The sequence below is a fragment of the Agrobacterium sp. V1 genome (assembly GCF_030518355.1).
GTDB lineage: Bacteria > Pseudomonadota > Alphaproteobacteria > Rhizobiales > Rhizobiaceae > Agrobacterium > Agrobacterium cucumeris.
This window is the reverse complement of the sequence record NZ_JAULSF010000001.1, coordinates 1,933,532-2,159,733: the sequence shown is the minus strand read 5'-3', so window position 1 is coordinate 2,159,733 and position 226,202 is coordinate 1,933,532. Positions and strand designations below refer to the sequence as shown.

221 protein-coding genes, 2 tRNA genes and 3 pseudogenes (2 of these 226 running past the window's edge) are annotated in these 226,202 nt (G+C 59.7%); 123 read left to right on the top strand and 103 right to left on the bottom strand.

The window, feature by feature from the left end; translation table 11 throughout:
• Window positions 1–510 carry the 3' portion of an aldo/keto reductase gene (locus QSV77_RS10575; protein ID WP_302733414.1) on the top strand. The gene continues 324 nt to the left of window position 1, outside the view, so 510 of the gene's 834 nt are visible here — the last part of the coding sequence; the start codon falls outside the window, past its left edge; its stop codon occupies window positions 508–510.
• Between the two features lie 153 nt (window positions 511–663).
• Here QSV77_RS10575 and QSV77_RS10570 read toward each other — a convergent pair.
• From QSV77_RS10570 to QSV77_RS10515, 12 genes are all read right to left on the bottom strand, one after another.
• Window positions 664–738: transfer RNA gene (locus QSV77_RS10570), tRNA-Gly, on the bottom strand.
• A 356-nt stretch (window positions 739–1,094) separates the two neighbouring features.
• Entirely contained in the window at window positions 1,095–1,331 is a 237-nt protein-coding gene (locus QSV77_RS10565) for a hypothetical protein (RefSeq protein WP_302733413.1), read from the bottom strand.
• 81 nt (window positions 1,332–1,412) lie between these two features.
• Window positions 1,413–1,901, bottom strand: a complete 489-nt coding sequence (gene dps, locus QSV77_RS10560) for a DNA starvation/stationary phase protection protein Dps (protein WP_271362369.1) — start codon at window positions 1,899–1,901, stop codon at window positions 1,413–1,415.
• 122 nt (window positions 1,902–2,023) lie between these two features.
• Window positions 2,024–2,782, bottom strand: a complete 759-nt coding sequence (locus QSV77_RS10555) for an ABC transporter ATP-binding protein (protein ID WP_302733412.1) — start codon at window positions 2,780–2,782, stop codon at window positions 2,024–2,026.
• Window positions 2,779–3,747, bottom strand: coding sequence for an iron chelate uptake ABC transporter family permease subunit (locus tag QSV77_RS10550; RefSeq protein WP_142840566.1), 969 nt, complete (start codon window positions 3,745–3,747; stop codon window positions 2,779–2,781). Before QSV77_RS10550 ends, QSV77_RS10555 begins: the two co-directional genes overlap by 4 nt.
• On the bottom strand, window positions 3,740–4,705 hold the full coding sequence (locus QSV77_RS10545) for an ABC transporter permease (RefSeq protein WP_302733411.1): 966 nt from the start codon (window positions 4,703–4,705) through the stop codon (window positions 3,740–3,742). The genes QSV77_RS10550 and QSV77_RS10545 overlap by 8 nt, the downstream gene beginning before the upstream one ends.
• 76 nt (window positions 4,706–4,781) lie before the next feature.
• Window positions 4,782–5,717, bottom strand: a complete 936-nt coding sequence (locus QSV77_RS10540; protein WP_269703449.1) for a siderophore ABC transporter substrate-binding protein — start codon at window positions 5,715–5,717, stop codon at window positions 4,782–4,784.
• A gap of 344 nt (window positions 5,718–6,061) precedes the next feature.
• Complete coding sequence (locus QSV77_RS10535; protein WP_142840563.1) at window positions 6,062–6,322, bottom strand: hypothetical protein; 261 nt, start codon at window positions 6,320–6,322, stop codon at window positions 6,062–6,064.
• Window positions 6,323–6,451: 129 nt separating this feature from the next.
• A complete protein-coding gene (locus QSV77_RS10530) occupies window positions 6,452–7,969 on the bottom strand; it encodes a tripartite tricarboxylate transporter permease (RefSeq protein ID WP_020809148.1) in 1,518 nt (505 codons plus the stop codon).
• Between the two features lie 93 nt (window positions 7,970–8,062).
• Complete coding sequence (locus QSV77_RS10525; RefSeq protein WP_302733407.1) at window positions 8,063–8,557, bottom strand: tripartite tricarboxylate transporter TctB family protein; 495 nt, start codon at window positions 8,555–8,557, stop codon at window positions 8,063–8,065.
• Window positions 8,554–9,498: a tripartite tricarboxylate transporter substrate binding protein gene (locus QSV77_RS10520; protein ID WP_142840561.1), complete on the bottom strand. Its 945-nt coding sequence runs from the start codon at window positions 9,496–9,498 to the stop codon at window positions 8,554–8,556. The genes QSV77_RS10525 and QSV77_RS10520 overlap by 4 nt, the downstream gene beginning before the upstream one ends.
• A gap of 343 nt (window positions 9,499–9,841) precedes the next feature.
• Window positions 9,842–10,909, bottom strand: a complete 1,068-nt coding sequence (locus tag QSV77_RS10515) for an ABC transporter substrate-binding protein (protein WP_302733404.1) — start codon at window positions 10,907–10,909, stop codon at window positions 9,842–9,844.
• Between the two features lie 81 nt (window positions 10,910–10,990).
• Between QSV77_RS10515 and QSV77_RS10510 the strand changes: the two genes are divergently transcribed.
• Together QSV77_RS10510 and QSV77_RS10505 are read left to right on the top strand one after the other, a co-directional pair.
• Window positions 10,991–11,671, top strand: coding sequence for a response regulator transcription factor (locus QSV77_RS10510; protein ID WP_010972345.1), 681 nt, complete (start codon window positions 10,991–10,993; stop codon window positions 11,669–11,671).
• Window positions 11,668–13,044: a sensor histidine kinase gene (locus QSV77_RS10505; RefSeq protein ID WP_302733399.1), complete on the top strand. Its 1,377-nt coding sequence runs from the start codon at window positions 11,668–11,670 to the stop codon at window positions 13,042–13,044. The genes QSV77_RS10510 and QSV77_RS10505 overlap by 4 nt, the downstream gene beginning before the upstream one ends.
• Window positions 13,045–13,098: 54 nt before the next feature.
• On the opposite strand, the gene QSV77_RS10500 is transcribed toward QSV77_RS10505, so the two are convergent.
• The 5 genes from QSV77_RS10500 to QSV77_RS10480 form a co-directional block, all read right to left on the bottom strand.
• Window positions 13,099–13,428 carry a hypothetical protein gene (locus tag QSV77_RS10500; RefSeq protein WP_302733397.1) on the bottom strand — a complete coding sequence of 110 codons (330 nt, stop codon included), beginning with the start codon at window positions 13,426–13,428 and terminating at the stop codon, window positions 13,099–13,101.
• A gap of 108 nt (window positions 13,429–13,536) precedes the next feature.
• Window positions 13,537–14,421, bottom strand: coding sequence for a formyltetrahydrofolate deformylase (gene purU / locus QSV77_RS10495; protein ID WP_302733396.1), 885 nt, complete (start codon window positions 14,419–14,421; stop codon window positions 13,537–13,539).
• Window positions 14,422–14,627: 206 nt separating this feature from the next.
• On the bottom strand, window positions 14,628–15,404 hold the full coding sequence (locus QSV77_RS10490; protein ID WP_142840556.1) for a YbaY family lipoprotein: 777 nt from the start codon (window positions 15,402–15,404) through the stop codon (window positions 14,628–14,630).
• A 331-nt stretch (window positions 15,405–15,735) separates the two neighbouring features.
• Window positions 15,736–16,257 carry a heme utilization cystosolic carrier protein HutX gene (gene hutX, locus QSV77_RS10485; protein ID WP_302733395.1) on the bottom strand — a complete coding sequence of 174 codons (522 nt, stop codon included), beginning with the start codon at window positions 16,255–16,257 and terminating at the stop codon, window positions 15,736–15,738.
• 8 nt (window positions 16,258–16,265) lie between these two features.
• Complete coding sequence (locus QSV77_RS10480; RefSeq protein WP_269703467.1) at window positions 16,266–16,613, bottom strand: antibiotic biosynthesis monooxygenase; 348 nt, start codon at window positions 16,611–16,613, stop codon at window positions 16,266–16,268.
• A gap of 197 nt (window positions 16,614–16,810) precedes the next feature.
• On the opposite strand from QSV77_RS10480, the gene QSV77_RS10475 reads away from it, so the two are divergent.
• The 3 genes from QSV77_RS10475 to QSV77_RS10465 are packed head-to-tail and all read left to right on the top strand — an operon-like array spanning window position 16,811 to window position 19,568.
• Window positions 16,811–17,704, top strand: coding sequence for a hemin ABC transporter substrate-binding protein (locus tag QSV77_RS10475; RefSeq protein WP_302733394.1), 894 nt, complete (start codon window positions 16,811–16,813; stop codon window positions 17,702–17,704).
• Window positions 17,701–18,789 (top strand): iron ABC transporter permease, encoded by a 1,089-nt coding sequence (locus tag QSV77_RS10470; protein WP_142840552.1) that lies wholly within the window; start codon window positions 17,701–17,703, stop codon window positions 18,787–18,789. The genes QSV77_RS10475 and QSV77_RS10470 overlap by 4 nt, the downstream gene beginning before the upstream one ends.
• A complete protein-coding gene (locus QSV77_RS10465) occupies window positions 18,786–19,568 on the top strand; it encodes a heme ABC transporter ATP-binding protein (RefSeq protein ID WP_302733393.1) in 783 nt (260 codons plus the stop codon). Before QSV77_RS10470 ends, QSV77_RS10465 begins: the two co-directional genes overlap by 4 nt.
• 11 nt (window positions 19,569–19,579) lie before the next feature.
• Here the strand turns inward: QSV77_RS10465 and QSV77_RS10460 are convergent, their stop codons facing one another.
• Window positions 19,580–19,936 (bottom strand): YbaN family protein, encoded by a 357-nt coding sequence (locus QSV77_RS10460; RefSeq protein ID WP_271362355.1) that lies wholly within the window; start codon window positions 19,934–19,936, stop codon window positions 19,580–19,582.
• 252 nt (window positions 19,937–20,188) lie between these two features.
• Here QSV77_RS10460 and QSV77_RS10455 point away from each other — a divergent pair, with 252 nt between their 5' ends.
• The 6 genes from QSV77_RS10455 to QSV77_RS10430 all read left to right on the top strand — a co-directional run bounded on the left by QSV77_RS10455 (window position 20,189) and on the right by QSV77_RS10430 (window position 25,709).
• A complete protein-coding gene (locus tag QSV77_RS10455) occupies window positions 20,189–20,584 on the top strand; it encodes a VOC family protein (RefSeq protein WP_142840549.1) in 396 nt (131 codons plus the stop codon).
• A 23-nt stretch (window positions 20,585–20,607) separates the two neighbouring features.
• Window positions 20,608–21,300, top strand: coding sequence for a uracil-DNA glycosylase (gene ung, locus QSV77_RS10450; RefSeq protein WP_142840548.1), 693 nt, complete (start codon window positions 20,608–20,610; stop codon window positions 21,298–21,300).
• Window positions 21,301–21,514: 214 nt separating this feature from the next.
• Entirely contained in the window at window positions 21,515–22,444 is a 930-nt protein-coding gene (locus QSV77_RS10445) for an IS110 family transposase (protein WP_302732404.1), read from the top strand.
• Window positions 22,445–22,630: 186 nt separating this feature from the next.
• Complete coding sequence (locus QSV77_RS10440) at window positions 22,631–23,707, top strand: siderophore-interacting protein (RefSeq protein WP_302733392.1); 1,077 nt, start codon at window positions 22,631–22,633, stop codon at window positions 23,705–23,707.
• A 168-nt stretch (window positions 23,708–23,875) separates the two neighbouring features.
• Window positions 23,876–24,820, top strand: coding sequence for a VOC family protein (locus QSV77_RS10435; protein ID WP_142840546.1), 945 nt, complete (start codon window positions 23,876–23,878; stop codon window positions 24,818–24,820).
• A gap of 274 nt (window positions 24,821–25,094) precedes the next feature.
• The gene (locus QSV77_RS10430; protein WP_302733390.1) at window positions 25,095–25,709 is read left to right on the top strand and encodes an alpha/beta hydrolase; all 615 of its coding nucleotides are present in this window, start codon (window positions 25,095–25,097) and stop codon (window positions 25,707–25,709) included.
• 244 nt (window positions 25,710–25,953) lie between these two features.
• On the opposite strand, the gene QSV77_RS10425 is transcribed toward QSV77_RS10430, so the two are convergent.
• Window positions 25,954–26,538, bottom strand: coding sequence for a hypothetical protein (locus QSV77_RS10425; RefSeq protein WP_302733388.1), 585 nt, complete (start codon window positions 26,536–26,538; stop codon window positions 25,954–25,956).
• A gap of 607 nt (window positions 26,539–27,145) precedes the next feature.
• Between QSV77_RS10425 and QSV77_RS10420 the strand changes: the two genes are divergently transcribed.
• The 4 genes from QSV77_RS10420 (at window position 27,146) to QSV77_RS10405 (ending at window position 31,628) form a co-directional block, all read left to right on the top strand.
• Window positions 27,146–28,000 carry a hypothetical protein gene (locus QSV77_RS10420; RefSeq protein ID WP_271362352.1) on the top strand — a complete coding sequence of 285 codons (855 nt, stop codon included), beginning with the start codon at window positions 27,146–27,148 and terminating at the stop codon, window positions 27,998–28,000.
• A gap of 15 nt (window positions 28,001–28,015) precedes the next feature.
• The gene (locus QSV77_RS10415; RefSeq protein ID WP_302733387.1) at window positions 28,016–29,794 is read left to right on the top strand and encodes a hypothetical protein; all 1,779 of its coding nucleotides are present in this window, start codon (window positions 28,016–28,018) and stop codon (window positions 29,792–29,794) included.
• Between the two features lie 25 nt (window positions 29,795–29,819).
• Window positions 29,820–30,839, top strand: a complete 1,020-nt coding sequence (locus QSV77_RS10410; protein WP_302733386.1) for a hypothetical protein — start codon at window positions 29,820–29,822, stop codon at window positions 30,837–30,839.
• A gap of 255 nt (window positions 30,840–31,094) precedes the next feature.
• The gene (locus QSV77_RS10405; protein ID WP_302733385.1) at window positions 31,095–31,628 is read left to right on the top strand and encodes a transglutaminase-like cysteine peptidase; all 534 of its coding nucleotides are present in this window, start codon (window positions 31,095–31,097) and stop codon (window positions 31,626–31,628) included.
• 51 nt (window positions 31,629–31,679) lie between these two features.
• On the opposite strand, the gene QSV77_RS10400 is transcribed toward QSV77_RS10405, so the two are convergent.
• Entirely contained in the window at window positions 31,680–32,567 is an 888-nt protein-coding gene (locus QSV77_RS10400) for a DMT family transporter (protein WP_302733925.1), read from the bottom strand.
• A 240-nt stretch (window positions 32,568–32,807) separates the two neighbouring features.
• On the opposite strand from QSV77_RS10400, the gene QSV77_RS10395 reads away from it, so the two are divergent.
• Complete coding sequence (locus tag QSV77_RS10395) at window positions 32,808–34,106, top strand: adenylosuccinate synthase (protein WP_065114076.1); 1,299 nt, start codon at window positions 32,808–32,810, stop codon at window positions 34,104–34,106.
• A gap of 70 nt (window positions 34,107–34,176) precedes the next feature.
• Window positions 34,177–36,447, top strand: coding sequence for a hypothetical protein (locus QSV77_RS10390; RefSeq protein ID WP_302733384.1), 2,271 nt, complete (start codon window positions 34,177–34,179; stop codon window positions 36,445–36,447).
• A gap of 440 nt (window positions 36,448–36,887) precedes the next feature.
• Here the strand turns inward: QSV77_RS10390 and rpoH are convergent, their stop codons facing one another.
• From rpoH to QSV77_RS10375, 3 genes are all read right to left on the bottom strand, one after another.
• Entirely contained in the window at window positions 36,888–37,790 is a 903-nt protein-coding gene (gene rpoH, locus QSV77_RS10385) for an RNA polymerase sigma factor RpoH (protein ID WP_142840541.1), read from the bottom strand.
• Window positions 37,791–37,958: 168 nt separating this feature from the next.
• Entirely contained in the window at window positions 37,959–38,783 is an 825-nt protein-coding gene (locus QSV77_RS10380) for a class I SAM-dependent methyltransferase (RefSeq protein ID WP_302733383.1), read from the bottom strand.
• A gap of 288 nt (window positions 38,784–39,071) precedes the next feature.
• Window positions 39,072–40,094 carry an RluA family pseudouridine synthase gene (locus QSV77_RS10375; protein WP_269703487.1) on the bottom strand — a complete coding sequence of 341 codons (1,023 nt, stop codon included), beginning with the start codon at window positions 40,092–40,094 and terminating at the stop codon, window positions 39,072–39,074.
• A gap of 38 nt (window positions 40,095–40,132) precedes the next feature.
• Between QSV77_RS10375 and QSV77_RS10370 the strand changes: the two genes are divergently transcribed.
• Together QSV77_RS10370 and QSV77_RS10365 are read left to right on the top strand one after the other, a co-directional pair.
• Window positions 40,133–40,525 carry a hypothetical protein gene (locus QSV77_RS10370; RefSeq protein ID WP_046801500.1) on the top strand — a complete coding sequence of 131 codons (393 nt, stop codon included), beginning with the start codon at window positions 40,133–40,135 and terminating at the stop codon, window positions 40,523–40,525.
• A complete protein-coding gene (locus tag QSV77_RS10365; protein ID WP_302733382.1) occupies window positions 40,515–41,375 on the top strand; it encodes an RNA methyltransferase in 861 nt (286 codons plus the stop codon). The genes QSV77_RS10370 and QSV77_RS10365 overlap by 11 nt, the downstream gene beginning before the upstream one ends.
• 257 nt (window positions 41,376–41,632) lie before the next feature.
• On the opposite strand, the gene QSV77_RS10360 is transcribed toward QSV77_RS10365, so the two are convergent.
• Together QSV77_RS10360 and QSV77_RS10355 are read right to left on the bottom strand one after the other, a co-directional pair.
• Window positions 41,633–42,868, bottom strand: a complete 1,236-nt coding sequence (locus QSV77_RS10360) for a hypothetical protein (protein ID WP_302733381.1) — start codon at window positions 42,866–42,868, stop codon at window positions 41,633–41,635.
• Between the two features lie 287 nt (window positions 42,869–43,155).
• Complete coding sequence (locus QSV77_RS10355) at window positions 43,156–43,752, bottom strand: DUF1134 domain-containing protein (protein WP_052818233.1); 597 nt, start codon at window positions 43,750–43,752, stop codon at window positions 43,156–43,158.
• A 251-nt stretch (window positions 43,753–44,003) separates the two neighbouring features.
• On the opposite strand from QSV77_RS10355, the gene chpT reads away from it, so the two are divergent.
• From chpT to QSV77_RS10340, 3 genes are all read left to right on the top strand, one after another.
• Window positions 44,004–44,651: a histidine phosphotransferase ChpT gene (chpT, locus tag QSV77_RS10350; protein ID WP_142840536.1), complete on the top strand. Its 648-nt coding sequence runs from the start codon at window positions 44,004–44,006 to the stop codon at window positions 44,649–44,651.
• An 84-nt stretch (window positions 44,652–44,735) separates the two neighbouring features.
• A complete protein-coding gene (locus QSV77_RS10345; protein WP_269703497.1) occupies window positions 44,736–45,263 on the top strand; it encodes a GNAT family N-acetyltransferase in 528 nt (175 codons plus the stop codon).
• A 119-nt stretch (window positions 45,264–45,382) separates the two neighbouring features.
• On the top strand, window positions 45,383–46,429 hold the full coding sequence (locus tag QSV77_RS10340; protein ID WP_302733378.1) for an alpha/beta fold hydrolase: 1,047 nt from the start codon (window positions 45,383–45,385) through the stop codon (window positions 46,427–46,429).
• A gap of 72 nt (window positions 46,430–46,501) precedes the next feature.
• Here the strand turns inward: QSV77_RS10340 and QSV77_RS10335 are convergent, their stop codons facing one another.
• Entirely contained in the window at window positions 46,502–47,017 is a 516-nt protein-coding gene (locus tag QSV77_RS10335; RefSeq protein ID WP_065114066.1) for a GNAT family N-acetyltransferase, read from the bottom strand.
• Between the two features lie 139 nt (window positions 47,018–47,156).
• On the bottom strand, window positions 47,157–47,861 hold the full coding sequence (ctrA, locus tag QSV77_RS10330; RefSeq protein ID WP_003491823.1) for a response regulator transcription factor CtrA: 705 nt from the start codon (window positions 47,859–47,861) through the stop codon (window positions 47,157–47,159).
• A gap of 479 nt (window positions 47,862–48,340) precedes the next feature.
• Between ctrA and QSV77_RS10325 the strand changes: the two genes are divergently transcribed.
• Both QSV77_RS10325 and QSV77_RS10320 read left to right on the top strand, forming a co-directional pair.
• Complete coding sequence (locus QSV77_RS10325; RefSeq protein ID WP_003491821.1) at window positions 48,341–48,691, top strand: flagellar export protein FliJ; 351 nt, start codon at window positions 48,341–48,343, stop codon at window positions 48,689–48,691.
• Window positions 48,692–48,975: 284 nt separating this feature from the next.
• Entirely contained in the window at window positions 48,976–49,179 is a 204-nt protein-coding gene (locus QSV77_RS10320; protein WP_142840532.1) for a DUF1059 domain-containing protein, read from the top strand.
• A 247-nt stretch (window positions 49,180–49,426) separates the two neighbouring features.
• Here QSV77_RS10320 and QSV77_RS10315 read toward each other — a convergent pair whose 3' ends face one another.
• The 4 genes from QSV77_RS10315 to cysQ form a co-directional block, all read right to left on the bottom strand.
• On the bottom strand, window positions 49,427–49,708 hold the full coding sequence (locus QSV77_RS10315; RefSeq protein ID WP_302733373.1) for a GNAT family N-acetyltransferase: 282 nt from the start codon (window positions 49,706–49,708) through the stop codon (window positions 49,427–49,429).
• Window positions 49,709–49,930: 222 nt separating this feature from the next.
• Window positions 49,931–50,206 carry a DUF1153 domain-containing protein gene (locus tag QSV77_RS10310; protein ID WP_004430042.1) on the bottom strand — a complete coding sequence of 92 codons (276 nt, stop codon included), beginning with the start codon at window positions 50,204–50,206 and terminating at the stop codon, window positions 49,931–49,933.
• 191 nt (window positions 50,207–50,397) lie between these two features.
• On the bottom strand, window positions 50,398–51,438 hold the full coding sequence (locus QSV77_RS10305) for a DUF2793 domain-containing protein (RefSeq protein WP_302733372.1): 1,041 nt from the start codon (window positions 51,436–51,438) through the stop codon (window positions 50,398–50,400).
• Between the two features lie 325 nt (window positions 51,439–51,763).
• Window positions 51,764–52,552: a 3'(2'),5'-bisphosphate nucleotidase CysQ gene (cysQ, locus tag QSV77_RS10300; RefSeq protein WP_302733371.1), complete on the bottom strand. Its 789-nt coding sequence runs from the start codon at window positions 52,550–52,552 to the stop codon at window positions 51,764–51,766.
• 333 nt (window positions 52,553–52,885) lie between these two features.
• Between cysQ and QSV77_RS10295 the strand changes: the two genes are divergently transcribed.
• From QSV77_RS10295 to QSV77_RS10265, 8 genes and pseudogenes are all read left to right on the top strand, one after another.
• Window positions 52,886–53,788: a branched-chain amino acid ABC transporter permease gene (locus QSV77_RS10295; RefSeq protein WP_271362338.1), complete on the top strand. Its 903-nt coding sequence runs from the start codon at window positions 52,886–52,888 to the stop codon at window positions 53,786–53,788.
• 4 nt (window positions 53,789–53,792) lie between these two features.
• Window positions 53,793–55,190: a high-affinity branched-chain amino acid ABC transporter permease LivM gene (gene livM / locus QSV77_RS10290; RefSeq protein WP_271362337.1), complete on the top strand. Its 1,398-nt coding sequence runs from the start codon at window positions 53,793–53,795 to the stop codon at window positions 55,188–55,190.
• Window positions 55,190–56,080 carry an ABC transporter ATP-binding protein gene (locus tag QSV77_RS10285; protein WP_142840526.1) on the top strand — a complete coding sequence of 297 codons (891 nt, stop codon included), beginning with the start codon at window positions 55,190–55,192 and terminating at the stop codon, window positions 56,078–56,080. The genes livM and QSV77_RS10285 overlap by 1 nt, the downstream gene beginning before the upstream one ends.
• Window positions 56,081–56,129: 49 nt before the next feature.
• Window positions 56,130–56,177, top strand: a pseudogene (locus tag QSV77_RS25835) (hypothetical protein); the annotation flags it as partial.
• Window positions 56,158–56,808 (top strand): annotated as a pseudogene (locus tag QSV77_RS10280) (ABC transporter ATP-binding protein); the annotation flags it as partial. The pseudogenes QSV77_RS25835 and QSV77_RS10280, both read left to right, overlap by 20 nt.
• Window positions 56,809–56,977: 169 nt before the next feature.
• On the top strand, window positions 56,978–57,331 hold the full coding sequence (locus tag QSV77_RS10275; protein ID WP_142840524.1) for a DUF6867 family protein: 354 nt from the start codon (window positions 56,978–56,980) through the stop codon (window positions 57,329–57,331).
• Between the two features lie 117 nt (window positions 57,332–57,448).
• Complete coding sequence (locus tag QSV77_RS10270) at window positions 57,449–58,567, top strand: branched-chain amino acid ABC transporter substrate-binding protein (protein WP_142840523.1); 1,119 nt, start codon at window positions 57,449–57,451, stop codon at window positions 58,565–58,567.
• 140 nt (window positions 58,568–58,707) lie between these two features.
• Entirely contained in the window at window positions 58,708–59,424 is a 717-nt protein-coding gene (locus QSV77_RS10265; RefSeq protein WP_302733370.1) for a polysaccharide deacetylase family protein, read from the top strand.
• 28 nt (window positions 59,425–59,452) lie between these two features.
• Here the strand turns inward: QSV77_RS10265 and QSV77_RS10260 are convergent, their stop codons facing one another.
• The 5 genes from QSV77_RS10260 to QSV77_RS10240 form a co-directional block, all read right to left on the bottom strand.
• Window positions 59,453–59,977: an AAA family ATPase gene (locus QSV77_RS10260; RefSeq protein WP_302733369.1), complete on the bottom strand. Its 525-nt coding sequence runs from the start codon at window positions 59,975–59,977 to the stop codon at window positions 59,453–59,455.
• A gap of 265 nt (window positions 59,978–60,242) precedes the next feature.
• A complete protein-coding gene (locus QSV77_RS10255; RefSeq protein ID WP_302733367.1) occupies window positions 60,243–61,172 on the bottom strand; it encodes a response regulator in 930 nt (309 codons plus the stop codon).
• Window positions 61,169–64,564 carry an ATP-binding protein gene (locus QSV77_RS10250; RefSeq protein WP_302733366.1) on the bottom strand — a complete coding sequence of 1,132 codons (3,396 nt, stop codon included), beginning with the start codon at window positions 64,562–64,564 and terminating at the stop codon, window positions 61,169–61,171. Before QSV77_RS10250 ends, QSV77_RS10255 begins: the two co-directional genes overlap by 4 nt.
• A gap of 31 nt (window positions 64,565–64,595) precedes the next feature.
• A complete protein-coding gene (locus QSV77_RS10245) occupies window positions 64,596–65,366 on the bottom strand; it encodes an SDR family oxidoreductase (RefSeq protein WP_302733365.1) in 771 nt (256 codons plus the stop codon).
• Window positions 65,367–65,583: 217 nt separating this feature from the next.
• Window positions 65,584–66,618 (bottom strand): glutamine synthetase beta-grasp domain-containing protein, encoded by a 1,035-nt coding sequence (locus QSV77_RS10240; RefSeq protein ID WP_142840517.1) that lies wholly within the window; start codon window positions 66,616–66,618, stop codon window positions 65,584–65,586.
• Window positions 66,619–67,098: 480 nt separating this feature from the next.
• On the opposite strand from QSV77_RS10240, the gene QSV77_RS10235 reads away from it, so the two are divergent.
• From QSV77_RS10235 to urtD, 5 genes are all read left to right on the top strand, one after another.
• On the top strand, window positions 67,099–67,305 hold the full coding sequence (locus tag QSV77_RS10235; RefSeq protein WP_161991263.1) for a DUF2735 domain-containing protein: 207 nt from the start codon (window positions 67,099–67,101) through the stop codon (window positions 67,303–67,305).
• A gap of 359 nt (window positions 67,306–67,664) precedes the next feature.
• Complete coding sequence (gene urtA, locus QSV77_RS10230; RefSeq protein ID WP_302733364.1) at window positions 67,665–68,954, top strand: urea ABC transporter substrate-binding protein; 1,290 nt, start codon at window positions 67,665–67,667, stop codon at window positions 68,952–68,954.
• 289 nt (window positions 68,955–69,243) lie between these two features.
• Complete coding sequence (gene urtB, locus QSV77_RS10220; protein WP_302733363.1) at window positions 69,244–70,857, top strand: urea ABC transporter permease subunit UrtB; 1,614 nt, start codon at window positions 69,244–69,246, stop codon at window positions 70,855–70,857.
• Complete coding sequence (urtC, locus tag QSV77_RS10215; protein WP_302733362.1) at window positions 70,854–72,017, top strand: urea ABC transporter permease subunit UrtC; 1,164 nt, start codon at window positions 70,854–70,856, stop codon at window positions 72,015–72,017. Before urtB ends, urtC begins: the two co-directional genes overlap by 4 nt.
• Before the next feature lie 4 nt (window positions 72,018–72,021).
• Window positions 72,022–72,783: an urea ABC transporter ATP-binding protein UrtD gene (gene urtD, locus QSV77_RS10210; protein ID WP_302733360.1), complete on the top strand. Its 762-nt coding sequence runs from the start codon at window positions 72,022–72,024 to the stop codon at window positions 72,781–72,783.
• Window positions 72,784–72,932: 149 nt separating this feature from the next.
• On the opposite strand, the gene QSV77_RS10205 is transcribed toward urtD, so the two are convergent.
• The gene (locus tag QSV77_RS10205) at window positions 72,933–73,217 is read right to left on the bottom strand and encodes a GIY-YIG nuclease family protein (RefSeq protein ID WP_110756268.1); all 285 of its coding nucleotides are present in this window, start codon (window positions 73,215–73,217) and stop codon (window positions 72,933–72,935) included.
• Window positions 73,218–73,453: 236 nt separating this feature from the next.
• Between QSV77_RS10205 and urtE the strand changes: the two genes are divergently transcribed.
• The 16 genes from urtE (at window position 73,454) to QSV77_RS10125 (ending at window position 85,108) form a co-directional block, all read left to right on the top strand.
• Window positions 73,454–74,149 (top strand): urea ABC transporter ATP-binding subunit UrtE, encoded by a 696-nt coding sequence (gene urtE / locus QSV77_RS10200; RefSeq protein ID WP_302733358.1) that lies wholly within the window; start codon window positions 73,454–73,456, stop codon window positions 74,147–74,149.
• A gap of 254 nt (window positions 74,150–74,403) precedes the next feature.
• Window positions 74,404–75,660 carry a PHB depolymerase family esterase gene (locus QSV77_RS10195; RefSeq protein WP_302733357.1) on the top strand — a complete coding sequence of 419 codons (1,257 nt, stop codon included), beginning with the start codon at window positions 74,404–74,406 and terminating at the stop codon, window positions 75,658–75,660.
• Window positions 75,564–76,418, top strand: coding sequence for an urease accessory protein UreD (locus QSV77_RS10190; protein ID WP_302733355.1), 855 nt, complete (start codon window positions 75,564–75,566; stop codon window positions 76,416–76,418). Before QSV77_RS10195 ends, QSV77_RS10190 begins: the two co-directional genes overlap by 97 nt.
• Before the next feature lie 111 nt (window positions 76,419–76,529).
• Complete coding sequence (locus QSV77_RS10185; RefSeq protein ID WP_269701847.1) at window positions 76,530–76,832, top strand: urease subunit gamma; 303 nt, start codon at window positions 76,530–76,532, stop codon at window positions 76,830–76,832.
• An 11-nt stretch (window positions 76,833–76,843) separates the two neighbouring features.
• Window positions 76,844–77,101 carry a DUF1272 domain-containing protein gene (locus tag QSV77_RS10180; RefSeq protein WP_302733353.1) on the top strand — a complete coding sequence of 86 codons (258 nt, stop codon included), beginning with the start codon at window positions 76,844–76,846 and terminating at the stop codon, window positions 77,099–77,101.
• Window positions 77,102–77,121: 20 nt separating this feature from the next.
• Window positions 77,122–77,427, top strand: coding sequence for an urease subunit beta (locus QSV77_RS10175; RefSeq protein WP_046797816.1), 306 nt, complete (start codon window positions 77,122–77,124; stop codon window positions 77,425–77,427).
• Window position 77,428: 1 nt separating this feature from the next.
• Entirely contained in the window at window positions 77,429–77,785 is a 357-nt protein-coding gene (locus QSV77_RS10170; RefSeq protein ID WP_174030238.1) for a GFA family protein, read from the top strand.
• Window positions 77,786–77,787: 2 nt separating this feature from the next.
• A complete protein-coding gene (locus tag QSV77_RS10165; protein WP_302733352.1) occupies window positions 77,788–78,210 on the top strand; it encodes a lysozyme inhibitor LprI family protein in 423 nt (140 codons plus the stop codon).
• A 5-nt stretch (window positions 78,211–78,215) separates the two neighbouring features.
• Window positions 78,216–78,860 (top strand): Urease operon accessory protein, encoded by a 645-nt coding sequence (locus QSV77_RS10160; protein ID WP_302733351.1) that lies wholly within the window; start codon window positions 78,216–78,218, stop codon window positions 78,858–78,860.
• 4 nt (window positions 78,861–78,864) lie between these two features.
• Window positions 78,865–80,574, top strand: a complete 1,710-nt coding sequence (gene ureC, locus QSV77_RS10155; RefSeq protein WP_302733350.1) for an urease subunit alpha — start codon at window positions 78,865–78,867, stop codon at window positions 80,572–80,574.
• Window positions 80,575–80,583: 9 nt separating this feature from the next.
• Window positions 80,584–81,252, top strand: coding sequence for a TIGR02117 family protein (locus tag QSV77_RS10150; RefSeq protein WP_302733349.1), 669 nt, complete (start codon window positions 80,584–80,586; stop codon window positions 81,250–81,252).
• A 153-nt stretch (window positions 81,253–81,405) separates the two neighbouring features.
• On the top strand, window positions 81,406–81,942 hold the full coding sequence (locus tag QSV77_RS10145) for a peroxiredoxin (RefSeq protein ID WP_153516515.1): 537 nt from the start codon (window positions 81,406–81,408) through the stop codon (window positions 81,940–81,942).
• 297 nt (window positions 81,943–82,239) lie between these two features.
• Complete coding sequence (ureE, locus tag QSV77_RS10140; RefSeq protein ID WP_302733348.1) at window positions 82,240–82,731, top strand: urease accessory protein UreE; 492 nt, start codon at window positions 82,240–82,242, stop codon at window positions 82,729–82,731.
• Between the two features lie 3 nt (window positions 82,732–82,734).
• On the top strand, window positions 82,735–83,406 hold the full coding sequence (locus QSV77_RS10135) for an urease accessory protein UreF (protein ID WP_302733347.1): 672 nt from the start codon (window positions 82,735–82,737) through the stop codon (window positions 83,404–83,406).
• A gap of 262 nt (window positions 83,407–83,668) precedes the next feature.
• Window positions 83,669–84,280, top strand: coding sequence for an urease accessory protein UreG (gene ureG, locus QSV77_RS10130; RefSeq protein ID WP_065114033.1), 612 nt, complete (start codon window positions 83,669–83,671; stop codon window positions 84,278–84,280).
• A gap of 3 nt (window positions 84,281–84,283) precedes the next feature.
• Window positions 84,284–85,108 carry an MBL fold metallo-hydrolase gene (locus QSV77_RS10125; protein WP_302733346.1) on the top strand — a complete coding sequence of 275 codons (825 nt, stop codon included), beginning with the start codon at window positions 84,284–84,286 and terminating at the stop codon, window positions 85,106–85,108.
• A 71-nt stretch (window positions 85,109–85,179) separates the two neighbouring features.
• Here QSV77_RS10125 and QSV77_RS10120 read toward each other — a convergent pair whose 3' ends face one another.
• From QSV77_RS10120 to QSV77_RS10070, 11 genes are all read right to left on the bottom strand, one after another.
• A complete protein-coding gene (locus tag QSV77_RS10120; RefSeq protein ID WP_142840501.1) occupies window positions 85,180–85,869 on the bottom strand; it encodes a Crp/Fnr family transcriptional regulator in 690 nt (229 codons plus the stop codon).
• 457 nt (window positions 85,870–86,326) lie between these two features.
• Complete coding sequence (locus tag QSV77_RS10115; protein ID WP_271362317.1) at window positions 86,327–89,647, bottom strand: efflux RND transporter permease subunit; 3,321 nt, start codon at window positions 89,645–89,647, stop codon at window positions 86,327–86,329.
• A 13-nt stretch (window positions 89,648–89,660) separates the two neighbouring features.
• Window positions 89,661–90,854, bottom strand: coding sequence for an efflux RND transporter periplasmic adaptor subunit (locus QSV77_RS10110; RefSeq protein WP_142840499.1), 1,194 nt, complete (start codon window positions 90,852–90,854; stop codon window positions 89,661–89,663).
• Between the two features lie 445 nt (window positions 90,855–91,299).
• A complete protein-coding gene (locus QSV77_RS10105; RefSeq protein ID WP_302733345.1) occupies window positions 91,300–92,292 on the bottom strand; it encodes an ABC transporter substrate-binding protein in 993 nt (330 codons plus the stop codon).
• A gap of 21 nt (window positions 92,293–92,313) precedes the next feature.
• Window positions 92,314–93,186: an ABC transporter permease gene (locus tag QSV77_RS10100; protein WP_302733344.1), complete on the bottom strand. Its 873-nt coding sequence runs from the start codon at window positions 93,184–93,186 to the stop codon at window positions 92,314–92,316.
• Window positions 93,183–94,058, bottom strand: a complete 876-nt coding sequence (locus tag QSV77_RS10095) for an ABC transporter permease (RefSeq protein WP_302733343.1) — start codon at window positions 94,056–94,058, stop codon at window positions 93,183–93,185. Before QSV77_RS10095 ends, QSV77_RS10100 begins: the two co-directional genes overlap by 4 nt.
• Window positions 94,059–94,307: 249 nt before the next feature.
• Window positions 94,308–95,102 carry an ABC transporter ATP-binding protein gene (locus tag QSV77_RS10090; RefSeq protein ID WP_302733342.1) on the bottom strand — a complete coding sequence of 265 codons (795 nt, stop codon included), beginning with the start codon at window positions 95,100–95,102 and terminating at the stop codon, window positions 94,308–94,310.
• Window positions 95,099–95,536, bottom strand: coding sequence for an NUDIX domain-containing protein (locus QSV77_RS10085; RefSeq protein WP_302733341.1), 438 nt, complete (start codon window positions 95,534–95,536; stop codon window positions 95,099–95,101). Before QSV77_RS10085 ends, QSV77_RS10090 begins: the two co-directional genes overlap by 4 nt.
• A gap of 2 nt (window positions 95,537–95,538) precedes the next feature.
• Entirely contained in the window at window positions 95,539–96,996 is a 1,458-nt protein-coding gene (gene hydA / locus QSV77_RS10080) for a dihydropyrimidinase (protein ID WP_302733340.1), read from the bottom strand.
• A complete protein-coding gene (locus QSV77_RS10075; protein ID WP_269701881.1) occupies window positions 96,993–97,427 on the bottom strand; it encodes an endonuclease domain-containing protein in 435 nt (144 codons plus the stop codon). Before QSV77_RS10075 ends, hydA begins: the two co-directional genes overlap by 4 nt.
• Window positions 97,428–97,615: 188 nt before the next feature.
• Complete coding sequence (locus QSV77_RS10070) at window positions 97,616–98,863, bottom strand: Zn-dependent hydrolase (protein ID WP_302733339.1); 1,248 nt, start codon at window positions 98,861–98,863, stop codon at window positions 97,616–97,618.
• Window positions 98,864–99,123: 260 nt separating this feature from the next.
• On the opposite strand from QSV77_RS10070, the gene rutR reads away from it, so the two are divergent.
• From rutR to QSV77_RS10055, 3 genes are all read left to right on the top strand, one after another.
• Window positions 99,124–99,765 (top strand): HTH-type transcriptional regulator RutR, encoded by a 642-nt coding sequence (gene rutR / locus QSV77_RS10065; RefSeq protein WP_142840491.1) that lies wholly within the window; start codon window positions 99,124–99,126, stop codon window positions 99,763–99,765.
• A gap of 152 nt (window positions 99,766–99,917) precedes the next feature.
• A complete protein-coding gene (locus tag QSV77_RS10060; protein ID WP_142840490.1) occupies window positions 99,918–100,343 on the top strand; it encodes a DUF2325 domain-containing protein in 426 nt (141 codons plus the stop codon).
• Entirely contained in the window at window positions 100,324–100,611 is a 288-nt protein-coding gene (locus QSV77_RS10055) for a hypothetical protein (protein ID WP_269701886.1), read from the top strand. Before QSV77_RS10060 ends, QSV77_RS10055 begins: the two co-directional genes overlap by 20 nt.
• 6 nt (window positions 100,612–100,617) lie before the next feature.
• Here QSV77_RS10055 and QSV77_RS10050 read toward each other — a convergent pair whose 3' ends face one another.
• The 5 genes from QSV77_RS10050 to uppO form a co-directional block, all read right to left on the bottom strand.
• A complete protein-coding gene (locus QSV77_RS10050) occupies window positions 100,618–100,983 on the bottom strand; it encodes a DUF423 domain-containing protein (RefSeq protein WP_302733338.1) in 366 nt (121 codons plus the stop codon).
• Window positions 100,980–101,381, bottom strand: coding sequence for a group II truncated hemoglobin (locus tag QSV77_RS10045; protein ID WP_142840488.1), 402 nt, complete (start codon window positions 101,379–101,381; stop codon window positions 100,980–100,982). The genes QSV77_RS10050 and QSV77_RS10045 overlap by 4 nt, the downstream gene beginning before the upstream one ends.
• Window positions 101,382–101,484: 103 nt before the next feature.
• On the bottom strand, window positions 101,485–101,583 hold the full coding sequence (locus QSV77_RS10040) for a hypothetical protein (RefSeq protein ID WP_302733924.1): 99 nt from the start codon (window positions 101,581–101,583) through the stop codon (window positions 101,485–101,487).
• 254 nt (window positions 101,584–101,837) lie between these two features.
• Window positions 101,838–102,134 (bottom strand): nucleotidyltransferase family protein, encoded by a 297-nt coding sequence (locus QSV77_RS10035; protein WP_271362306.1) that lies wholly within the window; start codon window positions 102,132–102,134, stop codon window positions 101,838–101,840.
• 36 nt (window positions 102,135–102,170) lie between these two features.
• Window positions 102,171–103,586: a polysaccharide biosynthesis phosphomannomutase UppO gene (gene uppO, locus QSV77_RS10030; protein ID WP_302733337.1), complete on the bottom strand. Its 1,416-nt coding sequence runs from the start codon at window positions 103,584–103,586 to the stop codon at window positions 102,171–102,173.
• 257 nt (window positions 103,587–103,843) lie between these two features.
• Between uppO and uppM the strand changes: the two genes are divergently transcribed.
• A complete protein-coding gene (gene uppM, locus QSV77_RS10025) occupies window positions 103,844–105,469 on the top strand; it encodes a polysaccharide biosynthesis protein UppM (protein WP_302733336.1) in 1,626 nt (541 codons plus the stop codon).
• 19 nt (window positions 105,470–105,488) lie between these two features.
• Here uppM and QSV77_RS10020 read toward each other — a convergent pair whose 3' ends face one another.
• Window positions 105,489–105,698 carry a hypothetical protein gene (locus tag QSV77_RS10020; RefSeq protein ID WP_161991256.1) on the bottom strand — a complete coding sequence of 70 codons (210 nt, stop codon included), beginning with the start codon at window positions 105,696–105,698 and terminating at the stop codon, window positions 105,489–105,491.
• Between the two features lie 246 nt (window positions 105,699–105,944).
• Here QSV77_RS10020 and uppL point away from each other — a divergent pair, with 246 nt between their 5' ends.
• Both uppL and QSV77_RS10010 read left to right on the top strand, forming a co-directional pair.
• Window positions 105,945–106,739 (top strand): polysaccharide biosynthesis UDP-hexose transferase UppL, encoded by a 795-nt coding sequence (gene uppL / locus QSV77_RS10015; protein ID WP_302733922.1) that lies wholly within the window; start codon window positions 105,945–105,947, stop codon window positions 106,737–106,739.
• A 226-nt stretch (window positions 106,740–106,965) separates the two neighbouring features.
• Entirely contained in the window at window positions 106,966–107,211 is a 246-nt protein-coding gene (locus tag QSV77_RS10010; RefSeq protein ID WP_269701897.1) for a hypothetical protein, read from the top strand.
• Between the two features lie 24 nt (window positions 107,212–107,235).
• On the opposite strand, the gene uppJ is transcribed toward QSV77_RS10010, so the two are convergent.
• Both uppJ and uppH read right to left on the bottom strand, forming a co-directional pair.
• Entirely contained in the window at window positions 107,236–108,180 is a 945-nt protein-coding gene (gene uppJ, locus QSV77_RS10005; protein WP_302733334.1) for a polysaccharide biosynthesis UDP-hexose transferase UppJ, read from the bottom strand.
• Window positions 108,181–108,188: 8 nt separating this feature from the next.
• Window positions 108,189–109,100, bottom strand: a complete 912-nt coding sequence (gene uppH / locus QSV77_RS10000; RefSeq protein ID WP_302733333.1) for a polysaccharide biosynthesis endo-1,4-beta-xylanase UppH — start codon at window positions 109,098–109,100, stop codon at window positions 108,189–108,191.
• Window positions 109,101–109,312: 212 nt separating this feature from the next.
• Here uppH and uppI point away from each other — a divergent pair, with 212 nt between their 5' ends.
• The gene (gene uppI, locus QSV77_RS09995) at window positions 109,313–110,383 is read left to right on the top strand and encodes a polysaccharide biosynthesis UDP-hexose transferase UppI (protein ID WP_302733332.1); all 1,071 of its coding nucleotides are present in this window, start codon (window positions 109,313–109,315) and stop codon (window positions 110,381–110,383) included.
• Between the two features lie 2 nt (window positions 110,384–110,385).
• The gene (gene uppG, locus QSV77_RS09990) at window positions 110,386–111,465 is read left to right on the top strand and encodes a polysaccharide biosynthesis glycosyltransferase UppG (protein ID WP_161991284.1); all 1,080 of its coding nucleotides are present in this window, start codon (window positions 110,386–110,388) and stop codon (window positions 111,463–111,465) included.
• A 43-nt stretch (window positions 111,466–111,508) separates the two neighbouring features.
• Here uppG and QSV77_RS09985 read toward each other — a convergent pair whose 3' ends face one another.
• On the bottom strand, window positions 111,509–112,579 hold the full coding sequence (locus QSV77_RS09985; protein ID WP_302733920.1) for a GNAT family N-acetyltransferase: 1,071 nt from the start codon (window positions 112,577–112,579) through the stop codon (window positions 111,509–111,511).
• A gap of 524 nt (window positions 112,580–113,103) precedes the next feature.
• Here QSV77_RS09985 and QSV77_RS09980 point away from each other — a divergent pair.
• From QSV77_RS09980 to QSV77_RS09970, 3 genes are all read left to right on the top strand, one after another.
• Window positions 113,104–114,456, top strand: a complete 1,353-nt coding sequence (locus QSV77_RS09980) for an O-antigen ligase (RefSeq protein WP_302733331.1) — start codon at window positions 113,104–113,106, stop codon at window positions 114,454–114,456.
• A 274-nt stretch (window positions 114,457–114,730) separates the two neighbouring features.
• Window positions 114,731–115,930 (top strand): MFS transporter, encoded by a 1,200-nt coding sequence (locus QSV77_RS09975; RefSeq protein WP_302733330.1) that lies wholly within the window; start codon window positions 114,731–114,733, stop codon window positions 115,928–115,930.
• A 435-nt stretch (window positions 115,931–116,365) separates the two neighbouring features.
• Entirely contained in the window at window positions 116,366–118,315 is a 1,950-nt protein-coding gene (locus QSV77_RS09970; protein ID WP_302733329.1) for a methyl-accepting chemotaxis protein, read from the top strand.
• An 89-nt stretch (window positions 118,316–118,404) separates the two neighbouring features.
• Here QSV77_RS09970 and QSV77_RS09965 read toward each other — a convergent pair whose 3' ends face one another.
• Window positions 118,405–118,728, bottom strand: coding sequence for a BrnA antitoxin family protein (locus QSV77_RS09965; protein WP_302733327.1), 324 nt, complete (start codon window positions 118,726–118,728; stop codon window positions 118,405–118,407).
• 323 nt (window positions 118,729–119,051) lie between these two features.
• A tRNA-Arg gene (locus tag QSV77_RS09960) sits at window positions 119,052–119,128 on the bottom strand.
• Window positions 119,129–119,648: 520 nt separating this feature from the next.
• On the opposite strand from QSV77_RS09960, the gene QSV77_RS09955 reads away from it, so the two are divergent.
• Complete coding sequence (locus tag QSV77_RS09955; RefSeq protein ID WP_142840477.1) at window positions 119,649–120,155, top strand: MarR family winged helix-turn-helix transcriptional regulator; 507 nt, start codon at window positions 119,649–119,651, stop codon at window positions 120,153–120,155.
• Between the two features lie 251 nt (window positions 120,156–120,406).
• Window positions 120,407–120,682, top strand: coding sequence for a hypothetical protein (locus tag QSV77_RS09950; RefSeq protein ID WP_142840476.1), 276 nt, complete (start codon window positions 120,407–120,409; stop codon window positions 120,680–120,682).
• 46 nt (window positions 120,683–120,728) lie between these two features.
• Here the strand turns inward: QSV77_RS09950 and QSV77_RS09945 are convergent, their stop codons facing one another.
• Window positions 120,729–121,190, bottom strand: a complete 462-nt coding sequence (locus QSV77_RS09945; RefSeq protein ID WP_302733326.1) for a hypothetical protein — start codon at window positions 121,188–121,190, stop codon at window positions 120,729–120,731.
• A gap of 103 nt (window positions 121,191–121,293) precedes the next feature.
• A complete protein-coding gene (locus QSV77_RS09940) occupies window positions 121,294–122,298 on the bottom strand; it encodes a LysR family transcriptional regulator (RefSeq protein WP_302733325.1) in 1,005 nt (334 codons plus the stop codon).
• Window positions 122,299–122,554: 256 nt separating this feature from the next.
• On the opposite strand from QSV77_RS09940, the gene chvE reads away from it, so the two are divergent.
• The 4 genes from chvE to araD1 all read left to right on the top strand — a co-directional run bounded on the left by chvE (window position 122,555) and on the right by araD1 (window position 127,553).
• A complete protein-coding gene (gene chvE, locus QSV77_RS09935; protein WP_142840472.1) occupies window positions 122,555–123,619 on the top strand; it encodes a sugar ABC transporter substrate-binding protein ChvE in 1,065 nt (354 codons plus the stop codon).
• Between the two features lie 91 nt (window positions 123,620–123,710).
• On the top strand, window positions 123,711–125,249 hold the full coding sequence (gene gguA / locus QSV77_RS09930) for a sugar ABC transporter ATP-binding protein GguA (RefSeq protein WP_142840471.1): 1,539 nt from the start codon (window positions 123,711–123,713) through the stop codon (window positions 125,247–125,249).
• Window positions 125,246–126,442: a sugar ABC transporter permease GguB gene (gene gguB / locus QSV77_RS09925; protein ID WP_142840470.1), complete on the top strand. Its 1,197-nt coding sequence runs from the start codon at window positions 125,246–125,248 to the stop codon at window positions 126,440–126,442. Before gguA ends, gguB begins: the two co-directional genes overlap by 4 nt.
• Window positions 126,443–126,557: 115 nt before the next feature.
• A complete protein-coding gene (gene araD1 / locus QSV77_RS09920; protein WP_302733919.1) occupies window positions 126,558–127,553 on the top strand; it encodes a 2-keto-3-deoxy-L-arabinonate dehydratase AraD1 in 996 nt (331 codons plus the stop codon).
• A gap of 213 nt (window positions 127,554–127,766) precedes the next feature.
• Here the strand turns inward: araD1 and QSV77_RS09915 are convergent, their stop codons facing one another.
• From QSV77_RS09915 to QSV77_RS09885, 7 genes are all read right to left on the bottom strand, one after another.
• On the bottom strand, window positions 127,767–128,399 hold the full coding sequence (locus QSV77_RS09915; protein WP_302733324.1) for a histidine phosphatase family protein: 633 nt from the start codon (window positions 128,397–128,399) through the stop codon (window positions 127,767–127,769).
• Between the two features lie 19 nt (window positions 128,400–128,418).
• The gene (locus tag QSV77_RS09910; protein WP_302733323.1) at window positions 128,419–128,835 is read right to left on the bottom strand and encodes a VOC family protein; all 417 of its coding nucleotides are present in this window, start codon (window positions 128,833–128,835) and stop codon (window positions 128,419–128,421) included.
• A gap of 49 nt (window positions 128,836–128,884) precedes the next feature.
• Window positions 128,885–129,349: a GNAT family N-acetyltransferase gene (locus QSV77_RS09905; RefSeq protein WP_302733322.1), complete on the bottom strand. Its 465-nt coding sequence runs from the start codon at window positions 129,347–129,349 to the stop codon at window positions 128,885–128,887.
• Window positions 129,350–129,467: 118 nt separating this feature from the next.
• Entirely contained in the window at window positions 129,468–130,064 is a 597-nt protein-coding gene (locus tag QSV77_RS09900) for a bifunctional 2-polyprenyl-6-hydroxyphenol methylase/3-demethylubiquinol 3-O-methyltransferase UbiG (RefSeq protein WP_302733918.1), read from the bottom strand.
• 4 nt (window positions 130,065–130,068) lie between these two features.
• The gene (locus QSV77_RS09895) at window positions 130,069–130,884 is read right to left on the bottom strand and encodes a transglutaminase family protein (RefSeq protein ID WP_302733320.1); all 816 of its coding nucleotides are present in this window, start codon (window positions 130,882–130,884) and stop codon (window positions 130,069–130,071) included.
• Between the two features lie 21 nt (window positions 130,885–130,905).
• On the bottom strand, window positions 130,906–131,847 hold the full coding sequence (locus QSV77_RS09890; protein WP_142840463.1) for an alpha-E domain-containing protein: 942 nt from the start codon (window positions 131,845–131,847) through the stop codon (window positions 130,906–130,908).
• A gap of 3 nt (window positions 131,848–131,850) precedes the next feature.
• Entirely contained in the window at window positions 131,851–133,260 is a 1,410-nt protein-coding gene (locus QSV77_RS09885; RefSeq protein WP_302733319.1) for a circularly permuted type 2 ATP-grasp protein, read from the bottom strand.
• A 477-nt stretch (window positions 133,261–133,737) separates the two neighbouring features.
• On the opposite strand from QSV77_RS09885, the gene QSV77_RS09880 reads away from it, so the two are divergent.
• The 4 genes and pseudogenes from QSV77_RS09880 to QSV77_RS09865 all read left to right on the top strand — a co-directional run bounded on the left by QSV77_RS09880 (window position 133,738) and on the right by QSV77_RS09865 (window position 137,035).
• Window positions 133,738–134,634 carry a DMT family transporter gene (locus QSV77_RS09880; RefSeq protein ID WP_302733318.1) on the top strand — a complete coding sequence of 299 codons (897 nt, stop codon included), beginning with the start codon at window positions 133,738–133,740 and terminating at the stop codon, window positions 134,632–134,634.
• 78 nt (window positions 134,635–134,712) lie between these two features.
• Complete coding sequence (locus tag QSV77_RS09875; protein WP_142840461.1) at window positions 134,713–135,330, top strand: L,D-transpeptidase; 618 nt, start codon at window positions 134,713–134,715, stop codon at window positions 135,328–135,330.
• A gap of 241 nt (window positions 135,331–135,571) precedes the next feature.
• A complete protein-coding gene (locus tag QSV77_RS09870; RefSeq protein ID WP_161991252.1) occupies window positions 135,572–135,961 on the top strand; it encodes a DoxX family protein in 390 nt (129 codons plus the stop codon).
• Between the two features lie 165 nt (window positions 135,962–136,126).
• Window positions 136,127–137,035 (top strand): annotated as a pseudogene (locus QSV77_RS09865) (DMT family transporter).
• 258 nt (window positions 137,036–137,293) lie between these two features.
• Here QSV77_RS09865 and QSV77_RS09860 read toward each other — a convergent pair.
• Window positions 137,294–138,769 (bottom strand): DEAD/DEAH box helicase, encoded by a 1,476-nt coding sequence (locus QSV77_RS09860; RefSeq protein WP_302733317.1) that lies wholly within the window; start codon window positions 138,767–138,769, stop codon window positions 137,294–137,296.
• Window positions 138,770–139,245: 476 nt separating this feature from the next.
• Here QSV77_RS09860 and QSV77_RS09855 point away from each other — a divergent pair, with 476 nt between their 5' ends.
• On the top strand, window positions 139,246–142,944 hold the full coding sequence (locus QSV77_RS09855) for a response regulator (protein WP_302733316.1): 3,699 nt from the start codon (window positions 139,246–139,248) through the stop codon (window positions 142,942–142,944).
• Window positions 142,945–142,977: 33 nt separating this feature from the next.
• Here the strand turns inward: QSV77_RS09855 and mnmD are convergent, their stop codons facing one another.
• Complete coding sequence (gene mnmD / locus QSV77_RS09850) at window positions 142,978–143,733, bottom strand: tRNA (5-methylaminomethyl-2-thiouridine)(34)-methyltransferase MnmD (RefSeq protein WP_302733315.1); 756 nt, start codon at window positions 143,731–143,733, stop codon at window positions 142,978–142,980.
• On the opposite strand from mnmD, the gene QSV77_RS09845 reads away from it, so the two are divergent.
• From QSV77_RS09845 to QSV77_RS09805, 9 genes are all read left to right on the top strand, one after another.
• Window positions 143,732–144,940 carry an FAD-binding oxidoreductase gene (locus QSV77_RS09845; protein WP_302733314.1) on the top strand — a complete coding sequence of 403 codons (1,209 nt, stop codon included), beginning with the start codon at window positions 143,732–143,734 and terminating at the stop codon, window positions 144,938–144,940. The two genes, mnmD and QSV77_RS09845, sit on opposite strands and share 2 nt — an antisense overlap.
• Window positions 144,941–145,036: 96 nt before the next feature.
• Window positions 145,037–145,744: a DUF1045 domain-containing protein gene (locus tag QSV77_RS09840; protein WP_142840454.1), complete on the top strand. Its 708-nt coding sequence runs from the start codon at window positions 145,037–145,039 to the stop codon at window positions 145,742–145,744.
• A gap of 204 nt (window positions 145,745–145,948) precedes the next feature.
• Window positions 145,949–146,872 carry an allantoinase PuuE gene (gene puuE, locus QSV77_RS09835; RefSeq protein ID WP_142840453.1) on the top strand — a complete coding sequence of 308 codons (924 nt, stop codon included), beginning with the start codon at window positions 145,949–145,951 and terminating at the stop codon, window positions 146,870–146,872.
• Window positions 146,872–147,369, top strand: a complete 498-nt coding sequence (gene uraD / locus QSV77_RS09830; RefSeq protein ID WP_142840452.1) for a 2-oxo-4-hydroxy-4-carboxy-5-ureidoimidazoline decarboxylase — start codon at window positions 146,872–146,874, stop codon at window positions 147,367–147,369. The genes puuE and uraD overlap by 1 nt, the downstream gene beginning before the upstream one ends.
• 52 nt (window positions 147,370–147,421) lie before the next feature.
• A complete protein-coding gene (locus QSV77_RS09825) occupies window positions 147,422–147,715 on the top strand; it encodes a nucleotidyltransferase family protein (protein WP_302733313.1) in 294 nt (97 codons plus the stop codon).
• Entirely contained in the window at window positions 147,712–148,074 is a 363-nt protein-coding gene (locus QSV77_RS09820) for a DUF86 domain-containing protein (RefSeq protein ID WP_111792579.1), read from the top strand. The genes QSV77_RS09825 and QSV77_RS09820 overlap by 4 nt, the downstream gene beginning before the upstream one ends.
• A 3-nt stretch (window positions 148,075–148,077) precedes the next feature.
• Window positions 148,078–148,578: an ureidoglycolate lyase gene (locus QSV77_RS09815; RefSeq protein ID WP_302733311.1), complete on the top strand. Its 501-nt coding sequence runs from the start codon at window positions 148,078–148,080 to the stop codon at window positions 148,576–148,578.
• The gene (gene uraH / locus QSV77_RS09810) at window positions 148,575–148,931 is read left to right on the top strand and encodes a hydroxyisourate hydrolase (protein ID WP_269701954.1); all 357 of its coding nucleotides are present in this window, start codon (window positions 148,575–148,577) and stop codon (window positions 148,929–148,931) included. Before QSV77_RS09815 ends, uraH begins: the two co-directional genes overlap by 4 nt.
• Window positions 148,932–148,936: 5 nt before the next feature.
• Window positions 148,937–149,680, top strand: a complete 744-nt coding sequence (locus QSV77_RS09805; protein ID WP_302733310.1) for a metallophosphoesterase — start codon at window positions 148,937–148,939, stop codon at window positions 149,678–149,680.
• 3 nt (window positions 149,681–149,683) lie between these two features.
• On the opposite strand, the gene QSV77_RS09800 is transcribed toward QSV77_RS09805, so the two are convergent.
• Window positions 149,684–150,967 carry a D-alanyl-D-alanine carboxypeptidase gene (locus tag QSV77_RS09800; RefSeq protein WP_302733917.1) on the bottom strand — a complete coding sequence of 428 codons (1,284 nt, stop codon included), beginning with the start codon at window positions 150,965–150,967 and terminating at the stop codon, window positions 149,684–149,686.
• Between the two features lie 203 nt (window positions 150,968–151,170).
• Between QSV77_RS09800 and QSV77_RS09795 the strand changes: the two genes are divergently transcribed.
• Window positions 151,171–151,743 carry a TetR/AcrR family transcriptional regulator gene (locus tag QSV77_RS09795; RefSeq protein ID WP_302733309.1) on the top strand — a complete coding sequence of 191 codons (573 nt, stop codon included), beginning with the start codon at window positions 151,171–151,173 and terminating at the stop codon, window positions 151,741–151,743.
• Entirely contained in the window at window positions 151,740–152,084 is a 345-nt protein-coding gene (locus tag QSV77_RS09790; RefSeq protein WP_302733307.1) for a multidrug efflux SMR transporter, read from the top strand. The genes QSV77_RS09795 and QSV77_RS09790 overlap by 4 nt, the downstream gene beginning before the upstream one ends.
• Window positions 152,085–152,212: 128 nt before the next feature.
• Here QSV77_RS09790 and QSV77_RS09785 read toward each other — a convergent pair whose 3' ends face one another.
• A complete protein-coding gene (locus tag QSV77_RS09785) occupies window positions 152,213–153,346 on the bottom strand; it encodes an alpha-hydroxy acid oxidase (RefSeq protein ID WP_302733306.1) in 1,134 nt (377 codons plus the stop codon).
• Between the two features lie 175 nt (window positions 153,347–153,521).
• Between QSV77_RS09785 and QSV77_RS09780 the strand changes: the two genes are divergently transcribed.
• Window positions 153,522–154,103 (top strand): hypothetical protein, encoded by a 582-nt coding sequence (locus tag QSV77_RS09780; protein ID WP_271362276.1) that lies wholly within the window; start codon window positions 153,522–153,524, stop codon window positions 154,101–154,103.
• A 29-nt stretch (window positions 154,104–154,132) separates the two neighbouring features.
• On the opposite strand, the gene QSV77_RS09775 is transcribed toward QSV77_RS09780, so the two are convergent.
• From QSV77_RS09775 to puuD, 3 genes are all read right to left on the bottom strand, one after another.
• A complete protein-coding gene (locus QSV77_RS09775; protein WP_302733916.1) occupies window positions 154,133–154,855 on the bottom strand; it encodes a sulfite exporter TauE/SafE family protein in 723 nt (240 codons plus the stop codon).
• 305 nt (window positions 154,856–155,160) lie between these two features.
• The gene (guaD, locus tag QSV77_RS09770; protein WP_302733304.1) at window positions 155,161–156,471 is read right to left on the bottom strand and encodes a guanine deaminase; all 1,311 of its coding nucleotides are present in this window, start codon (window positions 156,469–156,471) and stop codon (window positions 155,161–155,163) included.
• Complete coding sequence (gene puuD, locus QSV77_RS09765) at window positions 156,468–157,730, bottom strand: urate hydroxylase PuuD (RefSeq protein ID WP_302733303.1); 1,263 nt, start codon at window positions 157,728–157,730, stop codon at window positions 156,468–156,470. Before puuD ends, guaD begins: the two co-directional genes overlap by 4 nt.
• Before the next feature lie 463 nt (window positions 157,731–158,193).
• Here puuD and QSV77_RS09760 point away from each other — a divergent pair, with 463 nt between their 5' ends.
• Window positions 158,194–158,532 (top strand): hypothetical protein, encoded by a 339-nt coding sequence (locus tag QSV77_RS09760; RefSeq protein ID WP_271362274.1) that lies wholly within the window; start codon window positions 158,194–158,196, stop codon window positions 158,530–158,532.
• On the opposite strand, the gene QSV77_RS09755 is transcribed toward QSV77_RS09760, so the two are convergent.
• The 5 genes from QSV77_RS09755 to QSV77_RS09735 all read right to left on the bottom strand — a co-directional run bounded on the left by QSV77_RS09755 (window position 158,508) and on the right by QSV77_RS09735 (window position 165,448).
• On the bottom strand, window positions 158,508–159,437 hold the full coding sequence (locus QSV77_RS09755) for a LysR substrate-binding domain-containing protein (protein WP_302733302.1): 930 nt from the start codon (window positions 159,435–159,437) through the stop codon (window positions 158,508–158,510). The two genes, QSV77_RS09760 and QSV77_RS09755, sit on opposite strands and share 25 nt — an antisense overlap.
• A gap of 237 nt (window positions 159,438–159,674) precedes the next feature.
• Window positions 159,675–160,529 (bottom strand): xanthine dehydrogenase accessory protein XdhC, encoded by an 855-nt coding sequence (xdhC, locus tag QSV77_RS09750; protein ID WP_302733301.1) that lies wholly within the window; start codon window positions 160,527–160,529, stop codon window positions 159,675–159,677.
• Between the two features lie 193 nt (window positions 160,530–160,722).
• Window positions 160,723–163,062 carry a xanthine dehydrogenase molybdopterin binding subunit gene (gene xdhB / locus QSV77_RS09745; RefSeq protein WP_302733300.1) on the bottom strand — a complete coding sequence of 780 codons (2,340 nt, stop codon included), beginning with the start codon at window positions 163,060–163,062 and terminating at the stop codon, window positions 160,723–160,725.
• 3 nt (window positions 163,063–163,065) lie between these two features.
• Window positions 163,066–164,535: a xanthine dehydrogenase small subunit gene (gene xdhA, locus QSV77_RS09740; protein ID WP_302733299.1), complete on the bottom strand. Its 1,470-nt coding sequence runs from the start codon at window positions 164,533–164,535 to the stop codon at window positions 163,066–163,068.
• A gap of 136 nt (window positions 164,536–164,671) precedes the next feature.
• Window positions 164,672–165,448: a 3-hydroxybutyrate dehydrogenase gene (locus QSV77_RS09735; protein WP_302733297.1), complete on the bottom strand. Its 777-nt coding sequence runs from the start codon at window positions 165,446–165,448 to the stop codon at window positions 164,672–164,674.
• Window positions 165,449–165,680: 232 nt separating this feature from the next.
• Between QSV77_RS09735 and QSV77_RS09730 the strand changes: the two genes are divergently transcribed.
• From QSV77_RS09730 to sbmA, 4 genes are all read left to right on the top strand, one after another.
• On the top strand, window positions 165,681–166,742 hold the full coding sequence (locus QSV77_RS09730; protein ID WP_302733296.1) for an LLM class flavin-dependent oxidoreductase: 1,062 nt from the start codon (window positions 165,681–165,683) through the stop codon (window positions 166,740–166,742).
• Window positions 166,743–166,796: 54 nt separating this feature from the next.
• The gene (gene map / locus QSV77_RS09725; protein WP_142840435.1) at window positions 166,797–167,549 is read left to right on the top strand and encodes a type I methionyl aminopeptidase; all 753 of its coding nucleotides are present in this window, start codon (window positions 166,797–166,799) and stop codon (window positions 167,547–167,549) included.
• 331 nt (window positions 167,550–167,880) lie between these two features.
• Window positions 167,881–169,071, top strand: a complete 1,191-nt coding sequence (locus QSV77_RS09720; protein ID WP_302733295.1) for an MFS transporter — start codon at window positions 167,881–167,883, stop codon at window positions 169,069–169,071.
• 183 nt (window positions 169,072–169,254) lie between these two features.
• Entirely contained in the window at window positions 169,255–170,532 is a 1,278-nt protein-coding gene (gene sbmA / locus QSV77_RS09715) for a peptide antibiotic transporter SbmA (RefSeq protein WP_302733294.1), read from the top strand.
• 57 nt (window positions 170,533–170,589) lie between these two features.
• Here sbmA and QSV77_RS09710 read toward each other — a convergent pair whose 3' ends face one another.
• A complete protein-coding gene (locus tag QSV77_RS09710) occupies window positions 170,590–171,573 on the bottom strand; it encodes a polysaccharide deacetylase family protein (RefSeq protein WP_302733293.1) in 984 nt (327 codons plus the stop codon).
• Between the two features lie 151 nt (window positions 171,574–171,724).
• Between QSV77_RS09710 and QSV77_RS09705 the strand changes: the two genes are divergently transcribed.
• The 5 genes from QSV77_RS09705 to QSV77_RS09685 all read left to right on the top strand — a co-directional run bounded on the left by QSV77_RS09705 (window position 171,725) and on the right by QSV77_RS09685 (window position 176,248).
• Window positions 171,725–172,309: an NnrU family protein gene (locus tag QSV77_RS09705; RefSeq protein WP_269701991.1), complete on the top strand. Its 585-nt coding sequence runs from the start codon at window positions 171,725–171,727 to the stop codon at window positions 172,307–172,309.
• Between the two features lie 155 nt (window positions 172,310–172,464).
• Entirely contained in the window at window positions 172,465–173,136 is a 672-nt protein-coding gene (locus tag QSV77_RS09700; protein WP_052818143.1) for a tetratricopeptide repeat protein, read from the top strand.
• A 131-nt stretch (window positions 173,137–173,267) separates the two neighbouring features.
• On the top strand, window positions 173,268–174,698 hold the full coding sequence (der, locus tag QSV77_RS09695) for a ribosome biogenesis GTPase Der (protein ID WP_142840430.1): 1,431 nt from the start codon (window positions 173,268–173,270) through the stop codon (window positions 174,696–174,698).
• Between the two features lie 185 nt (window positions 174,699–174,883).
• Complete coding sequence (locus QSV77_RS09690) at window positions 174,884–175,492, top strand: DUF2026 family protein (protein WP_302733292.1); 609 nt, start codon at window positions 174,884–174,886, stop codon at window positions 175,490–175,492.
• Between the two features lie 120 nt (window positions 175,493–175,612).
• Window positions 175,613–176,248, top strand: coding sequence for a hypothetical protein (locus tag QSV77_RS09685; protein ID WP_161991246.1), 636 nt, complete (start codon window positions 175,613–175,615; stop codon window positions 176,246–176,248).
• A gap of 172 nt (window positions 176,249–176,420) precedes the next feature.
• On the opposite strand, the gene QSV77_RS09680 is transcribed toward QSV77_RS09685, so the two are convergent.
• A complete protein-coding gene (locus QSV77_RS09680; protein WP_142840428.1) occupies window positions 176,421–177,470 on the bottom strand; it encodes a bifunctional monoglucosyl/glucuronosyl diacylglycerol synthase in 1,050 nt (349 codons plus the stop codon).
• A gap of 139 nt (window positions 177,471–177,609) precedes the next feature.
• The gene (locus QSV77_RS09675; RefSeq protein ID WP_302733291.1) at window positions 177,610–178,530 is read right to left on the bottom strand and encodes a sugar kinase; all 921 of its coding nucleotides are present in this window, start codon (window positions 178,528–178,530) and stop codon (window positions 177,610–177,612) included.
• Between the two features lie 154 nt (window positions 178,531–178,684).
• Here QSV77_RS09675 and QSV77_RS09670 point away from each other — a divergent pair, with 154 nt between their 5' ends.
• On the top strand, window positions 178,685–180,349 hold the full coding sequence (locus QSV77_RS09670; RefSeq protein WP_302733290.1) for an alpha-glucosidase family protein: 1,665 nt from the start codon (window positions 178,685–178,687) through the stop codon (window positions 180,347–180,349).
• Window positions 180,346–180,798 carry an aminoglycoside 6'-N-acetyltransferase gene (gene aac(6') / locus QSV77_RS09665; RefSeq protein ID WP_302733289.1) on the top strand — a complete coding sequence of 151 codons (453 nt, stop codon included), beginning with the start codon at window positions 180,346–180,348 and terminating at the stop codon, window positions 180,796–180,798. The genes QSV77_RS09670 and aac(6') overlap by 4 nt, the downstream gene beginning before the upstream one ends.
• A 100-nt stretch (window positions 180,799–180,898) precedes the next feature.
• Here the strand turns inward: aac(6') and ade are convergent, their stop codons facing one another.
• Window positions 180,899–182,593, bottom strand: coding sequence for an adenine deaminase (gene ade, locus QSV77_RS09660; protein ID WP_302733287.1), 1,695 nt, complete (start codon window positions 182,591–182,593; stop codon window positions 180,899–180,901).
• A 272-nt stretch (window positions 182,594–182,865) separates the two neighbouring features.
• Here ade and QSV77_RS09655 point away from each other — a divergent pair, with 272 nt between their 5' ends.
• Entirely contained in the window at window positions 182,866–183,813 is a 948-nt protein-coding gene (locus QSV77_RS09655) for an HD-GYP domain-containing protein (protein ID WP_302733286.1), read from the top strand.
• Here the strand turns inward: QSV77_RS09655 and QSV77_RS09650 are convergent.
• Both QSV77_RS09650 and QSV77_RS09645 read right to left on the bottom strand, forming a co-directional pair.
• Window positions 183,810–184,322: a GNAT family N-acetyltransferase gene (locus QSV77_RS09650; RefSeq protein WP_302733285.1), complete on the bottom strand. Its 513-nt coding sequence runs from the start codon at window positions 184,320–184,322 to the stop codon at window positions 183,810–183,812. The two genes, QSV77_RS09655 and QSV77_RS09650, sit on opposite strands and share 4 nt — an antisense overlap.
• On the bottom strand, window positions 184,319–186,508 hold the full coding sequence (locus tag QSV77_RS09645; RefSeq protein ID WP_302733283.1) for an anthranilate synthase: 2,190 nt from the start codon (window positions 186,506–186,508) through the stop codon (window positions 184,319–184,321). Before QSV77_RS09645 ends, QSV77_RS09650 begins: the two co-directional genes overlap by 4 nt.
• 282 nt (window positions 186,509–186,790) lie before the next feature.
• Between QSV77_RS09645 and QSV77_RS09640 the strand changes: the two genes are divergently transcribed.
• Complete coding sequence (locus QSV77_RS09640; RefSeq protein ID WP_302733281.1) at window positions 186,791–187,699, top strand: extensin family protein; 909 nt, start codon at window positions 186,791–186,793, stop codon at window positions 187,697–187,699.
• A gap of 56 nt (window positions 187,700–187,755) precedes the next feature.
• Here the strand turns inward: QSV77_RS09640 and QSV77_RS09635 are convergent, their stop codons facing one another.
• Entirely contained in the window at window positions 187,756–190,017 is a 2,262-nt protein-coding gene (locus tag QSV77_RS09635) for a TonB-dependent hemoglobin/transferrin/lactoferrin family receptor (RefSeq protein WP_302733279.1), read from the bottom strand.
• A gap of 351 nt (window positions 190,018–190,368) precedes the next feature.
• Between QSV77_RS09635 and QSV77_RS09630 the strand changes: the two genes are divergently transcribed.
• Entirely contained in the window at window positions 190,369–190,890 is a 522-nt protein-coding gene (locus QSV77_RS09630; RefSeq protein WP_302733277.1) for a TIGR00645 family protein, read from the top strand.
• 100 nt (window positions 190,891–190,990) lie between these two features.
• Window positions 190,991–191,707, top strand: coding sequence for a LuxR family transcriptional regulator (locus QSV77_RS09625; RefSeq protein ID WP_142840419.1), 717 nt, complete (start codon window positions 190,991–190,993; stop codon window positions 191,705–191,707).
• Window positions 191,708–191,734: 27 nt separating this feature from the next.
• Here QSV77_RS09625 and QSV77_RS09620 read toward each other — a convergent pair whose 3' ends face one another.
• From QSV77_RS09620 to QSV77_RS09610, 3 genes are all read right to left on the bottom strand, one after another.
• Entirely contained in the window at window positions 191,735–192,892 is a 1,158-nt protein-coding gene (locus QSV77_RS09620) for a DUF2333 family protein (protein WP_142840418.1), read from the bottom strand.
• A gap of 241 nt (window positions 192,893–193,133) precedes the next feature.
• Window positions 193,134–193,586, bottom strand: a complete 453-nt coding sequence (locus QSV77_RS09615; protein ID WP_065113916.1) for a pseudoazurin — start codon at window positions 193,584–193,586, stop codon at window positions 193,134–193,136.
• A gap of 113 nt (window positions 193,587–193,699) precedes the next feature.
• Window positions 193,700–194,281 (bottom strand): thymidine kinase, encoded by a 582-nt coding sequence (locus QSV77_RS09610; RefSeq protein ID WP_302733275.1) that lies wholly within the window; start codon window positions 194,279–194,281, stop codon window positions 193,700–193,702.
• 334 nt (window positions 194,282–194,615) lie between these two features.
• Between QSV77_RS09610 and QSV77_RS09605 the strand changes: the two genes are divergently transcribed.
• From QSV77_RS09605 to QSV77_RS09590, 4 genes are all read left to right on the top strand, one after another.
• Complete coding sequence (locus QSV77_RS09605; protein WP_302733274.1) at window positions 194,616–195,569, top strand: choline ABC transporter substrate-binding protein; 954 nt, start codon at window positions 194,616–194,618, stop codon at window positions 195,567–195,569.
• Between the two features lie 187 nt (window positions 195,570–195,756).
• Window positions 195,757–196,608, top strand: a complete 852-nt coding sequence (gene choW / locus QSV77_RS09600) for a choline ABC transporter permease subunit (RefSeq protein WP_142840687.1) — start codon at window positions 195,757–195,759, stop codon at window positions 196,606–196,608.
• Window positions 196,605–197,651 (top strand): choline ABC transporter ATP-binding protein, encoded by a 1,047-nt coding sequence (gene choV / locus QSV77_RS09595; protein ID WP_142840415.1) that lies wholly within the window; start codon window positions 196,605–196,607, stop codon window positions 197,649–197,651. Before choW ends, choV begins: the two co-directional genes overlap by 4 nt.
• 543 nt (window positions 197,652–198,194) lie before the next feature.
• On the top strand, window positions 198,195–198,518 hold the full coding sequence (locus tag QSV77_RS09590; RefSeq protein ID WP_046797913.1) for a helix-turn-helix transcriptional regulator: 324 nt from the start codon (window positions 198,195–198,197) through the stop codon (window positions 198,516–198,518).
• Between the two features lie 138 nt (window positions 198,519–198,656).
• Here the strand turns inward: QSV77_RS09590 and QSV77_RS09585 are convergent, their stop codons facing one another.
• Window positions 198,657–199,832, bottom strand: coding sequence for a DUF3095 domain-containing protein (locus QSV77_RS09585; protein WP_302733272.1), 1,176 nt, complete (start codon window positions 199,830–199,832; stop codon window positions 198,657–198,659).
• 286 nt (window positions 199,833–200,118) lie between these two features.
• On the opposite strand from QSV77_RS09585, the gene QSV77_RS09580 reads away from it, so the two are divergent.
• The 4 genes from QSV77_RS09580 to queF all read left to right on the top strand — a co-directional run bounded on the left by QSV77_RS09580 (window position 200,119) and on the right by queF (window position 203,235).
• Window positions 200,119–201,225 (top strand): branched-chain amino acid ABC transporter substrate-binding protein, encoded by a 1,107-nt coding sequence (locus QSV77_RS09580; RefSeq protein WP_142840413.1) that lies wholly within the window; start codon window positions 200,119–200,121, stop codon window positions 201,223–201,225.
• A 68-nt stretch (window positions 201,226–201,293) separates the two neighbouring features.
• Window positions 201,294–201,695 carry a glyoxalase superfamily protein gene (locus QSV77_RS09575; protein ID WP_302733269.1) on the top strand — a complete coding sequence of 134 codons (402 nt, stop codon included), beginning with the start codon at window positions 201,294–201,296 and terminating at the stop codon, window positions 201,693–201,695.
• Window positions 201,696–201,850: 155 nt separating this feature from the next.
• Entirely contained in the window at window positions 201,851–202,753 is a 903-nt protein-coding gene (locus QSV77_RS09570) for a cation diffusion facilitator family transporter (RefSeq protein WP_302733915.1), read from the top strand.
• Window positions 202,754–202,770: 17 nt separating this feature from the next.
• The gene (queF, locus tag QSV77_RS09565) at window positions 202,771–203,235 is read left to right on the top strand and encodes a preQ(1) synthase (protein ID WP_142840411.1); all 465 of its coding nucleotides are present in this window, start codon (window positions 202,771–202,773) and stop codon (window positions 203,233–203,235) included.
• A 25-nt stretch (window positions 203,236–203,260) separates the two neighbouring features.
• On the opposite strand, the gene QSV77_RS09560 is transcribed toward queF, so the two are convergent.
• A complete protein-coding gene (locus QSV77_RS09560; protein ID WP_302733268.1) occupies window positions 203,261–204,016 on the bottom strand; it encodes a DUF2076 domain-containing protein in 756 nt (251 codons plus the stop codon).
• A 100-nt stretch (window positions 204,017–204,116) separates the two neighbouring features.
• A complete protein-coding gene (locus QSV77_RS09555; protein ID WP_302733267.1) occupies window positions 204,117–204,707 on the bottom strand; it encodes a HupE/UreJ family protein in 591 nt (196 codons plus the stop codon).
• A gap of 232 nt (window positions 204,708–204,939) precedes the next feature.
• On the opposite strand from QSV77_RS09555, the gene QSV77_RS09550 reads away from it, so the two are divergent.
• Entirely contained in the window at window positions 204,940–205,521 is a 582-nt protein-coding gene (locus tag QSV77_RS09550; protein ID WP_142840408.1) for an ATP-dependent Clp protease proteolytic subunit, read from the top strand.
• Window positions 205,522–205,693: 172 nt separating this feature from the next.
• On the opposite strand, the gene QSV77_RS09545 is transcribed toward QSV77_RS09550, so the two are convergent.
• Window positions 205,694–205,951 carry a pentapeptide MXKDX repeat protein gene (locus QSV77_RS09545; protein ID WP_302733266.1) on the bottom strand — a complete coding sequence of 86 codons (258 nt, stop codon included), beginning with the start codon at window positions 205,949–205,951 and terminating at the stop codon, window positions 205,694–205,696.
• A 219-nt stretch (window positions 205,952–206,170) separates the two neighbouring features.
• Between QSV77_RS09545 and QSV77_RS09540 the strand changes: the two genes are divergently transcribed.
• Complete coding sequence (locus QSV77_RS09540) at window positions 206,171–206,686, top strand: sigma-70 family RNA polymerase sigma factor (protein WP_302733914.1); 516 nt, start codon at window positions 206,171–206,173, stop codon at window positions 206,684–206,686.
• On the top strand, window positions 206,683–207,327 hold the full coding sequence (locus QSV77_RS09535) for an NrsF family protein (RefSeq protein WP_271362252.1): 645 nt from the start codon (window positions 206,683–206,685) through the stop codon (window positions 207,325–207,327). Before QSV77_RS09540 ends, QSV77_RS09535 begins: the two co-directional genes overlap by 4 nt.
• 63 nt (window positions 207,328–207,390) lie before the next feature.
• Here the strand turns inward: QSV77_RS09535 and QSV77_RS09530 are convergent, their stop codons facing one another.
• On the bottom strand, window positions 207,391–208,464 hold the full coding sequence (locus QSV77_RS09530) for an esterase-like activity of phytase family protein (protein ID WP_302733265.1): 1,074 nt from the start codon (window positions 208,462–208,464) through the stop codon (window positions 207,391–207,393).
• 281 nt (window positions 208,465–208,745) lie between these two features.
• Between QSV77_RS09530 and QSV77_RS09525 the strand changes: the two genes are divergently transcribed.
• From QSV77_RS09525 to leuA, 4 genes are all read left to right on the top strand, one after another.
• Entirely contained in the window at window positions 208,746–209,924 is a 1,179-nt protein-coding gene (locus QSV77_RS09525) for a benzoate/H(+) symporter BenE family transporter (protein WP_302733264.1), read from the top strand.
• Between the two features lie 34 nt (window positions 209,925–209,958).
• A complete protein-coding gene (locus QSV77_RS09520) occupies window positions 209,959–210,228 on the top strand; it encodes a BrnT family toxin (RefSeq protein ID WP_302733263.1) in 270 nt (89 codons plus the stop codon).
• Entirely contained in the window at window positions 210,209–210,445 is a 237-nt protein-coding gene (locus QSV77_RS09515; protein WP_302733262.1) for a CopG family transcriptional regulator, read from the top strand. The genes QSV77_RS09520 and QSV77_RS09515 overlap by 20 nt, the downstream gene beginning before the upstream one ends.
• Before the next feature lie 319 nt (window positions 210,446–210,764).
• Window positions 210,765–212,474: a 2-isopropylmalate synthase gene (leuA, locus tag QSV77_RS09510; protein ID WP_302733261.1), complete on the top strand. Its 1,710-nt coding sequence runs from the start codon at window positions 210,765–210,767 to the stop codon at window positions 212,472–212,474.
• 208 nt (window positions 212,475–212,682) lie between these two features.
• Here leuA and QSV77_RS09505 read toward each other — a convergent pair whose 3' ends face one another.
• On the bottom strand, window positions 212,683–213,633 hold the full coding sequence (locus QSV77_RS09505; protein WP_142840400.1) for a metallophosphoesterase: 951 nt from the start codon (window positions 213,631–213,633) through the stop codon (window positions 212,683–212,685).
• 66 nt (window positions 213,634–213,699) lie between these two features.
• Between QSV77_RS09505 and QSV77_RS09500 the strand changes: the two genes are divergently transcribed.
• The gene (locus QSV77_RS09500) at window positions 213,700–214,191 is read left to right on the top strand and encodes an NUDIX domain-containing protein (RefSeq protein ID WP_302733260.1); all 492 of its coding nucleotides are present in this window, start codon (window positions 213,700–213,702) and stop codon (window positions 214,189–214,191) included.
• Window positions 214,192–214,208: 17 nt separating this feature from the next.
• Here the strand turns inward: QSV77_RS09500 and QSV77_RS09495 are convergent, their stop codons facing one another.
• Window positions 214,209–215,201 carry a glutathione S-transferase family protein gene (locus QSV77_RS09495; protein ID WP_302733259.1) on the bottom strand — a complete coding sequence of 331 codons (993 nt, stop codon included), beginning with the start codon at window positions 215,199–215,201 and terminating at the stop codon, window positions 214,209–214,211.
• A gap of 296 nt (window positions 215,202–215,497) precedes the next feature.
• Here QSV77_RS09495 and QSV77_RS09490 point away from each other — a divergent pair, with 296 nt between their 5' ends.
• Window positions 215,498–216,067 (top strand): GNAT family N-acetyltransferase, encoded by a 570-nt coding sequence (locus QSV77_RS09490; RefSeq protein WP_142840397.1) that lies wholly within the window; start codon window positions 215,498–215,500, stop codon window positions 216,065–216,067.
• 289 nt (window positions 216,068–216,356) lie between these two features.
• Window positions 216,357–217,670, top strand: a complete 1,314-nt coding sequence (locus tag QSV77_RS09485) for an MFS transporter (RefSeq protein ID WP_302733258.1) — start codon at window positions 216,357–216,359, stop codon at window positions 217,668–217,670.
• 57 nt (window positions 217,671–217,727) lie between these two features.
• On the opposite strand, the gene QSV77_RS09480 is transcribed toward QSV77_RS09485, so the two are convergent.
• Window positions 217,728–218,693: an MBL fold metallo-hydrolase gene (locus tag QSV77_RS09480; protein ID WP_302733257.1), complete on the bottom strand. Its 966-nt coding sequence runs from the start codon at window positions 218,691–218,693 to the stop codon at window positions 217,728–217,730.
• An 87-nt stretch (window positions 218,694–218,780) separates the two neighbouring features.
• Here QSV77_RS09480 and QSV77_RS09475 point away from each other — a divergent pair, with 87 nt between their 5' ends.
• Window positions 218,781–219,734: a LysR substrate-binding domain-containing protein gene (locus QSV77_RS09475; RefSeq protein WP_302733256.1), complete on the top strand. Its 954-nt coding sequence runs from the start codon at window positions 218,781–218,783 to the stop codon at window positions 219,732–219,734.
• A gap of 119 nt (window positions 219,735–219,853) precedes the next feature.
• On the opposite strand, the gene QSV77_RS09470 is transcribed toward QSV77_RS09475, so the two are convergent.
• The 5 genes from QSV77_RS09470 to QSV77_RS09450 all read right to left on the bottom strand — a co-directional run.
• On the bottom strand, window positions 219,854–220,267 hold the full coding sequence (locus QSV77_RS09470; protein WP_302733255.1) for a GNAT family N-acetyltransferase: 414 nt from the start codon (window positions 220,265–220,267) through the stop codon (window positions 219,854–219,856).
• Between the two features lie 85 nt (window positions 220,268–220,352).
• Window positions 220,353–222,437, bottom strand: a complete 2,085-nt coding sequence (locus QSV77_RS09465) for a hypothetical protein (RefSeq protein ID WP_302733254.1) — start codon at window positions 222,435–222,437, stop codon at window positions 220,353–220,355.
• A gap of 1 nt (window position 222,438) precedes the next feature.
• Complete coding sequence (locus tag QSV77_RS09460; RefSeq protein ID WP_302733253.1) at window positions 222,439–225,249, bottom strand: DUF4159 domain-containing protein; 2,811 nt, start codon at window positions 225,247–225,249, stop codon at window positions 222,439–222,441.
• Window positions 225,246–226,160 carry a DUF58 domain-containing protein gene (locus QSV77_RS09455; RefSeq protein WP_174034300.1) on the bottom strand — a complete coding sequence of 305 codons (915 nt, stop codon included), beginning with the start codon at window positions 226,158–226,160 and terminating at the stop codon, window positions 225,246–225,248. The genes QSV77_RS09460 and QSV77_RS09455 overlap by 4 nt, the downstream gene beginning before the upstream one ends.
• Before the next feature lie 36 nt (window positions 226,161–226,196).
• Window positions 226,197–226,202 carry the end of a MoxR family ATPase gene (locus QSV77_RS09450; protein ID WP_065113889.1) on the bottom strand. It continues 1,005 nt past the right edge of the window, so 6 of the gene's 1,011 nt are visible here — the last part of the coding sequence; its start codon lies beyond the right edge, outside the window; the stop codon is at window positions 226,197–226,199.

The following is a 226,202-nucleotide window of genomic DNA, read 5'->3' as shown; positions in this document are numbered from 1 at the left end:
GAGGCGGTGGCGCTCTCCGAGCAGATCGGCGCGCTGAACGAGGTCCGGCAGGCCGGCAAGGTGCGCCATATCGGCATTTCCAACTTCAATACGGTGCTGATGGCCGAAGCGGTGAAGCTCTCCAAAGCGCCGATCGTCACCAATCAGATCGAATACCATCCCTATATCGATCAGGACGTGGTGATGTCGGCTGCCAGAGAAGCGGGCATGTCGGTCACCGGTTATTACGGCATGGCTGACGGTAAGGTCTTTGCCGATCCGGTGCTGAAGGATATCGCCGCAAGCCGGGGTAAATCCGTGGCGCAGGTGGTGTTGCGCTGGCTGGTACAGCAGGAGGGCGTTGTTGCTCTCTCCAAAACCGTCAGTGAAGCCCGCGTTGATGAAAACCTCGCGATTTTCGATTTTGCGCTGTCGGCTGATGAAATGGCGGCGATCCACGCTCTCGCCAAACCGGATGGCCGTATCGTCTCGCCGGATGGGCTGGCGCCCGTGTGGGATGAAGCTGCCTGAAATGTGACGGCCGGGAGGGGGCAACTCCTCCCGGTTTCATGCATGTGCGGGAAACCGCCACGAATGCCGAAATTGGTCACGCATCCGGGCTTGCCAGAATGATCACCCGGCACAACAACCCGCGTAAATCTTTATCTATCGATCCGGGAAAACTGGAGCGGGCGAAGGGATTTGAACCCTCGACCCCAACCTTGGCAAGGTTGTGCTCTACCCCTGAGCTACACCCGCTCAAAACCGCTCGTCCGGGGTAGTTCGCTGGACTGCGGACCGCCGAAGTTCGGCGACGGGTGCTATATCGCTCAATCGATTTTGGAATGCAATAGTTTCTTTTGCGGTTTCGGTGGAAATCCTTCCGGCTGCTGCTTTATTCGAAGGGGCGCGCCGGAGGCAGCGCCATATGCAGTCAGGGGCGGGCGAAAGCGTTGTTTCTGATGGTCTTTATTGCCACGGCAGAGGGCGCGCGGATAACCGGTAGTGCAGAAAATAACCTGTTTACATTTGGTTAAAATCTGATTCGACAAGTGATTCGTTCGGGTGTACAAAATTGATGCCCACGAAAAAAAGAAACGATACTTGGCATATCATCATCGGGAGGATGAGCCTTGTCGTACGCAGCTTTTGAAAGAGTCGGCGCGCAATTGTCGCCAGAACAAATCACCGATCTGCAGAATATTTTCGATGGTGTTTGTTTCGAGTGCCTTCAAGATCGCAGCAGCCATGTTGCCAATGAATGTGCAGCAATTTTGATCCGCAGCGCCCAGCGCGGCATTCTGGATCATGAGATGTTGCGCGACATAGGGCTTGCGGTTCTGCGCCGCCATTGATGGCATCATCTTTACGAAAAAAGCGCCCGAGTCTCTCGGGCGCTTTGCTGTGATGAGCCGGCTGCTAATGCCTTTGGCTCAGCTCTTTTCCTGTACGTGTGCTTCGAGGAACCACAGGGATTTGTCGAGATCGCGCGAGGCGGCGGTGAAAATATCGGCCGTCGTCGGATCGCCGGCCTCGTCGGAATCGTCGATCGCCTTGCGGATCATGTTCGCCACCTCGCCATAACGCTCGATCAGAGCGTCGAGATGGTCGTGAATTTTATAGATATCGGTCGGATAGGCCTTGAGCTTCGTCGTTGAAGAGACGGCTTGCAGGCTGCCGAGCGCCGTGCCGCCAAGCTGCACGACGCGTTCGGCAATCGTGTCGCCGTGATTGTCGAGCTGGGTACGGAAGGTGTCGAGAAGTTCGTGGACGGCGATGAATTGCGGGCCTTTCAGGTTCCAGTGTGCCTGCTTGGTGATAAGCGCAAGGTCGATCACCGAGGCCAGCGATTCATTCAGAATGCCGATCACGGTCGATTTCGCGTTGGAAGGCAGATCGTTTTTCGTCTTGTGCGTCTTCATCGATGTCTCCTGAAGTTGCGGACGGAATGCCGCTTTGGAAAAGTCTGTCGATTAACGTCCGGGCCTGTGGCCCTGTTCCATGTTAAGCACCGCAGCGGCAAAAATCCTGCGCAATCATCATGTCATTCGTAAAACAGGCAGATGCGCCGGCCGTCTATGTCCTCGACGCGGATCGGCATGTCGTAGATGTCCTTGAGAATCTCCGGGCGGATGATTTCTTCCGCCGGTCCCTGATGGCAGATGCGGCCCTCGCGCATGGCGATGATGGTGTCGGAATACCAGGAGGCGAAGTTGATGTCGTGCAACACCAGAACCACGGTCTTTTTCAATTCGTCGGCTGCCTTGCGCATGATCTTCATCATGCTGGAGGCGTGTTTCATGTCGAGATTGTTGAGCGGCTCGTCGAGCAGCACATAATCCGTGTCCTGACACAGAACCATGGCCACGAAGGCGCGCTGGCGCTGGCCGCCGGAAAGCTCGTCCAGAAAGCGGCCGGCCAGCGGTTCGAGATTGAGATATTCCAGCGCCCGGTCGATATGGACCTTGTCCTCTATGGTCGGGCGGCCTTTGGAATAGGGGTAACGGCCGAAACCGACGAGATCATGCACCGTCAGGCGTGAGGAGATGTGGTTGTCCTGCCGCAGGATCGAAAGGCGTTTTGCCAGCGTGTCGGAAGCGGTCTTGCTCACATCCAGACCATCGACCGTCACGGTTCCTGCATCCATGGACATCAGCCGCGCGACGATGGAAAGCAGCGTCGATTTTCCCGCCCCGTTCGGGCCGATGATCGAGGTGACGCCGCCTGCCGGAATGGAGACGGAGACGCCGTCGACGACGAGCGTGTCGCCATAGGATTTGCTGATCTGACTGGCGATGATCATCGCGCACCCCGCTTTAAAATAAGACCGATAAAGACGATGCCGCCCAGGAATTCGATGATGATGGAAAGTGCCGTATCGAAGGCGAAGACCCGCTCCAGCACCACCTGGCCACCAACGAGGCAGATTATGGCGATGAGAATCGCCGCCGGCAGCACATAGGCGTGTTTGCTGTTGCCGGTGAGATAATGGGCAAGGGCGGCGACCAGCAGGCCGAAGAACATGACCGGGCCGACGAGCGCGGTTGAGACGGCGACGAGCACGGAGACCAGCACGAGGATGATCGTGACCGTGCGTTTATAGTCGACGCCAAGGCTGATGGCCGTTGCCCGGCCAAGCGAGAGGACGTCGAGCGTGTGCAGGAGGCGCAGCCCGATGATGGTCACGACACCGATGATGATCGCCGAGATCGTCAGAAGCGTGGGATCGATGGAGTTGAAGCTGGCGAAGAGCACGTCCTGCAGCACCGTATATTCGTTCGGGTCGAGCACGCGCTGCATGAAGCCCGAGAGGCTGCGGAAAAAGACGCCGAAGACGATGCCGACCAGTACGAGAAGATGCAGGCTGCGTTCCGCGCCAACGAAAAGCCAGCGATAGAGCAGGGCGGAAAAGGTGACGAGCAGCGCGGTTTCAACGATGAACTTCAGCTGCGGATCGATCATGACAACGGTTGCCGAGCCGAAGACGAAGATCAGCCCGGTCTGCATCAGCACGTAAAGCGAATCGAAACCCATCACCGAAGGGGTGAGGATGCGATTGTTTGTGACGGTCTGGAACAGCACCGTGGAGACGGCGATGGCATAGGCCACCAGCAAGAGCGACAGAAGCTTGATGCCGCGAAACGGCAGTACGAAGCTCCAGCTCCCTTTTGCGCCGAGTGTCATGAAGGCGGCCATGGAGATGAGTGCGAATGCCGCGAGCACGAGCAGAACGGTTTTTGCACGCCGGTCGGGATGTCTCTCACGCATGGTGGCGTTTCCGCAGCAGGAGATAGAGGAACAGCGCGCTGCCGATGACGCCGACCACGGTGCCGATCGGTATCTCGTATGGCGCGCGCACGGTCCGACCGATGATGTCGCAGGAAAGCACGAAGACCGCGCCAAGCGTTGCCACCCAGGGCACGGAGCGGCGCATATTGTCGCCGATCATCAGGCTGACGACATTCGGCACGATCAGGCCGAGAAACGGGATCATGCCGACGGTGACGACGACGACGGCGCTGACCAGCGAAACGATTGTGAGGCCGAGCGCCATCACCCGGCGGTAGTTGAGGCCGAGATTGGTGGTGAAGTCGCGCCCCATGCCGGCCACGGTGAAGCGGTCGGCGGCGAGATAGGCGGCAATGGCGAAGAGGAAACCGACCCAGAGCAATTCATACCGGCCGCGCAGCACGCCGGAAAAATCGCCGGTCATCCATGCGCCGAGCGATTGCAGCAGGTCGAAACGATAGGCGAAGAATGTGGTTACGGCGGAAATGACGCCGCCGAGCATGATGCCGATCAGCGGCACCAGCAGCACATCGCGCAGCGGCACCTGTCTCAGGATACGCAGGAAAAGCGCCGTGCCGGCGAGTGCGAAAACGGCTGCCACCAGCATCTTGCCGAAGATCGGCATTTCGGGTGCAAACAGGGTAACGACGAGAAGGCCGAGACCGGCGGATTCGGTCGTGCCGGCCGTCGAAGGTTCCACGAAGCGGTTGCGCACCAGCATCTGCATGATGAGACCGGCAATCGCCATTGAGCTGCCGGCCAAGATCAACGCCAGCGTGCGCGGAATGCGGCTGACGAGCAGCACGCGCAGCGCATCCGCGCTCGTATCAGGCGAAAAGAGCGTTGTGAGCGAAACGTTGCTCACGCCGACGAACAGGCTGACGATGGCGAGCGTCAAGGCCAGAAGAAGGGCTGATATCAGTGAAAGGGACTTCACGTTGGCAGTTTCCGGAAAAGGCGAAAGCTCCCGGCGGCCTCAAGCCATCGGGAGCCCTGATGATGTTCGGCAGGGGTTACTTCTTCTCGGAGACGGCCTTGTAGACCTGATCGAGCAGTGTGTTGAGCGCCGTATAACCGCTGCTGACGATATAGGCCGCCTGCGGATCGAGATAGACGATCTGCTTTTTCTTCCAGGCATTGGTCTGGTGGATCAGTTCGTTGTCCAGCACCTGCGCGGCGGCCTTGCCGGGGTCCGTGGCACGGCCGATGCCGGCGTCACGGTCGATCACGAACAGCCACTCGGGATTGACCTCGGCCAGATATTCGAAGGAGACGACATCGCCGCGGTCGAAGCGGTCATCAATGTCGGCGGCGACCGGCTTGAAGCCGATTTCGGTGTGCAGCCAGCCGGTGCGCGAGCTTGGGCCATACACACCGACCTTGCCGGCATTGGTCAGGAGGATCATCGCCGTGCCGGAATTCGGGGCGATCTCTTTCAGCCTGGCGACTTTTTCGTCGAGGGCGGCGTCGAGCTTCTTTGCTTCTTCCTGCTTGCCGAAGATATCGCCGAGCTTGGTGATGTTGCCTTTGACGCTGTTGATGAATTCCTTGGAATCGATCGACATGTCGATGGCGGGCGTGATCTTCGAAACGTCAGGATACTTCGCCCGCGAACGGCCGCCGACGATGACGAGATCGGCTTCAGCCGCATTGATCGCCTCGTAATCGGGTTCGAACAGCGTGCCGACCTTCAGATATTTGCCGTCGGCATATTTCTGCAGATAGGCCGGCAGGTTGGAGCCGACGACGCCTGTCGGCTCGACGCCCAGCGCATCGAGATTGTCAAGCGAGGGAATATCCAGAACCAGAACCTTCTTCGGTGCCGCTTTCAGTACGGTCTCGCCCTGCGCGTGCTTGATCGTCATTTCCTGCGCGCCTGCGGTCATCGCGCCAAGGCTGAAGGCTGCTGCCGCCAGCAGCCGAACGGGGAAGGTGAAGTTGATGGCCACGAATATGTCCCTTGCAATATGGTTCCGGTCCGGCGGAAAGCTTTCCGTCGGGTTAACTTGATGTTCGTTATCAGCTTTATTGACAAGGTCGGCGGAAATCAAAAATATGTTTTAGAACGGTTCTGAATTGCGGTGAGCGGGAAATGTGGGGGGCAGATGAAACATCTGCTCGAACCTCTTCCCCGTCATCCTCGGGCTTGACCCGAGGATCCACTGCGGCGGTGGTGATGGATCCTCGGATCAAGTCCGAGGATGACGTTGAGGGGAAGGAAAGGCCGGCGTCAATTTTGTCGGTGCCTTTTACCCGTCTGTTTTACCCATCACGACCAACGTGACAGCCGCTGTCAATCCGGCGGCCAGTCACCAACAATTTCGCGCCTCTCCAGCTTCAGCGACCGGTCCGGCTGCACCCGATAGGTTTCCACGGCAAACCGCCCGTCCTCCATGACAAATTCATTGCTGAGCGTGCTGCCGATGGGGGATTTGGTGAGTTTGGTACGGGGTTGCCCGCCATAGGTGATGCTGCCGGGAATGGGTTCCACATCGGGGGCGGCGGTGGAGCAGCCGGCAAGGGCCAGAACCATCATGATCGCGATCGTGCGCATGTTTTTCTCCCAGGTTTGGAGAGTGATCCTATCACGGCTGCGCATGTGCCACATATCCCGTTGGCGTGAATAAAAAAGGCCCCGCATCCGAAGATACGGGGCCAGTTGCCTTGGGAGGTTCGTGATTTCTCAGTCTTCGTTGGCGGCAAGCTGCGTCAGCACTTCACCACGGCCGCGGATACGCATGATCAGCGGGATGATGAAGGCGGCTGCCGCGACGATGAACAGGCCAACGGCGATCGGCGAGGTGAACAGCACCGTCGGGTCGCCCTGGCCGATGGCAAGTGCACGGCGCAGCTGCTGTTCGGCAAGCGGGCCGAGGATGAGGCCAACGACCGCAGGCGCAATCGGATAACCGAAGATGCGCATGATATAGCCGAGGATACCGAAGGCGAGCAGCATGCCGAGTTCGAAGACCGACGGGTTTGCGCCGATGGTGCCGAGTGTCGCAAACAGCAGAATACCCGCGTAGAGCCAGGGCTTCGGAATGGTCAGCAGCTTCACCCACAGGCCGACGAGCGGCAGGTTGAGCACCAGCAGCATCAGGTTGGCGATGAACAGGCTGGCGATCAGGCCCCAGACGAGCTGCGGATTGGTGGCGAACAGCAGTGGGCCGGGCTGCAGGCCATATTGCTGGAAGCCGGCGAGCATGATGGCGGCGGTTGCCGTCGTCGGCAGGCCAAGCGTCAGCAGTGGCACCAGCGTACCGGCGGCAGAAGCATTGTTGGCGGCTTCCGGACCGGCGACGCCTTCGATGGCGCCATGGCCGAATTCTTCCGGATATTTGGTCAGCTTCTTTTCGGTGGCGTAGGACAGGAAGGTGCCGATTTCAGCACCGCCTGCCGGCATGGCGCCGATGGGGAAGCCGATCAGCGTGCCGCGCAACCAGGCTTTCCACGAGCGTGCCCAGTCCTGCGCGCTCATCCAGACCGAGCCCTTGACGGCTTCGACCTTGTCGGGGCCGGTGCTACCCTGGGCGACGATGAACAGCGTTTCGCCGATGGCGAACATGGCAACCGCAAGTGTCGTCACTTCCACACCGTCGAGCAGATCGGGAATGCCGAAGCTCATGCGGGTCTGGCCGGTCAGCTGATCGATGCCGACGATGGCAAGCGCAAAACCGATGAACAGCGAGGTGAGGCCGCGCAGTGCCGAATCCCCGAAAGCGGAGGAAACGGTGACGAAGGCGAGCACCATCAGCGCGAAATATTCACGCGGGCCGAAGACCAGCGCCAGCTTGACGATATAGGGCGCGATGAAGGCGAGCGCGATGGTGGCGATAAGGCCGGCGACGAAGGAGCCGATGGCGGCGGTGGCCAGCGCCGGGCCGCCTCTGCCCTTGCGGGCCATCTTGTTGCCTTCGAGCGCTGTGACGATAGAGGCGCTTTCGCCCGGCGTGTTGAGCAGGATCGAGGTGGTCGATCCGCCATACATGCCGCCATAATAGATACCGGCGAACATGATGAGCGAACCGGCGGGGTCGAGCCTGTAGGTGACGGGCAGAAGCAGCGCCACCGTCAGCGCCGGGCCGATGCCGGGCAGAACGCCGACGGCGGTGCCGAGCGTGACGCCGATCAGCGCATAGAGCAGGTTCATGGGTTGGGCAGCAACCTCAAGACCGTGCAGCAGGAATTCAAACGTACTCATGGACAGATTTCCCCCAAGGCGGGCGGAACGGCTGGCGTATGCGTCATCGCGCGCCTGCGGTTTCCTGTGATCTCGAATTTGGCGGAATGGCTGTTAGAAGAACAGCCGTTCCAGAGGTCCGGCGGGCAGCGAAAGCTGCAGCAGGCGCGCAAAAATGAACCAGATGGCAAAGCTCAGAACGATGCCGATGGGGATCGAATACCAGAGTTTGCGTTTGTCGAAGGCGCGCGCCGTGAAGGCGAAAAGCAGACCCGTGGCAATGGAGAAACCCGCCACATTCAGCAGCAGCATCTGCGCGGCGAGACCGGCAATGACCCAGACGACCGGAGCGATTTCCTGCCTGTCGCGTTCGGGAAAATCACCGCGCCAAGCCTCAACGGCTGTCCAGAGCGCCAGGCCGACAAGACAGAAGCTGATGGCATAAGGCACGGTTGCCGGGCCGACCGGCGAATAACCGGTGACGCTGGCGAGACGCGCGCTGTCCCAGAAGATCACGCAGGCAATGAGGACGAGGAAGACGGCGATCGCCAGCGCCGCCCAATCAGGGCGGCGCTTTTGATGCTCGGAAGGGTTGGAACCCTGGCTCATTTTACCAGTCCGATGTCTTTGAGGATCGTTTCGGTAGCGGCAGTGTCCTTGGCAAGCTGTGCCTTGAACTCGTCGCCGGAAAGGTAGGTGTCCATCCAGCTCTTGGTCTTCAGGGTTTCCTGCCACTTGGCGGATTTCGCCAGCTTTTCGACGTCTGCACTAACGGCCTTTTCCTGTTCCGGCGTCAGGCCGGGAGCAGCGGCAACCATGCGCCAGTTCTGGACGACGACATCAAGGCCGCTTTCCTTCAGCGTCGGTGCGTCAACGCCTTCCAGCTTCTCTTCGCTGGAAACGGCGAGCAGGCGCAGCGTACCGGCCTTGACCTGGCTTTCGAATTCGCCGTAGCTCGAAATACCGGCCGTGACCTGCGAGCCGAGGATCGAGGCAAGCGCTTCGCCGCCACCGGAATAAGCGATGTAGTTGATCTTGGTCGGATCAACGCCAGCCGCCTTGGCGATCAGGCCAACGGCGATATGGTCGGTGCCGCCGGCAGAGCCGCCGCCCCAGGAAACGCTGCCCGGGTCTTTCTTCAGCTGTTCGACGAGGTCGCCGATGGTCTTCAGCGGCGAAGATGCCGGAACGACGATGGCTTCATATTCGCCGGTCAGGCGGGCGATCGGCGTCACTTCATTGAGGGTGACAGGCGACTTGTTGGTGAGGATCGCGCCGACCATCACGTAACCGCCGACGATGAGGGCGTTCGGGTTGCCCTTCTGCTGGCTGGCGAACTGCGCAAGACCGATGGTGCCGCCGGCGCCCGGTACGTTCTGCACCTGAACGCTCTTGGAAATGCCTTCTTCCTGCAGCACGGTCTGCAGGGAACGTGCGGTCTGGTCCCAGCCGCCGCCGGGGTTGGCCGGGGCAATGATGGTGTAATCCGCTGCAACCGCCGGAAGAGCGATCACGCCCGCCAGAAATGTGCCGATAAGAAAATGTTTCACTTAGAAAACCCTCCTCAGGATGCCCTTTTGGGCGTCGTTTTTCGTTTATGCGGAAGGGGGCTTCAGGGCGCATCTGTGCCGGCGCTGAGAACTCAGCGCAGGGCCTTGGCAATCCTCAAGATTTCCTCCCGCATCTTCTTCCGCCTCCACGGAATGAAGAAGGATTGCAGAGCATCACAAAAAGCTGTCATCTAACTGACGCTACGCAAGTCCTTGCGCATTTACTCTCTATTAATTTGTGCCGGACGTCCACAGTGGTGTGTCGGATCAGCGCTTTCAAAGCCTGCCGCTGCCTCATCCTTGTGCCTGTCACAGGAATGAGGGATGGTGGGGCGCTCAAAACCTATTGCGAGCGCAACGCCTCGTTCCAGCGCTCGATCAGCCGGCTGCGCTTGACCTGATCCAGATAGACCATCAGGCCGGGGCTGACGGGGACCGGGCGCAATTGCGCGCCGTGGATGGCCTGCATGGTGTTGGCGGTGTTTTCGCCCGCCACTTCCGGGCTGACGGCCGGGATCTGCAATTGCCGGGCCATGATCGTCTGGCCTTCCTTGGACATGAAGAATTCGAGATAACGGCGGCCGAGTTCGGGATTGGCGGCGGCTTCCGGCACCAGCCCGATGCGCGACATGACCACGGTATAATCCTTGGGCAAGACGATGCCGACATCGGGGTGGCGTGAGGCCCAGTCCGCCGCATAGGAGCCGAGAATATTATAGCCCAGCACGAAGCGGCCGTCGGAAACGCGCTCCAGAATGGCCGAGGAGGTGGAATAGACCTTCACGCCTGCGGCCCCCATGGCCTTGATGACGCTCCAGATGTCGCCGAACTGCTCCTGGTCCCGCGACATGAACAGGAAGCCGACACCGGAGCGCTCAATATCGTAGGTGGCGATGCGGCCATATACTTCCTTGGCGTGGTGTTCGAGGTAATTGACGAATTCAGCGCGGGTGGCGGGCGGCCTTTCGGTGGTGAAACTCGGCTTGTGATACACGAAGACCGCCGGCTCGAAGGTCAGCGCATAGGCGGTGTTGCGCCAGTTGGCCCAGGCGGGCCAGCGGGCGCTCATGGCGAGATCCGAGCGCTGGGCGTAACCGTCATTGCTCAATTTTACCTGCAGATCCATGGCGGAAGAGAAGGCGAAATCGGCGGTCTGTTTGCCGGCATCGGTTTCCTTGACGATGCGGTCATAGATTTCGCCGGTCAGCATATCCTCGTAATGGACGGCGATATCAGGATTGGCCTTCTGGAAACCCTCGATCATCGGCGTTGCCAGAGGTTCATCCAGAGAGGAATAAACCACCAGCGTTTGCGCATCCGCCTTGCCTGATGGCGCCGGAAAAACGGCAACCTGCGCAAGCGCGGGCGAGGCCATGCAGAGACAGAGACAAAGAAGAAGACAGATACGCATGGAAAAGATCATGCCGCAGGCGCTTGCCATTCACAAGCGGTAAGGGCTTGGTTAAACTCGGGAATGCTGCAGGAGGAAGATTTGCGTATTTTGCTGGTCGAGGACAATCAGGTGCTGTCGGAAGGTCTTTCGGCGCTGCTGCGTGGCAGTGGTTATGCGGTGGACGTGGTTTCCGACGGCGCGTCCGCCGATGCGGCGATTGCGGCTGAAAGTTTCGATCTGGTCATTCTCGATCTCAACCTGCCGGAAATGGACGGCATCGAAGTGCTGCGCTCCATGCGTTCGCGCCAGGACAAGGCGGCGGTGTTGATCCTGACGGCGCGCGGCACGCCGGAGGAAAAGGTCAAGGGGCTCGATCTTGGCGCTGACGACTACATGATCAAGCCTTTCGACATCACCGAATTCGAGGCAAGGGTGCGGGTGCTGCTGCGCCGCAATGCCGGTCTGCGCTCCTCGGCGCTGAGTTTCGGCAAGGTGTTGTTTGATCTCACATCGCGCACCTTTTCGGCCGATGGGCGTCCGCTTGATATTCCGGCACGCGAGGTGGCGCTGCTGGAAGTGCTGTTTATGCGGGCAGGCAAGGTAGTCGCCAAGGAGGCGATCGTGCAGTCGCTGACCGGCTTCGATGACGATATTTCCGCCAATGCCATCGAGCAATATGTCAGCCGCCTGCGCAAGCGGCTCGCTCCCCACGGGCTGACGGTGAAGACGGCGCGCGGCATCGGTTATTATCTGGAAAAGCTGCCGGAGATGGCTGAATGAGACAGGCCGCCTATTCGCTCAGGCGGCGACTTCTAGGCTGGCTTCTCATCTCCACCGCCATCATCGGCTGTGTTGCGCTGACCGATACCTGGCGCGAGGCGGTCAACACCGCCAATGTCGTCTCCGACCGGGTGCTCTCAGGTTCCGCACTTGCCATTGCCGAGCGGGTGGTGGTGGCCGAAGACGGCTCTCTGGAAGTGGATATTCCCTATGTCGCGCTGGAAATGCTGACATCTGCGGCGCAGGATCGGGTGTTTTACCGTGTCGACGGGCCGAACGGGCAATTCCTCACCGGTTACCAGAACCTGCCGACGGTGGAGAACACGAATGGCGATACGCCCGCCTATCGCGATGCGGTGTTTCGCGACGAGCCGATCCGTATTGCCGCTATCAGGCGTTTTGCTTCCACCGGCATCAATTCCGTGCCGTTTTCCGTGACGGTTGCCGAAACCACCATTGCCCGCAGCCAGCTGGCGCAGGCCATCATTTTGCGTTCCGCGCTGCGGCTGCTTTTGATGATCGCGGGGGCGGCGATCATTGTCTGGATCGCGGTGACGATTTCGCTGAGACCGCTTTACCGGCTCAGTGAAGCCATTGCCGAGCGCAGCCCGAACGATCTGCACCCCATCCGTCAATCCGTGCCGGTGGAGGTGGAAAATCTGGTGGAGACCGTCAATTCCTTCATGGTGCGGCTGCAATCGGCGCTCGATGCGCTCCGGCATTTCACCGGCAATGCCAGCCACCAGCTGCGCACACCGCTTGCCATCATCAGCACCCAGCTAGCGCTTTCCGCCCGTGCCGGAAGTTTAGAGGAAGCGCAGGCGGCGGCGCGGAAGGGCGGCGCGTCGGTGGCGCATGCCGAACATATCCTCGCCCAGCTTCTGCGCATGGCCAATATCGACGCCGCCGGCTCCAGCGAAAAACACGATTTTTCCGCGATAGACCTCGTGGCCGTTGCGCAGAACGTGACCGCCGATTTCGTGCCGCGCGCGGCCGACGCCGGCATCGATCTCGGTTTCGAAGGCGAGGGCGAAGCGACCATTCTTGCCGAGCCGCTCTTGATCGGCGAGCTGATCGGCAACCTCGTTTCTAATGCCATCAACTATGCCGGGCGTGGGGCGGAAGTCACCGTGCGTGTCGGCAGGGAGACTGGCACGGTCTGGCTGGAAGTGGACGATAACGGCCCCGGCATTCCGCCTGAAAAACGCGCCATGGTGCGCCAGCGCTTCGCCCGCGGCGAAGAAAACGCCGCCCCCGGCGCCGGCCTCGGCCTTGCCATCGTCGAGGAAATCGCCGGGCTGTTCGGCGGGCGGCTAACGCTGGAAGATGGCGCGGACGGGCGGGGCCTGAGGGCAAGAATACGCTTCGGGTGAGGCGGCGCATTCAAAACCGCCCCACTATGCCGTCCAATGGGACATCGACTGGCGTTATTCGTTCATCTTGTCGATGATTTGCATCATGATGTCTGCGCAGGCCTTCATCGGCTCATCGTCAGCACATTTCACATCGATCTTGCGCTCGCCGTCTTCCAGGCGGAAATGAGCTGTCTTGGAGCGCGGCGGCATTCTCTTGCCGTGCGGACCATCCCGCCAACCGGCATGTTTCTGACCATCAGGGCCGGGCGGTGGCGGGGGCGGTGCATCTGCCCTGGGGCCGGCGTCGGCTGCTCCCGGGGTTGGCGGAGGAGGCGGCTGTTGGGCAAAACTAGACCCTGCCGCGATGAGAAACGCGGCGCCGGCAATGACCAGTTTTTTCATGTGAATGACCTCGCTGTTGGGCTACGGTCAAGAAACGGCTACATGAGTTGCTCGGTTGCCGGTCGGTGAAAATAATTCCGCATCGTTCAGTTCGGCTGTGCCGTTATCTCACCCCATCCGTTCGGAAGCATAACTTCCCGGGCTTGGCGGGAAGACCACGGTGCGGTTGCCGTTGATGAAGGTGCGGTGGTGGATGTGGGCGTGGATGGCGCGGGCCAGTACCTGGCTTTCCACGTCGCGGCCAAGCGAGACATAGTCCTCGGCCGATTGCGCGTGGGTGACGCGCACGGTGTCCTGTTCGATGATCGGGCCTTCGTCGAGATCGGCGGTGACGTAGTGCGCTGTCGCACCGATCAGCTTCACGCCGCGCTCATAGGCCTGCTTGTAGGGGTTGGCACCCTTGAAGGAGGGGAGGAAGGAGTGGTGGATGTTGATGATTTTGCCCGACATCTTGCGGCACAGGTCATCGGAGAGAACCTGCATGTAACGGGCCAGCACGACGAGTTCCGTGCCGCTGGTCTCGACCAGGTCCATAAGCTGTGCTTCGGCCTTCGGCTTGTTCTCCTTCGTCACCTTGATGTGGTGGAAGGGGATGTCGTGATTAACGACGACCTTCTGGTAATCGAAATGGTTGGAAACGACGCCGACGATGTCGATCGGCAGCGCGCCGATCTTCCAGCGGTAGAGAAGGTCGTTGAGGCAATGGCCGAAACGCGACACCATCAGCAATGTCTTCATGCGCTGGCCATCCGGATAGATGTCCGCCTGCATGCTGAATTTCTCCGCGACCGGCTGAAAGCCCTCGGTGATGGCCTGCAGGGACGCGCCTTCCTCCGAAATGAAGGAGACCCGCATGAAGAACTTGCCGGTTTCCAGATCGTCGAACTGCGAACTGTCGACGATGTTGCAGCCTTTTTCCGCCAGATAACCGGAAATCGCGGCGACGATGCCGCGGGTCGATTTGCAGGCCACTGTCAGAACATAGGATGTCATGCGTTTTCCCTCAAAGACGTCGCGCCGGCTTGAGCCGACGCGGTTTGGCGCGTTCCATAGCGCAGCTTTGCGGCAGAGCAAAGCGCCAAGACGAACGCAGCCAAAGTCATAAAACGGGAAAGGCACCCGCGCCGTGCCGGAAGCGACATGGAATGTTCCACGGCCAGCACGGCGGCGGCAGGCATTGCAGCGGGGCCGTTACGGCCTCAGGCGCGGCGCAGGCGCATGGCCGTGCGGCCGCGGCCGTCGATCAGTTCCAGCGTGCCGCGGCGCGGCTCCAGCCTGAAGGAGCGCGCGCCCTCCAGCGCATCGATGAACTGACGTTCCTGGCGCATGATATCAGGAGCGCAGGCCATCTGGGTGGAAATCATCCGGCCGAAATCGACGCGGTTGCGGCTGATTTTTACTTCACCGCCAATGCCGTTGCAGCCGGCATTGGCTGACACGCGGCCATCGCGGGAAATTTCAAGCGTCGCCTGGCGGCGGCCACGAACCCGCTCGCCTCTGATGTCCTGCACCAGCCAGCGCCCGTCAATGCCGGCTTCCGGTTCCGGCCTGCCCGGGCCGGCACCCACACGCTCCAGCACGAGGTCGGTATTATCCCGGCCGCCTGTCAGTACCGAATAGCGCTGCGTGGTGGTGAAGAGCAGCCGGTCGCGGTCACGGATTTCGGCGCTCAGCGCATAGGAGCGGCGGCCCCTGATGTCGCGGTCGTCATAACGCAGCACGAAGGGCACAGGCACCTGGCCGCGTGGGCGGATGGTGGTTTCGGCAATGGTCTGCGACGGCGCATCCGCCAGCGATACATCGATCAGCCGTACGGTCACGGTTGCGCCCGGCGGCAGGGCGATGCGCTCACGATAGGAGACGGTGCCGCGCAGGCTTGCCGGTGCGGCAGCCGCGCCGCCTGCCGCAAAAAGCGGGGCGAGCGCAACAAGCCCGGCAAAACTGCGGCGGGAAAGAAGAGGCTGGCGATCATTCATGGGGCTTGCTCCGTGCGGTTTCCGGTCGAATTTCAACGGATGATAGAAAACGGCACTGAACGGGCGATGAACCGATGGATGTTCCCCCGAATGCTCGAGGAGAGGTTCGGGGTGGTGATGGTGTGTGCGATTGCGAGAGCCGAGGCATCTCCACCCTCATTCCTGTGCTTGTCACAGGAATCCAGCTCCCGCGTGTCCACGCGGCAAAGGAGTCTTTTCAGCCCAAGGACTTGGGCTGACTAGATTCCTGTGGCAAGCACAGGAATGAGGGCTAGGAGAGGTCGCCGCAGCCGTGGAAAGCAATTCCTCGGGGTGCAGCCTCCGGCTCACCTCAGCCGCGGAAACCGTCCCGCAATGCTTCGAACTTCGCCAGTTGCTCGGCGCGCAGTTCCTTGCTTTCGTCGCGGCGGACGAAAATCTTGAACATGGCGCCGCCGGCGGCATTCATGAACCAGACGGAACAGGAGCGGCGGCCGTGAAAACCGCGGTCGACGAAGGTTATGCCGGCGCAATTGTCCTTCTTGATGTGACCGCCGATCGGGCTGTCGCCATGGATGTTGAACCAGCCATGGCTTTCACTGCCTTCCGGCAGGTGGCCGGGCACTTCCAGCACGATATCGCCGGTCTGCACGATCATGAGGACTTCGCCCCAGCCGCGCATCTCGTTCCAGATCACGTCGAAACGGTCGCCGGCAGCGGAAACGGCGGCGCCTTGCGGCAGGATCGCCAGAATTTCGGCCGGCGTCACCTCGGCCTTGGCGGCAATGGCTTCGACGATGCCGTCGGGCTTTTCGGCAAGGGCTGCGGCGGCGCGGGCCTGCCGGTCATCGGTCTTTTGGGCTGCAATGCTCATTGGTTGCCTCAGGCAGCAATCGAACGGCGTTCGCCATTCTTGTCTTCATGGATGATGACGTCGAAGCCTTCGAAATGCGGGCCGGAGAGATATTCTACCTTGCCGCGATTATCACCGGCCCTGGCGTGGGCGGCGCGGAACTGTTCGGATTTCGTCCAGGCGAGGAAATCGTCCTTGGTGGCCCACACGGTGTGCGAGGCATAAAGCGTGTGGTCGTCGGCCTTGGGGCCTTTCAGCATGTGGAATTCGATATAGCCCTGCAATTCGCTGAGGTGCGATTTGCGTTCGCGCCAGATGGATTCGAAGGTTTCCTCGTAACCCGGCACGACGCGAAAACGGTTCATTGCGATAAACATGGAATTCTCCCTTTAAGTTTCCTGTTTCAGTCAGGATATCCAGCCGCGGCGACGTTGGGAAGAGGCTCACGACAAAGCGAACAAATTTACTCCACTTATTGATTGCGCGGCTCATAAACATGTGCAAAGAACTCAAGTTAAATGGTGCGGGCAAAGCCGCGCCCGCCCGTGTTTGTGTCGTGTTTCAGGATAACGCCATGTTGAATTTTCGCCTTCGTCCGCTTGTTTTCGCCGCACTCGTGCCCGCCGCAATCGCCTTTGCCGCGCCGGCTGCCATGGCTTCGGACAAGGGTAATCCGGAGGCGAAACGCATCGTCGCGGTGGGCGGTACGGTGACGGAAATCCTCTATGCGCTGGGTGCGCAGGACCGCATCGTGGCGCGCGACAGCACCAGCAGCTATCCGGCGGATGCGCTCTCCAAGCCTGACATCGGCTATATGCGGGCGCTGTCTTCGGAAGGCATTCTGTCGCAGAAACCGGATCTCATCCTCTCCGAAGACGGCTCCGGCCCGGCGGATGTCGTTGCTATTCTCAAGGCCAGTGCGGTGCCTTTCGTCACGGTCGATACACCGCCAAGCGGCGATGCGATACCGAAGAAGATCGAGGATGTCGGCGCGGCCGTGGGGCTTTCCGACAAGGCGAAGGCGCTGGCGGCGGAGACCAGGGCCGGACTGGATGCGCTTGCCAAGGATGTTTCGGGGGTGCCTGAAAAGAGCAGGAAGCGTGTTCTTTTCGTGCTCTCCAGTGCCGGCGGCCGCGTCATGGCGGCGGGCAAGGATACGGAAGCCGCGGCGATCATCGAAATGGCCGGCGGTATCAATGCCGCTCAGGAAATCAGTGGCTACAAGCCGCTGACGGATGAGGCGGTCATTGCCGCTGCACCCGATGTGGTGCTGACGATGGCGCGCGGCGACCATGCCGCCAAGGCGGCCGAGATTTTTGCGCTGCCCGCCTTCCAGTCCACGCCGGCTGCGGCTTCAAAGGCGCTGATCAGCATGGACGGGCTTTATCTCATCGGTTTTGGTCCGCGTACGCCGGCCGCCGGACGTGAACTGGCAGCGAAGCTTTACCCGGAGGCGGTAAAGCCGTGAGCCTTGCTGCCTTGAGCTCCGCTGAGGGCAGGGTTGCCGGCGACAGATCCCGGCAGGGGGTCGTCACGCTTGCCGTGCTTGTCGGCATCCTGCTGTTTGCCTGTGGCGTGTCGCTTGTCAGTGGACCGACGGGCGTCGGCATTTCCGAGCTCTTCACCTATCTTACCGGCGGCGCGGCTGAACTCGACGCCCGTGACAAAATCATTCTCGAAGCGGTGCGCCTGCCACGCACGGCGCTCGGCATGTTGATCGGCGCGGGGCTCGGTGTCTCCGGCGCGATGATGCAGGGGCTGTTCCGCAATCCGCTGGCAGATCCCGGCATTGTCGGTGTCACCTCGGGTGCAGCGCTGTTTGCGGTTGCCGCGATTTCTCTCGGGGAAGGCGCGCTTGCCACGGTTGCGGTGTTTTTCGGCCCGCATTTTCTGCCGCTGATGGCGTTTTTCGGTGGGCTCCTGAACACCTGGGTGCTTTATCTGATCGCTACAAAGGATGGCGCCACCTCCACCACCACGCTCATTCTGGCCGGTATTGCGGTTGCGGCAATCAGCGGCGCGCTGACCGGCCTGATGATTTTCGTCGCCGACGACCGGGCGCTGCGTGACATCACCTTCTGGTCGCTCGGCTCACTTGGTGGGGCAACTCCCGCCAAGGTGCTTGCTACCTTGCCCTTCATCATCGTCGTCCTGGCCATCATTCCCTTCGTCGCACGTGGGCTGGATGCGCTGATTCTGGGCGATGCCGCCGCCTTCCACATGGGCATTCCGGTGCAGCGGCTGAAGCGGATCGTCATCCTGGCCGTTGCCGCCGCCTGCGGGGCAAGTGTGGCGGCGGCCGGTTCCATCGGTTTCGTCGGCATCGTCGTGCCGCATCTTCTGCGTCTCGCCATCGGTCCGTCACATCGCTTCCTGCTGCCGGCCTCGGCGCTGGGCGGCGCCGCACTTCTGCTCTTGGCAGACAGCTTCGCCCGCACGGTGGCGGCTCCGGCGGAACTGCCCATCGGTGTGGTGACCGCGCTGATCGGCGCGCCGGTCTTCCTGTTCCTGCTGCTGGGCCGCGGCGGTTTTTCCATGCGGAATGCGTCATGATCCGGGCCGAAAACATCACTCTCATCCGCTCCGGTCGCCGCCTGCTGGACGACGTCAGCGTCGATCTGAAACCGGGCAAGGTCAATGTCATCATCGGCCCGAACGGTGCGGGTAAATCCACGCTGATGAAGGTTCTGTGCGGTGAGCTGCATCCGGAACATGGTTCGGTGACCTATAACGACATCGCCCTGCCGCTGTTCAAGCCGGTCCAGCTTGCCCGCCTGCGGGCCGTGCTGCCGCAGAACACCCAGCTTGCCTTTCCCTTCACCGCACTTGAAATCGTGCGCATGGGGGCGGTGGCGCAGGGGTCACGCGCGCCGGAAGAACAGGCCCGCCGGGCGCTTGCCAAGGCGGGTTTGAGGGGCTTCGAGCAGCGCTCCTACAACATGCTTTCGGGCGGCGAGCAGCAGCGGGTGCAATTTGCACGCGCCCTGGCGCAGGTGCCCTTTCCGGTGGAAAATGGCGAGGTGCGGGCGCTGTTTCTCGATGAGCCGACGGCAAGTCTCGATATCGGCCACCAGATCGCAGTTCTGGAAACCGCGCGCGATTTCGCGGCTGGTGGCGGTCTCGTGCTTGCCATCCTGCACGATCTCAACCTTGCGGCGGAGTTTGCCGATCAACTTATCGTCATGCATGGCGGCCGGGTGACGGCCAGTGGACCATCGCTGGAAACCATCAGCGACGAGACGATTGCGCGGGTCTATGGCATTGGCGGCGTGGTCGGTAGGCTGCCGGCGCGGCACATTCCTTATGTGTTACCACAGTCGCGACACCGCTAGGAGAAACCCGCTCAGCTTTCCGGGCGCGTGGCGATGAACAGCGCCGAACCGAGCATGACGGCGGCAACGATGGCTGCGCGCATGAGCGGCGGGTCGCTCAGGAACCAGAAGGCGGCGTAACTCACCGTCATGGCCGACAAGGCTGCGATCTTGGCCTTGCGGGCGATTGCGCCACGTTCGCGCCAACGTCGAAGCGAAGGGCCGAATCTGGGATGGCTGAGAAGCCATGCCTCGAGCTTGGGTGAAGAGCGGGAGAAGCACCAGAGCGCCAGAAGCAGAAACGGCGTGGTGGGCAAAATGGGAAGAAACGCGCCGACAATGCCGGTCGCGACCATAAGCCAGCCAAGACAGAGGTACAGAAGGCGCATGGCTATGCCGGTATCATGACTTATCTACTCATGATAGAGCGGGTGCGAGAAAACCGCGAGCCTTGTTGCCGCAGGCCCTCGCCACACCTTAAAAACCGGCGGTTTTTACCATCACATTTGCCGTGATCGGACTGTTACCTCCTGTCGCAGGTCGCCTTTAGGGTTGAAAGCGGGGTGCACTGTCTTTATCCCCTTGGGCCGCGATGTTCGGAGCATAACCGGACCGTTAACAGGAAGAAGAAGGAAAACACCATGGCCAAGCTGATCCACTCGATGGTCCGGGTGCTGGACGAAAAGCGTTCGGTGGAATTTTACACGCAGGCTTTTGGGCTTGAGGTTGCGGAACGCGCCGAGTTCGAGAATTTTACGCTGATCTATCTCAGCAATGCCGAGGGCGATTTCGAGCTGGAGCTGACCGTCAACCGGGGTCGCGAAGTGCCCTATGCGCTGGGTGATGGCTATGGTCACCTTGCCGTCAGCGTTGCCGATGTGGATGCCGAACACCAGCGCTTCACCGAGATCGGGCTTTCGCCCGGCAAGATCATCGAAGCCGATTTTAAGGGCCAGCCTTTCGCGAAATACTTTTTCATCTGCGATCCGGATGGTTACAAGATTGAAGTGCTGCAGCGCGGCAACCGGTTCAAATAAGCACCACCATGGGAGAGACGGGCATGGCAGAGGCAGGCGTCAAACTCGAAGACAGCTGGAAACACGTTCTTTCCAGCGAATTCGCCAGCCCCTACATGCTGAAGCTGAAAGACTTCCTGCTTGCCGAAAAAACAGCCGGCAAGCGCATCTTTCCCAAGGGTGCCGAATATTTCCGGGCGCTGGATCTGACGCCGCTGGATGAGGTCAAGGTCGTCATTCTGGGACAGGACCCATATCACGGGCTTGGCCAGGCACACGGTCTGTGTTTTTCAGTGCAGCCCGGCGTGCGCATTCCGCCTTCGCTCGTCAATATCTACAAGGAATTGCAGGCCGATCTCGGCATCCGCCCGGTCGGTCACGGTTTTCTGGAAAGCTGGGCAAAACAGGGCGTGCTTTTGCTCAACAGCGTGCTGACGGTGGAAGAATCCCGCGCCGCCTCGCATCAGGGGCAGGGCTGGGAGAAATTCACCGACGCTGTCATCCGCGCCGTCAATGACGAATGCGATCACGTTGTCTTCCTGCTCTGGGGGTCCTACGCCCAGAAAAAGGCGGCCTTTGTGGATCAGCGCAAGCATCTGGTGCTGCGCTCGCCGCATCCTTCGCCGCTTTCGGCCCATAACGGCTTTTTCGGCAATGGCCATTTTTCCAAGGCCAACGCCTTTCTCGCCTCCCACGGCCGCCAGCCGATCGACTGGCAATTGCCGGAAACGGTGTAAGCCATCCCTGCATATACCTCCGTCATTCCGGCCTTGAGCCGGAATCCTGTGTATTGGATTTGTGCTATGTAGAGTGCGGGCGGAAGGCCGTCGGAATCCTGGTCGTTAGAGACCGCCTGCTGGCTTTTGGACCTCCGCCCGCTCTGATAATCCCAACCTGAACAGTTGATGGAGGCCGTGAGCGCGGACCTCGTAGCACAGGATGAGGCTTGCCATGGTACACCCTGTTTACATCGGATGCGACGTCTCAAAGGCACATCTGGATCTTTTCGATGCCGCAACACAAAAAGCCGTCCGCATCGCCAATACCGGCACCGCCATCGATGAATGGCTTGCCACCCTTGATGGACGCGAGGCGCAGGTCGTTCTGGAGGCGACCGGACGTTATGACCGGCTGTTGTGCTCGGCGCTCGAAAGGTGGCGGCGGCCCTATTGTCGGGTCAATCCGGCCAGGGCCCGCGACTTTGCAAGAGCCACCGGCCAGCTTGCCAAAACCGATACCATCGATGCGCGACTTTTGGCGCGCATGGGCGAAACACTTTCACCACCCGTTACGACACCACCCGACCCGGTCCGTCAGCAGCTGGAAAGCCTGCATACAAGGCGTGATCAGCTTGTTGCCATGCGCCAGCAGGAACGTGCGCGCCTTCATACGGCCGATCCGTCGGAGCGCGACAGCATCGCGCGCCACCTCGGCTGGCTCGATACGGAAATCGCCGCGATCGAACAACAGTGCCAGTTGCTTGTACGGACAAATGTGACGCTGAACGAGCAAAGCACCAGACTTCGCTCGATCCCCGGCATCGGCCAGATCACGGCGTTCACCCTGATGGCCCACATGCCGGAACTGGGCGATAGTTCGCCAGGCAGCATGGCGGCGCTTGCAGGCCTTGCCCCCTTCAATGCCGATAGCGGCATTCATCGCGGCCAGCGCCATATCCGCGCCGGACGAAAGCGCGTGCGCGATGCCCTCTATATGGCGGCGCTGGTGGCCTACCGGCTAAAGTCGCCCTTCGCCCGCATGGTTCAAGCCATGCAGGCCAAAGGCAAACCGTTCAAGGTCATGATCATCGCCATCGCCCGCAAACTGCTCGTCATTGCAAATGCCATTCTCAGGGATAAAACCACATTCGAAGCAGCTTAAAACAACATGCATTAATACAGTTGCCAGCCGACGCGCGTCTGCGCGGCGAGAAGAGTCCTTTCAGCCCAAAGACTTGGGGTGGCTGGATACCGGATCAGGTCCGGCATGCCGGGATTCAAAACCAAAATGTCTTTACAGCGCGGCAGCCTCCGGTCTAAAGAATACTAGACTACAAAGTGAAGGATTATGCCCGTGTCTCTCCTGTCTGCAGAAACCTCCGTCTCGCTGCCCGATCCGCTGTCGATCGTCGATGCTTTCGAGGATCATTTTTCCGAGCATATGGAGATGGAACGCGAAGGCGCGACAGTGCGGTTCAAGACCGAATATGGCCATGGCAGCTTCAGCGCCGAAGGTGGCCGGTTCGCCGCACGGGTCAACTGCATTTCCGAACATATACTGATGTCGGTAAAGGCCATGGTGGCCGAGCATATCGTCGAGTTTTCCGGCGAGACGGGGCTGGATTTCCGCTGGAGCGGCCATGGGGCCCATCAGCGTGAATTGCCCAATCTCTTCATCGGCAGGGTTGCCCGCGCCTATAACCTCACGCCGCATATGCGCCGGCTGGTGGTATCGGTCGAAAGCGGCATCGAAAGACTGGTCACCGGCGGCATGCATGTGCGCCTGCTGCTGGTGCCGGATCAGGCCCGTGCGCCGGTCTGGCCTTATCTGGCTCCCACCGGCGCCATCGTCTGGCCGGCCGGCGACGACCTGTTGATGCGGCGGGTTTACACCATCCGTTCCGGCGATGTCGGTCGCGGCGAAGTGGATATCGATTTCGTCATGCATGAGGGTGATGACATGCCGGGCGCGACCTTCGGCGCGACGGCAAAGCCGGGTGATGTTCTCGGCATCATCGGTCCGAGCGGCACCTGCCCGGAGGCGGAGCGTTACGTCTTTGCCGGTGACGAGACCGCGCTGCCGGTGATGTTGCGAATGGCGGCCGAAATGCCTGCTGGCAAGAAGCTCAGCGTCTACGCTGAAATTGACGACGAGGCCGAGCGGCAGGAGATCGTCTGCGCGGCCGACGTCGAATGGACATGGCTTTATCGTCGCGGCAAGCCTGCCGGCACCTCGGGTCTCATCGAAAAGGCGCTGCGCGAGCATGCCTGGAGTGCGGACCATGACGGCCTGCATGTCTTTGTTGCCTGCGAAAAATCCGAGGCACGGGTGGCGAAATCCTTCCTGACCGATGAAATCGCCTTCCCCAAGGCGTCGCTGCGCGCTGTCGGTTACTGGACCATGGGCGCTGCCGACGACCATTGAGGTCTGCGGCATGGCAGCTTTGGCTGAACAGTAGATTTTATCGTTCACCAATCGGGAACAATCCGTTCCCGTCGTCCACTCTATGCCTGACGCGCCTATTACCCCATCTTTACGCCATGAACAGAGCGGGCCCGATTGCGAGGCCTGCCAGGCGAAAAGGGGTTTATCATGCTCAACCAGATCAAGGGCCTGCACCACGTCACGTCAATGGCGGCCAGTGCGCGCCAGAACAACGGCTTTTTCACCGATACGCTCGGCCTGCGCCGGGTGAAGAAGACCGTCAATTTCGACGCACCTGACGTCTATCACCTCTATTATGGCGATGAGCTCGGCACGCCCGGCTCCGTCATGACCTATTTTCCGTTCCCGCATATCGCCCAGGGCCGTCCCGGCACCGGTGAAGTGGGCACGACGCTGTTTTCCGTTCCCGAGGGATCGCTCGGCTACTGGCAGGAGCGCCTTTCAAAGGCCGGTGTTGACGGCCTGAAGGCCGATGAGGCCTTCGGCAACAAGCGCCTGCATTTTGCCGGACCTGACGGAGACGGTTTCGCGCTGGTCGAGGTCAGAGATGATGCCCGCGCACAATGGACTGGCAACGGCGTTGGCGAAGATCAGGCGATCCATGGGTTTCAGGGCGCATCCTTGCGTCTTCGCGACGAGGGCGCAACCGCCGAGCTTTTGAAGTTCATGGGATATCAGGAAGTGGATCGTCAGGACGGTGTTTTGCGTCTTGGCATGCCCGGCGGCAATGGTGCCGACGTCATCGACATCGAAACCATGCCGAATATCTCCGGCGCCCGGCTGGGCGCAGGCTCCGTGCACCACATCGCCTTTGCGGTCGAAAACCGCGAAAAGCAGCTGGAGGTACGCAAGGCGCTGATGGATACCGGTTATCAGGTGACGCCTGTCATCGACCGGGATTATTTCTGGGCGATCTATTTCCGCACGCCGGGCGGTGTGTTGTTCGAAGTGGCCACCAACGAACCCGGTTTCGACCGTGACGAGGACACCGCTCATCTTGGCGAGGCGCTGAAGCTGCCGACCCAGCATGCGCATCTGCGCTCCGTGCTGGAAAAGCATCTGGAGCCGCTGGGTGATGAGAAGGCGGTTTAATCCGCTCTCACTTAACCCTCCATTGCGTTTGGCAGGACGTTGCCGCGTCTTTCTTCTCCCCGTTCGGGGAGGAGGTGGCCTGAAGGGTCGGATGAGGGGGAACCCCCCGCGGTTTATCTCCCGCCGCGCTCCCTCAACCCGCTACCGCGACCTTCTCCCTGGCGGGGAGGAGAAACCGGCGGCAAGCCTCTTGCTCCACATGCGATCGCGCTGCCCGGAAACTGAAAAAGCCACGGGTATCGCTGAACTTTCTCCTTCCAGAAAGGATTATCCGATGAACAAGGACACCTATTTCCACAAATCCCGCGCCGGTGCCGCCGGTGCGCCGCTTTTCCTGGTGCTGCATGGCACGGGTGGCGATGAGAACCAGTTCTTCGATTTTGGCTCCCGTCTTTTGCTGCAGGCCACCGTCCTCTCACCCGTTGGCGATGTTTCCGAACATGGCGCGGCGCGTTTCTTCCGGCGCACGGGCGAGGGCGTTTACGACATGGCCGATCTTGCCCGGGCAACCGAGAAGCTGGCGGATTTCGTCAAGGCAAATCGCGAACATTACCAGTCCGGGCCAATCATCGGTCTCGGCTTTTCAAACGGCGCGAATATTCTCGCCAATGTGCTGATCGAACAGCCCGAGCTTTTCGATGCCGCGGTGCTGATGCATCCGCTGATCCCGTTCGAGCCGAAGATTTCCCCGGCAAAACCCACACGCCGGGTGTTGATCACGGCGGGAGAGCGGGATCCGATCTGCCCGGTGCCGCTGACGCAGGCGCTGGAAAAGAACCTTCAGGCGCAGGGTGGAACCGTGGAGACGATATGGCATCCGGGCGGGCATGAGATTCGCTCCAGCGAGATTGATGCCGTGCGGGAATTTCTCTCGGTTTACGGGGAGTGACGCTGTCTTCCGTCATGCCGGCCTTGAGCCGGTATCGAGCCACGGCGCGTCTGCGCTGTGGAAAGAGTCTTTCGCGATCAAGGACTTGATCGCACTGTACCCCGGATTTAGTCCGGGGTGACGGGTGAGGATGAGGTGCATTCGCCCAAACTCAACGTCACCTTCGGGTCAAGCCCGAGGATGACGGAGGAGGGATTTACTGTTCCGTCAAGTAGTCCTCTAGACCAGCCTCTTCCCACCCGCCTCAGCGATATCCGCATTGCTGCAGCTGCGCCTCATAACGCAGCGCCATGTTGGCGGAGCGGCGCGCGGCCTTCTGGACGGCGGAATTGTTGCGCCAGCTGCCCTTGGTATAACCGGCATGGCCGGAATAATAGGCGAGATAGAGATTATAGGGGTCGTTCAGCGAAATGCCGTTTTCGCGGCGGCTCTTGGCGTGATACCAGCCGACGAAGTGGATCGCATCGGTGAAATCGGTGCGGCTGGCGCCCCGGCGGCCGGTTTCGCGCTGGTAGACACTCCATGTGCCATCCAGTGCCTGGGCATAACCATAAGCGCTGGACTGGCGCGTCCAGGGAATGAAGCCCAGGAGCTTGGTGCGCGGCGGCCGTGCATAGGGACGGAAGGCGGATTCGGTATAGATCGTCGCCATCATCACAGGCACGGGCACGCCGAACTCCCGTTCGGCCGCTTTCGCATCACGTCGCCAGTTATTGAAGATGCCGTTCCGCTGTTCGAAAATCGCACAGGCATTGGTGACCTGCGACGGTGCGGTGGCACAACCGGCCAGAACGAGCATCAGAAAAACTACGGCAAATACGCCACGCATAACGGAACCCTTTCGTTCCGCTATTCTTAAATTGCTAACCATTAACGTCGGGTTTTAAGACAAGGTTAATTCAAATGCTGCCGATCAGGGACCTGTTAACCCGCTGAAAATTCCTGTGTCCGGGATGGGGCAAAAACGTGCGTTGCGCTTCTGCCGCGCGCCTTTTTTGGGGCGCATTTATCCCCGCGCATCCCCGTCTCGGCCGATCGGGCTATAATCGCCTTATCCCGCTTATCGAGCGTGCGCGCGGCGCAAGATGGGCGGGGCAGGCGGCCAAAACCGGGGAACTTCCCGATGTCACGGTTAAGGCGGCCGGCATATGTTCGTTCTCCAAACAGGAACCGGTTTGGCGGGCGGGTCATATGTTGAAACCGGGCCGCATCGCCTGCAAAGCCTTCCATACCATTTATATCCCCGCAGCGATGCGGCCCATTTATCGCCTCTCAACGCTGCTTCCGAATTCGGGGCGGCGGCGATTGGTTATGGTTAGAAAAAGACGTCGCTGTTTTTCAATATTAAGATGTATTGCTCCGCGTTTTCTCTTTACAATTGTTTCCAAGAGTGTAGCGTGATTTTTGGGAATTATACGTCGCTGGCGGGGGCTATAGTGCGACTTTCAAGTAATTTTTTGTATCTTTTTGTCGTTGTATTGTTTTTCCTCCCGGGTTGTACGGCCACGGGCCTGCGCGAATTCGAGCTCTACAGGCAGGCTTATGAGGCGCAATTTGCCGAGGCGGATGCACTTCTTGTGGATATTGCCAAAGCCGAGCGGGCTTTGTGGAAAGCCGTCGATTCCAGCAAGAAAAATAAGTGGTTTGTTGCGGACGACGCAGCTTTTTATGTGGAGGGCACGGAGCCGCCGCTAACGCATTCGCTGCGCGGCTCTCTTCTTGCCGTCAGGGAATATAATGCTGCGCTCGTCGCTCTCGGTGGCGGTGAAAATGCCGATCGGTTGACAGGACGCCTACGCAGTCTAGGTCTCGATATCAACAGCGCGTATGCCTCGGTGAAAGTGGCGGTAAGGGCCGGAAACCAGGCGGCACAGGTTGCGAAGGTGCTCGCGCCCGGGCTTGAAATTGCCGCTGTAGGGATCAATCAATCGCTGAAGATTGCTGCACGCCATCAATTTAGTGAGCGTGTCGTTTCCACTTCGAAGGACGTAGAGGTTTTGCTCGTTGGCCTGCGGAACGCTGCACCCTCTATCTACATAATGCTCGATGCAGGTGACGAATATCTCTTCGATTCGCGGCCTGCCGTCGAGAGATCGGCGGCGAAGGATCGGCGGCGGGCGCAGGTCGGCGGCTGGGTGCTTTTGATCGACCAATCGATTGCGACACTGAAAAAAGCTGTGCAGGCGGCTGCGGCTCCCCGCGCGCTTGATACGTCGATCGACGATCTCTCCGCTGCTGCTCTTGAGCTGCGAATTCTTGCGGAAAAAGTCAGGGCCGAGCGCACCCGATAAAGAGAGGGCAAGAGAATGACGCAAGAGCGTATGGCAATACGGGAACGTATCGAGGACCTGCTGTATGAGGCGACCCTTGCCCGGGACATCGCGCAAGCGAAAGGCGATGCAGCTGCCCTGGAAGCTGCCAAGGCCCGGCGTGAGGAATTGAAGCTGGCCAAGGCGCTATTGGCGCGCGATGAGTTTAATGAGGCGGTTGTGGCGCTTCAGGTGATTGAGGCGAAAATTCGCGATCATGCTGCGGCTGCGGAGAAATGGCCCTTTCCCTCATCCACCAACGATCCCTTCGAGCCGCCGGAAAAGGCAGAGTTTTCAGATGCCCAGCTGGATGCCGCAGCAGCGAAACAACCGTCTGCCGAGCCGGCTAAGGTCGCGGCTGGCAAGCCGGCGGGCTGGTCCGAGGACTATCAGACGCTTTGGGATACGATGGAAATCCGCGCTGATTGGCGCGACGATGCGGAGTTTGCAGCGCGTAAAGTGGTGGAAAGTCAGAAGCGTTATGCCGCTGTCGTTTCAGGCGCCACGGTGCCCTGGTGGTTCGTGGCGATTGTCCATTGCATGGAATGCGGCTTCAAATTCGATCGTCATCTGCTGAACGGCGACCCCTTGAGCGGACGCACGGTGCGGGTGCCGGCGAACCAGCCGCCTTTCGGGTCGCCACCCTATGACTGGGAGACGGCAGCACGCTATGCGATGACCTATGAAGAGCTGGACAAGATCACTGACTGGTCCCTGCCCAACGTCTTGAACCGGTGGCACCGCTATAATGGTGTCAAAAACGAATATCAGCGGCGGAAAATTCCCACGCCCTATTTGTGGAGCGGTTGTTACCATTACGAAAAAGGCAAATACACACGCGACCGTTATTTCGATCCCGAGGTGCCTTCCAAGCAGGTCGGTGCCGCCATCATATTGAAGACGCTGATCGAGATGGGAGCTGTGTCGCTCGGCGCTACAAATGTGCTCAAGGCTAATCCCCTGGCGGCGACGGAGAATTTATCGCTTCTGTCTCACGATTTGCCGGGAGCCGCGTTCAAATCCATCGAGCAGGAACTTGCCTTTCCTGGCGCGCTGAAGGTTGGCTCGTCCTCGTTGGGTGTTAAACGGCTGCAGGAATGGCTGCATCTGAACGGCTATTACACCAGTATCGACGGCGATTTCGGCGCCTCTACCGAGACGATGCTGGACCGATTCGCAAAGGCGCAGGGCCGGATCGGCGCTAAGGTGCTGGACGAGGAGTTATGGGCGGTCTTGACTGCTCCGCTTCGCCGCGCGGTGACGAAGGTGGTTCCCGGCGCGTCTTTTGAGGAGACCGTGCTGAAGGTTGCACGGCAGCATATTGCCGAGCGGCCAAAGGAGGCTGGCGGCAACAATTGCGGTCCATGGGTGCGTGCCTATATGCGCGGGGCGGAAGGGGCGGATCAGCTCTGGTGTGCGGGTTTTACCTCGCTCATCTTCGAACAGGCCGCGCGGGACATGGGTATCAAAGTGCCGCTGAAGCGCCAGGTCGGTGTCGACGCGCTTGTTGCCGATGCGAAGGCGAGTGGACGCTTCATTGCCGAAAGCGAGGTAGGCACGCCGCTCCTTCGTGCATCCAGGCTGCGCCCGGGTTATCTTTTCGTCATCCGTAAAGATGCAAAGGACTGGACCCATGTCGGTTTCGTCCTGTCCGTCGGGGCCACCAGTTTCGACACTATCGAAGGTAATACAGGCGGGGAAGGTGGGGTGGATGGCGATGAGGCCCGGCAGAACAACAGAAGTTATCCTTCGCGTGATTTCATAAGGCTTATTTGATCTTTCCTTTTCAGGTTTTTCAGCCATGGGCATATCGTTTGGCGGCGTCGCGGACGTCTCTATCAGCCTTGCATTCATGTATCTTTCGCTCAGCCTGATCTGCACGACGCTTAACGAGATCGTGGCGACGCTGTTGAAACTCCGGGCTAAATCTTTGAGCGCAGCGGTAAGAAAGCTGCTTGATCAGCCCGAGGGTGGAGAGCTGATTGGGCGATTTTATCAAAATGGTCTGATCCGCGGAACGATGGCCTCGTCGCACGCCAGTCGCGCCGAGCCGTCTGGCGTTCCCGCGCCGGGCAACCATTCATCCTATCTCGACAGCCGCAATTTCGCGATGGCGCTGCTGACAAGTCTTAATCCGAAGACGCCAATTCCTGGCGTGGCCGAATTGAAGGCCCTCGTTGAAAAGGCCGATGACGGTGTCGTCCTTCCCGCCGGCATCAAGGATGTGCTGGCTGCGGCGCTCGCGACGGGTGAGCAGGATATCGCCAGGGTACGCGATCATATCGCCGTGTGGTTCGATACGGCGATGGACCGGCTGGGTGGTGATTATAAACGGCAGTTGCGCCTGATTTCCCTGGGGGTCGGTCTTGTCGTTGCCGTGGGGCTGAACGCCGACAGCATCGCCGTCGGTAAAGCGGTGTGGAACGATAGCGGCCACGAGATCGTCCGGCAGGTGAGCGAGCGTGCTTCGGGGCTTTTGCAGAATGCCTGCGCCGTACCTTCCAATTCGTCTGGCGGAGGAGACGAAGCGGGTGAACAAATCAGTTGCCAGATGCGACTTATTTCCAAACAGGTGGACGGATTGCGGCCATTGCCAATCGGCTGGGGGCAGGATGCGGTGACCGCATCGCGACAAGATATAGCGGTGGGCGCGACTGAAGCACGCGCATCGTCTTCGCTGGATATGGCTTCGAAGCTTGTCGGATGGCTGATAACGGCACTGGCCCTGTCGCTGGGCGCACCCTTCTGGTTCGACATATTAAACAAGGTTATGAATATTCGAGGCTCAGGGGCGCCCCCGCAAAGGGTTGCGGAGACCTGAGGCAGACTATCGCAGGCGGCAGGTTTTGCCCCGTCGCTTTTTTCCGCGTTCAAGGACGATCAAACGGACAAAACCGCTGTCGCCGTACAAAAATAAAAACCGATAAAATTGTAGCAATCGGCTTAAAGCGGCTGAAAACAATGATGTGCCATTTTGGGATCACGGACAAGGAGCGGACATCCTGCGAAGACAGGCGCTCCTGAAGACAGAAATCGAGACCGGCACAAGCCGGCGGATCGCCAAACGGGGTATGAAATGTTGAAGAAGATTATTGCTGCTGCCATCTGCGGAATTGTCGTTGCTTCCATGTCCACCCATGCCGATGCGGCGGGTGCTGCCGGGTTTGCCCGTGGTTTTGCCGCTGTCGAAAAGAGCGCAGTGACCGAGATCGGCATCTCGGTGTCGGGCGGTTTTGATGGCTGTGTTCTTTCCGCCGGCCAATGTGTTTCGACGATTGCCGCGCCGCTCAACGGCGAGCGTCGTGAGGAACTGTTGCGCATCAACCGCGATGTGAACGCCACCATGGGCGCGCTCGATGATTATTTTTCCGGCTTCGCAACCGATGTCCCGGCGACCCGTTCGTCAAGCCTTGGCGATTGCGGTGATTGCGCCGCGATCAAGCGCACGGCGCTGGCCGGTGCCGGCTGGTCTTCGAGCGCCCTGCGCCTTGCCTTTTCGCTGAACAATGATGGATCGCTCGAAAAAGTGCTGATCGTGACCACCGATAAGGGCGATATCGTCCTCGGCAATGCCGTCTTTTCTCCGTCCGAGCGCGAAACCCCGCTTTAAGCCTATCTTTCATGCCTGCCAGACTGCGCCGGTTTTCCTGACCCCTTTGGTTCAGGAAGCCGGCGATTTTTTTCGTTCGGCGACGGCAATGCCGGCCAGCGCCATGACGAGTGCCATGATCTGGTAGGTGTGCAGGGTTTCGCTGAGGACGACAACGGACAGCAATGTCCCGAAGACGGGCACGAGGTTGATGAAGAGGCCGGCGCGGTTGGCGCCGATCTGCTCTACGCCCTTGATGTATAGGATCTGTGCGATGAGTGACGCAAAAATGGCGGCATAGACCACCAGAACCCAGCCCTTCTGATCCGGCCAGATGACGCTGTCGCGCGACATTTCCCAGAAGACCAGCGGCACCGAGGTGATGAGGGCGAAAAAGGCGGGAATGGCCATCAGCGTGCGCCAGTCGACGGCCGGTTTCCAGCGCAGGATGACGGTGTAGATGGCATAGACCAGCACGGCGAGCAGCATGACGGCGTCGCCGACATTCATTTCCAGCTGCAGCAGCGATACCGGGTCGCCATGCGAGGCGAGCAGCGCCACGCCTGATATGGTGAGACAGAAGCCGACGATCTGGCCGAACAGCACGCGGGTGCGGAACAGGATGAAGTTCAGGACGAAGATGACCATGGGAATGCCGGCCTGAATGACGGCGGCATTGATGGCAGAGGTATGCTGCAGGGCCGTGTAGAGAAACACGTTGAAGGCGGTATAACCGACGCTGCCGAGCACGAAGAAATAGGGCAGGCGCTTTTTCACCACCGACCAGTCCTTGATCAGCTGCGGCACGGAAATGGCGAAGATGATGGCGACGGCGAAGACCCAGCGCAGGGAGGTGAAGGCCATGGGGCTGATGTGGCCGACGGCCAGCTTGCCGGCAACGGTGTTGCCGCCCCAGCAGAGCGTGGCGATGATGAGGGCGATATAGGCTTTGGAGGGCACGCTGATGTTTCGCTTCTTCACGGGGCGGGAAAACGGCTGAGGGTGAATGGCGGTCTTGCGCCCGCGTCTTGCCCCCACGGGGCGAGATAATGCGAGAAATCCACGCCTTGTCACGGAAAAAGCAAAATTCTCCATAAGAAACAGGGTCGCTTTCCGTAAAACAACACAGTATACATTCGCGGGTTTGGGTTTCCCATCGGGTTATCGGGCGCGCAAGCGCCATGAGCAGGAAAGCAAGAAATGACGAATGTTGTGGTGGTCGGCTCGCAATGGGGCGACGAAGGCAAAGGCAAGATTGTCGACTGGCTGTCCGAGCGGGCAGATGTCGTCGTGCGGTATCAGGGCGGCCATAATGCCGGCCATACGCTTGTCATCGATGGCATCAGCTACAAGCTTTCGCTTCTGCCGTCCGGCGTCGTGCGTCCCGGCAAGCTTGCGGTCATCGGCAATGGCGTCGTGGTCGATCCGCATGCGCTGATCGCCGAAATCGGCCGTCTGGAAGCGCAGGGCGTCAAGGTTACGCCGGAAAACCTGCGTATCGCCGACAATGCCACGCTTATTCTTTCGCTGCACCGCGAGCTGGACGGCATGCGCGAAGACGCCGCCTCCAACAGCGGCACCAAGATCGGCACCACCCGTCGCGGCATCGGCCCGGCTTACGAAGACAAGGTTGGCCGCCGCGCCATCCGCGTCATGGATCTGGCCGACATGGAGGCGCTTTCCGCCAAGGTTGACCGTATCCTCACGCATCATAATGCTCTTCGTCGTGGTTTCGGCGCGGCCGAAGTCTCGCATGAGACGATCATGGAAGAGCTGGGCTCGATTGCCGAGCGCATCCTGCCGTTCAGCGAAACCGTCTGGCTGCTGCTCGACAAGAAGCGTCGCGCCGGTGCGCGCATCCTGTTTGAAGGCGCTCAGGGCTCGCTGCTCGATATCGACCACGGCACCTATCCTTACGTGACCTCTTCCAACACGGTTGCCGGCCAGGCCGCTGCCGGTTCGGGCATGGGTCCGGGTTCGCTGGGTTATATTCTCGGCATCACCAAGGCTTACACCACCCGCGTTGGCGAAGGTCCGTTCCCGACCGAGCTGAATGACGAGATCGGCCAGTTCCTGGGCGAAAAGGGTCATGAATTCGGCACCGTTACCGGCCGCAAACGCCGCTGCGGCTGGTTTGACGCCGCACTGGTGCGCCAGTCGGTCGCCACCAACGGTATTACCGGCATCGCACTCACCAAGCTTGATGTGCTTGATGGTCTCGACGAGCTGAAAATCTGCGTCGGCTACAAGCTTGACGGGCAGGAAATCGACCATCTTCCGGCCAGCCAGGGCGCGCAGGCGCGCGTCGAGCCGATCTACATCACGCTGGAAGGCTGGAAGGAATCTACCGTCGGTGCCCGAAAATGGGCGGATTTGCCTGCTCAGGCAATCAAATATGTCCGTCAGGTCGAGGAATTGATCGGGGCGCCTGTCGCACTTCTGTCGACAAGTCCGGAGCGTGACGACACCATACTTGTGACTGATCCGTTTGAGGATTAATGTCCTCGGCGATCTAGATTCATAAACCATATCGGGCCGGTACGTCGCCGGTCACGACGAGAAAGTGCTTATGGCGGATTTTGTAGCAGTCATTCGCAAGGCCGTGGATGGCTTGGCGAACAATACTCCCGAAAACCGGGCGAAGGTTTACGACAAGGCGCGCAGTGCGGTTGTGCGCCAACTCGAGAATATGAAGCCACGTCCGCCGGAAGAATTGTTGCGCCGGCAGATCGCCAAGCTGGACGCCGCCATTGCCGAGGTGGACAGTGAATATGCGGAGGCGCTTCCGGCGCTGGAGGAGGATGACGCATTCTCTTCCACCGCCGAAGAGGCCTCAGCACCTTACCATCAGCACGATATCGACGAGGATCGCGCGGCCCATACCGCCGAGCCTGTCGAGGCGGAAGAACCCGCCTCGACCGAAGTAATACAGCCTGAGCCGGCTTATGAAGAACCCGCCGTCGAGGAAGAGCCGCGCCACGAGACGCCGGTTTCCGCCGCCGCCGAGCAGGATGAGCAGGTTTATGAGGAACAGCGCGAAGAAGAGCGCGAGCCGGAAGAGCTCTATGAAGCGCCCGCTCCGGTAACGCCCGCCGTTGCCGATGACACGCACGGAACCTATTTCACCCGTGCGGAGGAAGAGCCGGCCTATCGTTCGGCTGACGAGCACGACCGCGAATTCGAGACCGCGCCGCGTGAAGAAGACACGTCCGTTCCCGCCCATTGGGCAAAGCCTGTGGATGAGGACGACTGGCGCAAGCTGGAAGAAGCGCAGGCCGACGATGTGCGCCCCGCTGATGACTATGCCGACGTGCGTGCCGAGACGGACGAGCGCCCGCTGGTCGCCGGTTATGCCGCGCAGCATTATCAGGACCCGGCGGTGAATTTCGAGCCGGAAAAGCGCGAGGCGGATGACCGCTTCGGCCATGCGGCGGTTGATCACGATCCGGTCTTCGGCCGGCAGGATGAATTTTCCGAACCGCGCCCGACGGACGATACGACCCCGAAAAAGTCTGCCGTTGTTGAGGATTTCTCGTCCTACTTCCAGGACACCGAGATTGCCATTCCGGCCAAGGACGCGCCGGCTCTGCCGCGCGCCGACAATGATCCCTTCGGTGATCAGACACCGGCCAAGGACAACAAGGAACGCACCCCCTGGGACGATCTGGATGAGCTGATCGGTTATGACGGCGCGTCGTCTTCCAGCCGGGCAACTGCAGACGATACGCCCGCCGTGGGCGCAGGTGCCGCGACGCCCGCTTACATGGTCAAGAAGAAGCCGCGCCGCAACTATGCGTCGCTGGTGCTTGCCCTTGTTGGTGCCGGGCTTCTGGCAGGTGGCGGTTATGCGCTGTGGATGAACCGCGATGCCCTGAACGACATGGTCGGCGGGCTGGTGCAATCGGCACAGAATGGTGGCCAGACCCAGACGCCTCCGGCGACTACTCCGACAGGTGAGGCGCAGACATCGACGCCGCCTGCAACCCAACAGCCGCCCGCCACCGGGCAGCAGCCGGCAAACCACCAGACGCCGACGCATGGCGACGATGGGTCCGTGACCGGCACGAAGTTCACCCAGCGGCTTCTGGCTGACGGGACCGAGCGTGACGAGGGACCGGCGCCGGGTGCAAACGGCCAGCCGGTTACGGCAGAAGGCCAGTCGGTTTACGAACAGAACGTTGCGCCGCCGCCTGCGGGTGAGGCTCCGGCCAACACTGCGGGCGCGCCTGCGGGTACCCCCGCTGGCACGCCGCCGGCACAGCAGCCTGCTGCTGCCGCCACCGGCGATCGCATGTTCCTTTACGAGGAAGTGCTCGGCCAGACGGTTCCGACAGCCATTCAGGGCAGCGTTTCCTGGTCGCTGCAGCAGGAAAATGACGCGGAAGGCAAGCCATCTCCGACCGTTCAGGGCCAGATCACGGTTCCCGGCCGTGGCTTGAGTGCGCTTATTACCTTCAAGCGCAACACCGATCCATCGCTGCCGGCCAGCCACCTGATCGAGATCGTCTTCTCGGTTTCGCCAGGCTTTGAAGGCGGGGCGATTGACAGCGTCCAGCGTATCGCGATGAAGAGCACCGAGCAGGATCGCGGCAATGCCCTGATCGCGGTTCCGGCCAAGATCACCGACGATTTCCACATGATCGCGCTCAACGACTTTCCGGATGCGATGAAGACCAATCTGGAGCTGCTGAAAAGCCGCAACTGGATCGATATTCCGGTCTCCTATCGCAACGGTCGCCGCGCGCTGCTGACCCTGCAAAAGGGCAATGACGGCATCGCCGCCTTTGACAAGGCGCTCAGCGAATGGGCGGCGGCGGTACCTGCTGCCGGCGGTCAGTAAGGATTGAAAGGGCGGCTCGGGTCGCCCTTTTCGTTATATGGCTACGGCGGTCTTTGCGTTTGTCGGGTGATGGGTGGGTTAGTTGGTGCTGGTGGTGTGGCTCCCCCCCCTCTGCCCTGCCGGGCATCTCCCCCACAAGGGGGGAGATCGATATGCCGCGAGGTCTCGACCAACTCAACGGTCGAGGATAAAGCGGCGGTAGCGCGTCTTGCCGATCTCCCTCCTTGTGGGGGAGATGCCCGGCAGGGCAGAGGGGGGTAAGCGGCATCCCCCGAAGCATGGATATTTTTCCTGCCGGTTTTCCTCCAGCGCAATCGCCGGTCTCGGATGGCAGGCCATTTCCAGTCGTCAGCCTTTTACCAACAAAAATCCCCGGCCGAGGGCCGAGGATGATCCATGGCACGGACGCAAAACCGCTCCGCACTTTTGCTGGATATGCTTTACGCATCCACCACGCGCAATGCGCGCGCAGCTTCCAGCGCTTCCTTCTGCACCGCTTCCTGCACCTTCTCGAAGGCGCGAACCTCGATCTGGCGGACGCGTTCGCGGCTGATGTCGAACTCGGAGGAGAGTTCCTCCAGCGTCACCGGGTCTTCGGCAAGGCGGCGGGCCTCGAAGATGCGGCGCTCACGGTCGTTCAGCACGCCCATGGCCTTGGCCAGCATGCGGCGGCGGGTTTCCAGTTCGTCCTGCTCGATCAGCACGGCTTCCTGGCTTTCATGGTCATCCACCAGCCAGTCCTGCCATTGGCCGGACTCGCCCTCGGAGGCCTTGATCGGCGCATTCAGCGATGCGTCGCCATGCAGGCGACGGTTCATCGAGATGACTTCTTCTTCCGACACCTGCAGCTTGGTGGCGATTTCCTTGACGTGTTCCGGCTTCAGATCGCCATCGTCAATCGCCTGGATACGGCCCTTCAGCCGGCGCAGGTTGAAGAACAGGCGCTTCTGGTTGGCGGTCGTGCCCATCTTCACCAGCGACCACGAACGCAGGATGTATTCCTGGATCGAGGCCTTGATCCACCACATGGCATAGGTGGCCAGACGGAAACCGCGTTCCGGATCGAACTTCTTCACCGCCTGCATCAGGCCGACATTGCCTTCGGACACGACTTCGCCGATCGGCAGGCCGTAACCGCGATAACCCATGGCAATCTTGGCAACGAGACGCAGATGGCTGGTGACGAGCTTATGGGCGGCGTCGCGGTCGCCATGCTCGGCGTAACGCTTGCCAAGCATGTACTCTTCCTGCGGCTCCAGCATCGGAAATTTACGGATGTCGTCGAGATATCTATTGAGACCGGCTTCACCGGCCGTAATCGTAGGCAAACTATTGCGGGCCATAAAGCACCCCCTTATCTATGGTCTGGAACGGCACCCTCTCTGGCGTGGCAAAATCACCCGCCCGAGGCATGCCGTAAGCTGCGGGTCGTTACCGACCCCGCACGAACCCATGTGACAGATATGTATGCGCCCGCCGTGTTTCAAGCGAACGCTGTGTTCACACATGCGTTATGTTCCGGCGGGACTGTCTCTGACCCGTTTAACTTTCGAACGATAGATTCGTTCCGAAAAACCGCCAAGGCCGGAGCGTACCATCAGCTCATATATTACCCGCCGCCGCATGGGATTGTGCAGGCGCATGACTTTGGAACCGAGGAACTGCGTCTCGACATGGCCAAGCGCCTGCAGATCGGGGTCGGTGGCAATTGCGCCCGCATAAGTCGCGTGAAATTCCCGGCGGCAGACATAGGTTTTATATTTTGTCATGCCGAAGCAGACGAGGCTATGGCCATGGGTGCGCAGGAAATCGGCGACACCCACCGTTACCTCCGGCCAGGCCGGATTGAAGGTATCGTCGAAAACGATGATGCCGTGCGGGGCGATCACCTCCATCGCCAGTTTCGCATCCGCCAGCACGTGATGCAGGTGGTGGCCGCCATCGATGCTGAAGAAGCGCGCCGGGCCGATGCGTGAGGTGATCTCGGTGGGTGCCAGCCGGGTGCTGTCGCCCCTGATGATCAAGTCCTCATCCATGGCAAAACCCAGCCGGCGGCCGTTTTCCATCAGCCGCTCATATTGATCGAGGCTGCCATCTTCGGGCGGATCAAGATCGAACAGATCGACGCCCAGCACCTTTTCCTGTGTCTGGGCGAATTTGCGCAGCAGGAAATAGGAACGGCCATAATAGACACCGATTTCCGCCATGCCGCCCTTGAGATCATCCCGCGTTTGCGCCTGCAGTAAAGCCTTGAAGACAAGCGCATCGGGTGGGTCGATATAACCTTCTATGCTGCGTAGATCCTGAAATATGAACCGGCGGTCTTCGATATTCATGCGCGATAGATCCCGTCATCATGCCGGTTCCGTTGAGGCTTTAGCATCGAACGGACGGCGTTGCCTGCGGCGTCGGTTATTCGGCAAGCCCGGCGTGCGGCCACGATGTTTACCGGGGACGATTGCAAGCTTTGCGGGGGCCGAGGAGGTGCGACGATTGAAGCGAAATTGGGGCGGTCTACAAAAAGGACCGACTGCGGAATATCGCTATCCGCTAATCTTTTTTTATTATCCGGGACTTCCGGCGAGATATATGGCGCGGTTTTTTTGACCGCGCCATACCAGTTTTCAGCTGCGCAGGGCTTCAAGCAGCTCTTGCATATCGTCAGGCATGTCGGTTTCGAACTCCATCACCTCGCCGGTGCGGGGGTGTTCGAAGGCCAGCAGATAGGCATGCAGCGCCTGCCGCGGAAAGCGGTTGACGGTGCTTCTGGCCGGTTCTTCCAAAAGGTTCGCCTTGGTGCGGAAGGACGCGCCATATTCGGGGTCGCCGATCAGCGGATGACCGATATGGGCCATGTGCACGCGGATCTGGTGGGTGCGCCCGGTTTCCAGGCGGCACTCCACCATGGAGGCGAGGCAGGAGGCATCAGGCCGTTCGTGGAAGCGTTCCATTACCTCGTAATGGGTGATCGCTTCGCGGGCGTCATCGGTATCTTCACGTTTGACGGTACGTTTGGTGCGATCGGCGCCGCGGCCAAGGGCAGCGTCGATGGTGCCGCGCAGGGTGCGCGGGCGGCCCCAGACGACGGCCTTATAGGCCCGCTCCAGCGGCCCGGTGCGACCGTGATCGGCAAATTGCGCGGCAAGATGACGGTGGGCATTATCGTTTTTCGCCACGACCATGACGCCGGAGGTTTCCTTGTCCAGCCGGTGCACGATGCCGGGGCGCTTGACGCCGCCAATGCCGGAAAGGCTGTCGCCGCAATGGTGAATGAGGGCGTTGACCAGCGTCCCCGTCCAGTTTCCGGCACCCGGATGTACGACGAGACCGGCGGGCTTGATGAGCACGATAAGGTCTTCGTCCTCATATTCCACGTCGAGCGGAATATCCTCGCCCTGCGGCACGGGGTCTTCCGGCTCCGGCATGACGATTTCGATGCGATCGCCCGGATGCACCTTCTTTTTCGGCTCGGTGACGGGCTTTCCGTTGAGAAGAACCGCGCCCTGTTCGATCAGCGCCTTCAGGCGGCTGCGTGACAGATCGCCGCCAACTTCGCCCACCAGCCACACATCGAGGCGACCTTCGGCATCTTCCCCGGCAATCAGGACTTTCCTTGCGTCTCCGCCTTGTTTAAAGGGGTCGTTCATTGTTATTTTTCCGATCCATCAGCATTTCAGGGAACCCGATGACGCAGATCGAGCCAGACGAACAGGAAGACAAGCCGCTTGATCCGGCCGTGGAAAAAGTTCGCCGCAAGATGATCCGTTTGCAGATCGTGTCGGGCTCCGTGATGTTTATCAGCCTTATGGCCGTCTTCGGTGCGGTTGTCTACAAGGCGATGGGGCCGTCGAAAACCGTTCAGACGCAGAGTGCTGCGCCAAATCTTGCCGTTCCCACCGGTAACGGCCCGCTGGCCGTCACCGCCAGTCTGCCGCAGGGCTTTGTGATCGACAATGTCAGCTATTCCGGCGGCGACATGCTGTTTTACGGTCGGCTTGCCAATGGCACCCGCAAGGCGCTGGTCTTCAACGTCGCGGCCGGCCGTTTTCTGGCCGATGTGACTGTTGATGCCCAGTGAGGGCGACGAGGCTGTGCTGCTGGATGGGCGGGCGCTGATCCCGGTCGAAGACCCGGCCGATCCACGCATCGCCGCCTTTCGCGATATTCGCGAGCGCGACCTGACCGGGCGTCAGGGGCGCTTCATCGCCGAAGGCACGGTGGTGCTGCGCATGCTGGCCGCCGCCCACAAAGCGGGTGGCGCCTTTGCGGCGGAGAGCATTCTTATCCTCAAAAACCGGCTTGCCGGCGTTGCCGATATTCTTGCCGATTTCCCTGATGATATTCCCGTCTATGTGGCCGAAGCGCCGGTGCTTGACGGTATCGTCGGTTTCCACCTGCATCGCGGCATTCTGGCGCTCGGCCGCCGGGTGGAGCGTGATGGGCTGGAGGACATGACGGCCGCACTTCCCGCCGTCTCGCTGGTGCTGGTAGGCTGCGGCATTTCCAATCACGATAATCTCGGCGCGATGTTCCGCAACGCGGCGGCGTTTTATGCCGATGCGGTGCTGCTGGACGAGACGTGCTGCGATCCGCTTTATCGCAAGGCGCTCAGGGTCTCCGTCGGTTCGGTACTGTCGGTGCCCTATCATCGCGGCGGCGGCGCGGTGGCGATGCTGGAACGGCTGTCCGAGGCCGGTTTTGCGATCTGGAGCCTTTCGCCAAACGGCGAGACCGAAATCCGCGACATTCCCCGCTCCGAGCGCATGGCGCTGGTGATCGGCACGGAGGGCGAGGGGTTGCCGCAATCGGTGCTGTCGCGGTTTCATACCGCGCGGATTGCGCAATCGCCGCAGCTGGATAGCCTGAATGCGGGCACGGCTTCGGGGCTGGCGCTTTATCAGATGGCGGGGGTTATGGGGCGGGTGTGATCGGGCGGCATCAATATGTGCCGGGAGGCTTACAGTTAACTCTGTGTATGCCGCTTCACCCCCCCTCTGCCCTGCCGGGCATCTCCCCCACAAGGAGGGAGATCGATACGCGGCGAGGTTTCGACCATCTCAACGTTTGTGAATTCGGCGATCTCGACATTTAAGAATGAAGTGGCTGTAGTGCGTCTTGCCGATCTCCCTCCTTGTGGGGGAGATGCCCGGCAGGGCAGAGGGGGGTAAAGCGGCAAACTCTGCCCTCACCCTTCCCGCTTCCCCATCAACGCCCCCGCCCGCGTCGCAAGGCTCTCCCGCGCAGACGCAGCGGAAGCCTTGGCCAGCAACCCCGGAATAGGCGATTTCTCACCTTCCTGCGCCGCCGTCAGCGCAATCATCCTTGCGGCGATCCTTGCGATTTCGCGGCGGATCGGTTCGTCATTGCCGGTGCCGCGCACATTCAGCAGGCGCTCGGTGAGCGCCGTGCCCTGATTGCGGATATCTTCGATTTCCTGCTCCAGACCTTCCGGCGAGGGTGTCGTCGGCTCAGCCGCGGGGAGGATTGCGGCCTCATCTGTGGCCACCGCCTGTGCCGCCTGCTCCGTAACGACGGGTGCCGTTTGGAGCGCAGCGGCTGGGGCAGGGGGTGCCGGTTGCAGCTGGCTCGCCGGTGTCTCGGCCGGCACGGCGGGGTTCGGCAGGCGAATGATCATGTCGTTGCTGCGGCCGCCGGTTGCCGCAAGCTGTTCCTTGAGGCGGGCGACTTCCTGATTGCGCAGCGTCAGCATCGTATCGAGATCGGCATTTTTCGCCATCACGGCAGCGATCTGGTCTTCCAGTCGGGTGACCTTGCGGCTTTCGCGCGCAACCGCCGTCATGGCTTCCTTGTTGCGGGCCGCCACATCCTGCAATTCGCGGGTGGCGGTCTCGCCTTCCTTGCGGAAGCGCGTGGCGCTCTGTTTTGCCTGCTCGGCCTCCAGATCGCGGGTGGCGGCGGTGATTTTCGAATCGTCCAGTTCGCGTGTCAGATTGGTGAGACGGGCGGTGAGATCAGACATCTGGGCGGCGCGCTCGTTGGCGGCCTGTTCCTGTTGCGTGAGGCTCGCGGTAATCGCACCGGCACGTTCCTCGCTGGTATCGAGGGCGGCGCGCAATTCGCCGATCTCCAGCGTCAACTCCTCGATTTTCAGCGAAAAGCTGCGGTTCTGTTCGCCCAGCCGATAGGCATCGCTGGAGGCTGCCTCGTTGGCGAGGCGCAGCGAGGTGTTTTTTTCCCGCTCGGTATCCAGTTCCTGGCGGACCTTGGCATTTTCGGCGGCGTAAAGCGCACGCGCCATATCCTTCTGGGCACGGACTTCCTGCGGGCTGATGGGCATGGTCGCGCGCAGGCGGTTTTCCGTATAGGCGACGATGCGGCGGTGGATCGCGGGTGCAATCAACAGGGCCAGCAGGGTTGCGGTGAGAAAACCCAATCCGAAAAGAATGGCATATTCGATCACGCGGGACAGTCTCCGAAACTCAGATACGCGCGCATTCGGAAAGAGGAGCGCGAAAGCACGTTACGCTATTATTGCAACCGTGGGGAGGGGTCTCCCGGCAATTGCACAGGCGGTGTCGGCGCCACTTGTTTCTTCTCCCCGAGGGGGAGAAGTCCGCGGCAGCGGGATGAGGGGGTGAGGGTGGAAGGATTCGGCGACGTTGCCCCCTCATCCGACCCTTCGGGCCACCTTCTCCCCGGCGGGGAGAAGAAATCCGTCGCACCGTCTCGTCCTATCAACCCGTCTTATCAGAAGGGGTTCCAGGTCGGCTGCTGGGTGAGCTTCAGGTAACCGACATTGATGCCGAGGCGCGCGCCGATGCCGGTGCGGATGGGGGCGAGCGTCACGTCGCTGCTTTTCAGATAGGTCATGCCGACGCCGGCGACGATGAAGGCGGAACCGCTGACGCCGCCATAACGGCGGTAAAGCGCATCGACGGAGGGAAGATTATAGACCAGCATCATGGCGCGGGTACCCTGACCGCCATAATCCAGCCCGAGCGACGGGCCCTGCCAGAAAACCGGGTGCTGGCCGGCATTCTTGGTATAAAGCGTGCCCTCGCCATAGGTGAGGCCGGCAACGAAGGCGCCGGAGCCTTCCTGGCCAAGAATGTAACCGTTCGGAAGTCCGTATTGCTGGAAGGCGCGCTCCACCACCTTGGCAAGGCCGCCGGTGGTTTCACCGAAGAATCCGTGGCCTGCATCCACGACTTCCTGGATGGAATATTGATCGCTGGTCTGGGCAAAGGCCGGTGCGACCCACATCAAGAGGCTCGCAAGGAGCGCGAAAATCTTTCCCAGTCCGAGGCGTGCAATGGTGCGGGTTTTCGTAAGGCGCATCGTCATGTCCGTCCGTCTGTTTCGTTAACGCATCAGCCCGAAAAACCGAATCGATTTTCGCAAGGGCCGATGCGTAGAGTCAAAGTTCTACAGCATCTGTCGTGCGTCCTAACGGATACACGGGGCTCCAATGTGGCCTGTTAAGGCATTTGGCATTTTGAAACCATCCTATTAACAATCGGTTTACCAAATATGGTGTCATTATGGCTTAACAATTTCCACACCGTCCGCGCCTCCCTTGCGCAGGAGAGAATTTTATGACGAGCAAACTCAATATCACGCTGTCCGGTCCCGATCTGGCGGCTCTTCTGTGCAGTCGCGTGTGCCATGATGTGATTTCTCCGGTCGGTGCCATCAATAACGGCCTCGAATTGCTGGACGAGGGCGGCACGGATGACGATGCGCTCGATCTCATCCGCACGTCCGCCCTTAACGCATCCGTGCGGCTGAAGTTCGCCCGGCTCGCTTTCGGCGCCTCCGGTTCCGCCGGTGCTTCCATCGATACCGGCGAGGCCGAAAAGGCAGCGCAGGATTTCGCCGCGGCTGAAAAGAAGGCTGAAGTCAGCTGGAATGGTCCGCGCGCCATCGTTCCGAAAAATCGTGTCAAACTTCTGCTCAACCTCTTCCTTGTCGCTTATGGCGCAATCCCGCGCGGCGGCAATGTGGATGTGCTGCTGGAAAGCCCCGATGGCGACGCCAAGTTCGAAATCACCGTCAAGGGTCGGATGATGCGCGTTCCCGCCAAGTTCGTGGAGATTTACGAAGGACGGCTGGAAGAGGCGGTCGACGCCCATTCCGTGCAGCCCTATTACACGCTGCTTCTGGCGGAAGAGGCCAATATGGCGGTGGAATACAAGGTGCATGAAGATCGCATCGTCTTTACCGCAAAGACGATCGCGGAGTGACCGCTTTGCGGACGTGATTTTGCGAAAGGGCCGGGACTGCGTCTGCCGACGCGCCGGCCTTTTTTCGTTTTGGGGAGCACGTTCATGGTTCGTCTGACAACAGCCCGTCTCATCCTTCGGCCACAGGCCATCGGGGATGAAGCGCTTTACCGCGCTTTCTGGCAGGCGGATGTTCCACCGATCGAGGGGCTTACCTCGATTGCGCCGCTGGATGCGGAACTCGCCTTTGCCCGCCTTTTGCGCTTCATCGGCCATTGGTCCGTTTATGGGTTTGGTCCCTTTGTGGTGGAAGAGCGCGCCACGGGACGCATCGTCGGCGAAGTGGGCTTTGCCCATATGCGCCGTGGACATGGCGCTGATTTCGACACGGTTCCCGAGGCAATGTGGAAGATCGATGCCGCACTGAACGGCAAGGGTGTCGCGACCGAGGCCGTGGAAGCCGTGACCGGCTGGTTCGACGGCAGCGGAATTTCGCAACGGACCGTCTGCATGATCGATCCGCTGAACAGCCCTTCACTGGCCATCGCTGCCCGATTCGGCTTTCGGCCATTCCGCGAAACGACGTTCCGCAAATCCCCGATCCGGCTTTTCGAACGTGTGACTGAGGTTTAGACGATTGCGTGAAGGTGCTGCCTTGATCGTGTTTCAGTCCGTCCTGAAACCCGTTTGAGGTCTCGGGCGGCGGCGGTTTGAGCCAAGGGGTTGCTGCATATCAACTCCTGGAGCATCTCATGCGCAATTTCCTTCTGGCGACAATTGTCATCTTCTCCCTTGCTCCCGCCGCGATGGCGGAAAGCACTATCGGTTTCAGGCAGATCAAATTGCCTGATGATGCAGGTGCAAGAGCGCTCAATGTCTCATTATGGTATCCGGCCATTCCATCGGAAAAAACGGAGATCGTGGGTGAAAACGCTGCCTTTTACGGCCTTCAGGTTCAACCGGGCGCTTCCATTCCGCCCGGTTTCCGCCCTCTCGTTCTGCTCTCGCACGGGTTTGGCGGAAGCTGGCGCAATCTGAACTGGCTTGCCGGCGAACTTGCGCAGGACGGTTATGTCGTGGCCGCGCCGGATCATCAGGGCGAATCATTTACCGAAGAAAATGCAGCCGAGGTCATCCCTTTATGGGAACGACCACGCGATATCGGCAGAACGCTGACGGCAGTTCTTGATGATGGTCGGCTGGCCGGCGAGATCGACAGGACGCGCATCGCCGTCATCGGCCATTCCCTTGGCGGCTGGACCGCGATGGAACTGGTGGGAGGCCGCTACAGTGCCGAACTCGCCTTGAAGGACTGCAATGCGGGGAAAGCGCCACCGCAATGCAAGGCGCCGCGGCTGCTGGCCAAGGTCGGCATCGTCGGCGGTGGCAAGGCCGATCCGCGCCTTTCGATGGATTTGCGGGATATCCGCATCCGCGCGGCCGTTGCGCTCGATCTCGGCCCGGCCGCCGGGTTTCTGCCGGAAACGCTTGAGGGAGTGGACGTGCCGGTTCTGGTTCTGGCTGCCGGTGTGGAAACGCCACAGATCGCCGCGATCAGGGCCGATTCCGATTATATCGCCCGGCATCTGCCAGAAACCACGACGGTCTATCGGGAGATACCGGATGCCAGCCACTTCAGCTTCATGCAGCTGTGCAAGCCCAATGGCGAAAAAATCGTCGAAGAGATGTCGCCGGGCGAAGGTTTCGTCTGCCGGGATGGCGGCGGCAGGGGCCGGGCTGAAATCCACGCACAAATCGCGGAGATAATCGGCGGCTTTCTCAAAGAGAAACTGCATTAGGAGGACTGTCCGCCCGATAGTTGGGGGAACGCCTCGCGGAAACCTTTCGGCTCTCCGCAGCGCCCCGATCCTTCAAGCGGCGTTGAGCGGGTAATATCGAAAAACGAGATCTTCCGGGTCGCTGCGCGGTGCGGATGGGTCGGGAGAACCACCGATTCGCCTGGCGACGGCTGCGGATTTGCTGTTTTGCGGCGATACGTAGCTCACCAGTGTTGGCAGCCTCAGGGTTTCGAAGGCCCAGCCGCGCAGCTTTATGGCGGCTTCGGCGGCATAGCCTTTGCCCTCGTGCCCGTCATAAAGCAGCCAGCCCAGTTCCTTTTCGGGAAATAGCGGGCCGTGATTGATGCCGACCTGGCCGATGCATTCCCCCGTTTCATCAAGCTCGATCATCAGCGCGCCGTGGCCGAAGAAGTGCCAGTTGGCCAGATCGTGACAGAACACACCCCATGTCGACGGCAGGTCGTAGGGGCCGCCGACGCCGAGGGAGCGTGGTGACGCCATGAAGGCCAGATAAGCGGGAAAATCCGCCATGGTCTGCGGGCGCAATGTCAGGCGTTGGGTTTTTAGGGTCGGGATAGGGTGGTTCATGGCATTGGTCCTTTTTGGGAGTGCCAATATGCGCTTTCTGTTGCGTCTGAATGAAGCGGGCGTGTTTCGGCTTTGACGCACAACAAAAAACCCGCTGTCGCCAGCGGGTCTTTTAAAACTGTCCTGTTCTTATAAGAGATCAGGCGGTTTCGAGGAATTCCGTGGCGCCGTCAGGCTCGCGCAGAACATAGCCGCGGCCCCAGACGGTTTCGATGTAGTTTGCGCCGCCTGCGGCATTTGCCAGCTTCTTGCGCAGCTTGCAGATGAAGACGTCGATGATCTTCAGTTCCGGCTCGTCCATGCCGCCATAAAGGTGGTTCAGGAACATTTCCTTGGTCAGCGTCGTGCCCTTGCGCAGCGAAAGCAGCTCGAGCATCTGATATTCCTTGCCGGTCAGGTGAACGCGCTGGCCACCCACTTCAACCGTCTTGGCATCGAGATTGACGATCAGCTCGCCGGTGGAAATGACCGACTGCGCATGGCCCTTGGAACGGCGGACGATGGCGTGAATGCGGGCAACAAGCTCGTCCTTGTGGAACGGCTTTGTCATGTAATCGTCGGCGCCGAAGCCGAGGCCGCGCACCTTGTCCTCGATGCCGGCCATGCCGGAGAGGATGAGGATCGGCGTCTTGACCTTGGAAAGGCGCAAGGTTCTCAACACTTCATAACCCGACATGTCAGGCAGGTTGAGGTCGAGAAGAATAATGTCGTAATCGTAGAGCTTGCCAAGGTCCACGCCTTCCTCGCCGAGGTCGGTCGTGTAGACGTTAAAGCTTTCCGACTTGAGCATCAGTTCAATGCTCTGCGCTGTCGCGCTGTCGTCTTCAATCAGTAGAACCCGCATAATTATCCCCTTTGCCGCCCGCGAACCGGTAAAACATTGCCTCGCGCGATGCGGATCCAGACGTTGCCTGATTTGCAGGCTGCCACCAAATGGTTAACAAATTCTAATTGCCTTTGGCAAGGTGTATCGAATTTATTAAGCAAAGAAGGCATTTCTCTGTTTTTGCACGTGAATCCACCATCGCCAAAATTGAAGCTTAACGTGAGGATTTCCCGCTAAGTGATTCAATCGACTCTCACATCGTCTGGCCCATTTTTTGGACCTGGCATTTACCGACCCTTAAATGATCGTGTTTATCATTAACGATGCCCGTAAACGAAAGGTTAACGACGGTGGTTTTTTATTAACGTCGGGTAACTTTTAAGAATCATTCCGGCACAGGAGTTAACCTTTGCGGAGTGACGGGCGGGTTAAACGGGCCGATCAGAGTGGCATAGTGCCTTTTTGATCCGGGTCTCGCTATCCATGGAGTATTGCGTATGAAGTCGCGTGACAGCCTGGTTCGCCTGAAGGAATTTCAGGTCAATGAAAAACGCCGGCAGCTTAACCAGCTGCAGCAGATGATGTCCGAATTCGAGCGGATGGCAAAGGAACTGGTGCATCAGATCTCGCTGGAAGAGAGCAAGTCGGGCATTACCGATCCGACACATTTTGCCTATCCGACCTTTGCCAAGGCCGCGCGCCAGCGGGCGGATAATCTTCAGGTCTCGATCCGGGAACTGAAGGCCCAGCAGGAAGCCGCCGAAGCTTCGCTGGAAGAAGTGCAGGCCGAATATGAAAAGGCCGCTGCCCTCGAAAACCGCGACGGAGCAATCCGCGCCCGCGCCTGACATCAGGCGTATAATCGGACGAATGATCGTCCTCATTGACGGCTGCCGGTGGATCAGGAGGCGGCTTTCAATGACGGGATGACATGCATTTTTTTAAAAGGCCGCCCTTTGAGGGCGGCCTTTTGTTTTGGCGGGTACCCCGTGTCTTTCCGCGGGACGGTGTCGCTGGATTTTTATTGTCCGGGTATGGGGAAAGGCGTAATTTAAGGGGGTTCCGACCGTGAGCCGGAGGCTTTGCGTGCGCGCCTCAAGCGGGCGCGGACGGCTATGGCAGGGAGGGAAAAATGGCCCGCCAATATATTGATTGCCGCGAATTCCCCAGTGACAGCAAATGCACGATCGCCATCTCCGCCGATTCTCCGGAGGAGTTGATGGAGGCAGCGGTGCACCATGCCGTGGCTGTGCATGGGGCCAAGGATACGCCTGAATTCCGCGAGGAAGTCCGCCACAGCATGCATGCGGGAACGCCGCCGCTGAAGGTGGCGTGACGGGAAGCCCGACACGTATTATGAATGACGCAATATTTGGAATGGCTGTGAAGGATCGGGTGTAGGCCGCTTGTTTCTTCTCCCCGCCGGGGAGAAGTCCGCGGCAGCGGGATGAGGGGGCAAGCTCTCAGTTTATCGCTAGCGTTGCCCCCTCATCCGACCCTTCGGGCCACCTTCTCCCCCTCGGGGAGAAGAAATATGCCGCGACGTTTGCGAATATTCTGCCCTTTTACAGAATTAAGTGCCCTTACCCCTGGATAACATCCGCCCATTCTTTATGGCGCAGCGTCTGGGCCTTGAAAAACGGGCAGAGCGGAATGATTTTCCAGCCGCCCTTGCGGGCCTCGTCAATCGCGTGGGCTGCGAGCGCCTGGCCGACGCCTTGGCCGCGCAGCGCATCGGGCACGCCGGTATGATCGATGATGATAAGGGTAGGGGAGGTGCGCGAATAGGTCATCTCGGCCTTGTGGCCATCGACGGTTGCCGAATATTCGCCGTGCGATCCGGTTTCGGTTGTCTTGATATCCATGATGTGCGCCTCCTTGCTGTTCGTATTGGCCACTGTAACGGCTTGCGCCTGAATTGAAACAGCGGGAAAGCGAACGCAGCGGACACAAACCGGCGACAATCATTTTACCGTAAGACTGGCATGCTGTGCGGGGAAATCCGAAATCAAACCAAATGCTCCGTCGAAAGTCCGACGGAGCATTTTGATAATTCGGTCTGGGCGCGTTGCCGCGCCAGCGCAATATCAGTGGCGATATTGCTGAATGCGCGTGGTGCGCAGGCCGGCAAGGCCATGATCGGAGATCGAGGACTGCCAGGACAGGAATTCTTCAACGGTAAGCGTATAACGCTCGCAGGCTTCCTCGAGGCTCAACAGTCCTCCGCGTACCGCTGCAACCACCTCCGCCTTTCTGCGAATAACCCAGCGTCGGGTATTGGCAGGCGGAAGATCCGCGATCGTCAGAGGGCTGCCATCGGGGCCGATGACATATTTAACTCGTGGGCGTATCATTTCGGTCATTGGACACTCTATACAAACTCAAGACCATATGACGGGAACTTTAGCCCCGTACCTTTAAAAATTGCCTAAGCAGGTCGTGACAATTTATTAAGAATTTGAACGGTTTCGCCTGATTTGTTCGAGTCGCCTTATTTTGCCGGGAAAAAATTTTTCCAAAAATCGCAATTTTTCTCACTCGCCGGTTGTTTCCATCAAAGCGCCGCAAGCGAAAGGCACGTTTTCCCGCTGCCCTGGGCAAATTCCGCCGTTCCCTCATGCTGCAGCCGCAATCGGTCGCCGGCATTGAGCGGAAGGATGGATGTGGCCGACTGCTGGGTGCCGGTGACGGAGGCGTTGCCGGCGATGCTGAAGCTGGTCGCCGCACCGTTCACGAACAGCGTTACCCGGTGGCCGGAGGAAGACGCGACGGCAAGCGCCAATACCGCCAGATAGCTGCCTTTTGCTGGAACGACGAGTTCACGCCCGCCGCCATTGACGGCATCGCCAAGCGCAAAGCCGCCCTCGGCGATGAACAGCAGGGAGAAGCCCGCCGCAGAGCCGCTGGCGGGCTTGGTTGTGCCCGCCGGCAGGCCGGCGACGACGAGCGGACGATTGGGCATCGAGACCCGGCCGTCGCTGCTGCACAGGAGTGCCGTGTGCCAGGAGGTTCCGTCCGCACTGGTCTTGATTGAAAACCCGTCATGACCGGCAAGCCCCATCTCCGCCCGGCCGCTCCAGCCGGACTGGAACAGCAGCGAGGCGGTATCGGCCTTGCCCGCCTTGTTGACCGTCAGCTGATGGCTGCCGTCTTCCGGCGTATGGGTGAAGAGGCTGGCGGGGGAGGCGAGCGCCAGACGGTTGGCCGTGTCGGCCTCCGTGCCGATGCCCAGCCTTTCCATCCGGCCGGCGGCGGGCAGCGGAACGTCGCGCCAGACGCCGTCGCGCAGGATGCGGTATTTGTCCTCACTGGCAAACCAGGCCGTCCAGCCGGGCTGCGGTGTGATCGACAGCCACGCGCCATCCTGCCGGAAGGCGAGCCTTCCGCCTTTGCCGACCCAGTCGCCTGTCGCATCCGCGGAGAGGAGGAAGCAGTCTCCTTCCGCCGCATTTTCGGGCGGTGTGGGGACCGTGGCCTTGATGGTGAGCTGCACAACCGCATCCAGCCTTTGCAGGGCTTCGTTGTGGGTGACGTGCTTCTGTGCCTGTGAGGGCAGGATATAGGGAAGGTGAAGTCTCGCCGTCTGGTCCGTCATGGTGTCTCTTTCGCGCTCGGGTATCGTTTGCGAGAGAGTTTGATGCGGTTGGGCGGGGTGGGGATGCGTGGGGATGGGATTATTTTTTGTTGGTGTTGGTGGGTGGAATTTACCCCCCTCTGCCCTGCCGGGCATCTCCCCCACAAGGAGGGAGATCAGCAAGAAGCGCTACTTCCGCCTCATTCTCAAATGTCGAGATGGCCGAAGCTTTGCCTCGAGTCGATCTCCCCCCTTGAGGGGGAGATGCCCGGCAGGGCAGAGGGGGGTGAAGCCGCATACGCCAAAGCGAACAAACCCCTCGGATCACCGAAGGGAGCCGTCCGCCCTATCCCGCGATCTCCACCGCCATTGCGCCTTCAGCAATAAAATCCGGATTGGCCAGCGCATCCTCGCCATCACCCCTCACCGCATAGGCAAGCAGCCGGCCTTCGCAATCGAGCGTTCGTCCGCCGGCAGCGCGCAGCACGGCGTCGCCGGCGGCTGTGTCCCACATCATGGTGCGGCTGAAGCGGGGGTAGATATCGGCGGCACCTTCGGCCAACAGGCAGAATTTCAGCGAGGAGCCGACGGAAATGCAGTCTTTCAGCCCGTGTTCGGCCACGAAGGCTTCCGTCTTCGCCGTGCAATGCGAGCGGCTGATCAGCGCCACGGGCGCTGCGCCACGCTGGCGTGCACGGATGGGGTGGCGCGACAGGATCGCTCCCTCGCCGGAAATGGCGAGCTTTTCCGCCTTGTTGCCTTCACCCGTCCATGCCTGCCCGCGGCAGGGGGCATAAACCACGCCGGCAACCGGAGCGCCGTTGCGGATAAGCGCGATGTTGACGGTGAAGTCGTCCTTGCCGGAGATAAATTCCTTGGTTCCGTCAAGCGGATCGACCAGGAAGAACTCCGTACCGGTCTCCGGCAGGATGCCGTTTGAGACAGCCTCTTCGGCGATCACGGGAATGTCTGGAAAATGCGCGGCCAGCGCCGCAAGAATGATCGTTTCGGCGCGTTGATCGGCCTCGGTCACCGGCGAGCAGTCATCCTTGTAAGACACGTGCGGGCCGGCGCGATGGACCGCCATGATTGCCTGCCCGGCGTCTAGCGCCGCTTTCGTCAATATGTCGATCATCTCTTTGCCGTTGCCATCCCGTGCCGGGATCTTTCGATCCTCAATGTCGCTACTCCTTTGCCCGTCGCCCGTCAAATAATGGCGGTAGACAAGACTAAAATAAGCATTCCGGCATCATTTTTTCAGCACTTCCTGCCAAAATCATGGCTCTTTTGACCGGGAAAAGGGCAGTCCATGTGGAAATTCCAAATTTTGTGCAGGATCGCCCGTTTTTGACTTCACATTTTTAACGAACACGATATGCATTTTGGGAGTGGGGATACTCGCAGGGGTTCCCCCAATAATTAACATAACGAGGCGTGGCCCATTTGAGGCCATACCCGGGGGAAAGACATGGAGTATTTTATCCAGCAGCTCATCAACGGGCTGACTCTTGGATCGATCTATGGCCTCATCGCTATCGGCTATACGATGGTTTATGGCATTATCGGCATGATCAACTTTGCCCATGGCGATATTTTCATGCTTGGCGGCTTTGCCGCGCTGATCGTTTTTTTGATTGCAACATCATTTTTCGCCGGCATTCCGGTGGCGCTTCTTCTGCTTCTGATGATGATCGTCGCCATGCTGATGACCGGCCTGTGGAACTGGGTGATCGAGCGCGTCGCCTACCGGCCTCTGCGCGGCTCATTCCGTCTCGCACCGCTGATCACCGCCATCGGCATGTCGATCGCGCTGTCCAACTTCATCCAGGTCACCCAGGGTCCGCGCAACAAGCCGATCCCGTCAATGGTGACGGAAAGCTATCATTTCGGCGCCATCACCGTATCGCTTAAGCAGCTGATCATCATGGTCGTTACTTCGGTGCTGCTGTTCGCCTTCTGGTACATCGTCAACAAGACCCCGCTCGGCCGGGCGCAGCGCGCCACCGAACAGGACCGCAAGATGGCCGCCCTGCTCGGCGTTGATGTCGACAGGACGATCTCCATCACCTTCATCATGGGCGCGGCGCTGGCTGCCGTCGCCGGTACGATGTATCTGATGTATTATGGCGTGGCTTCGTTCAGTGACGGTTTCGTTCCCGGCGTCAAGGCCTTCACCGCGGCCGTTCTCGGCGGTATCGGTTCGCTGCCAGGCGCCGTTCTCGGCGGCCTGTTGATCGGCCTCATCGAATCGCTGTGGTCGGCCTATTTCTCCATCGCCTATAAGGATGTCGCGGCATTCGGCATCCTGGCTTTCGTGCTGATCTTCAAGCCGACCGGTATTCTCGGTCGTCCGGAAGTCGAGAAGGTGTGATCCCATGACCAATATCGCTTCCGAAAATGCCGCTTCCAGCCCGAGCCTGATGGCAACGGCGGTGAAGGAGGGGCTGATTGCCGGCGTCGTCTCGTTCGGCATGTTCATTCTCTATATCGGCATCATCACCTATCAGGATATCAACAACCAGCTGATCTGGGGCACCCGCTGGGGGTTGCTGGCGATCTTCGTCGCCGTCGCCGCCGTTGGCCGTTTCCTTGTGGTCGGCTTCTTCAAGCCGTCGATGGATCGCCGCAGGCTTGCCAAGGCAAAAACCGGCATTCTGGAAATCTCCGAGAACAAGGGCTTTTTCCATAAGCACTTCCTCAAGCTGGCGCTGGTTCTGCTGCTGCTTTACCCCGTTATCGCCGTGCAATTGTTCGGTTTTCAGGGTTCGCTGAAGTTCGTGGACAATTTCGGCATCCAGATCCTTATCTATGTGATGCTGGCCTGGGGTCTCAACATCGTGGTCGGGCTGGCCGGCCTGCTCGATCTCGGCTACGTGGCCTTTTATGCGGTCGGTGCTTATTCCTATGCGCTGCTGTCCAGCCAGTTCGGCCTGTCCTTCTGGGTGCTTCTGCCGCTTGCCGGCATTCTTGCCGGCTTCTGGGGCATCATCCTCGGTTTCCCGGTCCTGAGACTTCGCGGCGACTATCTGGCGATCGTCACGCTCGCCTTTGGTGAAATCATCCGTCTCGTCTTGCTGAACTGGACAGATGTGACGAGGGGTACATTCGGTATTTCCGGCATCGCCAAGGCTTCCGTCTTCGGCATCTGGTCCTTCGATGTCGGTGCGCCGAACAACTTCGCCAAGGCGTTTGGCCTGTCGATGTCATCGGCCTATTACAAGATCTTCCTGTTCTATGTGATCCTGCTTCTGTGCATGCTGACGGCCTACGTCACGATCAAGCTGCGCCGCATGCCGATCGGCCGTGCCTGGGAAGCGTTGCGTGAGGACGAAATCGCCTGCCGTTCGCTTGGCATCGATACCGTCATCACCAAGCTCACCGCCTTTGCGACGGGCGCGATGTTCGGCGGTTTTGCCGGTTCGTTCTTCGCCGCGCGTCAGGGTTTCGTGTCGCCGGAAAGCTTCGTCTTCCTCGAATCCGCCGTCATCCTCGCCATCGTCGTGCTTGGCGGCATGGGCTCGCTGACCGGTATTGCCATTGCGGCCCTCGTCATGGTCGGCGGCACGGAGCTTCTGCGTGAAATGGAATTCCTGAAGCACATCTTCGGGCCTGATTTCACGCCGGAACTCTATCGTATGCTGCTGTTCGGCCTCGCCATGGTCATCGTCATGCTGTTCAAGCCGCGCGGCTTCGTCGGCTCGCGTGAACCCACGGCCTTCCTCAAGGAGCGCAAGGCCGTGTCCGGCAGCTTTACTAAGGAAGGTCACGGTTGATGGCTTCCGGAACGATGAACATGACATCCAATGCGACTGGCAATACGACTGGCGACACGATCCTCAAGGTCGAACATCTGTCGATGAAGTTCGGCGGCCTGATGGCCATCAACGACTTCTCCTTCGAGGCAAAGCGCGGTGAGATCACCGCGCTGATCGGCCCCAACGGCGCTGGAAAGACCACGGTTTTCAACTGCATCACCGGCTTCTACAAGCCGACGATGGGCATGATCACCATGCGCCAGCAAAGTGGCGAGGCGCATCTGCTGGAGCGCCTGCCGGATTTCGAAATCACCAAGAAGGCCAAGGTGGCGCGCACCTTCCAGAACATCCGACTGTTTTCGGGCCTGACGGTTCTGGAAAACCTGCTGGTGGCGCAGCACAATGCGCTGATGAAGGCCTCGGGTTACACCATTCTCGGTCTTCTTGGCCTGCCAGCCTATAAAAAGGCGGTCGCGAGCTCGATCGAAAAAGCCAAGTACTGGCTGGACAAGGCCGATCTGACCGACCGCGCCGACGACCCCGCCGGTGATCTGCCCTATGGCGCGCAGCGTCGTCTGGAAATCGCCCGTGCCATGTGCACGGGGCCGGAACTTCTGTGCCTCGATGAGCCGGCCGCCGGTCTCAACCCGAAGGAATCGCTGGCGCTCAATACGCTGCTGCGCGGCATCCGCGATGAAGGCACGTCGCTGCTCCTCATCGAGCACGACATGTCCGTGGTGATGCAGATTTCCGACCATGTGGTGGTTCTGGAATATGGCCAGAAGATTTCCGACGGCACGCCGGACCATGTGAAGAACGACCCCAAGGTCATCGCCGCCTATCTGGGTGTCGAGGATGATGAAGTGGAAGACGTGATTGCGGAAGAACTCGACGGAGGAGCGGCCTGATGTCCGGTGAACCGCTTCTGAAAGTCCAGGGTGTCGAAACCTATTATGGCAATATCCGGGCGCTCGCCGGTGTCGATGTCGAAGTCAACAAGGGTGAAATCGTCAGCCTGATCGGCGCCAATGGCGCCGGCAAGTCGACGCTGATGATGACAATCTGCGGTAGCCCGCAGGCCCGTGCCGGCCAGGTGATCTTCGACGGCGAGGACATTACCCAGCTGCCGACGCACCTCATCGCCCGCAAGCGCATTGCCCAGTCGCCCGAAGGCCGGCGGATTTTCCCGCGCATGACGGTGCTGGAAAACCTGCAGATGGGCGCCAATCTCGACAACCTGAAATATTTCAAGGAAGACGTCGAGAAGATCTTCGTGATGTTCCCGCGCCTGAAGGAACGCCAGAGCCAGCGCGGCGGCACGCTTTCCGGCGGCGAGCAGCAGATGCTCTCCATCGGCCGCGCGCTGATGGCACGGCCGAAGCTGCTTCTTCTCGATGAACCATCGCTGGGTCTCGCGCCGCTGATCGTCAAGGGCATCTTCGAGGCGATCAAGAAACTCAACCAGGAGGAAGGGCTGACCGTCTTCCTGGTGGAGCAGAACGCCTTTGCCGCGCTGAAGCTTTCCGACCGCGCTTACGTGATGGTCAACGGCAAGGTGACGATGAGCGGTTCGGGCAAGGAACTGCTGGCTGATCCGCAGGTGCGCGCCGCTTATCTGGAAGGCGGACGGCACTGAAAGATTTTACTTGCGCCGCAAATCTTGCGGCGCAAAACTGCACACGGTGTTCAGCCGAATTCTTCGGGATCAGGGCGGGACGCAAACAATAAAATGCCCACCGGCAAACGGCGGGACGACAGACAAGGCAGGGCCTGGGCATTTTCGCCCGGCACTGATGGGGAAAGAGATGCAGGGCCTTTTTTTCGAGACGGATAGCGGCGTGCGTTATGTTCTGCGCGCACTGGTTGTTCTTCTGGGTTTCTGGACGGCATGGCGCACGGGCAAATCCGTGGCCGATGGCTGGGGCGATTATACGCGTGTGGTGATCTATACGCTGGCATTGGGGCTGGTGATGCGCTTCCTGCATCACGCGCTCTTCAACGGGCCGTTCATCAACGGTTTTTATTACGTGTTTGACGTCGTTCTTCTTCTGGTCTTTTCCAGCATCGGTTTCCGCATGCGCCGGACAAGCCAGATGGTCAATAACTACTATTGGCTTTACGATCGCACGTCGGCATTTTCCTACAAGAAGAAAGATTGACAGGCGGATTTTTCCGGCTGCACAATGCTCGTCAGAGTGGAACGGTTTCTGTTCGGTTAAGGTGGGTACCGAACAGGTCCTTGCAATCAACCCATCCAAGGAACTGGGAGTAAAGTAATGAAGAAGTCTCTTCTTTCCGCTGTCGCGCTGACCGCCATGGTCGCCTTCGGCGGTTCGGCCTGGGCCGATGTCGTGATCGCTGTCGGCGCACCGCTGACCGGCCCGAACGCTGCTTTTGGCGCTCAGATCCAGAAGGGTGCCGAACAGGCTGCGAAAGACATCAATGCCGCCGGTGGCATCAATGGCGAGCAGATCAAGATCGTGCTGGGCGACGACGTATCCGACCCGAAGCAGGGTATTTCGGTTGCCAATAAATTCGTTGCCGACGGCGTGAAATTCGTCATCGGTCACTTCAACTCCGGCGTTTCCATTCCGGCTTCCGAAGTTTATGCCGAAAACGGCATTCTCGAAGTGACGCCGGCTGCAACCAACCCGGTCTTTACCGAGCGTGGCCTGTGGAACACCTTCCGCACCTGCGGTCGTGACGACCAGCAGGGTGGCATTGCCGGCAAATATCTGGCCGACCACTTCAAGGACGCCAAGATCGCCGTCATTCACGACAAGACCCCCTATGGTCAGGGCCTTGCCGATGAAACCAAGAAGGCAGCCAATGCCGCCGGCCTGACGGAAGTCATGTATGAAGGCGTCAATGTCGGCGACAAGGACTTCTCGGCGCTGATTTCGAAGATGAAGGAAGCTGGCGTTTCGGTCATCTATTGGGGCGGCCTGCACACCGAAGCCGGTCTGATCATCCGTCAGGCGGCCGATCAGGGCCTGAAGGCAAAGCTGATCTCGGGTGACGGCATCGTCTCGAACGAACTGGCTTCCATCGCCGGCGACGCCGTCGAAGGCACGCTCAACACCTTCGGCCCCGATCCGACGCTGCGCCCGGAAAACAAGGAGCTGGTCGAGAAGTTCAAGGCCGCCGGCTTCAACCCGGAAGCCTACACGCTCTACTCCTATGCAGCCCTGCAGTCGATCGCAGGCGCGGCAAAGGCCGCCGGCTCCGTGGAGCCGGAAAAGGTTGCCGAAGCCCTGAAGTCCGGTACTTTCCCGACTGCCCTGGGTGACATCTCCTTCGACGAGAAGGGCGACCCGAAGCTTCCCGGCTACGTCATGTACGAGTGGAAGAAGGGCGCGGACGGCAAGTTCACCTACGTCCAGCAGGGCAGCTAAGCCTTTCTGCGATACACGATCGAAGCCCGGCAGCGATGCCGGGCTTTTTTGTTTGACGACACCTTACCCACCCGGCCTGCCACACTGGAGACAACAAGGCGCGAAACAAACATCTCGCAAAACTGCGATGAGGGGCAGCAATGACGATGAAGCGGGCCTTGTTTCTGTTCCTTGGTCTGGCTGCCCTAGCGGCCGTGCTCTTCAGCCTGCATCTCTTCAGCAAATCGCGGACGGTGCAATCATTCGGAACAATCATCGCGCGGGTCGAAACAGCAAAGCCCTTGGTGGCGCTGACATTTGATGACGGACCTTCGGCCCGCTTCACGCAAGATGTTCTGGCGATCCTCCGGGAACGCGGAGTGAAGGCGACTTTTTTCCTGACGGGCAGGGAAACCGAAGAAAACCTGCCGCAGGCGCGCATGATCGTCGACGAGGGACACCAGGTCGGCAACCACAGCTTTACGCATTCCAACATGACGCTGATGGGGACGGCGCGGATAGATGAGGAAATCGAGCGCACCGATACGGCCATTCGGGCTGCGGGTTATGAAGGCGAGATCATGTTCCGCCCGCCCTATGGCAAGAAGCTGCTGACTTTGCCCTGGTATCTTTCCCGGCATGAGCGGAAAACCATCATGTGGGATGTCGAGCCGGAATCGTTTCCTGAAGTCGCCGGGGATACTGCTGCTTTTGCGAAACATGTGATCGAGCAAACGCAAAATGGCTCGATCATCATCATGCATGTCATGTATCGAAGCCGCGAAATATCCCGGCAGGCCTTGCCCCTGATCATCGACGGTCTGCGCCAACGCGGGTTTGAGTTCGTTACCGTTTCGCAATTGCTGGACAGTCGCTGAGGCCAGTGCTGTTGCGTGCAGGTGCCGTTCAGCTGATCCGCGTCAGGATAAAATCTGCACGTTCTGCGATGCCCGATTTCGGGAGCACGACGATATCGTAGCCAAGCGCGTCATAGTCGCGGAGCAGACGCTCGTATTCCTCGACCGCCGCATCGAAATCGTGCCGGCGCTCATCATCGCCCCGGTAGATTTCCGGCCAGGGCGGGGTGAGGAAAACCAGCCTGTTGTAGCGGTGCGCATGGCTCAGTGTATCGATGAAGGCATCGCCGCTGACATGGCGCAGCGCGGAGGCCGCGTCAATCAGGCCACGGTCGAAGAAGACCAGGCCATCCGGCGGCGCCTTTTGCCGGTCTTCGAGTGCCATGGCGATGGCGCGGCGGGCGAAGGCTTCAATGTCGACCCACGGCAGGGCGGTGCCGTTGTTGCGGGTTTCTTCGATGACGATACGGCGGCCGGGTTCCTCGACGGTGGCAAAACCGCGCCGGAATAGCTCGGCAAGCAGGGTGGATTTGCCACCGCCGGAGCAGCCGGAAAGGATGATGAAACGGTTCATGGGTGTTTGTTCCTGTGTTGGGTTCAGCGGATCGGACGATGATTTTGGGTGGTGGTTTGCCGCGAGTTTCTTCTCCCCGAGGGGGAGAAGGTGGCCCGAAGGGTCGATGAGGGGGCAGCGTTGCCGGAATTCGGAGGGCTTGCCTCCTCATCCCGCTGCCGCGGACTTCTCCCCGGCGGGGAGAAGAAACAAGCGGCCGCCGCTCGTCCGGAATTGGCTGCTCTGCGGGATGTCAGAAGCAGCCTAACGCATCACGCGAGGAAATTCACCCCTGATGCAGAACATGCGCCGCCTTGACGGCCGCCGACGCGCGGTTTTCGACGCCGAGCTTCACATAGATCTGTTCCAGATGTTTGTTCACCGTTCTCGCGGAAAGGCCGAGAATATCGCCGATATCGCGGTTGGATTTGCCCTTGGCGATCCACAGCAGCACTTCCGATTCCCGCGCGGTGAGGGAGAAATGCTCGCGCAGCAGATGGTCGTCGGATTTCTCGCTGGCGGCGGTGAGGCGGAAGAGGAATTCATCCGGCCCCATGGCGCCGAGGAAAGACAGCTGCAGGGCAGGCCGCCCGGCCTCGGTGATCGTCAGCGGCATGTCGCGACCGGTTTCCGTTGCCGCCCGTTCTGCGAGCCAGCGGCCGATATGGGCGACGACGGTTTCCATGCCGTCGTCACGGCCGGTGGCGGCATTGACGAGCCGGGTCGCCTGCGGTGTGGACCAGTGAATGGCGCCGCTGGCGCGCACGGCAAGCAGATGGCGGCCGGCGGCATCGAGCGCCACGCGGGCGCTCTGGGCCGAGCGGGCATTGGAAAGATGCACGCGGATGCGGGCGCGCAACTCGTCAATATTGATCGGCTTGGTCAGATAATCGACACCGCCGGATTCGAGCGCCCTCACCACATGTTCGGTCTCGGTCAGCCCGGTCATGAAGATGACAGGCACCTGCGCCACTGCCGCATTGGCCTTCAGGCGTCGGCAGGTCTCGAAACCGTCCATGGTGGGCATGACGGCGTCGAGCAGGATGATATCCGGCGTGATGCGTTCGGCAATGTTGAGCGCGGCCTGTCCCGAGGTAGCGATCAGCGCCGAAAAGCCGGACTGTTCCAGCGCATCGGTGAGGAAGCCGAGCGCTTCCGGGCTGTCATCCACCAGCAGGACGATGTCTCTTGGAGCCGCTGTTGCCTGAGCGCTCATGCGTTGCCATCTCCCGTGTCGTTATCCGCAAACCGTTTGAGAAAATGCGCGTAACCGGCCAGATCGAAGGCCTGCACATAGGTGCCAAGCTCCTGCGTGAAGGGCAGGTTTTCCGTGTTGCGGGCGAGATCGGCGAGTTTCGCCTCGATGCCGCGTATGTAGCCGATTTCGCCGAGCTGCTGCAAATCCCTGATATGGATAGCGCCCGGATGGATGATCCGTGCAACCGGCTGCGGAGCGGGTTCCGGGGGCAGGTCCGTATCGTAAATCCATTTCAGGCCGAGATGCACGGCAAGCCTGTCGCAAAGGTGGCGGATATCGACCGGCTTGGCGATGGCGTCATTGTGGTTGTCTTCGCCGGCACCCGCCACGGTGCCATCGCCGATATTGGCCGACAACATGATAAGCGGGGCGGTCTGGCCGGCCTCGCGCAGCTTCGTCACAAGCTGCCAGCCGCTCATGCCGGGCATGGAAATATCGATGAGGAAAAGATCAGGCTTTACGCCTTCGATGAGCGTCAGGCATTCCGGCCCGCTCTGGGCCGTCAGCACCACAAAATCCAGCGGTGAGAGCACCTGCCGCATCAGTTCGCGATGATCCTCATTATCATCAACCACAACGATGGTGCGGCGCGGGCCGGAATAGGAGCGGATGGTCTTTTCCGGCGCAGGCGCCGTGCTTGGTCGGTGCACGGCTGACAGCATCAATCGAACGCGGAAGGTGGAGCCTTCATCCTTTTCACTGGAAACGGAAATCTCGCCGCCGAGTGTATTGGTCAGGAGCCGTGTGATGGTGAGGCCAAGGCCGAGCCCCGGCATTGGCCGCACGCTCTCTGCTTCGCCGCGCTGGAAGGGCTCGTAGATGCGGGCGAGGTCCTTCTGTGCGATGCCACGGCCGGTATCGGAGACGGTGAAACTAGCCACCTGGCTGCGATAACCGACATCAAAGGTGACGGCGCCCTCATCGGTGAATTTGATGGCGTTGGAGATGAGGTTGACGAGGATCTGGCGCAACCGCTTTTCATCGGTGCGGACATATTGCGGCAGGGCCCGCGACCGGTCATGGCGGAATTCCAGCCCCTTGGCTTGCGCCTGCGGGCGGAACATGTCGACGATCTGGTCAAGGAAATCCTGGATATTGATCTCGTTGGAATAGACCTGCAGGCGGCCGGCCTCGATCTTGGAAATATCGAGAAGCCCGTCGATCAGGCCCGACAGGTGATCGGCCGAGCGGCGGATGACCTTGATCGCCGATTGCCGGGGAGGGGGAATGGTGTCGTCGCGTTCAAGAATCTGGGCATAGCCCAAGACGGCGTTGAGCGGCGTGCGCAATTCGTGGCTGAGGCCGACGACATAACGGCTCTTGGCGCGGTTGGCGGCCTCAGCGGTTTCCTTGGCGTCCTGAAGGGCGGCGTCGGTCTTCTTGTGGGCGGCGATTTCCTTGAGCAGCAATGTGTTCTGACGCGAAGATTCCTCTTCCGCCACCACCCGGCTGTCATGGGCAAGCACGAGAAACCAGCAGACGATGCCGGCAATGACGGCGAAGACAAAAAACACGATGAGGATGGTGCGGTTCACTACATCGGCCGTTGCCGGCGAGGCGGTGCCGACCTGATGGGCGATCAGAGCGAGAATGCCGCCGATGGCGGTGACGGCAATCGCCGCCGCCATACCGTAACGTCCGAGCCGGGTGGCGAGCTTTGCCACCAATTGTGCGGGCAGGAAGGATTTCGCGACGGTCGCGACCTGATAATTCAGTTTGGCCTTCGGCTTGCACATGTCGTGGCAGCGGCTGTCCAGCGAGCAGCAGAGCGAACAGATCGGCGCGGCATAGGCGGGACACCAGGCCATATCCTCCGGCTCGAACGGGTGTTCGCAGATGGAGCAGGTGATGCTGCTTTCTTCCCGCCATTTCTGGCGCGGCTTGCGGGCGAGATAAAATTTGCCCTTCGTGCCCCATGCGATCAGCGGCGAGGCGATGAAAGCGACGATGAGCGTCAGATAGGGCGCGAGCGATGCCGCGAGCGGGCCGAAGGCGCCGAAATGCGCCATGAGCGCAATGGTGGCCGAAAGCGTCATGGAGCCGACGCCGACGGGATTGATATCGTAAAGATGGGCGCGCTTGAATTCGATGCCGGGCGGGGCAAGGCCAAGCGGCTTGTTGATGAAGAGATCGGCGGAAATGGTGCAGAGCCACGCCATGGCGATGATGGAGAAGATGCCGAGCGTTTCTTCCAGCAGCCGGTAGATGCCGAGTTCCATCAGAAGCAGCGCGATCGCCACGTTGAAGACCAGCCAGACGACGCGGCCGGGGTGGCTGTGGGTAAGTCGCGAGAAGAAGTTCGACCAGGCGAGCGAACCCGCATAGGCATTCATCACATTGATCTTCAACTGCGAGACGACCACGAAGGCGACCATGAGCAGCATGGCCGCTGTCTCGTTGGGGATCATGTAACCGAAGGCGGTGAGATACATCTGCGCCGGATCGGCGGCGCGATCCACCGAGACGCCGGAGCTGAAGGTCAAGACCACGAGGAACGAGCCGGCGAGCAGCTTCGGTACGCCGACGACCACCCAGCCGGCGCCGGCCAGAAAGACGGCGATGCGGTGGCGCAGGCGGCTCTGGCCTTCGGCCGGCAGGAAGCGCAGGAAATCCACCTGTTCGCCGATCTGCGACATCAGCGCCAGGATGACGGCAGAGGCCGCGCCGAATTCCACCAGATTGAAATCCGCCACCGTCCCTGATGGCCCCGAGGCGTGGTGAATACCGGCAAAGGCCCGCCAGAGATCGTATTTTTCCCAGTCCATCAGGGCGATGAAAACGAAGGGCAGGATGTTGAGGACGATCCAGAAGGGCTGGGTGATGATCTGGAAGCGGCTGATGAGGCGCACGCCATGGGTGACGAGCGGAATGACCATGACGGCCGAGATGATGTAGCCGATCCACAAGGGTATGCCGAGCGCCAGTTCCAGCGCGCCGGACATGATCGACGCCTCGATGGCGAAGAGCATGAAGGTGAAGGCGGCGTAGATGAGCGAGGTGATGGTGGAGCCGATATAACCGAAGCTCGCGCCGCGCGTCAGAAGATCGATATCGACGCCGTGGCGGATGGCGTAACGGCTGATCGGCAGGCCGACGGCGAGCATGGCGACGGCGGCGGCGAGGATGGCGTAGAAGGCGTTGGTGGTGCCGTAGGAGAGCGTGATCGCCCCGCCGATGGCTTCCAGCGCCAGAAAGGAAATCGCGCCGATGGCGGTGTGGGAAATGCGGTTGGAGGAAAATTGCCGGGCGCTTTTGGCGGTGAAGCGCAGCGCATAATCTTCCAGCGTCTGGTTGGCGACCCAGCGGTTATATTCGCGCCTGACGGGGATGATGCGTTGCCGTGCGGCCATGCCTATCGAGCGCCTTTCGTGAACGGGCTTCTCACAGCCGCACCGACATGCCGCCATCCACCGTCAGCACATGGCCGTTGACGAAGGAGGCCGCGTCGCTGGCCAGAAACAGCGCCGCACCGGCAATCTCATCCGGCCGGCCCCAGCGCTCCAGCGGCACGCGCAGCTTGGCGAAAGCCACCATCTCAGGATTTTCGGCGAGGGCGGCATTGGTTTCTGTCGCGAACATGCCGGGTGCGATGGCGTTGCTGGTGATGCCGCGCGCGCCATATTCCACGGCAATCGCCCGCATCAGCCCGGTCAGCCCCTGTTTGGCGACGGGATAGATGGCATCTCCCGGCCGGACGATATGGCCGAGAATGGAGGTGATGGTGATGATGCGGCCGTAACCATTGGTGTTCATGGCCTCTGCCGCATCGCGCGACAGCGAGATGGATGAGGTGAGATCGGTGCGGATCAGCTCCAGCACGTCCTCATCGCTGAATTCGGCAAGCGGGCGGCGGTCACGCGCACCGACATTGTTGACGAGGATATCGAGATGGCCGAACTCGGCCATGATGCGGCGGACAAGCGCGCTGCCGGCGGTCGTATCGGCGATATCGAAGGCGGCGTAATCGGCCTTGCCGCCGGCCTTGCGCAGCGTGTCGACCGCCTGTTGCAGCGTTTCGGCATTGCGGCCGGTCAGCCACACATGGGCGCCCGCTTCGGCAAAGGCGCTGGCAATTTCAAAACCGAGGCCGCGGCCGCTGCCAGTGATGATGGCCGTGCGGTTTTCGAGAGAGAATTTCTGGAGAATGCCCATCGCTCACCTTCTTGCTTCAGAGCATCGGACCGAAAAGTGTGTCGCGGTTTTCGGAAAATCCGATGCGGTTGGTCAAAGCCACGCAACTTCTTCGAGTTTGCGCATAAGAAGAATATGTCGCGCGGGGCAGGGGGCGAAAGGTCGCCTGTCCGACCCGTCCGTTCGGTGGACAGAAAAATGGCGTCGCCCGGTTCGGGGCGACGCCATTTTTTGCTTATCAGGCAGCAGCCGACTTTGCGAGCGGCACTTCTGCGATCGTCTTCAGAACGACGGAAGCGATCTGGTAGGGGCAGCCTTGCGAGTTCGGGCGACGGTCTTCGAGGTAACCACGGTAACCGTTGTTGACGAAGGAATGCGGAACGCGGATCGAGGCGCCACGGTCTGCCACGCCATAGGAGAACTTGTTCCACGGAGCGGTTTCGTGCTTGCCGGTCAGGCGCAGATGGTTGTCCGGACCGTAAACGTCGATGTGCTCCTGCCAGTTCTTCGCGAAAGCAGCCATGAGGGCTTCGAAATAGTCCTTGCCGCCAACTTCACGCATGAACTTGGTGGAGAAGTTGCAGTGCATGCCCGAGCCGTTCCAGTCGGTATCGCCGAGCGGCTTGCAATGGAATTCGACGTCGATGCCGTACTGTTCGCACAGACGCAGCAGCAGGTAACGGGCGATCCAGATCTGGTCGGCGGCGCGCTTGGAGCCCTTGCCGAAAATCTGGAATTCCCACTGGCCCTTGGCCACTTCGGCGTTGATGCCTTCGTGGTTGATGCCGGCTTCGAGGCAGAGATCGAGGTGCTCTTCAACGATTTCACGAGCAACCGAACCGACGTTCTTGAAGCCGACGCCGGTGTAATACGGGCCCTGCGGAGCCGGGTAACCCTGTTCCGGGAAGCCGAGCGGGCGGCCGTCCTGGTAGAAGAAATATTCCTGTTCGAAACCGAACCATGCATCCTCGTCCTCGACGATGGTGGCGCGGCTGTTCGAGGCATGCGGGGTGACGCCATCGGGCATCATGACTTCGCACATGACGAGTGCACCGTTGGTGCGGGCCGGGTCGGGGTAGATCGCGACGGGCTTCAGCACACAATCCGACGAATGGCCTTCAGCCTGCTGGGTGGAGGAGCCATCAAAACCCCAAAGCGGCAGCTGCTCGAGTGTCGGGAATTCGTCGAATTCCTTGACCTGTGTCTTACCGCGCAGGTTGGCGACCGGCTTGTATCCATCCAGCCAGATGTACTCGAGTTTGAACTTAGTCATTACGAACCTCTCATAGGTAAAAATGCGAAGCCTTGAGGCTTCCGTGGCTTTCGCCGCCGGAAGCGCATTCGCGTTCAAGGGCTGACCCCTTAGATGCATGCCGCGTGCCAGATTGGCGATGTTTCGCAAATTCTTCGAAAAATCTTTCAGAGGATCTGGAACGCAAAGGCTGCGATATTGCGCGAAGCCGGCCCTGCTGCACTGCGGAAGGCAAATTTAACCCTCATGTTTCATCATTGAATCCTGATAGATAGCCGGCGTCTGGGCATGAAATGCCCTGTTGCGGTGCAATGATTTCAATTGCGCGCGACGGATCGGCATTTGCCCCAAAAACCGGCGCTCTCGGAATGGTTTTTCTTGCTGATTGGCCGATTAGTGCCTATATTTTTCGCAACGTGATTTTTTTTTAATCAAACGGAGCGAATCCGGTCTTTGCGGGTTTGCTTCATAACCAAAGTGCTTCGATGCAAACAGAGTGAGATGGTCGAAATGGCAACTGGCTTTCATCGCGAGACGGCAACGATCTATCAATTCCCGGTCGGCGGGCGCGCGGGGCTTTCCAAGTTCCACAATAGCGCGCTGAGCGAGCTTGAGCGTCAGGCACGCGAGCCGCATGTGGATTTCGGCTCCTGGTATCATGATGACGCGATCCGCGACGAAGAGCGGGACGGCAAGCCGCATTCCTGATGTGTCGCACCTCTGATGTGAAACGGTGCCGCGCATTTCTTCTCCCCGAGGAGGAGAAGGTGGCCCGAAGGGTCGGGTGAGGGGGCTAGCTCTCCGTATATCTCGACCGTTACCCCCTCATCCCGCTGCCGCGGACTTCTCCCCGGCGGGGAGAAGAAACAAGTTGAAGCCGTCCACTCTCCTTGGTCATCTTCACTTGTGTGTGTCCACCAAAACCTCCCCCCTGCGCCTTTCGCCACCCCGCCTACGTCAATTGACGTATACGGTTTCGCATCCGCGAGATCGATAGTCCCTCCCAGCAGCGGCCGCTGATGCCGCTGAGCCTCCACAGGAGGCCAACAAGGAGAGGGGTTCTTCCGATGACATTCCGCAAGACGCTTAGTGCCGCGCTGCTTGGCGCGATCCTGTCCACCACCGCCTTCCATGGCGCCTTTGCCGCCGACGACACCATCAAGGTCGGCGTGCTGCATTCGCTGTCCGGCACCATGGCGATTTCAGAGACAACGCTGAAGGACGCCATGCTGATGCTCATCGACGAGCAGAACAAGAAGGGCGGCGTGCTCGGCAAGAAGCTTGAAGCCGTGGTGGTCGATCCGGCTTCCGACTGGCCGCTGTTCGCCGAAAAGGCCCGCCAGCTGATTTCGCAGGACAAGGTCGCCGCCGTCTTCGGCTGCTGGACGTCTTCGTCACGCAAATCCGTGCTGCCGGTGTTCGAGGAACTGAACTCGATCCTGTTCTACCCCGTTCAGTACGAGGGTGAGGAATCCTCGCGCAACATCTTCTATACGGGTGCTGCACCGAACCAGCAGGCCATTCCGGCCGTTGATTATCTCGCTAATACCGAAGGCGTCGAGCGCTGGGTTCTGGCCGGTACGGACTATGTCTATCCGCAGACCACCAACAAGATCCTGAAGGCCTACCTGATGTCGAAGGGCGTCAAGGAAGAGGACATCATGATCAACTACACGCCGTTCGGTCATTCCGACTGGCAGACGATCGTGTCCGACATCAAGAAATTCGGCTCGGCCGGCAAGAAGACCGCCGTGGTTTCCACCATCAATGGTGACGCCAACGTGCCTTTCTACAAGGAACTGGCAAACCAGGGCGTCAAGGCCGAGGATATTCCGGTCGTCGCCTTCTCGGTCGGTGAAGAAGAGCTGGCCGGTCTCGATACCGCCCCGCTGGTCGGCCACCTTGCCGCGTGGAACTACTTCCAGTCCGTCGATACCGAGGTCAATGCCGAATTCATCAAGACCTGGCATGCCTTTACCAAGAACGACAAGCGTGTGACCAATGACCCGATGGAAGCCGCCTATATCGGCTTCAACGCCTGGGTAAAGGCCGTCGAATCCGCCGGCACGACGGAGACGGACAAGGTTCTCGACTCGATCATCGGTGTTTCCGTGCCGAACCTTTCGGGCGGTTACTCCACTGTCATGCCGAACCACCACATCACCAAGCCGGTGCTGATCGGCGAAATCCAGGCCGATGGCCAGTTTGAGATCGTGCAGCAGACGCCGCAGGTGGTGGGGGATGAATGGTCGGACTACCTGCCGGATTCGAAGGATCTGATTTCGGATTGGCGCAAGCCGATGTCTTGCGGGAACTTTAATGTGGCCAGTGGGAAGTGCGGCGGTAAGGGTAGCTGATTAGCCCCGGGGATGGTGCCGCTCCCTCTTCGTTGGGGGCGGTGCTTCAATAGTTGAAAACTGAACAAGCGTGCCCCCCTCTGCCCTGCCGGGCATCTCCCCCACAGGTGGGGAGATCGACTCGTGGCGAGGCCCCGCATTTCTCGTTTGTCGAGATAGAGCGATGCGGTGCGTCCTGCCGATCTCCCTCCTTGTGGGGGAGATGCCCGGCAGGGCAGAGGGGGGTGAAGCCGCATACTCAAGCCACGCCACACAAACGCCCCGTCGCAAACCGCCCAAGGACCCCGACATGACGATCCGATCTTTTCTCGGAGCCATCTTCCTCTGGCTCATCCTGGGGATCGCAGCCCACTCTTTCGCGCAAAACGATCCGAAGGCGCTGATCGACGCCCTCGGCACGGCTGACTTCAAGCAGGCCGAAACGCTGATCGGCCAGATTGCCGCCACCGGCGACGCGCGTGTCGTGCCGGCGCTCGAGGCTTTCGCGGCGGGCGATCTTTATGTGCGTAAATCCGACAATCTCGTCTTCATGACGAAGGCCGCAGGCTCCAGCTTCACGCTCATCGACCCACTGACCGGTGAAAGCGCCGGTGAAGCGCCGAAGGCGGCTGTTGCCAAGATCAGGGTCAATAACAATCTGCGCCGCGTCATCCGCGCCGCGATGGGCGGCCTGACGCTGCTCAGCCCGGAACGCTCCGCGCGGCTTTCCGCCGCCGATGCGGTTCTGAAAGCCCCGAGTGCCGAAAATCTCGAATTGCTGGAAGCGGCCATCGCCAAGGAGACCGATACTGAAGTGCGGACCCGGATGGAGGAAGCGCGGGCTGTCTCGCTGCTCTCCTCCGCCCGTCCGCTCGACCAGAAGAAAGACGCGATTGCCACCATCAAGAGCCTTGGCGGGCGGGATGCCATCGGCATTCTGATGGCGGCGTCCGCGTCCGTCGATCCGAGCCTGAAACCCGATATAGACGAGGCGATTTCCAGCATTGAAAGTGCGCTTGCCTTCTGGGATTACGTCCAGAATGTCTGGTACGGCCTGTCGCTCGGTTCCGTGCTGCTGCTGGCCGCCATTGGCCTTGCCATCACCTTCGGCGTGATGGGCATCATCAACATGGCGCATGGCGAGATGGTGATGATCGGTGCTTATTCCACCTTCATGGTGCAGGAGTTGATCCGCAGCCATTTCCCCGGCCTGTTTGACTGGTCACTGGCGATTGCGTTGCCTGCCGCCTTTCTGGTTACGGCCTGCGTCGGCCTCGTTATGGAACGTGGCGTCATCCGCTATCTCTATGGACGACCGCTGGAAACGCTTCTGGCCACCTGGGGCATCTCGCTGATCCTGCAACAGGGCGTGCGCTCCATCTTCGGCCCCACCAACCGGGAAGTCGGCAGCCCGAGCTGGATGTCCGGCTCCTTCAGCGTCGGTTATCTCAATTTCACCTGGAACCGGGTGTGGATCGTCTGTTTCTCGCTCTCCGTGTTCTTTGCGCTGCTGGTTCTCCTGAAGCGCTCGGCCTTTGGGTTGCAGATGCGCGCCGTCACCCAGAACCGCCGCATGGCATCGTCCATGGGCATCCGCACCCCGTGGGTGGATGCCTTCACCTTTGCGCTTGGTTCGGGTGTTGCCGGGCTCGCGGGCGTCGCGCTATCGCAGATCGACAATGTCTCTCCCAATCTCGGCCAGAGCTACATCATCGACAGTTTCATGGTCGTGGTGTTCGGCGGCGTCGGCAATCTCTGGGGAACGCTGGTAGGCGCCCTGTCGCTGGGTGTGCTCAACAAGTTCCTTGAGCCGACGGTAGGCGCTGTGCTTGGCAAGATCCTCGTGCTCGTCCTCATCATCCTGTTCATCCAGAAGCGACCGCGCGGTCTCTTCGCACTCAAGGGAAGGGCGATCGAAGCATGATTACCGGCTTCCTCCTGCGCGCGCTCGATCGCCGCATTTCCATCGCCATCGGCATCATTCTCGCCATTGCCGTGCTGGTGCCCGCCTCCAACCTGTTGCTGCCAGCCGACAGCGCGTTCCGCATCCCGACCTATATCATGTCGATGCTCGGCAAATATCTGGCCTATGCGCTGCTGGCGCTGGCGCTTGATCTCGTCTGGGGTTATTGCGGCATTCTCTCGCTTGGCCACGTCGCCTTCTTTGCGCTCGGCGGTTATGCCATGGGCATGTATCTGATGCGGCAGATCGGCACGCGTGGGGTTTATGGCCATCCGGTGCTGCCTGATTTCATGGTGTTCCTCAACTGGAAGGAACTGCCGTGGTTCTGGCACGGCTTCGACATGTTCTGGTTTGCGGCGCTGATGGTGCTCGTCGTGCCGGGGCTGCTCGCCTTCGTCTTCGGTTGGTTCGCCTTCCGCTCGCGCGTCAATGGCGTTTATCTCTCGATTATTACCCAGGCCATGACCTATGCGCTGCTGCTTGCCTTCTTCCGCAACGACATGGGTTTCGGCGGCAATAATGGTCTCACCGATTTCAAGGATATTCTCGGCTATTCCGTGCAGGCCGACGGCACGCGCGCCGTGCTGTTTGCCATGACGGCGGTGATGCTGGCGATCTCGCTTCTGGTTGCGTCCGGCATCGTCAATTCCAAGTTCGGCAAGGTGCTGGTGGGCGTGCGGGATGCGGAAAGCCGGGTGCGGTTCCTCGGTTTTAGGGTTGAAAACATCAAGCTCTTCACCTTCGTCGTCTCGGCCATGATGGCGGGCATTGCTGGTGCACTGTTCGTGCCGCAGGTGGGTATCATCAATCCCGGCGAGTTTTCTCCCGCCAACTCCATCGAAGTGGTGGTGTGGACGGCAGTGGGCGGGCGCGGCACGCTGATCGGGCCGATCATCGGCGCGGTGCTGGTCAATGGCGGCAAGAGCTATTTCACCGGTGCGTTCCCGGAATTCTGGCTGTTTGCGCTGGGTGGTCTCTTCATCGCGGTAACGCTGTTCTTCCCCAAGGGCATCGTCGGCACCGTGCAGCATTATCTGGCCGGACGGCGCGAGAAGCGTGTGGCGGGCGCGGCGCGTGAAGCTGGCAACGACAGCGCGGTTGCGCAACAGGCGGCGGAGTAAGCCCATGAACACGGTTTCCGAAAACAGAGCGAAAAGCCTGCTTTACCTCGATGGCGTTTCCGTTTCCTTCGATGGGTTCAGGGCGCTGAATTCCCTCTCCTTCGTGGTGGAGCCGGGCGAACTTCGCGCCATCATCGGCCCCAATGGTGCGGGCAAGACGACGATGATGGACATCATCACCGGCAAGACGCGGCCGGATACCGGCACGGTGCTGTTCGAAGACAGCATTGACCTTACCAAAAAGGACGAGGCGGATATTGCCCAGCTCGGCATCGGCCGAAAATTCCAGAAGCCGACGGTGTTTGAAAGCCACACCGTCTGGGACAATCTGGAACTGGCGCTGAACCGCAAGCGCGGCGTGTTCGCCACGCTGTTCTACCGGCTGACGCAAGAGGACAAGGCCCGCATCGAGGAAATCCTCGCCACCGTGCGTCTCGGCCATCGCCGCGGCGATCTCGCCGCCAATCTCTCGCACGGGCAGAAACAGTGGCTGGAGATCGGCATGCTGCTCGCGCAGGAACCGAAGCTGCTGCTGGTGGACGAGCCGGTGGCCGGCATGACGGATGCGGAAACGGCCGAAACTGCGGTGCTATTGAAAGAAATCGCCAAGACTCGTTCGGTTGTGGTGGTGGAACACGACATGGGTTTCATCCGCGAGCTGGGCGTGAAGGTGACGTGTCTTGCCGAAGGCTCGGTGCTGGCGGAAGGGTCGATCGATTTTGTGTCCAGCGATCCGAAGGTGATCGAGAATTATCTGGGGCGGTGATGGAGGCGGGTGTCACAAGGACATTTGGGCGTTTGCCGCTGTGGATCCTCGGGTCAAGCCCGAGGATGACGGCAGGGGGTATGTTGTCAACAGTGCCCCATTCTCCGCCGTCATCCTCGGGCTTGACCCGAGGATCCACCCCCAAGCACTCAGCCAAACTCCTCATAAAGATCACGCCATTCCGGATTAAAATCTTCAATCAGCTTGATTTTCCAGTCGCGATACCAGCGCTTCAACGATTTCTCCCGCTGGATGGCGGTTCCGATGCTCATATGCTCCTCATACCAGACGAGGCGCGTACATCCATAACGACTGGTAAAACCTTCCGTCAGACCCTCGCGGTGTTCGTAGATTCGCTGCTCGAGGTTGGACGTGACGCCGATGTAGAGCGTTCCGTGTCTGCCGCTCGTGACGATGTAAACGAAGCCGGTCATGGTGGGCTCCCGGAGGTGGATCCTCGGGTCAGGCCCGAGGATGACGGGTGGGGTGTGGTTACGTCTGGAGCTTATACCTGCAATGTTGCACGAACATTCTTTCACCCTGACGTCCCACAGCCAGGGCGAAATCTCGATGTGGTGGCGTCGTTTTCCGTCCCGCGCCTAGCTACGTCATCCTCGGGCTTGACCCGAGGATCCACAATCCGTTCCCCGATGAAGCTACAGGTGGCACCATGCTGACAGTCGAAAACATCAACCTCCACTACGGCGCCGCCCAAGCGCTCCGCGGCGTTTCGCTTAATGCGGAGATGGGCAAGATTACCTGCGTTCTCGGCCGCAACGGTGTAGGCAAAAGCTCGCTTTTGCGCGCCGTCACCGGCCAGCAGGCCACCAGTGCCGGGACGATCAGTTTCGGCGGCGCGGTGCTGGATGGGCTGGCGCCTTACCAGCGGGCGAAGCGCGGTGTCGGTTATGTGCCGCAGGGGCGTGAAATCTTTCCGCTGCTCAGCGTTCAGGAAAATCTGGAAAGCGGTTATGCGCCGCTGCCGCGCAGGGAACGGTTCATCCCGGACGATATTTTCAGCCTGTTTCCGGTGCTGCAATCCATGCTGTCGCGGCGTGGCGGCGATCTCTCCGGCGGCCAGCAGCAGCAGCTCGCCATCGGCCGGGCTTTGGTGACGCGGCCGAAAATCCTCGTTCTCGATGAGCCGACCGAGGGCATCCAACCGTCGATCATCAAGGATATCGGCCGGGCGATCAAATATCTGCGCGATTCCACCGGCATGGCGATCCTGCTGGTCGAGCAATATCTGGATTTCTGCCGCGAGCTAGCCGATTACGTCTACATCATGGATCGCGGCGAAATCGTGCATGAGGGGCTGGCCGAAACGCTGGATACGCCGGAAGCGCGGCGTCATCTGACAGTATAAATCAAAACTAAAAAAGCCGCACGCCGATCACGGCGTGCAAACGGCCGATTAATATTTTGAAAGCCTATGCGCCTGAGCATAGCTTTTATGCGCAATTTTAGCATTTCGTTGAATAAAAGCCTGTGATATTGGCAGCGCAAATGCTGCATGCGAGACACAGGAAAAGTCTATTCGCACGCCGCGACAGTTGATCCCTTACATTCCATGCACCTCCGACGTATCGTCGGAGACATAGTGCCAATAAAGGCGTGTCAATGATTCCAGACTTTGCAATTGGCCGGGCTGCCCGGTTTTTCCGCTCCGCCCGCACCGTCATTCTGGGCATTGCGATATGCGCAAGCGCTGGTGCCGCAGCGTCGGCATCGACCTGCGGCCAGCTTCCCGGACCCGGCATGGAGCCTGGTCGGCATGATTTCTCCATTCTCTCTAACGGACAGAAACGCGACGGCGTCTATTTTGTTCCCTCCGCCTATGACGGAAAAAAACCGGTGCCGGTGGTATTCGATTTCCATGGCTCCAACAGCAATCCGCACGGTCAGCTGAACCGCAGCGGCTGGGACAAGCTGGCCGAGCGTGATGGTCTGATGGTCGTGGCGCTGGCCGGCAGTCTGAACGGCGAATTGCCCGGCACCCATGCCTGGAACGTGCCGGGCGTTACCACGCGTCCCGGCGGGCTGGATGAGGTGGGTTTCATTCGCAATGCGATTGACATGGTCAAGGGCAAATTCTGCGTGGATGAAGAGCGCTTTTACGGTTCCGGTTATTCCGGCGGCGGGCGCATGCTGTCGCAATTCATCTGCAATGGCAGCGCGGATTTCACTGCCGCCGGCTTTGTCGCCTCGCTGCGCGCGGGTTATCCGCTGGAGACCGAAGGCAAATGGGGACCGGATGCGGCAAGCTGCCAGCCGGCACGGCCGATGTCGATCATCGCCTTTGCCGGGTTGAAGGACCCTGCCAATCCCTATCAGGGCGGCGGCAAATCTTACTGGCAATATGGCGGCGAGACGGCGCTGAAGCGCTGGGCCGAGATGGATGGCTGCAAGGGCGCTGCCAAAAGCAAGGTGGGCGAGAGCTTCACCGTTAACTCCTACGATGTCTGCAAGGCTGGTGCGCGCATCCAGTCCTATGTCATCGAAAACTGGGACCACGCCTGGCCGCGCGCCACCATGAAGGCGGAAGTGCTGGCCGCGAGCGCCGTCGTTACCCGCAAACCCGGCGGCGAGCAGACGCCCAAGGCGGAACCCGCCGTGGAGCGCAAGATGCCCACAGGCGAAGTGACACGCACGGTTGATGCGGCCGAAAGAATGTGGGACTTCTTCCGCAACACGGAAGGGCAGCTGGTGGTGGACGCCGTCGTCAAGAAGGATTGTGGCGCAAAGGCCGCGTCCGCTTCCGCAAGTACATCGGAGACCGCGTGCAGCAGCAACAGCAAGCCATCGGCCCTTCCGGTTGTGAAGACGCTCAACAACCTGTCCGGCAGCAGCGCGCCCGTGGCAGAGGACGCATTGTAACCAAGGCGGTTGAAGGGCGCAGCCGGCTGGACGAACTGTTTCAGGAAGGCTGCGCCAAAATCCGACTGCCGGATACGTTTTCAAACGAAGCCGAGGCCATTCTCATCAACTCCTCCGGCGGGCTGACCGGCGGAGACGAAATAGAATGGCAGGCCACCGCCGGTGCCGGCACCTCGCTGGTGGTGACAACGCAGGCCTGCGAGAAGGTCTATAAGGCATCATCAGGCACAGCCACCGTCACCGCCCGCGTTTCGGCCGGGCCGGGTGCCCGGTTACACTGGCTGCCGCAGGAAACCATCCTCTTCGACCGCGCTTCCCTGACCCGAAGGCTCGAAGCCGATCTCGACCAGTCTTCCGAATTCATCGCCGTCGAAGCCGTGTTACTTGGCCGCCAGGCCATGGGCGAGATGATGACGCATGGCCTTTTTCGTGACCGCTGGCGCATTCGCCATGGCGGCAAGCTGGTGCATGCCGAAGAGCTTCTGCTTGAGGGCGAGGTGGCGGAGCTGACCGCGAAGACGGCGGTTCTGGCCGGTCAGGTGGCCTTCGCCACGCTGCTTTACATCGGGCCTCTCTCCGAGGCGCTTGTGCCTAAAATCCGGGCGATTGCCGGCGAAAGCGGCGGTGCCAGCGAATGGCAGGGCAAGCTTGTCGTACGTGTCTCCGCGGCGGACGGTTTCTCCCTCAGAAAATTGCTTTTTCCAATCATTTCGCTCTTGCGAAACGGCGCGCCAGTGCCGAAAGTCTGGAATCTGTAACCTCCGGATCGCCCGCGACAGGCGACCTTCCGGGGTCTGTCAAACAAGTCGGACCTGTTCCCCGAAACCCTCAGTGGTTTGTGGTGCAGGTGCGAAAGCTGCGGGACGACGATGAACCTTAGCCCAAGAGAAAAAGACAAGCTTTTGATTTCCATGGCCGCCATGGTGGCGCGCCGCCGGCTGGAGCGTGGCGTGAAGCTTAACTATCCCGAAGCGATTGCGCTGATTAGCGATTTCGTCGTTGAGGGTGCCCGTGACGGCCGTGCCGTTGCAGACCTGATGGAAGCCGGCGCGCATGTCATTTCCCGCGATCAGGTGATGGATGGCATCGCCGAGATGATCCATGATGTGCAGGTGGAAGCGACGTTTCCTGATGGCACCAAGCTGGTGACCGTTCACGAACCGATCCGATAGAGGAGGGTGGCATGGCACTGGAACTGAGGCCCAATTGTGAATGCTGCGACCGCGATCTCGCACCCGACAGCTGGGATGCGATGATCTGCTCGTTTGAATGCACCTTCTGCGTTGATTGTGTGACGGATGTGCTTCAAGGCGCCTGCCCGAATTGCGGCGGTGAACTGGTTCGCAGGCCAGTCCGCCCGGCGGCAAAACTCGTCAACAATCCGGCGTCCACGAAGCGCGTGCTGAAGGCCGAAGGCTGCGCGGCCGCGACCGCCGCCTGAAACAGATAAGGGAGAGCACCATGAAGCCAGGCGAAATCATTGCCGCAGAGGGCACCATCGAGCTCAATGCCGGCCAGCCGACGGTGACGATCGAGGTGGCCAATTCGGGCGACCGGCCGGTGCAGGTGGGCAGCCATTACCATTTCTTCGAGACCAATGCCGGGCTCATCTTCGAGCGTGACAAGGCGCGTGGCATGCGTCTCGATATTCCCGCGGGCACGGCGGTTCGTTTCGAACCGGGCCAGAAGCGGGAAGTGACGCTGGTGCCGCTTTCCGGCAAGCGTGAGGTTTATGGTTTTCGTCAACAGGTCATGGGGAGGTTATGAAATGGCCAGTGCGCATTATCATGGAAGCTGCCAGTGCGGCGACGTCAGCTTCGAGGTCGATGCCGATCTCGATCACACCATTGTCTGCAATTGCTCGCGCTGCAAGCGTCTGGGCTCGACGCTCGCCTTTGCGCCGCGTGAGAAATTCACCCTGCTTTCCGGTGAGGACAAGCTGAGCGAATACCTCTTCAACAAACACCATATTCATCATCTTTTCTGCTCCACCTGCGGCATTGAAAGCTTTGCTTATGCCGATGGGCCGGATGGAACGCCGATGGTGGCGGTGAACGCCAATTGTCTCGATGGCGTCGATCCCCGGGCATTGAAGCCTCAGGCTTTTGACGGCGCGGCGGCCTGAGGATGAGGATGAACCGAAAAAATCTTCTCCTGGCGGCTGTGCTGCTTACCGCAACAGCCGGCTTGTCGATGCCGGCGGCGGCGCAGACCGAGCCGGATTGCAAGGCGCCGGAAACGCAGGCGGACATGACCATCTGCGCCGGCAAGGATTATGAAAAGGCCGACAAGCAGCTCAACGCCGAATATCAGAAGCTGCGCAAGCTGCTTACCGAGCGCGACAAGACGGCGGATGCAGACGGCAAGGGTGCGACCGATGCTCTGGTGACTGCCCAGCGCGCCTGGGTGGCGTTTCGTGATGCCAATTGCGCGCTTGCCGGTTTTCAGGCGCGCGGCGGCTCGATGGAACCGATGCTGATTTCGTCCTGCCTCGCCGAGATGAGCGGCAAGCGCGCTGAAGAGTTACGTCAGCTTGCCGAGGGTTTCTGAACGGCATGGGGCGGCGCATCACGATTGTCGGAAACGGGGAACTGCCGCCGGGCGCGGCTGATTTTATCGACCGTTCCGACATCGTCATCCGTTTCAACGATTGCCGGTCGCTGGGGCCTGGCGGCACACGCACCGATGTGGTGGCCGTCTGCAACACCGGGCGGCCGGGCCATGAGATGACGGAAGGCACCGACTGGCGCGAGAGTGACGGCGTGCGGCAGGCCACCGCCATCTGGTCGGTGCGTGATCCCGCAAAATTTGCCGAAATGGAGCCGGATATTCGCGCGCGCTGGCCGGAACTGACCGATTTCTGCACCGATTATACTCAAGGTTTTGCCGCCATCGCCCGTGAGACCGGCAAGAGCCATATCGTCATTCCCCGCGGCGTACATGAGAGGCTGGATGCGGCGCTCGAAGCCTATAAGCCCGCACCCTATGTCTGCCCCAGCACCGGCCTTTTCACCATCGCCCATGTTCTCGAGAGTGTGAGCGGTGATGGTGACGAGGTGGCGATTGCCGGTTTCGGCCATCAGGGCTGGAGCGGTCACCCATTTGCCGCCGAACAACAGCTGGTCGAGGCCCTTGCGGGCAAGGGCCGGCTCAAAAGAATTTCTCCCACATCGATTTTCTCCGCATCCCAAGGAGCCTGAGCCCATGCCTTACAAGATTTCCCGCGCCGCCTATGCCGGCATGTTCGGCCCGACGGTTGGTGACAAGGTGCGTCTTGCCGATACCGAACTCTTCATCGAGATCGAAAAGGACCACACCACCTATGGCGAGGAAGTGAAATTCGGCGGCGGCAAGGTTATTCGCGACGGCATGGGCCAGAGCCAGGCGACACGGGCCGAAGGGGCTGTCGATACCGTCATTACCAATGTCGTGATCGTCGACCATAGCGGTATCTACAAGGCGGATGTGGGCCTGAAGAACGGCCGTATCCACGCCATCGGCAAAGCCGGCAACCCGGACACGCAGCCGGGCGTTACGATCATCGTCGGTCCCTCGACGGAGGCGATTGCCGGCGAGGGCAGGATCCTGACGGCCGGCGGCATGGACGCGCATATCCATTACATCTGCCCGCAGCAGATCGAGGAAGCGCTGATGAGCGGTGTGACCTGCATGCTGGGCGGCGGCTCCGGTCCGGCGCATGGCACGCTTGCCACCACCTGCACCGGTGCATGGCATATCGAGCGGATGATCGAGAGCTTTGATGCTTTTCCGATGAATCTGGCACTGGCCGGCAAGGGCAATGCCTCGCTGCCCGCGCCGCTGGAGGAGATGATACTTGCCGGCGCGTCGTCGCTGAAGCTGCATGAGGACTGGGGCACGACACCCGCCGCCATCGACAATTGCCTGACGGTCGCCGACGAATATGACGTGCAGGTGATGATCCACACCGATACGCTGAACGAGAGCGGCTTCGTGGAAGACACGGTCGCCGCCATCAGGGGCCGCACCATCCACGCCTTCCACACCGAAGGAGCGGGCGGCGGGCACGCGCCTGATATCATCAAGGTCTGCGGCAATCCCAACGTCATTCCGTCTTCCACCAACCCGACGCGGCCCTATACGGTCAATACGCTGGCCGAGCATCTGGATATGCTGATGGTGTGCCACCACCTGTCGCCGTCCATTCCGGAAGATATCGCCTTTGCCGAAAGCCGCATCCGCAAGGAAACCATCGCGGCGGAGGATATTCTCCACGATATCGGCGCGTTTTCGATCATATCGTCGGACAGTCAGGCCATGGGCCGTGTCGGCGAGGTGGCGATCCGCACCTGGCAGACCGCCGACAAGATGAAACGCCAGCGCGGCCGCCTGAAGGAAGAGGTGGGCGAAAACGACAATTTCCGGGTGCGCCGTTACATCGCCAAATACACGATCAACCCGGCGATTGCGCAGGGCGTCAGCCATGAGATCGGCTCGGTCGAAGTCGGCAAGCGTGCCGATCTTGTCCTGTGGAACCCGGCCTTTTTCGGCGTGAAGCCGGAGATGGTGCTGCTTGGCGGTTCGATTGCCGCTGCCCCGATGGGTGACCCGAATGCCTCCATCCCCACACCGCAGCCGATGCATTACCGGCCGATGTTTGCGGCTTACGGCAAGTTGCGCACCAATTCCTCGGTCACTTTCGTATCGCAGGCGTCGCTGGATGCCGGTCTTGCCCAGCGCCTTGGCGTCGCCAAGAAGCTTTTTGCGGTGAAGAACGTGCGCGGCGGCATTTCCAAGGCGTCGATGATCCACAATTCACTCACGCCGCATATCGAGGTTGATCCCGAGACTTATGAAGTGCGGGCGGACGGCGAATTGCTGACCTGCGAACCCGCCACCGTGCTGCCGATGGCGCAGCGCTATTTCCTGTTTTAACGGGGCGTTGTGTTGAGAACTGTCCTCAGATGGATCGGCGGCGGCGTGCTGCTGATCGTGCTGCTTCTGGTGCTCGGCACTTTGGTGCCGCGCCCCTTTTTCGCCGATGATGCAAGCGGCGTGAGGGATCGCGAAATCCTGCTCTTGTCCAACCCGATCCATACGGACATTGCGCTGCCGGTGGATGATGATCTGCGGCGGGTGTTCTCCGAACTGCAGGAGGATGGGATAGCGGTCAATCATCCCGCTGCCGCCTATCTGGTGTTTGGCTGGGGTGGACGGTCGTTTTATATAGAGACGCCCACCTGGGCCGATCTGAAACCGATGCCGGTGCTGCGCTCGTTTACGTTGGACCGATCGGTGGTGCATGTGGACGTGACGGGAGACTTTCCCGCCGATATGGCCGGAGTGAAACGGCTTCGCATTTCTGAAGAGGGTTATCAGCGTCTTCTCGCGGGTATCAGAGCAAGTTTTGTCAGAAATGACGGCAAGGTCCAACTTGTCCCCGGCGCCGCCTATGGTCTGACGGACGCGTTTTTCGAGGCGAATGGCTGGTTTAATGCGCTGGCCGGCTGCAACACGTGGTCGGCCGCCATGTTGCGCGAGGCCGGTATTCGAACCGGCTGGTGGACGCCCTTGCCGCCGCTGCTGCGCTGGTCGGTCGATCTCTACAATTGATCCCTCGCCGATGCGGCATTTCGTACATTCGATGACTTGAATCCGATTTTTATGCTGCACCGCAGCGCATCTTGCGCTATGGGAACGGCAAAAGAATTCCGCGCGGATTGATCCCAAGCGATCCGCGTAAAACACCTGATCAGGAGAAAAGACATGCTCGGCAAAAAAGTGCCCGCCGTAACTTTCCGCACGCGCGTTCGCGACGAGGCCGTTGGCGGCCCCAACCCGTTCCGCTGGCAGGACATGACCTCCGACGATTATTTCAAGGGCAAGAAGGTCGTTCTGTTTTCGCTGCCCGGCGCTTTCACGCCGACCTGCTCGACGTTCCAATTGCCGGATTTCGAAAAGCTGGCGGGCGAGTTCCGCGCGCTCGGCGTCGATGAGATCTATTGCCTTTCGGTCAACGATGCCTTCGTCATGAATGCCTGGGCCAAGGGCCAGAACCTCGAAAACGTCAAGGTCATTCCGGATGGTTCGGGCGAGTTCACCCGCAAGATGGGCATGCTGGTCGCCAAGGACAATCTCGGTTTCGGCATGCGCTCCTGGCGTTACGCCGCCGTCATCAATGACGGTCTGGTGGAGCAGTGGTTCGAGGAAGAGGGTTATCAGGATAATTGCGAATCCGACCCTTACGGCGTTTCCTCGCCGCAGAACATTCTGGAAAACCTGAAAAGCCGCGCTGCGGCCTGATTTTGGTTTTTGCGAAGGCCCGGCACCGATGCCGTGTCTTCGGGTGCCGACAGGAGGCGAAAACCTCTCCTCCGTCATCCTCGCCCTTGAGGCGAGGATCCATAAGCGTTTGACGGGTGGATCCTCGGGTCAAGCCCGAGGATGACGTCGAAAGTGGAGAAAGGTTTGCACCTGGCCCGGCTGTGATGCCGGGCTTTGTCATTCTTGTGGCCATGTGCCCTGAAATCGCGCCTTGAAATCCCCCCGCCTATCCGGCAAAAATCAGACTCCCAAGACAGTTTTCGAACGGATCATCCCATGCTGCGTGTCACCTCTTACCACCCCGCCGGAACCCCTGGCGACGAGCCTTCCGGTTATGTCACGCTGGCGCATGACCAGCGGCATCTGCGCCGCAAGCTGCTGCATCTGCAAAATGACGAGATGGTGATGCTCGATCTGAAGGAAGCCGTGCTGTTTGCCCATGGCGATCTGCTGGTGGTGGAAAACGGCGATCTGATCGAGGTTCGGGCTGCGGCTGAAAAGCTGTTTGAGATCACGCCGAAGGATCGGCTTCACCTGATCGAACTTGCCTGGCATCTGGGCAACCGGCATCTTTCGGCGCAGATCGAGGAGGAGCGCATTCTCATCCTGCGCGACCACGTCATCCGCGCCATGCTCGAAGGTCTCGGCGCCACGGTGCGCGAGGTGGAAGAACCTTTCCAGCCGGCGCGCGGTGCCTATCACGCCCATGGTGGCCATTCCCATGGTCACGGGCACGGCCATGATCCCCACCATCACGATCACGGCTGATCCGTGAACGACGACCGCGGTGTTGCCGCGCTGCTGCGGCTGATGGCCTGGCTGTCGCCGGCCTTTCCGGTTGGCGGTTTTTCCTATTCCGGCGGGCTGGAAAAGGCGGTTGAGGACCGGCGTGTGCGCGATGCTGCTGAACTGGGCGGCTGGGTGGAAACGCTGCTGCGTCACGGCAGCCTGTGGAACGATGCAGTGTTTCTGGCGGAAGGCTGGCGCAGGGGCCGTGATGCCGCCGCCCTGAATGAAACGGCCAATCTGGCGCGGGCACTGGCCGGCTCGGCGGAGCGATATCGTGAAACGGTGCTTCTGGGGGATGCCTTCGTTGCTGCCGCAGGCGCATGGCCGCATGCGGTTCTCGAGCTTTTGCCGGAGGAATGTCCATATCCTGTCGCCGTCGGCGCCGTGGCCGCCGCGCATGGGGTGCCGCTCAAGGAAACGCTTGCCGCTTTCGCACATGCCGGCGTCTCGCAAATGGTTTCGGCCGGCATCCGCCTCGGCGTGGCAGGCCAGAAGGATGGCGTCGCCATTCTGGCCGCAAGCGAGGCGGTGATTGCGGAGATGGCGGCACGGGCCGTGCAATCCACGCTCGATGATCTCGGCAGCGCCACGATCCTTGCCGATACGGCGGCGATGCGCCACGAGGTGCAGGGCACGCGGCTTTTCCGTTCCTGAAAGTTACGGGTTTGATGGAGCGGGCGCATGCCGCTTGTTTCTTCTCCCCGAGGGGGAGAAGGTCGCGGCAGCGGGGTGAGGGGGCGAGCTCTCAGTTTGTCGCTGGCGTTGCCCCCTCATCCGACCCTTCGGGCCACCTTCTCCCCCCTCGGGGAGAAGAAACAGGCGGCACGGTTCTTGCCTTCTTTTGAAGCGTTGGTTCAAGGCATTAAGGTAGAAAATACCAAAGCATAGTGAAGGAAACACAGTCGTGAAATCGGGCATGAAATCGGGCAATGGCCCGCTGCGCGTTGGCATTGGCGGGCCGGTTGGTTCGGGCAAGACGGCGCTGACGGAAAAGCTCTGCAAGGCGATGAGCGCCGATTATTCCGTCGCCGTCGTTACCAATGATATCTACACCAAGGAAGATGCCGAGGCGCTGGTGCGCATGCAGGCGCTGCCATCGGAACGGATTGTCGGTGTGGAGACGGGCGGTTGCCCGCATACCGCGATCCGCGAGGACGCGACGATCAATCTGCAGGCGATTGCCGGGCTGAATGCGCGCTTTCCGGATCTGGATGTCGTTTTCATCGAATCCGGTGGCGACAATCTCGCAGCGACCTTTTCGCCCGATCTTGCCGATATCACCATCTATGTGATTTCCGTCTGCCAGGGTGAGGAAATTCCGCGCAAGGGCGGGCCGGGCATCACCCGCTCCGATCTGCTGGTCATCAACAAGAAGGACCTCGCGCCTTATGTCGGGGCCGATCTGACTGTCATGGACAATGATGCGACCCGCATGCGCAATGCCATGCCCTTCGTGTTCACCGACATGAAGCGGGGCGATGGGGTGGAGCGCATCGTCGGTTTCCTGAAAGAGCAGGGTGGTCTCTGAGCCATGAATACGCCTCTTCATTTTGGCCCCTATGCCGTGTCCCGCTTTGTCGACGGCGTCTACAAGGCGCCGGTCGGCCATCTCATCCATCGGCAGGGCGAGACGGCGCTGGCCGCGGTTCTCGCCGGGCTTGAAGGCGAGACGGTGGATGTGGACGTCAATTGTTTCGCGCTCTCCGGGCCTGATGGCATCTGGCTGGTCGATGCCGGTTGCGGCACGGCCTGGGGTGCCGCCTATGGTCATGCCCGCGCGGCGCTGATTGCCGCCGGTATTCAGCCGGCCGATGTAAGGCGTGTCATCCTCACCCACATTCACGGCGACCATGCGTTGGGTCTCGTTGATGGTGACAAGCCCTATTTTCCCAATGCGGAAATATGGGTGCCGGAGGCCGATCTTGGCTTTTTCACCAGTGCGGATGCCCGCAAGAGCTTGCCGCCAGCCCGGCAGGGCGGTTTCGATCTCGCCGCCCGGCTGCTCGATATCTGTGGTGCCATGCTGCGACCGATCCCCATGGGCATGATTGCCGAGGATATCGAAGCTATCGCCATGCCCGGCCACACGCCGGGACATGCCGGCTATCTCATCGGCAGCGGCGATAACCGGCTGTTATTGTGGGGTGATGTGCTGCATGTCAGCGGATTGCAGGCTGACGATTCTGAAATCGCTTTCGTTTACGATATCGATTCCGAACTTGCCTATGCCACCCGTCTTGCGGCGCTGGCCGAGGTCGCCGATCACGGCTGGCTGGTATCCGGCGGCCATCTTGGCGGCTTTTTTCATATTGAACGGCAGGGCGATGGCTTCCGCTTCGTGCCGCAGCCGGGTTGATCTGCCCTTTCCGGAACGGCGAAAGGCGGGCTGCCGGCTGGCATCCCGCCTTTCTTCCTCTCCCGCTATCTTCAGATCTGCTTCAATGCTGCGACGTCATTGACCTGCACGATGCGGCCACGCACGGTGACGCCTGATTTTTTCAGCGCCGAGAAGGCGCGTGACAGGGCTTCCGGCGCAAGGCCGAGTTTGCCGGCAAGCAGGCTCTTCTGGAACGGCAGCCGCAGCGAAAAGGATGTCGCATCCCGCGGGCCCTGATTGATGAGATAATGGGCGACGCGTTGTGGCGCGGTCTGCAGCCGATCGTTGGCGATGCAATCCATGGTGCCAAGCAGGCTGTTGGAAAGGCAACGCATGACGGCCTTGGCGATTGCCGGCTCCTGATCGATCAACGTGCGGATTCTCGCGAGCTCGAAACGTGCCACCGTGCAGCTTTCCGCCGCCTGCGCGCTGTAGCGATAGGTGTCGCTGCCGAAAATCAGGCATTCGTTGAACGTATCGCCCGGACCGCTGACGCGCACATCCGCTTCGCGCCCATGCCTGTCCAGCCGGTAAAGGCGGACATAACCCGACAGAACGCAATAAAAATGCTGCGCCGCTTCGCCTTCCTTGAAGAGCACATGGCGGGCGTTGACATTGATGATGGTCGCCGCCTCCATCAGTTTCAACGCCACTGCGTCATCCGCTATCCCGATCAAGGGCGCGCGCAGCAGAATGTTCCTGTCCCTGTTGCTCAGCTTCACGGTCTTGTTCACGTCCATCCGGCTCCCGCTCAAACCTTTTGCCGGGCTGTCCGCAGCGATACGAAACCGGGGATGTTCCGTCTCTCTCACGCCTATCTGCAAAGAACTCATCGCATTATCCTTCGACCGGCAATTCCCGATGCGAGGGAGATTAGCAGTTCACCTGAAAAGCGAATTGATTTCGATCAAACGGGGTTTGACGCTGTCATATTTGAGGGAGCTGGAATGTGACGAGGAATATGGAGCGGGCGGGTGCCGCATGTTTCTTCTCCCCGAGGGGGAGAAGGTCGCGGCAGCGGGATGAGGGGGCAAGGGTCGAGATATACGGAGAGCTTGCCCCCTCATCCGACCCTTCGGGCCACCTTCTCCCCCTCGGGGAGAAGAAACCTGCCGCAACGCCCTGCGATCAGTAACCTCGCCACAAAAAGAAACGCCGGGCACAAGGCCCGGCGTTTCAATCTTCATTCTGCGAGCTTCACTCCGCAGCAAGCGGCGGCAGCCGTAATATATTGCTGCCTTTGTCGCTGGATTTGTCTCCCGAGCCCTTTTCCATGCCGGCGACCCGGGCCTCCAGCGAGGAGAGCGCCAGGCTGTTTTCGCGGGCGATCTCCGAGAGTTTCTCGTTGGAGAGAGCCTCTTCCTCCTCTTCCTTCTTGCCGACGAAACGGCCGAAGAGGTGGGCGAGCAGGCGCGACAGGTCGTCCATGATCAGGAAGAAGGCCGGAACCACGATCAGCGACAGCACGGTCGAGACGATGATGCCACCGATGACCGCGATTGCCATCGGCGCGCGGAATGAGCCGCCTTCGCCGACGCCGAGTGCCGAAGGCAACATGCCTGCCGACATGGCGATGGAGGTCATGATGATCGGGCGGGCGCGCTTGCGGCCGGCCTCGATCATGGCGTGGACCCGTTCCATGCCATGACGGCGCATTTCGATGGCGAAGTCTACCAGAAGGATGGCGTTCTTCGTCACGATGCCCATCAGCATCAGGATACCGATGAGAACCGGCATGGACAGCGCGTTCTGGGTGATGATGAGCGCGACGGCCACGCCGCCGATGGCGAGCGGCAGCGAGAACAGGATGGTGAAGGGCTGGATGACATCCTTAAACAGCAGGATGAGCACCACCAGCACCAGGAGCAGGCCAAGCACCATGGCGTTGACGAAGCCCTGCTGCATTTCGCCCTGCACCTTGGCGTCGCCGCTTTCCGCCAGGCGCACGCTTGCCGGCAGCTTGGTTTCCTCGACGATCCGCTTGAATTCGGCCGTCGAGGTATCGAGCGCCGTGCCGAATGGCACGTCGGAGCCGATGGAGACGACGCGGTTGCGGTCATTGCGCTTGATCGAACTCGGACCTTCCGAATAGTCGATATCGGCGACGCTGTAGAGCGGCACCAGCGACCCGGATGCGGTCTTGATCTTCAGGGCGCGGATGGTGGCAAGATCGCGGCGGGTATCTATGGATGCCTGCACGCGGATCGGAATCTGCCGGTCATCGAGCGAGATTTTCGTCAGCTGGGCGTCGATATCGCCGATGGTGGCGACGCGAACCGTCTGCGAAATCTGCTGCGGCGTGATGCCGAGGCGGGCGATTTCATCCTTGCGCGGGCGGATCTGCAATTCCGGACGCGGCAAGGCGCCTTCCGAGCTGACATTGGCAAGGATGGGCGAGGCGCGCAGGCGGCTTTCGAGAATGCCGACGGCGTCGTTCAGATCCTTCTCGTTCGACGACAGGAAGTTGAAGCTCAGCTCGCGTTCCGCACGGTCGTTCAGCTTGATGATGCGGACATCCGGGATGGTGCGGACCTTGGCGAAGATATCCCGTTCCACATCCCACTGCGGACGTGTGCGGCCCTTTTCTTCCACCTTCGGAAGATATTGGCCGATGAGCGGAATGGAGCCCAGACCCTTGTTGACCAGCACCTTCAGCAGCGAGTGGTCGATATGCTGGAGGATGACGTTGACGGTGGCGCGGCGAAGTTCCAGATCGCCCTTGGGCGAAGCGCCACCAAGAATGAAGACGCTTTCCACGCCGTTGATGTCACGGATGGCATGGAAGATCTCGGTCGTCGTCCGGTCGGTTTCATCCAGCGTGGCATTGGGCGGCAGTTCCACCGAAAGCGTCACACGCGAGGCGTCGTCCGGCGGCAGGAAGCTGCCCGGAACACCGGCGAGAAGAATGACGGAGGCAACGAGGAAGCCGATGGCGCCGATGAGCGTGAGGTACCGCGCCCACCACTTGCGGGTGGTGGCGGAGACCATGCGCGTATAGGCCTTCATCAGCCGGCCGTCATTGTCGTGATGGTCGTCCATCGCGTCTTCGGCGCGCATCAGATAGGCCGCCATCAGCGGTGTGATGAGGCGGGCCACCGCAAGTGAGAAGAACACCGAGAAGGCAACCGTCAGGCCGAACTGTATGAAGTACTGACCGGGAATGCCGGGCATGAACGAGACAGGCACGAAGACGGCAATGATGGTGAAGCTGGTGGCGATGACGGCGAGACCGATTTCGTCGGCGGCTTCAAGTGCTGCCCGATAGGGTGTCTTGCCCATCTTGATGTGGCGGGCGATGTTCTCGATTTCCACGATGGCGTCGTCCACGAGAATACCCGTGGCGAGCGTCAGCGCGAGGAAGCTGACGAGGTTGAGCGAGAAGCCCATCAGGTCCATGATCCAGAAGGTCGGGATCGCGGAAAGCGGCAGCGCCACGGCGGCAATCAGGGTTGCGCGCCAGTTCCGGAGGAAGAGCAGGACGACGATGATGGCGAGGATGGCGCCCTCGATCAGCGTATCAAGCGCTGCCTTGTAGTTGCCATAGGTGAAATAGACGGCGTCGTCGACCATCTGGATCGAGACTTCCGGATGATCCTTGCGGACCTTTTCGAGGCTTTCCGCCACGGTTTCGGCAACCGACACTTCGCTTGCGCCCTTGGAGCGGAACACCGCGAAAGTGACGGCGGGATTGCCGTTGAACCGCGAGAAGGATTTCTGCTCCTGATAGGTGTCGGCAACCGTACCCAGCTCGGAAAGCTTGACGAAGCGGCCGTTGGAGAGCGCGATGGTGGTGTTGGCAAGCTGCGTCACGTCGCGCGTGTCGCCGAGCGTGCGGATCGTCTGCTCATTGCCGCCGATCTGGCCGCGGCCGGAACCGAGATCGATGTTGGTGCCGCGCAGCTGGCTGTTCACCTCGCTCGCGGTAATGCCATAGGCATCGAGTTTTTCGGGGCTGAGCGAAACACGCACTTCGCGGTCCGCACCACCGTAACGGTCGACCTTGCCGATGCCGGACTGGCCCTGCAGCGAGCGCTTGATCGTGTCGTCGACGAACCAGGACAGTTCTTCGAGCGTCATGTTCGGCGAAGAAACGGCAAAGGTCTGGATCGCCTGGCCTTCGACGTCGATCTTGCTGACCACAGGCACTTCGATATCGGCCGGCAGATCGCTGCGGATCTTGTCGATGGCGTCCTTCGTGTCCTGAACGGCCTCTTCCGTCGGCTTTTCGATGCGGAAGACGACCGTTGTCGTCGACTGACCGTCGACTACGGTGGACTGAATTTCATCGACGCCGCTGATGGCGGCGACAGCGTCTTCTATTTCCTTCGTCACCTGCATTTCCAGCTCGGAGGGCGAAGCGCCGCTCTGGGTCACGGTGACGGCAACGACGGGAACGTCGATATTCGGAAAACGGGTGATCGGCAGGGTCTTGAAGGCCTGCATGCCGAGGATCATCAAAAGCGCGAAGCCGAGAAGCGGCGCAATCGGGTTACGGATTGACCATGCGGAGAAGTTCATTTCATTCCCTCAGTCAGTTGGACGCAGCCGTCTGGGCTTCGACCGGTCGGATCCGGTCACCATCACGTACGAATGCTCCAGCTTTCTCGACAACCTTGTCTCCAGCGGCAAGGCCGCTGACAATTTCAATGAAACCGCTGTCTTCTATGCCGGTCTCGATCTTCACCTGCTTGACGACGTCGCCTTCCACCCTGCGGGTGGTGGAGCCTTCGCGTCCGGAGGTCACGGCCGATAGCGGCAGGGCAAGCGCGTTCGTCTCTTCGACGATGATCTCGGCGCTGGCATACATGCCTGAGCGTGCCGGGCTGTTTTCCGGCAGCACCACGTGTACGGAACCGAGGCGCGTCGTCGGATCGACGGTCGGCGACACGAGGCGCACCTTGCCCTCTATTTTCTGGGCTCCGCCGGCAACCGTCAAATAGGCTTTCTGACCGGCCTTGACCTTCTGGATATCGGTTTCCGAGAGATCAGCGACGAGTTCGATCGCGCCGTCCTTGATGACGGTGAAAAGCGGATTTCCGGCACCGCTGGCAATGGCCCCGACCTTGGCGTTCTTGGCGGAGACGATGCCGGCGACAGGAGTTTTCACGCCGGTGCGGGTCAGTTTCAGATCGATATCGTCGATCTGCGCGGCGACGACCTTGATGTCGGCCTCGCCGGCGGACACCGCCTGTCTTGCTGCCTCCAGCCGGGCCTGCGCCACTTGCGCGGCGGCTTCGGTCTTTTCCGTCTCCGAAACCGAACCGGAGCCGCTCTGGCCGAGCTTGGCGGCGCGGTCACGCTGGCGAAGGGCATCGTTGAGGTTGGCCTGCGCTTCCAGCACCTGCGCTTTTGACTGGGTGACGGAGGCTTCTGCCTTGGCCTTGTTGGCCTCAAGTTGGCTCTTTTGTAGCACAAGGCTGTCAGAGGACAGCACGGCCAGAACCGCATTGGCTTCCACCCGGTCGCCGATATCGGCATTCAGCGTGTCGATCGACAGGCCGTCAACCAGCGGCTGGACGTAGATCTCGTCCACGGGGCGGATTGTGCCTGTCGCGATGATGCGGTCCACGAGATCGCGTTTTGCGGCGTGCGCCACGATGATGGAGGGCAGGTTCTGCTGCTTGGCCGGTGCCTGCGCTTCGCCTTCGGCGGCAGCCGAAAAGGGCAGTGCCGTTGCGGAAAGAAGGAGGAAAACAAAGCGGTTGAAGGTAAATTTATGCTGCATGTGTCTTGGCTCGCGCAATATCCGATCGCATGTCCTGCAGCCGTGAGGCGTGTTTTAATAGGTCATGCGATAGCGAATGTGAAACAAGGGATCACAATACTTCCTTTTCGATCCTCCCGATTCAAACGCCCCTCAACGCGAATCTCAAGCACCTTGCCCTTGTGCTTTTTCTACAAGATCAAATCTGGCAGTCTTGTGGGCGGGACTCTAATTGTTGTTGTCGTGCAAATCAATCCGCATAGCCACGATGGTTGGTATACATTTTTGTATAGCGGTAGATGTTGTAATTCGTCAGATGGGTTACCACTGCGTGAGGCGGTCGGGAATTCTGAGAACGCCCGATACGCCGTCATCCTCGGGCTTGACCCGAGGATGACGGAGGAGAGGTCGTCATTCAACAAAATCGCGCGGTCATCGCCGCGCGATCTTATCTTCCCGCCTCAGACTATTTCAGCGCCGCATCGGTGATTTCGGTGGTATAGGCGCCGGAGGGTTCCCTGGTAATGACCGGATCGGACCCGCCGCCGAGCAGTGTCTTGACGGTGCGTTCGTAATCCGCCTTGTCGAGCGCGCCTTTCGAGCCGGCAGTCAGCTTGGCGACTTCGCCCATCATGCGCTTCTGGTGCTTTTCGGTCTGGGCGCCGGAGGCGTCGTTTTCGAGAACGATGTCGGCGGCATCGTCAGGGTTTTCTTCCGCCCATTTCCAGCCCTTCATGGAGGCGCGGACGAATTTGACCATGTCTTCCCTAAACTTGGCGTCTTTCAGCTTGTCTTCGAGAACGTAAAGCCCGTCTTCCAGCGTCGCCACGCCTTCGTCTTCATATTTGAAGGTGACGAGGTCTTCCGGCTTGATGCCGGCATCGAGGACCTGTCCGTACTCATTATAAGTCATGGTGGAAATGCAGGCGGCCTGTTTCTGCAGCAGCGGATCGACGTTGAAGCCCTGTTTCAGAACCGTGACGCCATCCGCACCGCCGGTGGTCGGGATTTTCAGGTGTGCCATCCACGACAGGAACGGATATTCATTGCCGAAGAACCAGACGCCCAGCGTCTTGCCCTTGAAGTCGTCGGGCTTGGTGACGCCGGTTTCTTTCAGGCACGTGAGCATCATGCCTGACGATTTGAACGGCTGGGCGATGTTGACCAGCGGCACGCCCTTTTCACGGGTGGCGAGTGCGGATGGCAGCCAGTCGACGATCACGTCAGCGCCGCCACCGGCCAGAACCTGTGCGGGCGCAATGTCCGGGCCGCCCGGCTTGATATCGACATCAAGGCCTTCGGCTTCATAAAAGCCCTTGTCCTTGGCAACGTAATAACCGGCGAACTGCGCCTGGGTCACCCATTTCAGCTGCAGGGTAATCTTGTCGGCGGCCTGCGCACTGAATGCCGTCATCACTGACGCGCCGGCAAGAAGCATGGATGCAAGTTTCATTTTCATCGCTGTTCCCTTTTTCGTTATTTACGTTCGTCCCCCACGGACGGACGGATGCCAGAAGGTGACGGCCCGCTCCGCGAGCGCCACCAGACCGTAAAAGCCGGAGCCTGCGAGCGCGGCGACCGCGATTTCGGCCCAGACCATATCGACATTGCTGCGGCCCATTTCTGCCGAGATGCGGAAACCCATGCCGACGATGGGTGTGCCGAAGAATTCCGCAACGATGGCGCCGATCAGCGCCAGCGTGGAGTTGATTTTCAGGGCGTTGAAGATGAAGGGCCAGGCGGCGGGCAGGCGCAGCTTCACCAGTGTCTGCCACCAGCCGGCGGCATAGGTGCGCATCAGGTCGCGTTCCATGTGGCTGGAAGCGGCAAGCCCCTGCACCGTGTTCACCAGCATCGGAAAGAAGGTCATGATGACAACGACGGCGACCTTCGACTGCCAGTCGAAGCCGAACCACATGACCATGATGGGGGCAATGCCGACGACAGGCAGAGCGGAGACGAAATTGCCGATGGGCAAAAGCCCGCGCTGCAGGAAGGGCGAGCGATCAATGAGGATGGCGAAGAGGAAACCGAGGCCGCAGCCGAGCACATAGCCTGTCAGCACCGATTTGAGGAAAGTCTGGCGGAAATCGGCCCAGAGGATCGGCAGGGAGCCGAGAAGGCGGGCAGGAATGGCGCTGGGGGCCGGCAGCAGGATGGGCGGTACGGAAAAACCACGGACCATACCTTCCCACAAGACGAGGATGGCCAATCCGAAGAGGAGCGGCACGGCGATGTGGCTGATGCGCTTTGCCGAGGGGGAAACGAAGCGGCGGCGCACCAGCCATTCGTTGAAGGCCCAGGCGGCAAGCCAGAACAGGATCGCGCCGATAAACCAGCCGGGATGGGTCATGGCCTTGCTCCCATTCGTTTCAGGACTGCTGCGTGGGCGATGCCGATAATGGATACCAGAAGTGCTGCGACACCGGCGGCCATGAACAGCGCCGCCCATATCTGCACCGTCTGGCCATAATAGGAGCCGGAAAGCAGCCGCGCACCGAGACCGGCGACGGCTCCCGTGGGCAATTCACCGACGATGGCGCCGACCAGCGCAATGGCAATGGCGATCTTCAGCGAGGTGAAGAGATAGGGCAGTGCAGCGGGCCAGCGCAGCTTCCAGAAGATTTGCGCAGGCGAGGCGTTATAGGTGTGCATCAGGTCCAGCTGGATGGTTTCGGGACTTCTCAGGCCCTTCACCATGCCGACGACGATTGGGAAGAAGGACAGGTAGGTGGAGATCAGCGCCTTCGGCAGCAACCCGGAAATGCCGGTGGAGTTCAGCACCACGATGATCATCGGCGCAACGGCGAGGATGGGGATCGTCTGGCTGGCGATGATCCACGGCATGACGGAGCGGTCCATGGCACGATTGTGGATGATGGCGACGGCCAGCAGGATGCCGAGCGCAGCACCGATGGCGAAACCGAGCAGTGTGGCCGAGAGCGTGACGCCGGCATGATAGACGAGGCTGCGCTTGGAGGTGATCGCCTTGTTGACGGTGGTGTCCCAGAGTTCGGCGGCAATCTGGTGCGGGGCGGGGAGAACCGGGCGCTCCTGTGCGAAGGTTTGTGGCAGGAGTTGTGAGAAGCTCGGCGTCTGGCCGGCGCGGGTGGCCTGATCGCGGGCGAAGGGCATGTTGAGATAGATGACGGCGAGGTGCCAGACGATGAGGATGGCGAGGAGGACGGTGAGGATGGGGAGGATGTGGTGGCGGAGGAGGGTCATGGGTTTTCGCTCCGCTGCGTGCATCGAGGGTGATGATTAGCGGTGACCTGTGGGTGAGGCTTACCCCCCTCTGCCCTGCCGGGCATCTCCCCCACAAGGGGGGAGATCGACTCGTGGCATGGTCGCGGCCATCTCAACGCCTGTGGAAAGAGCATTGGTAGCGCTCCTTGCCGATCTCCCTCCTTGTGGGGGAGATGCCCGGCAGGGCAGAGGGGGGTAACACTTGCCGCAACGGCGTCGTTTCCAGCATCACCCCTCATAGCTATGCCCCGCCTTCAACCCCTCACGCACCCGATGCGCAATCGCCAGAAACTCCGGCGTCTCGCGAATTTCCAGCGGCCTTTCCCGAGGCAAGGTGGATGTGATCACATCCGTCACTCTCCCCGGCCGCGGCGACATGACGACGATTTTCGTCGAGAGATAAACCGCTTCCGGAATGGAATGGGTGACGAAGCAGATGGTCTTGCCGGTCGTATCCCAGAGTTTCAGCAGCTGTTCGTTCAGATGATCGCGGACGATTTCGTCGAGCGCGCCGAAGGGCTCGTCCATCAGCAGCAGGTCGGCATCGAAGGCGAGCGCGCGGGCGATGGAGGCGCGTTGCTGCATGCCGCCGGAGAGTTGCCAGGGGTATTTCTTGCCGAAGCCGTTGAGGTTGACGAGGTCCATCGTGCGGTCGATGCGTTCGCGCTGCTGGGCTTTGGTGTAACCCATGATTTCGAGCGGCAAAGCGATGTTCTTTTCGATGCTGCGCCAGGGATAAAGTGCTGCGGCCTGAAAGACATAACCGTAGGACCGGTCTCGCCGGGCGTTTTCCGGCGTCGTGCCGTTGACAGTGATGTCTCCCGACGTGTGTTTTTCGAGATCGGCGATGACCCGCAAAAAAGTGGTCTTGCCGCAACCCGACGGGCCGATGAAGGAGACGAATTCGCCCTTGCCGACTTCGAGATCGACATTGGACAGCGCATGTACCGGGCCATCCCCCGTTTCGAAGGTGAGGCCGAGATTTTTGGCGGAAACGACGGAATAGGGGGAGGCCGGATTCATCGTGGCTTGGTTTCGCTTTCCGTCAGGGCCGCGCGCGCCAATGGCAGCATGCGGGTTTCGGTGAGTCTGGCGATCGGCAGATCGGGCGTGGTGTCGAGATCGAGCCAGCGCACTTCCTCGATTTCCGCCTGCGGCAGGACCTCGGTATGAAGTCTGGCTGTAAAAGCATGGGCAACGACATCGGCCCCCGGTTCGTTGGCGGCTTCCTCCCGAAAGACACCTTCGTAACGAACGGCATGGTCTGGCAAGGTCAGGCCGATTTCCTCGGCAAGTTCGCGGCGCAGGGCCTGTTCCGGCGTTTCCCCGGGGTCGATCTTGCCGCCCGGTTGCATGAATTGCGTGGTGCCGCGCTTGCGCACCACCAGCATTTGCCGCCGCTCGTTTAAAAGAACGGCAGCGGCGATGATGATTTCACGTTTTGCTTCAGTGCTCATGGTTACACACCCGATGCCGGAATGCCGCTGCGTTCCACCCGGCGCGGCGAAACGAGTTCCTTCCAGGTGGAAAGCGCCCGGCTGACGGCGGGGTAGGGGTCGCGGGAGATAAACTGGCCGTGGCCCGGCTGGGTTTCGATGCTGCCCTCCTCGATGCTGACGAGACCGCGCGACAGGGTGAAGCGCGGCAGCCCCCTGATCTTTTGTCCCTCAAAGACATTGTAATCGATGGCCGATTGCTGGCTCGCCGCGCTGATGGTCTTGGTGAGCTGCGGATCCCAGACGACGATATCGGCATCGCTGCCAACGAGGATTGCGCCCTTTTTCGGGTAGATATTGAGGATCTTGGCGATGTTGGTGGAGGTGACGGCGACGAATTCGTTCATCGTCAGACGTCCGGTCACCACACCATGGGTCCAGAGCAGCGGCATGCGATCTTCGAGCCCGCCGGTGCCGTTTGGTATCTTGCGGAAATCACCCAGCCCGAAGCGTTTCTGCTGGGTGGTGAAGGCGCAATGGTCGGTCGCCACACATTGCAGCGACCCGGAAGCGAGGCCCGCCCAGAGACTGTCCTGATGCTGACGGTTGCGGAAGGGCGGCGACATGACCCGGCGGGCGGCGTGATCCCAGTCGGGATTGGCATATTCGCTTTCATCGAGGATCAGGTGCTGGATCAGTGGCTCGCCATAAACCCGCATGCCGTTTTGGCGGGCGCGGCGGATCGCTTCATGCGCCTGCTCGCAGGAGGTGTGGACGACGTAAAGCGGCGCGCCGGCCATATCGGCGATGATGATGGCGCGGTTGGTGGCCTCGCCTTCCACGGCAGGCGGTCGCGAATAGGCGTGGGCCTCGGGGCCGATATTGCCTTCCGCCATCAGCTTTTCCTGCATCTGCGCGACGATATCGCCGTTTTCCGCATGCACGAAGGGAATGGCGCCCAGTTCGGCGCAGCGCGAGAAAGAGGCGAACATCTCGTCGTCATTCACCATCAGTGCGCCCTTATAGGCCATGAAGTGCTTGAAGGAGTTGATGCCCTTTTCCAGAACCACCGTCTTCATGTCGTTGAAGACCTGCTCGCCCCACCAGGTAACGGCCATGTGGAAGGAATAATCGCAATTGGCCCGCGTCGCCTTGTTGTCCCAGCGCTGCAGGGCGTCGAGAAGCGGTTGGCCGGGCTCCGGCAGGCAAAAATCCACCACCATGGTGGTGCCGCCGGCCAGCGCCGCCCGCGTGCCGCTCTCGAAATCATCGGCGGAATAGGTGCCCATGAACGGCATTTCCAGATGCACATGCGGATCGATGCCGCCGGGCATGACGTAACATCCGGTGGCATCGAGGATGGTGCCGCCGGTGAGATCAGGCCCGATTTCGGTGATTTTGCCACCTTCGATTTTTACATCGGCCTTGTAGGTGAGGTCGGCGGTGACGATGGTGCCATTTTTGATAATGGTGGCGGTCATTGAACTGTGTTCCCGGTGGCGAGGGCTGGCGAATAGCGGTCGGGATGATCAGGCGGGAAAGTCTTAGTGTTCAGCACGGCGAGGATGGTGTTGAGCGTAAAGGAAAGCTCTTCGAAGATTTCGTGGTTCCAGAACCGTAGAACCGCATAGCCGTGATTGTTGAGCCAGAGCGTTCTTTGCCGGTCATGCATGGAAGAGGCGTGCTGTGATCCGTCAAGCTCGACAACCAGCATTTGTTCGCGGCAGACGAAATCGGCGATGTAAGGGCCAAGAGGGACTTGTCGGCCGAATTTGAAACCGTTCAACCGCCGGTCCTTCAGTTCGTACCAGAGGCGGTATTCGGCGTCGGTCTCGTCGCGGCGGAGTTTTCGGGCTTGTGCAGTTTTGCCTGAGTGGCGTTTTGCTGCTTTTTTACCGGTATGGTCTGCCATGACCCTTGCCCCCTCATCCGGCCCTTCGGGCCACCTTCTCCCCGGCGGGGAGAAGAAATGGGAGGCACCGTCGCAGATTTTTATGACGCCGGTGGTAGGGGTGAGGGGCTTGCCACGGGTTTCTTCTCCCCGCCGGGGAGAAGGTGGCCCGAAGGGCCGGATGAGGGGGCTTGGCCTCGTGGGTACGATCATTCCACGATCTCCGCAGTCTCCAGCACCGCATGCAGCAGCACGTCGCAACCGGCCTTTGCCCATTCGGGCGAAATCTCTTCCGCTTCGTTGTGGGAAAGCCCGTCCACACAGGGGCAGAAGATCATGGTGGAGGGGGCGACCCTTGCGGTCCAGCAGGCATCGTGGCCGGCGCCGGAGATGATGTCCATGTGGCTGTAGCCCAGTCTTTCGGCAGCAGTGCGCACGCGGCCGACCAGAACCGGATCGAAGGTAACCGGATCGAAATGGCCGATGGCTTCGATCGCGCAGCCGACGCCGAGTTCTTCGGCGATCACTGGCACCTCGCGCTCGAAGATGGCGCGCATGCTGTCCAGTTTCGCCTGCGAAGGCGTTCTAAGGTCGATGGTGAAAACCACCTTGCCGGGCAGCACATTGCGGGAATTGGGGGTGAAGATCATCTGGCCGACGCCGGCGACAGCGCCCGGCTGGTGGGCCATTGCCACTTCCTGCACCTTTTCGAGAATGCGGGCGGCGGCAAGGCCGGCATTGACGCGCATGGCCATCGGCGTGGAGCCGGTATGGGCTTCCTTGCCGGTGAGCGTCACCTCCAGCCACCATAGGCCCTGGCAATGGGTGACGACGCCGATCTGTTTGTCCTGCGCCTCCAGAATGGGCCCCTGTTCGATATGATATTCGAAATAGGCGTGCATTTTACGCGCGCCGACATCTTCCTCGCCCAGCCAGCCGATGCGTTTCAGCTCGTCGCCATAGGTCTTGCCGTCTGTATCGGTGCGGCTGTAGGCGTAATCGAGATCATGGATGCCGGCAAAGACGCCTGATGCCAGCATGGCGGGCGCAAAACGCGCGCCTTCCTCGTTCGACCAGTTGGTGACAACGATGGGGTGCCGGGTTTTGATGTTGAGGTCGTTGAGGCTGCGCACCACTTCCAGCCCGGCCAGCACACCGAGCACGCCATCATATTTGCCGCCCGTCGGCTGGGTGTCGAGATGGCTGCCGATATAGACAGGAAGCGCGTCCGGATCCTCACCGGCGCGGGTGGCGAACATGGTGCCCATGCGGTCGACGCCAAGCGTCAGGCCCGCCGCCTCGCACCAGCGCTTGAACAGATGGCGGCCTTGTCCGTCCTCATCCGTCAGTGTGCGGCGATTATTGCCGCCGGCGATGCCGGGGCCGATCTTCGCCATGTCCATCAGACTATCCCACAGACGGTCGCCATTGACCGTCAAGTTCTTACCCGCCGCCATGAAATGTCGTCCTCACCTGTTTTGTTTTTATCGAAGCAAAGCTTGTGCCGTTCCCGTTTTTGCCGGCTAAGATAACAGCCATTGCCTTGTGCTGGCGATGATGGATAAATTGACCGGCTGGTAAACAATGCAAATTTGCGATGGCGTCAGCAAGGGACTTTTGTGACGAATCGCACTAATTTTGCCTAAACTGTACGCGTCGATTATTTTTTAATCATACTGTAGCGGCAATTGCATCGAAAAGAAACAGAGAGCAGAGAATGGCCATACCGCGCGCAGCGAAAACACAGAAGCGGACCCGCATTCAGGAGGAAAAGCAGGAAGCTATCCTCGAGGCAGCGCTCAGTGTTTTTTCCATCAACGGCTTTCGTGGTTCCACCATAGACCAGATTGCCGAGGCGGCCGGCATGTCCAAGCCGAATGTGCTTTATTATTTCCGCACCAAGGAGGCGATGCATCGCGCCCTCATCGAGCGGGTGCTGGATACATGGCTTGATCCGCTCAGGGCTTTTGATGCCGAGGGTAATCCTGAAAGCGAGATCCGCTCCTATATTCGCCGCAAGCTGGAAATGTCGCGGGATTTTCCGCGTGAAAGCCGGTTGTTCGCCAATGAAATCCTGCAGGGCGCGCCGCATATCGAAGATGAGCTGAAAGGGCCTCTCAAACAACTGGTGGATGAAAAGGCCGAGGTGATCCGTGCCTGGGTGAAGGCCGGGCGGATTGCCAAATGTGACCCCTACCACCTCATCTTTTCAATCTGGTCGACCACCCAGCATTATGCGGATTTCGATGTGCAGGTGCGGGCGGTGCTGGGTGACAGGCACGGCGGCGATGGCCGTTTTGAAGATGCGGCCCGGCATCTGGAGCAGCTTTTCATCGGTGGATTGCGGCTAAACGGCTAAGCGGGACGGGTTCTCGCGAAGATGTGATCGATGTTTTGTGTCAAAACATGAGGAAAATGATCACCTTTATACTTTACTCCAAAACTCATCTTTATTATGGTGCCGCTATCCCGAATGTCCGGGGCATGAAAAATCAACCGGCAGGTGAGGGAATGGCACGCAAGGAAAAGAAGAAGGCCGAACGCGGCGGCAAGCAGGGCAAAGGCGCGCCTCAAAACGAAAAGGACGTGGCCGAACAGCAGCTTTCCGGACCGAAGAGCTTTCTTTATGTCGGCGGCCGTGACTGTCAGGTTGCCCATCTTCGCCAGATCGCCAGCAATTTCGGCGCGGAACTGATCCATCACGATGGCGGACTGCGTGAAGCGGTGTCGCGCATCGATACCGTTCTTCCTTCCGTCGACTGCGTTTTCTGCCCGATCGACTGTATCAGCCATGATGCGTGTCTGCGGGTGAAGTCGGGTTGCAAGAAATTCGGCAAGACGTTCATTCCGCTGCGCAATGGCAGCAAATCCAGTCTGGAGCGGGCGCTGCAGACCATGAATGAACGGACCTCCAGCGATGAGCGACGAGCGCAATAATTTCCATGATGATGAGCCCGCGGCAGCAGAAGCCTGCCGCGTGGAACTGCACAAGATGGCCGAACAGGGCGCCGATCCGGCCCTGACGGACATGTATGAAATCGTCGGCGAACGGGAGCGGCGCAACCGCGCGGCGGCCGCCGACAGCAATGTGGTGACCTTTCCCCATCTGCGCACCCGCCAACCCGGCGAAACGCCTTCCTTCGCCCTCGGCGAAGCGGCTGAAGGCGGCCGCAACATCCTGTCGTTTCGCTGGAGGCGTCGTTAAGGCCGATCAGCCTTTCGGCTTCAAAAATGCCCCGGCGCAGAGCACGAGCCATCCGGCGATCATGCCAAGGCCGCCCGTGGGTGCGGCGAAGGGAAACAGGCTGTGGCCGGAAAAATGCCTGACGACGAGATCACCGACAAAGATCGCGGTGCCCAACCCCAGGATCAGGCCGGCTGGAATGGCGGTCCTGATACGGTCCGCACCGACATGGAGCGCCACCAGCACAGGGGCATGCGACAGCGCCATGGCCGAAGCATTGCCCAGCATATAGGTCTCGCCCGTATGCGTGGCGGCGGCGGCAAGCATGACGCCGGCGGCACCCAGAAGGCCGCCGAGCAAAAGAATGAAGGCGCGCAATCTGTCGTGGGTCATGGGTTTTCCGCTTCCTGATTCTGCATATGAAAAGCCAGCCGCTCCACCGGCGCCCAGATGATCTCGCGCAGCTTGGGGTTCTCGATGGTCTCGTCCATGGCGCGGCGGAAGCAGAGCAGCCATTCGTCGCGCTCGGCAGGGCCGATGGGCGCGACGAAATGGCGGCGGCGCAACATCGGGTGGCCGTGTTTCTCGACATAGACGGGTGGTCCGCCAAGATATCCCGTCAGATAGTCGTAAAACTTCGCTTCACTGCCGGAAAGATCGGCAGGATGGATGGCACGGCAATGCGCCGCCTCCGGCAGGGTGTCCATCAATTCATAAAAGCGCCGGGTCAGGGCCTTGACGGTCGCATCGCCGCCGATCGCTTCATAAAGGGTAGTGGTCTCGCCGCTCATCATCCGCCTCGTCTGGCCCTGCGGTCCTTATCGCTTTCTCAAGCGGGAAGAGCAACAAGGAAAGGTGGGATGCGACATTTGCGACATTGTGCTGATCGACCCCTCAGTTTTCGGGCCCGACGTATCGTTGAATAGCCTGAACGGCGATTTTGAGTGGCGCGATATGTTCTGTCACCACGGCCCAAACCACATCGTCCGCGATCTTGTGGTATTCATGGCGAAGAATATTGCCGATCCCGCGAATCTGTTTCTATGGGATGTCCGGCGCGAGGTCCAGCAATTCCTCCGGTATGTACCGTGATGCCTCGGAAACGATCTCCAAGGCGCGCTATACAGCAAGCTTGAGGAGCCAATTTTGCTGAAAATCAGCAAGTGACAGGCCTGCAGTGTGGGTCTCAATGCCGTTTATGGCCTCCAGAATTTCAGAGAGAACTGGCCCGACCCTGCGTCTGATCATCAAAATATCCGTACTGCGGATCGCTCGATGTCATTCCGGAGCAGCGGGTGGAGGCTGTTGCGTGTCGTCACGTCCACTTCCACCGCCAGCTCTTCTTCCAGAAACTGCTTGATACCGACGAGATCGAGCAATGAGAAACGGCGGCTCGGATCATAATCGATGAAGATGTCCAGATCGCTTGAACCAAGGGCTTCATCGCGGGCCGTCGATCCAAAAATATAGAGCGACGTTGCGCCCATGCTTTTCACCGCATGGGCGTGCCGTTTGAGTTTTTTGATCGCGTCCGTTCTCTTCATGCGTTCAGCTTATATCATCCCGCATGCGTCATCCACTCATCCAAAATTGCGGATGAGATCGAGCCCCTTGTTCAGAAGTGTTTCGGCTTCGCCCTGATTGGCGGCTTCGACGTAGCAGCGCATTTCGGGCGCGTTGCCGGAAGGGCGAAAGTGGATGGTGCTGCCGTCGGTGAGCGCCACGCGCAGGCCGTCGATGTCGCTCAGCGTCTTCACCTTGCCGACCGGGGCGAGGAAAGCCTCGAGATTGTCACGCGAAGCGCGCAGATGCGTCATCAGGGCAGCGCTTTTTTCCTGGGCGAAATTCTCCAGACGGTCGGCGGCGGCGACCGGCAGATTGTAGGCGGCGGCGATTTCCGACAGCGGTTTTTTCTGCTCGGCCGACAGAAGCAGCACGGCGAGAACCGGCAGGAAGCTGTCACGCGTCGGCAGCGGCGAGACTGCCCTGCCGTTGAGGGTGAAGGCCGAGGCCGTGAGCAGGCCGCCATTGGCCTCGAAGCCCATGACGCCATTTCTGCCGGCGGCAAGCGCCTCTGCCATGCCGGCGATGACGAAAGGCGAGCCGACCTTTGTGCGAACGACCTCGAAGGAACCGCTTGCTTCAATGCCGGAATTGGAGGTGACGGGGGTAACGACCACACCGGCATCGAGGAAATTGGCGGTGATGAGCCCGATCAGGTCGCCGCGCAACGGCACGCCATTCTCATCGGCAAGCAGCGGGCGATCGCCGTCACCGTCAGCGGAAACGATGGCGTCAAGACCATGTTCTGGCGCCCACTTCTTGAGAAGCGTAAGCGTTTCCGGCGAGACTGCCTCGGTATCAACAGGAATGAAGCTCTCCGAGCGGCCGAGCGCCACGACGTCGGCGCCATAATGGGCGAGAACGTCGACGAAGAGATCGCGCGCCACGGTGCTGTGCTGGTAAACGCCGATCTTGAGGCCCGACAACGCCTTTTCCGGCAGGAGGGCGATGTTGCGTTCGTAAAACAGTTCGGCTGCGATTGCGGAATGGTCTTCCGCCGTCGCGGCCTCGTCGCTCACACCTTCCGCTTCGACTTCGGCTGCAAGGGCGGCGATTGCCGTTTCATCCTGCTTGTCGATTTCGCCATCCGGGCGATAGAATTTGATGCCGTTGCGGTCGGCCGGAATATGCGAACCGGTAATCATCAACGCGCCTGCCTTCAGCGACAGGCCGTAAAGCGCCAGGGCCGGTGTCGGCACGGTGCCGCAATCGAGCGGGGTAAGACCGGCCTTTTTCAGCGCGGCGATGCAGGTTGCGGAAACATCGGGGCTCGAATCCCGGAAGTCGCGGGCCACGAGAATGGGATCGCCCGCCTTTGCCTGACCCGATGTGAGAAGGTGCCTTGCAAATGCCGTGGCATAGACGGCCGAGGCTTTTCCTTTCAGATCGACGGAGAGGCCGCGAAGGCCGCTCGTTCCAAATTTCAGGCTCATGCCAAACTCCGTTTCGATAAAATCTTTGAGGTTCAAATGGATAATATAAAAATATAACGGCTGAAAGAACCGTATTGATCCATTCACGTCAATCATCTCTTTCATGACGGCCACGAATGGGCGATGATTGCGGGGATGAAGCGGGTAACCTAAAATTCACCCGTCATATTTAAACTTGTCCGTCTATAGCGGCTGTGGCGACGGTGGAAACCATCTGTCGCCGGCCTTTTTGTGGTTCATTCGAGTTGGATTGGCTGATGTACAGGCTTCAAAAGGCGGGACATAAGCAGGCACGTCCGCTTGATGAAAAAACGGCGCCCGCCGCCAGGCCCCACGGTTCCCTGCTGGACGATCTGGTGGATGAGGACGAGGTTTTCGAACGCACGGTGCTGAAAGAGCATCTGGAGCCGAAACCGGTCGCCGCCGCCGAGCCGCCCCCGGCCGAAAAGCCCGTCAAACCATCCTCGCCGACCGGTAGTCTGGCGGCCGCGCTACCGGGCCTGAAATATATCGACAGGATCGGTGTGGACGATATCCTCATCTGGCTGCGTAACGGCATTGTCTGGATCGTGCTGGCGATCATTCTCTGCGTCGCCGCCGCACTGACCTACGCTTCCATGACGCCGCCGCGTTACACCGCCTATACGGATATTGTCGTTAATCCCTCCAATCTCAACGTCGTCAATGACGGCGTGTTTTCGCCGAGCCAGCAGCGCGACACCCAGATCCTCGAAGTGGAAAGCAAGCTGCGCACCATCACCTCGCGCAACGTGCTGGCGCGGGTGGTGGATGAGCTGAAGCTCGATCAGGATGCCGAATTCATCAATCCGCCGCCGCTTGCCCGGCTGAAGGCGATGTTTTCGTCGAAGCCGGAAGATGGCGACAACCGGGTCGGGGCGCTCCGTTCCCTCGGCGACCGGGTGGCGGCGGAACGCGATCCGCGCTCCTTCGTGGTGACGCTTTCGGTCTGGACCAACGACGCGGAAAAATCCGTGACGGTTTCCAAGGCCATCGTCAAAGCCTTTGAAAGCGAGCTGTTCCAGACGACCTCCGACAGTAGCCAGCGTGTTGTCGACGATCTCAAGAAACGGCTCGAGGAGATGCGCGAGAACGTGACGGCTGCCGAAAAGCGGGTGGCGGATTTCCGTCGTGAGAACGGATTGCAGGAAAATAACGGCCAGCTGGTCAGCAATCTCGCCTCCGGCGAACTGAATGCGCAGGTTCTGGCGGCACAGCAGCGCGTCATTCAGGAAGAATCACGCCTGAAGCAGATGGAAGCGGCGATTGCCCAGAACCGCACGCAGAGCGATGCCATCTTCGACAGCCAGACGATGAACACCATCCGCGCGCAATATAGCACCCTGCAGCAGCAGATCGGCGCGATGACGCTGACCTATGGTGCGCGGCATCCGCGCCTGGCAACCGCGGGGGCGGAGCGCGCCATGCTGGAACGCGGCATGGCGGATGAAGCGCGGCGCATCCTGCAGGCGGCCAAGACCAATGTCGCCGAGGCCCGCTCTTCGCTTGATGCTCTCAGATTGAAGGCGGTGGCGGAACGGGCCAACGTCTTCACCGATAACGAGGCACAGGTGCGGCTCAGGGATCTGGAGCGCGACGCCAATTCGGCCGCCGCGATCTACGAGACCTATCTTACCCGCTCGCGCCAGCTTGCCGAACAGCAGTCGATCGATTCCACCAATGTGCGGGTGATTTCGCAGCCCGTCGCGCCGAATTCCAGAAGCTGGCCGCCGGGCAAGCTGACCTTCCTGATTGCCGGTGGCGCAGGCGGTCTGTTCCTTGGTCTCGGCATTGCCGGGGCGCTCGGGCTCTGGGGTTATCTGCGCCGCAACGACCACGATGAAAGTGCTGCGCGTTACGCCTGATGGGGCCGACCCGTTGCGCTTATTCTTCCGACGTCAGACCGTCATAAACTTCGAGCAGGGCAGCGGCGATGGCAGCACCCAGCGCATTGCCCGCATCGCGAATGCCGGCCTCGTCGCCGTCGCGGACGGAAATGGCGAGATCGGATGCTTCGTTGGCGACGATTTCCTTTGCCCGTTCTATTGCCCAGAGGCCGAAATCGCCGCGGTTGTCGATCGAGATGGTTTCCATGGCCTTGACCTTTTCTGTGGTGTGGGTTCGCCGTTCCTTAACCCATCGGCCGGCAAACCGGAATAGGCGGAAAGAGCGGCCTCAACCTGCGGACGTGTAAATTGTCGGCTTCAAGCGAAGGGTTTATAAAAATATTAATGATAGTTCTTCGTAGTGTTTGAAGCCTTATACTCTAAGCATATGTGTGACTATAACAATGAAACGACGCCTATCTTGGACACCGGACAGATTATGACAGGGAGCGAAATGCCGGATGCGAAAGGGCCGAACAAGACCTGGCCCGTCATTCCGCTTGCGGCTTTACCCATCACTGACGCGACGATTGAAGAAACGGCGGAGGATTTCATCCTGCGGGCGGGGCGTGTGCGCGCTACCGGCGCAAGGCCGTTCTATTCGACCTCGGCGAACGGTCAGGTCATTGCGCTTTGCCACCGCGACAGGGAATTTGACGCCATGCTACGGCAGGCGGACCAGATTCATGCCGACGGCATGTCACTGGTAATCTTTTCCCGCAAGTTCTGTCCGAATGCACTGCGCGAACGCGTTGCGACGACGGATCTCGTTCATGCGGTTGCCCGCCGGGCCGAAGAGACGGGTGCGCGGTTTTATTTCCTCGGGGGCTCGGAAGAGGTCAACCGCGCCGCAGTCGAGGAAATGCAGAGGCTCTATCCGCGCCTGGTCTTTTCCGGGCGGCGCAACGGTTATTTCAACCGGGACGAAGAAGAGGCGATCCTTGCCGATGTCGTGGCATCGCAGACCGATATTCTCTGGGTCGGCTTCGGTATTCCGCTGGAGCAACGTTTCGTTTCGCGCAATCTGGACAGGCTTTCCGGCGTTGCCGTGGTCAAGACCTGCGGTGGCCTGTTCGATTTTCTCGCCGGCAAAAACAGCCGCGCGCCGCAATGGATGCAGGATATGGGGCTGGAATGGCTCTACAGGGCGATGCTTGAGCCGAGACGCCTTGGCAAACGTTACCTGCTGACCAATCCGATCGCTATATATTCGCTTCTGAAGCACAGCTACCGGGCTTCGGGACGCTGACGAAGCGGAGAGGAAACGGCGGCTTTGCCCTTCTCCGTTTTGCCATCCGTACCTTTGATTGCGCAGCGGATTTTTTTGAAAGCCGCGCACGCCAGTCTATATGAGATCACCCTAACGTATTGAAACGATGCGCCTCGCCGCTGAAATTCGTTGCAACTGCGCGCAACGGCGCTACACTGGGGAAATATTATAAATTTATTCGAATCAGAGATATTTGAGGGCAGCGATGGTCATTACGTCCATTTCTCTTTTTGTTTATGGGATTGGCACTGTTACCTCTCTCGCCATGACCTATATTGAAGGCGCTCGCCGCGACAGGGATTGGGATTTTTACCGGGTGACCGGTATCGTGCTTTGTTTCTTTTGGCCGGTTCTCGTTCCGCTTCTCATTCTTGCAGCCGTCTTTTCTTCCCTCGGTTTCCAAAAACGCATGAATGCGCTTTCGCTGGGCAGGGAAAAAACGCTGGGCTGATACGGGCACCCGTAATGAGGAATATCAGACCTTTTTCACCGGCGCCTTATAGGGCGTGAGCGTGATGCCCAGGCTCGCCATCACGCGGCCGAGGGACATCAGCGGCGGATGGGTGGCGGGCAGCAGCGCCCCGGTTTTCAGGAAAGCGGCAACGGCGCGGATGAGCGACAGCCCCAGGCTGGCGACGTTTTTGGCGGCAAGCAGCAGTCCACCCTTGAGGCCGGGTCGGCGAGCGCGGTCGATGCTGTAATTGATGATGCCGGTTCTGAGCGAGCGCTCCATGATCCAGCGCGGCGCCATGCGGTTTTCCGGCACATATTCGATGATGAGGGCTTGAGCGCTCCATGCGAATTTGAAACCGGCCTTGCGGCAGCGGGTGAAGAAATCCATATCGCCGCCGCCGAGGAAATTGAACCGCACGTCGAATTCCGGTTTCGGCAAGCTCTCAAAAACTTTCCGCGAAATCAGACAGTTGCCCGATCCGTGGATCTGTTCGACGGGACCGGTTGGCGCTTCGATGGAGCCGAACAGCGGATGTGACAGCACCGCCTTTGGCGCGGGTGCGTCGAATTCGCGGTTGACCGGTCCGCCGACGATATCGGCGCCGAAGGACTTGGCCGCCGACACCATTTCGGCGAGCCAGACGGGGGAGGCGGCCTCGTCATCATCGATCATCAGGAACCATTGAGCGGACGGATAGCTCTGCCGGGCGGTGCGGAAGGCGGTATTGATGGCGTAACAATTGCCCTGTGTCGGCTCCACCAGCGTCTGGCCGGCCATGCCGCTTTCACCAAAAAACGCACGCGCGACGGCAAGGCCCTGCTGGCCTGCGCCATCATTGTCGACCACGACGATGGCGAAGGGAAAATCAACCTTCTGGGCCGCCAGCGACAAAAGCGTCTTTCGCAGGCCTTCGGGCCGGCGGAAACTGGGAATGCACACCACCGCTTCCGGCATGATCTCGGGCATGGAAACTCCTAAATACCGGCAAGCGCTGCGGCGGAAAAAACGACGGCCCTGAGGCTTTGGCGGGGGCGATGAATGAGCGTATCGGCAAGTGCCTTAAAGGCCTCGCGGTAACGGCGGGCGCGGAAAGCCTGCGCCACGGTATAGGCATTCATGTGGTTTTCGGATTTGTGGCGGAGCCGCCGCAGTTCCTGCGGGGAAATGGCGGCGACGATGGCGGGGTCGGAAAACACCGCCTCGATGGCCGGCTCGCAATCCCGGAAGGTCAAAAGCCGGTTCATCATCACGCTCGTCCGGTGCACCCGGTAATCGAGAACGTGGCAGCCGGGCAGATAAACAAAGCGGCCGGCGGCGGCGAGCCTGCACCAGCCATACCAGTCTTCTGCATAACGCAATGTCTCGTCGAAACCGCCGAAATCCTGAAAGATGCGGGTCCTGACCAGCATGATGCCGCCATTGACGATGAAGTTCCCGCCCAGCAGCGGCTGGAGGATGAAACCGTCAGGCTTTTCACGGCGGCGAATGAGATTGCGCCGGCCGATCTTGGCGCCGTTTTCGTCGATGCGCTCATAATCGCCATAGACGGCAACGACGTCGGGGCCGGAGATGCCGGCACAAAGAGCGGCGATGGCACCCGGCTTCAGCCGGTCGTCGGCATCGAGAAACATCGTCCATTCGCCGCGTGCCTGCGACAGGCCGAAATTGCGCACGGCGGAAACGCCCTGCCGGCCCTGCGGCCGGGCGAGCAATTTGACCCGTGGATCGGAAAAACCTTCAACCTTCTGCGCGGTGGTATCGGTGGAGCCGTCATCGACCACCAGCACCTCGCGGATGGTCTCGCCCTGAAGCAGGACGCTTTCGATCGCTTCCACGATGTAACGCTCGCCGTTGCGAACGGGAATGACAATCGAAACGGAAACCAAGGTTTTCAACTCCATAAGGGTGGGCCAAGAATTCGCACAGCGAAGTTACTACCGGATTAAGCGGACCTCGCCAATTATGACGTGGTATAGCGTCGGTTAACCTTGCAAATCTTTAATATCCTTTTGGCATGATCGAGATGTTATGTTTTGAGAATTAGAGCGTGGTTGCGTCCTTTCGGACGTTGATGCGCGAGGGTTGCGGAGGCGGGTGAATGCGGATCGGGCGGCGGAATTTTCTGGGCGGTGCGGCGAGTGCTGGCCTGTTGCATGCCATGGCCGGCCCGGCCCTTGCCGCGCAGAAGAAAGCGCCGGTCAAAACCGCCCCTTATGGTGCGGCGGTTTATCTGCCGGATCTCAATGCCGATAGCCGCATTGGCGAGGCTGTTGTCAAATATTGCTCGCGCATCACCCCGGTTACCGAAATGAAATGGGAGGTCATGCGGCCTTCAGCTGACGTGTTCGATTTCTCCGCCGCGGATGCAATCGCCAACTTTGCGCGCCAGCACAAGCTTTCCATGCACGGCCATCCGCTGATCTGGTACGCCTCCAACGCGCCGTGGCTTGCGAGTGTCGGCGGCAGCGGCAAGGTCGAGAAGCTGATGGAGACCCACATCGTCAAGGTGATGGAGCGTTACAAGGACGTGATCCACAGCTGGGACGTGGTCAATGAGCCGATCCCCGATGTGCCGGGCAATGTGCGCGCGCGGCGGGATGCCTGGTATTACGGGGCGGGGTCGGACGCCATCAAGAAGGCCTTCGATATTGCGCACGCAGTCGATCCGAAGGCGCAGCTCGTTCTCAACGAATATGATGTGGAATTCGCGGTTGAAAAATCGCCGGCCAAACGCGCGGCCTTTCGCAACCTCATTCTCGAACTGCTTGAGAAGGGCGCGCCGATCAACGCCATCGGCCTGCAGGGACATCTGCGCGGCGGCTGGCCGATCGCCAAGGACGAGCTTGCCGCGTTCGCCACGGAAATGCGCAGCTACGGTCTTGCCATTCTGGTGACGGAGCTGGATGTGATGGACCAGACGCTGCCCGGCCCGGAGGCCGAGCGCGATATGCTGATCAACCGCCAGGTCCGCGATTTTCTGGAAGCGGCCTCGGCGGGTGGCGGGCTTTCCTCGATCACGACCTGGGGTATTTCGGACCAATATAGCTGGATCCGCTGGGCCTATCCGCGCCGGGACGGCACTCCCAACCGGCCGCTGCCGCTGGACTGGAGCTTCAACGAAAAACCGATGATGGCCGTCATCAAAGAATTCCGGAACCGTGGTGCATGAGCATGAGTGCTGAAACGTCGCTTCCTCCCGTACAGAAAGCGCTGCAGATCAATCTGCATCCCTTCGATGCTCCGCATGCGGCCCTTACCCTGCCGCATCAGCTGCGGGTCTGGGGCGGTCAGGTGGACCGCATTCTTCTGACTGTTGATACCGGGCAGGTCGGGGCGGGCCGTTACAAGGGCAATGGCTTTGATGCGGCCAGCAAACGCCTTTTCGACATGCTGGAGGAAATGCAGACCAATTATCCGCATCTGCATGTGGATGTGGTTGATTACAGCGATGCGGCGCGCAACCTGGTGGCAAAGACCTTCTTTTCGCGCTCGCCGATCCCCTATCCGGCCAAGGCCTTCGACGGGGGGCCGTTTCATGTGTATTTCTATGGGCTGAAACGCGCCAATGCCCGTTATGTGCTGCATATGGACAGCGACATGATGTTTGGCGGCGGCAGCCAGAGCTGGTTCGAAGAGGCCGTTGCCCTGCAGAAGGCCAACCCCGATGCCCTTTGCATCACGCCGTTTTCCGGGCCGCCGACGGTGCGCGGCGATCTTGATATTTCCCGCCATGTCGGCATGCCGGGGGTGAGGAACATCCCTGAGCCGCGCAAGCTGCCATCGCGCATCCCGACATGGCGTTTCGCCACTGTCTCCACGCGGCTTTTCATGATCGACATGGACCGCTTCGCCAAGCGGATCGGCTCTCTGGAACTGCTGCGGCCCGATGCCAAGCGGCGTATCCGCTCCTATGCCTATAACCAGCAGCCGGTCTCGATGCCCGCCGAAGAGGTGCTGAGCACCAACATGATGCGCGTGGGCGTGCACCGGCTGGATTTTCTCGGGACGGGGAAGGGCATGTATTCGCTACATCCACCCTATCGCTCGCCGGAATTTTACGCGGCGCTGGGGTCGATCGTCGAGCGTATCGAAAAGGGTGACGTTCCCGAAGGGCAGCTGGGCGATTTCGATATCAACGGCTCGATGGTGGACTGGACCAGCGCGCTGGCAGCCAAGACGCGCTCCAAACGTTATGCGAAGGCGCTGCGCCACCTGATCTCGGCGAATGTCCAGCGTTTCACCAAGGCGTAAAACGCTTGCAGCCTGCCTTCTGCGCCAAGGGCGTGGGGGCGGGTCAATAGTCGGTTATCAGCTTGCTCCAGCTTTCCGAGCATAGCCCACCAATATAGATGTCGCCGGCAATCGCCCGGTCGCGCAGGGCTTCATCCCGGGTTGCCATGCAGAAATACCCGTCATGGCGAAAGCTCATATGGTTCTGGCGGTACAGCGCGTTTATGAGAAAGGGCTGTGACATGCCGGTGACGTGGGCGTAGTTCTCGTCGTCGAAATGGCGGAACAGGGTGTTGAGCACGTCGTTTTCACGACCGGCATCGCAGACGAGATTGAGCACATAGGCGGTTCTTCCCGGCTGGCCAAAAAACAGCGCGGCGCCCATGACATGGCCTTCTGCGGTCTCGATCGTCAGGCTTTTCAGTTCACCGAGGCTCTCATTGGCCCTGCTCATTTCTATCAGCCAGTGAAACTCCTCGTGAGACCATTCCGGACGAATGGAAAACCGCTCGATCATCGTCAGCGCCTTGCGGCGGAATGTCTCGAAATCCACGGTTCTGACGCTGGCGCCGGCGACCTGATGCGGCCTCAAGCCTTTTTTCCATGATCGCAGGATGCCGTCGATAAATCCAAGCGCCGACAGGGCAAGGGTGGTCTTGGCCAGTTTCGAGCGTCGCGGCATGCGCAGCGCAATCGTGCAGAAGGGCTTGAGGGCCTTGTGCCATTGCAGGCTTTCGATCGGCATCATATTGCCGCCGATCGCCACCCAGTGATCGGCGCTGACGGGGGAGGCCGTGTCCGAAAACAGCATGTCATGTTTCGTTGCCCGCATGCTGCGAGACAGGCGGGCAGCCCCCAGCGCGCCGAGTTTCCCATCTGATGCGAAAGCGCACAATAACCTGGCGGTAATGGCTTTTCCATTCGCGACAAACCGCATGGGGACTGCGAGGATGACGCTTGTGACCCTGTTTTCCCCCGCATCATAAACGACGCTGCCATATTCCGGATCAAAGGTGGGGCTGCTGAAGAACAATGTCTCGACATAGGAGCGGAAATCGAAATTTACCTCACGCCCGGTCTTCTTGAAAGCGCTGTTGAGAACCGCCTCGACAGCCTCGACATCGTCCTTGCGCATGGGGCGAATGCCGGCCGTTCCGGGCTTGCCCGTGCACCGTGTCGATTGACCGATATCGCCATCGTCCATGTTGGTGTGTCTTGGAACGTCCACCTTAGGTCTCCAGCCTTATGCGCAATTATGAGATCAACTCTAGGATATATCTTAAGTTGTTAATATACGCTAAAGAGAGCCTGGAGTCATACCCTCAATACGCCCAAATTGTCCTTCTGCAGCGCAGATGGAAGTAATTTATTCGAGGTTATATTTCGTTATGATATTAATAAAATCAAATATTTGATATCAATTCACAAAATTGTTTCCGGCGGAAATTCCACCGCTCCCCAGGCTGACCTCCAGAATGATGCGCCATTTCTCTGTTTGCGGGTCTATCCCTTTATAACAAAAGAAAAAGACGGAATTACTATTCTTCCGTGCATTATGCATAACTAAAAAATAGGATTTTTGCAGGATATTCCTGTGACGGGGAGGAAGCATCGGGTACGATGTGTGCTGACGTGGAAAAAGGAAGAGAAAAACCCCTTATGGATGCAGCGGACGACGGACAGGGGCGTGGCTATTGGCGGGACGCATTGTTTTATGTGACCTTCCTTTACTTCACGATCGGCTTTTCGCCCTATGTTTCACTTTCCTCCACCTATTCCGGCTCCGCCATGGCAGCCGGCTCCAGCCTTCTCAACCAGCTCACCGCGATCATTCTGCTTTTCAGTTTCGTGGCGTTCATGGCGAAGGAAAAGTCATTCTCGATTCTCTTTGCACCGCGCCTGCTGATCGCGGCGATTTTCGGCTGGTATGCGTTCACTTCGCTGGTGGGCGAAGCGCCGATGTTCTCGCTGCGGCGGCTGGTCATGTGCGCCATCATCTGTGCGCTTGCCGATGGTTTCCTGCAGTTACCGCGCACCGAGCGGCATTTCACCACCATGCTTGCCTTCTGCGTGTGGATTATCCTGTTCCTGTGCTACTTCGGGATCGCGGCCCTGCCCGGACGGTCGATTCATCAGGTCAGCGATGCGCTGGAGCCGTTTCTTGCGGGCAACTGGCGGGGCGTCTTCAATCACAAGAACGAGGCTGCCTCGATCATGTCGGTGCTGATCATCGTCGGGATCTACCTTTGCAGGCGCTGGTCCTTCTTCGGGGGGATGGTGGTTCTGCTGCTGTCACTGATCTTTCTGGTGAAGTCAGGCGGCAAGACGGCGCTTGGGCTGATGCCGATCATCATCGGTACAGGCTGGTTCATCGTGCGCTGGCCACAATGGCGGTATCTGGTCGTGACCCTGCTGATGGTGGTCTTCACGACGGTGGTGATCGGCACCACTGTCGATCCGGTCTTTTCGCAGATGCTGACCAACATGGGGATCGACGCCAGTTTCACGGGCAGAACCGATATCTGGACCATCGCCATTGATTATATCCATCAGCGACCGGTTCTCGGCTACGGGTATCAGGCCTTCTGGCGCAGCGATGCGCTATTATCGAGTTCCATTGAAAACAACAGCTGGGCGGCGACCGCGCCGGCTGCGCATAATGCCTATTTCGACCTTGTGCTTGCGGCCGGCGTTCCGGGTCTGGTGCTGGTGCTGGTGTGGATCTATCTGCTGCCGCTTCATTATCTTGGCAAAATGGATGAGGCCACGCGCAAAAGCCCGCTGACGAGGCTTTATGTCGGCGTCTGGCTTTATGTGCTGCTCTACAGCTTTCTGGAAACAATCCTTATGCTGAGTGCGGGTTTCGTCTGGTTTTTCCTTATCGTCGCTGTGATGGGCCTGCATCTGCAGGCGACTGCCAGCCTGGTCCAGGATGAGAAACGGCGGGAGCCAGCCCGCGCCGATGATGACGGGATAATGGTGCCGAAGCCTCTTTCGCGCCCCACATCATAGGCTGTTCGTTGCGGACGATGTCTGGCGGGACGATGCCGGTTCGTGCCGGTGCGCGCAAGTGCTGATCCGCCGGGCGAGTGGCAGGACTGGAGATGCCATTCGCCATTGATGGGGTACATTTTTTCATCGCAGCTATTGACCTCAACTATTGTTGAGGAATTATCAGAGCATGGAACACTGTTGAAGGACGTTCCATGAGCGATATCATACTCTCCCTACGGATCATATCTGGCCGCGCCCGCAACCCGCGCTCCCCTTCCAGGGAGGCGTGACGATGGCTGAAAATTCCACGGCGCTGAAAATCACCCTGCTGTTTGTCGCTACACTCACCATCATGGCCGGAACGACGGTTGCGCCCTCGCTGCCCGCCATCGAACAGAACTTCCTGTCGACAGCCAATGTCGGGCTGTTGAGCCGTATGGTGTTGACCTTGCCATCGGTTTTCGTTGCGCTCTGCGCGCCCGTCGCCGGAATGCTGGCGGACCGCTTCGGCCGCAAACGGCTGCTGCTGGGTGCCATCCTGCTTTACAGCCTTTCCGGCATATCCGGTCTTTTTGCCGATAGCCTTGCGGGTCTGCTCGTTGGACGGGCGTTTCTGGGTCTGGCGATCGGCGGCATCATGACGATCGGCACGGCGCTGGTGGGCGATTATTTCGAGGGGCCGGCACGGGAGCGTTATCTGGGTCTGCAGCAGGCTTTCACCCAGCTCGGTGGCGTCTTTTTCGTCGTCGCGGGTGGATTGCTGGCAGATATTCACTGGCGCGCACCCTTTGCGGTCTATGCCATCGCCCTGCTCATTCTGCCGGCGGCCCTGCTATTCCTGAAGGAGCCGGCGAGGGGTGATAGCCGCGGCGGCGAGGGCGGGCCGGCTTTTGCCGTCAATTGGCCTCTGGTGGCCGTGCTGGCGGCGGCAGTGTTTCTCGTCAACGCCCTGTTTTACACCATCCCTTCGCAATTGCCGTTTTTCATGCGTGAACTCGGCGTGTTTTCCGGCAGTGTTGCGGGATATGCGATTGGCATCTTCAATCTGGCAGGGGCGCTGACGGCGCTCAATTTTGCAAGATTGCGCAGGCATATGGGTGTGGCCGCCATTCTTGCCGTCGGGCTGGTGCTGATGGCGACGGGATTTGCGCTGCTTGCCATGGCAGACGGGCTGGTTTTCATGCTGTCGGCGGTTGGCGTGGCGGGGCTTGGTCTTGGCCTTGTGATGCCGGCCATCATGTCCACGACGATCATGCTTGCACCGATGCGGCTGCGCGGGCGTATCGCCGGCATCGTCACGGCATCGATGTTCCTCGGACATTTCATCTCGCCGCTGGCGAGCCAGCCTTGGATTGCCCGGTTCGGTTTTGCAACGGCTTATCGCGATATCGCGGTGGTCTTTGCCGCCATGACCGGTCTTGCCCTGCTGGCCGCACTGGTTCAGCGCTGGACGATGATGCGCAAAGCGCGGACTTTTGCCCGAAGCGGATGATGGCCTGGCTGGCTGCGAATGCGTGTTGCAGGCGCCGCTTCGTTCGGCACAGCAGGCGGCAGAAATACCTGTCGCCGCTTTATAATCCTAATATTCTGCAGGCCCGAGGGACATGAAGGAATTGTAAAGTTTTTGACTATAATCATTTTATCGAACAAGGAATGGTGATCGGCATCCAGCAAATTGGCCGCGCTCCATTTCTCTCGAAATGCGCCTCCGCTCTCTTTCGGGTCGCCTGTGCTTTAGAAGGTAACCTGTCGATATTTGAAGGGCGGGCATCACTTTTGGCGGGCGCATGCATGATGCAAATCGCGGCTCGGGCCGGTGATGCGTCTCGCGAAGCCTCAATGATCGAGGCGTTCGACGTGCAATGTCAGTTTTGCCGAACACCTCCGGCACGGGGAAGGAGCGGTTTTTCATTGACGTGAGGTTTCCGTGTCTTTCCTTCAAAACGCCAGCATTCGCACCAAAATCCTGTCGCTTATTCTGCCGCTCTGCATCGTCGGTCTCGCCGCGACCGCCTTCATGTCCAGCCGTTACAAGGAGGCGGATACGGCCTATTCGTTCTTCATTGCCAATGACAACGCCGCTCTGGTGGAGCTTGCGCGGGCCAACCGGAATCTCGCCGCGGTTGCCTATGGTGCCTATCAGGTGATGGCCTATGATGCGAGCGGGCCGGATATCAAGGTTGCCAGGGAATTTTATACCGAGAGCAAGCGGCTGCTGGTGATGCGCCTCAACAATGTGAAGGCGGCCTTTCCCGAAGAGGCCAGTGCCATCAACGGCTTTATGGCGAAATCGCAGGAGATTACTGCGATAACCGACAAGGCGGTCGAATTTGGCCTCGCAGATCGCTCCGCGGAAGCGGCAGCGGAGATGCTGAAGGCTGATGCCTCCATTCGGCCCGCCGCCGTTGAGATGGCGGCGCTGCTGGACAAGCTGGCAAAAGGCGTCATCAAGGGTAGTGACGATCTGACGGACCAGACCAATTCGACGATCCTGACATCGCTTGCCGCGATCGGATTTGTTTTCTCCATCGGTGTCATTCTGGCGATTTTCGTGGCGTCGCGTGGCATCACCGCGCCGATTGCCCGCCTGCGCGAACGGATGGTGGCACTGGCCGGCGGCGAGACGGCGGCGGAAATCGACGGCACGGGCCGCGGAGACGAAGTCGGCCAGATGGCCAAAGCCGTTCAGGTATTCCGCGAAAATGCGCTCGAGCGTATCCGCCTCGAACAAGAAACCGAAGCCAATCGCAGCCTTTCGGAAAAGGACCGCATCGAGCGTGAGCAGCAGAAGGCGCGCGAAGCGGCGGACGTTAAGTTCGCAGTCGATAATCTCGCTGCCGGCCTTTCGAAACTGTCCGAAGGCGATGTTTCCTACCGCATCGGCCAGCCGTTCACGGCAGCGCTGGATGGCGTTCGCAACGACTTCAACATGTCGGCTGAAAAGCTGCAGGGCGCGCTGACCAAGGTTGCGCAGAATGCCGGTGGCATCGGCGCTGGCGCAAACGAGATCAAATCGGCCGCCGATGATCTTGCCAAGCGCACGGAACAGCAGGCCGCAGCCGTGGAAGAAACCGCCGCCGCCCTGGAAGAGATCACCACCACGGTGCGCGATTCCACCAAGCGTGCGCAAGAAGCCGGCCAGATCGTCAGCCGCGCCAAGGCGGGTGCCGAACAATCCGGCGAAGTGGTGCGCCGCGCCGTGGTCGCCATGGAACAGATCGCCAAATCCGCCAATGAAATCAGCAATATCATCGGCGTGATCGACGAAATCGCCTTCCAGACCAATCTTCTGGCGCTGAATGCCGGTGTGGAGGCCGCGCGTGCGGGCGAGGCCGGCAAGGGATTTGCTGTCGTCGCACAGGAAGTGCGCGAGCTTGCGCAGCGCTCCGCCAGTGCGGCGAAGGAAATCAAGGCGTTGATCACCACGTCCAACGATCAGGTGCAGCAGGGCGTTCAGCTGGTGGGCGACACCGGCAAGGCGCTGGCGACCATCGTCTCGGAAGTGCAGGAGATCAACCGGCACGTGGTTTCCATCGTCGAATCCGCACAGGAGCAGTCTTCCGGCCTCCAGCAGATCAATACGGCCGTCAACCAGATGGATCAGGATACGCAGAAAAATGCGGCGATGGTGGAAGAAACCAATGCCGCAAGCCACAGCCTCGCCAAGGAAGTCGCCTCGCTTAACCAGCTGCTCTCGCAGTTCAGGCTTGGCGATGCCGCCTATCAGCAGAAGAGCCAGCCCGCTCCGGTTCGCAATGCCGGCGGCAACGACAGGCCGGTCGCATCCCCCGTCCGCGCGCTGGGCCGCAAGCTCGCCTCCGCCTTCTCCGGCAATGCGGCGGTGGATACGTCAAAGGATGACTGGCAGGAGTTTTAAGCGACGGTCGGTTATTTGCAGGAACATCGGCGGGGATATCTCCGCCGATGTTCTAGGAGGTTAACGTTGGGCGGCTTTGTATTGCGGGCTCAATGAAGACCGGACAGCTTTCTCAAGTCGCTGTTTTTGCGCGACTGCCAAACCTTACCCATGGCTTTGTAGCGTTCCACAACTTCGGGGTCGAGCCGGATCGTAACGGGCGTTTTCAACGTTTCCGCTTTTGGCCTGCCGTGACGGGCGAGTTCCCGATCGATGTTTTTTCCAAGGCCAGGGAAAAACTTGCGAAATGGCTTTGCCAGGGCGATTTGTTCGTCCGTGGCTTCCGGGGCATCCACATCAGATGCGATCATCCGCTGGACTTCCACCTCTTCCTTTTGCGTGAGCAAACGTTTCGAAGAAAATTTAACAGGCATCAGAACCTCCTTTCCCTGGCGCTGGCTGGCCGCATTGAAATCACGGACAGGCACTGCGAGCCCAACGGGCGAAAAAAACCGCGACAATGATACGTCCCTCAAATTCACCCACGGCCATAAAGCGGTTTTCATTGGCCGATATGACAATGGAGCCTGCGAAAAATTCAATCGGCGATCTACCTGCGCGATACCGATCGGCGCTGGTTTGTCATGGGCGCTTACAGCGCCATTAGAAACAATGGAAGAATTTTACCCTGGGCGCAGCGGCGCGCTCCCTTTCGGGTGAGATAGTTTCAATCTCATTTGCCAAGTGATTGAAATAATGGCGCACCCGACAGGATTCGAACCTGTGACCTTTGGAATCGGAATCCAACACTCTATCCAGCTGAGCTACGGGTGCAGCGGTCACGCTTGAATCGCGTGCAGCGGTTGGTTCATACCCCAGCTTTCTTTCCGCATCAATGTCTAAAAATCAGAGATTTGCGAAACGGCACGTGTTTTTCTGCCGGGGTGAGACGCGGTTTGTTGTGGGGTGCTGATGCCTTTGTGCGGGTTCCGGAAACAATGCGTCGTTTGGCGTATTGCTTTTTCTGTTGAAATCGGGTTTCCCCTATAAGTAGTATGTTATCGCCTGATCCTGTTGCTGTTTTGCCGCCACCACGGGCAAGCGCTGGGATTGGCGCGATGCCTTTCAAACACGGTGCGGCGGGCCGTGCGATACCCTCAAAATCGGCGGGTAAATAGTCATATTTTTCCCGGCCTCCGGATGGCGGCCTGGAAGCGGGGTTTGGGTTTTTGCGGATTAACTGTCAAATTATTATACAATATTAGTATCATCTACATTTATTTGGGATACAGTTTTGGAACGTTGTCGGTTATGATTTCGGCAGGGTAAAGGAACGAATCAAGCGGGGGATCGGATGGCTTTGCGATTGGCACATAGCAACGGGCCGCGGGCGGAAAAGGCCGAAAGCGACGGAGTGGAACCGGTGCATCTTACGGCAATTGACTATGGACTGTTGACGACGGCGATCGGCTATCATTTACGGCACTCGCAACTTGCCGTGGCAAATGGGTTCTCCGATGTGCTGGCGGAACGGGGATTGCGACCGGCTGATTTTTCGGTTCTCGTCATTGTTGGTGGCAATCCGGGCCTGAAACAGAGCGATGTGGCGGAAGCGCTCGGCATCCAGCGCGCCAATTTTGTCGCGATCGTCGACAGCATGGAAGACAAGGGGCTGCTTGTCCGCCGCCGGTCGGAAGAGGACAGGCGTGTTCATTTTCTCGACATGACCGAGGAAGGCAGCCGTCTTCTCGACAGCCTTTCCGATTCATGGCGTGACCGTGAGGAAAAGCTGATCGACAGGATTGGCGGCAAGAAAGCCCGCGACCAGCTGCTGTCGCTGCTTGGACGTCTGCGGGACTGAGCGGGGCTCTCGTCGACGGGGGATTGCTCTGCGAGCAACGACCCGGAAAGTGCGGGTCGGGCCTAACCTCCGGCTCGCGGGGCTGTGCATGGTGATTTGCCGTTCCGGTATTTTCACGACAGCCTGATCGGTGGCGGCTCGATTTGCGTTGCAATTTTCCTGTGAAACGGCCAAGACGACCTGCATATGCCTTTGGTCACCCGATGCCGTAAGAGCGCGGTGTGGCGGAAAAGGCCGGAAACGGGAACGCCATGCTGAACATCGATACCAGCCATCCGCTTTATCGCCCTTTATGGGTCAGGTTGCTGATCGTCGGTTTCTGTGCGGCCTGGGCGGTGATCGAATTCGTCAATCGCGAATTTTTCTGGGGCACGATCGTCGGCGGCATCGCCGCCTATGCGGCCTATGAGCTGCTGGTGAAATTCAAACCCGTGAGCGTTGATGATGCGGCCAAGGGCGGAGCGGACAAGGCTGCGCCAGACGAACCCGCCGATAACGCGCCCGTCGATAAAAACGACGCCGGCTGACAGCGGCATATCCTGCGGCAGGCATCGCTGCCTGGCATTCCACTATTTAAGTTTTCAGCATCCGTATCGCCTGGTCGATCAGCAGATTTGCCGCGGTCATGCGCAGGGTCGCATTGTGCCGGAATTCCGGTTTCACGCCGTCGGGGTGGTTGAGACGGGCAAAGGCGCGGCGTTTTTCCGCAAGCGTTGCGGCGGTGTCGGTTTCATGGATCGCCAGTTCCATTGACACATCCGCGAGCGAGGTCTTTTCGAGATGGGCCGGCATGGGTTCCGGCTCTGGCTCCGGCTGGGGTTCAGGCGGCGGTGCCGGGTCGGCCAGAAAGGCGAGATAGGCATCGAGACCGCCATTGACCGGTTGCGGTGCAGCAGAAGGCGTGCCGACGACGAAGCTGGAATTGAAACCGGCGATGCGGTGGTTGACTGGCGGCGGCGGTTCCGCGGCTTCCTCTTCTCTTTCCTGCTTCAGTCTTTCGACGACCGACTGGAAGACGGATTGTCCGAAAAGCATGCGGCTGTTCCCCTGCGCCGGCTCGTAAATCCGGGCTGTTTATAAGATGAAGGTGGCGTCTGGCTTGTCACCTCGTCGCGGGCCCCTTGTCAGGCGGCCATCATCATGGCCCGGTCAGCTTTCGGCTCTCATCCAGTACCAGATCGTAAAGCAGCCGGGCGCTGGGCGGCAAAACACGGCCTTTGGTGGTGATGATGCTATAGGGCTTGACCACAAGTTCGAAATCCGTCGGCAGGATGCGGGTGCGGCCGATGCCGGCCTGCTGGCCGGCCACGAATTCGGCCATGTCCTGCGCGATCGGCGCAATCGCATTGGTGTTGCAGATCAGCGCGAGCGTCAGAAGCATGGACGGCGTGTTGATGATATTGCGCGGCATGGCAACGCCATGGGTGAGGAACACGTCCTCCATCGTTCTGCGCAGCAGGGCGCCGGGCGGCTGGAAAACCCAATCATAAGCCGAAAGATCGTTCAGCGTTACCGGCTCGCCGCCAAGCAGGGGGTGGCCTTCGCCGACCACCAGACAGGCGCGCTCGATGCCGATTTCATGGATGGAAAACAGGCCGGGGTCGAAATCGTCAGGAATGCGGCCGATGATGAAATCGTGGCGCGCGGCCAGCAACTCCCGGGCCAGCACATTGCTGCTTTCCACCTGCACGTTGATCTCGATACCGGGATAGGTGTCTGTCGCCCGCTTGATGGCGGGAACCACAAGGCTGATGGCGGGTGCCGTGACGGCGCCGATATAGACCGAGCCGCCGCTGCCGGATTTCATCTGGTTAAGCTCGCGGCTTGCCTCGCGCAGTTCCAGCAATATGGTGCGCGCCCGGCGGGCCAGCGCCTCGCCGAATTTGGTCAGCACCACGCCGCGCGAGGCCCTTTGACAGAGCGGGCTTTTGACGATGGCTTCCATTTCGGAAAGCATGCGCGAGGCCGCCGGCTGTGTTATGTTCATGGCCGCTGCGGCTGCGCTGACCTGCCCGTGTTCCTCGATCATGACCAGCATGCGCAGATGGCTCATCTTCAATCCGGCGCGCAGAAGCGGGTTGTCTTCAAAGACGAAAAGGGCCTCTGTTGTTTGCGCCTGCTCATACACTTTTTGGTTGTTCATTCGCGTGTTTATACCCACTCATCGCTTATTGTATCGATTTAATATAGCGAAATTGATATATGGAAACAGATTTATTCTATTTGACAGTTATATGGATTCAGAACAGTTTGCGGGATGCCGGGGAGGAGCGGCATCTGTTCCATTTCGCAGCTGCGAGATCGGAACGGGCCGAACGCGGCTCCTTCCTCTGACGGCATGAATTTCATGGTGCGCCGCAACATGCGGGTGCCAGAAAAGGGTTCAAGGGAGAGAGTTAATGAAGTCCATTATTTCGCTGATGGCGGCTTGTGCCATCGGTGCTGCTTCCTTCGCAGCACCGGCTTTCGCACAGGACAAGGGTTCCGTCGGCATTGCCATGCCGACCAAGTCTTCCGCTCGCTGGATCGACGACGGCAACAACATCGTCAAGCAGCTGCAGGAAGCCGGTTACACGACCGACCTGCAATATGCCGACGACGACATTCCGAACCAGCTGTCCCAGATCGAAAACATGGTCACCAAGGGCGTGAAAGTCCTCGTGATCGCCTCGATCGACGGCACCACGCTTTCGGACGTTCTGAAGCAGGCTGGCGAGCAGGGCATCAAGGTCATCGCTTATGACCGCCTTATCCGCAACAGCGGCGACGTCAGCTACTACGCAACGTTCGATAACTTCCAGGTTGGCGTTCTGCAGGCAACTTCGATCGTTGACAAGCTTGGCCTGAAGGACGGCAAGGGTCCGTTCAACATCGAGCTGTTCGGCGGTTCTCCTGACGACAACAACGCCTTCTTCTTCTATGACGGCGCAATGTCGGTTCTGAAGCCTTACATCGACAGCGGCAAGCTGGTCGTGAAGTCCGGCCAGATGGGCATGGACAAGGTCGGTACGCTGCGTTGGGATCCGGCAACGGCCCAGGCCCGTATGGATAACCTGCTGTCGGCTTATTACACCGACGCCAAGGTTGACGCCGTTCTGTCGCCTTACGACGGTCTGTCCATCGGCATCATCTCCTCGCTGAAGGGCGTTGGTTATGGTTCGAAGGACCAGCCGCTGCCGGTCGTTTCCGGTCAGGACGCTGAAGTCCCGTCGGTCAAGTCGATCATTGCAGGCGAACAGTATTCCACCATCTTCAAGGACACCCGCGAACTCGCGAAGGTTACCGTCGACATGGTGAATGCCGTTCTGCAGGGCAAGGAGCCTGAGGTAAACGACACCAAGACCTATGAAAATGGCGTCAAGGTCGTTCCGTCCTACCTGCTGAAGCCGGTTGCCGTGACCAAGGAGAACTACAAGCAGGTTCTCGTTGATGGCGGTTATTACAAAGAAGACCAGCTGAAATAAGCCTGAAGACACATGCGGGGATGACTTGGCGTCATCCCCGTTTTTCCATAAAAATAAAAACGCCGAAATTAATCGGGCGCTGGATTGCGATATGGCCAATACCATTCTCGAAATGCGGAACATCACCAAGACGTTTCCGGGCGTGAAAGCGCTTGAGAACGTCAACCTCAAGGTTAAAGAGGGTGAGATCCACGCACTCGTCGGTGAGAACGGCGCGGGGAAGTCGACCTTGATGAAGGTCCTTTCCGGTGTTTATCCCGCCGGCACCTATGAGGGCGAAATCCACTATGAAGGCGCAGTGCGGAATTTTCGCGCCATCAATGATAGCGAAGATATTGGTATCATCATCATTCACCAGGAACTGGCATTGGTGCCGCTCCTGTCGATTGCGGAAAACATCTTCCTCGGCAACGAGGTCGCCTCGAACGGCGTCATCAGCTGGCAGCAGACCTTCAACCGGACCCGCGAACTTTTAAAGAAGGTGGGCCTGAAGGAATCGCCGGAGACGCTGATCACCGATATCGGTGTGGGCAAGCAGCAGCTGGTGGAAATCGCCAAGGCATTGTCGAAGAGCGTGAAGCTGCTCATCCTCGACGAGCCGACCGCATCGCTCAACGAAAGCGATTCCGAGGCGCTGCTCAACCTTTTGATCGAATTCCGCAAGCAGGGCATGACGTCGATCATCATCACCCACAAGCTCAACGAAGTGCGCAAGGTGGCCGACCAGATCACCGTTTTGCGCGATGGCATGACGGTGAAGACGCTCGACTGTCATCAGGAAGAAATCAGCGAGGATGTCATCATCCGCAACATGGTTGGGCGTGATCTCGAAGATCGTTATCCGCCGCGCGATGTGCCGATCGGCGAGACCATTCTCGAAGTGAAGAACTGGAACGCCTATCACCAGCAGCACCGTGACCGGAAGGTTCTGCACGATATCAACGTCACCGTGCGCAAGGGCGAAGTCGTCGGCATTGCCGGGCTGATGGGGGCAGGGCGCACCGAATTCGCGATGAGCGTGTTCGGCAAGTCCTACGGCCACAAGATCAGCGGTGAAGTGCTGATCCACGGCAAACCCGTGGATGTCAGCACCGTGCGCCGCGCCATCGATGCCGGTCTTGCCTATGTTACGGAAGACCGCAAACATCTCGGCCTCGTGCTCAACGACAACATCCTGCACAACACCACGCTTGCCAACCTGGCCGGCGTGTCCAAGGCCAGCGTCATCGACGACATCAAGGAAATGAAGGTGGCGAGCGATTTCCGCACGCGCCTGCGCATCCGGTCTTCGGGCATCTTTCAGGAAACGGTCAATCTTTCCGGCGGCAACCAGCAGAAGGTGGTGCTATCCAAGTGGCTGTTCTCCGATCCTGACGTGCTGATCCTCGACGAGCCGACCCGCGGCATCGATGTCGGCGCGAAATATGAAATTTACACCATCATCAACCAGCTCGCTGCCGACGGCAAAGGCGTTCTGATGATATCATCGGAAATGCCCGAACTGCTCGGCAATTGCGACCGCATCTACGTCATGAACGAAGGCCGCATCGTCGCTGAATTGCCGAAGGGAGAGGCGAGCCAGGAAAGCATCATGCGCGCTATCATGCGCTCAGGGGAGAAGAACTCATGAGTTCGGCAAACACAACAAGCGAAGAAAGTAACGTCATCTCGATCTCATCCTATATTCGCTCGAATATCCGCGAATATGGCATGCTGATCGCGCTCGTCGCCATCATGGTTTTCTTCCAGTTCTACACCGGCGGCATCCTGTTCCGTCCGGTCAACCTCACCAACCTCATCCTGCAGAACTCGTTCATCGTCATCATGGCGCTGGGCATGCTGCTGGTCATCGTTGCCGGGCATATCGACCTTTCGGTCGGCTCCATCGTCGCCTTCGTCGGCGCGATAGCGGCGATATTGACCGTGCAATGGGGCATGAACCCGTTTCTGGCGGCGCTGATTTGTCTCGTCATCGGCGGCATCATCGGTGCTGCCCAGGGTTACTGGATCGCCTATCACCGTATTCCGTCCTTCATCGTGACCTTGGCGGGCATGCTGGTGTTCCGCGGCCTGACGCTGTTCGTGCTCGGCGGCAAGAACATCGGTCCTTTCCCGACCGACTTCCAGATCATCAGCACCGGCTTCCTGCCTGATATCGGCGGTATCGAAGGTCTCAACACCACCTCGATGATCCTGACCGTGCTGATCACCGTGGCGCTGTTTTATCTGGCGTGGCGTCGTCGCGTGGTGAACGTGAAGCATGGCATCGACGTGGAGCCGTTCGGTTTCTTCATCGTGCAGAATCTGCTGATCTCAGGCGCTATCCTGTTCCTGGGTTACCAGCTGTCCACCTATCGCGGCCTGCCGAACGTGCTGATCGTGATGCTTGTCCTCATCGCGCTTTACAGCTTCGTGACGCGCCGCACGACCATCGGTCGCCGTGTCTACGCCATGGGCGGCAATGAGAAGGCAACCAAGCTTTCCGGTATCAACACCGAACGCCTGAGCTTCCTCACCTTCGTCAACATGGGCGTGCTGGCCGGTCTTGCCGGCATGATCATCGCGACCCGCCTCAACTCGGCGACGCCGAAGGCCGGCGTGGGCTTCGAGCTTGACGTGATCGCGGCCTGCTTCATTGGCGGCGCTTCGGCCTCCGGCGGCGTTGGCAAGATCACCGGTGCGGTCATCGGCGCCTTCATCATGGGCGTCATGAACAACGGCATGTCGATCGTCGGTCTCGGCATCGACTTCCAGCAGATGGTCAAGGGCCTCGTGCTGCTCGCCGCCGTGTTCTTCGACGTCTACAACAAGAACAAGGGCTGATCGGCCCACCCAAATCGCAAGTCAAAAAAGTGGCCGGTTTCCGGCCACTTTCATAAGATGCAGGCGCGACGCGCCGTAGCGGATAAGGCGCATGGCGCCGCAGGAAGGAAAACCCGTGCTCATTTCACAGATCAAAGATGCCAGTGGCAAAATCATTGTAGCGGTTCGCGAAGACGGCGGACAGGCGCAGGCGGTCAAGGGTGCCGGTTCGGTCTACGCGCTTGCCATGGAAGCCGCCAATAGCGGCAAGAGCCTTGCCGACGTTGTTTCCGCCCATGGCCTGGGCGATGCCGTCGATCTCGAAAAGGCCTATGCCGAGGGCCGTTTCCTGCCGCCGATCACCCATCCCGATCCGGCGCATCTGCATCTGACCGGCACGGGCCTTACCCATCTCGGCTCGGCCGCGACCCGCGACAGCATGCACAAGAAGACCACGGAAGCCGCCGAGGAAAGCCTGACGGATTCCATGAAGATGTTCCGCATGGGTCTTGAAAACGGCAAGCCGAAGGCCGGTGAAAAGGGCGTACAGCCCGAGTGGTTCTACAAGGGCAACGGTCATGTGGCTGCGGCACCGGGTGCGGCGCTCACGTCGCCATCCTTTGCGCTGGATGGCGGCGAAGAGCCTGAGATGGCCGGCATCTATGTCATTTCGGACAAGGGCGAGCCCGTTCGCATCGGCTTTGCCGTCTCCAACGAGTTTTCCGATCACGTCACCGAGCGGGTCAACTATCTCTACCTCGCCCATTCCAAGCTGCGCCCGGCAAGCTTTGGCCCGGAAATCCGTGTCGGTGCGGCACCTTCGGATATTCGCGGCACCTCGCGCATCCGTCGCGGCGACAGGGTCATCTTCGAAAAGCCGTTCGTTTCGGGTGAGGACAACATGTCCCATACCTTCGCGAACCTCGAATATCACCACTTCAAATACGGCCTGTTCCGCGCGCCTGGCGATGTGCATGTGCACATGTTCGGCACGGCCACGCTCTCTTTCGCAGACGGCATCAAGCCGGAAGCGGGCGACGTGTTCGAGATCGAGGCAGCCGGTTTCGGCCTGCCGCTGAAGAACCCGTTGGCCGTGGACGCGGAAGAAGAGATCGCCGTTCGCCAGATCTGATCTGCGAGCTGATTTTGAGAATGCCAAGGGGTGGCGCCATCACATGGTAGTCCCACCCCTCGGCGTCATCCTCGGGCTTGACCCGAGGATCGGCAACAGACTGACCCGCGAGACGTGGTTGGATCCTCGGGTCAAGCCCGAGGGTGACGCTGGAGGTCAGGCCTTATGTCCAATTGTCCCTTCGCGCGTGGGCAATGTTGAAGCGATTGCTTCTCAACCGTCGTCGTCTGTCAGATGCGCAACATCCGCCAGTGAAACGACGGCGCGATTTTGCCAATAGTCGTCTTCCTTCAAATGCGTGATGCTTCCAGACCGCGCCGGAAAACTGACATGGCCGACGTTTTCGATCGGCATCTTGATCCATGCCGCGATGACGAAGGTAAGAGCAAAGCCATGGGTAACGATGACCTGCGTGGGGCAGGGGCGTGATATAATGGTATTCACGGAGCGGTACACCCTTTCCGCCACTTCGCGTCTCGTTTCTCCATCGGCAATTCCGCCGCGATGATCCAAACGGTTATGATGAGGGGCGAGGATCTGGCGGGCGTCGAGCCATTCCTGCGGCATGCCGCCGGCTGAACCATAGCTTATTTCCCGCAGGTCATCCGTGGTTTCAAAAGGGTGCTTGAGGTGTTCGGCGATGATTGCAGCTGTCTGTGAGGCTCGGAGAAGATCGGAGCTGAAGATTTCAACCGGGGCGCTGCCGATCAAGGCCATAAGCTTGGCGGCTGTCGCCTCCGCATCGGCCCTGCCCCTGGGTGTCAGCCCTGTGTCATACCAGCCCCCGACCTTGTTCTCGACATGGTGGACGGACTGAGTGTGCGTGACGACAAAGATGTTCTTCATATTGTTTTTCCCGGTATTTTCAGGCCCGCTCAATCCCCCACAGCTTGCCTTCGCCCACCTCCACTGAATTACCCGCGGGATCACGGACATAGACCGAATAGCTGTCATTCGGCCAGCGATGGTAATGTTCGACGGGAATTCCAAGCGTTTCGAACCGGTCCTTCCAGCCATCCACTTCCGATTTATCCTTTGCATAAAAGCAGAAATGGCCCTGGCCCACCGCCCCATGGCGGGGGATCGGATTGTCGGGGTCGGTCCGGCGGGATTGCTGCGGATCGAAGATCAGCAGCATTTGTCGGCCGCATCTGAAGAAGACGAATTGGCCGGGCAGTCTGCGCACCACCTCCAGCCCGAACACATCGCGGTAAAAGGTCTCGGCGGCGTCGAGATCATCCACGTAGATTGCGGTTTCCATGATGGCTGCTGGCGGGCGCATGTTTCCTCCGGTCTCTACTGGGCGTCCGACACTGGAAGCGCCGGGACGCTTATGTTTTGGCGTTGTAGGTCAGTACGGTCAGATCGTGTTTGCCGACGCCGCGTTCCAGAACCGTCCAGCCGCAATTGACGTAATAGGTCTCGAGATCGCGCTGGCAGCACAGGTAGCTGGTATGGTGGCCGAGTTCGGCTGCCCTTTGCGTGGCGGCCTGCATCAGGGCCCGCGCTACGCCTGAACGCCGTCGGTCTTCCTCCACCCAGAGAGCGGCAACCCATGGCAGATATTGCGGCCGTTCCTCCAGATCGCAATGGATAAGAAATGCGGAGCCGACATAAGCTTCACCGTCATGGGCAACGAAACCGGTGGGCAGGGCATGCGGGTTGGTCATGTCCTTCAGGTGCTCGGCGACATCATCGACCTTGAGGCCGCTGTCCTGCCACCACGCCGTCCAGACACGGTCGGCGATGACGGGGCCATGGGACTGGCAGTCGCGATAGTCGGAAATAGTGTACAAGGCCGTCTCCCGGCCGGCTTTTCTGCCCGCAGGCTGAAGCCGGATCATGCTTTCAAATCAATGCGGCGATTTAAACGGTCGGGAGACGCTTTCGCAACCGGCAAGTTCCGGAAATGGATCAGGACTTCGTTGCCGTCACATGTAGCCAGTCGGTCGGCATCTTGTCGTAACCGCTGCCTTGGCGGGATGTGATCCCGACGCTCATCCAGCCAAATTGACCGTAGAGATTTTCGAGCCAGGCTCTGGAAGGATAGTTGTAATAACGGCCAAACGTGTCACGGCCTTCCGCCTCTCCGGCCTTGAAACTGGCGTAAAACACACCGCCCGGTTTCAGTGCCCCGTGAATGCGGCCGATAATGCCGGCAAGTGCTGCGCGTGGCACATGCAGCAGGCAGGCATTGGCCCAGACGCCGTCATAACGTTCCCTGTCGTCAATATCCTCGAACAGCAATGTCGCGACGGGAACCCCAAGCCGGGCTTGCGCCGCCTTGGCGATCTCGGGTGTTCCATCGGTGGGGTGAACGTCGAAACCGGCAGCCAGCATGAATTCGCTGTCCTGCCCGCCGCCGCATCCGAGCTCAAGAATGCTCGCGCCCCCCGGCAGCTGCGCCAGAAATGTCTCCAGATGCGGGCGGTCAGGGGCCTGTCCCCGGGTGGTGTAGGCGTTGGCATTATCGGTGTAAAAACCGATCGTATCCTCGTCTTTGGCGGCCATCATCTCAACTCTGCGACTGGCTCTGCGACTGCTGCACGGTGACAGTCACGTTCAGCGTCTCACCGGCGGGGCCGATACGCATGCCTGATATCGGCGCGCAATCGCGGTAACACAGGCCCGACGCGATGCGGACATAACGGTCATCGGGGCAGATATTGTTGGCGGCGTCGAAGCCGACCCAGCCAAGCCCCTGAAGATGCACCTCGGCCCAGGCGTGGGTGGCCGTCTGTTCTTCCACCTCTTCCATCATCAGATAACCGGAAACATAACGGGCCGGCAGGCCCATCAGCCTCGCTGCGGAAATCAGGATATGGGCATGGTCCTGGCACACGCCCTTGCCTGCCTCCAGCGCTGTTTCCGCTGTCGTTTCAATGTCGGTTGCACCAGGCACATAGTCCACCTTGCGGTGAATATTCTCCATGAGGTCATGCAGGCGGGAGAGTTCGGTGTCACCAGTGCTGACTTTCACCAGCTCACGCACCAGTTTTCCCGGCTTGGTGCGCGGCGTCTCGCGCTGGAAGAGCCAGAGCGGCGCATTGCCGATATGGTGCCCGAACACGCCGGCCCTGTCTTCGGTGGTGACGAGACCGCTTGCCACAACCTTGACCTTGCGTTGCGGGCCTTCCGTTTCCACCAGCGCAACCCGGTTGCCGAAATGGTCGTCATAGGTCACTTCGACGGTGGCGCCATCTACCGAGACATCCCAGTTCTCCACCGTCTGGCAAGGGCCTGTCTGCGGTGTCAGGCGCAGCCGCTGCAACGCATAGGGCGTCGGCTCGTCATAGACATATTCCGTCGTATGGGTGATTTTCAGACGCATAAGCTGTCCCCGTCCACGCGCTTATTGATAAAAGCGGTAGCCTTCCATGATTTCCTGTCCCAGCTGCCCGTTGCGGTTTATGAATCTCTCCAGAAACTCGTGCAGACCTTCATCCATGACGCGGTTGATCGTCGTCTTGCGCAGGCTGTCACGAATGCTTTCGGCCGTTTCATGCGCCTGGTGCCTTTCGCCGTAATCCTCAGCTATGTAATTGAGGTTGCTGGCGATCTTCTCGTAGCAATAAGCGAGCGAACGCGGCATACGGCCGTTGAGAATGAGGAAGTCGGCAATATTGGCCGGCTTGTATTCCGCATCATAGACCCAGCCATAGGAACGGTGCGCCGAGACCGAGCGCAGGATGGATTCCCATTGCGCATTGTCGAGCGAGGAACCGACATGCGCCACAGCCGGCAGCAGCACGTAATATTTGACGTCGAGAATGCGGGCGGTGTTGTCGGCCCGTTCGATGAAGGTGCCGATGCGGGAGAAATTATAGAGATCGTTGCGCAGCATCGAGCCGTGGAAAGCGCCGCGCACCAGACCGGCGCGGTGTTTGATGCCGTCGATGGTCTGCGGCATGTCCGCCGGCTTCACCCTGCGCTCGAGGCTGGTTTTGAGCTCTATCCAGAATTCGTTAGTCGCTTCCCATGTCTCGCGCGTCAGCGCGGTGCGCACCATGCGGGCATTGTTGCGGCCCGCCTCGATGCAGGAGAGGACGCTCGACGGGTTGGCCTTGTCGCGCAGGAGATAATCGATCGCATCCGCCGTCGTCACCTTGTCGTGCGTTTCGAGGAACGCCTCGTGGACGCCAGCACTCTGCAACACGCCGTCCCAGTCTTCATCGCCGCTGCCCGAGCGCGTCAGTGAAACGCGCAGACCCGCATCGATCAGCCGGGCGATGTTTTCAGCGCGCTCGATGTACCGGAACATCCAGTAGAGCCCGTTTGCCGTTCTGCCCAGCATGGCTTAGTCCTCCAGTACCCATGTATCCTTGGTGCCGCCGCCCTGGCTGGAATTGACCACCAGCGAGCCCTGCTTGAGCGCGACGCGGGTCAGGCCGCCGGGAATGATCTTCACCTTGTCCGACACCAGCACGTAAGGGCGCAGATCGACATGGCGCGGCGCGATGCCGTTTTTCACCATGATCGGCACGGTGGACAGCGACAGCGTCGGCTGCGCAATATAGTTGGAGGGGCGGGCCTTGAGCTTTTCGGCAAACAGCGCCCGTTCCTTTTTTGTCGCCGTGGGGCCGACCAGCATGCCGTAACCGCCCGAACCGTGGACTTCCTTGACGACCAGTTCGGCAAGATTGTCGAGCACGTATTTCAGGCTGTCCGGCTCCGAACAGCGCCAGGTCGGCACGTTTTCCAGGAGCGGCTTGCGGCCGGTATAAAATTCGACGATCTCAGGCATGTAGGAATAGACGGCCTTGTCGTCGGAGATGCCGGTACCGGGGGCATTGGCGATGGTGATGTTGCCGGCACGATAGACATCCATGATGCCGGGCACGCCGAGCGCCGAATCCGGCCGGAAGGTCAGCGGATCGAGGAAGTCGTCGTCGACGCGGCGATAGAGAACATCGATTGCCTCATAACCGCGGGTGGTGCGCATCTTGACCTTGCCGTCCATGACACGCAGGTCGGATCCTTCCACCAGCTCCACGCCCATCATGTCGGCGAGGAAGGAATGTTCGTAATAGGCGGAATTATAGATGCCGGGCGTCAGCACCGCGACGCGCGGCTTGCCGGAACAGCCGGGCGGGGCGAGCGAGGCGAGCGATTGCCGCAGCAGATAGGGATAGTCTTCCACCCGCCGCACGCGGTTTTCATGGAAGAGTTCCGGGAACATCTGCATCATCGTCTCGCGGTTTTCCAGCATGTAGCTGACACCGGAGGGCGTGCGGGCATTGTCTTCCAGAACATAAAACTGGTCTTCGCCGGTGCGGACGATGTCTGTGCCGACAATGTGGGTATAGACGCCGCCGGGCGGGGTGAAACCGATCATCTCCGGCAGGAAGGCTTCGTTTTTCTCGATGATTTCGCGTGGGATGCGGCCGGCGCGGATGATTTCCTGCTTGTGGTAGATATCGTCGAGGAAAGCATTGAGGGCGAGAACGCGCTGTTCGATGCCCTGGGCCAGTTTGCGCCACTCACGTCCGGAGATGATGCGCGGGATGATATCGAAGGGGATCAGTTTTTCTGAACTGTCGGCATGGCCATAGACTGCGAAAGTAATGCCGGTTTTTCGAAAGATGTTTTCCGCGTCTTTTGATTTCTGGATCAGGTGCGACCTGTCCTGTCGGTTGTACCACTCGTTATAGTTTTCATATGGGCTTCGCGGCGTTTCGTCCGCATTTATCATTTCGTCAAATGCCAACTTCGATGTCCCCTTTTTTACCATATGAATACAAGGCCAAATGCAATGCAAGAACTATGCGGACCTCGTCATGAAGATTTTTTGTCGCCCTAGAGTTTTAAAAAAGAAGCGTTTTTTCGGTTTCAGCCTATAAATGCGGCATCGTCAAAATGGTTGCGCGGCGCGGCAGTGCGGAAGGGCATGATGGTGCTGTGTGCGCCGTGGGCGAATGCACAAAATTTGTTCGTTCGTTTTCGGTTGATGGATTGCGGATGCCGCATAAGAAAAACTGAAAGATGCGATCACGAAAACGCCTTTGACCTTTGGCGGCGATAGCGATACCGCCTTGGCAAACGGCGTGTATGCCGCCACAGGCCTGGTGCCAAGCCGGCCTGCTTTTTCACCGGTGTGCCTTGGCCGAAATATCAATTCGCTGCATGGTCTTGCGTCCCCGGCAATGTCCGAGAGGCGGGATTGTGCCGCACAGGGGATGTTCCCATGTCGCTTGACCGTCTGGCTCCAGCCATCTTCGTGTTTCTCTGGTCGACCGGCTGGGTCACGGCTAAATATGCCGTCTATTATACCGGGCCGCTGACCTTCCTCTGTCTGCGTTACCTGCTGGCCGGCCTGATATTATGGGCGATCTGCCGGCTGTCCGCCATTTCCTGGCCGAAGCAGCGCGCCGATGTCCTGCGGGCGATCCTCTCCGGCGTGTTCCTGCACGGTATTTATCTCGGCATGATCTGGTGGGCGATCGGGCAGGGCGTGCCGGCGGCGATCGGCGGCATCATCGCCGGTCTGCAGCCGCTGATGACGGCGGTGGCCGCCCGTTTCATGATCGGCGAGAGAATCTCACCCATGCAACGTGCCGGTTTGCTGCTCGGTTTTGCCGGCATCGCCATCGCCGTGCTGCCGAAGGTCATGGCTACGGGTGCGCTTGGCATGTCCGTGCCGCTTTATGCCGTGGCGGTGAATGTGCTCGGCATGGTGTCGGTGACCTATGGCACGCTGTACCAGAAGAAATATGTCCATGGCGGAAACATCATGGCGGTGGCGACGCTGCAATATGTCGGCGCGCTGCTGGTCACCATTCCCTTTGCGCTTTTGCTGGAAGACGGGCATGTGGACTGGAGCCTCGGGCTGGCCGCCACGCTTGGCTGGTCGGTGGGTGCGATTTCCATCGGCGCGGTTGCATTGCTTCTTTATCTCATCCGGCGTGGGCAGGTATCGCGCGCGGCCTCGCTGATCTATCTCGTGCCGCCGCTTGCCGCCGTCGAAGCTGCGCGGCTGTTCGGGGAAACGCTGACGCCGGCCATGATTGCCGGTACGGTTCTCGCGGTCACGGGGGTTTATCTTGCCAACCGCCGGCCCACTGCATCGGTTGCGGCGGGTTAATTACTACAACCTCATATTAGGGGTTTGTTAACCATAAAATTATACCTCTCGTTAATCACATGATTTGGCGGGGGTTACATGTCTATTTCACGTCGTGGGGTTCTGTTCGGATTGCCACTGTTTCTGGCCGGCTGCGCAAATACCGGTATCGGTCAGCAAAGGCTTAATTATGCGGCGATGCCGGAAGAGAAATTCCCGCTGCCCGCCATGCATCTCGACAAGGTCAAGCCGGAACTTCGCCGGCAGGAAGTCACCTACGATACCAGCCATCCGGCCGGAACGGTGGTGGTGGATACGCCGGCACGGCGGCTCTATTATGTCATGGGCGATGGTCGCGCCATGCGTTACGGCGTCGGTGTCGGCCGGCAGGGTCTTGCGCTGAAGGGCGACGCCTATATCGGCCGCAAATCCGAGTGGCCTTCCTGGACGCCGACAGCAAACATGATGCGCCGCGATCCGCGCAATCTGAAATTCGCCGGTGGCATGGCGGGCGGCCCGAACAATCCGCTCGGCGCCCGCGCGCTTTATCTTTATCGCGGCGGCAACGACACCATGTTCCGCCTGCACGGCACCAACCAGCCGCAATCCATCGGCCACGCGATGTCCAGCGGCTGCATCCGCATGCTCAACCACGATATCATCGATCTTTACAGCCGCGTGCCGGTTGGCTCAAAGGTGGTTGTGCTGCAGGCGTGATGGAGAGGCGGATTTTTCCGCCTTTGCCTCGCGAAAAAATGTCTGTACCCTTGAGTTGAGTTTTTCAGCAGATGGCCAATTTTATGCTGGAAAATCAACCATGTGTAGAATGCCTCCCTTTCTGTATTTAAGGGAGTTCTGCAATATCGGAAACGTGATTTCCGGTGTTCGAGACGTGTATCCATAAAGGCTTGAATGCACTGTATCGAGCGCGGCACCACTTCAACGGGGACACATGAACATGGCAGCTTTCGACAATCTTTCTCGCTATCGACCTTATGCTCTTGCGGCACTGCGCATCATCGCGGCGCTGCTTTTCATCGAACACGGAACGCAGAAGCTGTTCGGCTTTCCGGCATCGCAGATGGAAGGCTCGTTGCCGACCCTGATGCTGGTGGCGGCGCTTCTGGAACTCGTCGGCGGCATTCTCGTGCTGATCGGCCTGTTCACGCGACCGGTCGCCTTCATCCTTTCCGGTCAGATGGCCGTCGCCTACTTCATGGCGCACGCGCCGAGCAGTGTTTTCCCGGTCCTGAACGGTGGCGACGCCGCCATCCTGTTCTGCTTCGTCTTCCTCTATCTGGTCTTTGCCGGTCCAGGCGCTTTCTCGGCGGATGAACGCCGGGCCTGATCTGCCCGACCGATCAGCATCGATCTTTTTACCGAAGCCCCGCATGGTCATGCCGTGCGGGGCTTCTTTTTGGAAAAGGGGTGAAACTTCGGCCGCCACCGAAGCGTAGATGCCTGTTTTCGGGTTAAGAACGGTTGATGCTGAACGCTGTTGGAAAGTCGATCCGTGACCACTCAAAATCCCATTGCCCGCGAATTGCTGCTGCTCGCGCTTCTGTCCACGCTATGGGCGGCCTCCTATACGTTCATCAAGATCGGGGTGGAGACGATACCGCCCATCACCTTCATCGCATCGCGGACGCTGATTGCGGGTCTGCTGCTCTACGTCGTGATCCGGTTGCGCGGGCTGCGATTGCCGAAGGATTTTGCCACCTAGCGGCTGTTCTTCATTCAGGCCTGTATCAACAGCGTATTGCCTTTCACGCTGATCGCCTGGGCGGAGCAGAGCATCGACGCCGGGCTTGCCGTCATTCTCAATGCCACGACGCCGATCTTCACATTTCTTCTCACCGCGCTGGTGATCAGGCATGAGGCGGTCAGCGGGCGCAAGCTGTTCGGCACCATTGCCGGCATGACGGGCGTGTGCCTCATCATCGGCATGGAGGCGCTGGGTGGTGCGGGCGAGGCGATATGGAGCCAGCTCGCCGTGCTGATGGCGGCGTTTTCCTATGCCTGTGCGGCGATCTTCGGCAAGAACTTCAAGGGGCTTGATCCGATCATGCCGGCTGCTGGCTCGCTGATCTGCGGTGCGGTGCTGCTTTTGCCCGTCAGTCTGGTCGTTGACCGGCCGTGGACATTGTCGCCTTCGGCCGCCTCGCTCACTTCGCTTGTGTGCCTGAGCGTCTTTTCAACCGCGCTCGCCTTCATGATCTATTTCCGGCTGATGCAGACACTCGGCTCGGTCGGCACCACATCGCAGGCCTATCTGCGGGTGCCGGTCGGCGTGGCGATCGGCATGGCATTTCTGGGGGAGATGCCGACACCTGCCATGTGGGTGGGTCTCGTCTGTGTCATCGCCGGTGTGCTGGCCATGACCCTGCCATCCCGGCGTCGACCGGTTGTGCAGGGCGGGTGAGGGCAAAGAAAAACCCCGCAGGCTGCTGGCTTGCGGGGGTGTGATCTGAAGTCGTCTCGGAAGAGAACAACCGCATAATAGACCGAGCGGGTGTCGCTTGCTTCTTCTCCCCGAGGGGGAGAAGTCCGCGGCAGCGGGATGAGGGGGCGCCGTTGCCGGATTTCGGAGGACTTACCCCTCATCCAACCCTTCGGGCCACCTTCTCCCCGGCGGGGAGAAGAAATGGGCCGCGAGTGTCCTCAATCCACGCGAAGCAACTTAACGGTTGCGGCCGCGATGGCCGTTGCCGGAAGCGCGCTTTTCCTGGCCGTTGCCGCCAGCAGGTGCGTGGCGGTTGGCGCCGCTGCCGCCGGGCTTGCGGGCCGGACGGCGGTGCTTGCGGGGGCCGGCCGGACGACCTGCGTCGCCTTCAGCCTGCTTCACACGCTTGAAGTCGGACGTGACTTCCAGATCATTGTCCGCATCGCGCGGTGCGTGGTTGCGGGATGGGCGGGATTCGCCATTGTGACGTCCGCCTTCGCGCGGGCCGCGCTGCTGGCCACCATTGTTGTTGTTGCGGCCGCCACGGTTGTTGTTGGGGCGCGTCGGGCTGGCGAGACCGGCCGGACGTTCACCCGATGCGACCGGGATATCGATCTTCATCAGCTTTTCGATGTCGTGCAGCAGGCGGGTTTCGTCCGGTGCGCAGAAAGCGATGGCGATGCCGTCGCGACCGGCGCGGGCGGTACGGCCGATGCGGTGAACATAGGCATCAGGCACTTCCGGCAGATCGTAATTGAAGACGTGGGTCACGGCCGGGATATCGATACCGCGGGCGGCGACGTCGGTTGCGACCAGAACCTTGATGTCACCATCCTTGAAGCCCTTCAGTGCCCGCTCGCGCTGGCCCTGGCTCTTGTTGCCATGGATGGAGGCGACCTTGAAACCGATATGTTCCAGATGCTTGTAAAGCTTTTCCGCGCCGTGCTTGGTGCGCAGGAAAACGATCGAGCGACCGTCCGGGTTCTCGTTCAGCGACTTCTTCAGGAGATCGGTCTTGTCGTTCTTGCCGGCGACGAAATGCACGTACTGCTCGACCTTGTCGGCAGCCTTGCCCGGAGGCGTGACCTCGACCTTGATCGGGTCGGTCAGGAAGTTGCTGGCAAGCTCGGAAATCGCCTTCGGCATGGTGGCCGAGAAAAGCAACGTCTGGCGCTTGGGCGGAACCATGCGGGAAATCTTGCGCAGATCATGGATGAAGCCGAGATCGAGCATCTGGTCTGCTTCATCAAGCACCAGATAGGTGACCTTGGAGAGCGAGATGGCGTTGCGGGCGATCAGGTCCAGCAGGCGGCCGGGCGTGGCGACGAGGATGTCGGTGCCTTTTTCGAGCTGCAGCTGCTGCTTGTTGATCGACGCGCCGCCGACAACCTGGTTGATGCGCAGCGGCGTCTTCTTCACGAAGGAGCGCAGGTTTTCGCCGATCTGGTTCACCAGTTCGCGGGTCGGTGCAAGGATCAGCGTGCGGGTGGTGCGGTTTGCCGGACGGTCGGCCTGCTTCATCAGCATTTCGATGATCGGCAGGCCGAAGGCTGCGGTCTTGCCGGTGCCGGTCTGTGCGAGGCCGATGAGGTCACGGCCTTCGAGCAGCAGCGGAATGGATTTTGCCTGAATGGGGGTCGGGGTTGTGTAGCCAAGCTGGGTAACGCTGGCCACAATCTTTTCGGAGAGGCCGAGTTCGCTAAAACTGGTCAATATATTGCCTTTCGGGGCGCCAAAACAAACTCAGCCGGAGCAGGGCTGCTGTCCGGTGGTTTCGGCGTCAAGAACCCCGCGTGAATTGGGAACTTGTGGGTTGGAATAACTTTCTGCGCATCAGTGCGGCAAATGCCGTCTTCTGTATTCGTTGCGCTTTTCCTTCATGCGGGCCAGATTTCTCTTGGAACAAGTCGTTCTGGACATACGCTGCAGCTCACGCGGCTGCCGAAGGTGAAAGCTTGACCGGCATGTGGGCGTTTTGCGCGTTAAAGTCAAGCGATAGTTTTATAACGCCGCTGTCCCGCGACGCATGGCAGCCATGCGCAAGGTCGGCCGGTTATGGTCGGAATGGCGCATCGGAGCGAATATTTATGGTTAAAAAAGGGTAGCAGTGCCGCGCGGTACATAGCAAACGGCGATTTTATCACATAACGTTTTTACGACGATATCCGGAAATATTTGATTCGACAGAAATGGAACTGCACGGTGTGGAGTATCGATTGACCGAAGGCAGCGGGTTGCTGGAAAAAGCTTACAGGGCCGTCGCCGCCCTGGACCTGCCCGCGTGCATCAAGGACAGCGAGCTGCGCTATCTCATGGTCAATGCCGCCTATGGCCGGATCATGGGGCGTCCACCCGCAGCGTTTCAGGGGCAAACGAGCTTTTCCCTCTCCGCCGATATTCGCGATGCCGAACGGGAAGACAGGGAGCGCCGCTCGCTGGTTTTCGCCACGGATGAGCTGATCGCCTGTCATGGTGCGGCGTCTTCCGGGCCATATACGCTTCGTTGCGAACGTTTTATCGGCGATGACGGCAATCTTTTCCTGTTCGAAGCATTCGAGGAAATGCCGGCGGTTGCCATTGAGGGCTTTTCCAGCGGCGATAACGCCTCCGAGTTGCTGTTCGGCAGTGGCGTGATCGATCTCATCGATGCCGGTATCGTTATCTATGACGAAGAAAACCGGCTGATTTATTGCAACGCCCGCTTCCTGGAATTCTACAGTGCCTTCGGTGTTGCGCTGAAGCCGGGCATGCGGCTCGAAGCGTTGATGGAAGCGGTCTATTTTTCAAGCGGTTACAGCCGCGCGAAAGAGGATGATCAGGCTTTTGAAAGCTGGAAGCAGGAGCAGCTGCGGGATTTTTCCCTGCCCTATCTGGAAAGGGTGGAGCAGTTTGCCGATGGCCGCTGGGTGCGCATGGTCAACAAGCGGCTGGAAAACGGCATGCTGGTGGGTCTGCGCATCGACGTGACCGAGTTCAAGGCGCATGAGACCCTGCTCAGCACGCAGATCCGCGAGACCTGGCTGCTGCGCGCCGCGCTTGAACAATTGCCGGTGGCGGTTTTTTTGAGGGATCACGACAGGCGGCTGACCTTTGCCAATGCGGCCTACGAGAAATTCGTCGGAGGCGATCTCGCCCATTTTATCGGCAAGACCGAAAACGAGATGTTTCCGGCGACCGGCGAGCAGTCCCGGCTTGAAAACGAGCGGCTGCTTGAAACGGGCGAGGCAATCGAGAAGGCGGAAACCCTGCCGCTGCCGGATGGCAGCTCCGTTCCCGTCATTACCCGCCTCGGCCGGGTGGCAACGCCTGACGACGAATATTATCTGGTCGGCTCGGTCACCGATGTCAGCCTGTTGCAGGACCGTGAAAATGCACTGATCGCGGCGCAGGCACAGGCCGAAGCGTTGCACCGCCAGCTGGAGATGATTCTTCATGCCCTGCCGGTGGGCGTGCTGCTCATCAACGCCGATCTCGTCATCGAATATGTCAATCCGTTCTTTTATGAGGTCTGGGGCGAAATCGGCGGCGAGAAATCGCTGGTCGGCAAAAGCTATCGCGAATTCATGGAATTGAATTTCGAAAGCGGCCTTTACGACTATGGCGACATGTCTTTCGACGATCTTTATAGTCAGCGAACGGCGCGACTTCTCAGCAAGGAGGCCTCTGCTCCGCGCGAAGTGCGCAGCAAAAGCGGCAAGGTCACCGTCATCTCGAAAACCCGCCTCGATGGCGGGAAAATCCTCAGCACCTATGCCGACGTGACCGATGTGCGCATGCGCGATGCAGAGATCATGAAGGCCAAGGCCGAGCTGGAGCGCGTCGGCGAATATATGCAGGGCGCCACGCGCGCCATGGCGCAGGGCCTGGTGCTGGTCGAGCAGGGCACGATCATCATGTCCAACGAAGCGATGGCGCGGATGTTCGACGTGCCGCCGCATCTGCTGGAAAAAGGCCGCAACTGGTCGGGCTTCTTTGCCCATTGCGCCAAGCGCGGAGATTTCGGCACCGCCGAGGAGGCGGCCGCAACGCTTGCCGCCTGGAAAGACAATATTGCCGCCAACCAGCCGTTTTCCTGGCTCATCCATGTGGCTGGCAAAACCTGGCTCAATCTGGAAGCCACCAACAGTTCCGGCAATTACTGGCTCGTCATCGTCACCGATGTGACCGAGATGAAGCTGCGTGAAGAGGAATTGCAGCGGCTGCTTTCGCGGGCGGAAGCGGCGGATCGCGCCAAATCGGAATTCCTGGCCAATATGAGTCATGAAATCCGCACGCCGATGAACGGTGTGCTCGGCATGGCGGAGCTTCTGGCCAAGTCCAATCTGGACACGCGCCAGAAGACTTTCACCGATATCATCGTCAAGTCAGGCAATGCGCTTCTGACGATCATCAACGACATTCTCGATTTTTCCAAGATCGAGGCCGGACAGATGAAGCTGCGCAGCGTGCCTTTCGATCCGGCCGAAGCGGTGGAGGATGTGGTTTCGCTTCTCTCCTCGGCGGCGCTGGAAAAGGACATCGAACGGGTTGTCCGGATCGACCCGTCAGTTTTCGGCAAGGTCATGGGCGATGCCGGGCGGTTCCGCCAGATCGTCACCAACCTCGTCGGCAACGCCGTGAAATTCACCGAAACGGGGCATGTGCTGATCGAGCTTGCCGCGCAATCGGCTGAGGCGTCGGAAACCATGCTCTCGCTGCGCGTTGAAGACAGCGGCATCGGCATTCCGCCTGACAAACTCGAGACGATCTTCGACAAGTTCAGCCAGGTGGATGGTTCGGCGACGCGCCGGCACGAGGGAACAGGGCTTGGACTGGCGATCACGGTCGGCCTTGTCGGTCTTTTCGACGGTTCGATCAATGTCGTGAGCGAGGTCGGCAAGGGATCGACCTTCGAGGTCAATATTCCGTTTCAGGTCACCGAAAGGCGGCGCGACGTTCCGCTCATGTCCGTGGCGATCGACGATATCCGGGTGCTGGTCATCGACGACAACGACGTCAATCGCCGTATTTTGACCGAGCAGCTGAAGACCTGGGGTATTGATGGCCATGCGGTGGAGGACGGCCCGTCCGGCATCGCCGTGCTGCAGGAGGCCGTGTCGCTCGGCTTTGCCATCGACGCTATCATCCTCGATTATCATATGCCTGTCATGAACGGCCTGGATGTGGTCGAGCGTATTCGCGCGGACCAACGTTTCGATGAGATTGCCATCGTGTTCCTGACCTCCATGGATGTGGTGGGTGACGAGACGCTGTTTACCGATCTCAACGTGCAGGCGCATCTGATGAAACCGGCGCGGGCGCGGCTCTTGCGCTCCACCCTGTTCGATGTGGTGCGCGACGTGCGGCTGAAACGCGCCCGCCTGCAGCCGCTGGCACTGGATGCAGGCGGCGGGCCGGTGCGCCCGGAAAGGCGTCTGGCTGAAAAGAAACAGCGCATTCTGCCAGCGGCCCCGACTGTTTCCGAACGCCGCCGGCCGAGCCTGATCGACGTGCTGGTGGCCGAGGACAATGACGTCAACCAGATTGTCTTCACCCAGATTTTGCAGCAGGCGGGTTTGCGTTTCCTGATCGTCGGCAACGGCAAGAAGGCGGTTCAGGCGTGGGAAGAAAACAATCCCGCCATTATCCTCATGGATGTCTCGATGCCTGTCATGAACGGCCATCAGGCAACGCTTGCCATCCGCGCCGCCGAACAGGCGGCGGCGGACGGCCGGCATGTGCCGATCATCGGTGTTACCGCCCATACCCAGGACGCTGACCGGGAACTTTGCCTGCAGGCGGGCATGGATGATTATCTGTCGAAGCCGATCAGTCCCGAAATCCTCGAGGACAAGATCGCGCAGTGGCTGGGGGATGCCATGCCCCGGCGTGACGCGCCGGGCGTCTGATCATCCGGCGCTGCGGGGATTTTCGGAATTGCCTCAGGCGGGCCGTTTGGTGCCGCAGAGCATTTCCCGCTTTCCGGCAAAGCCCTTGCGCCGCTCCAGGTCAAAACCGGCGGCGATGAGGTTGCGGCGAACGAAACCGGCGGCGGCGTAGGTGGCGAATGTGCCCTCCGGCGCCGTTTTGGCAAAAAGCGCCTGCATGATTTCCAGCGACCACATGTCCGGATTGCGCGCCGGCGCGAAGCCATCCAGAAACCACGCGTCGAAACTCTCATCGCTGCTGGAGATTCCGGCAAAGGCCTCGCCGCAGACCACCGTCAGGCGCGTCTCGTCATCCAGTGCGATGTCGACCCTGCCTTGCGGCTCTTCCGGCCAGAGGGCGACAAGCGCCTCGCGCTCGGGATCGATCTCCGGCCAGCGGGAAAGCGCCCGGTCGATCTCGTCCGCCTTCATCGGATAGAGCTCGAAGGAGATGAAATGCAGCGTGGAGTGGCCGTTGCGGGCTTCTTTCCACTGGCGCCATGTCTCGCAGAGATTAAGGCCGGTGCCGAAGCCCAGCTCACCGATACGGAAAACGCCCTCCCGTTCAAGCCAACGCTCCGGCAGGCCGTTTCCGGACAGGAAGACATGGCCGCATTCCAGCCTGCCATCCGTCTGGCAATAAAAATGGTCGTCAAAGGCCAGCGAATAGGGCATATCCCCGTCACGCCAGTCGAGTGCGGTACGGGTTTCTCCGGTTGCGGAACCGGTCTCCGTGCCAGCCTCTGGGATAAAGTCGTTGGAATTTTTCATGGCTAATGCCGATAGTCCTGCTTTCGAACAGGGTCAATCTCCAAGATTGCCGGGCTCCGTGCCGCTCCTCATCGTTGGTGGCGGCATTATGGGGCTCTGGGCCGCCGTCAAGGCGGAACGGCTGGGAATAGACACCCTGCTGGTGGAGGCGGAGCAGCTTGGCAGCGGGGCGAGCGGCGGGCTGCTTGGCGCCTTGATGCCGCATATGCCGGATCGCTGGTCGGACAAGAAGCAGTTCCAGTTCGATGCGCTTGTGGCGCTGGAAACGGAAATTGCCGGGCTGGAGGCCGAGACCGGGCTTTCGGCCGGTTATCGCCGTTGCGGCCGGATCATTCCTTTGCCGAAACCGCATCTGCGGGACATCGCGGAGCGGCACGAACGGGATGCCGGGGAAAACTGGGTGTCGGGTGAGCGCCGGTTCCACTGGCATGTCGGCGACAGGCCTTCGGTGGCAGACTGGGTGGACGATGCGGCAGGGCAGGCCGGCTTTGTGATGGACACGCTGGCGGCGAGGGTTTCGCCGCGCGCGATGATCGCCCTTCTCTCGGCTTTTCTCCGCAAGGCCCGACATGTGCGGGTGGTGGAACGGTGTTCGGTGGTTTCGGTCGACCCGCAAGCTGGGCGGGCGATGTTATCTTCGGGAGATGAGGTTGCCTTCGGCCATGTAGTCGTCGCCAATGGACATGGTTCTTTTCCCCTGCTTCGTGACGCGATGGGTCTGGAGGCCGGTGTTGCACTCGGGCAGGCAGTGAAGGGGCAGGCGGCGCTTCTTGACGCGGCGGCTGATCCGGCCATGCCGGTCGTCTTCCTCAACGGTCTTTACATCGTGCCGCATGAGGATGGCACCGTCGCCATCGGCAGTACCAGCGAAGATTGTTTTTCTGAGCCTTTCAGCACCGACGAAAAGCTGGAAAAGCTGCTTGCAGACGCATGTAGCGTGGTGCCATCGCTTGCCCACGCACCGGTTCTGGAACGGTGGGCCGGCCTGCGGCCGAAGGCGGTCGGCAGAGACCCGATGGTGGGGTCGGTTGCCGGTTATCCGAAGCTTGTCGCGCTTTCGGGTGGCTTCAAGGTCAGCTTCGGTCTTGCCCATTTTCTTGCCGATGCGGCCTTGCAAACCGTGTGCGGGGAGACCGCTGACGTACCCGCCGGGTTTCGCCTTCAACAACACGTGAATATTGCCGTCACGGACTTTAGAAAGTGCTGACCAGGCCGTCCACGTCGTTAATCTGTCACGCAAATCACCTATTTGCTGGCCTGCAACGAGGCCGGTTTGGCCGCTTTTGCGGCGAGGTGACAGCGCATGCGATACGCCATTCATTTCACGCCTACCCCCAATGACCCCCTGACGCAGGCAGCCGCCGCGTGGTTGGGGCGCGATGCCTATTCCGGTCAGGCCGTGGAGCCGCCGGGCATGATCGATCTCGGCATGCAGGAGATTTCATACCACACGGCGCTGCCGCGCCGTTACGGTTTCCATGGCACGATCAAGGCGCCTTTCCGGCTTGCCGAGGGCCACTCCGAGGCCGCGCTGTTGCGCGACCTGATGTATTTTTCCGGCAAGCAGGACCCTTTCACGCTTCCACAACTCGTGGTGGCAAGGCATGGGAATGTCTTCAGCCTCGTTCCCGAGCGCCCCTGCGAAGTGCTGCATTTTTTTGCCGCCCGCGTGGTGCAGGAATTCGACCGTTACCGCGCGCCGCTGTCCGAGGCGGAAATCGAGCGGGCGGATCCGGACCGGCTTTCAGCCTCGCAGCTCACCAACCTGCATCGCTGGGGCAGCCCGCATGTGATGGATGAGTTCCGGTTCCAGATGTCGCTGACGGGCGGTGTTGAGCCAGCCAGCAGCCAGCGAGTCGAGCGTGCCGTTCGCAAGGTTTTCGAGCCGCTGCTGACCCGGGAACTGCAATTTTCCAGCCTTGCGCTTTTCATCGAGGATGAGCCGGGTGCGCCCTTCCGGGTGCATTCGCTGCATCCCATGGGCCGCGTTTCCGCCCGCAAGATTGCCTGAGAAAAAGCTGCCCATAATCGTATACAAAAAAGCATCGGAATGTCGGCAAAATTGATCTCGACATTCCGGATGCGGATGATACCGTTCGGCATCGCATATCCGAAGTTTGCGCCGTTTACCCATTCCGGGCCGGTGCACTTTGGAGATTTGTTTATGTCTCCCGAAATCGGTTTCCGCCTTGGGAGAGATGTCTTGGGTGGCTGAATGATTTCCGACAATTACTCCCGCAATCTGGTGGGCTATGGCCGTAACGTTCCCGATCCGAAATGGCCGGGCGGCGCGCGTATCGCCGTGCAATTCGTCATCAATTACGAGGAGGGTGGCGAAAGCTGCATTCTCGACAATGACAAGGCCTCGGAATCGCTGCTGTCGGAAATCGTTGGCGCCCAGCCCTGGCCGGGCCAACGCAACCTGAATATGGAATCGATCTACGAATATGGTTCGCGCGCCGGCTTCTGGCGGCTGTGGCGCATGTTCACAAGTCTTGGCGTCACCACCACCGTTTATGGCGTGACCGCCGCCATGGCCCGCAATCCGGAAGCCGTCGCGGCCATGAAGGAAGCCGGCTGGGAAATTGCCAGCCACGGTTATCGCTGGCTGGAATATAAGGATTTCTCCGAAGAGGAAGAGCGCAAACATATAACCGAAGCGGTGCGCCTGCATAAGGAGGTGACCGGTGAACGGCCTTACGGCATGTATCAGGGCAAGCCTTCGGACAATACGCTGCGCCTCGTCATGGAAGAGGGCGGTTTTCTCTATTCGTCCGATTCCTATGCCGACGATCTGCCCTATTGGGTGAAGGGCGCGAAAGAAGAGCCTTTCCTGATCATTCCTTATACGCTTGACACCAACGACATGCGTTTCGCCACGCCGCAGGGTTTCAACTCCGGTGACCAGTTCTTTGCCTATCTGAAAGATGCTTTCGACGTGCTTTATCAGGAAGGCGCTGAAGGCGCGCCGAAGATGATGAGCGTCGGTCTGCATTGCCGCCTTGTCGGCCGTCCCGGTCGCGCCGCGGCTTTGCGTCGTTTCATCGAATATGTGCTTAGCCATGACAAGGTGTGGATCCCGCAGCGGATCGAAATCGCCCGGCACTGGCATGAACATCACAAGCCGGTGGCTCCGTGATGTCGGCGCGGCAGGAATTTGTCGCCCGGTTCGGTGGCGTGTTTGAACATTCGCCCTTCATCGCCGAGCGGGCCTATGATGCCGGTGTGGATGAGGGGGATTTGACGGCGAAGGTGGTTCACGCCGCACTCACCGCGCAGTTTCGTGGCGCTTCCGAGGCTGAAAGGCTCGGAGTGTTGCGGGCGCATCCCGATCTTGCCGGCAAGCTGGCGATTGCGGGCGAGCTGACGGCCGATAGCCTGAGCGAACAGGCAGGTGCGGGGCTCGATCGGCTTTCGCCGGCGGAACATGCGCGTTTTACCGAGCTGAACAGCGCCTATACCCAGAAATTCGGCTTTCCCTTCATCATCGCAGTCAAGGGGCTGAACAGGCACGATATTCTTTCCGCCTTCGAGACCCGTATCGGCAATGATGCGGCGCAAGAGTCCGCGACCGCGACGGCGCAGGTGGAAAAGATCGCCTGGCTGCGCCTTTCCGCGATGCTGCCGGAGGGCTGAATTGGCGAGCGGTGGCCGTTCTGCTAGGATCGTGCTGTCTGGAGATGAGATCATGAGACCCTCCGAGGTACTGGAAAACAACAGGGAAGCCATCCGCGAAGCGACGAAGCGCTTCAACGCGGCAAACCCCCGCGTGTTCGGCTCCGTTGCCCGCGGTGAGGACCGGCCGGACAGCGATCTCGATATTCTGGTGGATGCATTGCCGGGTGCCACCTTGTTTGATCTGGGCGGCCTGTTGGAAGAGCTATCAGCCATCATGCGCGGCACAGAAATTCATCTATTGACGCCAGGGGACTTTCCCGAGCGTGTTCGTGTGAAGGTTCTGCAGGAAGCGAAGCCCGTATGAGCGCCGAGCGACTGCATGTTTATCTTCAGGACATCAGACAGATCGCTTCGGAAACCATCGACTTTGTTCGATTAAAGACAAAGGACGAATTTCTGGCTGATCTGGTCCGTCAACGGGCGGTGGCGATGAACCTTCTGATTATCGGCGAGACGACGGCGCGGATAATGGAAGAGTTTCCAGCTTTCGTGGCGGATTTTCCGGATATCCCGTGGGTCAAGATGCGCGGCATGCGGAACAGGATCGCGCACGGTTATCTGAGCATCAATCTGGAAACCGTGTGGGATACGACACAGACGGCGATACCGGATCTTCTGGACAGACTCTTACTTCTGCAAAACTGGCATGCCCAAGGTGAATGACATTTGACCGATTTTCTCGACATAAAACCCCTTACCAAGCAAGCATTCGCATCCTTCGGCGATGTGATCGAAATCACGCCTTCTTCCATGCGGCACATCAATGGCGGCCAGACCGAGCGGCATCATGCGCTTGCCGCACCCGAGGCGGCGGGCGAGGGCGCGCGTATCATCCTCAATATTTTCCGTGGGCAGCCGCGGGTATTCCCGCATAACATCGAGATGATGGAGCGGCATCCGCTCGGCAGCCAGAGTTTTTCGCCGCTGTCCGGCAGGCCTTTCCTCGTCGTCGTTGCGGAAGATGACGGAGGCCGTCCGGCCCGGCCGCAGGTGTTTCTGGCAGGCGGGGACCAGGGTGTGAATTACCGCCGCAATGTCTGGCATTATCCGCTGATGCCGTTACAGGCGGTTTCTGATTTTCTGGTTGCCGACCGCGAAGGGCCGGGCAACAATCTGGAAGAGCATTTTTTCGATAAGCCCTTCATGATCGCGGAGCCCAACCCATGACCGGTCTGACCACCCATGTTCTCGACGCTGCTCATGGCGTGCCGGCTGAAGGGCTGACGATCGAGCTTTACCGGCTCTCCGGTGATCGCCGCGAGAAGCTGAAGACGGTAAAGACCAATAGTGATGGCCGGGTGGATGGCGGGCCGCTGCTGGTCGGAGAGAGTTTCAAGGCCGGCGAATATGAGCTGGTTTTCCATGCCGGTGATTATCTGCGCGGCAGGGGCGTTGTGCTGCCCGAACCGGCCTTTCTCGACATTATCCCGATCCGCTTCGGCATTGCCGATGAGAGCGGCCACTACCACGTGCCGCTTCTGCTTTCGCCCTATAGCTATTCCACCTATCGAGGAAGCTGATTGCCATGATCTTTGCCGCCATTGCCGATATTCACGGAAACTGCGCCGCGCTTGAAGCCGTGCTTGAGGATATCGCCAGGCTTGGCATCAAGGATATCGTCAATCTCGGCGATTGTTTCAGCGGGCCGCTGGAGGCGGGTTTCACCGGTGATGTGCTGGTCGGCAACTGGATCCCCAGCATTCGCGGCAATCACGACCGGGAATTGATCGAGCGGGCGCCGGAGGATATGGGCAGCTGGGAAAGGCCGGCCCATGCGCAGATGACTGCTGCGCATCTGGACTGGCTGCAAACCCTGCCCTTCAGCTTGGTATTCAAGGACGTTGCCTATTGCTGCCACGGCTCGCCGCACGGCGATCTCGACTATTGGCTGGAAACGCTGTCACCGGAAGGTGTGCTGAAACTGCGGCCGCTCACCGAAATCGAGGCGAGGGCGGAAGGTATAACGCAGCCGCTGATGCTGTGCGGCCATACCCATATTCCCCGCGCGGTGCAGCTTTCCGATGGCAGGCTGATCGTCAATCCCGGTAGCGTCGGCTGCCCCGGCTGGAAGGACGATATGCCCTTCGAGCATCACGTCGAGGCCGGTCATCCGCTTGCCAGCTATGCGGTTCTGGAAGAAACCGGGCGCGGCTGGCAGGTCTATTTCCGGAATATCCGCTACGACAATCTGGCCATGGCCGAGATGGCGCGGGTCAACGGCATTCCGTATCTGGCCGATGCTCTGGAGAATGGCTGGCTCAAGCGGTAAAACTTACCCCTCGCTGTTCATCACCACGCAGGCGTAGGACTGCGCCTTCAGTTCCTTGCAGGCGGAAACCGCCGAAGACTGGTCTTCAAAGCCGGTAAAGCGGGCGCGGTAGAGCGTTGTCGAGCCGCTTTGCACCGCTTCGGTATAGGGGGCGATCCCGGCATAGCTGCCGATGTTGGAGCGGGCGTTGGCGAGCAGCGAGCGGGCGGCGGCTTCGCTATCGGCAGCGGCAATCTGCACTTCCCAACGGCTTCTCTGGCCTGCAGGCTGGCCAATCGCAGCAGCGGGGGAGGGTTTCGGAATGGCGGAGACCTGGATCATGTCGGCCATCTGGTTGTTGGCCGTGGCGATCTGCATGGCGACGGGGTCGGAGCGGCGTTCGGCAAACATTGGCAATGGTACCGATGCGGCCGGGACGGCTGCGGGCGGCACATCGAAGGTGCGGCTGACATTGGCGCTGGCGACGAGCTGTTCGGTGTTGCGGCTTCTCGATGCCTGAGGCACGGCCTTGTCGAGAAGGGCTGCCATTTGGGCATCGCGGCTGCGCGCGGTCTTGCCGCCCAGCACGACGCCGACGACGCGGCGGCCATTGTCATTGATGGCGCTGACGAGGTTGAAGCCGGAGGCATTGGTATAACCGGTCTTGATGCCATCCATGCCCCGATAACGATACATCAGATTATTGTGGCCACGGATGCGTTTTCCCCGGAAGCTGAAGGATTCCATGGCGAAGAGGTCATATTCCTTGGGGAAGTCGCGCTGCAGCGCAAGGCCGAGCTTCGCCATGTCACGCGCCGTCGTCACCTGCGATTTGCTGGGCAGGCCGGAAGCGTTGCGGAACACCGTTTTCGACATGCCGAGCTGGCGGGCCTTGCGGGTCATCATCTCGGCAAACCTTGCCTCGGAGCCGCCGAGGTGATCGCCCATGCCCTCTGCCATGTCGTTGGCGGATTTGACGATCATGCCATAAACGGCTTCGCGCACGGTGAAGGTCTGGCCCTGACGCACATAAAGCTTGGAGGGGATGACGGCTGCACCATTCTTGGACATCTTTATCTTCTGATCCCAGCGAATGCGGCCGGCATGCAGCGCCTCGAAGGTCATGTAAAGCGTCATCATCTTGGTGAGCGAAGCGGGGTGGTTCAGCACATCGGCATTGCGGGACGCCAGAACCTTGCCGGTATTGGCATCCATGATGAAATGGGCATAGCCGGCCTGCGCCGGCGATGCCTGCAATGAGAGGATCGCGCAAAAGAAGGCGAGCGCGAAGACCCATGTTCCCGCCATTCCCCGTTTGACCGTTCCCGACATAATTCGCCCCTTTTGTTTGACCGCCGCTGTTGATTTCAAGTTTTACTGACACTTTCCGGCAACAAAACCGCTAAAACTTTAGAGATCGCTTTCATGCTTAATTAAGTATGAATTTCAACCCGTCTGCTGCTCTCACAATTTCCTTGAAAAGAAACCTACCGTCCGGTATGTTTTGAAGCATGACAAATGCTCACGGACGAAAGAAGCAGCCCGAGATCGTGCGTCGCAGCCTCCTTGACTGCGCGGCGAAACTTGCTGCTGATCAGGGTGTTGCGGCACTTTCCATACAGGCTGTGGCCGATGCGGCAGGGGTGACGAAGGGTGGGCTGTTCCACCATTTTCCCTCCAAGCACGCCTTGCTGGAGGCCGTCATGGCTGACCTTCTTTCGGCGCTGGACGCGGAAATCGATGCGCTCATCTCACAGGATTGTGAAGCTTACGGATGCTTCACGCGGGCCTACGTGAAGGCGGTTTTCGATGATCGTGACCGGGATTCGGGCAGGCAATGGGCGGCAATCTCGGTTTCCATGGTCGGTGAGCCGTCGCTTCGGCGCATGTGGACCAGCTGGGTCGAGGGACGTCTTGCCCGTCATAAAGATACGGATGACGGGGTGGTACTGGAAATGGTGCGGCTTGCGGCTGATGGCATCTGGTTTGCCGATCTTCTGGCCGATGATTGCAGGGCAGGTGGCGACAGGGCGGCTCTCAAGGCCCGGATGATCGCCCAGACGACAAAGGAAACGGAACGATGAACGCGGCACTTTTCACCTATGGGGCGCTTGTCGCGGCCATTATCTGCGAGGTCATCGCGACCTCATTCCTGCAGCAGTCGCAGCAATTCACCAGGCTGCTGCCGACGGTGCTGATGGCGGTGTTTTACGGCGCGGCCTTTTACCTTCTGTCGTTCACGCTGCGCGTCATACCTGTCGGGGTTGCCTATGCGATCTGGAGCGGGCTCGGCATCGTGCTGATCTCCGGCATCGGTTATTTCGTGTTCCGCCAGACGCTGGATATTGCCGCCGTTATCGGTCTCGGTTTCATCATCACCGGCGTGGTGATCGTGAATGTGTTTTCGAAGACCGTGGGGCACTAGGCTCTCTTGTCCTCATCCCTGTGACATCCTCGGGCTTGTTCCGGGGAACAGGGATGAGGGAGGCAGCGTAGGGCGGGACTTTATGGCGCATCGGCTCTGAGGCCCTGCCCATCTACTCGACGTCAGCATCACGCCAGAATGCTGCGATCCACATCCGTGATCAGCCTTTTGCCGCAAAGTGCCATGCTGATATCCATCTCCTTGCGGATGATTTCGAGCGCCGTCGTCACGCCCTGCTTTCCATCAGCGCCGAGGCCGTAAAGGAAGGGGCGGCCGATATAGGTGCCTTTGGCGCCGAGCGCCACGGCTTTCAGCACGTCCTGACCGGAGCGAATGCCGCCGTCCATGTGCACCTCAACCTTGTCGCCAACAGCGTCGACGATTTTCGGCAGCATGGCGATGGAGGAATGGGCGCCATCGAGCTGGCGGCCGCCATGGTTGGAGACGATGATGGCGTCGGCGCCGGTATCGAGCGAGGCGCGTGCATCTTCCTCGTCAAGAATGCCCTTGAGGATCAGCTTGCCTCCCCAGCGTTCCTTGATCCATTCGACATCTTTCCATGACAAACGCGGATCGAACTGTTCCGCCGTCCATGAGGAAAGCGACGAGAGGTCGGAAACGTTCTTGGCGTGGCCGACGATATTGCCGAAGCTGCGGCGTTTGGTGCGAGCCATGTCCAGGCACCATTGCGGCCGGGTCGCCATCTGCCAGATGTGCTTCGGTGTGAATTTCGGCGGTGCCGACAGGCCGTTGCGCAGATCCTTGTGGCGCTGGCCGAGGATTTGCAGGTCGAGCGTCAGCACCAGCGCCGAGCATCCGGCGGCCTTGGCGCGGTCGATCAGATTATTGACGAAATCCCGATCCTTCATCACGTAGAGCTGAAACCAGAAGGGTTTCGAGGTGACGGAGGCGACGTCCTCGATGGAGCAGATGCTCATGGTGGAGAGCGTGAAGGGCACGCCGAATTCCTCCGCCGCTTTTGCGGCCAGCATTTCGCCATCGGCATGCTGCATGCCCGTAAGACCGGTGGGGGAGAGTGCGACCGGCATGGATACTTTCTGGCCGGCCATTTCGGTGGCCAGCGACCGGTCGGTCATGTCGACCAGCACGCGCTGGCGCAGCTTTATTTTGGCAAAATCGTCCTCATTCGCGCGGTAAGTGCTTTCCGTCCACGCGCCGCTATCGGCATAGTCGAAGAACATTTTCGGCACACGACGCTGAGCCTGTTGCTTCAGGTCCGCTATGGTCAGGATTTTGCCCATGGATAAAGCCTTCACATTTGAATGATGGCTTCACCTAGCATATTCTATTTGGATGCGCGAGTTCGTCGATCGTAGTTTTAGGGTTTTTTGAATCGCTTGTATCTAGAAATGAGAGTTGAGTTTTCATTAGAAACCGGCAATCTGTAGTTACCTTATCTCCGTGGAATTGTTGCTCATGTCATCTTCCTTTTCTAAAATTCTTGCAGCCGCTCTTATATCTCCAAATATTGTTCTCGCAGCAGAGTGCCCTACGATTAAGAGTGACAAGAATGGATTTGTACTCAGTCACAGTGGCGTGCAAAGCGCGTTCAAAACAGCGGGGCCTGTCGTTTCCGTAGAACATGGCTTTGCTGACGGCGGAAAACAAAAGGCATTTCTTTATCAAGGCCTTATCGAAATTTCTCGTTCAGGAAGTGACGAAGATTACAATGCTTATTTCACATCAAATCTTTCTTCTTTCTGGCCTCTGAAAGTCGGTGCCCGCCGGACTTTCGACTTCATTCCGCTGAAGGCTGATGCCTTTAAGGAGAAGTGGACTCTGAGTCTTAACGTTACAAAACGGCGATCTTTTTCTATTGGCTATTGCAGTTATGATGTTTTTAACGTGGTTTACGACGTCAGGAGAAACGACGAGGAAGTCGAGCGGTGGACCGCGGTTTATGCGCCTGATCTGCTTGCAACGGTTGCAAAAATCTACGACGAAGGTACCAATAGCGAAGAAACCGTGAGCTACACGGCGATCAAGCCGCTAAAATAAGGTGCTTGCCGGTTTGGCCACAGCACGGGTTAACTCCAGAAAGCTCGAAAGAATAATTCAACGCCCAACACGAGCAGGCAGATGAGAAACCAGCGCCGGAATGTCGCCGGGCTGACGATGGTACGGATTTTCTGGCCAAGCCACATTCCGGCAAGGGCCGGCAGCACGGCCAGCGCAGAAAGCGACAGATGCTCGACGTGAAAGGCACTCTGTGAGGCAAGACCGGCGGCGAGCGCGACGGTGGAGACGGTGAAGGAAAGGCCAAGTGCCTGCACGAGATCATCCCGGCTGAAACCGAGCGACTGGATATAAGGCACGGCAGGTACGACGAAAATTCCGGTGCCGCCGGTGAGCAGGCCGGTTGCGAGCCCCATGACCGGGGAGAGTTTCGGTTCCAGCCCGGCCGGAATCGAGACGGGTCTGGCAAACAGGCTATAGGCCGCGTAAGCAGCAAGGCACAGGCCGAGCGCCGAGGTGGTCCAGACGCCGGTGCCTGATGTCATCAGCCGGATGCCGATGAGGGTGCCAAGCGCAATGGCGATCATCATCGGCCACAGCCGCTTCACGATGGCCCGGAAATCCGGCCCGGCCAACAATTGCCAGATATTGGTGATGAAGGAGGGCAAAATGAGCAGGCCGGCGGCGATGACCGGCGGCATGAAGAGGCCGAGCACGCCCATGGCAACGGTGGGCAACCCCATGCCGGTCACGCCCTTGACGATGCCTGCGATGATGAAGGTCGCGAGAACCATGAGCATGGTGGTTGTGTCTAGATTCAGCACGGGGTGCTCCGGAGGGTTTTCACGTTTTGGCCAAGATGGCGTCAGGAAATCATGTGGAGCGAGCGGGTGCCACGGGCTTCTTCTCCCCGCCGGGGAGAAGGTCGCGGCAGCGGGATGAGGGGGCAAGCGTGAGGTCTATCGCCGGCGTTGCCCCCTCATCCGACCCTTCGGGCCACCTTCTCCCCGGCGGGGAGAAGAAACAAGCGGCACCCGCTCGATCTTATATTTCAATGGTATAAACCACGTCGTGACCGGATGTTTCGGCCCCAGCCGAACTATGCCAGCACGCTCTTCATCGCTCTGCCGGCCACATAGGTTTCCACCACGGTGCGGTCATCACCCATGGTCAGCATCAGGAACAGCTCTTCCGTCAGGCTTTTCACCACTTCCATCTTAAGGGCCATGGTGGGTGTGGAGGAGGCGTTCAGCACGGTGATGTCGGCATCCGTGCCGGCGTCCAGCGTGCCGATGCGGTCGACCATGGAAAGCGCTTCGGCATTACCGCGCGTCATCAGATACCAGCTTTCCAGCGGGTTCAGGCGCTCGCCCAGCAATTGCTGGATCTTGTAGGCTTCATCCATGGTGCGCAACATGGAATAGCTCGATCCGCCGCCGATATCGGTCGCAACCGCGATGCGCACCGGCTTTTCACGCCGCTGCAGCTTCTTCATCGGGAAGAGGCCGGAGCCGATGAAGAGGTTCGAGGTGGGGCAATGCACGGCCACCGCGCCGGTTTCCGACAGCACGTCCGCTTCGCGCTCCGAGAGGTGGATGGCGTGGCCGAGCAGGGTCTTGTTGCCCATCAGGCCGTATCGCACATAGATATCGGTATAGTCGGCCGCTTCGGGGTAAAGCTCGCAGGTGTATTTGATCTCGTCCAGATTTTCCGAAAGATGCGTCTGGATGAAAAGATCGGGAAATTCCTGCGCCAGCGCCTGGGCGGCCTCCATCTGCTTCGGGGTGGAGGTTATGGCGAAGCGCGGCGTGATGGCGACGTGGTTGCGGCCCTTGCCGTGCCAGTCGGCAATCACTTGGCGCGTCTCGTCATAGGAGGTTTCCGGCGTGTCCAGCAGGCCCTGCGGGGCATTCCGGTCCATCATCACCTTGCCGCCCACCATCAGCATGTTGCGCTTCATGGCCTCAGTGAAAAAGGCGTCGGCGGAGGTCTTGTGCACCGAGCAATAGGCAGCGGCCGTGGTGGTGCCGTGGCGCAGCAGCTCGTCGTAGAAATGCGTGGCGATGCGCTGGGCATGGGCGGTTTCGACGAAGCGGCATTCTTCCGGGAAAGTATAGGTGTTCAGCCATTCCAGCAGGTTGGCGGCATAGGAGCCGATAACCTGCATCTGCGGGAAATGCAGGTGCATGTCGATGAGGCCGGGCACGATGAGATGCGGGCGGTGGTCCTTTTCCTCGACGTCTTCGGGGGCTGCCTTACGGATATCGGCATATTCGCCAATGGCGGCGATCCTGCCATTTTCGATCAGCAGGCCGCCATCTTCGATATAGAGATAGCTTTGCGTATCGTCGATTGCGAGCGGCGCGCGGCGGAAGCTCAGCAGGCGGCCACGCAGCAGAACCATGCTCATTCAGTCTTTCCTTCGGCTTTTCCAGCCCCGGAAACCGCGCTTTCATACCATGCGGTCAGCACCTTGCGCTCATCCGGGGTGATGGCGGTGATGTTGCCGGGAGGCATGGCATGGCTGCGGCCGGCTTGCAAATAGATTTCGCGCGCATGAGCGGCGATCTGTTCGTCGGTTTCGAGCTTCACCGATTTGGGTGTGAAGGGCACGCCTTCCCACACCGGCTCGGCCGCATGACACATGGAACAGCGACCCTGAACCACATCACGCGCCTTGCTAAAATGAGCGTCGCTGACGAATTGCTGCTGCATGGGGGAGAGGGTGGCGGCCTTCTGCTCCTCCTCGCCGGTCAGCACTTTCGGCACGGTGGAAAGCCACATGATGACGATGAAGATGAGAGCGGTGAGAAGCCAGGTCCATGTCGGTTTACCCTTGCGGGCATGCGTGGTGTTGAACCAGTGCCTGATAGTGACGCCCATCAGGAAGACAAGTGCCGCAATGATCCAGTTGAACTCAGTCGCGAAAGCCAGCGGATAATGGTTCGACAGCATGAAGAAGATGACGGGCAGCGTCAGGTAGTTGTTGTGCAGTGAACGCTGCTTGGCGATGCGGCCATATTTCGGGTCCGGCGTGCGCCCGGCAATCAGGTCTGCGACGACGATCTTCTGGTTCGGAATGATGATGAAGAACACGTTCGCCGACATGATGGTGGCGGTAAACGCGCCGAGATGCAGGAAAGCGGCGCGGCCGGTGAAGACCTGTGTGTAGCCCCATGCCATCGCCACCAGCGCGACATAGAGCACGACCATCAGGCCCCATGTGTTGTTGCCGAGCGGCGATTTACAGAGGAAATCATAAAACAGCCAGCCGATGGCCAGCGATGCCAGTGACAGACAGATGGCCTGGAACTGGGTGAGATCAAGCACCGAATGGTCGATGAGGAAGAGGTCCGCGCCGCCGTAATAAACGATGCAGAGCATGGCGAAGCCGGAAAGCCAGGTGACGTAGCTTTCCCATTTGAACCATGTCAGGTGCTCGGGCATCTGGGCAGGCGCAACCAGATATTTCTGGATGTGGTAAAAACCGCCGCCATGCACCTGCCATTCCTCGCCATAGGCCCCCGGCGGCAGATGCGCCCGTTTGACCAGCCCAAGATCGAGCGCGATGAAATAGAAGGACGAGCCAATCCAGGCGATGGCGGTGATGACGTGGAGCCAGCGGACGGCAAAGGCCATCCATTCCCACGCAATGGCGTATTCGTACATGCGGTTCCCCTGATCCTTTTGCAGCGCACCTTGCGAGAAATTTGGCCATTAGGGAAGGGGAAAGCAGAGGTGGCGGGGCGATTGTTCACAATCCGATGGTCTTGTGTTCACAACCCGGTTTTGGCTGCAAAGGCGCTGCGGCAGGCCCGGCAAAGTTGCAGTACCCCTTTCCTGCCGCATAGTTTGTGCTTAGCTGGCTAACGCGACTCAGCTATTATCCTGTGAGCGGCCCGCCAATGTGCTAAAATATAGGGCTGCGGAGCTTTTAAAGCTCCCATGACATGTTTCGCTGGCGGTTATTCCGAAAGCGGGTGCTGCGAACCCTGGGGCGGGGGCAGATCAGGGGCAGGTGTCGCGGTTCCCGGTGCCGTTGTGTCCGGGTACGTGTTGATGTGTGGAATTTGAATGAAGGGACGCAATGACCTTCCGGCAGCCGCCGTTGTTTTCAACGGAGACCATGCCGATGCGCCTTGTTCTGACGGTCCTCTTCTTATTTCTGGCGTGCACCGCCACGGCACTTGCCCATGAATCCCACAAGGGGTTCAAATATGAAAGCTACTGCTGCAATGGCGATGCCCAGACGGGCGACTGCCAGATGATCCCCACGCGCAGCGTTCGTGTCACGCCTGATGGTTATGAGGTTTCGCTCGCCCCCGGCGATCATCGCATGGTGACGCGACGCCATGTCTTCAACTGGTCGCAGAGCGAGGCAAGACGGTCGGAGGACGGCGAATATCATCTCTGCCTGTTTCCGGATGAGGATACGCCGCGCTGTTTTTATGCGCCTGACATGGGGTTTTGATGGGGCTGTGGCGGCCGGCTTTCCTCGATCCGCTTCAATATCCAGTCGCGAAACAGTTTGATCTTGCGGATGTTCCTGCGGTTTTCGGGATAGACAAGCCAGTAGTTCTTGCCTTCGCTGCTGAGATGCTCGAAGGGCTGGTATAGGCGGCCAAGCGCGATCTCATCGGCGTAAAGTTCAGGGGTGAGCATGGCCACACCCTGACCGGCGATCGCCGCTGCGGCTTCAAAAGCCTGAACGCTGAGACGGCTGCGCGGATATCGTTCGAGATTTGGGTTTTCGATGCCGACTTCCCGGAACCATTGGCTCCACCACACATCACCGGGATCGATGATGCGCAGGCGCAGGAGGTCTTCCGGCTGCTTCAAGCCGCCGATGCTTTGCGCAAGATCGGGATGCAGCATCGGCGTATAAACGCCGCGAAGCAGCCGGTGATAGGTCAATCCCTTCACGTCATCCCGGCTCCAGCGAATGGCGACATCGCAGTCCGACTGGTTGAAATCGATCAGGGCGCCCGATGTTTCCAGCCTGACGGCGATGGAGGGATGTTCAAGCTGGAAGGCACCCAGATGCCGCGACAGCCAGCGTGATGCGAAGGTGGCGGTGGAATGTATGGTCAGGGTGGCATCCGATGTGTCGCGCACACTGTCGACGGCCTCCCGAAGCGTATTGAAGGCGTCGGCAACCTTGGGCGCCAGTTTCTCCCCCGCCTCCGTCAGCGATACCTGCCGTGCCGTGCGCAGGAAAAGCGGCTCGCCAATATTCTCCTCCAGCAACTTCACCTGATAGCTCACCGCCGTCTGCGTCATGCCCAGCTCTTCGCCGGCCTTGGTGAAGCTCAGATGCCTTGCGGCGGCATCGAAGACGCGCAGGGCATTGAGGGGGAACTGGCGAGACATCTTCATGGATAAGTTCTCTTTATGCCAAAGGCCAAAGGTTTCATTGGTTTTTCTCCGGAAACCAGAGCATTTTTAGCCCAATTCATCAACTGAGCTTCTGACATTTTTGAATGGAGACGAACATGCGCACAGCACTTTTGCGCGCGTGGTCCCGCCTGCGTGCGGGCCTGCGGACAGCGGAACGGTTTACCCTTGAAAGCCTTGCACCGGACAATCTGGCGGATGAAAGCCTGCCGGATGGGCTCAGGCGTGATCTTGGTCTTGAGGATGGGCGTGTCGATTTTCGTTGCGACGGATTTCGGCAGCGGAAAATGCTTGCAGCAACTCGGCTGCCACAAGGGCCGCTATGACGGCGGGGCGTTTGTCTCTCACGCTTGTGCCGCCGATGGGCAGGGTGAGCTTTGCAAGGCGGGAAGGGGGCTCACCTTCCCGTTCCAGCCAATGGGCGAAGGTGGCGCGTTTGGTCTTCGAACCAATCATGCCGACATAAGCGAGATCGTCGCGGGCAAGCGCTTCCTTCGCAATCAGGAAATCGAGCGCATGATCGTGGGTGACAATGATGGCCGCGCCGTTTGCCGGGATTTTCGGAACGAATGCTTCCGGCATGGGGGTCAGTATGGACGCCACCACTGAGGGAAGATCGCGCAGTTCGCTTTCACGGGTTTCCACCACCGTCAGGGTCAGGGGTAGCAGCGACAGGGCATCTGCCAGTGCCTTGCCGACATGACCTGCGCCAAAAATGATGACGGCGGGCTGCTGTTCGGTTTCGCCCTTCAGCCGCGCCTCAAGCCCGGCGGCGATCTCCGCCGTTATCCGCCGGAAGTGGATGAGGGTGCGGCCGCCGCAGCATTGGCCTATTTCCGGCCCTAGAGGAATATCCATGCGGTCTTCGGCAGCACCCGTTCGCAGCATGGCGCGGGCGTGGTCTATCGCCATATATTCGAACTGCCCGCCGCCGATGGTTTCCCACAGGTCAGCCTCTGAGACCAGCATAAAGGTGCCGGCCTCGCGTGGGGATGAGCCTTTCACGGATTCGATTTCCACGAGGATTGCGGGGGCAGGGCGGGTGAGGAAAGTGGAGAGGGAGGTGTCAGGCATTGGCGCTGGCCCCCTCATCCGTCCCTTCGGGCCACCTTCTCCCCGGCGGGGAGAAGAAACCCGGAGCGATGTTTTCGCTTGCCTCACCAACTTTGCGGAAATTTGCGACGGCGCGGCATATTTCTTCTCCCCGCCGGGGAGAAGGTGGCGCGCAGCGCCGGATGAGGGGGCGAGGCTTCATGGAAACTTCCCCTCAAACCTTCTTCAACCGTTCCACCGCCATCAGCACCCGCTCAGGCGTCGCCGGTGCATCGAGGCGCGGGCAAACCTTGTAATCGGCGACGGAGGCGACGGCCATGGAGAGGGCTTCGAGAACCGAGATCGCCAGCATGAAGGGCGGTTCGCCCACGGCCTTGGAACGGCCGATGGTGGGCTCGGCATTTTCCGCCCATTCCGCCAGCTTGACGTTAAAGCTCTTCGGTCGGTCGGAGGCGAGCGGGATCTTGTAGGTGGAAGGCGCGTGGGTGCGCAGCCGCCCCTTGCCGTCCCACCACAATTCCTCGGTGGTCAGCCAGCCCATGCCCTGCACGAAGGCGCCCTCGATCTGGCCGATATCGATGGCCGGGTTCAGCGATTTGCCGACATCGTGGAGGATATCGGTGCGTTCCATCAGGTATTCGCCGGTCAGCGTATCGATCGATACTTCCGAGCAGGCCGCGCCATAGGCGAAATAATAAAACGGCGTGCCACGGCCGGCGGCGCGGTCCCAGTGGATTTTCGGCGTCTTGTAAAAGCCGGCGGCGGAAAGCTGCACGCGGGCGAAATAGGCCTTTTTGATGAAGTCGTTGAAGGCGATTTCCTCAAGGCCGATGCGCACCCGGTTTGGCAGGAAGACGACTTCCTCTTCCGGCACGTTCCAGTTCTCAGTGGCGAATTTGACGAGCCGCTCGCGGATCTGGCGGGCGGCGTCATAGGCCGCCATGCCGTTGAGGTCGGTGCCGGAGGAGGCGGCGGTGGCTGACGTGTTAGGCACCTTGCCCGTCGTCGTGGCAGTAATCTTCACCCGGCCGATATCCACCTGGAAGGCATCGGCCACCACCTGCGCCACCTTGGTGTAGAGGCCCTGGCCCATTTCGGTGCCGCCATGGTTCAGGTGAATGGAGCCGTCATTATAGATATGCACCAGCGCGCCCGCCTGATTGAAGGCGGTCATGGTGAAGGAGATGCCGAATTTGACAGGGGTGAGCGCGATACCCTTGCGGATGATCGGGCTGGTTTTGTTGAACTCGATGATTGCATCACGTCGTGCGCGGTAGTCACTGGAGGTTTCCAGCTCCTCGACGACACGGGCGATGATGTTGTCTTCGACTTCCTGATGATAGGGCGTCGTGGTGCGGCCGGAGCCGGTCTCGCCGTAGAAATTCAGCTTGCGGATATCGAGAGGGTCCTTGCCAACGGCATAGGCGATCTCCTCGATGAACCGTTCCGCCCCCAGCATGCCCTGCGGCCCGCCGAAGCCGCGAAAGGCGGTGTTGGAGACGGTGTGGGTTTTCAGCGGCCGCGAGGTGAGATGCACATGCGGGTAGAAATAGCTGGAATCCGCATGAAACAGCGCGCGATCCGTGACCGGGCCGGACAGATCGGAGGAAAAACCGCAGCGGGCGGCATAGGTGGCGTCGACGGCGTGGATGCGGCCTTCTTCATCGAAGCCCAATTCGTAATCGACGCGGAAATCATGGCGCTTGCCGGTGGCGCTCATGTCCTCGTCGCGGTCCGGGCGGATTTTCACGGCCCGGTTCAGCTTCTTGGCGGCGATCGCGCAAAGGGCTGCGAACTGGTTGCCCTGCGTTTCCTTGCCACCAAACCCGCCGCCCATGCGGCGCACCTGCACCGTGACGGCGTTGGACGGCACCTGCAGTATGTGGCTGACGATGTGCTGGATTTCGCTTGGATGCTGGGTGGAACTCCACAGCGTCACCTCGTCATCCTCGCCCGGCACGGCCATGGCGATGTGGCTTTCGAGATAAAAATGCTCCTGCCCGCCGATCCGCATCGTGCCGGTGAGACGACGCGGTGCGACATCCATTTCGATCTTCGCATCGCCGCGTTTCAGCGTCATCGGATCGATGACGAGCGCGCCGCCATTTTCAATCGCCGTATCGATATCGGTGAAATGCGGCAGGTCCTTATAGGTGATCTTTGCCTTGCGGGCCGCCTTTCTGGCGATATCGCGGGTTTCGGCAAAGACCGCGAAGATCGGCTGGCCGTGGAATTCGACCTTTGTCTCGGCCAGCAAAGGTTCGTCGTGGCGACCGCCTGACGAGACATCGTTTTCGCCGGGCACGTCCTTGCCAACCATGACCCAGAGCACGCCCGGTGTGGCCTCCACTTCCGAAAGGTCCATGGAGACGATTTCGGCATGTGCCCGGTCGGAAAGGCCGAGTGCGCCGTGAACGAGGCCGGCGGGCTCCGGGATATCATCGATATATTCGGCGCTGCCCGTCACGTGCTTGTGGGCGGAGTCGTGCCGGAGCGACCTGTGGATGGGGCCGTCGATTTCGGTCTTGGTCTTGTCGAAGCTTGTGGTGTCCATGGTTCAAGCCTCCTCCAGCGTGAAGCGCGCGAGTTCCTGCTTCTCGCCCGAAGTCTCGAGGAAAAACCGCGTCAGCAGGTTCTTGGCCGTCAATTGGCGATATTCGGCGGTGGCGCGCCAGTCGGTCAGCGGGGTGAAATCCTCGTCCAGCACATCGCGTGCTGCGTCGATGGTATCCTGCGACCACGCCTTGCCGAGAAGAGCTGCCTCCAGATGAGCGGCGCGTTTCGGCGTGCCGGCCATGCCGCCAAAGGCGATGCGGATGTCCTCGATGGTGCCGTCAGCGTCGAGCGTCAGATTGAAGGCGGCGCAGAGGGCGGAAATATCCTCGTCGCGCCGTTTGGAAATCTTGTAGACGGCGTAGTGGCTTTCCGGCTTCTGGAACGGAATGAAAAGCTTTTCGACGAATTCGCCGCTCAGCCGGTCCTGTTTGCCGTAATCGATGAAATAGCTTTCAAGCGGCACGGTGCGGCCGCCGGAAGACGAGCGCAGGGTGAGCGTAGCGCCAAGCGCGATCAGCGCCGGTGGCGTGTCGCCGATGGGCGAGCCGTTGGCGATGTTGCCGCCGATGGTTCCCATATTGCGCACCTGCTCGCCACCGAGGCGGTTGAACAGCCGGGCAAGCGGTGGGAAATGGTCTGCAATGGTCTTGAAGGCCTGGCTGTAGGTGACGCCGGCACCCAGCGTGATGCCATTTTCATCCACGGTGATGGTTTGCAGGTCTCCGAGATTGTTTATGAAGATGACGGGGTTCAGCGCCCGCATCTGCTTCGTCACCCACAGGCCGACATCGGTGGAACCGGCGACGATGGTGGCCTTTGGTTCAGCAGCGTAAATCTCGGTCAAATCAGACAGCGTCGCCGGAATGATGGTGCGATCCTCGCCTCTGACGACGGTGATCGTCTCGTTTTCGCGGATCACCCAGAGCCGTGCCATGATGTCGGTGCGGTCCCGTTGCAGCGGATCGAAGAGCGCACTCGGGCGGGCCGCGGCGATTTTTTCGGCGGCCTTCACGATCGGCTCGTAACCCGTGCATCGACAGAGATTGCCTTGCAGCGCCTTTTCAATATCGGCGCGGCCGGGTTTTTCGCTGGTCAGCCAGAGGCCGTAAAGCGACATGATGAAGCCCGGCGTACAGAAGCCGCATTGCGACCCGTGGAAATCCACCATGGCCTGCTGCACCGGGTGCAGCGTGCCATCGCGCGCGGCCAGATGCTCCACCGTGACGATGTGGGTGCCGTGCAGCGAGCCCAGAAAACGGATACAGGCATTGACGCTTTCATAACGCAGCGAACCATCCAGCAGCCGCCCGACCAGCACCGTGCAGGCACCGCAGTCGCCTTCCGCACAACCTTCCTTGGTCCCGGTCAACCGCTTGCTGATGCGGAGGTAATCGAGAAGCGTGTCCGTCGGTCCGAAATCCCTGAGCGAGATGGTTTCGCTGTTGAGGATGAAGCTGATCGCGTCTTTCATGCAATGCCCTGCTTTTTGTCCGGCTGCCGAGCCGGTTTCTTGTCATTGTCCCGATGCATCTATGCACGACCGCGCGTGCATATCGATTTCCGTTTTGGCAATTCATTGTTTCCATAACGGAAAGAAAATCCGGCAATTATTGCGCCGTCCAGCCGCCATCGACGGAGATATGCGTGCCGGTGATATTGCTTGCGGCGTCACTTGCCAGAAACAGGGCAGCCGCCGCCACGTCATCGACGGTGACGAATTGCTTGGTCGCCTGCAATTCCAGCATCACGTCCTTCTTCACCGCCTCTTCGCTGATGCCGCGCATCTTGGCCATTTCCGGTATCTGCTTTTCGACCAGCGGCGTCAGCACGTAACCGGGACAGATGGCGTTGACGGTGACGCCGGTCTGCGCAAGTTCCAGCGCCGCTGTCTTCGTCAGGCCCATGATGCCGTGTTTGGCCGCCACATAGGCCGATTTGAACGGCGAGGCGACGAGGCCATGGGCCGAGGAAATATTGATGATGCGGCCTTTGCCGGCCTTCTTCATCAGCGGTATCGCGGCACGCATGGTATGGAAGGAACTGGTCAGATTGATGGCGATGATCCAGTCCCATTTTTCCGTCGGGAAGTCCTCGATCGGCGCGATGTGCTGGATACCGGCATTGTTGATGAGCACATCCACCGAGCCGAGTTTTTCATGGGAGGAATTGATAAGGTCGGCGATCTCGTCCGGTTTCGTCATATCGGCCGGGTGATAAAGCACGCGCCCGCCGCTTTCGGCTTCCAGCAAAAGGCGGAGTTTTTCAATCTCGTCCTCGTCGCCGAAACCGTTCAGCACGATATTGGCGCCTTCCCTCGCAAATCTCTGGGCGATGGCAAGGCCGATACCGCTTGTGGAGCCTGTCACGATAACTGTCCGATGCATGCTTTCCCCTTTTTGCATTACTTCGCACATGTTTAAGCAGGTTATGCCCAAAGGGGGCGGGCTGGCAATCGCCATTTCGGGCGTCATTGCGCGGGCCATTTCAGGCAAGGGTGACGCGGTGGCGAATCCGGCTGCGCCTATCCATTTTTTCGAAGCTAAGCTTCCAGATTTTGCGTTTGTCTGGGGGGCTGTGCGTCCCTATCTCTGAGGCAAGCAAACAGAGGTATCGTTTATGGAACTCGGTCTTTACACATTCGCGGATGTCAATCCCAACCCCGCCGATGGCCGCGGGCCGGAAGGCGCGCGCCGGCTGAAGGATCTTCTCGAGGAAATCGAGCTTGCCGATCAGGTCGGGCTCGATGTTTTCGGGCTGGGCGAGCACCACCGTCCGGATTATGTCGCTTCCTCGCCCTCCACCGTGCTTGCGGCTGCGGCTGTCAAAACCAGGAACATCCGTCTTACCAGCGCCGTCTCGGTATTGAGTTCGGATGATCCGGTGCGGGTGTTCCAGCAATTTTCGACCGTCGATCTCCTGTCGAACGGTCGCGCCGAAATCATGGCCGGGCGCGGCTCCTTCATCGAATCCTACCCGCTGTTCGGTTACGATCTCGAGGATTATGACGTGCTCTTCGCCGAAAAGCTCGATCTGCTGTTGGCGCTGCGCGAACAGGAAATCGTCACCTGGTCCGGTACCAAACATCCGGCCATCAACGGGCGCGGCGTCTATCCGCGCCCGCTGCAGGAACGTCTGCCGGTATGGATCGCGGTGGGCGGCACGCCGCAATCGGTGGCGCGGGCCGGTGCCATGGGCCTGCCGGTGGCGCTTGCCATTATCGGCGGCGAATATCGCCGTTTCGCGCCGCTGTTCGATCTCTACCACGAGGCGGCACGCCGGGCGGGGCAGGAGAAAACCAAGCTGCGCACCAGCATCAATGTGCATGGCTTCATTGCCGACACCACCGACAAAGCGGCGGACCAGTTTTACGGCCCGCAGGCGGAGGTGATGAATCGCATCGGCCGCGAGCGCGGCTGGGGGCCGACGAACCGCGCGCATTTCGATGCGGCACGCGGGCCGGAGGGCAATCTTTTCCTCGGTGAGCCGGAACTGGTGGCGGAAAAGATCATCAAGGCGCATGGCGTGTTCAGGAATGACCGCTTCCTGCTGCAGATGGCGATTGGCCTGATGCCGCATGATCAGATCATGCGCGGCATCGAGCTTTATGGTACGAAAGTCGCCCCTGTTGTCAGAAAAGAATTGACGGGGAGTGCCGATCCGGTGAAAGCCACGGCCTGATGATTACCAAGGCGGGCGTTTTCAGACCCGCCAAATAGAACGACGGACAGAGACATGGTCATTTCCACCGAAGAAGAACTTGATCTGCTGAAGGATATCGGCCGTTTGTGCGCCGTTGCCATGCAGACCATGGCGGACGCGCTGGAACCCGGCATCACCACGGCCGAACTGGATGCTATCGGCCGCAAGGTGCTGGAGGATAATGGTGCGCAATCGGCGCCGGAATTCTGCTACAAGTTTCCCGGCGCGACCTGCATCAGCGTCAACGAGGAAGTGGCCCACGGTATTCCGGGGCCGCGCATCATCAAGGCAGGTGATCTCGTCAATATCGATGTCTCGGCGGTGAAGAACGGCTTTTTCGGTGATACGGGTTCGTCTTTCGCCGTGCCACCGGTGAAGAAGGATATCGAACGCCTGTGCCGTGATGGCAAGCGCGCCATGTGGACGGGCCTGCAGCAGGTGAAAACCGGCCGGCCCTTTGCCGATATCGGCAATGCCATCGGCGCTTTTGCCAAAAAGAACCGCTATACGCTGATCACCAACCTTGCCAGCCACGGCATCGGCCGTTCCCTGCATGAGGAGCCGAAGGAGCTGGCGACCTGGCCCGACAAGGGCGAGCGCCGCATCATGCAGGAAGGCATGGTGTTCACCGTCGAGCCGTTTCTTTCGACGGGCGCCTATTGGGCCGAAGACGGCGACGATGATCCATGGACGCTCTATAGCGATCCGAGCGCGCCGACGGTGCAATATGAGCATACGGTGGTGGCGACGAAAAACGGGCCGCTGGTGCTGACGCTGGTTGAGTGACGGGTGGGGCTGAGTTCCGTTCATCAAGGGCAAATTACAAACGTCTATCTTCTCGTTCTCGCCCCTGAGTGGGGCGAGCGGGTGCCCCTTGTTTCTTCTCCCCGAGGGGGAGAAGTCCGCGGCAGCGGGATGAGGGGGTAAGGGTCGAGATATACGGAGAGCTTGCCCCCTCATCCGACCCTTCGGGCCACCTTCTCCCCGGCGGGGAGAAGAAACTCGCGGCACCTTCGGAACATATCGGATGCGCGCCGCGTGACCGATAAAGGCGGCTTATGACGCCGATCAAAATAACTCGCTTGTCGCTTATTCGCCCGATTGCGATAAGCCATGCATGATCACCGACAAGCCACTTTCCGCCAGACATCTGACTGCACTCGGTTTCGCCGGGGCTCTGATGATGGCGTCCGCCATGGGTTTCGGCCGCTTTTCCTTCACCCCCATTCTCCCTGGCATGATGGCGGATGTGCCGCTTTCGGCTGGGGATGCTGGCATCGTGGCGGCGGGCAATTTTGCCGGTTATCTGGCGGGTGCGGTACTTTCGGCCTATTCCTGGGGTTCGGGGAGGGAGCGGCTTGTAGCACTTGGCGGGCTGTTTTCCACCGCCGCGCTGCTGCTGGCCATGGCGGCTTTCAATTCCGTCGCGGCCTTCACCGTCATCCGGTTTCTGGCCGGTGTCGCCAGCGCGCTGACCATGATCTTCACGTCGCAGATCGTCATCGGCCATGCCATGAAGGCCGGCAAGGATCATATTCAGGCGCTGCATTATGGCGGGGTTGGCGCGGGTATCGCCATCTCCTCGCTTGCGGTCTATCTGATCGGCGTGGTTTTTGATGGCGGTGGCGCCTCCTGGCGGGAGGAGTGGATCGCCGGTGCCGTCTTTTCCTTCCTGACCTTCCTTCTTGTCTGGCGGGTGCTGCCCGCAGGCCCGCCGCGGCATGCGTCCTCAGTGGCCGAGCCGCCACTCCAATGGACGCGGCCGCTCGTCCTGACGACGCTTGCCTACGGGCTTTTCGGGTTTGGTTATGTCATCACCGCGACCTTCATCGTGGCGATTGCGCGCATGGCTGCTGCCGGTGCCTTCGTGGAGTTTCTGGCCTGGTTCATCACCGGCTGCGCCGCCGCCATTTCACTGTTCCTGTGGAAACCGGTGCTGAAGTCGCAGGGATTGAAACGCGCTTTCGTGATCGTTCTCGCCGTCGAAGCCATCGGCGTCTTCGCTTCCGTGATGCTGCCGCCAGTGCCTGGTGTTCTCGCGGGCGGTCTGCTTCTGGGGCTGACCTTCATGGTCATCACCGCCTATGGCCTGCAGCTCGGCCGGGAATTTGCCGGTCCAAGCCCGCGCCGCGCCTTTGCGCTGATGACGGCCGCCTTCGGAACGGGCCAGATCGTCGGGCCGCTGGCCGCCGGCTGGATTGCCGAGGTGACGGGCAGTTTTACCGCACCCAGCATTCTCGCTTCCGCCGTGCTCGTCGTCAGCATTCTCCTGATGCTGCCGGTGCTTGCTACCGAGCGGCGGCGTTAGGCAGCGGGCGGTCTCTCCCCGTCTTTCTGCGGTGTTCCATCGCGGCTCGTTTCGCCAGCTTCGCCTTACATCTTGTTAAGGTCCGCGCTTCTCCGTTGCTGTGCACAAATTTCTGCCCTAGGTTCGGGCCATCTAGTGCTTCGCCAATAATGGCTGATTTCAAACGCGCGTGAGTTCGAAAACGTGTTTCATTCCTTCTTTCCCAAGCCGAAATTGTTCTTCACCTCCGCTGCGCTGTGGACTGTTGTCTGTATTCTTGTCTGGTACAGCGTCGGTCCGCAAATGGGCGCCGCCCTCGGCATGCCGCCCCTTGCTCCCGGAGAAAGCGCACCTCTCGGTGTCGCCTTTTTCTTTTCGCGAGATAATGTCTGGTTCTATCTTTATTTCACGATCTTCGTCGGTATCTTCGGCGTTGCCTGGCAATTGATCGCCAGAGACCATCCCTGGACGAACTGGTCGATCTGGGGTTCGGCGTTCATCATTTTCATCGCCTATTTTGCGGTGCAGGTTTCGGTTGCGATCAATAACTGGCGTGGTCCTTTCTTCGACCTTTTCCAGCGAGCGCTCGAAAAGCAGCCCGGCATTACTGCAGACCAGTTCTATTCACTTCAGCTGCGTTTTCTTGAAATCGGCATGGTCGGCGTTGCGATGAACGTCATCACTGCTTTTTTCACCAGCCACTACGTGTTCCGGTGGCGCACGGCCATGAATGATTTCTACCTGTCGAAGTGGGATAAGCTACGCCACATCGAAGGTGCCTCGCAGCGTGTGCAGGAAGATACGATGCGATTTGCGTCCATCGTCGAGGGACTTGGTGTCGTGCTCATCAACTCGGTCATGACGCTGGTGGTGTTCCTGCCGCTGCTGTTCCAGATGTCGGCGCACGTGACGGAGCTGCCCTTCCTTGGCGCCATTCCGCATTCGCTGTTCTGGCTGGCTTTGTTGTGGTCCGTTTTCGGAACGGTGCTGCTTGCCGTTGTCGGTATCAAGCTGCCGGGACTGCAGTTCCGCAACCAGCGTGTCGAGGCGGCATTCCGCAAGGAACTGGTCTATGGCGAAGACCATGAGGACCGTGCTCAGCCGCCGACCATGCGGGAGCTTTTTGCCAATGTGCGCAAGAATTATTTCCGCATGTATTGGCACTATCTCTATTTCAACGTTGCCCGCTACACATTCGGCCAGCTTGATGCTCTCATTCTAACCTTCATGTTGATCCCGACCATCGTGGCAGCCAAGATCACGATGGGTATCTGGCAGCAGATCGCCACCGCCTTTGGGCAGGTAAGCGACAGTTTCCAGTATCTGGTGAGCTCCTGGTCGACGATCATCGAGCTTCTGTCGATCCGCAAGCGTCTGGTGGCCTTCGAGTCCGCGATCGACGATCAGCCGCTGCCCGATATCGACCAGCGCTATCTGCAGCGCGAGGCAGAGGGTGGTCCGATGGAGGCCAATCGGCCCTGAGGCAAACAAAAAAAGGCGGCTGGATGGCCGCCTTTTTTTGTCGGGTTCCAGGAGGTTTCAGCCCTCGGTTTTCTGCTTCTTCCGCGCCTCGATCATCGGCATGGCCTCAGCATAACTCACGCAGGCGACATCATCTTTCCGGCAGACTTCGCGCAGCAGGCGCTCATAAGCGTTCCAATAGGCGCCGCCATTCATCTTCACGAAATGAAAGCCCATCTGCAGCGGAATGCGCTCGCCATTGTATTGTCTGTCGAAAGCGTTGCGGAAGGCCGTATAGGCGCGGTCTTCAAATTCCCTGGCGCGATCCGGCGTCTCGACGCCGATGGAATGACGGATGAAGAGATTGTAGTCCATGGCGATGATGGGGCGGTTGCCCGGCCCTTCGGGAATGAGCGGCAGGCCGAAATGCTCGATACCGTCGCGCTCCGCCGGCCATTCCGGCCCCTTGGTGATGCTGGTGGCATCGTAAACGAAGCCGTGTTTTTTCTGGGCGGTGGTCAGTGCCGGTCCCTGCGACAGATAGGGCGCGCGGAAACCGTTGATGTTCTTCACCATGTTGCGCCAGCCTTCGGGCTCCTCGCCCTTCTTGCCGATCATCTGCCAGACATTTTCCAGCGTGCTGGTGAAGGTGGTGAATTCGCCATCCCATTGTTCGGCGGTCCATTGGCCTCCATCGAAGTGGCCGCAGGTGTGGTTGCCGATCTCGTTACCTTCACGATAGGCGGCCCAGATGTTTCTGAGCCGCGTCTCCACCTCTTCCGGCGACTGACCGAAACCGACATTGGAGCGACCGGCCTTCTGGCCCGGACCCTGATAGGTCTTGGCGCTGGTCTTGCGGTCCATGACCAGCGTGCAGGCGAGAAAATAGGTGAAATGCGCGCCGACTTCCTTCGCCGTCGCGCGGCTTCTTTCCCACAGTGTATTGTCGCCCGCACCGTCAAAGGACACGATGACAAGCTGCTTCGGCTTTTCCGTATTTTCGGCAAAAGCGGGCAGGGCGGTGAGAAGCGACAGGGAAAAAGCGGCAAATGGGCGAAACATCAGTCATCCGTCATATGATACACCGTGGCCTTTTGCGGGTGGAATAAGGCGAAGCTTTGAATAGTCTGGCTTTTTTACGTCTTTCAGCCTAATTCCTGTTCTGCCTCGCGGTGATAGGGCCGCGTTCCGATCCACCGGGGGACCGTGTTCCATGCTTTTTCTCGTACTCTGTCTTGCCTTGTTTTTCCTGACGCATCTTTTGAAGGTATTTGCGCCGCAATTTCGCGCGCGAATGATCGCGAAGCTGGGTGAAGGTCCTTTCAAGGGGCTTTATTCCGTCGCCAGCCTCATCACGCTCGGTCTCGTCATCTATGCGTTTGGGGAAGCCCGGCAGGAGACGGGCATGTTGTGGTATCCGCCGGTCTGGACGAGCCATCTTGCCGTGACGCTGATGCTGCCGGCGATGATCTGTCTTATCGCCAGCCTTATCCCGGCTGGCAACATCGCGGTGAAGACGAAGCATCCGCTCATTCTCTCCGTCAAGATCTGGGCGCTCGCCCATCTTCTGGCGAATGGCGAAACCTCTTCGATCCTGCTTTTTGCATCCTTCCTTGCCTGGGGGGTGGTGATGCGCATTTCGCTGAAGCGGCGGGAAAGGGCAGGCGAAAAAGTGCTCCGTCCCTTCGTCTCGGGCCGTTATGATGTGGTGGCCATTGTCGGCGGCATCGTTCTCTGGGGGGCTTTCATCCTGAAACTGCACGAATGGTTGATCGGCGTTCAGCCGATCGCGATGTAGGAAATCAACGTTTCCCCCTTACATATCAGGCAAAATAGGCTAGAAGGCCGACCATGACCCGGTCGGCAACGCTTGTGCTTGCCCGGGTAAGCGGCTTGGTATGTCCGCGGACGGATGGATCGGCGACGATCTCCGCGCGGGTAACGGAGAATTTGATGGCAAACGAAAATGATACCTTTATCCGCGAAGTGAACGAGCAGATCCGCTCCGAGCAGCTGTCGCGCTTCTGGGGCCGTTACGGTATCGTGGTTGCGGGCGCCGCCGTTCTCGTGGTTCTCGGTGCCGCCGGCGCCGGCATTTACGAATACTGGAACACCAGCCGCGCTTCCAATTCCGGCGACCAGTTCCTTGCGGCGCTGACGCTTGCTTCCGAAAACAAGACGGATGAGGCGCTGAAGGCCTTTGCCGATCTCGAAACCTCCGGTCATGGCAATTACCCGGTGCTGGCAAAGTTCCGCTCGGCCACGCTGCTGTCGCAGAAGGGTGATGCCGCCGGCGCCATCGCCGCCTTCACCGCCATTGGCAACGACACATCTGCACCGCAGGTCTTCCGCGACACGGCAAAGGTGCGTGCAGCCTGGTTGCTGGTGGACAACGGCACCTATGATCAGGTGGTTGCACTGGCCGAGCCTTTGAGCGCCGAAGGCCAGACCATGCGGGCGTCGGCCCGAGAGGCTCTCGGACTTGCCGCCTACAAGGCCGGCGATTTCGTCAAGGCCAAACAATGGTTCGAGCAGATCGTCAACGACACGCAGGCACCGCGCAACGTGACGAGCCGTGCACAGATCATGCTCGACAATATCACCGCTTCGGGCAAAGCTGCTTAAAGCCGCTTATCCCGAGCCATCGCCCGGCATTTCTTCGCATTGCCAAAGCGATCCAACTGATTATTTTACGCATGTCTTTTGCCCAAAACAGGTAACGTTTTGGGCAGACTTGCTCTAAGGAACAGACAACAATGAGCTTCACCGTCGCCATAGTCGGGCGCCCCAATGTCGGCAAGTCCACGCTTTTCAACCGTCTGGTCGGAAAGAAGCTGGCGCTGGTGGACGATACGCCAGGCGTGACCCGCGACCGCCGCCCCGGCGACGCGAAGCTTGTCGATCTGCGTTTCACCATCATCGATACCGCCGGTCTGGAGCAATCCGGGCCGGAAACGCTTCAGGGCCGCATGTGGGCGCAGACGGAAGCGGCGATCGATGAAGCCGATGTGACGCTGTTCGTGGTTGACGCCAAGGCCGGGCTGACGCCCGCCGACGAGACGCTGGGCGAAATGCTGCGCCGTCGGGGCAAGCCTGTGGTGCTGGTGGCCAACAAGTCCGAAGCGCGCGGTTCTGACGCCGGTTTCTACGATGCCTTCACGCTCGGTCTTGGCGAGCCTTGCCCGATCTCGGCCGAACACGGTCAGGGCATGATCGACCTGCGCGACGCCATCGTTGCGGCGATCGGCGAAGACGCCGCCTTCCCGCCTGAAGTGGACGAGGCGGAGACGGATATCGTTCTGCCGCGCACTGAGCCCGGCAGCGAGGAAGAGGAAGACGAAGAGCCCGTCTATGACGAGACCAAGCCGCTGCGCGTCGCCATTATCGGCCGACCGAATGCGGGCAAGTCGACGCTCATCAACCGTTTCCTCGGCGAAGACCGGCTGCTGACCGGCCCGGAAGCCGGCATTACCCGCGACAGTATTTCGGTCGAATGGGACTGGCGCGGCCGCACCATCAAGATGTTCGATACGGCCGGCATGCGCCGCAAGGCCAAGGTGACGGAGAAGCTGGAAAAGCTCTCTGTGGCGGATTCGCTGCGCTCCATCCGTTTTGCCGAGACGGTGGTGATTGTGTTCGACAGCACCATCCCGTTCGAAAAGCAGGATTTGCAACTGGTCGATCTCGTCATTCGCGAAGGCCGCGCCGCCGTGCTCGCTTTCAACAAGTGGGATCTGGTCGAAGACCCGCAGGCCTATCTGGCCGATCTGCGGGAAAAGACCGAGCGGCTGCTGCCGCAGGCGCGCGGCATTCGCGCCGTGCCGATCTCCGGCCAGACGGGTTATGGCCTCGACCGGCTGATGCAGAGCATCATCGATACGGACAAGGTCTGGAACCGCCGTATCTCGACCGCCAGGCTCAACCGCTGGCTGGATGGGCAGACCACGCAGCATCCGCCGCCGGCCGTTTCCGGCCGTCGCCTGAAGCTGAAATATATGACGCAGGTCAAGGCCCGCCCGCCGGCCTTCATGATCTCGTGCACCCGCCCGGAAGCCATTCCGGAGAGCTATACGCGTTATCTGGTGAACGGCCTGCGCAAGGATTTCGACATGCCGGGCGTGCCGATCCGCGTGCATTATCGCGGCTCGGACAATCCGTTCGAGAACAAGGCGAAGAAGCGGCGTTGATTTTGACGTGAAGGGTCGCCGCGTCTTTCTTCTCCCCATCGGGGAGAAGGTGGCCCGAAGGGGCAACCTCTCCGCATATCTCGACCCTCGCCCCCTCATCCCGCTGCCGCGGACTTCTCCCCCTCGGGGAGAAGAAACAGGCGGCTGACGCTCATCCAACGCCTTGTTTTGAAGAGTAAAAAACCATGCTGATCAAGCAGACCGACTATCACCGGATTTACCGGGTCATCAACAGCCTGCTCATCAGCCAGAACGCCGATCCCGCCTCGGCCTCGATGTATTTCAGTACCTTCGGCGCTTTCATCCTCAAACAGCATTACAAGGTAAAGGCTGTGCCGAAGGGCGGGCTTGCCGCCTATAATCTCGGAGGAAAGGTCCTGCTGTTTGCGGATCATCGCGATGATGGTTACGTGACGGGCGCTGGCGAGAATTTCCATTGCTGGGTCGAGGCTGACGGCTGGGCGATTGATTTCATGGCGCCGGCTTTTTCAGATGGCGCGCGGGAACTGTCCGTGCCGCCGAAGATGTTTCAGCGGCCGCTTGCTGCAATGGCGGCATCGATCAACGATCTCGGACAATCCGGTGATTTCTTCTACCGTTCGGAAGCAGAAGCGACGGCAAGACGCTTCGCCGACTGGCACAGCCACGCCATGCTTGGCGATATGGCAAGCGTCGCCGCCAGCTGGTTCCGCAAATCGCCAAAGCAGATGTCTGCATCGCTCTCGGTGGCTGACAAGGACGGCAAGCCGCGAACTGTACCGCTTTCCGGGCAAATGCTTACCGGAGCATGGTGAAGGCAGGTTTTGCCGCACGGCGTTGATCCCCAGAGGTTTCGGCAGCGAAAGGTCTTTTGATTTATAAGGGCAACCCTGTTACGCAGTTTAAACTGCACAGGGACTGGATGACGTGCTCCTATGGCCGATGAAACGATTTCAATAAGCTTCACGCCCGACCCGAAACATGTCCCCGACTATGTCCACGGCTATCAACATCAGGCCTATGAAAATTACGGCATGATTCTCGACAGGTCCTGGACGCGCCATCTTGCCTCGGCAAGAGTGAAGCTGTCGATATTTGCGGGACTGGCGGCCGGTTTTATCTATTCCCTAAGCCTGCCATGGTTCCCGGGTGTCTGGCCGGTGGTCGGTTATTGGGTGTTTGCACCTGCACCATTTGTGGCCCTCGTCGTCTGGTACATTATCTGGCAGGGCGCGAGACGGGAGGCGAAATCCTACTACGAGGTCCTGGCACACTGGAATATCGCTCACGAGCGTATGTATTCGCCGCACTCGCAGATCGAAATCGGGCCCGATGGCTTCAAGCAGGTCACGCGACTGGACACCGTGCAATTGAGCTGGGCGCGCTATCATCTCGCACTCACGCCGCCGGACAGTCTGGTGCTGGTTTTCCATGGAACAGTGGTTGTCATCCCCAACAGCGCGCTGCCGATGGCGCCGATGCAGATTGTCGAGAAGATCAATGATTGGTGCGCAGCCCAGCAAAAAGAGCTTCTTCCTTTACCCGGAAGCGCATCTCAAGGGGGCGGCTGAGTATCGCCGGGAAATAGGACGGCCAGCGTAATCTCGCGGCAACCGCCTGACGTCAATCAGCAGCCCGACCCCGTTCTAAAGATAACGGCAGTCGCGTCCTGATCGCCTTGTGACATTCCCGTCATGTTTCGTCCACTGGCCCTGTGCAAAAAAACCGGGGATGCCCTTGCCTTCAGGCAAGCTGTGAACGCGACAGAAGCGGCAGGGATTTTCCCGCCGCATGGATGACATTGTCGAGGAACTGTCGTGAGGCCTTTTCCCAGCTATAGCTTTTTGAAAGCGCCAAGGCCTCCTGCGGCGAACAATCCAGCGCCGCCAGACAGGCATTGCGAAGATTATCATCCAGCGCGCCGGCGGCCGGGTTGCCGCCAAGGATATCGATCGGCCCGGTGACGGGGAAGGCGGCGACGGGCACACCGCTTGCCAGTGCTTCCAGAATGGTGTTGCCGAAAGTGTCGGTTTTTGAGGGGAAAACGAAGACATCGGCCTGCGCATAGGCATCGGCCAGCTCTTCGCCGGTCTTGACGCCGGTAAACAGCACGCCGGGATATTTTTCCTGCAATTCGTGACGGGCCGGGCCGTCGCCGATGACGACCTTGGATCCGGGCAGGTCGAGTTCCAGAAATTCCGGCAGGTTCTTCTCCACCGCCACACGGCCGACGGTCATGAAGATCGGCCTTGGCAGATCAAAGGGCAGCGTGGTTTTCGGGCGCGGATGGAACAGTTCGGCGTCGATGCCCCGGCTCCAGCGCTTCAGGTTCTTGACGCCGCGCGCTTCCAGCTCGGTCTCGAGGCTTGGGGTCGCCACCATGCAGGTGTTGCCGCCATTGTGGAACCAGCGCACGAAAGCATAAAGCCAGCTTTCGGGGATCGGGAAACGCGCCGCGACATATTCCGGGAAGCGGGTGTGATAGCTGGTGGAAAAACGCATGTGGTTCTTCACACACCAGCGCCGCGCCATGAACCCCAGCGGCCCTTCGGTGGCGATATGCACGAAGGAGGGCTGGCTTTTTTCGATCTCTGCCGCGACACGGCGATAGCCGGCGACGGAGAGGCGGATTTCCGGATAGGTGGGGCAGGGAATGCTGTAGAAACTCTGGGGCGTGACCATGTTCACATCCACACCCAGCCGCGCCAGCTCGGTATTGGTGTTCTCGATCGAGCGAACCACGCCGTTGACCTGCGGGTGCCAGGCATCTGTGACAATCGTGATTCTCGTCATGAAACACTGATCCTGCTCATCTGCGCGCGGGCGAATCCCCATTGCCCGGCTTCCGCCCGTATATGCGGCGCGCGTGTTACAGGATCATGTCAGGCCATATGACTGTCAATATCGTCCCTTTTCAGGGCAACCTGCCGGCCTATCCGACCAGCGGCAGCAATTCGGGGCTGATCAGCGCGCCGTGGTGGCCGATGACGGTTGCCGCTGCCCTTGCGGCAAAGGCGGCGGCTTCCTGTGGCGAGCTGCCGGTTACATAACGGGCAAGGAAGGCGCCGTTGAAGCTGTCGCCGGCGCTCGTCGTATCCACCACCTCCACGGCCTTTTCCGCCGGGGCATGGGTGCGGTTGCCGCCGAAATCGAGTGTCGCACCCTTTGCGCCGTCTTTCACCACGATGTTTTCGACGCCAAGGGAGCGGTAACGGTCGATGGTGGCTTCCACGGAGGTGTCGCCGAAATGACTGGCCTCGTCATCAAAGCTCGGCATGACAAGTGTTGCGGCGCGCGCACCGTTGGAAATCGTCTCGAGCATCACGTCTTTGTCCGCCCAGAGGCGCGGGCGGATGTTCGGATCGAAAACCACCGGCTTGCCCGACGCCCTGGCGCGGCGAAGCTCGGCCAGAAACGTATCGACATCATGGGCGGAGGCGAGGATGGCTAGGGTGATGCCGGAGAAATAGATGACGTCAGCGCTTTCCACCGTTCGGCGCAGGTGATCCGCGTCAGCGGCCAGCTGTCTTGCGGCGGCGGCATTGCGCCAATAGCTGAAGGTGCGTTCACCGTCCTTCAGGTTGATGAGGTAGAGGCCGGGCGTGCCGCCCTTAATGCGGCGGATCTTTTCGGTGCCAATGCCGGCTTCCGCAATGAAGGCGAGCATGTCTTCTGAAAGCGGATCATCGCCGAGCGCCGTGAAATAATCGACGGACCAGTCTTCCGGCAGGCAGGCACGGGCATACCAGGCGGTATTGAACGTATCTCCGGCGAAACCCTTGCGCAACAGACCGTTGCCGGCCTGCGACAGTTCCACCATGCATTCGCCAATCGATAAAAACCGTCCGCCCACGCCGTCATCCTCCCGTTTTATCCAGCCATGCGGCTTACGACGAGCGCGCGCCGCTGACAAGGGCGGTTCTGGCCGATTGTGCGTGTGCGAAGTTCCGGTTTACGCGGCCGCACAGGCTTTATACTCTACCGCCAGACACATCAGGAGATTGCCGATGACGCTACCCCATGCCCCGGTCCACAAACCTCAAGCGCAATCGGACTGGTGGAAGGGAGCGGTGATCTATCAGGTCTATCCGCGCTCGTTTCAGGATACGACCGGAGACGGTTATGGCGATCTTGCCGGGGTGACGAAACGGCTGCCCTATATCGCGTCGCTTGGCGTTGATGCCATCTGGCTGTCGCCGTTCTTCACTTCGCCCATGGCCGATATGGGTTACGATGTTTCCGATTATTGCAATGTCGATCCGTTGTTCGGCACGCTTGCAGATTTCGATGCGCTGATGGCCGAAGCGCATCGGCTTGGGCTGAAGGTCATCATCGATCAGGTGATTTCACATACGTCAGACCAGCATCCATGGTTTGTGGACAGCCGGGCGAGCCGGACGAACAGCAAGGCCGACTGGTATGTCTGGGCCAACCCCAAGCCTGATGGTACGGCGCCCACCAACTGGCTTTCCGTGTTTGGCGGGCCGGCATGGGAATGGGACGGCGTGCGCAAGCAATATTACATGCACAGCTTCCTTGCCTCGCAGCCGGATCTCAATTTCCATAATCCCGAGGTTCAGGACGCGCTTCTGGAAACCGTGCGGTTCTGGCTGGATCGTGGCGTTGACGGTTTCCGGCTCGATACCGTCAATCATTATTTCCATGACAAGCTGCTGCGCGACAACCCGCCGCTTTTCGACGAGGAGAGCTTTGGTCTCGATGCCTCAGACGTCAATCCTTACGGCATGCAGGACCATCTCTACGACAAGACGCGGCCGGAAAATGTTGCCTTTCTCAAACGCTTCCGGGCATTGCTCGATGAATATGAGGGTCGCGCCACGGTGGGAGAGGTGGGCGACGGGGCGCGCTCGCTGAAGACGGTTGCCTCCTATACGTCCGGCAATGACAAGCTCAACATGTGCTACACTTTTGATCTGCTGGGGCCGGATTTCAGCGCAAAACACCTGCGCGGTTCGGTCGAGACCTTCGGTAAGGTGGTGACGGATGGTTGGGTGTGCTGGGCCTTTTCCAACCATGATGTGGTGCGTCACCTCAGCCGCTTTTCGGAAAGCGTGGAGGAGCAGGCACGGGTGGCGAAGCTCGCCATCTGCGTTCTTGCCAGCCTGCGCGGTTCCATATGTCTCTATCAGGGTGAGGAGCTGGGGCTGACGGAGGCCGAGCTTGCCTTTGAGGATCTGCGCGACCCCTATGGCATTCGTTTCTGGCCGGCCTTCAAGGGGCGCGATGGATGCCGCACGCCGATGGTGTGGGAGACCGGCAAGCCGAATTCCGGGTTTTCAAGCGCTGAAAAGCCGTGGCTGCCAGTGCCCTATGTCCATGCCATGCAGGCTGTGGATGCGCAGGAGCGCAAGCCGGACTCGGTTCTGAACCATTACCGTGCGGTTTTGTCCTTCCGTAAAAGCCATGGCGCATTGCGCGACGGGGACATACACTTCATCAAGACCAATCTCGATGTGCTGGCCTTCACCCGCAGCAAGGGCGATGAAAAACTGCTGTTTGTTTTCAACCTCACCCGCGAGCCGGTGGAATTTCCCGTGCCCAAGACGATGCGTGTCACGGATATCCTGCCGATGCCGGGTTTTGCGCCGCTATTCGATGCTGATATCGTGAAGCTCGAGGGGCTGGATGTGTTTTGTGGGGTTGTCACATGAGTGGTCAATTCATCGTTGGAAACGCTGCCGACCATCGAGATGACTGGTCGCTTTTGCGGCATCGCCTGTGGCCGGATACCTCGCCCGCCGAACATATGGCGGAATTGCAGGACGTCTCCGAAACCGGGGCTGGATTGATTGTCCATGATCCCGCCGGAGTGGCCATCGGTTTTGCCGAGGTCAGCCTGCGGCGGGACTATGTCAACGGTTGCGATACCTCGCCCGTGGCATTTCTTGAGGGAATTTATGTCGAGGAGGCATTTCGCGGCCAAGGCATTGCTGCCTCACTGGTGGCCGAAGTGACCCGCTGGGCGGTTGGTCAGGGCGTGAGCGAGCTTGCTTCCGATGCCGATATTGCAAATGTCGATTCACATCGCATGCATACGGCGCTGGGGTTTGAGGAAACGGAGCGGGTGGTTTATTTCCGCAAGCTGCTGCCCTCGGATTGAAGGGGAGACACAATGATTTTTGCCGATCCTCCACTCTTGTGACAAGCACAGGAATAGGGATCGGCATTTCATCCGCCCAGCCGGGAGGTTTTCCGGTCAATCAGATCAGCGCAAACCGGTCCACGTCCACCATGCCCATATCTGAAATCTTCAGATGCGGGATAACGGGCAGGGGCAGGAAGGCGACCTGCAGGAAGGGCTCTTCCAACGTCGTGCCGAGCGCATAGGCTGCCTTTCGGAGCGTATGCAGCGTGTCGCGCACCGTCTCATAGGGTTCGAGGCTTATCAGGCCGGCGACGGGGAGCGGGATTTCGCCGGTCACCTTGCCGTCCTCCACCACCACGAAACCGCCCTTGATTTCGCCGAGCCGGTTGGCGGCCAGCGCCATGTCGTCCTCACCGACGCCGACGACGCAGATATTGTGGCTGTCATGGCCGACGGTGGAGGCGATGGCGCCTTTCTTCAGGCCGAAGCCCTGCACGAAACCATTGGCATGGTTGCCGTTCTTGCCGTGGCGTTCGATGACGGCGACCTTGATGATGTCGTTCTCGAGATCGACTGTCGTCTGGTTGCCATCCGTCGGCAGTTTATAGCGGCGATGTTCGGTGATGATCTTGCCGGGAAGCACGCCCATGACGGGTGTTTCGCCTTCGGTGACAGGCACGCCGAAATGGGAAGCGAGCACCGGTCTTGCCTTGACGCTATCAAGCCCAACGGGGGCGACCGGCTTGCGGGTGGCAAACAGGGCGTCATCGACGATCCTGCCGCCGGAAAGCACCATGCTGGCCTTGCAGTTCTGCAGGCTGTCGATGACCACGAGATCGGCGCGCCAGCCGGGCGCGATGAGACCGCGATCGCGCAGGCCGAAGGCCTTTGCGGCGGAAATCGAGGCGGCGCGATAGATGGCGAGCGGTTCGACGCCGCTGGCGATGGCGGTGCGGATCATATAATCGAGATGGCCCTGTTCGGCGATATCGAGCGGATTGCGATCATCCGTGCACAACGCTAGATAGGGCGACAGGCGCTCGGTGATGATTGGCATCAGGGCGTGCAGGTCTTTCGAGACCGAGCCTTCACGCACCAGAATATGCATGCCCTTGCGGATTTTCTCGAGCGCTTCCGGTGCATTCGTGCATTCATGTTCGGTGCGGATGCCGGCGGCGAGATAGCCATTCAGCGCAGTGCCTGACAGAAGCGGCGCGTGCCCGTCGATATGCTGGCCCTGAAAGGCCTCCAGTTTCGCCATGCACACCGGGTCCTTATGGATGACACCGGGAAAATTCATGAATTCGGCAAGCCCGATGACCTTCGGGTGATTGCGGAACGGCAAAAGTTTCTCGATCGGCAGATCGGCGCCCGAGGTTTCCAGATGGGTCGCGGGCACGCAGGAGGATAGCTGCACGCGGATGTCCATGATGGTTTCCATGGCGCTGTCGAGGAAGAATTGCAGCCCTTCCACCCCCAGAACATTAGCGATCTCATGCGGGTCGCAAATTGCCGTCGTGACGCCATAAGGCAAAACGCAGCGGTCGAACTCGTGCGGAGTGACGAGCGATGATTCGATATGAAGATGCGTATCGATGAAACCTGGAACGACGATCTTGCCGGTAATATCGATTTCCCGACGGCCTTCATAGTTCTCGCAGATACCGACGATGGTATCGCCGCAGATGGCGATATCCGAAGCAACAAGTTCCCCGGTCACCAGGTCGAAGAAGCGTCCGCCTTTGAGAATCATATCTGCCGGTTCACGGCCAGTACCCTGATCGATGCGCGTTTCAAGTTTCGAATTCATGCGGCTCTTCTTCAGCTCCTGGTTTACGTCGTAAGCGAGAATTTTTAATATTTACATTCTCAGGTTGTTTCTTGCTATATTCAGATTGATTCTTCGGTTTTTAAATATATCCTGAGTAAATAATTTTCATATTCGTGCTATCTTATGTTCTGTGTTGCAGAGTTAAATAGTTCGGTGGGCTTATCTTTATCCGTCTGAAGGCTGGTTTTATGTTGGTCTTTACCAATAGCGGGTCACGTTATCATTCCCGGGAAGGAAAATAAAAGCGTCTGATGCTCAAGCGAATTTCCACCCGGCAATTGACTGTTGGCATGTTTATCGAAGCGGTTGAGGGAACGCTGTCAAACCGGCATGTCATGCAGCGACATCGGTTTCTCCTGCGGCATGAGGATGTGGTGCGCCAGCTGAAATCGAGCGGCGCGGAAAGCATCGTCATCAATACGGCCAGGGGAAATGATGTCGAGGGAAGGCCGGACGTTGGCGGACCTGCATCAGTAAAACCGGGCAATTCCTCCGAAACCACGATGGCCGTCAGCCATGCCGTTCGTTCGGCAGCCGATGCAGTTGCACAGACCTTTGCGGTCGCAGAAGCCGGCGGTGGTGTCTCGCTGAAAGGCGTGGCGGCAGAAACGAGCAAGATTTCCGAAGCGGTGCAGTCGAACCCTGCGATCTTCATCGGCGTCACCCGCCTGAAATCGAAAGACGAAACAACTTTCGTGCATTCGGTTTCCGTCAGCGGTTTGATGATGCATTTCGGCTGCTATCTCGGGCTGGATAAGGCAACGGTGGATCTGCTGGGGATCAGCGGCCTGCTGCATGATATCGGCAAGGTGGAAATTCCCTCATCGATCCTCAACAAGGCGGATGGGCTGAGCTCCAGTGAGCGGGAGATTATCAATCTCCATCCCGCCTTCGGCCGGGAAATCCTGTCGCGTAACGATCAGATGCCGGAGATGGTTCTGGATGTCTGCTTCAATCACCACGAGCGGATGGATGGCGGTGGTTATCCAAGCGGCCGGTCTGGTGCCGAGATCAGCCTTTACGCCCGCATTGCGGCGATCTGCGATGTCTATGATGCGGTCACTTCGGTCCGGCCCTACAAGAAGCCGTGGACGGCGAATGATGCGCTGACCTGGATGCTGCGCCGTGAAGGCCATTTCGATGTGCAGCTTCTGAAGAAGTTCGCGCTCTGCATCTCCGCCTCGCTGCCGAGGGCTTAATCGCCGAAGATGACCGCCATCTGCAGGCTGTCGATGTAATGCCCGTCGATCAGAACGGCGTTGCGTGACCGGCCTTCATGCACGAAGCCGATCTTTTCATAAAGCGCAATGGCTCTGGCATTGTCCCCATGCACGCTTAATTCAATACGGTGCAGCCCACATTGACGGGCGGCATCAAGCGTCCGCCGCATCAGCCGCGCACCTAGTCTCTTGTCACGATAGGCTGGTAGGATGCCCATGCCGAGCGTGCCGCAATGGGCGCGGGTTTCTCTGCTCACGCGGCGAATATCGCACCAGCCAATAACTTCATCGTCCACAATCGCCACGAATTGCGGATGGCCGTTTTCGATCATGTCATGCACGAAGGCGCGCACCGATTCGAGCGGCGGCGCCTCCAGAAAGCTTAGATATTTCCGCTCGCGCGACACCGCATCGAGAGCACGATGAAAGCTTTCAACGTGCTCCGCCCGGATGGGTTCGATGCTGATGGCGTCGGCAGCAGCCATCATGCCGCCTTCGTCTTCGCCTTGCGGGTCAGATGGACCACGACGTTTTCGATCATCCGCATGCCGGCGTCCTGGCCGAGCGTCATGATTGATTCCGGGTGGAACTGAACGGCAGCCACCGGCTCCTTGGCGTGTTCGATACCCATGATCGTGCCGTCCTCGCTTTCCGCGGTGATGATGAAATCACGCGGCAGGGTGGTGGGATCGGCGAAGATCGAATGGTAACGGCCAACGGTGACTTCCTTGCCGAGACCGGAGAAGACGAGACCGGGTTCCAGCACGCGAATGCGCGAGGGCTTGCCGTGCATCGGCACTGCAAGCTGGCGCAACTCGCCGCCATAGGCTTCCGCAAGGGCCTGAAGGCCAAGGCACACGCCGAAGATCGGCAGGTCACGGGCGCGGGCGGCCTTGATCGTCGCCTTGCAGTCGAAATCCGTTGGGCTGCCGGGGCCGGGAGACAGAACGACGAGATCGGGCTGGAAGCGATCGAACACGTCCGCGGCGACCGGCGATCTGACGGTGGAGACAGTGGCGCCCGTCTGGCGGAAATAATTCGCCAGCGTGTGCACGAAGCTGTCTTCGTGGTCGACGAGCAGGATCTTGACGCCGGTGCCAACCTTGGCGGCATCGCGTTTGGTGGCGGCAGAGTTGGTGCCCTTGGCATCACGAATGGCTGATATCATGGCGGAAGCCTTCAGTTCGGTTTCTGCTTCTTCTTCCTGCGGATTGGAATCGTTAAGCAGCGTCGCACCGGCGCGCACTTCGGCGATGCCATCCTTGATGCGGATGGTGCGCAGCGTAAGCCCGGTGTTCATGTCGCCATTAAAGCCGACCATGCCGATCGCGCCGCCATACCAGGCGCGCGGGCTCTTTTCATGGCCTTCGATGAAACGCATGGCCCAGAGCTTCGGTGCGCCAGTGACGGTGACGGCCCAGGCGTGGCTGAGGAAGCCGTCAAAGGCGTCCATATCGTCGCGCAGACGGCCCTCGATGTGGTCAACGGTGTGGATGAGGCGCGAATACATCTCGATCTGGCGGCGGCCGATGACCTTCACCGAACCCGGTTCGCAGACGCGGCTCTTGTCGTTGCGGTCCACATCCGAACACATGGTCAGTTCGGATTCGTCCTTTTTCGAATTGAGCAGCTTCAGGATCTGTTCGCTATCGGCAATCGGATCGTCGCCGCGCTTGATGGTGCCTGAAATCGGGCAGGTTTCGATGCGACGGCCGGAGACACGCACGAACATTTCCGGCGAGGCGCCGACCAGATATTCTTGATGGCCGAGATTGATGAAGAAGGAATAGGGCGACGGGTTGATTGCCTTCAGGCGGCGTGAAATCGCCGACGGATTGCTTTCGCAACGCTCCATGAATTTCTGGCCGGGAACGACCTCGAACAGGTCGCCGCGGCGGAAGCTTTCCTTGGCCTTGACCACCAGTTCGGAATATTCGCCTGGACGGTGATCGCCCTTGGGCGGGATCGTATCGGTGGTCTTGAAGGGCTCGGGCGTAATGTCGGAGGACTTGCCGTCCGTCGTCACGCCGGCCTTTTCGAAATCGTAACGGTCGATCCAGGCCTTGGCGGAATAGTGGTCAACGACGAGGATTTCATCCGGCAGGTAGAGCACCATGTCGCGCTGGTCTTCCGGGCGCGAAAGCGACAGCTTGATCGCATCGAACTGGAAAGCGAGATCGTAACCGAAGGCGCCGAACAGGCCGATGGCCGAATCCGCATTCGAATAGAAGAGATCGACGATGGCTCTGAGCGCCGTGAAGACGGTCGGGATTTTCGAACGTTCTTCTTCGGTAAAGACGCGGTCCGGCTCATTGACCGTGAGATCGAGACGGCGGGTGGTGGAAGCGCCGAGGGTAAGATCGGGTGTCGTCTTCAGCTTTTCGGTGATGAAGCCGAGCAGCACTTCGCCACGGCCATTATAGGCCTCGATCCACATCTTGCGGCCAAAACAGGAAATGCCGAGCGGTGGGTCGATAATGGCCGTGTCCCAGCGGGTGTAACGGCCGGGATATTCATAGTTGGACGAAAAAACCGCGCCGCGATGGGAATCGAGCTTTTCGATGTAATTATCGATGGCGCTGGCGTAATCGGCGGGCCGACGCTTCCGGCTGACCTTTATGTCGCCTTTCGTCTCGTAGGTTTCCGCTCCGTCATCCTGAATGATCGTTACCATTTCTTTCGTACTTCCTGTTGTTCAGGCCCGATGACAGGCGGCAAAATAACAAAAAAGCCGCCTGAAAATTCGGGCGGCTTGGACTTTGTCTGAAGACATGACTGGTCAAGGCCGCGTAAAGCTGCTCCACCACCAGTTAGCAATGTTCATAGACACGATATTCATGGGAAAATTGTTAGCGTGCACGATCCGCCTTGGCAAGCGGATTTCGGTGGGGGAATGAACCTTACCTGCCGCTGCTGCGTTGCTCTCCTGCCGAAACGGTCAGGAGTACCCCGTATAATGCTTCATCGCCTGTGTCTTCTGGTAGCCAGCCTCGCATTGATTTCCGCCTCGGAACCGCCGCCCCAGGTGCCCGTGCCACAGCCCAAACCGGGTGCGGCGCAATCCTCCACCCCCCCGGAAAAACCCGCTGAGGAAAAGGCGCAAGATCCGGTGGAAGCGCCGAAACCGGTCCCAAAGCCGCAGGCTCCGGAACAGCAGAAGCCGGATGGTGAAAAGACACCCGCTGATAAGGGTTCGGATGATGCGAAGGGGAAAAGCGAGGGCAAGAACGGCGGGGAACAACAAAAACCGGCTGACGAAGCGGCAAAACCGGAGGAAAAACCGCCGGAGCCGGTAAAGCCGGAAGACCCGGCAGCACTTGAGGCCTGCCTCGGTGCGCTGAAGGAAATCGGCGCGGAATTCAAAAAGCTTGAGCCGATCCGGGACGAGGAGCAGGGCTGCGGCATTGAAGCGCCGATTGAGCTTTCCGTGGTTCTGCCCGGCATCAAGCTTGAACCTTCAGGAACCATGCGCTGTGAAACCGCGCTTGCCCTTTCCCGCTGGACCAAGGAGATGATGCTGCCGGCAGCAGCCCTTGCCCTGCCGGAGAAGAAGGTGACGGCGATCGCCAATGCCTCGACCTATATCTGCCGCAACCGTAACAGTGCCGAAACGGGCAAGATTTCCGAACATGCCAAGGGCAATGCGGTGGATATTTCCACCATCGCCTTCGATAAGGGCGAGCCGCTGGTGATGAAACCGCGCGGCGAGGACGGGACGCCGGAAGGCGCCTTCCAGCGGACGATTACGGCCGCCGCCTGCCTGTTCTTCCGCACCGTTCTTTCCCCCGGCAGCGATGCCACCCATCAGGATCACCTGCATCTCGACGTCCTGGAACGCAAGGGCGGCTACCTCTATTGCCGCTGACAAAAAAGGGGCGACCCGAAGGCCGCCCCGACTGGAGATGATGTTTCTGCCCGGTTTTAGAATTTCTGGGTCAGAGAGATTTTGAAGGTGCGTCCGGGCTCTGAGTAATATTCGTTGGCCTGTGAGCCTCCGGTGCGTGCAGTTGCATAGTCGTAATAGGTTTTGTCGAAGACGTTGTAGATACCCGCGTTGATGCGAAGACCCTTAACCTGCTCCGGTTCGTACCATGCTGTCAGGTCTACAATGCCGTAACCGGGTGTTGCGAAATAGGTTCTCTGGCCGTTGGTAAGAATGTCCTTACCGCGACCGCCGTTAGCCGCGATCCAGTCGATGCCAACGCCCCATGTCTCGGTGTCATAAGCAGCGCTGATAACACCCTTAAGCGGTGAGACCGATTGAAGGAAAGTGTCATTGTCGAGATTCTTGCCGTTGGCGTAGGCGAGGCCACCACGCAGGCTGAAGCCGTTGTCAAAGCGAACATGCGCTGAAAGCTCGGCACCATAGATACGTGCACGATCCAAGTTGACGCCGCGTGTAATGCCGCCTTGACGGTAGTTATTCAAATCATAGCCGAGCGCTGCCGCTTGGCCTGCAGTCAGGCTGGTGGTTTCGATGAAGTTCTTATAGCGGTTGTAGAAGAGATTGATGCGGCCGCCTAGGTCTTCATCACCCAGGTTTGCGCCGATTTCGAAACCGTTGCTGGTCTCCGACTCAAGATTGGGGTTGCCCAAGCGCAGATATGTGCCCGGTCCGCCGAAAACGCTGTATAGTTCGCCAGCATTCGGTGCACGGAAACCCATCGCCCATTGTGCGTATAGTTCCACTTTATCGGAAACGTCATAACCCGCACGCAATTTGGGGGAAATGGCCAGATCGTCGAATTCGCCCGGAAGGGCAGGGCGGTTGGTGTTACGGGCATATTCCGATGTCATTTTGGGGGTGTGCTCGACCCAGTCGAAACGCAGGCCGGGGGTGAGCGTAAAGCCGCTTTGACCGAAACCAATTTCGTCATCAATATAAAAACCAATTCGGTTACTGTCGACTTTCGGCGTATCAGCCTGGTTGGTGTGGAGATTGGCGCAAGCAGTAAATGCACCAGTATAAGGCAGTCGGCAATTATCGCGCCCGGAAGAGTATTGTTCAGAAGTGCTTCTCGAAAGGTCGAAACCAAACGTTACATCGTGATTAAGCTGTCCGGTGTCGAATTTCTTCTGCACAGCGCCGACGAGACCGAAGCTGTTTTCGTCGTAGTCATTAAGTCGGCTGATGTTGCCGATGACAGTTGTCGAGCGGTAGCCGTTATATCCGGTTTCCCTGGACTGTTTCTGCCAGTAGAGCGATGCCCAGGCATTATCCAGCAGACCGTCTGTGCTTGTCGCGTCATAAGAATAGTCAAGCGAAATACGGTCGCGGGCGGTTGCGTTGTTGGTAAAATAAGCGCCGGGCAGATAGTTGTCGCGAGGACCCAGCACGGCTGCCTGGTTGATTTTCGAATTCGTGTCCCTGTCGCGGCGGAAGCTTTCCGCAGTCAGGCCTATGCGATGTCCGCCTTCCAGATCCTGGCGCAGTTTGAACAGGAGGTTATGCTGATCGTAATCAGAGGGATCGGCTTTCGTCCGCGTCGGACCGTAGGAATCAACGCTGCCATTCGTCTTGCGTTCGTTGCCCTTTTTGTAGCCGCCCTGAAACATGATCGAGGTATTCTCGATCTTCTTTGCGACTGCGACAGACGGCTCATAGCTGGTATCGGCGCTGTCGAATGTGAATTTGGCAACCCCGCCCCAATCACGGCCTTCTTGAATGAGGTCTTCAGGTTCCAGTGTCCGCAACCCCAGAACGCCGCCCAGGGCGCCGGACCCTGCACGGCTTGAATCCGCACCACGCATGACGTCGACCGCCGAAAGTGACGAGAAGTTGAAGGAATCCAGGCCGCCAGTCGCGCCTCGCGTAGCGTCGGACAGATACCGTACTGGAATTCCGTCAATGGTGGTCAGTACGCGGTCGCCTTCGAGGCCGCGAATGTTGATGGCGCCGGTACTGCGGTTGAACGAAACGCCTGGCTGTGCGACGCGCCCCAAATCTTCGATGCTCGTGATCTGTTTCTTCTCGATCGTTGCCGCGGTTGTTTCCGTTGCAAGCGGAGTATCGGCAACGGCACCGCCGCCCTTCACGCGCTTGCCCTTGACCACGATCTTTTCAAGCGTCGTCGTGCCGTTCGCCTGCGAAGCGGCATCCTGCGCCCGTGCAGGGCCGGCAAGCGGCAAAAGAGACATGGCAGTGCACAGAAGCAGCGCGGAATGTGTGCGCGAGATGGACATTAGTACCCCCGGTATGCGCGCGGATAAACACGGCGCGCGAAAACGCGCCGCACTTGTGCGCGGCTGAAAATGTTCTGAATTGTTACGGGCGAGCCGATAGGTGAGGACTAGAAAACATGATGATAACTGTCAACATATTATATATGACTTTTCGCATCATGTTTTAAAGCATAACGGTATGTTGCAGAAATGTTACGGGCTGTCGTGGCGTCTTCCAGCCGCTGAATGCGGCAAAAACGCCATGGTGCCGCCAAAGTCCCGACATTGCCGCTTGCTAGGATATTCGCAGCCAGTTTACATGGCGAAAGAAAGCATGCTCCAACAGTAAACAGATTATTATCGGATACGGAAATGAAGTCTCTTGAACTGCTCGTCGAGCGGATCATCCTCTCCAGCCGCTGGCTGCTCGTCGTTTTTTATCTCGGGCTTGTCGCGGCGCTGGCGGTTTATGCGTTTTCCTTCGCGCTCAAATTCCTGAAGGTTGCAAAAAACGTCTTTATTTATGACGAGTCGGATATGATCCTCGCCATGCTTGGGTTGATCGATGCGGCGCTGGTCGCCAGCCTGATCGTCATGGTGATGATTTCCGGTTACGAGAATTTCGTCAGCCGCTTCGACAATGCGGATGATGAGGTTTCGTTTCTTGGCAAGCTCGATGCCGGCAGTCTGAAGATCAAGGTCGCATCGTCGATCGTGGCGATTTCGTCGATCCATCTGTTGCAGATATTCCTCAACGCCAACCAATATTCGGACAGCAAGCTGATGTGGTTCACCATCATTCATCTGGCTTTTGTCGTCTCGGCGGTTATGCTCGGTTTTCTGGAAAAACTGATGGCCAAGCCAAAGGACAAGTCCGAAAAACCCGTGCTTTAATTCAGGTGGTCCGCCGGTCATGAAGGTCGCAACCGTCTTTGCCTTTGCTGTCTGTTCCTCACATTGGGGCATTTTGCGCCCATCGGGTGGTGGTGGCTGAATGTCGAAAACGGAGCGCCAGGCCAGACTTTGCCGTGACCTGTCGGCCGCTGCCGACAGGCAGCAATGGCTGATGGCGCTGCTCGAGGTAATGCGCGCGTTCGGCTATGCGCATGTGACACTGATGAAATTACCCGGCGGCAGCAATGCCTATGCCTTGCCAACAGTTGTGGAAAGCAGCCTGCCGGTCTGGGTTGTGAATGCGATGACCGCGAATGGTGCGCTTGGCGAGTGTCCCGTTATCAAGCGTGGCGCCTCATCGATGATGCCGCAATACTGGTCGCTGGACGACGCGGATATTGCCTGCGGAACGCTGGCGGAAGCGGGGGCATCGCTCGGCAGCATCGGCATCACCTCCGGGCTCATGGTGCCCGTCAGCGGCATGAGCGGAAACCGGCACCTGATGAATTTTGCCGGCGATCGCGATGCCCTCTCACAGGCATCGCTGAATGAACTGGGCATGATCGTGCTGCATGCTCTGGAGGTCTATGACCGTCTTTGCCGCATCGGCTCCAAAAGCCCGTCGCCTTTAACGAAACGGGAGCTCGATGTGGTGCGCTGGACCGCACAGGGCAAGACCTCCGTGGAAATCGCCGAGCTTCTTTCCATCTCGGAACACACCGTCAATACCTATATGAACAACGCCATGCGCAAGCTCGACTGCGTCAACCGCACGCAGCTGGTGGCAAAGACCATACGTCAGCGCCTGATAGATTGAGCCGGCCGCAAAGGGCCGGCATCATTGTCAGCGGTCGAGAACGGAACGGAGCTCGACGAGGTTCGAGCGAACCCGCAGCACGTAAAATCCCATGGTGGCGAGATGCGAGGGCATGATCCAGCCGCTTTCCTCGCCGTTGGAAATGATCGCCGGCTGGATGCGCAGCGCCGCGCGGGTCTGCACCAGCGTGTCGTTCCACAGGTTGGTGAGGTTACGTTCGCGGATGACCTGCGCGAAGTCCGATCCGGCGGCCGAAAGCACGCCGTAATAGCCGTAGAGCTGGCCATAGGCGAACCAGAAACGGTCGTCGGCGCGGGTGTCGAACCAGCCGCCATTATAGTTCTCCGAACGCTCGCGCAGAATTGCCGATGTGGAGCCGATATCGCCGGCAATGCGGTCGATGAACTGGATGAGGTTGTCGGCACGGGTATCGAAGACGGCCTTGCAGGCGGTCAACTCACCGTTGAAAGCCTGGAAGCTGCGGATGGCGGCGCGGTAATAGCTGGGCGTCGGCGTCTTCGGACCGAAGGGATCAAGGCCGAAATACCAGGAATATTCGCTGAACTGCATGTTGCCACGCGCTTCCTGGAGATTGTTGTTGATACCAGAGGTTCCGCGCACGCGGCCAAGGGTATCCACCAGTTCCACCGAGGTGCGGCGCACGGCCTGGTTCACGCCACGCTGGAACGAAGCCTTGTTATCCAGAAACGGCGTGCTGTCCCAATCCATGCCGAAAAGGCCGAGACGGTAAAGCAGCATGGAGGAAATCCATGCGTTCTGGTTGACGTTGAAATCGGTGAGATCAGCGGCGGCATCGACGATGGCGGATCGCTGGCACACGGGTGCGGACGTGTTGGCGGCAGCGCCGGTGGCGCCGGCGGCCGCAGCCGGGGTGGCTGCCGGCAATTCCTGTCCGGGCGGCACGGTGCGTTCGGCGAGTTTGTAACGGGAAATGTAATCCGGGTCGAAATTGCTCCAGACCTGCGTCTGCCAGACGAAATATCCGTAAAAGCCGGCAAGCAGGATGAGAACCAGAGCGATCGGTCCCTTGATGATCCAGTTGCGGTCGCGATACCAGCCATGGGCGGCCATGAAGGGCCACAAAAGCCAGGCGACGACCATGCCGGCGGCCTTGCCGATGGCGCTGAAGGCTGCCTGAATCAATGCGGTGATCCGGTCGATCATGTCGTCATAGTCTCCTCTGCCCGTGGGGCTGGACGCCGGAAGAAAAATCCGCGGTTCAACCGGGCGCCCTTCGGCGCTTCGGAAAAACCACGGTCATTTACTGTCTTCCAGATATGTCCCGGTCAACCGGGATACAACATGATTGCGAAACTTTTCTCAACCTGCGGTCCGCGTCGGCCATTCCGGCATGCTCAGACTGCTTAACCGGATATTGCCGCTGCGGAGCCGCGGGGATATGCGGTTACAGGCCGAGTTTGGTGATCTCGGCATTCAGCCGGTCACGGGCTTTCTTCGGCAGCTTGCCGTTCTTGACAGCATCCAGATTGGCCGGCGGTGCGTCGCCAACAACAATGAGAGCGACCATGCCCATGCCCAGATGCGGTGTGCATTTGACGACATAGGCGCCTTCCTTGTCGACCGTCACCTTCACCGTCTCGTTCATCTTGCCCTTGAAGTCGGCGACGCCCTCGGGGATCATTTCCTTGACGGCTGCCGCATCATGGCCCTTGTCGACCGGAACGAAGGTGATGACGTCACCGACGGCGGCCTTGACGGTTGCCGGTTCGAAGACCATCGCCTGGCCGTCGCTGCCCTTGTTGAGCATCTTTACTTCGATTTCAGCCGAGAGGGCGGGAAAGGCGAAAAGGCCTGCGATGATGGCGAGGCTGGCGAATTTGGCAGTTTTGTTCTGCATAATTTTGCTCCTGAGAGAAAGCACATCCACGCGAATGTGTCGTCCTCGTCTTAGCGCAGGAGCAGGGCAGCCATCTTTGCGAAAAATCAAATGCGGCAACCGGACGCAGAGGCTCAGCCGCCCTTGATGGTCTCCACCCAATGGCGGCGGCAGAAGGAAACGTATTTTTCATTGCCGCCGACCTCGATCTGCGCGCCTTCCGTCACGACCTTCCCTTCATTGTCGAAACGGGCCACCATCGTCGCCTTGCGACCGCAATGGCAGATAGTGCGGATTTCGCGAAGCTCGTCGGCGATGGCGAGCAGTTCCTTCGAGGCGGGGAATAGCTTGCCCTGAAAATCCGTGCGCAGGCCATAGGTCATGACCGGAATATTCAGCCTGTCGGCAATGTTGGCCAGCTGCCAGACATGGTGTTCGGAGAGAAAGTTGGCTTCGTCGATGAAAACGCAGGCGACCGGCGCCTCGGCACTAAGGGCCGATACCTCGGCGAAGAGGTCGGTATTTTCATCGAAGGTTAGCGCGTCGGAGGACAGGCCGATGCGCGAGGCGACGCGACCGACGCCCGCCCGGTTGTCGAAGGCGGCCGTGAAGATCAGGGTGCGCATGCCGCGTTCCTGATAATTATAGGACGCCTGCAGCAGCATGGTCGATTTGCCGGCATTCATCGTCGAATAATTGAAATAGAGTTTTGCCATTATCCACTCCCGGAGCGCCTTTGCGTTCGTCAGACGCGTCGCAACCATGCTCCAATTTTCTGAATCGGCGCATCGCGCCTTGCAAAACCGATTCTCATTTGTGAGCCGATGCTGCAATCTGCGTCTTTTGACGGCGAAGAAGCGGGTTGAAAAGTGCGGAGATGGAAAAAACACAGATTTCCGCGGCCTGCCATTCTCGACATTACACGGTTGAAGGCCGACATTTTCACGGTTTTGTCGCAAACGGTGGGCCAAAGCACGCAAATGCACGCGAGTTGATTGTGGCTGGCAGATATTGATAATGGCAAGGGAACGAAAAAAAAGGGAGCAAACAATGTTTGCAAATAGAAGCCGCTGTCTGGCCCTGGCCGCAGCAATCTCCTCCATGACGTTCAGCGCGGCCGGTGCCGCCGAGCCGGCAAGTTGCGGTACGGTGCGTTTCTCAGATGTTGGCTGGACCGACATCACGGCCACAACGGCGACCGCCACCGTACTTCTGAAAAGCCTGGGTTATGAAACCGACGTCAAGCTTCTCTCCGTACCCGTTACCTATACATCCTTGAAAAACAAGGACATCGACGTCTTTCTCGGCAACTGGATGCCGACCATGGAAGGCGATATCGCGCCTTACCGCGAAGACAAATCTGTTGAGACGCTGCGTGAAAACCTGACGGGCGCCAAATACACGCTGGCGACCAACGCCAAGGGTGCCGAACTCGGTATCAAGGACTTCAAGGATATCGCCGCCCATAGCGCCGATCTCGGCGGCAAGATTTACGGCATCGAGCCGGGCAATGACGGCAATCGCCTGATCCTCGACATGGTGGCCAAGGATAGTTTCGGCCTGAAATCATTCGAGGTGGTGGAGTCTTCCGAACAGGGCATGCTGTCGCAGGTTGCCCGCTCGGAAAAATCCGGCGAGCCGATCGTCTTCCTCGGCTGGGAACCGCACCCGATGAATGCGAATTTCAAGCTGACCTACCTGACCGGCGGCGACGAGGTCTTCGGCCCCAATCTCGGCGGCGCGACGATCCATACCAATGTCCGCAAGGGTTATGTCGAGGAGTGCCCGAATGTCGGCGCGTTTCTGAAGAACCTGCAATTTTCCCTGCCCATGGAAAACGAGATCATGGGCAAGATCCTGAATGACGGCCTTGAGGGCGAAGCGGCAGCGACCGCCTGGCTGAAGGCCAATCCGGCAGCGATCGAGCCCTGGCTCGCAAACGTCAAGACCAGGGACGGCAGTGCCGACGCCTTGCCCGCCGCCAAGAAGGCACTGGGCCTTTAACGCAAGACTATGCATGACTGCGTCCGGCCTGTGCGACAGGCCGGATTGCAGCGGGAAATAACGATGCCCATGCATGACCTCAGCCGGCGAATTTTGCCGCATCGCAGGTCATGCGCCAGCACCGCGCCCGGCAGTCCCGCTGCCGGCCGTCGTTTCTGCATTTGTTCACGAAAGGTCTTTTCTTACCGTGGAATGGCTCAGCGCTCCTGAAAACCGCCTGCCTGTCGGCCGATATGCCAAGGAGGCCATCGATTGGCTGACCGGCAATCTCGCTTTTTTCTTCGATTGGCTTTCTTTCATCTTCCAAAGCGTCATCAACGCCCTGCTTTATGTCTTACAGGCGCCGCATCCGCTGATCATCGTCGCGATAGTGACGGCGCTTTCGGCCTGGACCCGCCGGTCTGTCGGCATGCCGCTCTTCACGGCGCTCGGCCTGTTGCTCATCATCAATCTCGGTTACTGGAAAGCCACGACGGAAACGCTGGCGCTGGTGATGGCCGCGAGCGCCGTGTGCATGATCATCGGCATACCGCTCGGCATATTGGCGGCGCGGCGCAAATGGATTTATGCCGGTATGCGCCCGGTGCTGGACCTGATGCAGACCATCCCGACCTTCGTTTATCTTATCCCGGCGCTGGTGCTTTTCGGCCTCGGCATGGTTCCAGGGCTGATCGCCACCGTCATCTTCGCCATTCCGGCCCCCGTGCGGCTTACCCGCCTCGGCATCGTCTCGACGCCACCGGCGCTGGTGGAGGCGGCGGTCGCCTTCGGTGCGACGCCGTCCCAGGTTCTGCGCAAGGTGGAGCTTCCCTTCGCCGCGCCGCAGATCATGGCGGGCTTGACCCAGACGATCATGCTGTCACTGTCGATGGTGGTCATCTCCGCGCTCGTCGGCGCCAACGGGCTCGGCGTACCGGTGGTGCGCGCGCTCAACACCGTCAACATCTCCATGGGCTTCGAGGCGGGGCTGTGCATCGTCATACTGGCGATCGTTCTCGATCGGCTCTTCCGACTTCCCGGCGCGGAGGATGACCTATGAGCGACGCCATCATCTTCGGAAATGTCGATATCGTTTTCGGCGACCGGCCCGATGCCGCCCTGCCGATGATCGACAGAGGCAGTACCCGCGACGAGATCAATAACGAGACCGGGCTGGTGCTCGGTGTTGCCAATGCCTCGCTGTCGGTAAGTGAAGGCGAAATCCTCGTGCTCATGGGGCTTTCCGGATCCGGCAAATCGACGCTGCTTCGCGCCGTCAACGGTCTGGCGCCCGTGGTGCGCGGCAATGTCGGTGTGAAGACCAAGTCCGGTTATGTCGATCCCTATCGGTGCCCGGCGAAGGCGTTGCGCGACCTGCGCACGCATACGGTTTCCATGGTGTTCCAGCAATTCGGCCTTCTGCCCTGGCGCAATGTGGCCGACAATGTCGGTTTCGGGCTTGAGCTCTCCGGCGTGCCGGAAGCAGAGCGCAAACGCATGGTGGCCGAGCAGCTGGAACTGGTGAACCTCTCTGCCTGGGCCGACCGCAAGGTGGGAGAACTTTCCGGCGGCATGCAGCAGCGCGTGGGGCTGGCCCGTGCCTTCGCCACCGGCGCGCCGATTCTCTTGATGGACGAGCCGTTTTCGGCGCTCGATCCGCTGATCAGAAGCCGTTTGCAGGATGAGCTTCTGGAATTCCAGAGCCGGCTGAAGAAGACCATTCTCTTTGTCAGTCACGATCTGGACGAGGCATTCCGCATCGGCAATCGCATCGCCATGATGGAAGGCGGACGTATCATCCAGTGCGGTACGCCACAGCAGATCGTCAAGCAGCCGGCCACGCAATATGTCGCTGACTTCGTGCAGAACATGAACCCGATCTCGATGCTCACCGCCGCCGACGTGATGAAGCCCGGTGTCGACGAGCGAAACGGGCGGCTTACCGTGGCCGCTACCGCGCTTGCGTCATCGCCGCTGATCGACATTCTCGATGCGCTTGCGAAACATTCGGGCGCGATCGGTGTCGTCGACAATGGCGCGATCATAGGCACGATTTCCGCCGACGAGATCGTGACCGGGCTGACCCGGCATCGCAAAAAATAATATTTCCCCGTGATGAAAAAGCAAAAAGGGCCTTCCGTGATGGAGGGCCCTTTATGCTTTTAAAGCGGGCCTGCGGCGCAAGTTATACCTTCCCACGGTAGCAAAGAATATTTTTGGTATCATAAGTTATGCATGAAAATAATTACTAATAAAAATCATATTGCAAATTTCGAGAAAATTGCGCAAAGTTAATCTAGATTCTGTAGGCCGTTGCTAAATTTAAGGTGGTATAAGATTGCAGCCTCAAAACCGGGCACTGGTCGTCAAGATTTATACGCTCAAATTTTGATCGTTTACTGCTTATAAATACTACTGCTAATACATAAGGTTATTGCTAAATTGATAAAAATCAGGCAAAAAGATTATAATTTAGTCGCGATGTCTTAAGTAAATAAATGGTCAAGAATAGTCTTTGAAAGGGACACGATATAAGCAAGATTTAGGTATATACAACGTATCCGCCGAATTATAAAAACTTCTTTTGGAACACCTATTATAGCCACCATGACGGTCTTTCCGACTGTCATCAGGAGACTTGAGCGTATGGATAACCAATCTCTGTCGGAACATAGCATCGCCGCTGCAGACTTGCTCTCAGCGATGGCGAATCCCAAGCGCCTGATGATCTTATGCACGCTGGTGGATACGGAAGTGCCGGTCGGTGTTCTCGCTTCGCAGGTTGGTCTCAGCCAGTCCGCTCTTTCGCAGCATCTTTCCAAATTGCGTGCGCAACGGCTGGTCAAGACACGACGGGATGCGCAGACCATCTATTATTCCAGCAACTCCGAATCCGTCAAAAAAATCCTCGCCTCCCTCGAGGAAATTTATTGCCAGGTGCAGAAGAGCAGCAGCAAGACCGCCGCTTGATCCCACGGCCATTTTCAGGCCTTCGCGGCAACATATCCGTTGAAACCGGCGCACGACGCCGGTTTTTCGTTTTCAGGTCCTGCGTCTGTATCGGAGGGCCGTCAGGCTGAAGAAGTGCGACTCTCACACCGACGGGTCTCAAGGGGATAGCGCCGCCTGCATCTGTTGTTTAAGGCGGCTTGACGCTGCCGCATATCCGCCGTCCGCACCGTCGACGAAATGCATGTGATCCCGCGAAAGCGGCGAGGGCACGATACAGGTCATCAGGGCGGCCTCCTGTTCGTGCAGGCCAAAATAACAGGTTCCAGACAGGCGGGCCTGTTCCAGCCGGGCATGGATTTTTTCGAGCCGCGCGGCGTCTATGTCCACCGTCATCTTCAGGCCGTCATCGAATTTCCTGAAATCGGTGTTGCTGGCCACCGAGCGCCGGTAACGCTCCGCATTGAACCGCCCGAGTGACACCCCGGTCAGGCCGAGAAGATTGACGAGCAGGCTTTCGCCGAGGATGCGCAGCGAACGGCGCTTCTGCCCCCATCCATCGTGATAGGCAGCGCCAGCCTTCGCTTCGAGACCGAGACCTTCTCCGACAAAACCGAGTTTCGGTCCATCCTCCGGCACGGGGTGGCCATGTCTGGCATCCTGGGCGGCCAGATCAACGAGATCGACGACCAGTTGCCGGAAGGCGGGCATATCCCGCGACGGTCCCGGCACGGCGATGATCGACACCACCTTGCCATGGGTGGCCGGAATGGGGTTCCAGCGGCATGAGAGGCCCGTGAGGTCCGGCCGCTCACCCGCTGCGGCGGCTGGCAGGGTATATTGCCCGGCCTTCATCTGCGCTTCCGCCCAGCTGTTGCCGCCGCCCGAAAACATCGCATAGGAAACATCTTCGCTTGCCTGAAAGCGCGCGACCCTGACATCGAAGCCGTTTGTGCGGATGTCTTCGATCGGCACCAGCGCAACCCGCATCGAAAGGTCAAGGTCGTCCTTCACCCAGCGCTGAACGTTCGAAAGGGCGATGCCCGCAAGGGGCAGCCCATTTGCCGGCACGGCGACGGCAGCGCCATCGCCACCGAAGACGAAGGGCAGGTCATGGCGGCCAAGACTGTTCGAGACGCCTGATATGACCGCCGCGCCCGCCATGTTGACGGACTTGTACCTGCCGGCGCCGATCGCGGCCGTCGAATCGACGATATCGGCGATGGCCAGTCCCCATCCCGGCGGCAGGGCGCGATAAAGCGCCGGGTCTGCCACGTCCTCAAAATGCCGGAAGACGGGAAGGCCCGTCAGAAATGCGTCATCTGCTGCGATCATGCCGGTATTATCCACTTCTGGCAGCCAAACGCCAAGGGTTTACGAAGGGTCGATTATAGGTTCTGATGGCGCAATCATGACGGGCGGGGCGATTGATTTACAGGTAATAGACCTTATCCAACAAAGGTGACTTGCATAAATCATCAAACCTTCCGTATGAGTTGAGATTGAAGGCTCGGAATTCAAACATGGAACGAGTTTTCGCCGGGAGGCGTCCGATAAGTTTCATTCGGTCAACGCCCATGGCGCTCACCGGGTCCGCGACCCCTTTTAAGGAGACACCAGGATGAAACTGAAGACATTGACCAGCGTGACGCTTGCCGCGTCCTTCGCATTCGCACCCCTTGCCCATGCCGAAATCGTCATCGGCCTGATTGCGCCGCTCACCGGTCCCGTCGCCGCCTATGGCGACCAGGTCAAGAACGGCGCGCAGACGGCAGTCAATGAAATCAACAAAAAGGGCGGCATCCTCGGCGAACAGGTCGTGCTGAAGCTGGCCGACGATGGCGGCGAGCCGAAGCAGGGCGTTTCCGCGGCCAACCAGCTTGTTGCCGAAGGCATTCATTTCGTCGTCGGTCCGGTGACGTCTGGCGTCGCCATTCCGGCATCGGATGTCTTTGCCGAAAACGGCGTGCTGATGATCACCCCCACGGCAACTGCGCCGGGCCTGACCAACCGTGGCCTTTCCAACGTCTTCCGTACCTGCGGTCGTGACGACCAGCAGGCCGAGGTTGCGGCGAAATACGTTCTCGCCAACCTCAAGGACAAGAAGATCGCCATCATTCACGACAAGGGCGCTTACGGTAAAGGTCTTGCGGATGCCTTCAAGGCAACGCTGAATGCCGGTGGCGTGACCGAAGTTCTCTATGATGCCCTGACACCCGGCGAAAAGGATCTCGGCGCGCTGACAGCCCGTCTGAAGTCCGACAATGCCGATGTCGTCTATTTCGGCGGTTACCACCCGGAAGCCGGTCTTCTGGTGCGCCAGCTGAAGGACATCGGCTCCAAGGCTGCCGTTATCGGCGGCGACGGCCTGTCGAACAGCGAGTTCTGGAACATCGGTTCGCAGGCTGGCGAAGGCACCATCTTCACCAACGCCTCTGACGCGCTGAAGAACGACGACTCCAAGGCCGCAGCCGAAGCGCTGAAGGCTGCCAACATTCCGGCGGAAGCCTTCACCCTCAATGCCTACGCTGCCGTTGAAGTGCTGAAGGCCGGCATCGAGAAGGCTGGAAGCGCCAAGGATGCCGAAGCGGTTGTCACGGCTCTGAAGAGCGGTGATGCTTTCGCCACGGCAATCGGCAAGGTCACCTATGGCGAGAATGGCGACCTGACGTCGCAGACCTTCTCGCTCTTCAAGTGGCAGGACGGCAAGATCGTCGCAGCCGAATAAGCTGACGATACCGGCCGCACCTGTTGCGGCCGGTATTTTTTCATGGCCTTAAAAACGGGAAAGTGCGCATGCGCGACGCCGAAAAGCACAGCCTTTCAGAAATCGGTTTCGAGCGGACGTTCCCGATCGTCAGGATTTTCGACGAGGCCAAGGCCCGTGAATTTTATGTCGATTTTCTCGGTTTCGAGATCGACTGGGAACATCGCTTCGGTGACAATTTCCCGCTCTATATGCAGGTATCGCGCGCCGGAATGGGGCTGCACCTCAGCGGCCATCACGGCGATGCGACGCCGGGCTCCAACATCTTTGTCACCATGCGCGGCGTTCACGCCTATCAGCAGGAGCTGGCGGCGCATGGCTATCGCTTCATGAAGCCGGGCGTCGAAGAACTGCCCTGGGGCGATGTGATGGAAGTCACCGATCCCTTCGGCAACCGCATCCGTTTCTGCGAACAGAAAAGCGACGACTGAGGTCTTTGATGCGACCTTGAGGCTCTTGACCTTGCCTGCGGTTTGAACGATAGAAAACCCCAATAGCGAACCGCGCGCACGGAGACCCCGTGCGCGCGGTTCGTGCGTTTTGGCAGTCGGTCATGCAATTCGTTCGCATCCGCACGGGGGCAAAAATGAACAGTGAAGGCAATGCACTGGTAAGGAAGCTCGCATTCTGGGGCATTCCACTTTCTTTCGGCGTGCTGGGCCTCAAGCTTCTGGCATGGTGGGTCACGGGGTCCGTCGCGCTTCTGTCTGATGGTCTGGAATCGACCGTCAACGTGGTTGCGGCCTTCATCGCCTATTTCGTCATTCGTTATGCGCAGAAGCCCGCCGATGACGACCATCAGTTCGGCCACCACAAGGCGGAATATATTTCCGCCGTGGTGGAAGGCGTGCTGATCGTCGTTGCCGCGCTCCTGATCGTCCAGGAAGCGTGGGGCAGCCTTTTCAGTCCGAGGCTGCCGGAAGCGCCGGTTCTCGGTCTTGCCATCAACGCATTTGCAGCCGTCATCAATGCCGTCTGGGCGACGATCCTGATCCGCGTCGGTAAAAAATACGCCTCGCCGGCGCTTGCGGCTGATGGCCATCACATCATGTCCGATGTCGTGACCTCGGCGGGTGTTCTCGTCGGCCTCATTCTGGCGCTTCTGACGGGTTACGCCATCCTCGATCCGCTGCTCGCCATTCTGGTTGCCATCAACATCCTGTTCCAGGGATCGAAGGTCATCCTGCATTCGTTGGGCGGGCTGATGGACCGGGCGGTGGAGCCGGAAGAAGACGAGGCGATCAAGAAGGCGATTGCCGAACATTCCGGCGGCGTGATGGGGGTGCATGACCTGAGAACCCGCCGTGCCGGTTCGGCGGCTTTTATCGATTTCCACGTGGTTGTTCCCGCCACGATGACGGTGCGGGAGGCGCATGATATTTGCGACCGCCTTGAAGATGCCATAAGGGAGGTCATACCGGGCGCCAGCCTTGCCATTCACGTCGAGCCTGAGGGCGAAAAGGCGCATGGCGTCAAAGTCATTGTATGAGTAGTCAGGAGTTTTCCATGTCCGTGACGGATGTTTCCGGCCTGTCGCAGCTGGGCACGAAGGTCGATACGCCCGAGAGCCCGGAAAAGGCCATTCTCGAGAAAGTGCCGAACGGCAATGCCGGCACTGATTACGTGGTGCGGTTCACCGCGCCCGAATTCACCTCGCTTTGCCCGATGACCGGCCAGCCGGACTTCGCCCATATCGTCATCGATTATATTCCGGGTGATTTCCTGGTGGAATCGAAGTCGCTGAAGCTGTTCCTGCAGTCCTTCCGCAACCATGGCGCATTCCACGAGGATTGCTCGGTCTATATCGCCAAGCGTCTGGTGGAACTGCTGCAGCCGAAATGGCTGAGGATCGGGGCTTACTGGTATCCGCGGGGCGGCATTCCGATCGACGTCTTCTGGCAGACCGGAGCTGCGCCCGAAGGCGTGTGGCTGCCGGATCAGGGTGTCCCGACCTATCGCGGTCGGGGCTGATCCGGCTGTTTACAGGCATGAAGGTTCAGGCGAACGACCCGTCGTCGCCTGAATCGGAATCCATATCGTCGGCGCTGTCGTCATAATCGGCCTGCTGGATATTATCGTCATCGTCGTCGTTATTTTGCTGGTTCGCGCTGTCGCCGTAATAATTGTTGACGACGGTTTCTTCGACAGGGGCATTACCTGCGACATTACCGCCGCCGAAGGGTGAACCCAGCCCCAGCGACGACATATGGCTGCCGAAAATGCCGCTCAACGAATTGGCAAGCAGCATGCCGCCCGCGACGCCGGCGGCGGTGCCAAGCGCACCCTGCAGAAAGCCACCACCTGAACGTCCGACGGCATTGGGCTGCTGGCTCCAGGGGCCGCCGGGTTGCTGCTGACCGGCCGGCGATCCCCAGGGTCCAGCCGTCTGGCCGGCGGTATCATTGCGCCATGAGGTTGGGGCAGCAGCCGGGGCTGGCGTGGGTGCGGGTGGCTGCGGCTGGCCCGTGCCGAATATCGAGCTGAGGAACCCGCCCTGCGCGGCGGCCTGCGGGGCGTTGTTACCGCTTTCCAGCGCATGGATGCGGTCTTCGAGCTGCCTGATATGGGCTGCTGCCGCTTCCAGCCCTTTTTCCTGAACGATCACCGCCTGGGCGAGATAATAGGGGGCTGCGGGCTGATCGCGCACGGCGTCTGCGATCAATGTTTCCGCCTCGCGGTCACGCGGGGTGGCGGATGCGGTTTTGGTCCTGTCGAACAGACCCTTGAGAAGCTGGCTTTCTTCCGGTGACATATGCTGCCTCCTTACCGTGAAGCGTAAATCCACGATAAGGAGGTAGGCCTCAATTCAGGCTTTTCAAAGCGGCCCGAATTTTAAATTTCGGTAATGATCGTCAGCCGCCGAGGGCAAGCGACAGGCCGGCGATTGCCGTCAGCGCGCCGATGGTGCGGCTTGCCGCCGAGCCGAAACGGGCAATGCCAAGGCCGAGCGCGATGCCGGCCAGATGCAGCAGCGCGGTGGCGATCATGAAGCCCAGGCCGAATTGCCACGCGCCTGCACTGCCCAGTTCACCACCATGGGCATAGCCGTGGAAAAGCGCGAAAGCCCCGACAACCGCTGCCGCCCCTGCCGCGGGAAGCTTTGCCGCTGCGGCTACCAGCAGGCCGAGACCAATGACGGAGGCGAGGATGGCGGGTTCGACGAAGGGAAGACCGATACCGTAAACCGCCATCAGAAACCCGACGGCCATGGTGCCGACAAAGGCGGACGGCACGATCCACAAGGCTTTTCGGTCACTGTTCGCGGCGGCGATCTGCGAGGCCCATATGCCGACGGCCACCATTGCCAGAATATGGTCCGCGCCAAAGAACGGGTGGGAAACGCCGGCCATGAAGGAGCCGTGTTCTTCCGGGTTCAAATGGGCAAAGGCGGGCAGGGCGGTAACGCCGAGCGCGGCAGCGGCAAGGCCTAATCTTTTCAGCATGTTTCCCTCTTTCGATTGTTGCCGCCGGTCCGGATCCTGGGCTTCCGGTATGGGCAGCGCTGCAATGAGGGGCCGACGATATCGTGAACGCAAAGAAGCTGTCCATGCGTCATCTGCCGGGGGTACTGTTTATTGTTCAGGCGCGAACCTTGTCTTTTTCGCTCATTGCCTTACGTAACAAGTCGCACTATGTCCGAAGGGCATGCAAGAATTACGCTGGAGAGAGCCGTTGATGAACGAAGACGAAGACGACAAGAGCAAGGAACTGCCGATCGGCAAGGAAACGGAAGCGAATCTTTTCAAGTCGCGTTCGATCTTCATCTATGGTGGCATCACGCAGGAACTGGCGCAGAAGGTCTGCACGCAGCTGGTCGCGCTTGCCGCCGCCAGTGACGACGACATTCGCGTTTACGTCAATTCGCCGGGCGGTCACGTGGAATCAGGTGATTCCATCCATGACATGATCAAGTTCATCAAGCCGAAGGTCTATATCATCGGCACGGGCTGGGTCGCTTCCGCCGGCGCGCTGATCTATGTTTCGGTACCGAAGGAACGTCGTCTTTGCCTGCCGAACACCCGCTTCCTGCTGCACCAACCCTCCGGCGGTACGCGTGGCATGGCATCCGACATCGAAATCCAGGCCCGCGAAATCATCAAGATGAACCAGCGCCTGATCAAGATCTTCTCCAAGGCCACCGGCCAGAGCGAAGAAAAGATCGCCAAGGATATCGATCGCGATTACTGGCTGAGCGCGGATGACGCCAAGGATTACGGCCTCGTCGGCAAGATCGTCGAGAGCCAGTCGGAACTCTGAGTTTCTGATTATCTGTTGAAAAAGCCCGTGCCGGTGAAAACCGGCGCGGGCTTTTTCCGTTCAGGCTAGGGCATCTCCAGTAAAGCGGGATCGCTTTTGCCTCAGGACAATGGGTAACAACAAAGCGACAGAGTGTTTTCGCGTTTCGGAGAAAAGCGGAAATGCCCGGGTGTCATTTCATGGCGTCACAGGCCTTCATCATGTCGGCCTTCTTCATCTTGTCCATTTCCATGCCAGCCTTGTGCATGCAGTCCTTCTTGCCTGTCATGGACATGCCGTCTTTTTTCATCGTCTCCATTTTCATCTTGTCGCCGTGCATGGCATCCTTCTTCATCGTGTCGGTTTTCATGCTGTCGGCATGGGCGATGCCTGCGAAAGACAGGGCGGACAGCATGGAAGCGACGGCAATGGTGCCAAAAATCCGGGTCATGAAAGGTCTCCTCTGGACGTCATTTTATGTCCGCCGGCGTTGTGCCGGGGGCTCACGACTGTCCATTCGGTCGGAAACGGCCCATCGTTACAGCTTCACGTGCTTGTGAGAGCATATTCGGGCGAGATTATTTTTAAGCCATTATGTAACAATATCCTGCGGACTGCGAATAACCCGATAGTGACGATGACAGGCAGCCTTTCGGAAGAAACATTAAAGATACTGATGCTGCGTTCCCTTGACGGGGACGATAGCGCCTACAGGCATTTGCTCCACGCCTTGCGCCGGCTGCTTATTGCCTATTATGGGCGGCGCATGGCCTCCACTTCCAGAGGCGATGTGGAGGATCTTGTACAGGAAACCCTGTTGTCGCTTCACGCCAAACGGGGGACCTATGATCGTGCGCGACCTTTCACGGCCTGGTTTTTTTCGATCGCGCGCTACAAGCTCATCGACCACTATCGCGGCAGGGGTGGGCGCATGCTGGCGGAAGTGGAGCTCGATGAGACGCTGGAGGCCGAGCCAACCATCGATGCGGTGACGGCACGCATGGATGTGGAGCGGCTGCTCGACGACTTGCCGGAACGGCAACGCGACCTCATTCGCAATGTGAAGCTTGAGGGACAGTCGATTGCCGAAGCGGCAAAAAATTCCGGCCAGACCGAGCTTGCGGCAAGGGTCGGCATTCACAGGACGCTGAAAGTCCTGGCGGCGAAATTGCGGGGAGATTCGTGAGAAAGACGGACGACATCATTGACCAACTGGCGGGTGACCTCAGGCCCGTGCCCGCTTTCGCGATGGAGCGCAGGCTTGCGCTTGCGGTCTTGCCCGCGCTTGGCATTTCGCTGTTGCTGATGCTCGTCATTCTCGGGCTGCGCGTCGATATGGACGATGCTTTCACCGAACTGGGTTTCTGGATCAAGTCTGCCTATAACGCCCTGCTGGCCGTGGCTGCATTTGTCGCCGTCAGACGACTTGCCAGCCCCGATGGGGACAGCGGCTTTTTCTTCGTTTGGCTTGCGCTGATTTTCGTCGCGATGGTGGCGATAGCGCTTGTCCAGCTCGGTTTTGCCGTGCCGGGTAGTTATCGCGCCCTTATTCTGGGGCGGTCGGCGCTGCATTGCCCGTTTCTGATTGCGGCTTTTTCGCTTCCCGTCTTTTTGGCGAATTTCGCCGTTCTCAAACGCGCCGCTCCGGCTGACCCGACGCTTGCCGGTTTTGTCGGTGGCCTTGCCGCGGGTGCGGCCGGAGCCTGGGTCTATTCCTGGTTCTGCACCGAAAACGGCATGGCATTCGTGCTGATCTGGTATTCGCTCGGCATTCTCATGATGGGCCTGATCGGTGCCTTTGCGGGTTCCCGTTTTCTGCGCTGGTGAAAGGCGCTGCTCTTGCCGGCTCCGAACGTGGTCCGGAGCCGGTGTCTCATGTCGTCACGGATTTCACTGACCCAGATTGGCGGGAATTGCGAAGGCCGCGAACTGGCTGAACTGCTTGCCCGGATTGAAATTGTCGTCCGAGGCGATGAAGAAAAGCTGCTTGCCGTCTACCACCGGTCCGAATGCGAAGCTTTCGATATTGTCGATGTCGAGACCGAAATCGCCTTCGTTGATCTCGAACCACGGGGTTTTCGATACGGCGCGCACATTCGCCGCCTCTATCTTGTCCTTGCCGAGGATGTTTTCCGCGCCGGACAGGTCAGCAATGAAAAAGCGGATATGGTTGCCGACGCCAGAAGCGAAATTGCGCTCCACCGTAACAAACCGGCCATCCGGCATGGCGGCAATGGCGGAGAGACCATTGTCGTTATATTTCGGCTCGGCGGCTGTCGGGGTCTTCGAGATCGCCTCGGTGACATAGACATGTTCGGCAACCGGCTGCAGTGTCGCCGTGTCGATGACGAGAATGCGGGACGGGCTGCCGGCCTGCGGGGTGGCCTTCTGGCCATCCTGGGTCAGCGCGTTTTCCGTGGCGGCGATGAGCTTGCCGGATGTCAGCGTCAGACCTTCAAAGCCGAGATTGTTCTGCACGCCTCTCGTCTTTGCATCATTGACGAGATAGGCCTCTGGCAGTTCCAGCCGCCTTACATCGCCGCCATCGAGGTTCGAGACATAGATCGCCGGCTGGTTTTTCAGGTCGCGTTCGGAGGACCAGTAGAGCTTGCCGGCCTTGCGGTCGAGCGCGATGCCTTCGGCGTCGATGCCCTTCAGCGCAAAGGCTGCGCCGGTCTCGTCCTTCAATTCGCGGGTGGCCGCGATGTTCAGCGTGACGGCCCCTTCCGTCACGGCCAGTTCCAGTTCGTAATAACGGGCAGGGCCTTTTTCGACGCGGTCATCGGAAATGGCCAGATAACGGCCGGTTTCGCTATCAAACGTCAGATCGGAAATGCCGCCGAAAGCAATGCCATTGATGGAGAGGCCGGAGGGCACGACGATCTGGCCGAGAAAGGCTGGCGGTGGCGGGGTCTGTGCGGCGGCCGGAAGGGCCACAAGGCAGAAAGCGGCGATGCGAAACATGGAGGCGATCCTTCTTGTGGCGGCTGCCCTGTTGGGATGGATGCCGCGAGGATTAGCGCCCTGCCGCTAAACTTTGATGACGTTTTCCGTATCTCCGTACCTGAAGTCCGGCGGCTCATCTTGCCAAGCCTTGTCTTTTTTGATCCTGAATATAGTCATGCTTCATCCAAAGCGTGTCGCGCTGTCCGGATTCGCGCCCTACGCTTCAAATTTTGTTCCTGCCTGTCGCCCCGCCGTCCGTTGCGGTTCTTGCGACTGGCAGCAGGCCCGCAGAGTGCTTCATGCTGAAAGATTTTTCCGTCCAGAGCCTGTTCATGGGATGCCTTACCGCCTTTGTCGGTTTTGCCAGCTCCTTTGCCGTCGTGTTGCAGGGCCTGAAAGCCGTCGGCGCGACGGATTTCGAGGCGGCCTCCGGGCTGATGGCGCTTTCGGTGGCGATGGGGCTTTGCGCCATCGTTCTTTCCGTCACCACCCGGCTGCCGGTCAGCATTGCCTGGTCGACGCCGGGCGCGGCCCTTCTGGCAACCACCGGGGTGATCGAGGGCGGATTTCCGGCGGCGGTGGGCGGTTTCATCATCTGCGCCGTGCTGATCATCATCGCCGGCCTGTTCAAACCGCTCGGGCGCGCGGTCGCCTCCATTCCCGCGCCGCTCGCCAATGCCATGCTCTCAGGTGTCATCATCGGCCTGTGCTTTGCGCCGGTGAAGGCGATCGGCTTTAACCCGGCGCTTGGTTTGCCGATCATTCTTGCCTGGATCGTGGTGGGAGCCTTCAGGCGGCTTTTCGCTGTGCCTGCCGCCCTTGCCGCCTTTGTGCTCGTCATGATCTTCGGCGTCGATATTCCGGCGGGCGCGCTTGATAGCGTGGCGCAATCGCTGACGCCTCCGATGGAGTGGGTGACGCCGGTCTTCAGCCTGCACGCCGTCGTCTCCATCGCGCTGCCGCTGTTCATCGTTACCATGGCCTCGCAGAACATTCCCGGCATCGCGGTGCTGAAGGTCAATCACTACGATCCGCAGCCTGGGCCGCTTTTCGCCACGACCGGTTTCTTCTCGCTGCTTTCCGCACCCTTCGGCGGCCATGCCGTCAATCTTGCGGCGATCACCGCGGCGATGTGCGCGGGCGAGGACGCCCATGCGGACCCCAAACGGCGCTATTGGGCAGCGATCATCGGCGGTGTCGGTTACATCATCTTCGGCCTGTTGGCCGGCGTGGTCACGGCCTTCGTGGCTCTGGCACCGCCCATCCTCATTCAGGCGGTGGCGGGGCTGGCGCTGGTCGGCGCCTTTTCCGGTTCCGCCGTCGCGGCCTTCAAGGAGCCGGAAACCCGTGAGGCAGCGGCGATCACCTTCCTCATCACGGCCTCGGGCCTTTCCTTCGGTGGTGTTTCCGGGGCCTTCTGGGGGCTGATCGGCGGCGGGCTGATGATGGCGTTGCAGCGGGTAGTGAAGCGTGGTTAGATAGGGAGCTTATTGTTTTAAGAAATATTTATTTATGGATTTCGAATTCGATCCCGCCAAAAGCGAAAGTAATAAAGACAAACATGGAATGGATTTCGTCGAGGCAAGAGCGCTTTGGCTGGACGAGAAAAGACTTGTCGCACCTCTCGAAACCACGTCGGAAGAACGGTATATTATGATTGCGCAATTGCGCGGAAAGTGCTGGAGCGCCATCTACACCTATAGAAATGACCGGATGAGGATCATTTCCGTCAGGCGTTCCAGAGACAAGGAGAAGCAGCGTTATGAAGACGATCAGCGCTGAAGATTTCGACAGGAAATTCGACGATGGCGAAGACATCGACGATTTTGTCGACTGGTCGAAGGCTAGCCGGCCCGGTAAGGAACACACTCATTTCGATCTTCCGAACGGGATTCTGCGTCAGGTGGATGCGGAGGCGGCTCGCCTTGGAACGACGCGCGAGGCCCTCATCGTCAAATGGATATCGGAAAAGCTGGAGAGTAATCAGCGAGTAAAATAGGCGGGGAAGATAACAAGATCACTTGTCAGACTGCCAGTCGCTGTTTATACACGTCGCCATGAGCAACAGCATCGCAACCATTTTCGGCATGAGCGCGCAGATTTCTGCGAAGGCCTCGCCGTGCGGTGCACTCTCGCTTCTTAGCCTCGACCTTACACGCGGTTGCCGGGTCCAGTGAGGAGCGCCCGGCGGCCGAAAGCCCGCTGGCGCAAACGCTCCTCATCTCGAAATCTCATTTTATACTGGATTTAGGCCCTCAAGGGCCGCGTATCCGCCGATGGCTTGAAGAAGCCCGCGGACTGCGCAAGGAGGAAGCGAAATGGACGGCAAGATCACCAATATTTCCAAGGGCATGAACGACGCGAGCGTGAAGTATCGCCCTTACCCGACCATCAACATCCCTGACCGCACCTGGCCGGGCAAGATCATCGACAAGGCGCCGATCTGGTGTTCGGTGGATCTGCGCGACGGCAACCAGTCGCTGGTCAACCCCATGGGCCACGACCGCAAGGCCCGCATGTTCAAGCTGCTGCTCGAAATGGGTTTCAAGGAAATCGAGATCGGTTTCCCTTCCGCCTCGCAGACGGATTTCGATTTCGCCCGCTGGTGTGTGGAAGAAGGCAATGTGCCTGACGATGTCTCCCTGCAGGTGCTGGTGCAGTGCCGCCCGGAGCTGATCACCCGCACCTTCGAGGCGCTGGAAGGCGCCAACAAGCCGATCATCCACTTCTACAATTCCACTTCGGAACTGCAGCGCCGCGTGGTGTTCGGCAAGGATGTGCACGGCATCAAGCAGATCGCCGTCGATGCGGCCAAGATGATCACTGACATGGCGGCCAAGGCCGGCGGCGGTTACCGTTTCGAATATTCGCCGGAGAGCTTTACCGGCACCGAGCTGGAAGTGGCGCTGGAAATCTGCAACGCCGTGGTCGAGGTGGTGAAGCCTACGGCCGACAACAAGCTGATCCTGAACCTGCCTTCGACGGTGGAAATGGCGACGCCGAACATCTATGCCGACCAGATCGAATGGATGTGCCGCAATATCGACAATCGCGAAAACGTCATCATCTCGCTGCACCCGCATAATGACCGTGGGACGGGCATCGCCGCGACCGAGCTGGGCCTGATGGCCGGTGCGGACCGCGTCGAAGGCACGCTGTTCGGCAATGGCGAGCGCACCGGCAATGTCGACGTCGTGACGCTGGCGCTGAACATGTATACGCAGGGTGTCGATCCGGAGCTGGATTGCCGCGATATCGAGCGCATCAAGGCGGTTTACGAATATTCCAACGAGATGACGATCCCCGAGCGCCACCCTTATGTCGGCGAACTGGTCTATACGGCCTTTTCCGGCTCGCATCAGGATGCGATCAACAAGGGCATGAAGGCGATCAAGGTCGCCAACCATTCCGTCTGGGAAGTGCCCTATCTGCCGATCGATCCGAAGGATGTCGGCCGTTCCTATGAGGCGATCATCCGCATCAACTCGCAATCCGGCAAGGGCGGCATCGCCTATATTCTGCAGCAGGATTACGGCATCAACCTGCCGCGCAACCTGCAGGTGGAGTTCCGCGAGGATATCCAGCGCATTACCGATGAAGAAGGCGTGGAACTGCCGGCCAAGCGCATCTATGAGCGCTTTATCGAGCGTTACGTGACGCAGCCGAAGGCGCGCATCAAGTTCGTCGATCACCACACCTATCCGGCCGGCGATTTCAAGGGCGTGCGTATCGTTGCCGCCGAGATCACCGACAATGGCGAGGTGAAGCGCATCGAGGGTAAGGGAACCGGTCCGATTGACGGGTTCATCAATGCGCTGTCTGTCTATCTCGGCATTGACCTGTCGGTGAATGATTATTCGGAGCATTCGCTGCAGCATGGCTCGAATGCTTCGGCCATCGCTTATGTCGAGATGGAGCATCCGGGCGGCAAGCTGTTCGGGGCGGGGGTCAATACGAATATTGTGGCGGCTTCGCTGGAGGCGATCGTTTCGGCGGCCAATCGGGTGCTGGAAGAGCGGGCGCGGTAAGTGGGCCTTGAGGGTGGGGCTTTACCCCCCTCTGTCCTGCCGGACATCTCCCCCTCAAGGGGGGAGATCGGCAGGAGGCGCCACCACCGCTCCATTCAAAAACTTTGAGATGGGCGGGACCTACCCGCGAGTCGATCTCCCCCCTTGAGGGGGAGATGTCCGGCAGGACAGAGGGGGGTGAAGCCCCCCCCCTCAAAGCCGGCGAATGCTATTCCCCCAACCGTGAAAACCCCAGCGGACGCCCGTTGTCATAAAACACCCGCACATCCTCCAGCGCCACGCCCGTCCCTGTCTCATCAAGGCTGTGCCGTTCGCAGGTAACGTTCCACGTCCCCGGCCCACCGGAAATGTGGAAGAGATTATAGGCTGCGCGCGGTTTTTCCCCACCCGGCCCCTGGCTGGCCGAGGCGATGCCGACGACCGGAATGTGGTCTTCCCCGTGATGCGTATTCAGCCAATAGACCGTGTTCAGATGCGTATGCCCATGCAGCACGAGTTCCGCCCCGCCGACGCCCAGCGCCGCTGCGAAACGGCGGATGCCGATCATGCGCTTGTGGGTGGCGGTGGCGCCGCGGATGGGCGGGTGATGGATCATCACCACGCGGAACAGCCCCTGTTCGCCAGCTTTTTTCAAAAGTTCCGCCGTGGCGCGCGCCTGCCGGTTGCCGAAGTAACCGGTGGCTGAAAAGGGCGGCGTGGCAATCGAGGTTGAGCAGCCGATCAGCGCCACGGGGCCACGCACGCGCATATAGGGAAAAATCTTGCGGTCATCGTCCCATTCCGGCGGATCGCCATCGCCGCGCACGTAAGGATACCAAGCCTGCATGGCCTTGTCGTGCGCGCCGGAAACATAGGCGTCATGATTGCCGGGAACGACGGAGGTTTTTTCGGGATCGCCCACTTCTTCCAGCCAGTCGGCGGCGGCGCGAATTTCAATGCCGGTCGCAAGATTGACGAGATCGCCGGTAATAGCCAGATGATCCGGTGACTTTGTCTCGAGATCGTCGAGCAGCTTTTCCAGCGTATCGGTGAAGAGATGCTTGCGGCGGTTGCGGTGCCAGTTAACGAAACCGGTGATACGCTTGGATGCAAGTTCCCGGAAAGTGAGTTTTGGCAGTGGCCCCAAATGGACGTCTGAAATATGCGCAAGTTTGAACATGGCGGCAGAGATAACCTATGATATGCGGCGCGTCCAATAAAAGCCTGCCGGCGGGGAGAAACCAGGGTGAATGACGAGACAACCGGGCAGAAGGCCCGTCCGTTCCACATGCGTGTCTTCATCCGCTTTCTGCATTTCATTTTTCTGCTCACACGGGGTGCCACGCTTGGCGTCCGTGCGGCCTGTTTCGATGAAAAGGGCAGGATTTTCCTGGTGCGGCACACTTATCTGCCGGGCTGGTATCTGCCGGGCGGCGGGGTGGAGCGTGGCGAGACGCTGATCGCGGCACTGCACAAGGAAATCCGCGAGGAAGGCAATCTCGAAGCGGCTTCAAAGCCTGAGCTTTTCCACGTCTATCTCAATCTGGAAGGCAGCAATCGCGATCATGTCGCGCTTTACCGGCTTGATGTCACCCAGACCCGGCCGAAAAAGCCGGATCATGAAATTGCTGAAAGCGGCTTTTTCGACCTTTCGGCTTTGCCGGAAGGGGTGACAGCCGCCACCCGCCGCCGCCTCGCCGAACTTGCCGGCGAAACGGAAATCGCCGACCACTGGTAGCGGCGGGAGGCGTTGCGTCAGGAAAGCGCCTCGCGGCCATGGGCCAAGGTCAAGTCCAGCTCCGGGCCGACGGGCACGATGCCGGTCGGGTTGATGGTGCGGTGGCTGCGGTAATAATGTTCCTTGATGTGGCGCATATCCACCGTATCTGGCACGCCCGGCGTCTGGTAGAGATCGCGCAGGTAACCCGTCAGGTGCGGATAGTCGTGGATGCGGCGGATGTTGCACTTGAAATGGCCGACATAAACCGGATCGAACCGCACCAGCGTCGTGAACAGGCGCCAGTCCGCTTCCGTCTGTTCTGAACCGAACAGGAAGCGCCGGTCCTTCAGGCGGTTCTCAAGCATATCCAGCGTTTCGAACACCTTCACGGCATTCTGTTGATAAGCATTCTGCGTGGTAGCGAAACCGGCCTTGTAGACGCCGTTATTGACCGTGTCGTAGATGACGTCGTTCAGTGCATCGATCTCGGCGCGCAGCGCCTCGGGGTAATAATCGGCTTTCGATCCGGTGAGATCGTTGAAGGCAGAGTTGAACATGCGGATGATTTCCGCGGATTCATTGGAGACGATGGTGCCCCGCTGTTTGTCCCAAAGCACCGGCACGGTCACACGCCCGGAATATTTGGGGTCCGCCCGGGTATAGACCTGCCAGAGCGTGGAGGAACCGAAAAGGTGGTCTTCCGTTGCGCCCGGTGTGCGTTCGCTCTCAGGCTTGAATTCCCAGCCGTTTTCCAGCATCAGCGGGTCGACGACGGAGACGGTGATCAGGTCCTCCAGCTTTTTCAGCCTGCGGAAAATCAGGGTCCGATGCGCCCAGGGGCAGGCGAAGGAGACGTAGAGGTGGTAGCGATCCTTCTCCGCCTTGAAACCGCCTTCTCCGGATGGGCCGGGGGCTCCATCTGCTGTAACCCAGTTGCGGAATTGCGAGGCACCGCGCTTGAAATGCCCTTTGGTTTCCTTGGTGTCGTACCAGACGTCTTTCCATACGCCTTCCACCAGCATGCCCATGACGATCTCCTTGATTGTTTCCTTGACGGCGATCCTAACCGTTCCCTGTCGTCTCGCGAACCCGCAAGGCGTTGAACAATGCGTTTCTGCTCTTGCATAGGCTGAATGAGATGGCTTCGAGATTTGTTCTGGACGGGTTTGAATTTTCCTGATAATTGCGATTTTCACAAATCTGAGGAAATTGCTGACTATGATCGAACCACGGATGCTCCGACGACGCTGACGCTCCTGAACGCCCTTACCGGCGCAGCCGTCATCTATTGTCGCATCCGCATTCTGGAAGTTTCGGTCTCTTCATGTCCAAGCACGATCTTGTCTACCTCACCGAGGACGCGTCGCACGACGCCATCATCGAAGTCATCAACGAAGAAGCTTTTGGTCCCGGCCGGCACACCCGTGCGGCAGCGCGCATCCGCGAGCAGGGGCCACATGACCGGTCTCTGTCCTTCGTCTGCGCCGATGATGGTGAGACGATTGCCTCGGTGCGCATGACGCCGGTTCTGGCCGGCGGGGTGAAGGGCCATATGCTTGGCCCGCTTGCGGTGCGGCCCTCGCACAAGAACAAGGGCATCGGCCGGGAACTGGTGCGGATCGCCATTGCGGCGGCCCGGCGGAAGGGCTCCGAAGCCGTTATCCTGATCGGTGATCCGCCCTATTACATGCCGCTCGGTTTCGAGAAGGTCGCTTATGCGGCGCTCGATTTTCCGGGTCCGGTCGACCCGAACCGGGTGCTGGTGGTGCCTGTTGGTGACGACGTGCACCAGCGGCTGAAGGGCAAGATCGGCTGGCGCAAATGCGAGGCTGCGATGCCGGCCGCTGCGGCGGACGATGAGGGTTTTGAGGAGCCTCTTCGGGTTTACGGCTGAGGGTTTTCTGCAAAGGCAGCTTTGCCTTTTCTCGCCAGTGCTTCTGTCTCCCCTCATTCCTGTGCTTGTCACAGGAATCCAGCCGACGCGCGTCTGCGCGACGCGAGGACTCTTTTCAACCCAAGGACTTGGGCTGGCTGGATCCCTGTGACAAGCACAGGGATGAGGGTCGCCTATCGTTACGCCGAGCATTTCGTTCCAACCGTGCGCGCCCTACCACAGAATTCAATTCCGTTTCCTCCCCCTATACGATAGCTAGTGAAAGTCGATTACTGCGAAGGGGCGGGGCATGACGGCGATTACCATGAACGATGCGCTGGAGCGCGCGGGCGCAGGCGCCTATCAACGGCGGCTGATGGGCATTTTCGGCCTCGTCTGGGCGGCGGATGCCATGCAGGTTCTGGCGGTTGGTTTCACCGCCGCCTCGATTGCCGCAACCTTCGGCCTGACGGTGCCGCAGGCCCTGCAGACCGGAACGGCATTCTTTTTCGGCATGTTGCTCGGTGCTGCCGGTTTCGGGCGGCTGGCGGACCGTTACGGGCGTCGTCGTGTGCTGATCGTCACCGTCGCCTGTGATGCGCTGTTCGGTGTGCTTTCGATATTTTCGCCCGATTTCACCATTCTGCTCATCCTGCGTTTTCTCACTGGCGCGGCGGTGGGCGGCACGCTGCCAGTGGATTATGCGATGATGGCCGAGTTCCTGCCTGCCAAAAATCGCGGCCGCTGGCTGGTCTTTCTCGAGGGCTTCTGGGCTGTTGGTACGCTGATCGTGGCCTTGGCTGCCTGGGGTGCAAGCCTTGCCGGCGTGGCCGATGCCTGGCGTTATATTTTCGCCGTGACGGCTTTTCCGGCCGTTCTTGGCCTCGGCCTGCGTTTTCTGGTGCCGGAATCGCCGCTTTACCTGCTGCGCAGCGGGCGATTGGACGAAGCCAAGGCCGTCGTCAACCGTATGCTGGTGACGAATGGCCGTGCGCCTCTCGATGCCGGGACGGGGCTTTTCCAGCCTGACGTGGCCAAGGGGCAGGGGATATTTTCACCAGCGCTCCGGCAGCGCAGCATCATGATCCTCACCATCTGGTTCCTCGTCTCCGTTTCCTATTACGGGGTCTTCACCTGGATGCCGGCGAAACTGGCGGGCGACGGTTTCGGCTTCGTGCGCGGTTATGGTTTTCTGGTGCTGGTGGCGCTGGCGCAGATCCCGGGTTACGCGCTTGCCGCCTATGGCGTTGAAAAATGGGGCCGCAAGCCGACGCTGATCGGCTTCTGCCTGCTCTCCGCGCTCGGTTGCCTGCTTTTCACGCTGGCGTCAGCCGGCGCGATGATCGCCGCCTCGCTTCTCATCATGAGTTTTGCGCTGCTCGGCACTTGGGGCGCGCTTTATGCCTATACGCCGGAGCTTTACCCGACGGAATCGCGGGCGACCGGCATGGGGGCTGCGGGCGCCATGGCAAGGCTTGGCGGCCTGCTGGCGCCGTCTCTGCTTGGTTATGCCATAGCGCAGGGTTTTGGCGTCGCAATCGGCATATTTGCCGGACTGCTGGTGCTGGCTGCCATTGCGGCCACGATGATCAATGCGGAAACGCGGCAGGTGGCGCTGACTTAGTTGCCGCCAAGGGTGATGGCCTGATCTGATCCACGATCAGGCCATTCTGTTCTGCGCTTACAGCGTCGTATAATTGACCGGAAGCCAGTCGTAATTGGTGCTGTCGGTGCGCACATGGCCGATGCCGGGGAAAGCGATGTGAGCGCCGGCCACCAGATATCTGCCCTCTACCGCCTGTTTGAACGCCAGATCGCGCGCCACGACGGCAGCCTTCTGGTCGACATCGAACTCGATCGCCACGTCAGGCTCATCAAACTGGAGGATATCGCCATGGGTGATATCGCCCCAGAAGACGATCTTCTGGCCGTCGCTTTCCAGAACAACAGCGCTGTGGCCGGGTGTGTGGCCGGTGTAAAGGATCGAGCCAAGACCGGAGACCGGTGCGGCATTATCGCCGAAAGTCTCGAATTTACCGGCATCGATATAGGGCTGGATGCTTTCCTTCGCTTCGGCATAACCCTTCTTCAGCGCTTCAGGGGCTGCCTTGGCCTTTGCCTCGTCAAGCCAGAAGGCGGCTTCGCGCGCATTGACCCGGAGCGTCGCATTGGCAAAGACACGCTTGCCATTCGAGGAAAGCCCGCCGGAATGGTCCGTGTGGATATGGGTGAGGACAATGTCGTCTATCTCGTCGGTTTTGTAACCGGAGGCCTCGATATTGGCGACGAGCCTGCCAAGGCTCGGACCGAGATAGGTGCCGGTGCCGGCATCGATCAGCACCAGCCTGTCTCCGGTGTTGACGAGAAATGCATTGACCGATGTCGGCGTCTCTTCCGGCAGGAAGGCATCGCGCAGCACCTTGGCGGCATGTTCCGGCGTGGTGTTGGTGTAGATTTTGGCGAGCGGCAGCGCAATGACGCCGTCCGAAAGGGCGGTGACTTCCACCTTGCCGACCATCAGCCGATAAAAGCCGGGTGCCTGTGTGGCGGCCAAAGGCGCCTTGGCGAATGCGACGGTGGGCGCCACGAAAGGGGCGGCGAAGATGGCGCTGGCGGCGCCTTTGAGAAGCGAACGACGTGATGGCATGGGTGGCTCCTGAGTTTGGGGAACGTCTTGAAAGTTTCCGAACTCCAGCTAAGTGTAGAGAGGCCAGCAATCAAATCGATGTGACTTATGCAAACTATCGATCATTTCAATCTCCGTTCCTTCGACCTCAATCTTCTCATCGCCTTTGATGCGATGATGGAGGAAATGAATGTCACGCGCGCTGCGCGTCGGTTGAAAATCCAGCAGCCGGCCATGAGCCATAACATCTCCACCCTGCGGACATTGTTTCAGGATGAGCTTTTCATCCGCGTGGGACAGGAGATGAAGCCGACGGCACGGGCGCTCAACCTGGCCGGGCCAGTGCGGCAGGCGCTCCGGCAGGCGCAGGCGGCGGTGCTGACGGCCGATGTTTTCGATCCGGAGACGGAGCGCCGCACCTTCCGGCTGGGCATGTCGAGCGAGGTGGAACTGTTGCTGCTGCCGGACCTGACGGCGCGGCTGCGCGAGATCGCGCCCGGCATCCGCATTCTGGCCCGCAGCGGGCAGGAGCAGGAAATCACTGCGATGCTGGATACGGGTGTGATCGATATGGCCGTGGGATGCGCCTATTCGCAGGAGCAGCGTCACCATTGCGAGCCGCTTTATGTCTCAAGCGTTCTTTGCTGCTTCAACCCGAATTTGCTCGATCTCACCACGCCCGTGGGGCTTGATGCCTATATGGCGGCAAAACATGCGGTGATATCGCAGACGGACAGTTTGCAGGGCTGCATCAAGGACGCGCTGGAATTGAGCGGCGTGGAAATCGATGTCATTGCAGCCGCGCCGGATTTCCTCTCGGTTCTGGCAACAGCGCGATCCTCAGCAGTGCTGGCGACCGTATCTTCACGCATTGCGTTGCGTTATGCGCCGATGCTCGGGCTTGAAGTGAGCCCTGTGCCGGTGACGCTGAATTTCCCGCCGGTTGCCATGGTCTGGACCTTGCAGACCGATGCGGATCTCGGTGCCATGTGGCTTCGCCAGCAAATCCGCGAGGTCATGGGCCGAACCGTGGATTGTGGACTATCGGGGATCGCGGCCTAGGCATTCGCCTCAACTCTGGAGCGCGTCCTGTTGAAACGGAAGTGTCAGGGACGCTCTATGCCTTTGTTTCCATGTGTTTTCCGAATGTAGAAACGCTACGCATTGTGAGTTGAAATGCTCTAGAACCGCTTCTCCAGCCAGGTGATCGACTGGCCACTGGAAAGGGGACCAAGCGAGCCGATTCTGGTGAAACCGTAGCGTTCGTAGGTTCTCACGGCATCAGGGTTCATCGTGTCGATATAAGCGCCGGTGCAGCCGCGCTTTCTGGCTTCCGCCTCCGCCATCGCAAGCAGCTTTGGGGCTGTGCCCTTTCCGCGCATGGATTCCGGAACAAAAAGAAGCTGCACGTAAAGCCAGCCGCGGGCGGTGTGGCCAACCAGACCGCCGGTGACGGTATTGTCGTCATCGCGGATGGTGATATTGAGCTCGCGTTTGTCGCTTTCACCGAAACGGGCGATATTATAGGCCACCAGCGGATCGCGGATGGCCTTTTCAGCGTCCGCATCCGCGACATCGCTCAAAACGAAATTCATGATTTTCTTTCCCGGACGCCGGGCGGCGGCCGTTTGTCGTTTTCCAGTTCAAGACGCGGAAAGTCTTGCACTTACTGCCAAGGTTCTACCGCCCTTCACGCCACCAGAGCGCGGAGAAGGCAAGCAGCAGGGCGCCAAGCCCGGCAAAACCGGCAAAGAGCGGCAGGGTGTTGACGCCTTTCAGCACCGTCTCGTCGGTCAGACGTATCAGCATGCGATCCTCGTCGGCAACCCTGATGTCACCCCGCACCGGCAATATATCGGGCAGCGCGACACGGCCGGAATTGTCGGCGACACGGTGCACGCTGCCCCTGGTGGCGTCGGCCAGCGGCTTCAGCGTCTCAGTCGTCGAAATCATCGCCTTGAACTCCGGCGCATCCACCGCGCCGACATGGACGAGGGTGGTGAAATCGCCGTTCTTGATTTCGAACAGGCCGGTTTCGTCCATGCGGCGCTCGATCTTGTAAAGACCGGGCTCGGTGGTGGTGAAGGCCATGTTTTCGGTCTTGCCGGACGGGAAACGCACGCTTGCCTGACCGGGATCGTCGCCGATGGTCTGGCGGGTGATTTCCAATGTGCGGCCATTGGCCCGCGCCGTCAGCGCCTCTTCTTCAAGCTCGGGCTCCTTCATCAGCCAATGGGCGATGCGGCGATAAAGCGCCACATGCGGGCCACCGCCTTCAAAACCACGCGCCCACAGCCAGCCCTGATCGGACAGAAGCATGGCGACACGGCCTTCGCCCTGACGGTTCAGCACCAGCAGCGGGTCCTGTCCGTCGCCCAGCATCACGGTCTGGCCCTGCGGCGGGTCAACGCTGATGGTGCGGAACCAGCGGCCCCATTGCGGCGGCTCGTTGGCCGATCCATCCAGCCCGCGGGTGACAGGGTGCTTCTTGCCCGCTTCCGAAAGGCGGGGATAGAAGGCCGCCTGATGCACCTGACCGGTGGGTTGGGCCGGCAGCACGGAGGCGAGCGGCGTCATGGCGATCGAATCCTGACCGGCATGTTCCGGGCCTGCGGCAATCAGGAGCGCGCCGCCCTTTTCGACATATTGGGCGATGTAATCGTAATAGAGGATCGGCAGCACGCCGCGATGCTGGTAGCGGTCGAAGATGATGAGGTCGAAATCCTCGATCTTTTCGACAAACAATTCGCGGGTCGGGAAGGCGATCAGCGAGAGCTCGTTGATCGGCGTGCCGTCCTGTTTTTCCGGCGGGCGCAGAATGGTGAAATGTACCAGATCGACCGAGGCGTCGGATTTCAGCAGGTTACGCCAGGCGCGTTCGCCGGCATGCGGCTCGCCGGAGACGAGCAGCACGCGCAGGTTCTGGCGGATACCTTCGATCAGGTGAACGGCGCGGTTGTTCGCAGCCGTCACTTCGCCGGGAAGCTCGGCGACGGAAAATTCCATGACATTGTTGCCGCCACGCGGAACCTTGAAACTGAACGGCGTCGGCTGGCCGGGTGTGGCCTGAAGCGTGGCGATTTCTTCGCCATTCATCTTCACGGTCACTTCTGCCGAGCCAGCGCCTGCGGGGCGGCCGTCATCAAAGACACGCAGCGTCAGCTGCTGCTCTTCATTGACGATGCCGAAGCGCGGGGCGCGGACGATCTCGATGCGGCGGTCGAATTCATCGGCCTTGCCGGTGATCAGCCCATGCACGGGGGCGCGGAAGCCGAGCGCCTGTTCGGCATTGGGCAGGGCATTCGGGATATCGTGGATCTGGCCGTCGCTGAGGAAAATCGCGCCGCCGACGCGGGACGGCGAGACATCGGAAACGGCCGAGGAAAGGGCCGAGAAAAGCTGAGTCGAGGGCGAATCACTCTCACCATCATCGCGCACTTCGACGATGCGCGGTTCGATACGCGGGAAGCGCGACAGCCGGTCTTTCAGCGTCTCCAGCGCCGTATCGGTCATTTGCGGCCGGTCCTGCACGTCCTGGCTCTGCGAGCGGTCAACGATGACGGGCACGATGGTGGAAAGCGGCTCGCGTTCCTCCTGCGTCAGAAGCGGATTGGCTATTGCCGCAAGCAAGGCGGCAAGCGCCAGTCCGCGCAGCCATGCGCCGCGCACGCCACGCCACAGGCCGATGAAGGAGAGCGCAAGAGCGGCGACGGCCAGAACGGCAATCACGATCCACGGCAGGAAGGGGGAGAAGGTCAATGTCATGTCACTGCCCCAACCGTTCGAGAAGTGCGGGAACGTGAACCTGATCGGCCTTGTAGTTGCCAGTCAGCATATACATCATGATGTTGACGCCGGAGCGGAATGCGTGTTCGCGCTGCATCTCGTCCGGCGGCACGGTGGGCAGAACCGGCGCGCCCTGTGGATCGACGGCCCAGGCGCCGGCGAAATCATTGCCCGTTATCATGATCGGCGTCACGCCATCGCCGGAAGAAGAGAGGCCCGAGGTGGTCTTGGCGGCTCCCTGTCGCGATTCCACCCAGAGTGGCGAACCATTGTAACGGCCGGGGAAATTGGTGAGCAGGTAGAAGGACCGCGTCAGAACGTGGTCTTCCGGCACCGGCTCCAGCGGCGGAATATCGATATTGGCGAGGATCGCCTGCAGTCGTTCGCCGTTAGGGCTGGTCGCGCCGGTATCGAGCGAAGAGAACTGGTCGCGCGTATCGAACAGCACGGTGCCGCCGGCGCGCATATAGGCGTCGATGCGCGAAATCGCGGCGCTCGACGGCATGGGGGCCGTCGCCGATACCGGCCAGTAGATGATCGGATAGAAGGACAATTCATCCTTGGAAATATCCAGTCCAACAGGCTGGCCGGGTTCCAGCGTAGTGCGCCAGGTCAGGAATTCGCTGAGACCCTGGAGACCCTGCTCGGAAATGCGGTCGACATCATCCTCGCCGGTGCGGACATAAGCGAGATGGGTAGTGTCCAGCCGCTCGAAAATCTGCTCGTCGCCGGGTTTTGGATCGTCGGCGCGGGCATCGGTTGGCGACATGGCGGCAAAGGCGCCAAGCGCCAGCAGCAGGGTGGCAACTGTCGCGCTGCGGGCTTTCGGCAGGCGCGCGAAGGCGCCGTTCATGAAGAGGACGATCAGGCTGTCGGCAATCAGCATCAGGAAAGCGGCGATGAACAAAGCAGGGCGCAGCGATTTCGCGGTTTCACCGATCAGCGCTTCACTGGTGGTGCTGACACCGGCGACGGATGCGTCAAGCGGGCGCAGCGTCGCGCCTGCGGGCAGGAGGTTGAGAGCCACGAAACCATCCTCTGTGCCGTAAAGGCCGGGGGGATTGTCGAAACCGGTGCGCGGCGGCTGGCCGGCGCGCATTTCCAGCGGCCGGGCAGTGCCGATTTCGGCAGATAGCGCGCCTTCGGCCGTCAAGAGGCGGAACGGGGGCAGGGCTGCGGCCGGGGCATTGGCGGAGGCGGAAGCGCCGCCCGCTTTCGACAATTGCACGATACGGCGCAGCATATCGACGAAATGGCCTGAGATCGGCAGGTCGGACCAGCTCGCCTCGGCGCTGACATGGAAGAGCACGATGCGGCCTGCCTCGACAGTGCGGGTGGTAACGAGCGGCGTGCCGTCGGCAAGGCTGGCCCAGGTGCGTTCAGCCAGATCGGGTGTCGGTTCGGCCAGAACCTGGCGTTTGACGAGAATGCCATCGGCCTTCGGCATGCCGGCAAAGGCGCCGAAAGCAGGGAAATCGGCAAGTGGCTGCGGCTCGGCCCAGGAGAGCGCGCCGCCGAGCGCACGTTCACCCTGCCGGAGCGTCACCGGCACCAGCGGATCGTCAGCGGGCGCTGCGGCAAGGCGCGGACCGGCAAAGCGGATCAGCGTGCCGCCGGCTGCAAGCCAGCGCTGCATCGGCTCATAGGTTTCCTGTGGCAGTCGGCCAATATCGGCCATGACGATGACCGACGGGTTGGATTGCAGGATCTCCGGGATTGCCTGCGCCAGATCGGCCTGCCGCTGCGGAATGAGATCGACAAAAGGCTGGAGCGCGCGGCTGATATAATAAAGCGGCTGCAGCAGTGGCTGGAAATCATTGCCGGTTTCGCCGGCGAGCAGGGCCACGCGGCGGCGGCGGAAACCGTCATCCAGAAGATGCACGGCGCCCGCCGTCGAAACACCTTCGAGGGAGAGGCGGGCGAAATCGTTGCGCAGTTCGAAGGGGGCTTCCACCGTTGCCGTTGTTTCGGCCTCGCCGGGGGCGAAGCTGGCCGTGCCATTGGCGAGAATGCGGCCCTGGCTGTCCTGTGCATTGACGGTCAGCCGGGCGGCTTCGGCCGTGTCGAGCCGCGAAAGGGTGACGCTCATGGCATCGGCATTGTTGGTGGCGCCGGTAATGGCGGCGATGGCCTTGCCGTCGCCCTTCACGATGCGGAATTCGGCGGGCGAGAGGCTGGCAAGCGTTCTCATCGCGTTTTCATCCTGCGCGGTCTGAACACCATCGGCAATATAAGCGAGCGTGCCGGGGGTTGTGCCGTTCAGCGCCTCGGTAATGGCTTCGGCCGTGCGCACGCGGTCCGGCATCAGCGGTTTCGGCTTGGCGGCGGCGAGCTTTTCCAGCGCCACGGCTGTCGTTCCCGATACGGCATCATGTTCGGCATCGGCGGTGAAGCTGATGGAGACGGGGCGGTCGGCCCGCTCCGCATCGCCGATCAGGGCCTGAGCGGTGGCCACGCGTCTTTCCCAGTCGGGCGCGGCGGCCCAGCTGTTGTCGACCACCAGCACCAGCGGGCCGCTGCCGGCGATGCTGTTATTGCGCGGGTTCACCACCGGATCGGCCAGAGCAAAAATCACGGCGGCGGCAAGCGCCATGCGCAAAAGGGTCAGCCACCACGGGCTTTTCGATGGCGTTTCCTCGCGTTTCAGCACCGTCGCCAATATCTTCAGTGGCGGAAAGACTTCCGCCTTGGGGCGCGGCGGGGTGAGCCGCAGCAGCCACCAGATGGCGGGCAGCGCCAGCAAGCCGAAGAGGATGTAGGGGCTGGTGAAGACGAAAGGCAATGCGCTCATCGGTGCCCACCGCCCTGTGCCGGCGCGCCGGAAAGATACATGTGAACGGCCACAAGCGCCTCGGAAGCGAGATGATCGGTGCGGTGGAAGACGAAGTTCCAGCCGAGACGGCGCAGCGACGAGGATAGCGCCTCGCGTCTTGCGAGATAGGCGCGGGTGTAATCCTCGCGAATGGTCTCGGCGCGGCCAGACACCAGTTTTTCGCCGGTTTCCGGATCGGTAAACTCGGTGCGGCCGGAATAGGGGAAGGTTTCTTCGGCCGGATCGGCGATTTCCACCACATGGCCGCGCAGGCCACGTCGCGCCAGAGGCGAAATCTTCTCCATCACATTTTTCGCATCATCGAGAAAATCGCCAATCAGAACAATGTCGCTCGCGCCGCGGATCATGCCCGTTTCCGGCATGCCCGTGGTCAGCGGCGCGTGCATGATGGCGGCGGCCAGCCGTTCGGCGGCGTTTCTGGCCGAGACCGGCTCCATGATGCCGGGGCAACCAATGCGTTCGCCAGAGCGCGCCAGGATCTCCGCCAGCGCCAGCATCAGCACCAGCGCCCGGCTTTCCTTGGAGACGGAGCCGAGGGTGGATTTGAACATCATCGACGGCGACATATCGGCCCAGAGCCAGATGGTGTGGGCTGCCTCCCACTCCCGGTCGCGCACATAGGTATGGTCGTCGCGGGCCGAGCGCCGCCAGTCGATGCGCGACAGGCTTTCGCCTTCGGCATAGGGGCGGAACTGCCAGAAATTTTCGCCGATGCCGCGTTTGCGGCGGCCGTGCCAGCCGGCGGTGACGGTGTTGGCGATGCGTTTTGCCTCGACCATGCAGTCCGGCACCAGTGCGGCACGCTGGCGCGCGCGCGCCAGAACTTCGCTACCCGGTGTCTTGTCTACGATCTGGCCGATGGATGCCACAGGCACTCCTTTCGCGAAAGGTTAGGCACGCGTCTTTTAATT

Bases quoted from the DNA above. Each gene is read 5' to 3' on its own strand.
- QSV77_RS10565 (WP_302733413.1), bottom strand. From the start codon at position 1,331: ATGGCGGCGCAGAACCGCAAGCCCTATGTCGCGCAACATCTCATGATC.
- dps (WP_271362369.1), bottom strand. From the start codon at position 1,901: ATGAAGACGCACAAGACGAAAAACGATCTGCCTTCCAACGCGAAATCG.
- QSV77_RS10555 (WP_302733412.1), bottom strand. From the start codon at position 2,782: ATGATCATCGCCAGTCAGATCAGCAAATCCTATGGCGACACGCTCGTC.
- QSV77_RS10550 (WP_142840566.1), bottom strand. From the start codon at position 3,747: ATGCGTGAGAGACATCCCGACCGGCGTGCAAAAACCGTTCTGCTCGTG.
- QSV77_RS10535 (WP_142840563.1), bottom strand. From the start codon at position 6,322: ATGCGCACGATCGCGATCATGATGGTTCTGGCCCTTGCCGGCTGCTCC.
- QSV77_RS10530 (WP_020809148.1), bottom strand. From the start codon at position 7,969: ATGAGTACGTTTGAATTCCTGCTGCACGGTCTTGAGGTTGCTGCCCAA.
- QSV77_RS10525 (WP_302733407.1), bottom strand. From the start codon at position 8,557: ATGAGCCAGGGTTCCAACCCTTCCGAGCATCAAAAGCGCCGCCCTGAT.
- QSV77_RS10515 (WP_302733404.1), bottom strand. From the start codon at position 10,909: ATGCGTATCTGTCTTCTTCTTTGTCTCTGTCTCTGCATGGCCTCGCCC.
- QSV77_RS10505 (WP_302733399.1), top strand. From the start codon at position 11,668: ATGAGACAGGCCGCCTATTCGCTCAGGCGGCGACTTCTAGGCTGGCTT.
- QSV77_RS10500 (WP_302733397.1), bottom strand. From the start codon at position 13,428: ATGAAAAAACTGGTCATTGCCGGCGCCGCGTTTCTCATCGCGGCAGGG.
- purU (WP_302733396.1), bottom strand. From the start codon at position 14,421: ATGACATCCTATGTTCTGACAGTGGCCTGCAAATCGACCCGCGGCATC.
- QSV77_RS10490 (WP_142840556.1), bottom strand. From the start codon at position 15,404: ATGAATGATCGCCAGCCTCTTCTTTCCCGCCGCAGTTTTGCCGGGCTT.
- hutX (WP_302733395.1), bottom strand. From the start codon at position 16,257: ATGAGCATTGCAGCCCAAAAGACCGATGACCGGCAGGCCCGCGCCGCC.
- QSV77_RS10480 (WP_269703467.1), bottom strand. From the start codon at position 16,613: ATGTTTATCGCAATGAACCGTTTTCGCGTCGTGCCGGGTTACGAGGAA.
- QSV77_RS10475 (WP_302733394.1), top strand. From the start codon at position 16,811: ATGTTGAATTTTCGCCTTCGTCCGCTTGTTTTCGCCGCACTCGTGCCC.
- QSV77_RS10465 (WP_302733393.1), top strand. From the start codon at position 18,786: ATGATCCGGGCCGAAAACATCACTCTCATCCGCTCCGGTCGCCGCCTG.
- QSV77_RS10460 (WP_271362355.1), bottom strand. From the start codon at position 19,936: ATGCGCCTTCTGTACCTCTGTCTTGGCTGGCTTATGGTCGCGACCGGC.
- QSV77_RS10455 (WP_142840549.1), top strand. From the start codon at position 20,189: ATGGCCAAGCTGATCCACTCGATGGTCCGGGTGCTGGACGAAAAGCGT.
- ung (WP_142840548.1), top strand. From the start codon at position 20,608: ATGGCAGAGGCAGGCGTCAAACTCGAAGACAGCTGGAAACACGTTCTT.
- QSV77_RS10445 (WP_302732404.1), top strand. From the start codon at position 21,515: ATGGTACACCCTGTTTACATCGGATGCGACGTCTCAAAGGCACATCTG.
- QSV77_RS10440 (WP_302733392.1), top strand. From the start codon at position 22,631: ATGCCCGTGTCTCTCCTGTCTGCAGAAACCTCCGTCTCGCTGCCCGAT.
- QSV77_RS10435 (WP_142840546.1), top strand. From the start codon at position 23,876: ATGCTCAACCAGATCAAGGGCCTGCACCACGTCACGTCAATGGCGGCC.
- QSV77_RS10430 (WP_302733390.1), top strand. From the start codon at position 25,095: ATGAACAAGGACACCTATTTCCACAAATCCCGCGCCGGTGCCGCCGGT.
- QSV77_RS10425 (WP_302733388.1), bottom strand. From the start codon at position 26,538: ATGCGTGGCGTATTTGCCGTAGTTTTTCTGATGCTCGTTCTGGCCGGT.
- QSV77_RS10415 (WP_302733387.1), top strand. From the start codon at position 28,016: ATGACGCAAGAGCGTATGGCAATACGGGAACGTATCGAGGACCTGCTG.
- QSV77_RS10410 (WP_302733386.1), top strand. From the start codon at position 29,820: ATGGGCATATCGTTTGGCGGCGTCGCGGACGTCTCTATCAGCCTTGCA.
- QSV77_RS10405 (WP_302733385.1), top strand. From the start codon at position 31,095: ATGTTGAAGAAGATTATTGCTGCTGCCATCTGCGGAATTGTCGTTGCT.
- QSV77_RS10395 (WP_065114076.1), top strand. From the start codon at position 32,808: ATGACGAATGTTGTGGTGGTCGGCTCGCAATGGGGCGACGAAGGCAAA.
- QSV77_RS10390 (WP_302733384.1), top strand. From the start codon at position 34,177: ATGGCGGATTTTGTAGCAGTCATTCGCAAGGCCGTGGATGGCTTGGCG.
- rpoH (WP_142840541.1), bottom strand. From the start codon at position 37,790: ATGGCCCGCAATAGTTTGCCTACGATTACGGCCGGTGAAGCCGGTCTC.
- QSV77_RS10380 (WP_302733383.1), bottom strand. From the start codon at position 38,783: ATGAATATCGAAGACCGCCGGTTCATATTTCAGGATCTACGCAGCATA.
- QSV77_RS10375 (WP_269703487.1), bottom strand. From the start codon at position 40,094: ATGAACGACCCCTTTAAACAAGGCGGAGACGCAAGGAAAGTCCTGATT.
- QSV77_RS10370 (WP_046801500.1), top strand. From the start codon at position 40,133: ATGACGCAGATCGAGCCAGACGAACAGGAAGACAAGCCGCTTGATCCG.
- QSV77_RS10365 (WP_302733382.1), top strand. From the start codon at position 40,515: ATGCCCAGTGAGGGCGACGAGGCTGTGCTGCTGGATGGGCGGGCGCTG.
- QSV77_RS10355 (WP_052818233.1), bottom strand. From the start codon at position 43,752: ATGACGATGCGCCTTACGAAAACCCGCACCATTGCACGCCTCGGACTG.
- chpT (WP_142840536.1), top strand. From the start codon at position 44,004: ATGACGAGCAAACTCAATATCACGCTGTCCGGTCCCGATCTGGCGGCT.
- QSV77_RS10345 (WP_269703497.1), top strand. From the start codon at position 44,736: ATGGTTCGTCTGACAACAGCCCGTCTCATCCTTCGGCCACAGGCCATC.
- QSV77_RS10340 (WP_302733378.1), top strand. From the start codon at position 45,383: ATGCGCAATTTCCTTCTGGCGACAATTGTCATCTTCTCCCTTGCTCCC.
- QSV77_RS10335 (WP_065114066.1), bottom strand. From the start codon at position 47,017: ATGAACCACCCTATCCCGACCCTAAAAACCCAACGCCTGACATTGCGC.
- ctrA (WP_003491823.1), bottom strand. From the start codon at position 47,861: ATGCGGGTTCTACTGATTGAAGACGACAGCGCGACAGCGCAGAGCATT.
- QSV77_RS10325 (WP_003491821.1), top strand. From the start codon at position 48,341: ATGAAGTCGCGTGACAGCCTGGTTCGCCTGAAGGAATTTCAGGTCAAT.
- QSV77_RS10320 (WP_142840532.1), top strand. From the start codon at position 48,976: ATGGCCCGCCAATATATTGATTGCCGCGAATTCCCCAGTGACAGCAAA.
- QSV77_RS10315 (WP_302733373.1), bottom strand. From the start codon at position 49,708: ATGGATATCAAGACAACCGAAACCGGATCGCACGGCGAATATTCGGCA.
- QSV77_RS10310 (WP_004430042.1), bottom strand. From the start codon at position 50,206: ATGACCGAAATGATACGCCCACGAGTTAAATATGTCATCGGCCCCGAT.
- QSV77_RS10305 (WP_302733372.1), bottom strand. From the start codon at position 51,438: ATGACGGACCAGACGGCGAGACTTCACCTTCCCTATATCCTGCCCTCA.
- cysQ (WP_302733371.1), bottom strand. From the start codon at position 52,552: ATGATCGACATATTGACGAAAGCGGCGCTAGACGCCGGGCAGGCAATC.
- QSV77_RS10295 (WP_271362338.1), top strand. From the start codon at position 52,886: ATGGAGTATTTTATCCAGCAGCTCATCAACGGGCTGACTCTTGGATCG.
- livM (WP_271362337.1), top strand. From the start codon at position 53,793: ATGACCAATATCGCTTCCGAAAATGCCGCTTCCAGCCCGAGCCTGATG.
- QSV77_RS10285 (WP_142840526.1), top strand. From the start codon at position 55,190: ATGGCTTCCGGAACGATGAACATGACATCCAATGCGACTGGCAATACG.
- QSV77_RS10275 (WP_142840524.1), top strand. From the start codon at position 56,978: ATGCAGGGCCTTTTTTTCGAGACGGATAGCGGCGTGCGTTATGTTCTG.
- QSV77_RS10270 (WP_142840523.1), top strand. From the start codon at position 57,449: ATGAAGAAGTCTCTTCTTTCCGCTGTCGCGCTGACCGCCATGGTCGCC.
- QSV77_RS10265 (WP_302733370.1), top strand. From the start codon at position 58,708: ATGACGATGAAGCGGGCCTTGTTTCTGTTCCTTGGTCTGGCTGCCCTA.
- QSV77_RS10260 (WP_302733369.1), bottom strand. From the start codon at position 59,977: ATGAACCGTTTCATCATCCTTTCCGGCTGCTCCGGCGGTGGCAAATCC.
- QSV77_RS10255 (WP_302733367.1), bottom strand. From the start codon at position 61,172: ATGAGCGCTCAGGCAACAGCGGCTCCAAGAGACATCGTCCTGCTGGTG.
- QSV77_RS10250 (WP_302733366.1), bottom strand. From the start codon at position 64,564: ATGGCCGCACGGCAACGCATCATCCCCGTCAGGCGCGAATATAACCGC.
- QSV77_RS10245 (WP_302733365.1), bottom strand. From the start codon at position 65,366: ATGGGCATTCTCCAGAAATTCTCTCTCGAAAACCGCACGGCCATCATC.
- QSV77_RS10240 (WP_142840517.1), bottom strand. From the start codon at position 66,618: ATGACTAAGTTCAAACTCGAGTACATCTGGCTGGATGGATACAAGCCG.
- QSV77_RS10235 (WP_161991263.1), top strand. From the start codon at position 67,099: ATGGTCGAAATGGCAACTGGCTTTCATCGCGAGACGGCAACGATCTAT.
- urtA (WP_302733364.1), top strand. From the start codon at position 67,665: ATGACATTCCGCAAGACGCTTAGTGCCGCGCTGCTTGGCGCGATCCTG.
- urtB (WP_302733363.1), top strand. From the start codon at position 69,244: ATGACGATCCGATCTTTTCTCGGAGCCATCTTCCTCTGGCTCATCCTG.
- urtC (WP_302733362.1), top strand. From the start codon at position 70,854: ATGATTACCGGCTTCCTCCTGCGCGCGCTCGATCGCCGCATTTCCATC.
- urtD (WP_302733360.1), top strand. From the start codon at position 72,022: ATGAACACGGTTTCCGAAAACAGAGCGAAAAGCCTGCTTTACCTCGAT.
- QSV77_RS10205 (WP_110756268.1), bottom strand. From the start codon at position 73,217: ATGACCGGCTTCGTTTACATCGTCACGAGCGGCAGACACGGAACGCTC.
- urtE (WP_302733358.1), top strand. From the start codon at position 73,454: ATGCTGACAGTCGAAAACATCAACCTCCACTACGGCGCCGCCCAAGCG.
- QSV77_RS10195 (WP_302733357.1), top strand. From the start codon at position 74,404: ATGATTCCAGACTTTGCAATTGGCCGGGCTGCCCGGTTTTTCCGCTCC.
- QSV77_RS10185 (WP_269701847.1), top strand. From the start codon at position 76,530: ATGAACCTTAGCCCAAGAGAAAAAGACAAGCTTTTGATTTCCATGGCC.
- QSV77_RS10180 (WP_302733353.1), top strand. From the start codon at position 76,844: ATGGCACTGGAACTGAGGCCCAATTGTGAATGCTGCGACCGCGATCTC.
- QSV77_RS10175 (WP_046797816.1), top strand. From the start codon at position 77,122: ATGAAGCCAGGCGAAATCATTGCCGCAGAGGGCACCATCGAGCTCAAT.
- QSV77_RS10170 (WP_174030238.1), top strand. From the start codon at position 77,429: ATGGCCAGTGCGCATTATCATGGAAGCTGCCAGTGCGGCGACGTCAGC.
- QSV77_RS10165 (WP_302733352.1), top strand. From the start codon at position 77,788: ATGAGGATGAACCGAAAAAATCTTCTCCTGGCGGCTGTGCTGCTTACC.
- QSV77_RS10160 (WP_302733351.1), top strand. From the start codon at position 78,216: ATGGGGCGGCGCATCACGATTGTCGGAAACGGGGAACTGCCGCCGGGC.
- ureC (WP_302733350.1), top strand. From the start codon at position 78,865: ATGCCTTACAAGATTTCCCGCGCCGCCTATGCCGGCATGTTCGGCCCG.
- QSV77_RS10145 (WP_153516515.1), top strand. From the start codon at position 81,406: ATGCTCGGCAAAAAAGTGCCCGCCGTAACTTTCCGCACGCGCGTTCGC.
- ureE (WP_302733348.1), top strand. From the start codon at position 82,240: ATGCTGCGTGTCACCTCTTACCACCCCGCCGGAACCCCTGGCGACGAG.
- ureG (WP_065114033.1), top strand. From the start codon at position 83,669: ATGAAATCGGGCAATGGCCCGCTGCGCGTTGGCATTGGCGGGCCGGTT.
- QSV77_RS10125 (WP_302733346.1), top strand. From the start codon at position 84,284: ATGAATACGCCTCTTCATTTTGGCCCCTATGCCGTGTCCCGCTTTGTC.
- QSV77_RS10120 (WP_142840501.1), bottom strand. From the start codon at position 85,869: ATGGACGTGAACAAGACCGTGAAGCTGAGCAACAGGGACAGGAACATT.
- QSV77_RS10115 (WP_271362317.1), bottom strand. From the start codon at position 89,647: ATGAACTTCTCCGCATGGTCAATCCGTAACCCGATTGCGCCGCTTCTC.
- QSV77_RS10110 (WP_142840499.1), bottom strand. From the start codon at position 90,854: ATGCAGCATAAATTTACCTTCAACCGCTTTGTTTTCCTCCTTCTTTCC.
- QSV77_RS10105 (WP_302733345.1), bottom strand. From the start codon at position 92,292: ATGAAAATGAAACTTGCATCCATGCTTCTTGCCGGCGCGTCAGTGATG.
- QSV77_RS10100 (WP_302733344.1), bottom strand. From the start codon at position 93,186: ATGACCCATCCCGGCTGGTTTATCGGCGCGATCCTGTTCTGGCTTGCC.
- QSV77_RS10095 (WP_302733343.1), bottom strand. From the start codon at position 94,058: ATGACCCTCCTCCGCCACCACATCCTCCCCATCCTCACCGTCCTCCTC.
- QSV77_RS10090 (WP_302733342.1), bottom strand. From the start codon at position 95,102: ATGAATCCGGCCTCCCCCTATTCCGTCGTTTCCGCCAAAAATCTCGGC.
- QSV77_RS10085 (WP_302733341.1), bottom strand. From the start codon at position 95,536: ATGAGCACTGAAGCAAAACGTGAAATCATCATCGCCGCTGCCGTTCTT.
- hydA (WP_302733340.1), bottom strand. From the start codon at position 96,996: ATGACCGCCACCATTATCAAAAATGGCACCATCGTCACCGCCGACCTC.
- QSV77_RS10075 (WP_269701881.1), bottom strand. From the start codon at position 97,427: ATGGCAGACCATACCGGTAAAAAAGCAGCAAAACGCCACTCAGGCAAA.
- QSV77_RS10070 (WP_302733339.1), bottom strand. From the start codon at position 98,863: ATGGCGGCGGGTAAGAACTTGACGGTCAATGGCGACCGTCTGTGGGAT.
- rutR (WP_142840491.1), top strand. From the start codon at position 99,124: ATGGCCATACCGCGCGCAGCGAAAACACAGAAGCGGACCCGCATTCAG.
- QSV77_RS10060 (WP_142840490.1), top strand. From the start codon at position 99,918: ATGGCACGCAAGGAAAAGAAGAAGGCCGAACGCGGCGGCAAGCAGGGC.
- QSV77_RS10055 (WP_269701886.1), top strand. From the start codon at position 100,324: ATGAGCGACGAGCGCAATAATTTCCATGATGATGAGCCCGCGGCAGCA.
- QSV77_RS10050 (WP_302733338.1), bottom strand. From the start codon at position 100,983: ATGACCCACGACAGATTGCGCGCCTTCATTCTTTTGCTCGGCGGCCTT.
- QSV77_RS10045 (WP_142840488.1), bottom strand. From the start codon at position 101,381: ATGAGCGGCGAGACCACTACCCTTTATGAAGCGATCGGCGGCGATGCG.
- QSV77_RS10035 (WP_271362306.1), bottom strand. From the start codon at position 102,134: ATGAAGAGAACGGACGCGATCAAAAAACTCAAACGGCACGCCCATGCG.
- uppO (WP_302733337.1), bottom strand. From the start codon at position 103,586: ATGAGCCTGAAATTTGGAACGAGCGGCCTTCGCGGCCTCTCCGTCGAT.
- uppM (WP_302733336.1), top strand. From the start codon at position 103,844: ATGTACAGGCTTCAAAAGGCGGGACATAAGCAGGCACGTCCGCTTGAT.
- QSV77_RS10020 (WP_161991256.1), bottom strand. From the start codon at position 105,698: ATGGAAACCATCTCGATCGACAACCGCGGCGATTTCGGCCTCTGGGCA.
- uppL (WP_302733922.1), top strand. From the start codon at position 105,945: ATGCCGGATGCGAAAGGGCCGAACAAGACCTGGCCCGTCATTCCGCTT.
- QSV77_RS10010 (WP_269701897.1), top strand. From the start codon at position 106,966: ATGGTCATTACGTCCATTTCTCTTTTTGTTTATGGGATTGGCACTGTT.
- uppJ (WP_302733334.1), bottom strand. From the start codon at position 108,180: ATGCCCGAGATCATGCCGGAAGCGGTGGTGTGCATTCCCAGTTTCCGC.
- uppI (WP_302733332.1), top strand. From the start codon at position 109,313: ATGCGGATCGGGCGGCGGAATTTTCTGGGCGGTGCGGCGAGTGCTGGC.
- uppG (WP_161991284.1), top strand. From the start codon at position 110,386: ATGAGTGCTGAAACGTCGCTTCCTCCCGTACAGAAAGCGCTGCAGATC.
- QSV77_RS09985 (WP_302733920.1), bottom strand. From the start codon at position 112,579: ATGCGCAAGGACGATGTCGAGGCTGTCGAGGCGGTTCTCAACAGCGCT.
- QSV77_RS09980 (WP_302733331.1), top strand. From the start codon at position 113,104: ATGGATGCAGCGGACGACGGACAGGGGCGTGGCTATTGGCGGGACGCA.
- QSV77_RS09975 (WP_302733330.1), top strand. From the start codon at position 114,731: ATGGCTGAAAATTCCACGGCGCTGAAAATCACCCTGCTGTTTGTCGCT.
- QSV77_RS09965 (WP_302733327.1), bottom strand. From the start codon at position 118,728: ATGCCTGTTAAATTTTCTTCGAAACGTTTGCTCACGCAAAAGGAAGAG.
- QSV77_RS09955 (WP_142840477.1), top strand. From the start codon at position 119,649: ATGGCTTTGCGATTGGCACATAGCAACGGGCCGCGGGCGGAAAAGGCC.
- QSV77_RS09950 (WP_142840476.1), top strand. From the start codon at position 120,407: ATGCTGAACATCGATACCAGCCATCCGCTTTATCGCCCTTTATGGGTC.
- QSV77_RS09945 (WP_302733326.1), bottom strand. From the start codon at position 121,190: ATGCTTTTCGGACAATCCGTCTTCCAGTCGGTCGTCGAAAGACTGAAG.
- QSV77_RS09940 (WP_302733325.1), bottom strand. From the start codon at position 122,298: ATGAACAACCAAAAAGTGTATGAGCAGGCGCAAACAACAGAGGCCCTT.
- chvE (WP_142840472.1), top strand. From the start codon at position 122,555: ATGAAGTCCATTATTTCGCTGATGGCGGCTTGTGCCATCGGTGCTGCT.
- gguA (WP_142840471.1), top strand. From the start codon at position 123,711: ATGGCCAATACCATTCTCGAAATGCGGAACATCACCAAGACGTTTCCG.
- gguB (WP_142840470.1), top strand. From the start codon at position 125,246: ATGAGTTCGGCAAACACAACAAGCGAAGAAAGTAACGTCATCTCGATC.
- QSV77_RS09915 (WP_302733324.1), bottom strand. From the start codon at position 128,399: ATGAAGAACATCTTTGTCGTCACGCACACTCAGTCCGTCCACCATGTC.
- QSV77_RS09910 (WP_302733323.1), bottom strand. From the start codon at position 128,835: ATGCGCCCGCCAGCAGCCATCATGGAAACCGCAATCTACGTGGATGAT.
- QSV77_RS09900 (WP_302733918.1), bottom strand. From the start codon at position 130,064: ATGGCCGCCAAAGACGAGGATACGATCGGTTTTTACACCGATAATGCC.
- QSV77_RS09895 (WP_302733320.1), bottom strand. From the start codon at position 130,884: ATGCGTCTGAAAATCACCCATACGACGGAATATGTCTATGACGAGCCG.
- QSV77_RS09890 (WP_142840463.1), bottom strand. From the start codon at position 131,847: ATGCTGGGCAGAACGGCAAACGGGCTCTACTGGATGTTCCGGTACATC.
- QSV77_RS09880 (WP_302733318.1), top strand. From the start codon at position 133,738: ATGTCGCTTGACCGTCTGGCTCCAGCCATCTTCGTGTTTCTCTGGTCG.
- QSV77_RS09875 (WP_142840461.1), top strand. From the start codon at position 134,713: ATGTCTATTTCACGTCGTGGGGTTCTGTTCGGATTGCCACTGTTTCTG.
- QSV77_RS09870 (WP_161991252.1), top strand. From the start codon at position 135,572: ATGGCAGCTTTCGACAATCTTTCTCGCTATCGACCTTATGCTCTTGCG.
- QSV77_RS09855 (WP_302733316.1), top strand. From the start codon at position 139,246: ATGGAACTGCACGGTGTGGAGTATCGATTGACCGAAGGCAGCGGGTTG.
- QSV77_RS09845 (WP_302733314.1), top strand. From the start codon at position 143,732: ATGGCTAATGCCGATAGTCCTGCTTTCGAACAGGGTCAATCTCCAAGA.
- mnmD (WP_302733315.1), bottom strand. From the start codon at position 143,733: ATGAAAAATTCCAACGACTTTATCCCAGAGGCTGGCACGGAGACCGGT.
- QSV77_RS09840 (WP_142840454.1), top strand. From the start codon at position 145,037: ATGCGATACGCCATTCATTTCACGCCTACCCCCAATGACCCCCTGACG.
- puuE (WP_142840453.1), top strand. From the start codon at position 145,949: ATGATTTCCGACAATTACTCCCGCAATCTGGTGGGCTATGGCCGTAAC.
- uraD (WP_142840452.1), top strand. From the start codon at position 146,872: ATGTCGGCGCGGCAGGAATTTGTCGCCCGGTTCGGTGGCGTGTTTGAA.
- QSV77_RS09825 (WP_302733313.1), top strand. From the start codon at position 147,422: ATGAGACCCTCCGAGGTACTGGAAAACAACAGGGAAGCCATCCGCGAA.
- QSV77_RS09820 (WP_111792579.1), top strand. From the start codon at position 147,712: ATGAGCGCCGAGCGACTGCATGTTTATCTTCAGGACATCAGACAGATC.
- uraH (WP_269701954.1), top strand. From the start codon at position 148,575: ATGACCGGTCTGACCACCCATGTTCTCGACGCTGCTCATGGCGTGCCG.
- QSV77_RS09805 (WP_302733310.1), top strand. From the start codon at position 148,937: ATGATCTTTGCCGCCATTGCCGATATTCACGGAAACTGCGCCGCGCTT.
- QSV77_RS09800 (WP_302733917.1), bottom strand. From the start codon at position 150,967: ATGGCGGGAACATGGGTCTTCGCGCTCGCCTTCTTTTGCGCGATCCTC.
- QSV77_RS09795 (WP_302733309.1), top strand. From the start codon at position 151,171: ATGACAAATGCTCACGGACGAAAGAAGCAGCCCGAGATCGTGCGTCGC.
- QSV77_RS09790 (WP_302733307.1), top strand. From the start codon at position 151,740: ATGAACGCGGCACTTTTCACCTATGGGGCGCTTGTCGCGGCCATTATC.
- QSV77_RS09785 (WP_302733306.1), bottom strand. From the start codon at position 153,346: ATGGGCAAAATCCTGACCATAGCGGACCTGAAGCAACAGGCTCAGCGT.
- QSV77_RS09780 (WP_271362276.1), top strand. From the start codon at position 153,522: ATGTCATCTTCCTTTTCTAAAATTCTTGCAGCCGCTCTTATATCTCCA.
- QSV77_RS09775 (WP_302733916.1), bottom strand. From the start codon at position 154,855: ATGGTTCTCGCGACCTTCATCATCGCAGGCATCGTCAAGGGCGTGACC.
- guaD (WP_302733304.1), bottom strand. From the start codon at position 156,471: ATGAGCATGGTTCTGCTGCGTGGCCGCCTGCTGAGCTTCCGCCGCGCG.
- puuD (WP_302733303.1), bottom strand. From the start codon at position 157,730: ATGTACGAATACGCCATTGCGTGGGAATGGATGGCCTTTGCCGTCCGC.
- QSV77_RS09760 (WP_271362274.1), top strand. From the start codon at position 158,194: ATGCGCCTTGTTCTGACGGTCCTCTTCTTATTTCTGGCGTGCACCGCC.
- QSV77_RS09755 (WP_302733302.1), bottom strand. From the start codon at position 159,437: ATGAAGATGTCTCGCCAGTTCCCCCTCAATGCCCTGCGCGTCTTCGAT.
- xdhC (WP_302733301.1), bottom strand. From the start codon at position 160,529: ATGCCTGACACCTCCCTCTCCACTTTCCTCACCCGCCCTGCCCCCGCA.
- xdhB (WP_302733300.1), bottom strand. From the start codon at position 163,062: ATGGACACCACAAGCTTCGACAAGACCAAGACCGAAATCGACGGCCCC.
- xdhA (WP_302733299.1), bottom strand. From the start codon at position 164,535: ATGAAAGACGCGATCAGCTTCATCCTCAACAGCGAAACCATCTCGCTC.
- QSV77_RS09735 (WP_302733297.1), bottom strand. From the start codon at position 165,448: ATGCATCGGACAGTTATCGTGACAGGCTCCACAAGCGGTATCGGCCTT.
- QSV77_RS09730 (WP_302733296.1), top strand. From the start codon at position 165,681: ATGGAACTCGGTCTTTACACATTCGCGGATGTCAATCCCAACCCCGCC.
- map (WP_142840435.1), top strand. From the start codon at position 166,797: ATGGTCATTTCCACCGAAGAAGAACTTGATCTGCTGAAGGATATCGGC.
- QSV77_RS09720 (WP_302733295.1), top strand. From the start codon at position 167,881: ATGATCACCGACAAGCCACTTTCCGCCAGACATCTGACTGCACTCGGT.
- QSV77_RS09710 (WP_302733293.1), bottom strand. From the start codon at position 171,573: ATGTTTCGCCCATTTGCCGCTTTTTCCCTGTCGCTTCTCACCGCCCTG.
- QSV77_RS09705 (WP_269701991.1), top strand. From the start codon at position 171,725: ATGCTTTTTCTCGTACTCTGTCTTGCCTTGTTTTTCCTGACGCATCTT.
- QSV77_RS09700 (WP_052818143.1), top strand. From the start codon at position 172,465: ATGGCAAACGAAAATGATACCTTTATCCGCGAAGTGAACGAGCAGATC.
- der (WP_142840430.1), top strand. From the start codon at position 173,268: ATGAGCTTCACCGTCGCCATAGTCGGGCGCCCCAATGTCGGCAAGTCC.
- QSV77_RS09690 (WP_302733292.1), top strand. From the start codon at position 174,884: ATGCTGATCAAGCAGACCGACTATCACCGGATTTACCGGGTCATCAAC.
- QSV77_RS09685 (WP_161991246.1), top strand. From the start codon at position 175,613: ATGGCCGATGAAACGATTTCAATAAGCTTCACGCCCGACCCGAAACAT.
- QSV77_RS09680 (WP_142840428.1), bottom strand. From the start codon at position 177,470: ATGACGAGAATCACGATTGTCACAGATGCCTGGCACCCGCAGGTCAAC.
- QSV77_RS09670 (WP_302733290.1), top strand. From the start codon at position 178,685: ATGACGCTACCCCATGCCCCGGTCCACAAACCTCAAGCGCAATCGGAC.
- ade (WP_302733287.1), bottom strand. From the start codon at position 182,593: ATGAATTCGAAACTTGAAACGCGCATCGATCAGGGTACTGGCCGTGAA.
- QSV77_RS09655 (WP_302733286.1), top strand. From the start codon at position 182,866: ATGCTCAAGCGAATTTCCACCCGGCAATTGACTGTTGGCATGTTTATC.
- QSV77_RS09650 (WP_302733285.1), bottom strand. From the start codon at position 184,322: ATGATGGCTGCTGCCGACGCCATCAGCATCGAACCCATCCGGGCGGAG.
- QSV77_RS09645 (WP_302733283.1), bottom strand. From the start codon at position 186,508: ATGGTAACGATCATTCAGGATGACGGAGCGGAAACCTACGAGACGAAA.
- QSV77_RS09640 (WP_302733281.1), top strand. From the start codon at position 186,791: ATGCTTCATCGCCTGTGTCTTCTGGTAGCCAGCCTCGCATTGATTTCC.
- QSV77_RS09635 (WP_302733279.1), bottom strand. From the start codon at position 190,017: ATGTCCATCTCGCGCACACATTCCGCGCTGCTTCTGTGCACTGCCATG.
- QSV77_RS09630 (WP_302733277.1), top strand. From the start codon at position 190,369: ATGAAGTCTCTTGAACTGCTCGTCGAGCGGATCATCCTCTCCAGCCGC.
- QSV77_RS09625 (WP_142840419.1), top strand. From the start codon at position 190,991: ATGTCGAAAACGGAGCGCCAGGCCAGACTTTGCCGTGACCTGTCGGCC.
- QSV77_RS09620 (WP_142840418.1), bottom strand. From the start codon at position 192,892: ATGATCGACCGGATCACCGCATTGATTCAGGCAGCCTTCAGCGCCATC.
- QSV77_RS09615 (WP_065113916.1), bottom strand. From the start codon at position 193,586: ATGCAGAACAAAACTGCCAAATTCGCCAGCCTCGCCATCATCGCAGGC.
- QSV77_RS09610 (WP_302733275.1), bottom strand. From the start codon at position 194,281: ATGGCAAAACTCTATTTCAATTATTCGACGATGAATGCCGGCAAATCG.
- QSV77_RS09605 (WP_302733274.1), top strand. From the start codon at position 194,616: ATGTTTGCAAATAGAAGCCGCTGTCTGGCCCTGGCCGCAGCAATCTCC.
- choV (WP_142840415.1), top strand. From the start codon at position 196,605: ATGAGCGACGCCATCATCTTCGGAAATGTCGATATCGTTTTCGGCGAC.
- QSV77_RS09590 (WP_046797913.1), top strand. From the start codon at position 198,195: ATGGATAACCAATCTCTGTCGGAACATAGCATCGCCGCTGCAGACTTG.
- QSV77_RS09585 (WP_302733272.1), bottom strand. From the start codon at position 199,832: ATGATCGCAGCAGATGACGCATTTCTGACGGGCCTTCCCGTCTTCCGG.
- QSV77_RS09580 (WP_142840413.1), top strand. From the start codon at position 200,119: ATGAAACTGAAGACATTGACCAGCGTGACGCTTGCCGCGTCCTTCGCA.
- QSV77_RS09575 (WP_302733269.1), top strand. From the start codon at position 201,294: ATGCGCGACGCCGAAAAGCACAGCCTTTCAGAAATCGGTTTCGAGCGG.
- QSV77_RS09570 (WP_302733915.1), top strand. From the start codon at position 201,851: ATGAACAGTGAAGGCAATGCACTGGTAAGGAAGCTCGCATTCTGGGGC.
- queF (WP_142840411.1), top strand. From the start codon at position 202,771: ATGTCCGTGACGGATGTTTCCGGCCTGTCGCAGCTGGGCACGAAGGTC.
- QSV77_RS09560 (WP_302733268.1), bottom strand. From the start codon at position 204,016: ATGTCACCGGAAGAAAGCCAGCTTCTCAAGGGTCTGTTCGACAGGACC.
- QSV77_RS09555 (WP_302733267.1), bottom strand. From the start codon at position 204,707: ATGCTGAAAAGATTAGGCCTTGCCGCTGCCGCGCTCGGCGTTACCGCC.
- QSV77_RS09550 (WP_142840408.1), top strand. From the start codon at position 204,940: ATGAACGAAGACGAAGACGACAAGAGCAAGGAACTGCCGATCGGCAAG.
- QSV77_RS09545 (WP_302733266.1), bottom strand. From the start codon at position 205,951: ATGACCCGGATTTTTGGCACCATTGCCGTCGCTTCCATGCTGTCCGCC.
- QSV77_RS09530 (WP_302733265.1), bottom strand. From the start codon at position 208,464: ATGTTTCGCATCGCCGCTTTCTGCCTTGTGGCCCTTCCGGCCGCCGCA.
- QSV77_RS09525 (WP_302733264.1), top strand. From the start codon at position 208,746: ATGCTGAAAGATTTTTCCGTCCAGAGCCTGTTCATGGGATGCCTTACC.
- QSV77_RS09520 (WP_302733263.1), top strand. From the start codon at position 209,959: ATGGATTTCGAATTCGATCCCGCCAAAAGCGAAAGTAATAAAGACAAA.
- QSV77_RS09515 (WP_302733262.1), top strand. From the start codon at position 210,209: ATGAAGACGATCAGCGCTGAAGATTTCGACAGGAAATTCGACGATGGC.
- leuA (WP_302733261.1), top strand. From the start codon at position 210,765: ATGGACGGCAAGATCACCAATATTTCCAAGGGCATGAACGACGCGAGC.
- QSV77_RS09505 (WP_142840400.1), bottom strand. From the start codon at position 213,633: ATGTTCAAACTTGCGCATATTTCAGACGTCCATTTGGGGCCACTGCCA.
- QSV77_RS09495 (WP_302733259.1), bottom strand. From the start codon at position 215,201: ATGGGCATGCTGGTGGAAGGCGTATGGAAAGACGTCTGGTACGACACC.
- QSV77_RS09490 (WP_142840397.1), top strand. From the start codon at position 215,498: ATGTCCAAGCACGATCTTGTCTACCTCACCGAGGACGCGTCGCACGAC.
- QSV77_RS09485 (WP_302733258.1), top strand. From the start codon at position 216,357: ATGACGGCGATTACCATGAACGATGCGCTGGAGCGCGCGGGCGCAGGC.
- QSV77_RS09480 (WP_302733257.1), bottom strand. From the start codon at position 218,693: ATGCCATCACGTCGTTCGCTTCTCAAAGGCGCCGCCAGCGCCATCTTC.
- QSV77_RS09475 (WP_302733256.1), top strand. From the start codon at position 218,781: ATGCAAACTATCGATCATTTCAATCTCCGTTCCTTCGACCTCAATCTT.
- QSV77_RS09470 (WP_302733255.1), bottom strand. From the start codon at position 220,267: ATGAATTTCGTTTTGAGCGATGTCGCGGATGCGGACGCTGAAAAGGCC.
- QSV77_RS09465 (WP_302733254.1), bottom strand. From the start codon at position 222,437: ATGACATTGACCTTCTCCCCCTTCCTGCCGTGGATCGTGATTGCCGTT.
- QSV77_RS09460 (WP_302733253.1), bottom strand. From the start codon at position 225,249: ATGAGCGCATTGCCTTTCGTCTTCACCAGCCCCTACATCCTCTTCGGC.